The following is a 230686-nucleotide window of genomic DNA, read 5'->3' as shown; positions in this document are numbered from 1 at the left end:
CTGGAATCTCATATTGGAATATCTGATGGGTGCAACTACGGTTGCAGTTAGCTGGTCTAAATATTTTATTAAATTACTGCATTTATTTAATATTGATAATATACCTGTCTGGCTGTTAAATGATCCCGTAAGTGCCAGAGAAGAGGCAATTTTAAAGGATATAATTGCCCCGGCATTCTCTATCAATCTTCCGGCTATGCTTATATTGTGGGTAGTTACCTACATATTAATCAAAGGAATTAAAGAGTCTGCTAAAACCAATAATCTTATCGTTACCATCAAAGTACTTGCTGTTTTATTTGTCATCATTGTTGGAGCTTTTTATATAAAAGAATCAAATTGGCAACCTTACATACCTGAAAAAATAATTGATAAGAGCGGAGAATCTCACTACGGCATTTCGGGTGTCTTAACTGCTGCGGGTATTGTTTTTTTTGCCTTTATAGGTTTTGATGCAGTTTCAACCCAATCTCAGGAAGCCATCAATCCAACTAAAGACATTCCCTTTGCCATTATTGTCTCACTCATCTGTTGCACACTCTTATATGTACTTGTTTCGCTGGTTCTAACGGGTATGGTCAACTACAAAAATCTTGATTTGGGTGCCCCTGTTGCTTCAGCCTTTAACGAGGTTGGCCTTAGGTGGGCATCGGGGCTTATTATTATTGCAGCAGTAGTCGGATTAATATCGGTGATGCTGGTGATGCTCCTTTCACAAACCAGAATTTTTCTGAACATGGCTAAAGATGGGCTATTACCCCAAAAATACTTTGCTGCCATTCATCCTACCTATAAAACTCCCTGGAAAAGTACCCTACTTGTAGGGTCAGCCGCTTCTGTTGTAGCAGCACTTACCCCTATCGAGAAAGCCTCAAAAATGACAAGTATAGGCACATTATTTGCTTTTGCCATGATATGCGCTGCGGTATTGGTTCTGAGAAAAAAACAACCCGATTTACACAGGCCATTCAAGCTTAAGAATTTAACATTGATAGCCTCATCAGGCATTATATTTAATATAATATTGATGTTTAGTCTGGATAAGGCAACCTGGTTGAGGTTGCTGGTTTGGAGTATAATTGGTATAATTATTTATTTTGCCTACAGTGCCAAGCATAGTCATTTGAATAAGAAAAACTCTTAAAACTTGATGCTATAAAATAAAAGTCGATGTCAAACACATGCAAAATATGGACAAGTAGAGAAAGGGCAATGCCCATTCTCTACGAAGTTAGATCTTCATTTTTCTCATTGAAACTCTCCATGGTGCTTTTTCAGATATTTTTCAATTAGAATTGGCTTTGGTAAATCATCTACCTCTTGCCATGAATAAAAATCATAATCTAACGGTATTTGCAAGCCATGCCCTTCATTAATCATAATATGCCAGAACCGTACTTCTATGTTTTGGTGAGTCAATATATGTTTGTAGATTTCTGATGTGTTTTTAATGGTAGAGACAGGCAAAATATCCAGCAGAAAATCATTATCTGTTGCTTCTATTTTTAGCAAACTGTCTTGGCTTTCTACCAGGTAAAAGTCATAGAGTCCCTCCCAAATATCTTTAGATCCTCGTTGGCTCATCATCAGTTTTCCCGATTGTTCAATTACAAAATAATCAAAATACCGGCTTTTTACTTTTACCTTTTTCGATTTTACAGGCAAAACAGCCTGCTTACCTTTGGCATTAGCTTCACAATCATAATGAAAAATGCAAAACATACAGCCGGGACTGGCAGGCGTGCAATAAGTTGCTCCAAACTCCATCATTGCCTGATTATGTGTGCCGGGTGTTGTATCTGAAATCAATTCATTAGCTAAATCGCCGAATATTTTTTTGGCTTCATGGCTGGCAATATCTGTTTCTAAACCAAATATTCTTGCCAATACCCTATATACGTTACCATCAACAACAGCCACTTTTTCATCAAAAGCAAAAGAGGCAATGGCAGCAGCAGTATAAGGCCCAATTCCCTTAAGTTTTACTAATCCGGCATAAGTTTCAGGAAATTTCCCATTTAACTCACTGGTAATAATTTTGGCAGTCTTGTGCATGTTTCTTGCCCTCGAGTAATAGCCTAAGCCCTGCCACAGACGCAAAACCTCTTTCTCATCAGCGCTCGCTAAATCCATAACAGCAGGATATTTTTCAACAAATTTAAGGTAATAGGGCAAACCCTGAACTACACGGGTTTGTTGAAGAATTACTTCCGACAACCAGATTTTATAAGGATCTTTGGTATTTCTCCAGGGTAAATCTCTTTTATTCCGATGATACCAGTTTTGAAGTACTTCGGAAAACGTTTGTCTTTCCAATTTTTATCCAGGTTTTCTTGATATTCGGTTATTTTTTCTTTCCCAAAAATAGTATATTACCATCATAAAAAGCATAACTCATTAATTATTAAGCGATTACGAAAAAAAATATTAAAATCTTTTTGGCAAAATGTTTTTAAAACCCATATCTTTGCAAACCCAAAATAAAACCAAAGAGTTTGGGTATGTTGAATTAATAAAACTTGAGAACTTCTGAATTAGTTTTTTACGCCCTTTTCAATTCAATATTTATCTTGGTAAAAATCAATATTATCACTCTTAAAAAAACGTTACGATCGTGACTAAAGCAGAAGTAATTTCAGCTATTGCCGACAAGACTGGCGTGGACAAAGCAAGTGTATCATCTACACTTGAGGCATTTTTTGACACAGTAAAAGACACATTATCGCAAGGCGATGCTGTCTATGTTAGAGGTTTCGGAAGTTTTGTAAACAAAAGAAGAGCTGCTAAAAAAGCTCGTAACATTTCTGCTAAAACTACGGTAACCGTTCCTGCTCACTCTGTTCCGGGCTTTAAACCGGCCAAAGAATTTACGGAACAAGTAAAAGCAAACGTGAAATAATCTCATTGCCTCTCGGGGCAAATTTCCTGATCATGGATAGTTTTGTACTATCCATGATCAAAAATCTTACTATGAAACGACATTCTTTAATTCTTATCATAATAGCGGTGGCCCTAACGGGCTTTCTTTATTATCGCCCCAAAGTAGTTGTAAAAAACGAAGCTAAAGCCAACCGGGATAAAGTAGCTGATACTAAAGCTTCTGCCACCAATAACGGAAAACCTGATATAACTACGCAAGCCCCGAAGCTTTCGCCGGAAGAAGAAAAACAAATAGCTGATTTAAAACAAAAATTAGCGGCTACTTCCGACAAAATAGCAGTATTTAATGAAATAGCAGAGGCCTTTGCCAAAGCAAACCGCTTTGATAGTGCCTCAGTATATGTAGAAAAAATTGCATTGGCACAACCTACAACCGATCATTGGTTAAGAGCCGGAGACGCCTACTATCAGGCATTTACATTAGCCTTAAAACCTGAAAATGTAGAGTATCTGGCAGGAAAAACCCGTATGGCATATCAGAAAGTACTGGAAAAAAGCCCCAGACAATTACAAGCTAAGACCAACTTAGCCATGACCTACGTACAGACCGACTCTCCGATGCAGGCTATTATGATGCTGAGGCAGGTATTGGAAGAAGAACCAAACTTTGAGCCTGCTCTCATGAACATGGGTGTATTATCTATGCAATCAAATCAATATGCCAAGGCTGCCGACCGTTTCAGACAAGTACTGAGAATCAACCCCGGTAATGTAAATGCACAATTTGGTTTGGGTTACAGCTTGCTTGAATTAGGAGAAAAAGAACAGGCAAAAAAAATATTGCAGGATCTGAAACAAAAAGTAAAAGAACCGACTTTATTAGAAGAACTCAACAAGACTTTGGAGAGTATAAAATAATTCATTATCTTTGCGGTTCGATAAAAACACCGTGCAACGGTTACCCTTATTATTATAAGGGAAATATATAGAAAATTTTTTATTAAATACTCCTTCAGGAGTTTATAATCATTTACAAATATGCCTTGCGGAAAGAAAAGAAAAAGACACAAGATGTCAACGCACAAAAGAAAGAAACGTCTTAGAAAAAATCGTCATAAGAAAAAATAATCTTTCTTAACATATAATAGCCATAAGTTCCGACCTATTGTACTTATGGCTATTAATATACCATCAATTTAGCCAAAACAATATCTAACACTTTTGATTCTACCTCAAGTTTGAGCAACGAATTATATATCAGTACCACACAGAAAGGTGATAGAATAGCCCTCGTACAAGACAAAAGGCTGATTGAGTATCACTTTGATGAGACGGAGCATCAGTTTTCCGTCGGAGATATCTATTTGGGTGTAGTCAAAAAAGTCGTACAGGGCAATAATGCTGCCTTTGTAGACGTAGGCTACGACAAAGACGGATTTCTTCACTACAACGAAATCATTTCTTACAATTCTCTCAGTAAGTTCGTTAAAGACGTTATCGCCAAACGTCCGGTCAACCTTCGTTTAAAAGGTTTTCAATTAGAAAAAGATATTGACAAATTAGGTAAAATAAACGACGTTGTCACCAAGAATACCCCAATTCTGGTACAGGTAGTTAAAGAACCTATTTCTACCAAAGGCCCTCGTCTCTCTTGCGATATCTCTATTGCAGGGCGTAATATCGTGTTGGTTCCATTTGGTACCTCCGTCAATATTTCTAAGAAAATCACCAATAAACAAGAGAGGCAGCGTTTACACAAGTTAGTGTCCTCCATTAAACCTGAGAATTTTGGAGTGATTGTTCGAACTGTGGCAGAAGGTAAAGACTTGGATGAATTAAGAAGAGATATTGAATTTTGCGTTGAAAAGTGGGAATCGGGCATGAAAACACTGCGTGATGCTAAACCTCGTGACCGTATCATCAGCGAAATGGACAGAGCTTCTTCGATTCTGCGAGATATGTTGAATGATGATTTCGACAATATCTATGTAGATTCGAAAGAAAATTTTGATGGAATCAAGAGCTTTCTTCATACTATTGCCCCCGAAAAAGAAAAGATTCTGAAACTTCATACTGGCAAAAACAAGCTTTTTGAACAGTATGGTATAGAAAAACAAATCAAATCGCTTTTTGGCCGTTCGGTTAGCTTATCAGGTGGTGGTTATCTGATTATTGAGCATACCGAGGCACTCCATGTGATTGATGTCAACAGTGGCAATAAATCTACGCAGGAGGGTGACCAGGAGTCAACTGCTCTGACAGTTAACCTGGAAGCGGCCAAAGAAATTGCCCGCCAGTTGAGAATGCGCGATATGGGTGGTATCATAGTAATTGATTTCATTGATATGAAGAAAAACGAGAACCGTCGTTTGATTCAGGAAGCAATGAAAGAAGAAATGAAAGGCGACAGGTCTAAATATACGATTCTGCCTATTTCTAAATTCGGATTACTACAGATAACCCGCCAGCGTGTACGCCCTGAAATGAATATCGTAACCCGAGAAACCTGCCCTACTTGTGGCGGTACCGGAACGATTCAGGCAAGTATCGTCATTACCGATTTGATTGAAAACAACCTTGACTATATCCTCTCGAAACAAAACGAGAGCGGTATCAGTATCATTCTTCACCCATTTGTGTATGCTTATTACCGTGAAGGAATCATCTCTAAACAAGTGCAATGGTTCTTTAAATATCGTACATGGGTAAAACTCATTAAAGACTCTTCTATAGGTATTACCGAATTCCATTTCCTGAATAAACATGGAGATGAAATTGAGATAACATAGTAACCTCTTTCGTATAATTTTCCGGCTTTTATCAAGCATTGCAATTGCTTGCAAGTAGTTTTAAAACTAACTTGCCGGGAAATTATGCCTTAACTATGAACCGAAGAGATTTTATTCAGAAAAACACATTCGCAGGGTTGGCTGTGGTTACAGCTCCAGCGACTGTTAGTGCCACACCAGCTACCCCACAAGAAAATACCCGGCTTTACTGGGCAAAACTCCTCTATAAAATTGCAGAACCGGTCTTAAAAAATCTAAGCGAAAGTACCTTACAAAAAAACTGGCCGGTAGAATACAGCCCTGCCTGGGATAACCGGAATGCAAAAGTAGCATATCTTGAAGGGTTTGCCCGTACAATGGTAGGTATTGCTCCCTGGTTAGCTTTACCTGATGATAATTCGGAAGAAGGTAAACTACGCAAACAACTTCATAACTATGCGCTGAAAAGCATTCAGAATAGTGTTGACCCTGCTAACCCTGATTATATGCTTTGGAGAAAAGAAGGGCAAACCCTCGTTGATGCCGCATTTTTAGCCCAGAGTTTACTGAAAGCCCCGGATGCGCTGTGGAAGCCTTTGGACGAAACGACTAAAAAACGTGTCATAGAAGAGTTCAGATTATTGAGAAGAGTAGTACCCCCTAACAATAACTGGCTATTATTTGCAGCTACTGTAGAAGTCTTTTTATTAGCTGTCGGAGAAGAAGCCGACCGTTTCAGAATTGAATTCGGGTTGAGAAAAATTGAAGATTGGTATGTGGGTGACGGATGGTTTAAAGACGGAGAGGTTTTTCACATGGATTATTATAATTCATTTGTCATTCACCCGATGATTGTTGATGTATTGGATACGCTATTGAAAGTCCATCAAAAACAATCGCCGGAGAAGAAAAACCAGAATCTGGAAGACCAGTACACCAAAGCAGTAAAAAGAATGCAGCGTCAGGCTGATTTTCTGGAGCGGTTAATTTCTCCCGAAGGTAGCTTCCCTCCTTTTGGGCGTAGCATTACCTATCGTTTAGGAGCTTTTCAGGCTTTGACTCATACAACCCTTTTGCGTCAATTACCAGAAGGTGTTAGCCCTGCCCAGGTAAGATGTGCCTTAACCGCGGTTATGAAACGAATGTTTGCGCAGGAAGGCGTATTTGATAAAGCAGGCTGGCTAAGTTTAGGATTTGCAGGGCATCAACCCGGCATTGCTGATTCTTATTCTAATGCAGGTAGTATGTATCTGACAACATTAGGCTTCCTTCCTTTAGGTTTACCGGCAACAGACCCATTCTGGGTAGATGCCGATGCAGAATGGACACAACAGAAAGCCTGGTCTGGTAAGCCATTTAAAAGGGATAAGGCAGTGGGGTATTAATAAGGGTTAGGTTTTTCTGACTCTGATAGCAAAAGCCTCTGCCGGATTCTTAACTAATATTTGCTCAAAATCACCATCTGTAAAGCCTTTTTGTCTGAGCAAAGGCATTAATTCTTTGAAGATATTGGTATAGCCTTTAAAATCATTACTATCGGGTTCATCAGGCTTATACCATCCGGAATCATGAGAAATCAATAAGCGGCCTAAAACCCCGTTCGACTTCATTAAATCAATAGAATCGGCATAGGCAGGGAAACCTCCCCAGCCTATGCCATCCAGACTTACCCATGTACCCAGCCGTGCGGCTCTGGTATACTCAGCTTTATTATTTTCTGATTGGGCATGTACCCATACAAAGGCAGATGAACTTACGCCCATATTTTTGAGTATCTCTATTTCCTCAAATGCAATATGGGCAGGGCCTGTATGAGAGCAGATAGTAAGCCCAGTAGCTAAATGAGTCAATCCGGCAGCTTTTACTAATTTCCGGTGAATATCGGTCAGGGTCTTGCCACTATCAACCCCTATTTTAATGAATCCGGGTTTTACCTTTGTATCATCAATGCCATTTTTAAATTCTATAATCCATCTATCGGCTAATTGTTCGGCTGTTTCTGTATGAGCCCATTGCGGAAGGTATTTATTGTACATGGCACCGTAGTAGCCTGTATTGGTCATTATATGTAAACCACTTCTTTTAGCCAATAATTTCAGCAGTTCCACATCTCTACCCAGAAAAGCAGGCGTACAATCGAAAACAGTTTTTATCCCGAAGGCTTTTACCTCCAACAGATAAGGCAATACTTTGGCAATTACTTTCTCCTTATCCCAGCGGCTTGTATTAGTTTTATCTGCTCCGATAAAATCAACTAAAAAATGCTCATGTATCAGGGTCTTTCCCATTTCTGAAACATTTATCCAGCCATTAATAGTCATCACCTGCGGCTTTTTCATCGTAAAAGCCCATGAGCCAAGACTGATTAGTAAGAATGATCGTCGGGAGATTTGCATGGGAAATGAGTGATTAAATTGTCTGAACTTTGATTTACCTGATTGAAATGATTTAACTGAATTTTGATTTTTCCCTAAAAAACAATGATTGGATTTTATTTAAATGCTGATATAGTATAAAAATCAATTCAAATACTAATCATTATAATCACAAAAATCAGGTAAATCAAAGTTCAGACAATTTAATCACTCAATTAAACAATATCTCATCCACAAAAAACCAACCAGGCTTGCCTTTGTCATTATGCCATTTAGGGAGCTTAGGCAAAGGTTTTACTACTATCTTTAACACCTTATATAACCCCGCCTGAATCGGCACGTTAATACCTAAATTAGCCTTATCTTCCATTTTTGCAGGCTGCGCCGGAATCACCCTCTGTAATTTCTTCAGATCAGCTTCATTATCACCCCCCCATACCTCTACCGAAGCAGGCGGCATGATATGCGAACCTATCCTTTGCAGATAAGCAACTGTAACAGATGTAAGTGGTACTGGTTTTTTAAATTCAATTAAACTCACAAAATCCTTATTCTGATACCCCAACCATGCCGCATCGCCATGATTATCGTTAGGGCCTTTCTTTAAGTCTATCAGGTTTTTTGCTCCTTTGCCTTTGTATCGTTCATTAGGTTCAGAGAGCAGTATCGCAGTATCAGCGCTGAAACTTGATTTAAAGAAAGTATAATCTACCTTGCCACTGGCCCGCCAGCCATCTTTGGTAGCCATTGCCTTAATTCTTGTATAATTATCTATAGCCAGTGGTTTATTATAAATAGTTTGTGTGGTAGAATCAGGGTCGGTACCATCTAAAGTATAATGAATCTGTACATTTTTGAGTGTATGTTTCAATTCAACAGGCATATTCTTTTTCAGAATAAAATCTTCATTCACTAAAATAGGAGGATTAAGTTTCAGGATTTCATTGGGGTTTGCTTTGTACCCTGCATCAATTGCTACTTTAGGGTATTTTTTAGTAAGTTCTTGTATAGCTACTGAATCAAGTGAAGTGTTCCACACAAAAACTTCTGTTAAAGCGGGTAGAGCCATCAGTTTCTGCAATTGCGCTTTATTTATTTTTGTACCCGACAAAGCAACTGAACTCAAGTGCCTGCATTGAGTCAGTTGGTCTAAAGTAGCCCCTGTAATATCGGTCTGATTCAGATTCAGTTTTTCAAGGTTCGGGAATTTGGCAATCAGGTTAATATCGGCGTCTGTTACAGGCATTTTTGCCAGACTTAACTCAACCAATTGTTCCTGTACTTTTAAAAGATTCTCTAAAGATTTACGGTCAAATTTCCTGCTCACAAAAAACTCTGCTTCCAATGCTGGTGAACCTGTTGCCAAAGGAGTCACAACACAAAAAGGCGTATTAACTTCTGCCAGAGTATTTTCAGAGATTTCTGAAAAACTGTAAACCTTTTCAGATCGGCTACCGCCAGATATTTTAAAAGCTAAAGATCTGGCTTTTGACAAAGGCACATAATTTTTTACAGCCTTCTTCATATCAGCCCCTTCTTTAATCCAGGCAGTTAAGAGTGCTATCTCATCAAAAGTCAATTGTTCCTTGCCTTTGGGAGGCATATGTTCTTTTTGTTCTATTGGCAGATACACCCTTTTTAACAAAATACTATTTAATGTATCACCTGCTTTCCACAGAACCCCGTGTTTACCACCTTTCAGTATCTTAGCAATACTACTCATATTGAGCTCTCCCTTCACTTTCTGGTCATTATGGCAACTCATACACTTTTTTTCTAAAATCGGCAGAATTGCTGCCCGATACATACTACTATCCTGCGAAAATATTGGTACTTTTTCTTTCGTTTCAAAGGCTTCAAATACATAGTTTTCTCCGTGTGTGATAGCCGCTCCAAAATGTCCGGCGAGAATGAAAAGTATTAAACCTCCCGCAGAGAGTAATTGCATCGCTCTTGTTTTCTGCGATAGTTCTTCATAAAACCACGTTAGTGCATAGGTAAATAAGCTTACGCCTACGCCCGTCCATTTATGCCATTGTAAAAGTTTTGCATCGTATCCACCTTCTTTAGATAAGAAGAAGCCCATCAGCGCAGTAATACATGAAGTGACGGCTGTAATAATTAAAATCAGTTTTACAAAGAATGTATAACTTTTAGGCTCAAATTCCTTTTTGAAGAATAAGAATATGACCAGAATAACCGAGAAACCTATCGGAAGGTGTAAAAGCGCAGGGTGTAACCTGCCAAACGGACTAATCCAGACAGGAATCCTTACCTTCTCTTCAAACAAGAATAAGAATAATAACAAAATATTACCTACCAGTAGAAGATACGAGCAAACTTTAAAAAAACGATTCATTGATGTGTTTAGGGTGCAATAGGTGGTTAGAGACTAAGAAGCAAGGTCAGGCTATGATGCCTGGTACTAATTTACCTGCTACGTCAGTCAGTCTGTATCTTCTGCCTAAGTGTTTATAAGTCAGTTGTTCATGATTCAAGCCCATCAGATGCATAACCGTCGCATGGAAATCATTGATATGTACAGGGTCTTTAATCACATTATAGCCGAATTCATCCGTTTCGCCATACACAATACCCGGTTTTACTCCGCCACCTGCCATCCAGATAGTATAAGCTCTTGGGTGATGGTCTCTACCATAATTATCTTTTGTAAAAGTCCCCTGGCAATAGTTGGTTCTACCAAATTCGCCACCCCATATTACCAAGGTTTCATCTAATAAACCTCTTTGTTTCAAATCCATAATCAATGCCGCAGATGAGCGGTCTACATCTTCGGCCTGCAATGGCATTTCATTAGGTAAATTACCGTGTTGATCCCACCCCTGATGGTATAACTGCACAAAACGCACACCCGATTCAGAGAGTTTCCTTGCTAATAATACATTGGCCGCATAAGTACCCGGTACCAGACACTCTGGGCCATACATCTTCACAATATGGTCAGGTTCTTTTGAAAGGTCTGTCAATTCAGGTACAGCCGTTTGCATCCGGTAGGCCATTTCATACTGCTGTACTTTGGCTTGTACTTCCGGGTCACCACTTGCTTCAAAACCTAAATGATTGAGTTCTGACAATTTATCCAACATTCTGCGGCGGGAATCTTTGTCGATACCATCAATATCTTTCAGATACAAAATCGGGTCTTCGCCACTGCTGAAAACTACACCCTGATGGGTTGAATCTAAAAAACCGTTTGTCCACAATTTAGAATAAACACCTTGCCCATTCCCCCGACCACGAGAAAGCAGTACGCAAAAAGCAGGCAGATTTTTATTCTCACTACCTAAACCATAGCTCATCCAGGCTCCCATGCTTGGTCGGTTACCTACCTGTGCTCCGGTTTGTATAAAAGTCAGTGCAGGGTCATGGTTGATAGCCTCTGTATTCATGGTTTTAATGATACAGAGCTCATCAACAATCTTGGCCATATTGGGCAGCATATCACTCACCCATGCCCCCGATTGCCCGTATTGCTTAAAACCAAAATAAGAGCCTATCAAAGGAAACTTGGTTTGATTGGCAGTCATACCCGTCAGTCTTTGTCCTCCTCTGATAGATTCCGGCAAGTCTTCTCCTGCCATTTTATTCAATAATGGTTTATAGTCGAAAGTCTCTAATTGCGAGGGCGCACCATTCTGAAACAGATAAATAATACGCTTGGCTTTAGGTGCAAAATGTGGCAGCCCCAAAGGCAACTGGGCAAGATTTTCTTCTTCGCCCGAAAATAAATTCGGCATCAATAACGAACCTAATGCCATACTGCCCAAACCTACCGCCGACTTGCTCAGGAAATGTCTGCGAGTGATATTTAGCCTGTTTTTGAAAAACTCGTTTTCCATCGGAAAAATTTATGATAAAGGAAAAGCGACAGAGAGCTAAACTCTCATAATAGCCTCTTCCATGTTGTATAACATCTGTATTGTCTGCATTAAGGCTGCCGCCGACGCTTTGTCTTTAACCGTCTCATGCTGGTATTCGCCTATATTCAAAAGCCTTTCAGCTCTTTTAGGGTCTTTTTTCAGCAAGCCTGCTTCGTTATCAAAATACTGCTTAATCACAGCCATTTCTTTTTCTTTAGGCATCCGGCAAAGCACCATTCTGAATGCCTTCTCTAACTTTTCATCTATTGAGCCTTTTTCAAGGGTCAGATTTTCTGCCAGAACTCTGGAGCCCTCAATCATTTGTGGATCATTCATCATCACTAATGCCTGCAAAGGTGTGTTCGTCCGTACTCTTTGAACTTCGCATTGGTCACGGTTACTGGCATCAAAAATAAGCATAGTTGGTGGCGGAACGGTACGTTTGATAAATACATACATCCCACGGCGATAAAGTTCAGACTCATGGTCTTGTACATATCTTGATAAACTCCCTCTGCCCGAAGTTGCCACCTCCCACAATCCCTTAGGCTGATAGGGTTTAATACTTGGCCCACCTATTTCATCGTTCAGAATACCACTGCTCGCTAATACATAATCTCGCACGTTTTCTGCGGGTAGGCGAATCCGTGAAGCACGTGCCAGCAAAATATTTTCAGGATCGGTCTTGAGATGCTTTTCAGTGATAACCGATGATTGCCTATAAGTGGCCGACATCACCATCTGTTTAACCAGCCGCTTCACATTCCATCCTTTTTCTCTGAAATCAACAGCCAGCCAGTCAAGCAATCGAGGGTGCGAGGGTAGCTCTCCCTGCATACCAAAATCCCCAAGAGTTTTCACAATGCCTCTGCCAAAAAACTGTGCCCACAGTCTGTTTACATATACTCTGGCTGTCAGCGGATTTTTATCATCTAAAAGCCATTTAACCAGCCCCAAACGGCCTTTACCATACCTGGTGGTATCATATGATAAAATGCTTTTAGGTACACCAAAAGTTACCGAGTCTCCGTGCGCATCATAATTACCTCTGTTCAGTACATAAGTGGTGCGTAATTTTGTGGTATCCTTCATCACCATTACCATTACTTTAGCCGTGTCTTTCTTATTGATAAACTTCAGTAATGATTTCACATCAGCATCTGTAATCGCCATATTCGGCGGGTCGGCATAAGAGGCATCAATAGTTCCGAACAAACCCTTTTCAGGCACCTGATTAAAGAAGGCAAAAGTGCTGTAATAATCTTTCTGAGAAATCGGGTCATACTTATGGTCATGACACTTGGCACACTCAAACGTTAATGACAAGAAAGATTTACCAAAAGTATTGGTGCGGTCGGTAACATATTCAACCCGATACTCTTCGTCAATTACCCCACCTTCCTGTGTAATCTTATGGTTACGGTTAAATCCTGTCGCCAACAGCATTTCTTTCGTGGGTTTATTACTTCCATCAGGATTAGGCAATAAGTCTCCGGCCAGTTGCCAGCTTAAAAATTTACTGTAAGGATAATTATCATTATAGGCATGAATCACCCAATCTCTCCAGGGCCACATGGTTCGCAAACCATCGTCCTGATACCCATGAGAATCGGCATAGCGGGCTACATCTAACCAATAGGTAGCCATTTTTTCTCCGTAATGCTTATTTCTTAAGAGTTCATCTACAACTTTTTCATAAGCATCAGGTGAGGTATCTTTCAGAAATTTCTCCTGCATTTCTAATGTTGGAGGCAATCCGGTTAAATCAAGGCTTACCCGTTTCAATAATTGTTCCTTATCCGCTTCTTCGTTAGGTTTAAGTCCTTTTTCACGCATTTTGTCATACACAAAATTGTCAATTTCGTTCACTACCCAGTCTTCGTCGGCCTTCGGAACATTCGTCTTTTTCGGCTCAATAAATGCCCAGTGAGGCTTATATTTTGCTCCCTGCTTAATCCATTTCTCAATCAAATCTATTTCGTGTTGGCTCAGTTTCAGGTTCGAGTCTACCGGAGGCATAATCTGCGTAGAATCTTTTGAGGTAATTCTCAGAAACACGGCTGACATTGCGGGGTTACCTGCCACAAGAGCATGGGCTTTCGGATTATCTTTCAATGCAGCGAAGGCTCCTTCCGGGGTATCTAATCGTAGATCAGCCTCTCTTTTATTGGCATCTGGCCCGTGACATTTAAAACAACGGTCAGATAAAATCGGGCGGATATGAAAGTTAAAGTCTACTTCATCAGGTATAGCCGATGTTTCGGCTGAAGCATTCGTGCAGTTCCAGACAACAGAAGCGATGCCTACCGTAATAAGGCAAACGAGAAAAAAGTATTTGAGTTTTACGGTTAAGGTTTTCATTCAGGGTGTTAAATAGAGGTTACCAGAAAACAAAATTAGTACTTTTTTTAGAAAAAATAAAACATTTTCAAACATTATTAAAAAATTTTAATAATTCATAGTCAAGTACTTGTATAGACGAGTTCATGACAAATGTATAGAAAAAATTGTAGATTATGCATAAGGCCAAAGGGTTAATATTAAACGATAGGTTTACCCGTCAAATTACTTCAAACATCAGATTTCCATTAAATACGCTAACACATTAATTATGACTATCTGATTTTCAGAATAATTACCTTAAGCTGCTTCCAATACTTAAAATTTCTCATTAATTTTAGTCATTCTCTCATTAACAGACACAAACCCATGAACCACTTCCAACGCAGGAAATTTCTGAAGATGTCTTCTGCGCTTTCATTTGCTCCCTCTTTATCTGCTCAGGCTTTTGGAGCCACAGATGCTGTCAGGGGTTCATCAGAAAACATAGTTAATTTTGTCTCAGATGGATTAAACCTTTCTCCAGCGGCATATAGTCAGTTATTAAGCGAAATCTCTAAAAAAGGTAATTTTGCAGAAGATAATTATTCACTAAAAGGTTGTGTAGAAGAATTAGAGAACAAGATGGCTCAAATTCTCGGAAAAGAAGCAGCAGTGTTTATGCCCACAGGAACTTTAGCCAATCATTTAGCAATCAGAACTCTGGCAGGGAATAACAATAGAGTGATTCTGCAACATGAAAGCCATGTGTATAATGATACTGGGGATTGTGTGCAGACATTAAGCAATCTTAATCTGATTCCTCTGGGGTTTGATAAGGCTACCTTTACGGTTGATGAAGTGAATGAAGTACTGAAACGCACTGCCGGAGGTAGAGTAGCTTCTAAAGTGGGGGTTATTTCTATCGAGTCTCCAGTGCGTAGGAAAACCGGAGAGCTATTTGATTATGAACAAATGAAACAGATTTCTGCCTTAGCCAAAACCAATGATATTAAAATGCATTTAGATGGCGCAAGGCTTTTCCTTGCCTCAGCCTATACAGGTATCAGCCCTGCTACTTATGCTTCCTTATTCGATACGGTTTATATTTCTCTTTACAAATATTTCAATGCAGCTTCCGGTGCCGTATTAGCAGGGCCAAAAGCACTGATTGAACCCATGTACCATGTCCGCCGGATGTTCGGTGGAGGCCTGCATCAGGTATGGGCGTTTGCGGCTGTAGCTATGCATTATTTAGATGGTTTTTCGGATAGATATAGCAAAGCTGTCAATATAGGTGAAGAATTGATAAAAAAATTAGATGGTCATGATCGCTTTGAAATACAACGCGTCTCAAACGGAACTAATATTTTCAAAATGACAGTAAAGGGGATTGTACCAAAAACATTTGCCGAAAACCTAAAGAAAAATGGAATCATTGCCCGCCCCAACGAAACTAATGCTTTTAATTTATTAGTCAATGAATCATTATTGAACACTAACGTTCAGGCGTTGGAAAATGGGTTCATGAATAGTCTTAAATAGATTTCCACAAGGGTATATGTAAGCATAAAAAGGTTACCATTATGGTGGGAACCTTTTTAATAACAATTGGCTAATCTGGCAAAAAACGGAATAAATACCCTAATAATTGTAAAATTAATAAAGCCATAAATTATTAATTACGTTTCCCTTTTAATTAAAGTAAACTATATGAATAAAATTATCATCTTCTTACTCATTACAATTCTCTCGTTTGCCTCTATGGCACAACAAAGAAACCCGGCCAACCAAGCCATTTATTTAGAAGACATTAGCTGGACAGAAGCACAAAAGATACTCAATAATGAAACTGTAGTAGTAATACCTTTGGGAGCCGCCTCTAAAGAGCATGGGCCTCATCTGCCACTTGCAACCGATTTTATACAAGCAGAAGGGTTGGCTAAAAGAGTAGCCTTAGAAAGAAAAGTAGTGATTACACCAGTGGTGAGCTATGGGTTTTACCCTGCCTTTTTAAAATATCCCGGCTCTACCAGTACTACCTTTGCCACAGCTACCAATATGGTAGTTGAGATTGTAAGAAGCCTGGCAGGCTATGGTCCACGAAGATTCTATATCATTAATGTAGGGGTCAGTACTACTCCTACGCTTGAAACGGCTGCCAAAACCCTGGCTGAAGAAGGTATCTTGCTCTATTATAGCCAATACAGCCGCCCCGCATTCGAAATAGCCGAAGCAAATTTCAGAACTAAAGCCTATAGCGGCCATGCCGATGAAATAGAAACTTCGAATGTGTTGAGTTTGAGACCCGATTTAGTAGATATGACTAAGGCTGTGAATGATTCCAGCATGAAAGGTAAAAGTGGCAATATGACCCCCATAATGATTGAGACCGGAAACCTCAATACAAGTGGTATTAATGGCTATGCAGCATTAGGTACCAAAGAAAAAGGGCAGAAAAACATGGCATCATTTGCCAATGAACTGATAAAGGAAATAGATAGTATAACCACTTGTGCGCTGCCAAAAGTCAAAAATAGAACAGAAGAATATGCCGCTTATGAAGGGACTTACAAAGATGCTACAGGCAGAAAATTAGAGATAAGCCAAAAAGAAAATATGCTGTATTTTATCTGGAATGGAAGAGATACCCGGAATTTTTTCCATCTCTACAAAGATGCCCCCGACTATTTTTCATCAATGAATATGAATATTCTCTTTGTAAAAAATGAGGCAGGGGTCGCCAGTAAAGCTTGGTGCCAATTCAGAGGAGAACGGTTCTGGGTTACAAGAGTGGAAAAATAGTCTCGTTTTTTAGTCTTTCAGGTTTCATCAATTTTAAAACTATACTCTTTACAAATGCATCCGAATATCAGCAAAGAATTTTTTGCTTAACCATATATCTGTTTCATCAGCTTTAATATGCAAAAACAGGCCGTCGGCTGAAATGACCCTGATAGCACTCCAGGGAATAAGCATAGGTGGGTGTCCAATTCTGAAAAACGGATTATTGGCAAAAAAAAGACCTCTCTTTGAGAATCCGACAGTCAAAGTAAACTTATATCTTGACAAACCAAATTTGCCATTTTCATTAGCAAACTGCTGGTCTACCTGTATATCTTTGGTCGTTTCATATTTTCTCGCTAAGGTCTGCCAACCCCCTACCATACCTATCAGGTAGCAGACCCCACTCTATAAACAGCCAAAAAAGATTGGAAAAACAACTACTATAGCAAATATCATCAAAGCTTGTGAGCGATTCATAAAAATAAATAATAGTAAAATTGGTCATCGGGAGATTATCTCTGATTTTTATCCAGGCCAGGGTTTCCGCTAAAAATCTTTTCCTTTAACTTAGGCATCTGCTCAATTCCTTTTAATGTTCTCAGTTTATTATTCTGAACAAAAAGCCACTCAACATTGGGTATGCCTGAAAAACTTGTCAAATCGGAAAACTCATTATTCTGTAATTCTAAACGATATAACTTCGGTAATTGCAAATCGCTTAAATCTTTCAGATGAGCTCCTTTCAGATACAATCTGTTCAATTCTGACAAAGAAGATAGAATTGATATATCAGTTATGGGTTTATCTGTCAGACCTACCCCGATCACATGGCCTTTCTGAATGCAGACTGCCAGCGGAAAGTTCTGTAGTTTCCAGTATTCGGTCAAGCGAATTTCACTTTCCGGTGTTCTTGTCTGTTTGGCAAACGAAAGGATAGCTGCTTGTTCCTGTGCAGGAATTTCAGATAAATCATACTCAAACTGCCTTGGCGATGGCTTTCCTCTATCTATTTCCATAGAAATAAAAAGAGCATAGCACGCAATACCAAAACCACTAAGTCCTAATGAAATCAGGCTTAAAAATTTATGTTCCAGAAACCCCCTTATTCCCCACCAGAAAGCCAAAATATAGAGTATCCCAGTTGTTATCAGGAGTATGTACCCTCCCCAGTCCGGAATCTTATATAGAAAAGAGCCTTTTGTGGTCAATCCTACTGTTAGCGAGTAGCCCAAGAAAAGAGTCAGCACCAGACTTAAGAAGAAGCTCTTGATTGCCATGATGGTTGATAGGTTGCCGTATGTTGATTACTTTTCGGAGCTATTTCAATATTAGCCTTTATCCAGGCTAAGTTTTTAGCGTACACTTTTGCATCTACAAAAGTGTCATAAGCTATTACAAATCCACCATCGGTCGTAGTAGTTACTAAATAAGGCTTATCAGTATCAAGCGTAAAGAAATACTTCCATTTTTCTTTCCAAGTATAGTGCGATTTATCCATAAGAGCTTCGGCTTTTTTCTTGAAATGTTCGCTTACTGTATTCGGTTCAAAAATAAAAGCCAGATAATACCTATGGTTGCTAACATAGTTTTTCCCGTTAAAATAGCCAAAAGAACTGCTCCCCTGCCAAAACAAATACCTAACCCATTCGTTAGAACGGGTATATAGCCTACCTTCAGCTAATAACCATTTTCTATTCCCCAATAGATCTATAACGGCTTTGGGTTTTTCCTCGGATTTATAGATTTTGTTTTCACTGAAGAATAGCTGTATGCTATTATCAGGTGGGGGTTTAAGAACAAATAATAAGATTATAACGGTAAGCAACGCTAATAAACTCATAGTTGCACCCCCTGCATAATGCATAGTAATAGTAAAAAACAGCCATAACCCTGTACACAAAACAGGAGCTAATACCGGAAAACCTTTTCTACCATAGAAATACATACCAGCAAAGCAAATGGCATAAAATATTGAAAAGAAACACATTCTATATATGATATTTTCGTTCATGATTATCCTGATTTAATTGTCCAACAAATATCCGATACCTGCATTTCTGAGAGAAGCAACAATTTGTAGGTGGATAGAGAAAGTTTGTTTCCGGTAGATTTTTGTATTTTATTGGATATAAACCGATTGTGTATCCTTACAATACTAATTTGTTAGATTTTACGTGTTTTTATTGTAATATTTATATATTTGTTTTAAAATTCATTGCTTTCCTATAAAATTGTAAGATGTCCAGTAATACATTTCGCAAAAAACAGCCACCGAAGAATACCCCGCGTACACCTTCAAAAGGCTCAAGTAGCAGCGGAACTCAGAAACCTATTGAGTTCAATGTGAGTACTGACAGCTACCTGTTAGCGTTTGGTATCTTTTTGCTGATTCTGTCAGTTATTCTTCTTGTTTCATTTGTCTCGCATCTATTAGTAGGAGATGCCGACCAGGATATTGTACAACGTACGTTCAGTGCTTCTCTCGAACAAATAGACCGCAAGCCAAAGAATATGATGGGCTTAATGGGAGCATATTTATCTCATTATTTTATCTTTCAATGGTTTGGAATAGCAGCCTTTGGCTGGTTACCAGTTATTTTCTGGGCGGGTTATCGGCTGGTCTTTAAAAGAGACTTATTGCCTCAAAGCCTGAATCGCTTCACACTGGCAACTATTTTCTATATCTTCTGGACAAGCATCTGTATTGGCTATTTTGTATTGATGTTCGACCTCCCTGCAGGTACTTTCTGTGGCGGTATAGGTTACTCCTTCAACAAGTTTTTAAATCACACATTAGGCTCAGGAGGTATCTTAGTTATCTTATTAGCCTTGGCTGCTTGGGTTATTTTCTTTCATGGTTATACTGATATTGATGATTGGTTTCTTGCGAAATACTTCAATCGTCCCCCGAAGGAAGATATATCTACCGAACGCATCCGAAAGGCTGTTCAGTATGATATTGAAGATAACGAGACCTCTTTTCGTGAGCCTGTAAAAAGACCTGAACCAATTCCGGTTCCGGTAACTGTAAATGATCTTTATAAAGCACCACGATATGAAGAAGAGATTGAAATACCTAAGCCTTTTGAGGAAAAACCATTCCCATTTATTGAAAAGCCTGTTCCGGCTCCGATTTCGAATAACGGAATAAAATTAGAAGTAGATAAACCTACTCCTGTAAAGAATGAGCCAATCAAAGCTGATCCGACATTTATTATAGAAGACACCAGAAGTAACGATACTTCGGACGATGATTTTAATAGTGATCTGGACGATGATGATATAAACGAAAAAGTACTGAAAGATTTTGGTTTATATGACCCGACGCTTGAATTAGACAATTATCAGTATCCACCAATTACTTTGTTAAATGAGTATAATCATGCCGGAGGGAAGGTAACTGAAGAGGAATTAGAAGCCAATAAAAATAAAATCGTAGAAACGATGCGGAACTTCCAGATTGGAATTTCAAGCATCAAAGCTACTATTGGCCCTACTGTAACGCTCTATGAAATTGTGCCGGATGCAGGTATCAGAATCTCTAAAATTAAGAACCTGGAAGACGATATTGCGTTGAATCTGGCAGCTCTTGGTATTCGTATTATTGCACCAATGCCGGGAAAAGGTACAGTCGGAATTGAGGTACCCAACAAAAATCGTGAGATGGTAACCATGAAGTCGGTGATTTCAAACGAGAAGTTTCAGAAAAGCAACTTTGAATTGCCTATAATTTTAGGTAAGACCATCTCTAATGAAGCATTTATTACAGACCTCGCCAAAATGCCGCACTTATTGATGGCAGGTGCAACCGGACAAGGGAAGTCCGTCGGTTTGAATGTAATCCTGACCTCTTTATTATACAAGAAACATCCGTCTCAGATAAAGTTTGTCTTGGTTGACCCTAAAAAAGTGGAGCTTACGCTATATAACAAAATTGAGCGACACTTTCTTGCTATGCTACCTAATTCTGAAGAAGCCATCATTACTGATACTAAAAAGGTAATTTATACGCTGAATTCACTGTGTATCGAAATGGATAGCCGATATAATTTATTGAAAGATGCAGGGGTAAGAAATATTAAGGAGTATAATGCCAAGTTTATTCAGCGCCGACTAAATCCTGAAAAGGGGCATAAATATTTACCGTACATTGTATTGGTAATAGACGAGTTAGCTGACCTGATGATGACAGCCGGGAAAGAGGTCGAACAACCAATTGCTCGCCTGGCACAGTTAGCTCGTGCCATTGGTATTCATCTGATTGTTGCAACACAGCGTCCTTCGGTGAATGTAATCACTGGTTTAATCAAAGCTAACTTCCCAGCTCGTTTGTCGTTCAAGGTTACTTCTAAGATCGATTCAAGAACAATTTTAGATACAGGAGGTTCTGAACAATTAGTTGGTAATGGAGATATGCTGCTTTCGATGGGGTCTGATATGGTGCGTCTTCAGTGTCCGTTTGTAGATACTCCGGAAGTAGAAGAAATCTGTGAGTTCATAGGTAGCCAGAGAGCATATGATTCTGCTTATATGTTGCCTGAATTCTTTGGCGATGATGAAGGCGAAACATTGGATTTTGACCCCTCAGAATTAGACCAAATGTTTGAAGAAGCTGCACGATTGTTGGTTACCCATCAGCAAGGAAGTACATCATTGATACAGAGAAAAATGAAACTGGGTTATAACCGGGCAGGCAGAATTATTGACCAGTTAGAAGGTGCAGGTATAGTAGGGCCATTTGAAGGGAGTAAGGCACGAGAGGTTTTAGTGAAAGATATTACCCATTTAGAAGAAATTTTACGAAATTTGCGATAGTATTAATCCTTGGAATAGTTTTTTAGTCTAAGGTATCAGAAAGTATCCCAAATTAACCCCATTATACATAGATGAAGAAAATACTTTTAATAATTACTAATGTGCTTTTGGTTAGCACTTTAGTATATGCTCAGAAAGACCAGAAAGCTACCGCAATTCTGGATCAAATGAGTAAAAAATATCAGAATATGAAATCGTTTAGTGCTTCATTTACTTATGGCACAGAGAGCAATAATGCTAAGATGACAGAAAGCTACAAAGGCGATGTAACAGTAAAAGGTGCTAAGTTCCGTTTAAAAATGGCAGGACAGGAAGTTTTTGCTAATGGTAAAGACCTATATACTTATGTAAAAGAAACCAACGAGGTAAATATTACAGAGTTTGACCCAACTATGCAGGAGGAACTGTCACCTACCAAAATTTATACGATCTACAAAAAAGGATATAAATATGTATTTCTCGAAGAAGTAAAGGAAGGTAGCCAGTTTTATGAAGTAGTTGAACTTTCACCGGAAGATAAATCAAGTAAAATTGCTAAGGTTCAAATCAAAGTGAATAAAAATGATAAATCGGTAAAGTCCTGGAAAGTATGGGATAAAAGTGGTAAACGTACGGTTTTCCGTGTTGACAAATTTATGCCAAATGCCCCTGCAGACGATAAAATCTTTACATTTGATAAAAAACTCTATCCTGGAGTAGAAATAGTTGATTTACGATAGTACCATTACACAATATATTGAAAATCCCTGACGCTGAAAGTACCAGGGATTTTTGTTTTATATACTCTCATAATTCTATTTCCCAACTTTTAAAAGTGACAGTGTCGCTGTTTACTGTTTCTCTAACTTGATAGTCTTTTTTAATTCAGCCTTTTGCAATACCAATAAGTAAGTTCCGGTTGGGTATTCAGATAAATTTATCTGTTCTTCATATTTGCCTCTACCCTTGGTATTCTTCAGCCAGATACGCTTTCCGCTTATATCAAATATACTCAATTCTATCGGCTTATTATCGGTCAATGTAAATTCGAAACCGAAATTCCCATCACTTGGATTAGGGAAAACCTTCAGATTAAGATCATTGGTTTCATTAGGTTCATTGGCAGTAATAGCACTCACCGTTACCACATCTGATTGTGCCTCACATCCTTTTTCGTATGCCTGCACATGATACTTGCCCGCCTGTTTGGCAGTAAAGGTATTGTTTGTAGCTCCCTGAATCGGCTGACTATCTTTATACCATTGATAGGTATAGGTTGCAACTAAAGGCACAGAAAACATAACTGTAGTATTATCAATTAAATCAGTAGAACCGCTTATCGAAAGTTTAAAATTGTCGAATGTCGTTTTGGTTATCACATGATTAGTGGTGTTGCTTATACAACCTTTGCTATCTTTCACCTGAACACTAAAGACGGTGGGTTCTTCGATTCCAAACATAACACTATCCGGACCACTACTTGAAAAATTACCTCGTATCCAATTATAAATGTAGGGAGCTTTACCATTTTTAGCTGCTGCAAAAATACTGGTACCCTCACCAGAACAAATATTATTTTTGCCAACAATACTTACAGCAGGTAGCGATAAGATGGCTATTTCAATGGAATCTTTTGAAATAATTTCAGGAGAACTTGCAGCCATTCTTAACCAGTATTTTCCAGGTGGCAGGTTAATATCGGTTTCAAATCTGAAACCTTCTCTTACCTTTTCCAGGTCTATTTTGAAGTGCTTTTGCGAAGAGGTCAATATTGCTGAAAACTGATTCTTTGTATCAAAAGTACCTTCAATAGCTGGACTGATTACAACAAAATCTCCTTGACATATCTCATTCTTTGTAACTTTGCCTGCGATAATGTTATACGAACTAATGGTAAAAGAATCTTCCTCACCCGAACAACCATTATCATAACAACGGGCACGATAAGTAGTTGCAGTTTTAGGCATAACTTCTATCTTACTTGTGCCAGACACCAGCTTTTCATGTACCTCTTCCTCTTTGCTCTTCCAGTTCCAGATAACGCTACTGCACCCTTTGGCTTCTAAAATTATCGGTTTTTCTGATGTTACTGTAGCTGAGCTGACAATAGTTGGTTTGATGATTTGCCTGCATGGGTCAAAACGAATCAAACCATTGGAAGTCAGAATAGACCAGATTTTACCTGACTTATCAACTATAATATTATTTATATTAATCTTTGAATAGCCTTCCAATTCTTTCCAGTTTTCGTTATTAAACTGAAATAATCTTTTTGGTGATTGCGAAGCTATATATACATTATTAAAATTATCTGCACTTATACTAAAACCATATCCATCTAATGGCGAATTACTTAAGTTATATGTTATCCAGTTGACCCCATCATATCTCGCTATACCCTGACCAGTATTAAATGTAACCCATAAACTCCCTGACTTATCAACTACCATTGATTGCACATCATACTTACTATCTGGTGTTTTATCTTCTGCCTCTTTTGTGAGTATATTGTATCTTTTTAGTTCGACTCTGGATCTCTGATAATTATAGCCTGCAATCCACAAATAGGATTTGCTGTTTGCAAAACTTGTAATATTAAACTGGTCTCCAAAATTTATCTGGGACTTCAGAACTCCATTTTCTATTTTGGTTATTTGTGCATCGGTAATTACTAACTGGTTATCGGGATCAATATAGTTATAATACCTCATTCCATCACCTAATAAAAATTCTTGTGAGGATAATAATGCCATAGTGCTTCGATCAAATTTTCTGAGTGCATATACTGGTTTGGGAAAAGCACCATCATATCCTCCTGTTCTTTTACTAAGTCTGGTGATAACCCATAAATTGCCTAAAGAATCTGTGTTCATTATTCCTGCAGAATTACCAATTGCTCCATTTGTATTATCTCTCGTAAAAGCCTCAGCAGTAAGTTTATTCCCATCTACTCTCGAAATACCCTCTGATGAAAGTACAAATACACCTTTATCGGTTGATACAAGTTTAGTTAAAACCCTGCCAAGATTAGGGGTAATATCATGCTTCAGGATTTTGTATTGGCTACCAATATCTGAACTTTCGGTTCTGAATTTTTTAATAATAGTACGAAATACAGAACCCGTAGGGAAAATGGTTTCTACTTTCAAAAAATATTCAGTATCCGGAGCAAGCTTACCTGACATAATGGAATAATCAAGCGTAGGTTCTCTTGAATATTTAGTGGGTTTTACCAATTTCACTGTAATAGGGTTAGAAAAATCACTATTGGCGGAGATAGTGAACTTCACATCGTACGACTCCCCATTACCCCAATAAAAGAGCGGGAAATTAATTGGCATATCGCTATCGTTATTCAAGTTATAAACAGGGAATACAATCGTATTGTCTTTCTCAATAAAATTTACTGTCTGCAATTCAGACCATGCGCCTGTAGTATTCGCATTTATAGCTCGCACTCGCCAGAAAAAAGTAGCCGCTCCCACTACCCCTGATGGTCTGAAAGAGAAATTCTGGTCTCTGCTATTTATGGTAGAATAAGCCAGTTCGGTTAATTTATAATCATCATATTCAAAATACAATTTCAACTCATATTGAGCGGCATCGGTATCTAAATCAAAAGATAAGTTATGTGTCTGATTAGGATAATCGATAAATATATTATTATTCTCAATTATACCATTTTCGGGAGTCTTTAGTACCGGGGGCAATAAGATAGTATTAGGAATAATAACAACGGCCGTGTTTGACCAACTGGAAGTACCTAATCGGTTTTGTGCTTTTATGCGTAGATAATAAGTAGTATTTTTCTTAAACTGCTGCAAAAGAACGGCGTTGATATAGGAAGAATCTGCCAAAACAATCTGAGAAAAATCTGCTGTTTCAGCCATTTCATAATAATAATTTTCGGCTGACAGGCTTGGGTTAAAAAGAATAAACGGGTTACCATCGTGTCTGATTGTATCAGCCAATACTGGAGCTTTCTCTATCTTTCCTATTTTTTTCAATTCAGTTTCTGCATGATTTTGCATTAATGCCTGACATAAAGGATGAAAAGTCAATTCTTTTTGGCAATAACTCATAATCGTGCCCCTGATATAATCTATGGAGTTTTCGTAGCAAGGCCCTTCTACAGGATAACAAAAATCAATAGCACCACCAGGCCAGTTACAGCTTTGTGTATGTGGCGAACCAAAATTATGCCCCAACTCATGTGCAATTACAGAAACATTACCCCAGGGTGAGACATTAACATTCCCTCCGGCCACGCCACCTGCGCCATAGAAAAATTTAGTGGGCAGATACATCACTTTATCAATGGGAAGGTTTTTAAAAGGGGCTTGTACCCATATATTAATTGCTTTATCTATTAATGCAAAAATATCATTGATACCATAATAAGGGTCTGTTTTCTGGTCTTTCCGGATATTGATATGCGTTACTACTAATTGGGTATTGATTTCTGCTTCGTAGATTTTTGAAACCCGCTCAATAGTTTTAGTAACCTCGTATTTAATTCTGGCAGAATCTTTATCAAAATAATTATAGGTATCAGAGTCAATATCAATACCAATACGACATAAATATAAATCATTGGTTGCCTTCCGGGTTTTCTTTTCTGCTAACCAGACAGGAGCCATGCGCATGGCCTGTAAAGTTTTTTCAGATAAATTGTTATCATTAACTCCACATGAAAAATCTTGTTTTTGAGCAAAGAGAGGAAAGTTTGTGAATAAAGTTAGGAGCAGAATCAGTGGGTAAATTCTTTTCATTGCAGCTTTTTTAGTCGGTTAAAAAGGTGATCAGGTTATTCAGCAAAAATAAACAAAAACGGGACAAATTCTCTATACTTGTCCCGTTTCTCAATCTTAATTAAATTCTCTCAAAAATAGTAGCGATTCCCATGCCTCCACCAATACAAAGGCTTACCAAACCAACGGTTTTATCTGAACGTTCCATTTCATCAAGCAGAGTTGTAGAAAGAATAGCCCCCGTTGCACCAAGTGGGTGCCCTAAAGCAATAGCACCACCATTCACATTCACTTTGCTATGGTCTGCGCCCAATTTATCCATGAATAGCATGGGTACTGCGGCAAAGGCTTCGTTAATCTCAAAAATATCTATATCATTTATGCTCATTCCGGCTCTCTTTAATACTTTTTGTGTCGCAGGTATAGGCCCTGTCAACATAATCGTAGGGTCTGATCCTACTATGGCAAAAGACTTGATTCTGGCTCGTGGCTTCAAACCTAACTTTGCTCCAGTCTCTTTATTACCTATCAGCAATGCCCCGGCCCCATCGCTGATTTGAGATGAGTTTCCGGCATGATGCACGTGATTGATATTCACTAAATGATTGTATTTCATTAAGGCCAAGGCATCAAGCCCCATGCTGCCTATCATTTCAAATGCTGGTTTGAGTTTGCTTAATGATTCTACAGTTGTCTCCGGTCTGATACCTTCGTCTCTCTCCAAAACCGTCAGTCCGATTTCATCCTTCACAGCCACCATTGATTTATAATAGCCATTCTTTTGTGCTTCTACTGCTCTGCGAACTGACTCAGCCGCAAAAGTATCTACATCATTTCTTGAATAACCATATTTTGTAGCAATCAAGTCGGCAGAGATACCTTGTGGTACAATCTTATGATGAGATATCAGTTGTGGGTTCATCATCAAAGCGCCTCCATCAGACCCCATTGGCACGCGTGACATAGATTCTACCCCACCAGCTACCAATAAATCTACCTGACCAGACATCACATAAGCGGCCGCCATATTAATAGCCTCCAGGCCAGATGAACAGAAACGATTCACTTGTACACCGGCCACTGTCTGGGAGTAACCAGCATCTAATACTGCCGCACGAGCAATATCGCCTCCTTGCTCGCCAATTGGGGATACACAACCTACAATAACATCATCGACAAGACTGGTATCTAAATCATTACGTTCTTTTAAAGATTTTAAGACCGTTGAAAGTAATTGTATAGGCTGAACATCATGCAGAGAACCATCAGATTTGCCGCGACCGCGGGGAGTGCGGATGGCGTCATATATATATGCTTCCATTAGTTGAATAGTATGTTTTTAAATAAGAATTAGTATGCTTGCATACCTCGTATGACAAAACTAAGAAATACTTTAGTTTGAAGCAAGCACATAAAATATTACCTTTGTTAGAGTCTGTTTAAACAGGCTCGTAAAGCTATTATCTCCTTTTCCCTCACATGATTTCCTTATTTCGTAATGCTTTCGGTGGACTCTCCCGGCAAGTGTGGTTATTGGCAATTGTGATGTTCATCAATCGTAGCGGTACGATGGTCATTGCTTTCCTGACAGTTTATCTGACTCAAAAACTGAATTTCAGTGTGCGGGAGGCCGGGATTGTCATGACTATGTTTGGCATTGGTTCTATTTTTGGTACATGGATGGGTGGAAAACTGACTGATAAAATAGGCTACTATCCTGTACAATTCTGGAGCTTGCTTTTAGGTGGAATCATGTTTATCGTGATGGTGCATACTCAACATTTCTACCTTCTCTGTATTTATGCTTTTTTGTTGAGCACCTTTGGCGAAGCCTACCGTCCGGCTAACTCTGCTTCTATTGCCGATTTCAGCACACCAGAAACTTTTACACGCTCGGTTTCAATGATACGTTTAGCCATTAATTTAGGCTGGTCTATCGGCCCTGCCATTGGTGGTTTTTTAGCGGCAAGAAACTATGATTTACTTTTCTGGGCAGATGGGCTGACCAATATCGGGGCAGGACTATTTGTATGGACTTTTCTGAGAGGGACAAGAAGGCACAAAGAAACGATAGCCACAGAAGTCGTCATCAATAAAAGAGATTCGGCGTTAAGAGACCGCACGTATATGATATTTATTGTACTTGCATCATTATATGCTATTGCCTTTTCGCAACTATTTACCATCGGGCCGCTTTTTTATAAACAGGCTTGTAATCTGACAGAAGTACAGATTGGATATTTATTAGGGCTAAATGGCCTGGTAGTAGCCATATTTGAGATGGTTTTTATTTATAAAATTGAAGGAAAATTCAAACGTTTATCGCTTATCAGTTTCGGGGCTTTTCTTGTAATACCGAACTACATTATTTTCTTGCTTACACACAATTATACGTGGCTGCTTGTAGGGATTATCTTTGCAACCTTCTCCGAAATGTTTGCCATGCCATTTATGAACGCCTTTAGTATTGAGCGAGCAAAACCTCATAACAGAGGTCAGTATTCGGCGCTGTATGCCATGAGCTGGTCGGTAGCCCAGATTTCTGCACCTTTGATAGGTACACAAACCATCGCCTTATTTGGTTTCGATGCACTTTGGTATATCTTAGGGTCGTTGGGTTTAGTAGCGACTATAGGATTTGGAGTTTTACGCAAAAAATTAACATAAGACCCCTCTTCTTTAAGAGAAGTATAGTATAGGGTTCAATTTACCGTCTGCAATACTACCTACAGGCTTGCTGTCAAGCCACGTCTGCCAGTCTGCCATTCGATACTCATTGGTAGGTTCAATCACTTTAATATCCTTGTCCATATAAATCATGGTCATTACCTTACGAGCTCTGCCAGATTTATTTGCTCCTGCTCTATGATACGTCCACCCCGCATGATAACTCACTTCACCTAAGTCAAAAGGTGTATCGTTCATGCTGAATTGTTTCAGGGTTTCTGTCAATAATGCTTCCGATTCGTCTGATATTTCTTTATCCCGACCAATCTCTACATTCTGACTTTTTTCGGCAAATGCCAGTGGTCCCATTTCCATAGGTGTAGCCTGCAAAGGTATCCATACGGTGATCGTATTCGGGTTTGATAAAGGCCAGTAAAACTGGTCAGCATGCCAGGGTGTTATACCTCCTGTTGCTTCTTTGTAAAGGGCTTGGTCATGATAGAGTCTCACACCGGAGACTCCCATCAATTCCGTAGCAATTCGAGCCAGACGTTTAGAAAAAACAAACTCTTTTACCTCCTCGTTTTCCCTCCACATATTCATAATTTGTAAAAAGGCCTTTTCATAAGTCGTGCGCTCTTCCATCGGTTTCGTGAGCTTATTCAGTTTGAAAACCCATTCAGTAATAATTTCGCCATAGTAAGCTAATACATCAGCAGAAAGTACATTTTTGAGTTTTACATAACCGTTTTCTCTATAAAAAGCGATGGCTTCGTCTGACAAATAAAAAGGTTCGTTGAGTTGGTGCAAAAGCGACGCTTTCTCTGAATGAGCAGTCATTGCTTAATCATGTTAAGGTTGAATAGAGTGCTGCAAAGTACGATAGAATTTTTCTAAGAAAAATCTTTATTATTTTCATTTTTATATAGTATTTTAACATAAATTTGTTCATCGAAACACGTATAATGTTAATTAATGTGTTTTACCAAACTGAAATACGTCTATATTTTCTTTGTCCTGATCACTTTGCATGAAAGCCTTTTTTGAGAAAATATCAGCAGATGAAGGTTCGTCATTTCTGACCCGATATGTTGCGTTACCACAATTCGACTCACCTTTGCATTATCATCCAGAGTTTGAATTAACATTGATAGTACAAGGACAAGGCAAAAGATTTGTGGGAGACCACGTGGCCGATTTTGAAGCAGGTGATTTAGTACTATTAGGCTCTAACCTCCCCCATTTCTGGCGGAGTGATGTAAATTCAAAAAATGATGGAGAGCTCCATGAAGCAATAGTGATTCAGTTTTCCACAGATTTTGCAAATAATATCTTGGCAAACCTGCCTGAATGTACGTCTATTATAACCATTTTAAATATAGCCAAGACTGGTGTCAGATTTCCGCAAACACTTGCCCATTTTATATGGAAAGTACTTGAAACAGAAGGTGTGAATCGTTTAGTGGCTTTAATTAATGCATTAGAACAACTGGCTAAAACCGAAGAGTATGAGCTTCTGGCAAGTAATGGTTTTAATATTAAACCTGATGAAACAGAAAATGAGCGAATGAGAAAGATAATAGAGTTTACTTTAGAAAATTTTAAAGAAGATATTCCGTTGGAAACTATTGCCGAAGTAGCCAATCTTACTGTTCCATCGTTTTGCAGATATTTTAAATCTCGTACAAGAAAAACCTATGTGTATTTTCTTAATGAGATACGCCTGAGCAATGCCCGCAAAATGCTAATGGATAATCAATTGGATATAAGCCAAATTTGTATAGAGTGTGGTTTTCAGAATCTTTCACACTTTCACAGGATTTTTAAGACTCAGACAGGTGTTACACCAATGGTTTATCGCAGGAGTTTTGGATGATTTATTCAGGGGCAATCCGAACAATCCTTTATCAGTTAATTTAAAATCAGCGAGAATTTATTGACCTCTCTTGAAAACCCCTTTAGGATCTTCTTTCTTTTCTAATAATGCCTGCAAAATTTCATTGTTGGCATTTTGCGGATCGATTTCGTATCCTTTATGAAAATTTTCCCAAGCCTCATCAATCTGGTTATTAGTTAATCTTGCCAATGATAATTGCATATATGCATTGGCACATTCAGGAGATTTTCTAATTGCACTGGCTAAAAGATCAAATGTTTTTTCAAGATGTTCAGTATTTTTATCAACCATAAACCATTTCAGATATACTGTAGATAAATCAACCATCAGAGTTACATTGTCTTCATCTTCTAATTCCAGACCATGCTCCATCAAACTCACAGCATCTTCATACTTTTCATTCTGATAGTTAATTACACCTAACCCCCAATAAACATCTATATTTTCATCATCAAGCAAATAAGCCAGATTAAAACGATAAGTAGCAGTATCTTTCTGACCCTCACTTAAATATTCCCAGGCTCTAACAGAGAAAAAATCACTTGCCTCTTTGCGATTTTTAAAGTTTACATCGCAAACTTTCAAAAACTCAGCATCAATAGCTTTCTGGCTATCGGTTTTATCATATCCGCCAAACAGAGGCATTAGATGGATATTTATTCCGGCAGGAGCAAAGTGTTTTTTTGTGTTCTTTTTTTCAGTTTCCTGAATAAAAGAATTGGGCTTGGTAGTGTGCGTAGTGCTTGATGAAAAAACACTCACGTTTGTACTCTGTGAACGAAAAACAGGTTGTTGCGCCAGTAGCTCGACTGATATAAGTACAGATACACACGAAAACAAATACAATCTCATCACTTTTCTTGACATGAACATCGAATAAATAACGAGTGATTTGCTAAATTATTAGAATTTTAAAAAATTTAATAAATCAACGGGGAACTGTTATTTCAATGGATCAGTAAATTGTTTATAATTGGCTCATGTAAGGGAAAGCTATTTATAAAATAGAGAGAAGTACTATGCTATTACTTCTCCATATAGGTCAAATTCAGTAGCATCGGTGATTCTGACATTAGCAAAATCTCCTCTGCGAACATATTGGGAAGCAGGTACCAATACTTCATTATCCACTTCCGGAGAATCAAACTCCGTCCTTCCAATAAAGTGTCCACCTTCTTTTCTATCAAATAATACTTTAAATGTTTTACCTATTTTCTCCTGATTCAATTCCTGCGAAATACCCTGTTGCAATTCCATAATTAAATCATTACGTTCTTGCTTAACTTCGGTTGGCACATCATCAGACATTGAATAAGCATGGGTGTTTTCTTCGTGTGAATACTGAAAAACGCCTAAACGCTCAAATCTGGTCATTTCTACAAAACGATACATTTCCTCAAAATGCTCCTCTGTCTCACCCGGATGCCCTGTAATCAGAGTAGTGCGCAAGGCAATATCTGGTACGGTATCCCGAATAGTTTTAATAAGGTCTTCTGTTTTTTCTCTTGTAATACCTCTTCTCATGATTTTCAACATTTCTGTTGAGCCATGTTGCAAAGGCATATCAAGGTATTTACAGACATTTGAACGATTCTTGATAACATCTAAAATATCTAAAGGAAACCCTGAAGGATAGGCATATTGTAAACGAATCCACTCAATTCCTTCTACATCAGATAATTGGTCGAGTAAATTAGCTAATTCCCGTTTCTTATACAAGTCTATACCATAATAAGTTAAATCCTGTGCCAATAGAATTAATTCTTTAGTACCCTTTTTTACAAGATTTTTAGCTTCCAGCACTAATTGCTCAATCGGTTTTGATAAGTGTTTACCACGCATTAATGGAATTGCACAAAAACTGCAAGGGCGGTCGCAACCCTCCGAAATCTTCATATATGCATAGTGGGCAGGAGTAGTCAATAAACGCTCTCCCACTAATTCCTGCTTATAGTCTGCTTTTAAAGTCTTTAATAAACGAGGTAATTCGTTGGTACCAAACCAGGCATCAATCGTTGGGATTTCTATCTCTAACTCATCTTTATAACGGTGCGATAAACAACCTGTTACATATACTTTATCCACTACACCAGCATCTTTGGCATCAGCATAGCGAAGAATAGTATCGATTGACTCCTGTTTGGCATTATCAATAAAACCACAGGTATTGATAATGACTATATTTGCATCATCCTTTTTTGACTCATGCGTTACGTTGTAGCCATTTCCCTTCAATTGCGTATAAATGTCTTCGGAATCGACCAGATTTTTTGAGCAACCAAGCGTAACTATATTTACTTTATTTTTGACAGAACCTTTAGTTTTCAACTTTGTATTGATTGGAATTTGATAATATAGAATAGCTTAACGGCTATTCAGCCTACAAAGTTCGGAAAAGAATAGGAGATTAAAAAATTGAGGAGAATTAACAGTCTTAATTACAAGTATTTATCAATATAGCTACATTTATGTATTGGTAATTCTGTGGCAATTGAATTGCCACAATCTGTGTAAAGGAACTTAAATATTTCAAGGTTGTATCACATCATGCCGTTAGTTACAATTTGGTAAAATTTATTATCATCAATCAAACAACTTATAGTAGTTTTATTCCTACCTCACGATAACTCGCCAATTCCATTGCCCTATTATCTAATTCAGTAATCAGGTAATCTATTTCATTGGGTTTACAGATGCCGCCTCTACAAACCGTATCCAGTTTTTCGGAGATAGATAGAACTACTAATTTTTTAGAGGCCCTAATCATAGCTTTTTTCACTTGTACTACTTCCAAATCAGAGTCTGTCACTCCAAACTTTGCATCAATACCGTTGGTTCCTACCATGCACATATCGAAAGACATCTCACTTAATTTCAGAATAGAATCGCCGCCAACACATATCTTTGCATCTTTCGATAGTTTGCCACCTATAAAAATTACTTCTATATTAGGATGTTTCAATAGTTCTTCTGCTGTCATTAAGCTTACAGTGCAAAATGTTGCATTCAAATCTTTAGGCAATAATTTGATCACTTCTCGTAAGGTAGTTCCTCCACTGGTTAGAATCAGCATACCATCATGAATAAGGCTCATGGCTTTTTGAGCTATAATAAGTTTTTGTTCGCGGGCATAAATCGCATCTTCACTACTATTACCAGAATAGGAGACAGACAAAGCTCCTCCATGCACTTTCACCAATTTTCCAATTTCTGCTAATTCATTCAGGTCTCGTCTGATTGTGTCTTCTGAAACGTTGAGCTGACTACACAGGTCTGATGACAGAACTTTGTTGTGTAAATTAAGTTCTTTAATAATAAAATCCTGTCTTTCTTTTTTTAATAGTAAAGGCGTTGCGACTTTGTGCATTATTATTTTGCGGTTTTATGCAATTTTACATCAACTAAATTATATATTTTTCCTTAAAAGCAAAATAGAATAAATAAATATTTTCAATAACTGTTTTACAATCAATTTTTTAGTAGTAAATATGCAAATCAATCTGCTTATTAAAAATGCGGTTTTATGCGTTTTTCAACAGCTATTTACTTAATCATATTAAACTCTTATTCTTATGATGAAAAATTACCGGGTAAAATTACGATCTCTTACTTTCGTAGCTGTGATGCTATGCGCTTTAAGCACATGGGCACAACGAACAGCCTACGTGATTAAGGGTAAAGTTTCAGATGCTTCAGGAGGTGTACCTGGAGCAACTGTTAAAATTGACGGAACATCCTTCGGTACAATGACCGACATAGAAGGATCGTACACATTAAATGCCAACCTTAACTCGGGAAGATACAAAATTTCAGTGAGTTCGGTAGGGTATGCCACTAAAGTAGAAGATGTAAACTTAGAAAATCAGACAGTTATTACTTTAGATGTAACCCTGAAAGACGATGTGATGAATCTTGACGAGGTGGTGGTAACAGGTTCTACTATCCGTACATCTCGTCGTGAATTAGGAAATGCCATCAGTGCTGTTAATGCAGACCAGTTGAAAGAAACCGGTTCATCAAACTTAGTAAGTGCTTTACAAGGTAAAGTTCCAGGTGCTCAAATCACACAGAACTCTGGAGACCCTGCCGGTGGAATTACAGTTCGCTTACGTGGGGTAAAATCCATTCAGGGTAGTTCCGACCCACTTTATGTAATTGATGGAGTAATTGTGAGCAATTCTTCTGCCAACGTATCCCAAACAGCTTTAGGCAATCAGGTTGGTGCGGCTACTATTGGTACTAATCGTTTAGCTGACATTAATCCTTCTGATATTGAAAGCATCAACGTGATTAATGGTGCGGCAGCGGCGGCACAATATGGTTCGCGTGCAGCAAATGGTGTAGTACTGATTACCACTAAACGCGGTAAATCAGGTACACCCCGCATTACATTTACAACCAGTGTAAATGCCAACGAATTACGCAAAAAAGTATTTATCTCTACCTATGGCAAGCAGTTCGGATTTGCAGGTCTTCGTTTGCATACAATTGGTGTTATTTCACCTGCTCAGATTGCAGCTAACCCTGGAACAACAGTTGTGGGTATTCAACGTGACGGAACTACGTCTAATTTGGCAAATAACCTCGTTGATGTAAGGCGGTATGATTATCAGGATCAGATTTTCAGAACAGGATATGGAACAGATAATAATGTTTCAATAAGTGGTGGTACTGACAAAACCCAATATTTTGCTTCATTGTCTTATATGAAAAATGAAGGTATTATTAAAGGTACGGACTTTAATCGCTATGGCGTAAGAGCCAGAGTTGACCAGCGTTTAGCAAACTGGGCAAAAATGTCAGTTGGATTAAGTTATACCAATAGCTTCTCCAATGAAAAAGCCAATGGTAACGTTTTCTACAGCCCAATCAACTCAGTTAATATTACGAATAATATTTACGATATCACTGTTCGTGATGCTGCCGGAAACTTACAGGCTGTAGAGCCAACTCGTGTAAACCCATTAACTACCATTGAGGCTATGAAGTTTACCCAAGCCGTTAATCGTACCGTTAATGACTTCCAGTTAAATCTAACCCCATTCAAAGGTTTTTCTATTGACTGGATTGTAGGGGTTGATGCGTATGCAGCTTTAGGCAAAAACTATATTCCTGCTTATCCATATCAGGCAGTCGCAGGTCTTCCGGCTGAGCGTTATCCGAATGGTTACGCTTCCAATGCTAACAATAACTCTTTACTTTTCAATACTGACTTGAACTTCTCATATCAACGAGAATTAAGCAAAGATTTCACTATGAGCCTGATTGCAGGTGGTAACTATCAATCAAGCAAAGTAGAATTTGCAAGAGCAAGTGGTGAAAACCTCGCTCCTTTTATTGAAACAGTAAGTGGTGCGGCAAGTACAACCGTAACGGCAGGCTTTGGTTTAGACCAATATAATCTGAGTGGTGTTTTCGGACAAGCTACTTTTGGGTACAAAAACCTGGCTTTTATTACAGGTGCTATCCGTCAGGATCGTTCATCTAAATTTTCTCCAAGCGAAACCAAGCAGTTATATCCTAAATTAAGCGGTAGTTTCGTACCCTCTGATTTAGACTTCTGGAAAAACAGTAAAATTAATGATGTTTTAAGTGGATTAAAATTACGTGCTTCTTGGGGTGAGGCAGGAAACTTGACGGGTATTGGTTCTTACGACCGTTTCTGGCAATTCTTGCCTGTACCACTACTCGGGAAAAACACAATTATTCCAAGCTCAACTCTGGCTAATCCAAGCGTGCGTCCTGAGCGTATGACAGAAACCGAAGGTGGTGCAGACTTATCATTCTGGAAAAACAAAATCAATGTTGGGGTGACTGTTTACAAGCAGAAAATCTCAGATCTGGTTGTAAACCGTGTATTAGCTGCAACTACTGGCGGTACAAGTATTGTGAATAACGTAGGTACAATGGAAAACAAAGGACTTGAAATTGCTTTGAATGTAACACCTATTAAAACAAAAGATTTCAACTGGGACTTCACCCTTATTTATAACCGCAACCGTAATAAAGTGATTAGTTTAGGTAGCCCAACTGTAGCTATTTCTAATTCGGCTGGAGCACCCGTCTATTTGATTCAGGGTCAACCAGCTTCTGTATTCTATGAATTCCCCTATGCAAGAAACTCTGATGGAAGTTTATTGTTAACATCACAAGGATTGCCCCAACGTGAAAGAGGAGTTCAGGCTGCTAATTCTATTACCTATACACCGTCACGCGATGCACAAGGCCAACCATCTTATGAAGCCGGAACAACTTTTGTAAGAACAATTATAGGAAATCCTAATCCTGATTGGACAGGTTCATTTGTTAACTCTCTCGGCTGGAAAAACTTTAACTTCAGATTCTTGTTAGATGCTGTGCAGGGAGTTAGTGTTTTCAATGCCGATAAACGTACCAGAAATAACGTGGGGATAGGCGATATAGCTGAAAAAGAAATGACAGGAGAATTACCACGCGGATATGTGTTCTCTTTAGCTAATATCAGCGAATACCGTGTTGATAACGGCTCCTTTGTAAAACTTCGTGAATTATCGTTCGGCTACCAATTGCCAAATATCATTAAAGGTATCAGCAATATCAATATTTCACTGGTCGGTCGGAACCTTGCTTCATGGGATAAATACAATGGTTATGATCCTGAAACCAATGCAGGCGGAAACAACGATTTGCTACGTAATGTAGACTTCGGTAACGTACCGATTCCGAAAACTTATCAGATTCAGCTAACAGCTACTTTCTGATATACAACAAATCTGGTTCTTTAAAAAACAGATTTCATGCCTTAATTTACCCCCAAGCATGAGAATCTTTAACAGGGGTCTTAAAAAAGATGAAAAAAACATTCATATATTCAGTGCTCACAGCTTCTACTCTGTTGGCTACTTCTTGCAATAAAGAGTACCTTAATCCGAGTGCTGCAAGTGAACAACAGGTAGTCGGCGATGTAAACGGTCTGATTGCCTTAGCCAATGGCTTGCAATATCGCCTAACAATTGGCCGGGCAAGTCCGGCCTATGCTCTTCCGACCGCAATAGGCTTAACAACCAAGGAATTGAAAGTACTAAATGCAGGGAATGGAGATGAAGCATTTTTAGAAACCGGAGGTAGTAGCGTTCAAAATCCAAATTCAATTACTACAAACCTCTGGAATCAGAGTCATTTAGTAAAAGCCAATGCCGACAATATTTTAAATAATGCCAATAATGTACAAGATGCTGGTACTAAAAGCGGCTTAATAGCTTATGCTTCCATTTTCAAGGCTTTGGCTTTGGGGAATTTAGCCAATGGTTGGGAGCAAGCCCCATTGGTTGTAGGTGCTAATGCTACTTTTGTGCCCCGGACAGATGTGCTAAAAACTGCCATAACAACTCTTGAAAGCGCAGCTACTGCTTTAACTACCCCTGTTTCAGCTAATTTCACCAGTCGTATTGTACCAGGTATCGACTTGGCTAATACTATTCAGGCATTGATTGCCCGCTATAGTATTATGCTCGGCGATTATGATAAAGCATTGGCAGCAGCAGCAAAAGTTGATTTAACTAAAAAATCATCCTTTAACTTTGATGATACTTCTCGTAACCCGATGTTCGATGTTGTATTCAGTAACCGTAATGTTACCGAACCAATCAATACTGATTTCGGCCTTCCCGCTATCTTGAAGCCTGATCCGGCTGATAAAAGAATTGCCTTCTTTTTCCAGACTTCAAGTGCCACCAACAATTTGGGCAGAGCAAGTTTTTACACTGCCAACAATTCTGCGATACCTTTGTATTTACCAGGCGAGATTATGCTCATTAAAGCAGAAGCCAATGCGCGTAAAGGTAACCTTGACGCAGCAATAACCGAACTGAATAACGTTTTAACCAAAACTACTGATATTTGGGGTATTGGTGCGGGTCTGCCAGCCTATGCTGGAGAAAAAACTTCGACAGCAATTCTGACTGAGATTTACAAACAACGTAGTATTGAGTTATTCCTGCAAGGTTTTCGTTTAGAAGATAGTCGTCGCTTTGGCCGTCCTGGACCGGGAGCAGCAGGTGCAGAGCGTACCCGTAACTGGTATCCTTACCCTACAACCGAGAAGGATAATAATACCAGCACGCCAAATGATCCGGCAATCTGATAATGCAGATACAAAAATAGCCTATATTTTTTATAGCCTATTTTTGTATCGCTAAATAAGTTACAAACACTTCATCTTCAAACAAAAAAGGGTCTCATTCGAGACCCTTTTGCTTTTCTTGTATGTTCTGCCATTAAGCAAGTAAACCTTTACTCAAGAGGTATTCTGCAATTTGTACGGCATTAGTAGCGGCACCTTTACGAAGGTTATCTGCCACAATCCAAAGATTCAAAGTTTTCGGTTGAGATTCATCACGACGGATTCGTCCAACAAAAACTTCATCTTTACCGTGTGCATTGATTGGCATCGGATATATAAAGTTCTTCGGGTCGTCCTGCACAATTACGCCCTCGGTTTCGCTCAACAATTGTGTTACTTCTGCTAAATCGAAATCATTTTCAAACTCTATATTAACTGCCTCTGAGTGACCGCCGATAGTCGGGATACGAACGGTAGTAGCGGTTACAGCAATACTATCGTCACCCATAATTTTCTTGGTTTCATTGGTCATTTTCATTTCCTCTTTGGTGTAACCATTATCCAAGAAAACATCGATATGAGGCAATACATTCAAATCTATTTTGTGTGGGTAAACTTTCTTCACTTCCTCATCACCACTTCTTTCAGCAAAAAGCTGATCAACCGCCGCCTTTCCAGTACCTGTAACCGATTGATAAGTTGATACAACTACACGTTTAATCTTGTATTTATCATGTAAAGGTTTCATGACAACTACCATCTGTATAGTTGAGCAATTCGGATTAGCAATGATTTTGTCTTCTACCGTGAGTGTATCAGCATTTACTTCAGGCACAACCAGTTTTTTGGTTGGGTCCATTCTCCAGGCTGATGAATTGTCAATAACCGGGATACCTGCTTCTGCAAATTTCGGAGCCAACGCCAACGAAGTACATCCACCAGCCGAAAATATTGCCACCGCAGGCTTCATCTTGATTGCGTCTTCGTAGCCTACTACCGTAAACTGCTTACCCTTAAATTCAACCTGCTTACCAATTGATTTTTCAGAAGCAACAGGAATGATTTCGGTAACGGGGAAATTGCGTTCCGCCAAGACTTTCAAGATTTCAGTACCAACCAGTCCGGTAGCACCTACAACTGCGATTTTCATGATAAAAACCCCACGCTTACATGGGAAAATTTTAGTTAGACATATATTTACAAGAAAGCCCCAATTTGCAAAGGGGCTTGGGAGTGCAAAAATAATAGAATTTTTTGTTTGTTTTTCTTGGAATAGTACAAAATATTTTAGAAGCTCCAGATTCCCTTCGGTGTGACGCAATAATTAAGCTTTACATCTTCATTATTTATATCTTCGATAACATCAACAGGTTCAAAAAAAGAAACACCAATCTTCACTACATCCGGTCGGCATTCGGCTAAAAAGCGGTCATAATACCCTTTACCATAGCCTACCCGATACCCTTGTTTATCGAAAGCCAATAAGGGAAGTATTACTAAATCGACCTCCTTAGGGTTTACTGTGAGCGGTGAACCATTGAGAGGTTCAGGTACTCCGAATTTATTTTCCAATAAAATAGTATCATCTTTTAACGGATAATGAGTCATACTCCCATCGTTATGGCTTTTAGGTATTACAATATCTGCCTTGAAATCTTTTTTTAACGTATCAATTACCAGATGTGTATCTACTTCATTCTTGCGTCTGATGGGTAAGAATGTATGAATTACAGCATAATTATGCATAGGAAAACTCTTGAAAATCCAATCATGAATTTTCTTTGAATACCCGCGGATATCCGAATTGGGCAGGTTATTCCTTTTTTGAAGATACTCTTTCCTTAATGCTGCTTTCATCATATTTTAGGCTTCCTGTAACGATTGATTTGCTTTTTCCTGAGCTTTATTTTCTTTCCATTCTTTCCACTGAGGACCCCACATTTTAGCCATCCCCTTATCTACAAAGGTATGACGCACAAGGTTCCATCCACCTCTTACAGTAGTGAAAATAGAATCATTGGCTCTTAAAGCTAAACTGAAACCACCATCAACATACTTAATGTAGTGCCACCATAACGACGGAATGAAAGCCGTTTCGCCATGACCGAATGTTGCTTCATACCCCACCGATTTTTCAAAAGCAGGGAATTTGTTGAAATCTGGTTTTAAAGGGTGTACGTGACTTTGTACTGTAAATGGATGATGATACAGGTTAACACTCTCTTCCTGCGGAAAAAGAATAATTTGTTTACGGGTCTGGAACTGTGTCAGGAATACGTGCGAACAATCCATATCATAATGAAGGTTTACCTCGGCATCCTGGCCACCAAAAAACATAAACTTATAACTTTTCAGAAATCCATCCATAATCGTCGGAAAACGAATATCATCTGCCAGTTCAGGCACTTTCTTAAAAATATCAAATAAGAAAATACGTAAATCGGTTGGTCCTTTTTCTATTAAACTCAGGTATTCGCCAAAAGGCATCGTTTTAGCTGCCTTATAATAATTTTTTGCGTCGTGTACATTATTATCAAACAGCGGAACCTCAATCTTTCCGTGTTTCTCACGAAGCCAATCAAAAGTCCACTTCTCTAATGCTGGCCAATCTTTTACTAAATCAGTAAAAATAACTGGCTTTTTAGGTTTCAAATAATTTTCTATGAACTCTTCTCGACTTAAGTTGCTGCGTCTTTCAATGGGTATCAGTTTCATATAAACAAATAGTGATTTTAATTTTTATCGAATAATATTAAATCAATAAAAATAATCTAATGGTAGAGTGTTATATCTGAGTGTCACCAATAAAAACCAATGCCACAAAAAAATGGTTTCATAAAAACCCTCACCAATACAAAATTTTTATTGCCTTATTTATCCTTAATTTGTTGCGAATAAATTTTATATTAGTATGCTTGCATAATATTTTGTTTCCTGTATCTTTGTCGGATAATTATGCTTGCATACTATTATTTAGTTCTGAGATGGTCGTAAAAAAATCATCTAAAGATACTAATATCTTTCTCTCAATCCTAATGGAATATAACAACAACCTTAACCGAAACCTTGCAAAGGTTCAGAAAATGCCAGCTTTTCTGCAAAATTGGTTACTTAATTATTCCATCGGTAAATTTGTTAAATTCGTTGGCACAGCAGGTATCCATTTCGAAAAAATGACGTGTCGTGAGGTTGTAGTTACACTTCCCAACAAAACTAAAGTTCAGAATCATATCGGGCAGATTCATGCTGCGGCTACTACCCTTCTGGCTGAAACTGCTACTGGGATGGTGGTGGGTATGAATATCCCCGACAACAAATTGCCTTTGATGAAAAATCTCTCAGTAAAATTTATCAGACGTAGTCAAGGCCAACAAAAAGCCATAGCAACGCTGACAGAGCAGCAAATTAGCCAGATTCGTGAAACAGATAAAGGCGATATTAATGTAGCTGTAAAAATTATTGATGAAACGGAAGAAGAAGTTGTTGTAGCAGAGATGAACTGGGCGTGGGTTCTGAAGAAATAATTTTCGGTTATACAAAAATCATTTCTTTAAAACGGAAGGAAACAATAAATTCGAACAGATTGAAGATAAAATCTAAAAGTTAAGAAATTATAACCAGAGGCTATAAAGATTCAAAGAATACTTTATACCACTTTAAGAAGTCAGGAATTGTTGGTAAAACTCAAATAATAAAGTTGGACATCATTTTAAAGATAACCGAAAGATGATAACAATAGATAACTATTTAGATAACCATTATATACATAAAAGTAACTGGCTGAGAGCTGCTGTATTAGGTGCAAATGACGGAATTATTTCTATATCAAGTCTTGCAATAGGTGTAGCTGCCGCAAGTTCAACAAGAGAGCCTATTATTTTAGCTACAGTGGCAGGTCTGGTTGCCGGTGCTCTATCAATGGCAGCCGGTGAATATGTTTCTGTTAGTTCGCAGACCGATATTGAAAAGGCAGATATAAGAAGAGAAGCTCAGGAATTAAAAGAAATGCCTGAAATAGAACTACAAATTCTGGCTCAAATCTATGAGAAAAGAGGCTTAAAGAAAGAAACCGCCTGGCAGGTTGCTAAAGAGTTAACAGATGCTGATGCGTTAGGGGCTCACATCAGAGACGAATTAGGTATCAATGAGATTAGTCAGGCAAATCCACTTCAGGCAGCGCTGGCGTCGGGTACATCATTTACTGTAGGCGGAATACTACCCCTGTTAGTAACATTACTTACACCCGTGACCGGAATGGAATATTGGCTTTACGGGTTTACAATCTTATTTTTAATTATCTTAGGAATAATATCAGCAAAAACCGGTGGTTCAAGTGTCAGGAAAGCCATTATGAGAATTACGATCTGGGGTACAGTTGCTATGGGGCTTTCGGCGTTAGTAGGCTACTTTTTTGGTGTTAATGTTTAGTTCTTTTAACTGTTCTATTTTTATTTGTTGTTAAATTATTTTTCTGTTACCATATAATAATCCATCTGTTTTTAAAAAATCATATTCAACTAAAGCATGAATCGTAGTATAAAAAAAGTAACTGTTTTAGGTGCGGGTATTATGGGTAGTCGTATTGCCTTGCACTTTGCTAATATTGGAGTAGAAGTACTGCTACTCGACATGGTACCACGCGAGCCTAATGATGCGGAGAAAGCCAAAGGCCTTGATACTACTCATCCGGCAGTACGTAATAGAATCGTTAATGAATTGTTTATGGCGGCTGTTAAAGCCAGTCCATCCCCTGTTTTTAGTCAGCAGTCGGTTACTCGTGTAAAACTGGGTAATTTCGACGATGATATGCCTAAAATCAAGGATTATGACTGGATTATTGAGGTAGTAGTTGAGCGATTAGACATCAAAAAATCGATTTATGAGAAAGTAGAGCAGTTCCGTAAACCCGGTACTCTGATTACCTCTAATACTTCCGGTATTCCTATTCATCTGATGGCAGAAGGCCGTTCAGAAGATTTTCAGAAACATTTCTGCGGCACACACTTCTTTAATCCTCCTCGCTACCTGCGCTTGCTGGAGATTATTCCAACGCCTCAGACAGACCCGGCCATTGTTGATTTTCTGATGCATTATGGCGATTTGTATTTAGGCAAAACAACCGTACTATGTAAAGATACACCGGCTTTTATTGCCAACCGCCTGGGTATCTATGCAATGGTACAAACCATTAGAGTAGCAGAAGAAATGGGCTTGACGGTTGAAGAAGTAGATAAATTGACCGGCCCTGTTGTTGGCCGTCCGAAATCAGGCACTTTCCGTTTGTCTGATGTGGTGGGTCTGGATACAACTGTGAATGTATGTAATAATTTATCAAAGGTTTTAGAGAATGATGAGTCGAAAGATGCTTTCCAATTGCCGCCGGTTATGGTGAAACTGATGGAAAACAAGTGGCTGGGTGATAAGACCGGACAAGGCTTCTATAAAAAAACCAAAGACGAAAAAGGTCAGACGGTTATTCTGGCTTTAGACCTGAAAACTTTTGAATATAAACCATCGCAAAAAGTAAAATTTGCTACGCTCGAAACCACCAAAAGCATTGACGATTTGAAGAAACGATTCTCGGTGCTTTTAGCCGGAAAAGACAATGCAGGTGAATTCTACAGAAAAACCTTTGCCGATTTCTTCCGCTATTCAACCAATCGTATTCCTGAAATATCTGACGAATTATATAGAATAGATTCAGCCATTTGTGCGGGCTTTGGTTGGGAATTGGGTCTTTTTGAAACATGGGATGCCATTGGTGTAAAACCGATGCTCAAAATCATGGAAGACCTGAATATGAAACCTGCTGCATGGGTATATGAAATGTTAGAAGCAGGTAACGAAACTTTCTATAAAGTCGAGGGAGGTAAAAAGAAATACTATGATATTCCAAGTAAATCATACAAAGTAATTCCGGGCACAGAGTCGTTTATTATTCTGGATAATCTTCGCCAGACAAACGTTATCTGGAAAAATGCGGGTTCTACCATTTTCGATTTAGGTGATGGCATTGCTGGAGTAGAGTTCCACTCAAAAATGAATACTTTCGGCGCAGAAGTGGTGGAAGGGCTAAACAAAGCCTATGCCGTTGCAGAAAAAGATTTCAGAGGTTTGGTAGTAGGAAATGATTCAAATGAAGCATTCTCAGCAGGAGCAAATTTAGCTATGCTGTTCATGTTTGCCATTGAGCAGGAGTATGACGAAATCAATATGATGATTGCGCAATTCCAGCAAACGATGATGCGTGCCAGATACTCTTCTATACCTGTTGTAACAGCCGTTCATAGTCTGGCCTTAGGCGGTGGTTGTGAGTTGAATCTACATGCTGACAGAGTGCTGGCTCATGCCGAAACTTATATGGGATTAGTTGAATTAGGTGTTGGTCTGATTCCTGCCGGTGGTGGAACAAAAGAAATGGCTGTTCGTTGCTCGGATATGTATCATACCGGTGATACTGAATTAAATATTCTACAGTCTGCCTTTATGAACATTGCTCAGGCTAAAGTTTCTACCTCAGCACAAGAGGCGTTTGACATGAATTATCTGAAACCGGATAAAGACAGAATCGTGCTGAACCGTAGTCGTCTGATTGCTGAAGCAAAAGAAGAAGCTATCAAACTGGCCGAAGATGGATACACTCAGCCTAAGCAACGCACAGATATTAAGGTTCAAGGTAAAACCGGGATTGCGCTTTTCAAAGCGGGTATTACGGGTATGCTCATGGGTAGATATATTACTGAACATGATGCTAAAATTGCTGATAAATTAGCTTATGTGATTTGTGGTGGTGATTTAAGTTATCCGCAGAATGTTTCAGAGCAGTATCTTTTAGACCTTGAAAGAGAGGCTTTCCTTTCTTTGACAGGTGAAAAGAAAACATTGGAGCGTATGCAAGGACTATTAAGCGGTGGGAAACCCCCAAGAAATTAATATTGTTATATTATTAAAACACATTCGCTCTTCTTAAGTTAAAACTTTCTAAGGGTTAAGATAAAAATAGCAGAACATGAATGCATATATAGTCGCTGGCTACCGTAGTGCAGTCGGCAAAGCACCTAAAGGAGTATTCCGTTTTACCCGCCCTGATGATTTAGCGGCAGAGGTTATCAAACATCTGATGGCAAGCGTTCCAAATTTAGACCCTGCCCGTGTAGAGGACGTAATCGTAGGAAACGCCGTACCGGAAGCAGAGCAGGGCATGCAAATGGCACGTTACATCTCGTTATTAGCATTGGGCAAAACCGTACCGGGTGTAACCGTAAACCGCTATTGTGGTTCAGGTGTAGAAACAATTGCAATGGCAGCCGCTAAAATCCATGCCGGAATGGCCGATTGTATTGTGGCTGGTGGTACAGAATCGATGTCATTAGTGCCAACAATGGGTTGGAAAACAGCCTTAAACTATAATCTGGCATCTACACATCCTGATTATTATATTGGTATGGGTTTAACTGCCGAACAGGTAGCCCAGCAATTCGGTATCAGTCGTGAAGAACAAGACTTGTTTTCCTACAATTCTCACAAAAAAGCTTTAGCTGCACAGGCAGAAGGCAAATTTGATGAAGAAATTGTGCCGATTAAAGTGCAGGAAACATTCTTTGACCAGAATTCGGGCAAAAAGAAAACCAAAGAATACACTGTTACAAAAGACGAAGGCCCACGCGCTGATACAAGCTTAGAAGCATTGGCCAAACTAAAACCTGTATTCACGATGGACGGGAGTGTAACAGCAGGTAACTCTTCACAAACTTCAGATGGTGCCGCTTTCGTGATTGTGATGTCAGAGAAAATGGTGAATGAATTAGGCTTGAAACCCATTGCTCGCATGATGGCCTACGCCTCGGCAGGGGTTGAACCTCGTATTATGGGTATCGGCCCTGTAGCAGCTATTCCGGTAGCATTAAAACAGGCAGGCTTGAAACAGGATGATATTGATGTAATCGAATTGAATGAAGCCTTTGCTGCACAATCATTAGCTGTTATCAAAGAATTAGGTTTAGATATGAACAAAATTAACCCGAACGGTGGCGCAATTGCTTTAGGGCATGCCTTGGGTTCAACCGGAGGCAGATTATCAGTTCAGGTGCTGAACGAGCTTCGCCGTCAGAATAAGAAATACGGTATGGTAACTGCCTGCGTAGGTGGCGGACAAGGTGTGGCAGGTATATATGAATTCCTGAATTAAGAGGCCTTACTTCAGATATAGCAGATATAATTTATTGAGGGGAGATTAAAATTGTCGGGAGATGATTTTTAATCTCCCCTCTTTTATTGGTTGATTTAAGACAAAACAATACATTTGTTAAATTAATAAGTGTTTATTTGACACGAAATATTCAATCTACCTAAATTATTAAACAATGAAACTACTACTCACTCCTAAAGCATTACTAATGCTTGTATTCGTACTTTGCTTTTCTTCCTCTTCTTTTGCCCAAAGAAAACAATTCAGAGTACTTTTATTCAGTAAGACTGACGGCTTCCACCACGAATCTATCAACGAAGGAGTAACGGCTATCAAGGCTATGGCTGAAAGACAATTCTTTTCGGTTAGCTGGCAGGAGAACGCTTCGGTTTTCAATGAAAAAGATCTGGCTAATTACGAAGCCGTAATTTTTCTAAACACAACCGGAAATATCCTGACCCCAGAGCAACAAACAGCCTTTGAAAAATTTATTCAATCGGGTAAAGGTTATGTAGGTATTCATAGTGCCAGCGATACTGAATATGACTGGGAATGGTATACCAAAATGGTGGGTATGATGTTCAAGATTCACCCGACTATCCAGACTGCCTATCTCAAAGTAGAAGACAAAAATTTTCCGGGTATGGAACGTTTTCCTGCTAAACTTTTATGGACTGATGAATGGTATGAGTTCAGTGCTGCCAAGTCAAAAGATCTACATTTCTTAATTTCTATTGATGAGAAAACCTACAATCCGGTTGTAAAATGGGGAGATAATGAAGGGAAAGGCATGGGCTTCCACCCTATTTCATGGTATCATAACTACGACGGCGGTAGAGCATTCTATACTGCCATGGGACACGTACCACAAAATTTCAGCGATTCGCTCTTCCTTGACCATTTGTTTGGTGCTATTTATTGGGCTGCTACCGGGAAAGGGTTGTAAAGTTTTGTGGCGCGAACCGGGCGACGGTCGCGTCTCGTTCGCAATGGGCATTGAAAAACGGAAGACTAATTTATTAGGAGGTATTAGTAGAAAATTATTTCCATTATAAATAGCTTTCTTCCAAATGCCTGTATTCACTGCGAACGAGACGTTCGCGCCACAATTTTTTTTATTACTTTTGGTTTTCAATATTCTATTCAACCATGCGATTAAAAAATAAAATTGCCCTTATTACAGGTGCCGGACGTGGGATTGGCGAGGCCATTGCATTAGGATTCGCCCGGGAGGGTGCCGATGTCATTATTAACGAAGTAGCAGGAGCAAATTATGCAGAAGAAGTAGTGGCTAAAATCAGAGCCCTGGGAAGGCAATCGGAAGTGATATATGCTGATATTTCAAAGGTTTCAGAAATCAGAGAGATGTTTGCAAAGATTACTGAGAAATACCATAAACTTGATGTATTAGTCAATAATGCAGGTATTACAGGCTGGAGCGATTTCTTTGAAACCGATGAAGTCGTTTTTGATACAGTAATGGGCGTTAACCTGAAAGGTACATTATTCTGTTCTATCGAGGCCGCCAAAATTATGCGTACGAATGGCGGTGGAAGCATTATTAATATTTCAACTATCTGTGCTGCTTTGAGTGTAAAAAACCTGATTACCTATTCTACCAGCAAAGGTGGTATTCATGCAATGGCAGAGCAAATGGCTGTTGAATTAGCTCCTTATAATATCCGTGTGAATACTTTTGGCCCCGGCCCTATTAATGTAGAGCGCAATCTGAAAGAAGACCCTAATTATAGAACCAACTGGGGTGGCGTAGTACCAATGGGACGTACTGGAGAGCCAGAAGAAATGGTTGGCCCCGCATTATTCCTGGCTTCTGATGATTCAAGCTATGTTTCAGGGCAATTATTCTTTGTAGATGGAGGCTGGAGTGTTCAAGGAAAGATTCCGGTGAATAGCATGGATAGCCAGCTCGCAAATAGTAATAAATAGTGAACTACGACACATATATTTTCGTTGGAAACATATACTCCGAAGATTTTATGTGATGAGTTCAAAAGAAAAATTATTACTCTTTATACTTGCCTGCATCAACTTTACACATATAGTTGATTTCATGATTATGATGCCTCTGGGGCCTCAACTCATGCAAATTTTCAATATTACGCCCCGACATTTTGGGTTCATTGTCTCTGCCTATGGCATGAGTGCCGGAATTTCAGGATTTTTAGCTGCTTTTTTTGTAGATAATTACGACCGCAAAAAAGTTGTACTCTTTGCCTATATAGGCTTTGTAATAGGTACTTTTGCCTGTGCTTTCGCCCCTACTCATCAATTTTTGATTTTAGCACGTGTGATAGCCGGAATTTTCGGTGGTTTGATTGGTGCACAGGTCATGTCAATCGTTGCCGATACTTTCGATTACCAACGTAGAGCCACAGCTATGGGTTTTATCACCACTGCTTTTTCCATAGCTTCAGTTGTGGGTATTCCGGCAGGTTTATTTTTAGCTAATCAATCAGGTTGGCATACACCTTTTTTAGTGATAGGCGGCTTGGGGCTTATTGTTATTTTTCTGATAATCAAATATGTGCCTCCTATTGACAAACATCTGAAGAATAATCTGGAAAAACCAAACCCTTTGACGGTTATTACTAATATCCTGCAAAATCCTAATCAATTAAGGGCTTTATGGCTTTCAACTACTATTATGTTGGGGCATTTCAGTATTATTCCTTATATAGCTCCTACCTTAGTTGCAAATGTCGGTTTTAGTCAGAATAATATATTTCTGATTTATTTAGTAGGTGGTTTATTTACTATCTTCTCAGCACCTATGGTCGGTAAATTAGCCGATAAAAAAGGCAAATACCCTATTTTTGTGATATTTGCATTTTTGTCGTTAATTCCGATTTATCTTATTACCAATATGTTTTCCGGGGCAGTGTGGGCAGTGTTATTTGTTGCAGGTATCTTTTTTATTTTCTCAAATGGCCGTATGATTCCCACACAGGCCATGATTTCTAATGTAGTAGCTCCACAGCAAAGAGGAAGCTTTATGGCCATCAACTCGTCTCTACAACTTTTTGCCCAAGCAATGGCTGCTAATATTGGTGGTTTTATAATCCATAAAACTACCTCGGGTTATATTGAGAACTATGCGTGGGTAGGTTATTTTGCCATTACCATGATTTTTCTCAGCATTTTTATTGCCCGTACGGTGAAACCAATTCCACAGCCAATTGTTATCAATGAAAATCCTGTAAATGTTTCATAGTTAAACCTTTTAAGACCATGCTACGGATAAACAATCTATTTGCCTGTGCATTTACATTATTACTATTATCTTTAAATGCCTTTGCTCAGGATTTCAAAACAGAAATAAAGATATTCAGAGAAGAATACAAAGCTGAATTTCTGAAATCGAAGTTTTCACCTTTAAAGGAAGAAGATTTGCAGTATCTTCGTTTTTATGAACCCAATGAAAAATTTAAGATAGAATGCCAGTTTACAGCTACCACTGGAGGAAGGCCTTTTCAAATTCCAACCACTTCAGGCGAGACTAAAACATATGCCAAATTCGGAGAGTTAAGTTTCCAGTTAGATGGCAAAACCTACAAGTTAGCTGTTTACCGATCACCTGATTTGCAAAGAATACCACAGTACCGCGATTACCTTTTTATTCCGTTTAAGGATTTAACGAACGGAAAAGAAACTTATGGTGGTGGGCGTTACATTGACTTGCGTATGAAACAACTCGAGAACGATAAAATCATTTTAGATTTCAATAAGGCTTATAACCCTTACTGCGCATTTGGCGCAGGCTATAGTTGCCCGATACCACCACGAGAAAATCATCTACAAATAGCTATTGAAGCCGGAGAAATGAATTATGCCAAAAAATATTAATAGCCTTTACTAAATCTTTTTGGCAGGATTCCCAAAAACCGTAACGTTATCGGGTATGTCTTCAATTACCACAGAGCCTGCACCTATGCGGGCATTTTTACCTACTTTCATACCTGCCACAATCACAGCACCTGAGCCTATAAAAGCTCCTTCAGCAATTTCTGCTCCTGCGTTTATCTGAGCACCGGAAGCAATAGTTACAAAGTCTGATACTTTAGTTTCTGTATCTACTAATGCTCCTGACTGAACAATGCAGTGATTGCCCATTTTTGCGAATGGATTAATTGTGGCATTAGCCATCAATAAATTCCCATGCCCGATTATGGCGGTTTCTGAAACTACCGAACGGTCATGAATGGCGTTTACAGGCATTACATGACGGCGCTGGTTCAGAATCTCCACAATTTTCTTTTTTACTTTGGTATTACTTATTGCTATAAAAGCCTCTGTTTTTTGTCCGATAATTTTCAGCAAACCATCATCATCAGTTTCACCTAATACTACTATTTCTCCTATCTCAGTATTGTGCAGTTTTTTATCATCATCTAAAAAACCATATACCAATACATTGTTACGATTAAAAATATCCAGGGCAACTTTGCCAAGCGTACCTGCTCCAAAAATCAATACGGGGTTCTGCATTTCTAAATTTTCTTTTACTGAATGAGTGTTTTGATGAGTTATCAATCACGCTGTTTTTAACTTATGAATTAATCGCTAATTCTGCCCGGCGTTTCCGATATAATTCAACAGCCTTATCTAATAAAACGTTCATAGCAATAGGCATATGCGTAGAAAGAATACCCCCATAAATAGCAGTATCTACATCATGCAATGATTCTTCTAACGATTCGCTCGGTAGTCGATTAATGATTTCCTTACTTGTATAAGATGTATAAGGACGATTTTCTAACCATTCTAAATGTTCTTTCCACATGACCAAAGCCTTTCCTATATTACTACTATCAAGTGTACCACGAATAATTTTCCTGTAATTACTTACAAAATCTTTATGTTTCCGACCAAACAGAAAAAGGCGATACTGTTTTTCGATTCTTCTACCAAAAAAGGCATAAATCAGCCCTAATACGCCTATTACTCCTAATAAATATCCAATAATTTTCGGATAGTTTACCTGCTGCTCTAAAGGCATCAGTTTCGTATCAATTTTGAGTTTCAGTGAGTCTGCACTTGTTTTTATCATCTCCTTGAGAAAAACAGAGTCTAAATCAGCAAATACAGTAGTACAATCCCGTTTACCCAATACATAAACAGGCAGATTAAATTTTTGTGTTTTAGTAATATCAAAAGTAACCAGGGTATAAACTACGCTATCGAGGCTTCGGTTTTTATTAGTGATGGTTGTGAAGTAGTTCCGGCGGACCATTTCAAAAGGATAAAAATTATAAGAGGTATCCGGAAAGAACAGTTCATCAGCAGGAGAATGATAATAACTCAGGGCATAATCGAAAGGTCGGCCTAATTCAACGCTATCGGTTAAAAATCTCCCGACTGGTTTTTGAGCATAGGTATGCGAGAGTATCAGGCAAAAAACTATCACTCCACTATACCATATACGAATAGCAGCAAAAGAATTGATTCTGAAGTATCGGCTGTATGGCATTGGGTTACTTTCTGACTCTGAACAATTGTATAAGTTTTGAGACATAATCTTCTCTTGAATCAATGGCCAGATAGTTAGCATTGTGCTGTTTACAGAGTTTTTCTAATCTTTCCTGATTATTTTCAAATATATCTTTCATTTCTTTCTTGAAAGTAGGAGATGAGGTATTGAGCCAGACTGTACGCTTACTTTCTTTATCCAAGACCGGAATAATGCCTAAACTTGGCAGGCTTATCTCTCTTTGGTCATAGATATGAATCACTACTAAATCATGCTTTCTTGCCAGGGCTTTCAGGTTATGCTCGTAGTCTTTATCCAAAAAGTCAGAAATCAAAAACACAACACTACGGCGTTTCAGGATATTGAGTGCAAAACCTATAGCATCAGGAATATTGGTTTGTTGTGACAATGGCTTCATTTTAAACAAACTCAATATAATTTCATACCCATGTTTTAACCCATTGGCTGGTTTAAAATACAACTCCTTCTGGTCTGAAAAACAATATAAACCCACGTGCCCGGCTTCCTTAATGGCTGATAATGACAAAACTCCGCATATCTCCTTAGCAGTATCTAACTTTAATTGTCCATTGTTCCCAACTTCCTGAGAAGCACTCACATCTAACATAAAAAAGACTGTTTGTTCTTTTTCTTCTTTGAAAATCTTCACATATGCGCCATGGCCTTTGGCAGTTGTAATCCAGTCAATGGTTCGCACATCATCACCGTATTGATAGGTACGTAAGTCGCTAAACTCCAGACCAGAGCCTTTAAAAACTGAACGAAAGTTTCCGTGCATCTGTGAGTCCACAGCCTTACGGATTTTTATTTCGTACTTATTGAGTTTAGAGATTATATCTTCTACCACTATCTTTTACTAATTATTGTCCTGAATTTTTTAACGAGATTAACAAACTTTAACTTATTCAATCTCTTATTTTTTTCCGTAATTTGTTCTTTAATCTGAAAACGAAGATAAAGTGAAAATACTGACAAAAAAAATATTCTTGCATTTAGCCATTATTTCAACACTTATTTCTTGTATAGCAGATCCTACCCCACCGGATAATGTAATTGACATAAATACAATGGCGAAGATTCTGGCAGATATTCATTTAACAGAGGCAAAAGTAAACAGATTGAGTTTTCAGGTTTATGATTCCACCCGAGTGCTATATTTAGAATATGAACGCAGAATTATGGCTAAATATAAAGTTGATACTGCCCATTATAAGGCGAGTTACCGGTTTTATGTACAAAACCCCGAATTGATGGTAAAAGTTTATGACGAGACCCTCAATATTTTAGATGAAAAGAAAAAGAACAAACAAATTAAAACAGACTGAAATCCATAAAGAATCCTGAACAGATGTCTAAAGAGAACCTTGTTATTATACCGACATACAACGAAATTGAGAACATTGAAGCTATTATCAGAAAAGTGATGCATCTGGATGAAAATTTTGATGTTCTGATTTTAGATGATGGCTCTCCTGATGGAACAGCACTCAAAGTAAAAGAACTACAAGCTGAGTATCCAAACGAACTGCATCTGATAGAACGTAGTGGTAAGTTAGGTTTAGGTACAGCGTATATTTATGGTTTCAAATGGGCAATAGAACAAGGGTATGAGTTTATTTATGAAATGGATGCCGATTTCTCACACAATCCTGAAGATTTGGTAAGGCTGTATAAAGCCTGTAAAATAAATGGTTTTGATGTAGCTGTAGGTTCACGGTATATAAAGGGGGTGAATGTTGTCAATTGGCCTATGGGGCGGGTATTGATGTCTTATTTTGCCGGAGTGTATGTAAGATTTATCACAGGCATGAAAATCATGGATCCTACTGCCGGGTTCATCTGCTACCGCAAGGAGGTATTAAAAACTATTCCACTTGACAAAATTGTATTCGTTGGCTATGCCTTTCAGATAGAAATGAAGTTCAATGCTTTTCTTTATAAATTTAATATTACCGAAGTACCTATCATCTTTACAGACCGTACCAAAGGCGTGTCAAAGATGTCGACCAAGATTTTCAGAGAAGCCGTTTTAGGGGTTGTAATGATGAAAATCTGGAGTTGGTTCAAGAGTTTTAAAAGATAAAACTATACAATTCCCATTTGCTTCATCAGAAACAGTGCATTCATATTTTGGGTAACACCTTCACGTAGTTTATAATCGAAAGTCATTTTGTCATCGGCAATGACAATTTCAAAGCATATATTCTTAATCTTTTGAGGGTGTTTTGTTGCCATGTCAGTCAGGTCTAAATCATGGGTAGCAATCATACCAAAGACCGTTTTATATTGAGTCAGTTTTGCTAAAAACAATTCAGAGCCTTGCAGCTTATCTTTAGAATTTGTACCCTTTAGCAACTCATCTAATATTACAAATATCTCTTTGCCTGTTTCAAGCATTTTTACTACCTGTTGCAAACGCAGCAGTTCAGCATGGAAATAAGACTCTCCTTCATCTATCGAATCGGTAATACGCATACAGGTATAGACCTGAATCGGCTTAAATACAAACCTCTCCGCGCGTACTCTTGCACCAATCATCGCTAATATAAAGTTTGAGCCAACTGCCCGAAGGAAAGTGCTTTTGCCTGCCATATTAGCTCCTGTTACTATAAATAACTGTTCACCTTCATTTATTTTAAAATTATTGTTTACACTCTTTCCTTTCTTGAGCAAAGGGTGTCCTAATTGCGATGCATCAAGAACCACAGTATCTGAAACCTCAGGAACTGTATAAGTATCATTGGCAAAATCATAACAGGCAATACCAACTAATACCTCCCATTCATGCAATACTGTAAAGGCCTGCAATAAGGCTTCGTTATGTTGTCTTTTCCAGGCTTCAAACCGATGAGCACATTGATAATCCCATAAGAAAAAGGCATTCAGGACAGGCGCAAAAAAGCTATTTCTAATAGCAAAATAAGCTGATATGGTAGCTAATTTTTTTATGGCATTAGAAATATAAGATGGTGTAGCCAAAGCATCTTTCCAGCTTTTCAATATGGGTGCTTTGAAATCCTCTTTTTCTATGAGCTGAAACAATTGAATATATCTTTGCAGATTTGTTGTATTCTTACTGATATTCAGGTATAAAGAATTTAACTGCTTACGATTAACAAACGAGAAGACCGATTGCAGAATCAAAGTCAATAACCATACTTTAAAAGAAATCACATCCAATATCCATGTGCCTAAGATGATCGCATTTATAGCAGGTACCAGCCATAATAAAAATCTAAATTTACCCATTAGATCAATATCAGTACTTTTGAGCCATTTGAGTAATTGCTGATATTTGGCTTCGTCTTTTTCTAACAAATTTCCTGTGGCTAAAAAATCTACTCTCCAATCAATTTTATTACTCAATTCCTCGATTGCTGCTTGCCTTGACTCAATTGCTTCTTTACTCAGAAAAGGTGATTTTAAGCGATTTGCTAAAGCATCACTTCCCGATTTAGTAATGCTTCTGTTTAGTAACTGAAAAATAGAATGATTACCGAAGACATCTAAATCGTAAGAGAAAAAATGCGTTTTATCTTCGTACAATTTCCCATTATCGAATTGGTTGTGGATACCCTGTGTAGCGAGTATCTCTTTTTCACAAACCTTTAATATTGACTCATGATATTGAATTTTTTCGAGAATCTTCTGATGATAATTAACAAAAAAGAAGAAAGCAGACAGCACTATCACAGCCCCGATAGCTAACCAATTAGAAGAGCCATCTCTGATAATAATAAACAGGATGTAAGCCTCAAGCATAGCTAAGAAAAGCCGTAAATAGGAAATCTGATTAGCGGTGGATTTATTCTTTTTTATAAATACAGTAGCATTGCTCGCAATATGCTGATAGCTCATAATTTTGTTTTGCAGGTTTTCTCTGTTTAGTTAATAATTGCTGTCAGCCAAAAAGTTCTATTCATCAAGAATATTTTCTTCTACACTCGATTGTTTGCCGCCATGCATAATATCTACTATTTCTTTGATATTATATACTGAGCGGTTGTAACGATTGCTCAGGAGAATAATTACAAAGTCTTCACGGAGGTCAAAAAACATGATAGTGTTGTAGCCTTTCCACCAGCCTGTATGATAAATGTAGTCGGTTTGTTGTTTGGCATTTACCCATAATCTGAATCCATAACCATAATTACGCAAACCCGGATGTTCAAAGCTACGTGGTAATACCATTTCTTTAAATGACTCCTTGGTAATGAGTTTATTATTCTTTAGTGCTATATAATATTTGAGCAAATCTTTTACTGTTGAATAAACCCCCTTATCTCCTGTTATATCATCATAATAATCTTTTGGCAACCGTTGCCCGAACTGATAGCCATACGTGCGATTAATATTAATAGAGTCATTTTTTGTAGTGGCAATGTATGAGTCTTTCATTCCTGCAGGCAAAAAGATATTTTCACGCATATAAACATCAAATGACTTCCCCGAGACTTTCTCAACCAAGGCAGCTAAAATAGCAAAGTTGGTATTATTATAACTGAAGAAGTGGTCGGGCAGGTTAAATATTGGTGGCGTAGGCTGGGCTTTGCCAAACCATTGCATCATTTGCTGATTAGTCGGATAGAGTTGCTCTCCCCTGACCAGCTTATCAAAAGTGTATTGATAAAACGGTAAGCCTGAGCGGTGGCAAAGCAGACTGCGGACTGTAACACCATCATATGGGAAATCAGGAAAATAGTCTTTTACAGTATTATCTAAACCAAGTTTGCCTTGTTCGGTCAGTTTCATTACAGCTACAGCCGTAAAGGTCTTAGACAATGAAGCTAACTGAAATTTAGATTGCAATACATTGCGGATAGTATCCTTAAAATTGGCAAATCCAAAGGCTTTTTGATAGACAATTACATCTTTCTGAGCAATCAGCACATTGCCGTTAAAACCTTGCGCCAGTTTCTTCTGCATTACTTCCTCAATTAAAGCTGCTTTTATGTCAGCTTTAATATCTTTTCTGATTTTGGCTTCTTTTCTTTTTAAGGCAGCACTATCTATAACAGCACCCGAAGCGTTAGTATTTTCAGCAGTTTTGTTTTGGCATGAAAAATTGGAAATACAATAGAAGAAAACAAAAATATATAAATAGAAACGCATTTTTAAAACCCGATAAATAAGATAAATATACGATTTAAAAAATCGTTCTATACCAACATTAATTTCCTCTTACGTACTGCAATATAATAATCATAAAAGAAGTGAAAACAACACTACAAATGATTTTCAGAATCGTAATAAGAAAGAAAGCAAAACCGCCTGCTTCCACAAAAAACAAGGTTGAATGATGTATCAATGTCAGAATTGCAACATACCTGACAAAGCGTTCGGCACCCATGTCCTTTAGAGATATAACGATTTCATTTTCAATACCTTTTGTCGGGAAAAGGAATTTTATGATGTATCCTCTTAAATAACCAATCAATACACTTGCTGAGGCATGTACCCCCGCGGTATTATAGAAAATATCAACAAGTAGCCCCGTAAGAAAACTTATCAGGATAACCCATACAGGCGGAATCTCGTCAGGTAATAATAAGATACAGGCAATGTAAACGAAGCAAAAAGCCACATCAAAAAACACAAAATTGCGAAGCACCACAATTTGTAATAATAAATATATAAAAAAAGTAACTACTAACCGTATGACTGTTTGCGAATTCATTTATAGCCCGGGGTATGATTAAAATAGCATATGTAGTTGATACACATTCTATCTATGGTTTGATCTGAAATATTATTTTTTTACTTCAACTTTAGTACTTTCTTCGAGCTTTTCCTGTTCGTTTTTCAATTTATTGTTTACTACGTAGACATAGGAAATATTCTGAAAATCGGTTGCTAACTCAACCTCAATCTCATAAAAAGCCTGGTCTTGTTTTGCACTTAGTTTACGTATTTTACCAACCATTGTTCCTGATGGAAAAATCACGTTTTGCTCAGAAGTCATCACAGAATCGCCTTGTTTAATTGGCTTAAATCTGTCTATAGTCGTTAAATCTATTACTCTTGGGTTTAGCCCTCCCCATTTTGCAATTCCCAGAGCCTTTTCATTTTTTAAACGTAAAGCCTGATTCCTTACTTCGCTCGAAACATTGAACTCGGCATGAAGAATAGAATATACTCGGGAGAAGTGATCAGAACATTGCATTACCTGCCCAACTACCCCTTGTGGACAAATGACTCCCATTCCAGGTTCAATACCATCTAATTTACCCTTATCTATAGTCAGGTAGTTTTTTGATAAATTAACTGTATTATTTACAACCTTGGCCACTTTGAATTCAAATCTTTGTGCAAAGGCCGAGTCTACTTTATAGTAATCTCCCTCCCGGCCTTTCACTTGTTGCATAGCAGTTACTGCCCTTTTCAATTCAGCATTTTCTTTTACCAACTGGTCGTTTACATTTCCTAAGTTCATGTAGCCCTTCACATAATTGGAAGCTTCGAGGGTTTTTGCGGCGTAATAGTTTGAGGTATTAAAAAACGACACTTCCCAGTAATAGTCATTCTTGACTATTAACCAGAAACTAATCAATTCTAAAATCACAAACAACAGGAAATTTCGTATCCGAAATATTAAACGGAAGAGTTGCGACATAAGTCTTTATGGATTGAAACTATGGATTACCAGTTGTCTGAGACAACTGGTAACCCATAGTTTGAAGCTTATTAAATCTACTGAACAATAACAGCTCTGTATTTCTCTATGTTTTTCAAAACTTCGCCAGTACCACGTACTACTGCACGAAGCGGATCATCGGCTACATGAATAGGAAGTTTCGTTTTGATAGCCAAACGTTTGTCTAAGCCATGCAACAAGGCTCCACCACCTGTCAGATAAATACCGTTTTCGTATATATCAGCTGAAAGCTCCGGTGGAGACATTTCCAATGCACGCATGATAGCCTCTTCAATTTTAGAGATAGATTTATCTAAAGCGTAAGCAATTTCGCTATATGTTACTTTAATTTCTTTAGGGATACCAGTCATCAGGTCACGGCCACGGATTTCAATATCAGCCGGAGGGTTATCTAAATCAGGTAAAGCTGCTCCTACCTGAATTTTAATAAACTCTGCTGAACGCTCACCGATTAACAAATTATGCTCGCGACGCATGTAGTCTACGATGTCTCTTGTAAACAAATCGCCTGCAATACGGATAGATGCCTCACACACAATGCCTGAAAGGGCAATAACCGCAATCTCAGTAGTACCACCGCCAATATCAGCAATCATTGATCCGTTTGGCTGCTCAATATCAATACCAATTCCGATAGCTGCTGCAATGGGCTCATGCACCATATACACTTCTTTCGCACCTGCGTGTTCGCAGGAATCCTTAACCGCACGTTTTTCTACCTCTGTAATACCAGAAGGAATACAAACTACCATGCGGTGTGATGGTGAGAAAAACCAGTTACGACCAGTTTCAATCATTTTTATCATTCCGCGAATCATTAATTCGGCAGCGGTAAAGTCGGCAATTACTCCATCTTTAAGAGGGCGGATAGTTTTTATATTTTCATTTGTTTTTTCATGCATTTGCATTGCTTTGTGTCCTATCGCCAACACTTTTCCGGTAATTTTGTCCAAAGCAATAATAGAAGGTTCATCTACCACAATCTGGTCTTTGTAGATAATAAGGGTATTTGCTGTACCCAGGTCAATCGCGATGTCACTCGTGAGAAAGTTAAACAATCCAGCCATATCGAGCTTTATGAGTTAATGAGTTTTTTAAATTTGCCCGCAAATTTACAATTATTATTTGCAAAGTTTTGTGAAAAATAAATTTTTTACTTTTTAATTGGTCGAATAGTATAAATAAATTCGGTGGAATCTTCTTCTATTCTACTTTGAAAGGTTTTTTTTGAATTTTTAAAAGAATTTAAAATTTGTGAATCATCAGGACTGCCACGTAATGCTTTAGTTTTGATTGTAAATTTGCATAATTGTATTAACAAATTCTGTTTTTATTTGTTTGAGCAGCATTGCAAAATGCTGCGAACTTGTTTTAATATTTTTGATTTAACTATTACAAAATCACCTCTTAAGATTCAAGGAATCTCAATTGCTGCGGTTATGGTAGGTTGTGCATCCCAGGATAGCTTAAATAAGGTAATAAATCCAATTACTCTTTTAAACAGGCTTCCGGTGCTGCCCTCTTCTAAAAAGGTTCCCACCATATTGGTAACCTTTTCTGGTTTCGTTTTTATTGGCTGATACCCTGACGCACTCCGAAAAAACTGTTAATATTTATATCCAATCACTCTTTTAAACAGGCTTCCGGTGCTGCCTTCTTCCAAAAAGGTTCCCACCATATTGGTAACCTTTTCCGGTTTCGTTTTTATTGGCTGATACCCTGATGTAATCCGAAAAAATTGTTAACCAAGTATAGCCAATCGCTCTTTTAACGGGCTTTGGAATACCTTTTTATAGATCACTTCATGGCAATAGTTTTAATATAAATTTGTATCTTATAAATTTCTGATATAGGATTTTGTTTTCAAAGAATTTCGGTAGTTTTTTGGTAAAATTGAACTGGTGGAAAAGATTTAGCAGCCGCTTTAGTGTGGTTTTAGTTGTCTTTAAATAAAATAGGTTCACATAGATTTATGTTTGATAAACAGCTTTCAAAAATTCCTCTAAAAACATCGTCAGAACTCCAGTATCGACTTGATACATCATTTTTAGCTTAAAAGTTTATTTTATTCTTTGTTCCTTCAGTTACCTGATCTATACGTGCTTTTATTTTATATTGATGAATGCTTCGTTAATTACCTTAACAGATTTTGACAGAGCAACTATTGGAAATGAAGGATTACATACGTTTATTGTTTTTTATTGATTGGTTTAAATTTATCATATCAATAACTCGTTGGGTGAAATAGATTTAGAGGCTTTAATATATCGTCCTTACAGGACTTTACTCCTAAAATCGCCTACTTTTCCTACCAATATAACATCCCTACGGGATATCTTTAGTCCCGTAGGGACGATATATCAGTAGGAGAAATACGGTATTTGAACATTGGTATCCCGTAGGGATAATATATTTTTAATTTCACCCAACAAGTCATATCAATAATCTAATAACAGGATTTTAAACAAATTTTATTCTAAAATCCTATATTTGCCTCATTATGGGAATTCGTTCAATAATCAGTAAACCTCTGGCGGCTTATATAGTTGCCCAACAAGAAAAATGGATTGCCCGCTCAACGCAGGTACAAGCTGAATGGAGACAGAAACTCGTTGAGCAAGCAGGTAATACTACCTTTGGCAAAGACCACCATTTTAAGGATATACAGTCTTATGAAGATTACAAACAGGCTGTTCCTGTTCGTGATTATGAAGACCTCAGGCACTATGTAAATCAGATTTTAGAAGGGGAAGAAAACATACTCTGGCCAGGTAAACCCCTGTACTTTGCCAAAACCTCCGGCACTACTTCTGGCACAAAATATATTCCTATCTCTAAAGATTCTATCCATAATCATATTGACTCGGCCAAAAATGCATTGCTCAGTTATATCCATGAGACAGGTAAATCTAAATTCTTAGATAATAAACTGATTTTTCTGTCAGGCAGCCCTGAAATGAAAGAAAAACATGGTATAAAAATCGGCCGTCTGTCTGGTATTTCTACTCACCATGTTCCGGCTTATCTGCAAAGTAACAGGATGCCCTCTTATGCCACCAATTGTATAGAAGACTGGGAAGAAAAACTGGAGAAAATCATTGACGAAACTATTAATCAGCCCATGAGCCTTATTTCGGGTATTCCACCCTGGGTTCAGATGTATTTCGACAGAATTCAGGCTCGTACAGGTAAAAAGATAAAAGATGTATTTCCGACTTTCGATTTGTTTGTATATGGTGGAGTAAACTTTGAGCCTTATCGGGCTAAATTGTTTGAATCTATCGGTAAACCAGTTGATTCTATAGAGTTATATCCTGCTTCTGAAGGTTTTTTTGCCTATCAGAACAAACAGCATGATTCGGGTATGTTGCTGCTATTAAATACCGGAATCTTCTACGAATTTATCCCGGCCGAAGAATATTTCAGTGAAAACCCCACCCGCTTGAGTATTGAGCAAGTAGAAATGGATAAGAATTATGCTTTGGTAATTAATAATAATGCTGGGCTATGGGGGTATTCGATTGGAGATACTGTAAAGTTTGTTTCTCTAAACCCTTATAAAGTAATTGTTTCGGGTAGAATCAAACATTTCATTTCAGCTTTTGGTGAACACGTGATTGGTGAAGAGGTAGAAAAAGCAATGAAATTTGCATGTGAACGCCATTCAGAGGTTGAGATTATAGAATTTACCGTAGCACCAATGGTATCTCCGGATGAAGGGCTGCCCTACCATGAATGGCTGATTGAATTTGCTACGCCTCCGAAAAACATGACAGAATTTGCTGAAGATCTGGATAAAAAAATGATTGAACTGAATGTCTACTACGATGATCTCATTACGGGTAGTATCCTCAGACCGTTAGTCATTACTTCATTGAAAAGAGATGCTTTTATCAACTATATGCGCTCACAAGGAAAATTAGGTGGGCAAAACAAAGTTCCTCGTTTATCTAATGACCGGAAAATTGCTGATGAATTGGGAAAGATGGTATAGCATTTAAAATTTAACCACATAGTGACTCGAAGTACAGCACAGAGTTTCACTGAGTAAAAATATGACCGGAATCATGTTTATTTATCGTCTATATCAAACGCATAGATGAACATTTTTTTCTAATTTCACGTTGGAAAACCAACGAACGTTACATCAGCAAACATGAAAGTCGAACAAATCTACACAGGCTGTCTGGCACAAGGAGCCTATTATATTGAATCAGACGGAGAGGCTGCCATCATTGATCCTTTAAGAGAAACAAACACTTACATTAATAAGGCACAAAGAAACGGCGCAACCATTAAATACATTTTTGAGACCCATTTCCATGCTGATTTTGTGTCTGGTCATGTAGAACTATCACAAAAAACCAACGCTCCTATTGTTTATGGCCCAAATGCGAACCCAGCTTTTGAGAGCATTATTGCTACCGATGGACAGGTATTTGAAGTAGGTAAAATCAGGATCAAAGTTTTGCATACGCCCGGCCATACGATGGAGTCGTCATGCTATTTGTTATTCGATGAACATGGTAAAGAATACTGTATTTTCACAGGAGACACGCTGTTTATTGGTGACGTTGGCCGCCCGGACCTCGCCCAGAAATCAGATCTGACCGTAGAGGATTTAGCAGGGTATTTATATGATTCTTTAAGAAATCAAATACTTCCCTTGCCTGACCATATCATTGTTTATCCAGCCCATGGAGCAGGCTCGGCTTGTGGGAAGAATATGAGCAAAGAAACTTTTGATTCTTTGGGGCATCAGAAACAGGTAAACTATGCCTTGCAGGAACAAAGTAAGGAAGACTTTATCAATGCCGTAACTGACGGGTTAACACCTCCACCTTACTACTTCCCAAAAAACGTTCAGTTAAATAAAACAGGCTCTGCCAATTTAGAAACGGTGATGGAGTCCGGCTTGCAGGCACTTTCACCAGAAGCCTTTGAGGCAGCAGCCAATGAAACCGGAGCTATTATTTTAGACACCCGCCAGGCAGCAGACTTTAAAGATGCTTTCATACCGAATAGTATTAATATTGGCCTGAAAGGAGACTTTGCTCCGTGGGTAGGTACCTTGATAACCGATATTCAGCAACCCATTCTTTTTGTGGCTGAAGCAGGCCTGGAAACAGAAGTAATCACCCGTTTATCAAGAGTAGGTTATGACAATATTTTAGGTTATCTGGCCGGAGGTATTAAGGGGTGGAAAGAAGCAGGGAAAGAAACTGATAGTATTGAATCTATTACTCCACAAGAATTTCGTAATATATATATAGAAGGAGGAGATGTTACAGTAAAGGACGTTCGTAAAAGTAGTGAGTACGAAACAGAACATTTAGTTAATGCTGATAATATACCTCTGGCTTATATCAGCGAAAATATGGAAGAATTTTCAAAGCATGATACGAATTATATACATTGCGCCGGTGGCTATCGCTCCATGATTGCAGCTTCTATTCTTAAATCAAGAGGTTTTGATAATGTAGTGAATGTAGAAGGTGGTATTGGTGCTATCAAACAAGAATTACCGACTTCTGAATTAGTCTCTGCAAACTAAAAATCAGGCACTTAGATCGGGCTTCGATATAAGTGCCTTTTTACCTTATCCTCTCAAATTTCCTCTTAGCTAAAACTTCTGCCATTTATCATAATATTGACGTATTTTACTGTATGTACATATACTTTTGTATGTTAAACCGTTCTGGATTCTTGTGCGTAAGTCTAATTGTCAAACTATTGTACGTCTTTTGTTCCTAAACTGGTTTTACAAACGTTGTATCACGTGAAAACTCTAATTAACTATACCGTTTTATAAATTATGTTACAATTTTTGAAATATGTCTTTGCGACAATTGTCGGGCTCTTTGTATTCATGGTAGTTTGTTTTTTTATTTTAGTGGGTATTGGCTCAATGATGTCAAGTGCTGATGAAAAAACCTTTGTATCAAAAAACTCTGTTCTTAAAATAGACCTTAATCAAGTAATTACAGAAAATATTCCGCAGGAAGACCCGTTTACTGAACTTTTTTCGGGTGGCCGGGGTCCAGGTCGTCTGGGACTACCGCAGATCAAAGAAGCAATTGCTAATGCCAAGCTTGATCCCAACATCAAGGGTATTTATTTACACGCTGAATATCCGACTGCAGGTTTTGCCACTTTAGAAGAAATAAGAAGTTACTTAGAAGACTTCAAGAAATCTAAAAAGTTTGTGTATTCTTATGCGGAAGTCATGTCAGAAGGAGCGGTTTATCTGAGTTCAGTAGCAGATAAAAGTTATTTAACGCCAAGTGGTGGTTTAGACTTCAATGGCTTAAATGCGAAATACATATTCATGAAAGGCTTGTTTGAAAAGATCGGGGTAAAACCGGAAATTTTCAGAGTAGGTGAATACAAAAGTGCGGTTGAGCCGTTTTTCAGAACAAATATGAGTGAGGCCAACCGTGAGCAAACACAATCATTTATCAATGATATTGCCGCACGCTTCTATGGCGATATTTCACAGGCAAGAAATATACCGATGACCAACCTGAACACTATTCTGAATAGTGCCTTGATTCAGGAACCTGCTGACGCCGTAAAATATAAATTGATTACCAATACTGGATATTGGGACGAATTTGAACAGGCACTTCGCCATGAATTAGGTGTAAAAAAAGATAAAAAAATTGAATATGTTACGCTTCATAAGTACCTGAAAGCCGACAAATATGTAAAAGAAGGTAGTCTTTCTAAAAAAATTGCCGTGATTGTAGGCGAAGGTGATATTGTAACAGGTGAAGGCAATGAAGGGACTATTGGTTCAGATAAAATCGTAAAAGAATTACAAAAAGCCAGAAACGACCCTAAAGTAAAAGCTGTAGTATTAAGAATAAACTCAGGTGGTGGTAGTTCATTGGCATCTGATGTAATGTGGAGAGAAGTTGAACTGACAAAAAAAGTAAAACCTGTTATTGCTTCAATGGGAGATTATGCGGCTTCAGGTGGATATTATATGGCAATGGCTTGCGATACAATTGTAGCTCGCCCGACTACTATTACAGGGTCTATTGGTATTTTCGGAATGATTTTTAACATTGAAAACCTGATGACCCAGAAACTGGGTGTTACTTTCGATGCTGTGGGCTCGCATCAATTCTCTGACTTCCCATCAACAACCAGAACCATGAGCAATGCTGAAAAAATGATGATACAGAACAGTGTTAATAATGGGTATGAATCTTTCACATCGAAAGCTGCGAAAGGCCGTCGAATGAATATAGAACAATTAAAAGCCATTGCAGGAGGAAGAGTCTGGACAGGCACACAAGCCAAAGCAAATGGTTTGGTTGATGTATTAGGTGGCCTGGATGATGCCATCAGTATTGCTGCCCAAAAAGCGAAATTAAAAGATGGTGACTACAGAGTTAAGTATTACCCTATCGAAAAATCCGGCCTTGATGCTATTCTGGATAAATTTAGTAAAGATAAAGAAGAGGAAAAAATGAGGGCATATTTAGGTAGTCTTGCTCCTTTTGCCAAGCAGATAAAAACGCTTCAGAGTATGGACAAATTACAAGCCAGAATACCGTTTGAACTGGAAATAAAATAATAACCTAATGATTGGGCGAAACATGAGCCCATAGAATAAAACCTTAAGAAGAGAGAAAAAAGTACTACCTTTGTGCTTTATTCTCTCTTCTTAAGTTTATAGCAACTGGTTATAAAAGAAGAAAAATGCAATCTTTAAGGATTGTCTGAAATTTGAAAATAGCATGAAACTCACCGAAGCAAAATTTGTTCAAAGTGCCTCCGATCACCGTAAAAGCCCAAAGCCTTTGCTGCCCGAATATGCCTTTATAGGCAGGTCAAATGTGGGTAAATCTTCTTTGATTAATATGCTTACTGCTAATAAGAACCTGGCCAAAACCTCACAAACACCCGGTAAAACGCAATTGATTAACCACTTTATTATTAATAACAATTGGTTTCTGGTCGATTTACCTGGTTATGGTTTTGCTAAAGCTCCTAAAGCCGAGCGTGCAAAATGGGATAAAATGATTTGGGATTATCTGACGAACAGAGAAAATCTGATGTGTGTATTTGTGCTGATTGACATCAGAATAGAGCCCCAGACTGTTGACTTGAACTTTATAGATGCTTTAGGTGAAAAAGGTATCCCTTTTTATCTGATTTTTACAAAAGCCGATAAAGTTGGCAAAGTAACTGCCGATCAAAATATTGATTTGTTTAAAAAAACGATGCTGATGACCTGGAGCAAGATTCCACCTTATTTTGTAACTTCTTCTGAAAAACGGATAGGCCGTGAAGAATTATTGAAAGCAATAGAAGACTTAAACCAGTCTTTTAAAAAATAATTTATAATTTTGCACCTGAATGAATCGTTGATTAGCAAAGCTATCAGCTGAATTTATCCGATAATTTAGAAAACTGACAAACACATTGCCAGTTATAAAGCTTACCTTATTTATCAAATGGAATTATTAAGAGACATTGCCCATATATCGGGAAAAAGTGGATTGTATAAAATTTTAAAGCCGGGTCGTGGTGGCGTAATTGTAGAAACACTTGACGATAAGAAACAACGTGAAATGGTTAGTGCCAATGCACGGGTATCTGTATTGAAAGATATTTCGATTTATACCGAAGATCAGAATAAATCTATACCTCTTTCGGATATTTTTCTGAAAATCCGTGAATTACACGGAGAAACAGTAGCAGATGATTATAAGAACTTTTCGAATAATCAATTTTTTGATTTCTTTGCACAGGTAATGCCTGATTTTGACCGTCAGAAAGTGTATCCATCAGACATCAAGAAAATCATTAGCTGGTACAATGGACTTTCAAAATACTTACCTGAGATATTCTCTGCTCCAGCCGAAGAAGAAGCCCCTGAGCCTGAAGTAGAAGAAACAAAAGCAGAGGCTTAAGTATTAGTTTTATAGATAGATAAACCCTGACTTCATAAAAATCCAGTCAGGGTTTTTTGTATCCTTCTATCTGGTTTTGATTATTAATTGAATTTATCCTGACTCTTTTTTTTAGTTGTTTTGCTATTAACTTTGCGTAAAAGTATGCGAACGGGACGTTCTCACCACAATTATATATGAACCGTATTCTTATTACCGGAGCAAATGGACTGTTGGGCAGTGCTACCGTTAAAAAATTTGTAGAGTCAGGCTTTGACGTACTGGCCTTATGCCGCGCAAAAAGCGATTTAACTGCACTTAAAGATGTTATTTCTAAAGTAACAATAGTAGAGGGAGATATTTTAGACATTGCTTCTTTAGAAAAAGCCTTATATAATGTTGATTTTGTGGTTCATTCAGCTGCTGTGGTGTCTTATGCACCTAAAGACAAAGACCGGATGTATAAGACAAATATAGAGGGCACGGCTAATTTAGTGAATGTATGTTTAATGAAGGGAATTAAAAAACTTTGCCATATCAGTTCTATAGCTGCTTTGGGCAAGCCTAATGTTTCTTTAAATCTGTCGGCCTCTGATACATATATTGACGAAGACCAGAAGTGGGAAGACTCTCCTATTAATTCTCACTATGCCAAAACCAAATATTTGTCTGAATTAGAAGTATGGCGCGGCAAAGCCGAAGGGCTCCCTGTCGTTATTGTAAATCCTTCATTAATTTTAGGAGAAAGCGACTGGACCAAAAGCAGCACTCAACTATTCAAATATGCCTATGACGAACATCGATTCTATAGCGAGGGAAATATGAATTATGTGGATGTAAAAGATGTAATTGAAGCCATCTATCAATTAACTATTTCTGATATTGAGGGTGAAAGATATATCTTAAATGGAGGAACAGTAAGTTATAAGGAGTTTTTTGAAAAAGTAGCCAGATTATTTAATAAAAAGCCCCCTACCCAAAAAGTCTCGCCTATCCTCACCGAACTCATCTGGCGTATTGAAGCCCTCAGGTCATTTTTTACCGGTAAGGCTCCTTTAATTACAAAGGAAACAGCCAAAAATTCGTTGATGAAGTTTATTTATAAAAACAATAAAATCTGTGAGAATCTGCATTTCAAGTTTACTGATTTCGACGAAACCATTCGGCGTGTAAGTATGTTTTTATTAAAGAGTCATTGATATTTTCATGAAAAATTACGTATAATAATGGCTTTTATCCGGCCAATCTATACAGTAAATTTATTGAGAGAAATTCTTGACATCTGATAAAAAATACTTATATTGAATCATAATTGTTATCGGGATTGAGTATTTTTAATTGAAAACACTTTAAATCCTTTATTTAAAGCTGTTTATAAAAAATTAAGACCAACCCAAGCAATATATATAATTACCGTCCTACGGTGGGATCGTAAAAACTTTGGGTAATCTTACATGCAACACGAATTCAGCGACAGATTCGAAAACTTCGATGACGCAGATGTGAAAGCGAGTGTCGAACGTTTTGAAAGAATGCTCAAAAGCCAGGAAACGGTCTTCTTTGATGAAGAAACCTATGAACAACTATCTGAGTACTATCTTCTGATGGGGAATTGGGAGATGGCTATGCAGGCCTGTCAAATGGGATTACAGCAGTATCCCTACTCTCTTGACCTTCTTCTGGACCAGGCACAGATTCATGCCAATAACGAACAGTTTGATGAAGCCATGGAAGTGCTTGATAAAGCGTCTACTTTTAATCCATCTGACAACGAAATTACCTATATGCGAGGTGTAGTCTGTAACCTTATGGGTAGTTATGAGGAAGCCATAGAGCATTTAAGAGAGGCTTTACTGATGTCGGAAGAAAAAGAGTCGGTCTATTTTCAACTGGCCCAAACCTATCAGAACTGGCAGAAATTTGAAGAAGCAGCTCATTTCTATAAAAAGGCTATCAAATATCAGTTCAATGAAGAAATAGCTTTTTATGAATTGGTTTTTTGCTTAGAGCAGATTAGTAAATTAGACGAAAACATATCCTATTTTCAGGATTTAGTTGATAACAACCCTTATTCATACCTTGCATGGTTTGCTTTAGGTATGGTATATGGCAGGCTGAACAACCATAAAGATGCGGCCTATGCTTATGATTATGCAGTGACCATCAACGAAAAATTTGCTTCGGGCTGGTTTAATTTAGCATATACTTATATCAATTTAGATAACCATCTTGATGCTAAGGAATGTTATCTGAATGTTTTAAAACATGAAAAGCCAACTGCCGAAGTGTACACACATCTTGGAGTAGCTTGTGAGAAATTAGAGCAATTTGATGAAGCGTATAAATATTATAACGAGGCTGTCAACTTAGACGAGACCTGGGACGAGGCCTGGTTTGGTATGGGTTCGGCCTTATATGAACTGAATCGCTGGTACGAAAGTATTCACTTTACGCAAAAGGCAATTAAGCTCAATGAAAGTAATGCAGAATTCTGGCTCTTATTGGCCGATACAGAAGCTAAATTAGGGAATTTCCTGTCGAGCAATGAGGCTTATCGCCACGCAATGGAACTTGATCCGAAAAATCCTGATATCTGGTTGAGTTGGTCTTTGCTTTTCTTTGAAAACGGCGAATATACCAAGGCATTCGAGATTATGTATGATGCTATCACTGAACTACCGGAAGAGGCTGACTTATATTACCGGGCTGCCGTGTATCTGATTTTAGATGGGAGTTTCAACGAAGCCTATCAGTATCTGGAATCCGGCTTAACACTCAATTATGATGCCCATACTCAGGTTTATGATTTTTTCCCGAACCTGAATACACAGAAAGCATTGTTCAGGATAATAGAGCAATATAAATAAGCGAACAGGGCTTTGAGAAATCTCAAAGCCCTGTTCGCTTATGAAGCTATTCTTACCATAAATGTATAGTAATTGCTATAACATTCTCCCTTTCTCTATTGAATTTACACCCTTCTTCGATAAGGCTTTTACACCATAAATCAGATCTGCAAAGCGTTCATCTTTTGTTAACCCTTTTCTGTAGCGGCTGTAAATCTGTTGGATTACCACAGAGTTTTTGAAAAGTCCGAATACATAGAAGTAAAGAATATTTGAAACACTTCTCCCACTTTTTTCAGCATATCGATCAGCAAATTCCTGACGGGTAAGATTTCCGGGCAGCCATGATAGATTAAATCCTTTTTCAAACATTCCATCATTAGCTTCTGCCCAATAAGATAACGTAGTTCCCAAATCCATCAATGGGTCTCCAACGGTTGTCATTTCCCAATCTAAAACGGCTAATATATCAGACCAATTCTCTGCATTGAGCACCAGGTTATCATACTTATAATCGTTATGAATCAGCGTTGGTTTACCTTCAGCAGGCAAATTGGTTTTAAGCCAGTCTGCCAGATTATCCATAGCCGGAATCTCATCAGTCTGTGAGACCCGGTAGCGATTATGCCAGCCCTCTACCTGTCTTTGGATATAACCTTCTGGTTTGCCGATATTGATTAAGGCCGGCTGACCTGGACTTGTAGCTTCAATATTTATGGCATGGAGTTCCACTAAATTATCGCACAAAGCTTCTGACATTCTGCGCATCATTTCCGGGCTTATATTGCCCATCAGCTTTGGTGCATCTTTTGCCCGTAAAATAATTCCTTCGACCCGCTCCATAATATAGAATGGGCAACCCATTACCGATTCGTCTTCGGTGTAGATAACAGGTTCAGGTATCTTCTGATAACCGCTGTTTTGCAGCGCACTTAATATCTTATACTCCCGGCCCATATCATGCCCGCCTTTGATTTCTTTGGCACCAAAGGGGGGGCGTCGTAACACATAGCCTTTATTGACTGTTTTGAGTAAATAAGTAAGATTGGAATAACCGCCCGGAAACTGGGCAATTTCAACAACGGGTTCAAAATCAGGTAAAACTGATTGAATAAATTCATTCAGTTTTACCAAGTCTATCTCTTCGCCCTGCCTGATATTGGCAGGAGAATCTATTTTAATAGCAATCATTGCTTATGCCGGTTGATGCTCGTTCCTCAATAAATCATTAACCGTTTTCACAGGATTAAATGTAATGAGTGGCACTTCCACAAAAAGTGTATTCCAGTCAGACATGGCACCGTTCCACAGGCCAGGCAATTCCTGTGCTTTCAGGTCTTTCCCGCTTTGTGATTTCTGGGTTATAAACCCGGTCATTGGATCTCGGTAATTCAATAAATTGAATTTATTACCTTTATAGTCTTTTACCGAGCAAATCAAATCTACCGGATTAAAATGTGTAGCCTTATCGAAGATCTCTTTCTGATTTGGATTACCTAAATCAATCTGTGCAGACTCTACTACCTGCAAGGATACTGAGCTATCAGGGTCTTTGGCCCAGAATGGCCCGCCGCCTGGTTCACCCACATTCTTTACCATACCACACAAGCGAATCGGACGGTTCAACTTGCGTTTACAATAGTCCATTTTAGCATCTACCGAAAAACTACCGAATCCTTCCGGTGGTAATGTACAAAGCTTTGTTTCAAGAAAATTCAATATTTCTTTCAATAACTTTTCATCTGCTTCTTCAGCATAGAGTTTTTGAAGATACGAGAATATCTTCTCCTGATAGTCTAATAACAAGCCGGCCAATGCCTTTTTGTATAAAATAGTTTTCTTCTTTAATCTGTCAGGTACTACATTATCTACGTTTTTGATAAAGATAATATCTGCTTCCTGTTCATTGAGGTTTTCAAGTAAAGCCCCGTGTCCGGCAGGACGGAACAACAGATCATCGTTCCCTGTGCGGAAAGGTGTATTATCTATATTTACAGCAATAGTATCAGTTGAAGGCTTCTGCTCTGAAAAACTGATGCTATACTTTACCTTATGTCTGGCTTCATATTTAGGTAGAACCGAATCAATTAAAGCCTTAAATCTTTTTCTGTGCTCTGGAGAAACCGTAAAATGCAGTTTTACTTTACCATTGCTATTGGCATATTTAGCTCCTTCTACGAGATGCTCTTCTACCGGAGTACGAGCCGTTTTACCATATTGATGAAAATGCAACAAACCTTTAGGCAAATTACCATAGTCTAATCCTTTATCAGTTAGCAGATGTTCTAAAACAGTCTGGTAATCAGCTGATTCTGAGCCGATAGATTTTATCAGTTTATCATAAAACGCAAAGTCTTTCAGGCGTTCCAGAAATTCATTGACCGATTTATCTAATTTTCCCTCATCTTTTGCAGAGAACAAAGATTTAAACATGCGGGTGGCAGCTCCTGAAGCTGGCACAAACTTCAATAACTTCAGTTTTCTGGCTCTTTCATCAAAGTATCTGGCATACTTACCTGCCTGTGAGTCTGAAAGTGCGATAATGCCATCGCCGATGGTCGCAGCTTTAATTACATTCAGATAAGGGAATCCTTTTTTAAAGTTTTCTATCTGCTGCTGAATCGTTTCGAGGTTTGCGCCGCGAACTTTGATTTTGTCAAGGTCTTTTTCGATGAACATAGCACTTGTTGTATTTATACTTTTGATTGTGATTATTGCGATGTAATTTTACAAAAAATTAGAATCAAGGCAATACTTTGGGGTGATTTATTAAAAATATATGAATAGCATTCTTCCTCTTCTTCAGGCTACGCAACAGGCTTCGGCAGGTATCAGAAATTTATCAGGCGAACAAAAAGGCAGGTTATTGAATCAGTTAGCTGTTTTAATTGAGCAATCGAAAGAGTTAATTATGATTGAAAATAAGAAAGACTTGGATCTGATGGATAAAGCCGACCCCAAATATGACCGTTTGTTACTGAATGAGAGCCGTATTCAGGGTCTTGCTGATTCATTAAGAGAAGTGGCGGTGTTACCAGACCCGACAGGCCAGGTATTACTTGAAAACCATCTGAATAACGGACTAACGATTAAAAAAATAGCGGTTCCAATGGGGGTTGTGGGAGTAATTTATGAATCACGCCCAAATGTAACCATTGATGTGGCATCATTATGCCTGCGTTCTGGCAATGCCTGTGTGTTGAAAGGTGGGAAAGAAGCTAATTTCTCAAACCAATGTCTCGTAGCATTAATACATCAGGCTTTAGAAGAAGCAGGAGTAGTTAAAGAAGCCGTGTTGCTTTTACCAACTGACCGGAAATTCACGGAAGAACTACTAAAAGCCACCCGCTTTGTTGATATTATTATTCCGAGAGGTTCTGATTCTTTGATACAGTATGTCCGTCAGAACTCCCTGATTCCTACCATTGAAACAGGCGCAGGCGTAGTACACACCTATATAGAAAAAACTGCCGACCAGGGCATGGCTAAAGACATTATTGTAAATGCCCGTGTGTCTCGCCCTTCTGTTTGTAATTCTCTTGACTGCGCCATTATTGATGAAGACATTATTGGAGATTTTCTGCCCTTATTAATAGATGAGTTTAACAAATGGAATGTGGAAGTATTTGCAGATGAACCTGCTTATATTGTTTTAAAACAGGCAGGTTATCAGAAATTACATAAAGCACAGCCAGAAGACTTTGGCAAAGAATGGCTTGATTATAAATTATCAGTTAAAACCGTACAAGGTTTTAATGAAGCCCTGACACATATCCAACAATACTCTTCGAGACACTCCGAAGCTATTCTGACGCAGAATCAGACATTAGCCGATCAGTTTTTAAGAGAAGTAGATGCTGCGGCTGTTTATCATAATGCCTCTACTCGTTTTACAGATGGCGGACAGTTTGGCCTGGGTGCCGAAATTGGTATTTCTACTCAGAAACTACATGCAAGAGGGCCTTTTGCCTTAGAAAAATTAGTGACTGAAAAATGGGTAGTAACAGGTAGCGGACAAGTAAGATGGTGATTTTCTAATAAAATTCGGATAGAAATAAAGACAAAACCCGTCTTTGGCTCGTTATAAATGAATAAGTCCGTAGAATGTTTTACTTTTGTTCCACACAAACCTATGATTACTTATGAAGAACTTGCCTGAGCAATATGCTCATCCTTATGCTTTCGCTTCCAAATTCAAAAAATCTGTTGTTTATTTCTCTATGGAATTTGCCATAGACCAATCATTGAAAACTTATTCAGGTGGGCTTGGTTTTCTGGCTGGCTCACACATGAGAAGTGCTTATGAATTAAAACAAAACCTGATTGGTATAGGTATATTATGGAAATACGGTTATTACGACCAGGTGCGTAATACAGATAATAGTATGGCTGTGCAGTTCAGAGAAAAAATGTACAGTTTTGTTAGAGACACAGGTATCCGATTTCAGGTAACCATACAAAACCGTCCGGTTTGGGTTGCTGCCTACTTTTTACCTCCACAAACATTTGGTTCTGTACCTATGTTTTTCCTGACAACTGATACTGAAGGGAATGATAACTGGGCTCGTTCTATTTCTTACCACTTGTATGATGTAGACGCCTCTACGAAAGTTGCACAATGTATGATATTGGGTCTTGGTGGTATGAAACTATTAGACGAACTCAATTACCAGCCTGACGTCTACCATTTCAACGAGGCACATGCTGTTTCGGGGGTATTTCATTTATATAAGAAGTCAGGTAAAGTGTCTGAAATCAAAAAACATCTGGTATTTACTACACATACGCCGGAAGAAGCCGGTAACGATAAACATGATATTAATCTGCTGGCAAGTATGAGTTTCTTTAATGATATTCCGCTTACGGAGGTTCGTAAAATTACAGGCATTAAAGACAATATTTTCAACCATTCGTTAATAGCACTTCGTTTCAGCAAAAAAGCGAATGCTGTTTCAAAATTACATGGGGAGGTTTCCCGCACTATATGGAGCGGGCATGAAGGAGTGGCACCGATTACTCATGTAACCAATGCACAGAATAGCCTTTACTGGGTAGATGATGAATTAGAAAAAGCCCGTAAGAAATCAGATATAAAGAAAATATCAGCACGCAAAAAGGAACTCAAAAAGGTCTTATTCAAAACTGTAGCCGACCAATCAGGTAAATTATTTGACCCGAATGTGCTGACTATTGTCTGGGCCAGACGCTTTGCTGCCTATAAACGTCCGGATTTATTAACCAGAGACCGAGAAAGGTTTGAGAGAATCATGCGGAATACCCGTTACCCTATTCAATTTATCTGGGCTGGTAAACCTTATCCTTTTGACGGTGGTGCCATTAATAATTTTAATCAGTTATATTACCTGAGTCATCTATTCCCGAATATGGCAGTGCTGACTGGCTATGAACTGGCTTTGTCTAAAACACTAAAAGACGGCTCTGATTTATGGTTGAATACGCCCGTTGTAACCCGTGAGGCCTCAGGCACAAGTGGTATGACAGCGGCGATGAATGCTTCATTGAACTTTTCAACATTTGACGGTTGGATATGTGAATTTGCCAATGAACAAAACTCATTTGTAGTACCTGTAGCTCCGGGTTATCCTGAGTGGGAAAGAGACAATACAGATATTAGCAATATGCTGGATACACTGGAGCACAAAATTCTGCCAATGTATTATGACAATCAGGCTGAATGGCAAAAGATGGTATTGCAAAGTATGAATGATGTAAACGCCTTCTTTGATTCGGATAGAATGGCGACGGAATACTACGAAAAGGTTTATTGATTTTTGTAATATTTTAATTTATCCGGGAGATTTTACGAAAAACCATATCGTAAAATCTCTTACTTTTTTACAAGACTTCATTTAGGGCTGAGGATTCAGGTTATAAATAATTTGGTCGAGTAAATCTACTGATTGATAGAGAAAATTCGCTGTTTAGTTGAACCAATGTCTGAATTTTAGTTGTTAATACTTATATTTGTCTTAATATCCTTTTTCTAAAGAAAACACAATGTCGGTTTGCAAGAAAAAAGCATCTTTAAAAGTGTATTTTTTATTGATACTGATGTTCTCTTTTATTTGTAGGCAATTTATGAACGAGGGTTTCCGAATTTATGAGTTGGCCATCAATAAAACAGAACAGTGCGTAGATATTAGTCTTGAGGATAACTGTTCTTTGGAAACACAAATGTTTGGAATTGAAGAAGCAGACGCATATATAGCCTCTGATTTTTTCAAGCCCGTCATGATGGATTTTACTCTCAGTAAAGAAGCTATTTTTTCCGCCTCTAATGTACACGAAGTATATTTAGGCCTCAACACCCCTCCTCCCGAGCAAATGCGTTTGCTCGCTTAAACGTATTTTAAGATGTATTATTCTACCTGCAAGGAGTTCTTTGCAGTAAGGCTAATCGTTTTTTAAATACACCCATAGCTTCTCGCACAAAATGTTATTTTTTTTATAGGCAAAGCTTTTGTCGTGCTATTGCTTTATGTATCATTGTACGATTCCAATAAAAGAATTTGACTTTCTAAGAATTACTTGGATTAAGAATTTATTAAGAATAAATTTAATCTAAGACCTTGACTGTCTGTATTTTGCGAATCATACCAAAGGAATTTTATGAAAAATCTTACACTCTCACTTTCGATGCTGCTATTGGCATCGTCCTGCTCCTCTGATAAGAGTGAGCAACAAGTACAGGATATGGGGAAATTTCCTGTAACATCACCTATTTCAATTGACACTACATTGCCGATTGACTATGTAGCAGAAATTAATGCTGTTCAGAATGTTGAAATCAGATCAAGGATTAAAGGCTATTTAGATAATATATATATTGATGAAGGTAAATATGTGAAACAGGGGCAATTACTGTTTACGATTAATAATCCTGAATTGAATGAGAATATAGTAAAAGCTACAGCTGTTTTAAAGAGTGCCATAACAGAGCTGAAAGTTGCAGAATTAGAGTTAAAAAATGTAAAACAACTGGTAGATAAAAACATTGTTTCAAGTACTCAACTCGAAATGGCTAAAAATAAAGTTGACCTGGCCAAAGCAAGAGTAGAAGAAGCCCAAGCCAATGAGGCTTTTGCTAAAATTCAGTTAGCTTACACCCAGGTAAAAGCTCCATTCAGTGGCATTGTCAATCGTATTCCGAACAAAACCGGAAGTTTGATGGAAGATGGTACATTACTGACCAGTATTTCCAAAAACGATGAAGTATTCGCTTATTTTGATGTTTCAGAAAAAGAATATCTGAACTATGCTGCTAATCTGAAAACAGACGCCGAGCAATCGAAAAATGTAACTTTAATATTAGCCAATGGAGAGGAACATCCTTTTAAAGGAAGAATTGAAACCACCGAGGGCGAAATAGAGCAAAGCACCGGAAATATTGCTTTCCGTGCCAGATTCAGCAATCCTGACAAGATTCTGAAACATGGTGCCAGTGGGAAAATCCGTCTTTTAAGAAAATATAAAAATGCTTTGATAATTCCGCAGAAAGCTACTTTTGAAATTCAGGACAAAATGTATGTCTATGTAATTGATAAACGTAACAAGGTAAAATCCAAACCTATTACTACTAATAGCCGAATGCCTCATTACTATATTATTGATTCGGGATTATCCCCCGATGATAAGATTATTTATGAAGGGATTCAGAATATAAAAGACGGAATGACCGTTGACCCGCAATTTGTGGAAATGAACGAAATATCTAAAGAATTTGCGGCTAACGACGCATCAAGATAATCCTGACAAGTATGTTTACAAACTTTATCAACCGACCGATTCTATCGTTGGTTATATCAATCTTTATAGTACTCTTAGGGGTTTTAGCTATGATTGGCCTGCCAATTACCCAATACCCGGATATTGCGCCACCTGCTGTTTCGGTTACTACCAAATATACAGGAGCTAATGCAGAAGTGTGTGCCAAAGCAGTAGTTACACCTTTGGAAAGAGCTATCAATGGTGTTCCTGGAATGACCTATATGACGTCGGTTTCCGGTAACGACGGAACCAGTATCATACAAGTATATTTTGAAGTTGGTACTGACCCGGATGTAGCTGCCGTTAACGTGCAGAACAGGGTAACCACTGTACTGGACGAACTTCCGGAAGAGGTAATTAAAGCCGGGGTATCGACTGAAAAAGAGGTCAATAGTATGTTGATGTATATCAACCTGATTAGTGATGATACATCTTTAGACGAAAAATTTATTTACAACTTTGCCGACATCAACGTCTTGGCTGAGCTAAAACGGATTGATGGGGTTGGCTTTGTAGATATTATGGGCTCACGTGAGTATGCCATGCGTGTATGGCTAAAACCTGCCCGAATGGATGCTTATGAAGTATCAGCCGAAGATATTGTTCAGGCACTGAAAGCACAGAATGTAGAGGCCGCGCCAGGCAAGATTGGTGAAAGTTCAGGCCGTACGCCTCAATCTCTCCAATATGTATTGCGCTATACAGGTAAAATGACCTCAAAAGAGCAATATGAGAATATCGTCATAAAAGTTTCAGACAATGGTGAAATGCTACGCCTGAAAGATGTGGCCGATCTGGAATTTGGCTCTTTAGATTATGACGTATTGTCGAAAGAAAATGGCAAGCCTTCGGCCGCTATTGTATTGAAGCAAAGACCAGGATCTAATGCCAGCGAAGTAATTGATAATATTAAGGCGCGTCTGAACTTCCTGAAAGAAACGACTTTTCCACCTGGCATGACTTATACAATCAGTTATGACGTTTCACGCTTCTTAGATGCTTCTATCCATGAAGTTATCAAAACCCTGATTGAGGCCTTTATATTAGTTGCTATTGTAGTTTTTCTGTTCCTGCAGGACTTCCGTTCTACACTGATTCCGGTGTTGGCAGTGCCTGTTTCATTAATAGGTACATTTGCTTTTATGCAGCTATTTGGTTTTTCTATTAATCTTCTTACGCTCTTTGCTTTAGTTTTAGCCATCGGTATAGTAGTTGATAATGCCATTGTGGTAGTTGAGGGTGTACACGCCAAAATGGAAGAAAAGCATTTAGGGCCAAAAGAAGCTACCATTGAGTCAATAGGGGAAATCAGCAGTGCCATTATTGCCATTACTTTGGTGATGTCGGCCGTATTTGTGCCAGTAGCATTTTTATCAGGCCCTGTAGGAGTATTTTATCGGCAATTCTCGGTAACGATGGCGATTTCTATAGTTATTTCAGGTGTAAACGCTTTAACTCTTACGCCAGCCCTTTGTGCTTTAATGTTGAAGAATCCACATACTGAGGTTAAGAAAACTAATCTGCTGACCCGATTCTTTGACAAATTTAACCAAGGCTATGATAAGTTATCTGATAAATATAAAAGTCTTTTAAGGCTCATTGCTAATCGGCGTTTAGTAACAGTACTTGTATTAGTAGTTTTTAGTATTGCTACATGGGGTGTGGGGAGAATTCTGCCAACCAGTTTCATACCTACTGAAGACCAGGGAACTATCTATGTAAACGTTACGACTCCTGTAGGAGCCACATTAGAGCGTACGGAAGAAGTAATGAACGAAATAGACAGGATTGCGCAGAAATTACCAGAAGTAGAATCCATTTCCAGCCTCTCAGGATTTAGTATGATGACCGATGGCTCTGGTGCTTCTTTTGGTATGAGTACGATAAACCTGAAAGCCTGGAATGATCGTAAAGCTTCTGCCAATGATATTATTGAACAGATGATTCAAAAGACAAGTCATATCAAAGATGCCGAAATTCAGTTTTTCCCTCCTCCGGCTGTACCGGGCTTTGGTAATGCCAGTGGGTTTGAGGTTCGATTATTAGATAAAACAGGCACAGGTAATTTGCAGAGAACAGCAGAGGTAGCAGATGAATTTATGGAGGAACTCAAAAAACGTCCTGAAATAAAAGATGTATTTTCAAGCTTTAACCCTAATTTTCCTCAGTACCTTATCCATGTAGATCAGGATATGGCGGCCAAGAAAGGAATTTCGGTAGATGCGGCGATGAGCAACCTGCAATCACTTATTGGTAGTTATTATGCCACCAACTTCATTTTGTTCGGGCAAATGTATAAAGTAATGATTCAGGCTGACCCTAAATACCGTGCCCAACCCGAAGACATCATGAAACTGCGTATCAAAAACAAACATGGTGAAATGGTGCCTTATGCTATTTTTAGCCGCATAGAACGTGTCTATGGTCCCGAACAGTTGACCCGTTATAATATGTATGTTTCTGCTATGCTAAACGGAGAAGCCGCGGCTGGTTATAGTAGTGGTGATGCCATCAGAGCTATTGAAGAAGTAGCCAAAGCTAAACTACCGCGTGGATATACGTATGAGTGGTCTGGAATGACCCGTGAAGAGGTACTATCGGGCAATCAGGTTGTGTATATTTTCATTATCTGTCTGCTGTTTGTGTATCTGCTGCTTGCAGCTCAGTACGAAAGTTTCATGCTTCCGCTGCCGGTTATTCTTTCTTTGCCTGTCGGAATATTTGGTTCATTGTTTTTCTTGTATCTGTTCGGGCTTGAAAACAATATCTATGCACAAGTAGCAATGGTAATGCTCATTGGGCTTCTGGGTAAAAACGCCATTCTGATTGTTGAATTTGCCGTACTTCAACAAAAAGAGGGAAAAACCTTGTTAAAAGCTGCTATTGGTGGAGCAGTTGCCCGTTTCAGGCCTATCCTCATGACCTCATTTGCCTTCATAGCAGGTTTGATTCCGCTCATGTCTGCTTCTGGGGCGGGTGCTATTGGTAATCGGACTATCGGTACTGCTGCTGCCGGGGGTATGTTGTTCGGAACTATCTTTGGAGTTATTATCATTCCGGGGCTATATGTAATCTTTGCAGGCAAACCTAAACGTAAGAAAAAAACGAAAAAAATTACAGAAGAAGCTTATGTCGAAGCATAAATATATTTATATCCTTGTTTGTTTAATTTTTTTAGGTGGTTGCAAAATTAAACAGAATTTACCTTATAATAAACCCGTAGCCATCCCCCAGAAGTTTAGTGCTAAAACTGACTCAACTACAACTCAATTAGCAGGATTGCAGGATTTTTTTGCCGATCCTGCTTTGCTGGCACTGATAGATACTGCATTAAAAAACAACTTCGATTTGCAGGTAGCCTTGCAAAATATCGAATTGGCCCGTGCAGGAGTGCGTTTTACTCAAGGCATCGATATGCCTGATCTATCAGCTAATCTGACAGTTGGTAGCCGTAAATTTGGTAATTATACCGTTGATGGGGTTGGTAATTATGATACACAGTTTTCTACTAATTTAGACAACAAACAACAACTCCCCTTACCACACATTCCTGATTTTTTTGTGGGTTTGCAATCATCATGGGAAGTTGATCTCTGGGGTAAACTCAAAAGCAAGAAGAAAGCAGCAGCAGCCAGATTTATAGCCAGCGAGCACGGTCGTAATCTGATAATTACATCGTTAGTGTCAGAAATAGCTGATGCCTATTTTCAACTTCTTGTTTTAGATAATGAACAAAAAATATTAGATGATAATATTCAACTGCAACAAAGAGCTTTAGAAATTGTAAAAGCCCTGAAGCAAGCGGGAGAAGGAAACCAACTGGGAGTTGAGTTGATGAGTGCTCAACTACTTAGCTCTCAATCTTTGAAAGTTGAAGTGAAGCAGAAAATCATTGAGAACGAAAATAAGATTAATTTTCTTTCAGGACGATTCCCCCAGCCTATTGAACGTAGAACGGTTGCATGGGAAAACATCGTGCTTCCTAAATTATCGGCTGGCGTGCCTTCAGCTCTCTTAGAAAACCGACCTGATATAAAACAGGCAGAGTTTGAATTAATAGCAGCAGATGCTGATATTTATGCTGCAAAAGCAGCTTTTTATCCTTCGCTTAATCTCAATGGTTCAATAGGCCTACAGGCATTCAGAGCTGCGGTGCTCTTTAACCCGGGTTCATTTGCTTATAATGTTGCCGGAGGGTTATTTGCTCCCCTGCTAAACCGACGCCAGCTTATAGCAGACCTGATGGCAGAAGAAGCAGAACAAAGAATTGCTTATATAAATTATCGAAGAACGATTGTCAATAGTTTTACTGAAGTATATAACTACCTGAATCTGATCGAGAATACCAACGAAATACAAGAGTTAAAATCAAAAGAGGTAGATGTACTGAAAGGCTCAATCACTACATCAATTGAATTATTTAAATTTGGTAGTGCTACTTATCTTGAAGTAGTAACCGCCCAGAAAAATGCTTTACAGGCGCAAATGGAGTTAATAAATCTGCGAAAGAGTCAATATAATGCTGTCATAGGGCTTTACAGAGCTTTAGGTGGTGGTTGGCGTTCTGCGATATAATATCAAAAGAGGCTGTTTTTCAATTGTGAATTGCAGCCTCTTTTTTGCATTTTTGATTTACTTAAAATATTAAGAAACTGTTTGAGTTAATCTTATTGAACTAAAAAAGTTGCTTTTTTACCAATACTGCGGTGAAAAAATCCTCATTTAGCTCTGCTGAACTCCGGGTTTTACACCTTGTCCTGGCACAAAAGTCATCCTTTTTTATTTTCAAAACTTAACTCAAACAGTGTCTAATTCTCTGTCATTGTTTCATTTTATAAGAAAATGCTAAAAATTAATAGTATCTAAAAGTTTCTTATCTTTGCTTTGTGCAAAATCTCTTTCTCTATACCGAACTTCAGTTAATCCACCCCAAAGTCAGCATTGAGGAGATGTATGCGGCACTTAATCAGGTTCAACACCATAATTTAGCTGCTTTGTTTGTACCTCCTTTCTGGGTAAAGAAATTACATAGAGATTGGGGCGTTGGTAATACAGCTACACTTGGTACAATTATTGGTTATCCATATGGCTATCAGCGCACCGAAGTAAAACAACTCGAGACAGAACTTGCCTTGAAAGATGGAGCTACCGATATTGAATTAATGCTTAATACATCGGCCTGGTTTTCAAACCAGAATAACTGGGTAAAGATAGAGATCGCCAAATTAGGTAAAATTGTTCATCAGCAGGAAGCTTTTTTTACAGTCGCAATTAATACCTGCCATTTCGATACGACTAATTTGCAACAAGCTATTAAAGATGCTATAGATGCCGGTGCAGATTATATTAAGATTTACCAGCCTTTCAATCTTGCTCAATCTTTAGCAATCAAACAATGGATTCCTGATAAAGTCGGCTTAAAGCTGTGTGCTGATATTGCCACTAAAAATCAGATGCAAAAATTAGTTGACGCAGGAATCGAAAGATTATGTATGACTGATTTCTTGTTGGAATAATATTTTATCAATACTATTGCAAATATTATGCAAGCATACTATTTTTGCTTTGTATCACGATTTCTTAAATTGTGCGTAAACCAAGAAACTATGACAGAAACTATTGCATATAAAGTGCCCACTATGGCTGAAATGGCAATGAACGGCCAAATGCCTGAAATCCTTTTCTGGGTAGGTTGCGCGGGTTCTTTCGATGACCGTTATAAAAAAGTAACCATTGCTTTTGTCAAAATTCTGAATAAAATCGGTGTTAATTTTGCTGTGTTAGGCACAGAAGAAAGTTGCACCGGAGATCCAGCGCGCAGAGCCGGAAATGAATTTACCTTTCAGATGCTGGCACAACAGAATATTCAGGTTCTGAATGGATATGGTGTAAAAAAAATAGTAACTGCCTGTCCGCATTGTTTTAATACGTTGAAGAACGAATATCCTGAATTAGGGGGTACTTATGAGGTAATCCATCACTCACAATATCTGCAGCAATTAATCAATGATGGCAAAGTAAAAATAGAAGGTGGCGGTACTTTTAAAGGTCAGAAAATTACGTATCATGACTCCTGCTACTTAGGTAGAGCCAATGAGGTATATGAAGCACCACGCCAGGTATTAGAAATATTAGATGCCGAACTGGTAGAAATGAAACGTTGCCGTACCAATGGGCTTTGCTGCGGGGCCGGTGGTGCACAAATGTTTAAAGAACCAGAAAAAGGTTTTAAAGATATTAATGTAGAGCGGATAGAAGATGCGCTGGCAACAGGTGCCAAAACCATTGCTGTGGCCTGCCCTTTCTGCATGACCATGATTTCTGACGGCGTGAAGAATAAAGAAAAAGAACATGAAGTAAAGGTATATGATTTAGCGGAATTGCTGATTCAGACGATTTAGTTCGACTCCTTGCAGAACTTTTACAGGCGTTTCAGATGTTTAGCTAACAGAATAAAACCTGTATTATGTATATTCCTTTTGAACAAATTCCTCAAAGTGCCCGTGTCTGGATTTATCAGGCCAACCGCACTATTAGTGATACCGAAATTAATGAAATCGAAAATATATTAAAACCTGCGGTGAGCCAATGGGCGGCACATGGAGCGGCTTTACTGGCTTCTGTGAAAGTGCTGTATAATCGTTTTGTGGTGATTGCTCTGGATGAAAACCAGAATGAAGCCAGTGGCTGTTCGATAGATGCTTCTACCCGCTGGTTTAAAGAATTAGGCAATCGCTACAGTATTGACTTCTTCGACCGCTCGCAGGCTTATATTGATGGAGATGAAATAAAGGCATTTTCGATTTTCCAACCTAAAAAAGCGATTGAAAGCGGTTTAATATCTGCCGAAACTATCATTTTTGTTAATAATAACAATATCCACACCTTAGCTGATTTATCCTCTCAATGGAAAGTGCGCGCTTCTGAAAGCTATCTGAAAAGGTTTTTCAACAACGTAGGGTCTTTAGCTTAAATCAAACTTCTCTTTATCGATAATGGAATTAGGTATCAGCACATTCGGTGAAGTACATGCAGACGGGGTATCGGGCAAAGCAGTTAATGCCCATGTGCGTATGCAGGAATTAATAGCCGAAGGCAAACTGGCCGATGAAGTAGGCCTGGACGTTTTTGCCGTCGGAGAGCATCATCGCCCCGATTTTATTATTTCTGCACCCGAAGTAGCCTTAGCTGCCATTGCAGCAGTTACTAAAAATATACGTTTGTCGAGTTCGGTAACAGTCTTAAGTTCTGCTGACCCTGTTCGTACCTTTCAGAACTTCGCTACCTTAGACCTTATCTCTAATGGTCGGGCCGAAATTATGGCCGGTAGGGGGTCATTTATAGAATCCTTTCCGCTGTTTGGGTATAGTCTGGATGATTATAATGAGTTGTTTGTTGAGAAACTTGACTTATTGACCAAGATTAATCAATCTGAGATTATTTCGTGGAGAGGTAAATTCAGAGCGTCTATTCATCAGTTAGGAGTTTATCCCCGACCTATTCAGGAGGCGCTTCCTATATGGCTGGCGGTAGGTGGAACACCTGCTTCGGCAGTACGTGCCGGAAAGATGAATCTGCCCATGACACTGGCTATTCTGGGTGGAAGGCCAAGCCAATATGTGTCTTTTGTGAATCTCTACAAACAATCATATAAAGAAGCCGGACACGACCCAGCCAAATTTCAGTTAGGTATTAACTCACAATTTTATATTGCAGACACTTCTCAGCAGGCCGAAGATGAATTCTGGCCATCCTATGAAAAACTGATGAATCGTGTCGGGAAAGAACGTGGCTGGTCTCCAATTACCCGCGAGCATTTCGAATATTTGTGTATGCCTGATGGGCCATTGTTTGTGGGCAGTCCACAACAAGTGATTGAAAAGATTCTTTATCAGGCTGACCTTTTCGGTCATACACGTTTTCTGGCACAAATGGTAAAAGGAGATATTCCTCATGCTAAAATCATGAAAGCTATTGAGTTGTTCGGTACGCAAGTAGCACCTGCTGTCAGAAAAGCATTGAAGGTAGCTCAATAAATTATTATCCTTACTTTATAGAAGTATTATGGCTGAAACTTTATATATACCCCAAACTACGGCACATAAAGAAATTTATGAGAGCCTGTTGTCACAGGTAGAAGGGCTGATTAGCAGCGAGACTGATACCATTGCTAATCTGGCAAATATCGCTGCCGTTCTGAAAGAAGCCTTTGGCTTTTTCTGGGTAGGTTTTTATATCAAAAAAGAAAATCAATTAGTATTAGGGCCATTTCAGGGGCCAATTGCCTGTACACGAATCAATTTTGACAAAGGTGTTTGTGGTTATTGCTATCGTACTAAAGAAACGGTGATTGTACCCAACGTTGATGAGTTTCCCGGACATATTGCTTGTAGTTCGGCCTCAAAATCAGAAATTGTAGTGCCTGTTTTTGACCATACAGGCGAGGTTATAATGGTGCTGGATGTAGATAGTGATGAATTGGACGATTTCTCGGAAGATGATAAAGAGGGTCTGGAGAAAATGATGAAATTATTAGAAAAGACTTTTACGGTGTGATATGAATAATCTGTTTCCCATATTTTTGAAACTGGAAGAACTCCATACCTTAATTGTAGGGGGCGGGAATGTGGGTTTAGAAAAACTGGAAGCTGTTTTAAGAAACTCTCCAAAGGCAAAAATCACGCTGATTGCACCTGAAATAAAAAACGAAATAAAAGAACTTGCACAAAGCTATAACCTCACTTTAGTTTTTGAGAAATATGACTGCAAACATCTTGATGCTATTGATATAGTTATTGCCGGTACAGATGATAAAGCCGTTAATCAGCAAATACAGCAGGATTGTAAGACCAGAAAAATTTTGGTTAATATTGCTGATACACCTGATTTATGCGATTTTTATCTGAGTTCGGTAGTCGTAAAAGATGATTTAAAAATAGCTATTTCAACCAATGGTAAGTCGCCCACCTTTGCCAAGCGTTTCCGTGAGGTTTTAGAAGAAATATTGCCTGATACACTGCAAGAAACCTTAGATAATCTACAAACTATCAGAAACAAACTGAAAGGCGATTTTCAGGAGAAAGTGCAGAAATTGAATGAGATTACTAAAGTGATGCGCGGTGAGTAGAACTATTTGTGGTGCGAACTGTAAGTTCGCGCCACATTATATTTAATCCTTATGCTACTGCCAATGTATTCTTTCTCTCACCAATCTGTTGTCTCCACATGGCGTAGTACAATCCTTTTTCAGCTAATAGTTCTTCGTGTTTGCCTACTTCTATAATCTGTCCTTGTTCTAATACAAAAATTCTGTCTGCGTGCATGACTGTACTTAAACGGTGAGCAATCATAACTGTAATATAATCGCCCTGTGCTGTTACGCTTTTTACTGTATTCGTGATTTCTTCTTCTGTCAATGAATCTAAGGCCGAAGTAGCCTCATCAAATACAAAGATTTTCGGATTTCTCAATAAGGCTCTGGCAATAGAAAGACGTTGTTTTTCACCCCCTGAAATCTTGATACCCCCTTCGCCGATAATAGTATCAACGCCATTATCGGCACGTGCTAAGAGGTTCAGACAAGCCGCCTTCTCCAATACATTCATTATCTCTTTATCTGTGGCATTAGGTTGCGCAAAAAGCAGATTTTCTTTAATTGTTCCTGAGAATAGTTGTGTATCCTGTGTAACAAAACCAATCTGTGAGCGGAGTTCTTCGATATTTATTTCATCCGAAGGAAGATTATTGTAATAGATTGTTCCATGCGACGGGTTATACAAACCTACCAATAGTTTTACCAATGTTGTTTTCCCTGAGCCTGATGGCCCTACAAAGGCTACCGTTTCTCCTTCCTTCACTTCAAAATTTACATGGTCTAAGGCATTGGTATGAGCCGAGAGGTGTTTGAAAGTTACATTCTCAAATTGAAGGTGGCTTACTGTACCCAGGTGAGTCGGGAATTCAGGCGTTACTTCAATCGGTTTCTTTAAGAGTTTATCGAAGTTATTCAATGAGGCTTCTGCTTCACGATACGCAATGATTACATTCCCGATTTCCTGCATCGGGCCAAACACAAAGAAAGAATAGAATTGTAAGCTCAATAGCTGTCCTACGGTCATTTGCTCTCTGAAAATCAGAAATAACAATACAAACAGAATACACTGGCGCAGGAAATTAACAAAAGTACCTTGTACAAAGCTGATACTGCGCACGCCTCGAACTTTCTTTAATTCTAATTGCAGAATCTTGAAAGTATTCTGGTTTAGTCTTTTTATTTCTTGTCCGGTTAGTCCTAAACTCTTAATCAATTCAATATTGCGAAGGGATTCAGTAGTAGTTCCGGCTAAGGCAGTTGTTTCTTTAACAATTACTTTTTGAATCTCCTTGATTTTTCTACTCAGTACTCTGGTCAAAGATGCCAATGCAAAAGCCCCAACGAAATAGATACCAATCAACCATGAGTTAACACTTAATGAATAAATAGTCAGGAAGACAATACCAACCAAAGAAGTAAAGGCCACATTAATAAATGAAGTAATAAACTTTTCTGAATCGGTGCGTACTTTTTGTAAGACGGAGAGTGTTTCGCCACTTCTCTGGTCTTCAAACTGTTGATAAGGCAGATTTAAGGTGTGTTTTAGCCCGTCAGTAAATACATTGGCACCTAATTTCTGAATAATCAAATTTACCATGTAGTCTTGCAAGGTCTTGGCAATTCTACTCACCATTGCCACGCCAATAACCGCACCTAACATTAATGAAACACCTTTCAGAAATTCAGGTTCTGTAAAATCTTTGGCTCGATTGGCGTATTTGTCAATGAGTTTTCCAAAAATATAAGGGTCAAGCAGCGAGAAAGTTTGATTGATAGCTGCTAAAGTCAACGCAAGCACAACCTGCCAGCGATAGCGGCTAAGATAATGTAAAAGAAGTTTCATCTAATATTTCCTTGGGAATAAGTATAGGTTACTGATAAGAGAACAAATGGTGATTATAAATAATTCCACGCATTTGAGCGCCTTAACTATAATTTCACATCAATTTTCACCCAAAATCGTCTTGTAAATTGCCATTCTTCCAAAGATTCTTTTTTTATCCTTATTTTTAGAAAATCTTTGCTTAATAAACTGAACCGATATGACACCCGTTAGTACTAATGCTTTCATCAGGAAAGTGAAAGATATTACCATCAGCAGCACACTTGCCTTAGCTATTTTAGGAAGTAGTTTTACTTTACAAAGTTGTAATAACGACTCTGACAGCGATTATGAATACGAAGAAGTAGATGTATATACCAAAGGCGTAAAAACCTATATTTCTGAAACCTCGACAGGTGTCTTCAAAATCACGGACGAAGTAGAAGTACCTGCCGATAGCTCTATTGCTATTGTTACCTATTTAGATGGTAAAAAGGATACACTTTCACCCAAAGCCGTGAAGGCTCTGATTGATAATGAGGTACATACTAACCCTACTACTATTGGTAGAAGCGATAATTTATCTAATGCGCTTTTATATGGCGGTATGGGCTATTTACTGGCAAAAACTTTAAGCCCAAACTATGCGCAATACCGCCCTGATGTAACCCCAAACAACGGAATTGCTCAAAACTCAGCCTCAAAGAACGATACAACTTACCGCCGTCGGCATGGTTATTATGGGGGTGGTATGTTAAGGTATTATGCTACAGCAGCGGCCTTTCGTAAATCAAGTGAGATTCATCAGAATATCAGTCACTCACGCACGACTATGTCGAGGCCATCAGGTGGGAAAAGTGGCTTTTTCCATCGTTCGAGCCATAGTAGCCACCACTCATAATCTTTATTTGCATAACGATTAACTGTCTGTCGATACAGAAATCGTTTAGCCTTAGTCTTAATTGAAATCCATTCTATGAAACTGAAAAAATTAGTAACACCACCACAGCAATCTTTAAGAAACGCTGGCTGGGACTGGATGTTAGGAGAAGATACTTTGCCTTATATTACTGACGATGTGGTGGTAGTATCAGAACAGGAGGCAGAACAATATTATGAAGCCGCCAATGAACTTTATGAAATGTTTATTGAAGCCGGCCAACATATAATTGATAATAACCGTCTGGAAGAATTGGGTATTCCTGAAAATCTGCACAGATTGGTGAGATATTCATGGGATAATGACAAACAATGGCATTTATACGGACGCTTTGATTTAAGTGGGGGGCTTGATGGTAAACCTATCAAACTGATTGAGTTTAATGCTGATACAGCTACTTGTATCCCTGAAACGGCTGTTGTTCAATGGGCTTCGCTGAAAGCCAATAATTTAGATGAAAGTCAGCAGTTTAATACGCTTTATGAGCAATTGGTTGAAAATTTCAGGGAGATACAAAGGCAAAACCCAAACTTTGAGCCAACCTTATTAATCTCTACAATGCGCGATTATCCCGAAGATGATACCAATATGCAGGTATTGGGAGAAGCCGCTAAAGAAGCAGGTTTTGAAGTAGCTTTTGAATATATTGATGAGGTGGAGTTCTCACCTATCGAAGGTATTTATAAGCAGAACTCAAAAGATGGAAGTTTTACTAAATATGATTATTGGTTCAAGCTGATTCCATGGGAATATATCGGTTGGGATGAACCAGAACTGGCAGATATTCTGACAAATATGGTTATCAACCAGAAAGCTGTTATTCTGAACCCTGCCTATACGCTCTTGTTTCAATCAAAAGGCATTTTAAAGGTATTGTGGGAATTGTATCCTAATCATCCCCTACTTTTGCAGACCGAAAGCAAGGCTCTTCAAGGTAAATCAAGTGTAGAAAAGGTGTTATTCGGGCGTGAGGGAGCCAATGTCAGAATCCTTTCGGCTGATGGTTATGCGGTAGAAAAAAATGATGGTGAGTATTTCGAACAAAACACCGTCTTTCAGGAATACACTGAATTTTTGCAAGATAAATCAGGTAATTATTACCAAGCAGGCGTATTCTTCGCGGGAGAAGCCTGTGGCTTAGGTTTCCGCAAGGGCGGCAAAATTATTGACAATAAGGCTCAGTTTTGCGGGCATATTATAGAATAGTTGTGAAGTGGTAATTACCACTTCACAATAGTTTTGGTATGCAATAGTTTTTGATTAGCATCATATAACCGAAGTATATACTCCCCTTTTTGATAAGGAGAGATATTAAAATTCTCTCCCGAAATTTCACCCTTATAAATTACTTGTCCCTTCATATCTATTAATTCAATAAATCTGACCACCTCTCCGGACGACTTAATCTCAATCTTTTCTTCTGCTGGGTTAGGAGAAATATTTAAACCTCCTTTAGTGTATTCAGTACTTAATATGAGGTCTGTACACATTTCATTAGAATATTTAATTGCGTAATTACAGGTGTCTTTCCCGACCAGTCGGAAACAATATTGTACAATTGGTTCAAATCCTGTGAGAGTAACCTCAGCAAGCGTATTCGCTCCACTTTTTTTTATTTTGGTTGTGGATTCAATCCACTCAATAGCAGATTTGGTTTTGTATTGGATATAATATTCTTTGCCAGGCTCACCGTCTTTCATTTGTATTTTTACATCCTTCCCATAATTCAAGCTTTCAATTTTTTGAATTGAAGCAATATTTACAGCTAAATCTGCCGCCTGACTAACGCAAGCCTTGTATCCATTCCATTCATAAAATCCTTGTACTCTGGGAAGTGATGATGGTATTTCTGTATAAATATGAGATAGCGTAAGAGGCAGTCCCGTTGGTTTAAATGTTAAAATATCTTTTTCGTCCCAAGCTATTATGTATCCGCTTTGTTTACGATTATCCGGCGTATCTTTTATGAGAATATTAACAGTCTTTGGGCCGCATGTTGAGTACTCCAAGACTGGAATTTCAGCCTTTATAATCTGTGTCGATTTACAGATTAATACATTTCTCGAAATACTACCTTCTGTGATAGTTCCTTTTTGAACGCCCCAATAAATACCTTCTGTATTTACGATATAAGTTTTCTGCTTAGTAAAAGTAAGTGAATCTCCATCCTTGTAGTTAAAGATATACTCTTCTGAACCTTTATCAATCCCAGCCGGATTATTAAATAAAATTACAGATGTATTAGTACTATAATCTAAGCACGCCGCCTGAGGGATTGTTGTAAAATCACCGCCCAGTTCGTATCCTTTGGGTGGATTCTTGCAAATTTCAGGTTTAGCTGTTTGTTGCCCGTTTGTTTTTATTGCTACTGAAAGCAAAAAGATACCAATCCAAATACTGTTTTTTAAAGTAGATTTAATAACCATTTTTAAGGTTTAATAGTCAAAGCAGTTTATGCTATTTTAAATTTTTGAGGTATCTTAAGCTAAAAGGTAAATGCTGTTTTACTTCAGCATTTTCGTCTTCAATGTAATAATACTTTACGCCTGACTGAATAGCTGCCCGAAGGATTTCAGGGAAATTCAATTGACCAGTTCCAACAGCTACATCCGAAGTCAATGGGGTACCTCCTGAAAATTCTCCGGTTTCCTGTCCGGGTTTCATGTCTTTGATATGAATAGCGATGAATCTGCCTTTATGTTTTTTCAGCAACAAGGCAGGGTCTTGTCCGCCATGAAAAGCCCAGTAAACATCACACTCAAAACTTACATTCTGCGCATCGGTTTTCTGAACAATATAATCAAATAATGTACCCTCTTCGCTTGGTTTAAACTCGTATCCATGACAATGATAAAAGAAATGAAGACCTGCTTTGGCTAATTCTGCTCCCGCTTTATTGAAGATAGCAATGGCTTTATCGGCATCAGTCTTGCTAAACTGATTGGGTTTATGCGGAATCCAGGCTGTACCTACGTAGGTTACTCCCAAGCCTTTGGCTATAGCAATTACTTTGCTGAGGCTGTCTCTGAACAATCCGAAATCCAAAAGCGTGCTATAAGGCGTTATGCCTCTATTGTCTAATTCCTTTCTGAAATCTTCGGGCTTCATACTATAAGTACCGGCAACTTCTACTTCTTTTATCCCTAAACTTTTTACATAGTCTAATGTTCCGACAACATCTGTCTTAAAATAGTCTCTAAGGCTGTATAATTCTAAACCTATTTTGCCATCAAGGGCTCTGCTGATATTAGGTAGTTTTTTACCTGTCCCATTCTGCAACCACATATCTAATCTTGGTGCATTCCAGTTATATGGTTTCGAGACAATATCGATATCTCCATCGCCATCTGCATCATATACCCGTCCTTCATGGAAGTCAACCCCTTTCTGGAAGGTGGTTTTTCTGAAACCTCCTTTGCCATCACCGTAGAGAATAAAAGCTTCTGCATTCGGGTTATCAGGTTCTGTTTTCTTTTCCGACCATTTAGCCATTTCAGCACAAAAAATATCCAGGTTTCCGTCATCGTCAATATCGGCGGCTTCTAAGGTATGCCCATGTATCAATTCTCTACCTATTAAATCTTTGGCCTTCCAGTTAGCTGTTACTTCTGCACTGCCAGTACATTCGTAGTATAATAATCTACCCGTACCATCGCCTGGTGAAACTACAATCTGCCTCTTTTTCCCCGGACGGAATTTGGCTGCTACAACTCTTCCGCCTTCTTCTCCGAATTGAATGGCTTTGAATTTTCCATCCACATACTTAAACCAATGATTCCCTGCTATTAAATCCGTAAATCCATCGCCATCTACATCAGCGGCCGTGCAGCCCTCAGCATACCAAGCTTTCTTTTCTTTTTCTCCTGCTACAAATACAGGGGTATAATCCCATTTTCCCCCTCTAAAGGCTTCTTCCGGTACGTCGGCTATATATAAAGTTTTTGCTCCCTGATTCCAGAAAGCTAACTGAGCTCTACCCGTTTGCTTAAAATCCCCAAAGGCCTGGTCATGGTGTTGCGTGGCTCCATCAGCTTTAATCTCATGACGTTTCCATTGAACATTCGGGTTATAAAAGGGATAAGGGTTCTCCCACCACCAAAGTTTATTACTTTGCCAGTCGCCTCCAAAGACTATGTCTTTATCACCATCACCGTCAATGTCATAAAAAGCTCCACCTGCTTCTATTGTCAGAAATTCTTTTTCAATAGTAAATACCCGCCAACCTATTGAAGACTCATATTTGAAATAAATCAAGGCCGGGCCTTTTTCACGGCATCCCAGTATTATTTCCTCAATACCATCATTATCAATATCCACCACTAAAGAAGCAGTTTGTTGTGTTGTTTTCCAGGTCAATGGAAGTTTGCCCGTAGCAGAAGAAATAGGCTCCCACTTTTGTGCTTGCGTAGCAAAAATAAATGTCAGGCAAAACGCAATAGAAAGGCTCAGTTTTTTCATAAGAGTAGTGTAATAAATACAATCTCTGCAAAGATAGAATATAAAAATAGCAACACATAGACTGCGTTGCTACTTATTTACAATAATAAATACGGATTTATCAGGCAATTATCTCATTAATTACTTTTCCGCCTACATCTGTTAGCCTGAATGGTCTTCCCTGAAAATCATAAGTAAGTTTCTCGTGGTTCAGCCCTAATTGATTCAGAATAGTCGCTTGTAAATCGTGTACGTGGGTCTTACCTTTTACGCCATAATAGCCAATTTCGTCAGTTTCTCCATGTGTAAATCCTTTTTTGATTCCACCTCCGGCGAGCCACATGGTGTAGGCTTCTACATGGTGGTCTCTACCCAAGAATGGTGCAGGTTTATTATCCCGGTTTTCCTGCATAGGTGTTCTACCAAATTCACCTCCCCAAACCACAAGGGTTTCTTCTAATAAACCTCTTTGTTTAAGGTCTAATAATAAAGCCGACATAGCCTGGTCAATCTGGCGGCATTTTTCCCACAAAGCAATTTCGATAGATTCGCCTCTGCTTGAGCCGTGCATATCCCAACCCCAGTCGTAGAGTTGTACGAAACGTACTCCATTTTCTACCAGTTTTCTGGCTAAGAGGCAATTGTTGGCAAAAGAGGTCTGGCCCGGAGTAGTACCATACAATTCATGGATTTTCTGTGGTTCTTTAGAAATATCCATCGTTTCAGGCACGGTCATCTGCATATTAAATGCCAGCTCGTACTGAGAAATACGGGTCAATATTTCGGGGTCTTTAAATTCTTCATATTGACGTTGATTGATTTCATTAATCGTATTAATTGCTTCCCTGCGGATGTCTCTGCTAACACCTGCCGGATTATTGACATATAATACCGGCTCACCATTAGAACGGCATTGTACACCCTGATAGACTGATGGTAAAAACCCACTTCCCCAGATGCTCTTGCCACCCTCAGGGTATTTACCACCTGATGTGAGTACGATATAACCGGGTAGATTCTGGTTTTCAGAACCCAAACCATAAGTTGCCCAGGCACCCATTCCAGGTCGGCCTAACCTTGGGCTACCAGTCTGCATAAATAATTGTGCAGGTGCATGATTGAACTGATCGGTGTGCATGGCTTTCAGAAAAGAAACTTCATCAGCCATATTATGAAAGAAGGGCACATAATCAGACATCCACGCACCCGACTGCCCATATTGTGCAAATTTACCTTGTGGACCTAACATCTTGGGTACACCCCTGATAAAAGCGAAAGTTTTACCTTTCAGGAATTCTTCCGGACAATCTTTACCGTGCCATTTTTCCAGTTCAGGTTTATAATCAAACATTTCTAATTGCGACGGAGACCCTGCCATGTGCATATAAATCACATTCTTTGCCTTTGGTGCAAAGTGTGGCATTTTGGGGGCTAAGGGGTTATCTGTTAACGTCTCTTTCTTTCCGTTAAAACAACCTGTGAGCGAACCTAACGCCATCATACCTATTCCGGTCGTGCATTGTTTCAGAAAATGCCTACGTTTAATAGCCTGTAAATTTGCTTCGCTTACTTCGTGAAAGAGATTCATTGGTTTAATATATTACTGCTTCGTTACAAATTCATCTAAATTCAAAATAGTATTGGCCACAATTGTCAAAGCCGCTGTTTCTGCCTGTTGTTTTTCTTCTTTTAAAAAAGCCTTGGCATCTTGTGGTTTAACTTTAAACTCTTGTAATGATACTTCATACAAGCGTTTAAGTGCCGCTAAATCCTTATTTGTAGCATTATGTATGAAAATCCGTTGATAAGCCCAGTTGATTTGCTCGTCTACTGTTTTAGCGTTCTTCTGCATTTGTATTGCCAGATTTTTTGACGCTTCTACAAACACGGGATCATTCAGTAATTGCAAAGCTTGCAGAGGAGTGTTAGTACGGATGCGTCTTTGCGTACAAATTTCCCGACTTGAGGCATCAAAAGTTATCTGTTGTGGATATGGCCCTGTGCGGCGCGCAAAGGTATAGATAGCTCGGCGGTACTGGTCTTCACCCTCACTTTGTTTATAATTCAGGTTACTATTAACAGCCTGCCAGACACCATCAGGCTGATAGGGCATTACTGGTTTGCCATACATTTTTGCACTTAATAAACCACTTATGGCCAAAGTCTGGTCTCTTACCATTTCAGAAGTCATACGAATGCGAGGGCCATGCGCTAATAACCGGTTCTGCGGGTCTTTCAGTGTTAAATCCTCATCCGCTTCCGATGATTGCTGATAAGTAGCCGACATGACTATGTATTTAAGCAATGGCTTCATATGCCATTTATAATCATCTCTGAATTTAACAGCGAGGTAATCTAATAATGCTATGTGTGAAGGTTTTGCTCCTTGTGTACCAAAATCTTCTAAAGTCTCTACTAAACCAATCCCAAATAGCTGTTCCCAGAAACGATTTACCATTGTACGGGCAGTTAAAGGGTTACCTTTATCCAATAACCACTCTGCTAAGCCTAACCGATTTCTTGGCGCATTTTTCGGGAAAGGATTCATTGAATGGGGTACATCAGGTTGTACTTCAGGCCCATGAACCAACCAGTTTCCTCTTACAAACACATGAGTTTTACGCTCGTAATCTGCATCGCTTCTGAGCATAATTGGTGTATTCTGAGTCCTGGCTGTTATCAGGTATTTAAAATCATCAAATTTCTTAGAATCGCCTTTCGGAAAATCGTCTAAGAATGTAAACCAGTTGATTGAAAATACATCTTGCTCAGGTTTTAGTCGGCCATTTGTTCCTACCAGATATAAGTCATGCCGCCCACTTGTTGCTTTGACAGGAATGAAGAGCAACTTGTTTCTGGCAGTAGTATCCAATTTAAGTTTTGTCAATATTTCTCCTGTTGGGCTATCTTTTCTTAACTCCAGCCAGCCACCTATATTTTTGCTTACATAACTAATGAGAAATGTAGTTTTATTATCTAATTTTATATCAGGCAACCGACAAGTACCTTGATGACGCAAACCAATATTTCTATCGCCCAATAATGCACCATTTACATAATTATCGGCATCGTGTGCATGATGGCGTGGTTCTAAACTTCTAAGGAACTGATTATAGTCTTTGCCCTTATCATCTCCTAATTTTGTCTTTATCCAATGAGTCAGACTATCTAATTTCTTTTCATCTTCATCAGAAAATTTCCGGTAATTAGGGGCTTCATCCTGCGTGTCTTCATCACGGGTATTATTGAAGAACGCCATCATTTTATAATACTCTTCATTACGGAAAGGATCATACGGGTGGCTATGGCATTGCACACAGGCAAAGGTAGTACCCTGCCATACATCAAAAGTCGTATTTACACGGTCAATCACGGCGGCTACCCTGAATTCTTCGTCTACTGTGCCGGTTTCATCATTATTCATCGTATTCCGATGAAAGGCAGTAGCTATTAACTGATTTTCTGTAGGTGATGGCAATAAATCTCCGGCCAATTGCTCTTTAGTGAACTGGTCGAAAGGCATATTATTGTTAAAGGCATCAATCACCCAATCCCTGTAACGCCAGATAGTCCGGCCATTGTCTTTCTGATATCCTCTGCTATCTGAATAGCGGGCTAAATCGAGCCACATAGATGCCCAACGCTCGCCATATTGTTTAGAGGCCAGCAATTCATCTACCAAGGCTTCATAAGAGCCTTCTTCGGTTACATATTTCTTTATCTGCTCCGGTGTGGGTGGTAAGCCAATTATATCCAGACATACTCTTCTGACAAGTGTGGCCCTATCAGATTCTTTTGCGGGAGATAATCCTTCTTCTTTTAACCTCGCTTTAACAAAATAGTCAATATCATTCTTCTCCCAACTGCCGAAACTGAATAAACCTGCAAAGAGTCCTTTGTCTGGCACTTTCACTTCTTTAGGGGCTACATAAGCCCAGTGGTCTCCCCATTTTGCTCCTTCTTTCACCCATTGTGTCAGAATCTCAATATCCTGCTGGCTCAATTGCGGTGCTTTATAGGGCATTCGCTCGTCGGGGTCTGAATGGGTAAGTCTTTTGATAAACTCACTTTGCTCAGGGTGGAAAGGGACGATAGCTGGTTTGCCTGATTTGGTTTTGGCCAGAGCCTCGGTACGGAATAAAAGACTAAAATCGCCTTGTCGTTTTACCCCACCATGACATGAGATACAGTGTTTATTCAGAATAGGTTTAACTTCTGTACTATAGTCTACACCATCAGAAGACACATCTTTGAAGTAGTTCCATCCAATTGAAAGTGTGGCGATAATTAGGGCTGATATGATAAAAAAGCGAATCCGCATGTAGTTAGGGCAAAGTATCCAACAAAGTTAATTGATACCTTAACGATTTACCACCATATTTTTATTATTTTCTTGTACTTTTTTGATATTAATTGTAAAATATAAAAGTAGGCAATAACAGTTTGCAAAATCAAATTTCTTTAATAATGCCTGATTAACTAAATGAAATAAGGTTTTGAAAATATTTTTAAACTATATTTAATTCCAAAATCTATCGCTTATGCATATGAAGCTTTTTTCATTTAATAAAAAAAATCTTTCTCTTCTGGTTTTAATTTTTGCAGCTAATTTAAGCTTTGGTCAGGCTACTAACAGAGTAATCTCTTTTTTCCCGCCCGATACCAGATTATATGGTAATATTCCTTATGCCAATGATACACTCAAAAAGCACTTATTAGATATTTATATTCCGGCCAATACAAAGGCGGAAATGCCTTTAGTAGTTTGGATTCATGGCGGTGCATGGATGCTGAATGATAAATATGCTGATATGAGTTATATGAAAAAAACCATTAATGCTATCCTCAATAATGGATTTGCGTTGGCCTCGATTGATTATCGGTATAGCACAACAGCCATTTTTCCTGCCCAGATTCAAGACTGTAATCAAGCTCTGGAGTTTCTTTACAAGCATGCTTCGAAATATGGTTATAATAAAGACAAAGTAGCGTTGATTGGTTTTTCGGCAGGTGGTCATCTGGCTTCTCTGTTAGCCTTGTCACACAATAATCATATACCCTCATTTTATGCACCAAATACCCATAAATCATTTAAAATCAATGCAGTAGTAGACTTTTATGGTCCGGCAGACTTTTTGGCTACTCTGAAACCACAAGAAAATGAACCCAATGATGCCATTAGTACTTTACTGGGGGCATCTCCAATTGAAAGGCCAGACTTAGCTAAAACAGCCAGCCCTGCCTCATATATTGATAAAAATGACCCTCCGTTTCTGATTATTCATGGTGAAAAAGATGCCTCTGTTCCCCCTAACCAATCTAAATTATTGAGTTCTTGGCTTACCTTGAATAAGGTACAAAATGAAGTAATAATTGTAAAGGATGCTCCACATTATGGCGAAATGTTTGATGAATCTTACATCAAAGACAAAATTATTGTGTTTCTAAAAGGGCATTTGCAATAAGATATAAACGTAAATTAAAAAGACCTTTAACAACCACTCAGTAAATTCTGAGCTATTTTTTTATTCTGAAAATTGTACTAAAAATATAGTAGGCCTAAGTTTGTGTTGTACAATTTTATAGCTCTGATTTAATAGCTCATGAAAACAATCAAACTTTTACTTATCTGCTCGATAAGTACACACACACTTATTGCCCAAAGGATTGATGCGGTCAATCCGGGTACCGCTTCAAATGATTATGCCATTCGTGGTATAATGTCTTCAACCAGTCCAGGTGGTTTTTCATCAGGAATCCGAGGGATCAGTAATGGAACCGGAGGCTTAGGAATAGGCATCTGGGGCAGCCACAATGGATCTGGCTGGGGTGTTTATGGTGTTACGCCCAATGGCCTTGGCGTCTATGGTAATGCCACTGCCGGCGGATATGGAGTCTATGCCAATAGTAATTCCGGCACGGGTCTGGCCGCTACTTCAAATACCGGAATAGCTGCTAATATGAGTATTTTCAATACCAATAATTCCAATAATGTAATAAATGCTAATACTGCTGGTGGAGGTACGGTTATTAATGTATCAACCTCTGGTACCGGAGCCGGAGTACGTAGCTCTACAGGAGCAGGTTTTGCTTTACATGGTATTACCAGCGCTCAAACTTCAGCCGGTCTTGTTGCAGATAATAATGGAAATGGAGAAGGGGTAGTTGGTAGAATTACCAGTGATATTGCAGGAGCAGTAGTTGGCCGCAACGATGGTGGCGGCTACGGTGTCAGAGGATTCATTGCTACCAGTACAGCTAATACAGCTATAGGTGTCTACGGACAGGTTGGCCTTAACAGTAGTACTGGCAGAGCCGGAAGATTTGAGAATTATAACGCAACTAATATAAATGCTAACACATTAGAGGTCGTAACAAATGGAAACGGAAATATACCTAATCTTGCTTTAGGGCATGCCGCTTCGTTTATCGTAAACAATACTAATAGTGTAGCTGCTGCTGTAAAAGGTGAAGTAAATACTATTTTCGGCAACTTTGGTGCTGCCGCCATATTTGGCAGGTCGTCAGGTACCGGAGGTTTTGCCGGGCTTTTTCATGCAGCTAATGTTTCAGGTAATGGGCCCGCACTTGTAGCAATAACCGATGGGAATGGCAATGCCATTACAGCCAATGCCAGTAAAAACGGTAATGGTGTTGAAACAAATATAGATGGCGCGGGTAATGCACTCTATGCCTGGGTACCGACCTTTGCTACAGGCAGGGCAGGTAAGTTTAACAACTATAATGAAGATAATGATACTGATGTTGTTACAGTAACAAATGTGGGAAATGGAACAGGCGTTAGTGCCAAAATAGACAATACCTATGGTACTGCGACAGCATTAAAGGGAGAAGTAAATTCAATATTTGCTAATTTTGGTACCGCCGGTGTTTATGGTATATCATCAGGAACAGGTGGCTACGCCGGCTTATTCTATGCTTCGAATGCAAATGGTAATGGGCCGGCCCTATTAGCCTTAACAGAAGGTAGTGGTGATGCCATAAGGGCTAATGCCGGAAAAAATGGAAATGGTGTTGAAGGAAGCTCCGATGGCAACGGAAACGGAATATATGGGTTTACACCCAATTTTGGAACCGGAAGAGCAGGACGCTTTGATAATTTTAATACTTCTAATGTAAACCCTACTGTTCATATTAGTAATGCTGGTACAGCAAGTGCTCTTTTTGTTAATCATACGGGTTCAAGCGGTAATCTTGCTGTTTTCCAGAATAACAGCGGTAATGTGGCCCGCATTGATAAAACGGGCAGAGGTTTCTTCAATGGCGGCACTCAAACCGGAGGTGCAGACATTGCCGAAGCTTTTGATGTAAATAGTAATATAAACGATTTTGAACCCGGAGATGTCCTGGTTATTTCTGTTGATAAAGACCGTACAGTAGAGAAATCAAATGAACCTTACTCAACACTTGTAGCCGGAGTTTATGCTACCAAACCTGGAGTTTTATTATCTGAAGAAAATATTGATACCGAATTAACCAATAAAGTTCCAATGGGTGTTGTAGGGGTTATTCCGACTAAAGTCTGTTTAGAAGGTGGCCCAATTGAAAGAGGTGATTTATTGGTAACATCATCTACACCAGGTGTGGCTATGAAAGCCGATCGGGAAAAAGTAGAAGTAGGTCAGGTATTAGGGAAAGCACTACAAGAATTTGATGATGACTCAATAGGTAAAATAAATGTATTGGTAAACGCAAAATAAAAATCATGAAAACTAAATTATATATTAGCTTGTCAGTCTTATTTCTGCTTTGTTCAGAACTGAAAGCACAGGACTATAATGCTGAAGAAAGTATAAGCAGCCAGATAACAAACAACAGGATTCCAGGGGCATTATATGCTCCTGTAAGGGTATCAAATAAGGTTACTAATAAGGACTTTGAAGGTTCGAGCCTGGCTAAGGCTTTCCTTGAAGGTAAAGCAGAAGGTTTAAAGTTTATTTTTACACCCATCTCTGCTACTACTGATTCTACTATAAATGCTATAAAACCATTAGGTTTAGCCAGCGAAGTGAGTGCAAGTGAAGCCAAAGCTACTTTTGATAAAACAGTAAAAGAAACGCAGTTGAAGCCAATACTTCCTGACCTCCTTCAAGAAGAGAAAAAGGAATAATCGTTTGTTTATATACTTAAAAGCTACTCTGTTCGGGTAGCTTTTATTTTTCCGTATTTGAATACAAAACCACCATTTACAAAGCCCATTTTACCACCTGATGTTTCTGACTTTCAGTGTATCAACAGCTTGCGCAAATTTGTATCGTTAAAACATACTGGTTTATGAAAAATACGATGAATGCAAGAATACTGTCAGGGAGAATCATCCTGAAAACAACATTAGGCAGTATGGCTGTACCGGGTTTAGCTGCATCAGGATTTATTCGTGATGTAATATTTTTCAGGCATTAGCCTCGTGACATTTTCGACGATGCTTCTAACCAATATTCTGTTTTAATGTTTATTTTTTTACCACTTCAACTCGTTTTTACGCGATTGATCAACTTAGCAATTGGTAGAGTTAAACGTGTTTTTAGATGTTTTATTCTTAAAATCTTCCATAAGCAATCTCAAACGGCCTAAACATATGCTAAAAAAAATGATTTCGTTCAGCTTAATAGGCCTCCTGTTTGGCAGTTGCAATGTAGATGGTCTTAAAAACGGTTATTATATCGAATCTGATACCGTTTTCTATTATAGTGGTTTCCCGGCTCACAAATACATCGTACATGGAGCCGATGTATCTTCATTCAAGACAATCAATAAAGAATATGCCACAGACAAAAAACAGGTATTCTACAAAGAACACCCTGTCAAAAAAGCTGACCCGACGTCATTTAAGGTAATGGAGGGGTTTTATTCTAAAGATAAAAACTATGGTTTTGCAGTAGGCGCCAATGGGCCGGATGCTGTATTTATTATCAGTTATGAGCCCGATTATTTCGAGATAGTCTCAAATCCGGAAGAAACGCCTGTGAATCATACGGCAGAGGGTATTATGTATGCCCGTGATCGCCAGCATGTGTATTATGGTCGTTACATTTTCGAATTGGCAGACCCTATTACTTTTGAATATGTGCCCATGCGTAGTGGAAGTGGATATGATCTGGCTCGTGATAAAAAATATGTGTATTGGCATCAAAAACCAATTGAAGGAGCTGACGGAGGCACTTTTCAGAAAATTTCTACTGACTATTTTAAAGATGCCAAAGCCATATGGTCTACCAGAATTGATAATAGGGGAAATACCAGTTGGGTAGTATTAACTGAGGCTGATATATCTACATTTAAAGTAATTGACCCCAACAGAGGAATAGCTCAGGATAAAAATCATTCCTATAAAAACGGAGACATTTATATAGAACCTGATAACCAATAGTTTATAAGGGAAAATGTATCAGTACCCTTGTTCCGTCAGGCTCACGGGTAAGAGATTCTAAGTCAAAAATTTCTACTTCTATCTCTAACTTGTGTAATTCGTGCAGAACCTTTAACCGCTCACTATTAATCTGTAACCCCATAGATTTATGCGGACGTGTGGTCTGGCTATGTATCTCTGCTGATTTTTTCCGGCCAATACCATTGTCTTCAATCATACATAGCACCTCGTCTTTACCCAACTTTACTTCTATTTTTAGATGCCCTTTGGTATTTTTGTGCATCAACCCATGCCAGATAGCATTTTCGACATAAGGTTGTAATAGCAGTGCAGGAATCTTGATATAAGTAGTGTCTACCTGCTCATCGATATTATAACTAAAATCAAATCTATTCTCAAAGCGCATCTGTTCTAACCGGATATATAGCTCAAGGATTTCCAGTTCATCTTTTAATGAAATAAAAGATTGCTGGCTTTGTTGTAGAACTGAGCGAATCAGATTAGCGAAATCGGTCAGGTATTTTGCTGCATCATTGGGTTTATTAGTAAGAATATAGTTTTTGATAGAGTTTAATGAATTAAATATAAAATGTGGATTTATCTGCGACTGTAAAGCTTTCAGCTCTGCTTTTGATAGCTTCTGATTAAACTCTGCCAGCAATCTTTGTTGTGTTTCTGTTTCGAGTGCTCTGGTTTTTTCATACACTAACTGCTCTAATTCGTTATTGAGTTGAACCTGCAAGTGCTGATTTGCCTGTAGTTGTGCAATAAGTTGTTTCTGAGCCTGGTTTCTTTCAATATACACCTGTTTTATTTTGGCAATAAAGGCTATCACAAACAACAGGTTCTCGGCAAATATTCCGGTCTCTACATATGGAAAATCCATTATATAATACACATAGGCTTCACCTGACATTCTTCGCACAATAGCTGTAATAAACGAAATTACCAAGAAGATGAACAAAATGCTGGTACCCAAAGCTATATAAGTGGCTACTACATTTCTTAATCTGAAAATCAGTATAATAGAATATGTAGTAATTGGCATCATACTCAATTTTACCCATCGATAGATAGTCAGGCTTAACGCATATTCATTCATAATATATTGCAAGAAGCAATCAAAAATGAAATAGGCAGTAAGGAATTTTATCTGCCATCTGAAAATTTTATAAACGGTTGGGTGATGCGTAGAAGTCAGATTAAGCAGATACTGACAAAAGAGCAGGTACCAGATATTGGGTAATATATTTAAGGGTACTTCAGAAGTAAGAAATGATTTAGGGAAATAAGAAAAAATAATAGCGGTGTCGGTTAGTGCTTCTATCCGCCTGATAAAATAGAGATATAAGCCAAGCAGGTATAGCGCATAATACACAAAGGCTTTCTCACGGGTCTGGCTAAACTGTATGATACAGAATAGAATCAGGAACAAACCAATCGCTAAAAATGAAGCACTGTAAAAAAGATCTTTCCGACTTTTGAAAAATGATTGTGAACGGAGTGTTTCTTCAAAATCATAAGTCAATAAGCTAATTTTCGAGTCTTTATATATCCCGTTTCTGTCATTTATGCGTACGTAAATCTCTTTGCTTTTATGTGCAGGAATCGTAACCGGCACTACATACTTATTCTCACTGAATATTTTTTCGTCTGGTTTAACCAACATTCCAGCTTTTTTTACTCTATAGTTTTGTCCATTAAAATCATATAAGTAGATATAGTGATACAGCCCATAATCAAACAACAATTGCTCGTTTTTAGATGTGCTATTATGTACTTTAAATCTTAACCAATGGTTATACGTTTTTTGCAGAGAAGAGTGTTCTAACTTAAAATCTTTGAATGGAATAAATGGCTGATTTCTTATATTATTAATTGTTATGGTTTCAGTAGGCTCATATAATATTTCAGCGTAGTTGTTCAACAGAATTGAATCTTTTACAGCCTGTTTGATCAGATAGGTTTTCTGAGCATATGAATTTATAACAAACAATAATAGCAGGCATATAAAAGGCCGAGACTTGCGTGTTACGAGTCTTTCCTGAACGATTAAAACAGATTTCATATCATTATCATTTCCATTAATCTGGGTCGACCAGAACGAGAAACAGGAACCTCTTTTCCATCATTCATTATTAAAGTTCCTCCCTGGCCTTTAATGTATCTGCGAATGTGGGCTAAATTCACTAAAAAAGTATAGTGTACCCTCAGAAAATTATGATTTTCTAACATACCTTCTAAATCCTTTAGTGGTTTCGACAGCAAAATTTTTTCCTTGTTTAAAAGATATACGATTGTATAATTATCATCGGCCTGTGCATAAGAAATATCGTCTATGGAAACAAACTCTAATCCATCTAATGTAGGTAAAGCTAAGATTGGACGTATATACTGCAACCCCTTAATATTAGACAGAAGTGCCTGCAATTGTTGCTTATCTATCACTTTCGATTGTTTTCTCAGTTTCTCAACTGTCTGAATCAGTCTTTGAGGGTTAACAGGTTTTATTAAATAATCAATCGCAGAGAATTCAAAGGCTTTCAGGGCAAATTCATCATAGGCAGTAGCAAATACCACATTAAAGGCGATTTTATCAAAGCTATTCAACAAGTCAAATCCATTCATAAAAGGCATTTCTATATCTAAGAAAACCACATCAGGCTTAAATAACTGAATTGCTTCTATACCTTTTTGCGCAGAGTTACATTCTGCCAGTACAATCACATCGGGGCAATACTCATTTAACTCAATCCTTAGGTTCTGAGTGCTTCTTATTTCATCATCAATCAAAATGGCGGTCATGCAAAAGGTCGATTTATTAATAAATGTAAGGTATAAATTAATTATAGGCTATTGGTTCGTTCAAATCAAACTTCTCACTACCCCGTATCATTAGTTTTATTGACTAAAAATTTCTTTATTTGTTGTTAGAGTAAAACCCATGAAGATGGCTAACAGATATAAATGGTTGTTAATTGTTTCTGGTTTGTTATTGTTTGCCTTTGGTATCTGGTATTATTCGGGGCATAGTGAAAAACTAAAAAAAGTTAGTGGTATTGCCGAATACGATACCCTTATTCAACTGCAAAACTTCAAAGAAATTCCATCAAAACCATTCAAATATGTATTGGTAAATTGTGACCTCGGACCAGTAAAAGTTACTATTGAGGCAAATAAGAAATCATCTCTTGAATTTCATCAGACTTTTATGAAATATATTGAGATAAGCTATAAGAGCGATACCTTGCTAATTCATACACTTAAAACACCCAAATCAACTAAAGAAAACCCTATTACTAAACAGATTTATATTTATACGCCAGAAATCAGCTATTATATGGGTGAGGCTACCCAAACTTTTTTCTCAAATTTTGGTACTGAATACCTTAAAGTAGACAATCGAAGCAGCTATATAAGATTTCATGGCTGTGAAATTGAAAAATTAGACCTCACTACCAACAAATCTTGTAATTATGTAATGGATGATGACTGTGCTTTTGATAAAGTTGATGCCAAAATAAACCCAAATAGTGCTTTAAACTGCAGAGGGTATGTACGCTCACAGCTTTTGTTAACAGCCAATAATCTTCAGAACATCAGGTTTGGTTTGAATGTCAAGAAATTGATTATGAAAAAATATACTAAATAGTTCAAATACCTAAGTGTTCATATACTTCTTCTTTTTTTCTTCTTGAAATTTCCACTTCAGAAGCATCTTTCAGGATTAATGATTCACGATTGGCTGAAAGACTAACAATGTGTTTCTGATTAACAAGATGAGACTTGTGCACTCTTAAAAACTGATGATTGGTTAATGTGATTTCATACTCTTTCAGGGTTTTTGATGAAACAAATTTTCGTTTGTCTGTCAGATACAGAATAGTATAGTTGCGGTCAGCTTCCAGACGGATAATTTCTTCTACCGGAAAAAACTGTGTACCTCCTGTACTTGACAGAGGTAATCTGAAACTCTGTTTCTGGTTTTTCAATGCCTCAATCTTCTCCTGAAATAAAGCCAACTTCTGTTCTTTCTCCTGTAGTTTTTCTTTTATTCTTACGCCATAAATCTTATTGGCGCACAGATTAGCTATAGCTGTTAATATTTGTAAATGCCAATCTCTGTAAAAAGCTCTTTGAGCATGTTCTGAATCTATCACTCCTAATATCTCACTATTATAAATAATAGGTACAGTTATTTCAGACAGCCTACACTCATCATCAACTATATAGCGTATATCATCTGAGGTATTCTCTATAACCTCTGCTACACCAGTTTTAGCTACTGTTCCGACAATACCTTTCCCTTTTGGAATTACGATTGGTTTATATATCTCAAAATTAACAGGATTCTTAGGCCCATAGGCAGCTTTTTGCAAGAGATTCTCCTGCTTGTTATCAAATAGATAAATTACACAATCTTCCAGGCCTAATTTCCCAATACAGTTTTTGGCAATGTCCCATATTATATCCTCTTCTGTATTTTTCCCAAATAAAGAAGTAGCAAAATAGCTGATAATTTCTATTGTGTTAAGTTCTGAAGTATAATCCGGTGGTTTCGGGAATGTATTATGGAAAAAGGTAGTCATGGTCTTAGCTTAATAATGGAGTAAAAATAAATCAATTTTAACACCAACGTTAGTCAGATTGAGTATTTGGTAAGAATTGGGGGGTATCCTGCAATAAACAGATGGTATTTGGTAAATGTACTTTTTTAAGCAAAATCAGGGCTTTTTTTGCAAAAACCGTTCGATAAACAAAACTTGCCGTTGGATAAGTGATTTTGGAACTGAGCAATTACGGCTTTTAACTTTGCCATTGTAAAACAAAAAAGCCATGAAACATAGAATGAAGAAAAATTGTATCACTATTTATCCGACAGAAAACCCAAGCCCGGTTCTGTGGATGCTCTATAAGAACAGAAGAGTAAGGGTTTTTCTGGATGATATTATTTATTTGGAGAGCCAGGCCAACTATACCGTTTTTTATCTGAAAAACGGTAGGGCAATCATCAACTCACGTACGATGGGCATTTTTGAAAATTTATTCGAACACAAATCCTTTTTCCGGGTACACCGGTCTTTTATTGTAAATCTACACTATATCGACCAGATAAATATAATCAAACATACCAGTGGTGTTATTGGGTTAAGAAACGGCAAACAACTCCTATTGTCAAGGCGTAAAATCAAACCTTTTTTACAAGAATTTGTCAATTGCGAAAACGCTAATCCTCAGGTAACAATACATATTATTAATCAACCGATTGCTGCTTAAAATGAAAACCTTATTTCTATTGTTTATATGTTGTTGTTTTAGTTCTGTTATATCGGCACAAGAGGCAAGCATAATAATTCTGCCTGAAACAGGAATCGACAGTTATAAAAAGAATTATCAGCCCAGTCATAAAATAAGTGTAAAAACCCAAGCTGAATGCTATGGGTTTTTACAAAAAACTGACCCTATTGAGGTTGGAACTTTTATAAGTGAGACAAATGGTGGTGTTGCTTCTTTTAGTACGCCGGGGCTTCATAATCTGTCTTTTACTACCAACGCCCAAAGCCCGCAACTAACCCTTAATATCCTGAATTTTGCAGGTATCGGCGGAACACCCTTCAGAGCTTTACATGTGTACGGGGGTTTAAAAATCTCAGGTGCCAAAAATGTTAGTAATTATACAGAAAAGTCTTTTCTGAAAGTCGATAACGATGGCAAACTCAACTCAGTATCTCAGACTTATTATTACAGTTTACCTCGTAGTGCATTTATGCCAACGACATCATCAGATAATAACCCTATTGCTGAATCAAATGAAGGAGGAATTTATTTCACTAATGCTGATATAAGTCGTGGGTATTTTGAGGTCCCGATTAATCTTCCGCAAGGGGCTATTATTTCTGGTGCTGAGTTTTATTTTGTGGATAATTCAAATTCAGATATACTTTTCACGTTGATTTCGACTGACCTCGGTAGTAAATATGATGTTACTTTCTTAAGTGTATGGTCAACCGGAGCGGTTTCAGGTATAAGAAGTATTTCAAGTAATAATCTGAATAACGGCTTTGGCGTTTCAATACAAAACGGAGACACTTATCAACTCAAAATCTATGCACAAGAAATTGGCGGAATTAAAGCATGGGATGGTGCCAATACACAAATAATAGCCGCCAAGTTAATATATACCTATTAAACAAATGACTTAAAATAATGAAAAAAATCTCTTTTCTAAGTTGTATAATATTGATTTATTATGTTCAATCTAAAGCTCAATCAACTACTATTACGCCTGATGAAGGTATAATCGGACAATATACTAATCAAAAGTTGTCTGTTCATACTCAATCCAATACTCATGGAATGGTACACACTAATGGCGATGTTTCTATCGCTACTTATATAGGAGATAACGCAGCCTGGCTTATGACCAAAAGCAATCATCCCCTGTATTTCTCTACCAATAATAATGTAAATCCGCTGAATCCCTCAATGGTTATCTTAACTAATGGTAATGTAGGGATAGGCACTAATAATCCAACTGAAAAGTTACATGTTATTGGCAATGCCCGTATTTCTGGCTTAAGTGGTAATGGAGCAAAATTTGTACGGACGGATAATTCAGGGGTATTATCCAGCACACCTCAGGTCTCGTATATGAATATTCCTCGAGCTTCCTTTCTGGCTGTTAATGGTAATATGATAGGTGTCAACAATAATAATAATGGCATTTACTGTACTGGCAATACAGTAGGTTCATTAGAAGCTCCTATTAATCTGCCTGATGGTTCGATTATTTCAAATATTGAAGCCTACTTTGCAGATAATGGTTCTAAAAATGTAAGAGTACAATTATATCGTCGTGCTTATACAGATAATGCAGGTTCTGTTCTGGGAACTGTAAGTTCGACGGGTGCCGCAGGTAATATGGAGATACAAAGTGAGGATGTAGATATTGTTGCAGATAATGTAGTAGATAATAATGCCTATGTTTATTATCTGCGTGTTACGGCTATTGCATTAGTTAATAATATTCCTGTTACTACCACCTGGGGTGATGGAACAACGCTGACTATTAATCAGATAAAAGTTACATATAGTTACTGAAAACTATTTTCTGTATGATTACGGTGAATACGGGGTAGTGTATAAAACCTACCCTCATTTTAAACCCTAATAAAAAGGTTAATTTTATTTTTAGACACCAATACTGATAGTTTATCAAAATAGGGATTTATTTACTCGATAGAAATTAACAGATAATCCGCTATTTCTGGCAAGAAGTCAGATTATAGCAGAATATGTGTTTTCGCTTTAATGAGTTTTTTGGGGACACGCATCCTTTTGATTATTGACTTTGAGAATTGATAAGACCTATATTCAACAAATCAAATTAACTAAAAAACAACTTGGAAAACCATCAAATATTCTTGAAATTCAAAAAAATAATTCCTGATATGTCCAATTTATCTCCGTTCATTTGATATGCTATTGTAAAACATTTAATCACATTAAATCTTTAAGACAATGGACGAATACATGCTGATTTTCAGACACGAAGATGGTGGCAAAATTGCCTCACCTGAACAAATGCAAAGTTGGATGAAACAAACAATGGACTGGATCGGGGGTATAGCTGCCCAGAACAAATATGTGGGTGGTAATGGGCTACCGCTTGACAAAGAGTATGCCAGGGTAGTTGGCTATAATAATGTAGTAACCAATGGCCCGTTTGGTGATATTAAAGAAACCATTGGCGGTTATATAATGGTAAAAGCTGAATCAATTGACGAAGCCGTTGAATTTGCCAAGGGCTCCCCTATTTTACAGGGAGATGGTAATACGATTGAAGTAAGAAAAATTGCTAAAGGAGATGGTGTTCATTAAACTATGAATAATAAAGCCCCTGTCTTTTTCAGGGGCTTCATCATAAACCATGAATCAACAGGAACTCATACCACACTTATTCAGAACCGAGTTCAGAAAAATAATGGCTGTTCTCTCCAAATTAATGGGCATAGAACACATTGAAATAGCAGAAGATATAGCCAGTGATACGTTTCTATCAGCTCTTGAAACATGGACTTATCAGGGTATCCCACCTAACCCGACTGCATGGCTATATTCGGTAGCTAAAAACAAGGCCCGAAACTATATAGTAAGAAATCATCTATTTTATGATAAAATTGCTTTTCAAATCACTCAATCTATAGAAGACAATCAGTCTATTGAAATTGATTTATCAGATAAGAATATTAATGATAGTCAGTTACAAATGCTATTTGCTATCTGCTCCCCAAGTATCTCTGTTGAAGCGCAGATTGGCCTGGCATTGCGTATTCTTTGTGGTTTCGGGATTGATGAAATTGCGAACGCTTTCCTGAGCAACAAAGAAACCATAAACAAGCGTCTATTCAGAGCAAAAGAAAAGCTAAGAAATGAAAAAGTAGCCATTGAGTTTCCAGGCGAAGCAGAAATAACCCAAAGATTAGCTGTAGTTTTAAGAACATTGTATTTACTTTTTAACGAGGGCTACTATTCAGAAAGTCAGGATACTATTCTTCGGAACGACCTTTGTCTGGAAGCAATGCGGCTAACCTATTTACTAACTGAAAACGAATCGACTAATCTTCCTGAAGTAAAAGCACTATTATCGCTCATGTGTTTTCATACTTCCAGATTTGAAGCAAGAAAAAATGCCAATGGAGAGTTAATACTATATGAAGACCAGGACGAAAAACTCTGGAATAAAGAATTAATCGAAAAAGGTGTTTATTACCTGCATGAGGCATCGCAGGGAATACAATTATCTAAATATCATTTAGAGGCCAGTATTGCTTACTGGCATACCATTAAGGCTGATACTCCTGAGAAATGGGGAAGCATTCTGCAATTATATAATAAGCTTTTGGTTGTAGAATACTCGCCCATTGCTGCATTAAACAGAACTTTTGCTTTATCGAAAGTACATGGCAAGGCTAAAGCCATTGCAGAGGCTGAAAAACTCAAACTGCTTGATAATCCTTATTATTTTACTTTATTAGGCGAATTGTATAAAGTGATTGATAGAGGAAAAGCGAAACAACATTTTGAGAATGCCTATCAATTGGCTAAAACACTTGCTGATAAGCAGGTTATACAAAGACAGATTGATGGATTATAAAAATAAACCAATCGGGAAGTTATAACTACCCGATTATGAGTCTACTACAAGCCAGATTCTGCTGTACGAAAACGGAATAAATTGTCCGATTCTGGACAGAAAAACCTTCGGATAATTATTTAATCTATTGATAACGAGACAAATAGAATCTTGGCATATTTTATGACATTTACTTTTGACGAAAAAATAAGCAGATATAATGATATACAATTATTTGAAAATCGCCCTGAGAAATCTGATCAGAAACAAGGTTTATTCTTTCATCAAAATATTCAGCCTGATGGTAGGGCTGACGGCTGCCATTTTTACATTTCTGTGGGTAATGGATGAAATGTCTTTTGATAAATTTCATGCAAATACAACAAATATTTACAAGGTAATGACGAATAACATATATCCTGATGGCAGAATTGAAACCTATCCGGCTACTACTGCACTTTTGAGAGACGCCATAAGAACTGAAATTCCTGAAGTTGATAAGGTGGCATTGCTTAGCATGGAAACTAATGCCCTCATCAGACATGAAAAAAACTCGTTTAATGAACAGGGCGTTTATGCTGACTCCTCACTATTTTCGATATTCAGCTTTCCTTTGCTAAAAGGTGATAAAAAGAATCCTATACCAGACAATGCTGCAATGATTATATCTGAAAAGCTGGCTACGAAACTTTTTGGTGATAAAGAACCTCTTGGTGAATCTATAACTGTTGATAATGTGAATTCATTTATGATAACAGGAGTATTTGCCAATATTCCTTCAAATTCTTCTTTACAATTTGATTTTGTATTACCTATTGGCCTTTTTGTAAAAGAAAACCCCTGGACACAAAACTGGCGAAGTGGTGGCACACAAACAATGGTAGCTTTAAAGCCAAGTGCCTCCTTAGAAAACGCCAATGCCAAAATTGGTGGATTAATTAAGAAAAATTGCAGGGATTGCAGCACAAATGCATTCTTATTTCCATATACACAACAAAGACTTTACGGTGAATTCGAGAATGGAAAGTCTGTAGGTGGACGTATTGAGCAGGTTAAACTGTTCAGTATCATAGCAGCCATTGTTTTGCTCATGGCGTGCATCAATTTTATGAACCTTGCTACTGCTCAATCGGCAGCACGCAGCCGGGAAATAGGTGTGCGAAAGCTCATCGGAGCCAGACAATCAGGGCTTATTATTCACTTCCTTTCTGAATCTCTGCTGTTGTCTTTCATCAGCTTATTGTTTGCGTTGATTGCCGTTCACGTTTTGCTGCCATTTTTCAACGAAATAACAGAAAAGTCTGTACAACTGGATTTCACCAACCCCATCTTTATACTGGGCTTATTATTGATTACATTAGTTTGCGGTTTGCTTGCAGGCTGCTATCCTGCTTTTTTACTTTCCTCATTCCAACCGGCTGATGTGCTGAAAGGTAATCTATCTTTATCACTTTCGGGCAGATTCCGCAAAATATTGGTAGTTGTTCAGTTTGTCACATCCATTATATTAATCACCGGAAGCATTACTATTTATAAGCAAATCAATTTTATCAGCAATAAAAATCTCGGTTTTCAAAAAGAAAATATCATTGAAATAAAGCAAAATGATATGCTCGATAAAAATTATGCTCCATTTAAAAATGATTTGCTTCAGATTCCTTCTGTTAAAAGTATAGGATTTGGAGGAAGCAATATTTTTACTATTCCGATAACTACGACAGACCCAGTCTGGAGAAACAAGCCAGTAAATTCGTCGATGACGTTTAAGGTTTTTCGATGTGATGCAGGATTTATACCAACTATGAATATAGGGTTGCTGGCGGGTAGAAATTTTTCAGATATAAATAATATCGACTCTGCTAACTATATTATTAACAGAAAAGCGATGGAGGTCATGGGGCTTACTCCTGATAATGTTATTGGTGCTGACCTGCAAATGTGGAACGGAAAAGGAAAAATTGTCGGATTGACTAATGACTTTAATAATGATAATCTGCGTCGTGGCATAGAGCCTCTTATTTTTCTTTACTCAAAAAATATTGGTTCAAATTACTTTATCAAAATTGATGGAAGTACTCCTGTAAAAACAACACTTGCGGCAATTGAAAAAACATTCAGGAAACATAGTCCTTCTTACTTGTTTGAATATTCTTTTCTTGATGAGATTTTTGCAAGAGAGTATCGGACAGAACTTATCATTGGCAAATTGTCTTTAATTGTAACTGTATTTGCCGTACTTATCTGTTGTCTCGGATTATTCGGGCTGGTGGCATATACTGCTGTAAAAAGAACCAAGGAGATAGGTGTCAGAAAAGTGTTGGGGGCATCGGTTTCCAGTATCTTAGCATTGTTATCAAAAGATTTTATTGGGTTAGTAATTTTAGCCTTTATCATTGCTGCCCCGGTTGCTTATTTCATCATGCAGAAATGGTTGCGTAGTTTTGCCTACCATACTAATATAAGCTGGTGGGTGTTTGCAGCAGCAGGAGCCGGAGCATTGGTGTTTACCTTATTAACGATGAGTTTCCAGGCTATTAGAGCGGCATTGGCAAATCCTGTGAAGTCTTTGAAGAATGAGTGATTGTGTGATTTAGTGAATGAGTGATTATCAAAAAGCAAAAACTAATCATTAAATCACTAAATAAATTATCGTTTTCCCTAAAAACAAAAATTCCCTGTTGCTTGCACAACAGGGAATTGATCGAATAATATCTTGTATTACATTTTCTCTACTTGTACGTATCCAAGTTCTACAGGTGTGCTGCGGCCAAAGATTTTTACGCTCACACTTAGTTTTTTCTTGTCTTCGTTGATTTCTTCTACTGTACCATCGAAACCACTGAAAGGCCCGTCGATTACTTTTACGTTTTCTCCTTTTGTGAAAGTCAATGATGGAGAAATAACTTCGCCAATTACCTCTTCCTGTACACCTAAAATACGATTAATTTCTGACTGACGGAGAGGCTCCGGAGTCATGGATGTACCATTGTTACGGCCTAAGAAACCGATAACACCTGGCATACTTTTAATCATGTGCAATACTTCTCCGTTGTTCAGGTCAGCATTTACCAGAATATATCCCGGGAAAAAGCTTTTCTCACGTACTCGCTTTTTACCGTTACGAACTTCTGTAATCTTTTCAGATGGAATTAAAATTGTAGGAACCAACTCACTTAATTTGCGACGAATGGCCTCATTTTCGATGTAGGATTTAATTTTTTTCTCCTGCCCCGAAACTGCTCTTACAACATACCAATTGATTTCGCTCATATCGTTAGCAAAAATTAAAGGTTTTAGACTGATTGGTAAAACAAACGAAGACCGTTTTCAATCAAAAAATCAATAACACCTACCACCAAAGCAAAAATAATAGAGGCTACCAAAACAAGTGTAGCACTTGATTGTAGTTCACTCCACTTTGGCCATGTTACCTCTTTGGTTACTTCTTCCCAAGAGCTTTTGAAAAACTGCTGCATAAAATTTTATGTTCAAAAAAATACTTGCACGGGCACCAGGATTCGAACCCAGACCAAAGGTTTTGGAGACCCTCGTACTACCCTTATACTATGCCCGTGTATGTTACCAAAATTCCTTTGGGGTTGCAAATATAGATAGTTTTTCTGTTCTTCACAAATCCCAATACAAAATAAAGTAAATATTCTTTGGTAATATATGAATATTGTTGTGCTAAATTATTTTAACTAACTTTTACAATATGATTCTTTTTACCTTTACCCACCAACAGGTATTTACCCTGTAAAAGTTTCAATTCGGCCAATGCTGACTTTTCGTCTGAAACCTTTACTTTATTGATACTTACGCCATTACCTTGTATTGCTCTGCGAGCCTCTCCTTTAGATGGATATACTTCATTACGGGTAACTATCGAAATCAAATCCAATATGTTAGGGCAATTGTCCCACTCGTCTTTAGTGATTTCTGTTTGTGGCACCCCATCAAATACACTTGTAAAAGTATTTTCATCAAGACTCTGTAAGGTCTCTAAAGTACCTTTTCCGAACAAAATATCGGCCGCTTTTATAGCCAGTTCATATTGATCTTCTCCATGTACACGAATCGTAACGTCTTTACCCAATGCCTTTTGCGCAATACGTAAATGTGGTGCTTCGGCATGTTGTTTTTCAATCTCTTCTATTTCGTTTTTTGAGTATAGGGTAAATACTCTTAGTAATCGAGGCACATCATTATCATGCTGACCGAGCCAGAACTGATAGAAAGCATAAGGCGAGGTCATGGTAGGGTCAAGCCATACATTGCCTCCTTCTGATTTGCCGAATTTCGTTCCGTCAGCTTTGGTTACCAGAGGAGTAGTTAAGGCAAATGCCTGATAAGTTGCATCATCATTACTTTCTTCGCTGGTAATGGCCGATTCTTTTCTGCGGATTAATTCTGTACCGGTAGTGATATTGCCCCACTGGTCAGAGCCTCCCATCTGAATACGAACACCTTTGTTTTTATATAACCAATAGAAATCGTACCCCTGTAATAACTGGTAAGAAAACTCCGTAAACGAAATACCGGTTTGTAAACGGTTTTTTACTGAGTCTTTCGACATCATATAGTTTACTGTCAGGTATTTGCCTACTTCGCGCAAAAACTGTAAGAACCCAATTTCTTTAAACCAGTCGTAGTTGTTCACAATTTCTGCTGAATTGTTGCCACAATCAAAATCCAGGAATTTAGACAATTGTTTACGAATAGCATCCTGATTTTCTTTCAATGTTTCTTCTGACAAGAACTGACGTTCGGCTGATTTGCCTGAAGGATCTCCTACCATACCAGTTGCCCCCCCTACCAAAGCAAAGGGTTTGTGACCTGATAACTGAAAGTGTTTCAACAACATTACAGTTGCCAGGTTTCCGATATGCAGAGATTTAGCCGTTGGGTCGAACCCGATGTAAGCGGCTGTCATTTCTTTATTCAGTTGTTCTTCGGTGCCGGGCATGGCATCATGAAGCATACCACGCCACCGTAATTCTTCAATAAAATTCATACTCAACCGAATCGTCGGCACGCCCGTGTCTGACGGGAAATATGGGAATAGATATTTAATAAGCGTGCCACGCTTTGATGGGCGTGGCACTAATATTTTTGCAAACTTACAAACAAATCTTTATTCAGTAGTTAGTATATTTATTTCTTTTTTTTGCGCACGCCATGTTTTTTATACCAGTTGTAATAATCGCTGAAATTATAAGTAGCCGAAATCTGCAGTGTTCTGTTCTGGAAAGTCAGCGGAATCGCTGCTCCTCCTGTGGGTGTATAAGTTTTGGTGGTAGTATTTGATAACCCATGTACGTAGCGGATATTGATACTGAATAAATGAGCCATATCTAACATATCAATTCTTACACCTCCTACCAAATTAAAATCGTTGGCAACGTCAGGCCCTTTATTTGTATTTGGGTTCAAAGCATAGCCATACTCAGGGCCTACAATAACCGATATATTTCTGGCTATTTCATAGCCAAATAAAAGCGGTACGCTTATATATCTGTAATGGTTTCTTAAAATTGTATTGCCCGTTTCAGCAAAGTTGGTCGAAGCCTTAAAGCTCCCTCCTCTTACCTGATAATATAATTCGGGTTGAATACTGAATTTATTGAGATTACGACGGTAGAATAAGCCTACGTTAAAATCATTTCTATACTTGGGTATGATATTAGATGGATTATCTATAATGGCAGTTTTTGAAATACCCGTTCCTACTTTGAAACCATACTGGCTGAGGGGTCTCATCTGAGCAGAAGACAGTAAACTAACAAAAAGAAGCAAGGAGGTAAAACCCCAGAAAAAAGTATTTTTTGTATGCTTTTGACTAAATGATTGTTTCATCAGCGAGTGTTAAAATAATATTATAGAATAGTGGTTTTTAACCATAACGAATTTCGAGCAGCAAAATTACGGAATCAAAAGCGAAGAATCACCATAACTCAGGAAACGAAAGTTATTTTCTAAAGCAAAATTGTAAATTTTTCGCCAATCTTCACCTACTAACGCCGCCACAAGCAAAATTAAGGTAGAATCGGGCTGGTGAAAATTTGTAATAATTCCTTTGCAAATTCTGAATTGATAGCCCGGAAAGATAAAAATCTCTGTTTCGCCAATCAGTTGTTCTATATTTCTGGTTTCCATATATTCAAGAATCGCCTGCATAGATGCCTTGGCACTAATGGCTTCTGCCTGTTGATACGGGAATAGTTTTTCTATAAAAAAAGCCTCCTGACCTTGCAGCAGTTTTACCCCAAACCAGTACAGGCTCTCTAACGAACGCATAGAAGTTGTACCAACAGGAATAACAAAATTTATTTTTTTTGCTAATTGTTCAATAAAGGTTTTATCAAAAACAATCTGCTCGGAGTGCATGTGATGTTCTACCACATTCTGCACTTTAATCGGCTGAAAAGTACCTGCTCCTACATGAAGGGTTATGAAATTGTAGTCTATGTCCTGATCTAACAAATCAAACAATACTTTCTCTGTAAAATGTAAGCCTGCTGTAGGAGCAGCCACAGCACCATCGTTTTTAGAATAAACTGTCTGATAAGTCTGATAATCTTTCTCTTCAGTTTCTCTTTTCAGATATGGCGGTAATGGTATTTTGCCGAAATATCTGACTATTTCAGCAAATGTCAACTCGGGATTATTCCATGTAAACCTTACAAAGTTTTTTTCAATATCAATCAGTTCGGCTATCAATTCAAGATCATCTTTTGTATGAATAGTGTGCGTCCCAACTAATTTCCCTTTCAACCTTTTCTTATTGCCTATCATGCAAACCCATGTACAACTATGAGTTGTTTCCATGACTTGTGAAATAATGGTTGATGGCTCAACAGGATTCAAGAGAAAGATTTCAATGACTGCTCCACTTGCCTTCTGAAAAAAAAGCCTTGCTGGTATTACTTTGGTATTATTAAATACTAAGAAAGATTCTTGTGGTAAATGCTTAATCAGGTTATAAAACCTGTCTTCACTGATTAAAGGCTGCTTATATACCAATAATTTAGATGTATCCCGTGGTTCTACAGGAAACCGGGCTATGCGCTCATCGGGGAGATGATACGTATATTTTTCTAAATCTAAGCTTATCATATATCAAAACGCGTGGCAGACATCATTACGCTCTTGTAGTCGGATTGGTATAAAGCAATCTGATGGGTAAATAAAAAAGAACAATAAGTAACGCTATTGCTCCTCCGATTATCACCCAATCATAATTCAAATCTAACCTTTGGTCTTCTGTTCGGTTAATACGGTTTAAGGCAATCAAAAAAATAATCATAAAACTATTCATTACTGCAATAAAAGCATTAAACCAGGCTTCAAGCAAATGTTTTAAAGTATCAGATTCTTTTGCCCATACACTGTTTGTATTAAGTTTTTCAAAATTTATTTTCTGAATCTGTGTTCTTAGCAGGTTCAATAAAAAGTTTAAGCCTATAATGAATCCGAAAGCCACATAAAAAAGATTCTGCTTACTTATAAAGTCATCAGGGCGCCCCGATGAAGTATGGTGAATGGCGACATTATCTGGAAAAATAAAATAACAAACAATTAAAGTAATAGCTAATACAGGCATTGAAACCTTGCGCCAAAAACTAAAAAATATATGAGATATTGACATTGAGGGTAGTTTTCAGTTTATATGCTACATTATAAACACTGACAAAACAAGATAAATCGTGTAGCACGAGGGTACAAAGTTACGTCAGAGAATTAGATTTTTCTCATAAAATCTAATTTGATTCGGCAGATTTGTATATTTGATAAATTTTTCCGGTCATTAGCCTTCATGCGATTTTACCTGCTTATTCTTGTTTTATTGCTACACGCCTGTGGGTCGGATACTCCTCCTAAAGATATTACAAGAGCATTTTATTATTGGAAATCTACCTTTCAGTTAAGCCCTCAGGAGCGACAAACACTTGATACTTGCCATGTAAATAAGTTGTACATCAAAGCCTTTGATATAGACTGGAATTTTGCTGACAACACTCCCACACTAAAAGCTCCTATAATGTTTCGGGATACTGTGCCTGTAAACTTAGCTCTTGTTCCGGTAGTTTTTATAACAAATCAGACACTCAAACAAATATCTTATACTTACCTTGACGATTTTGCAGATTTTATACATGGCCAGTTAGAAAATATCTGGCAGAATAGACCTTATACGGAGATTCAGTTTGATTGTGATTGGACTATTAGTACCAGGACAAAATATTTTAAGTTTTTGGATTTGTACAGAAAGTATTGCAAAGGTAAAACGCTTTCGGCTACTATCAGGCTTCATCAGATTAAGTTTGCTCATAAAACCGGCATTCCACCTGTGGATAGAGGGATGCTGATGTTCTATAATATGTCTGACTGGAAAAAACCACGGATTAAGAACTCTATCTATGACCTTGATGCGGCTTCGCAATATACTGCCACACTCAGCAAATATCCCTTGGCATTAGATATAGTGTTTCCATTATTCAGATGGGCCATTTTTTATAGGGATAATCGGTTTATGACGGTTATCAATAAGTTAGACAGTGAGACTTTGAATCAACAAAAGTTCCTGAAAAAAGAAGGTAACAAGTACTATGTGCTGGAGGATGCTCAAGCTTTTGGTATCTCGTTGCGTAAAGGTGATATGATTCGGGCAGAAGCCGTTGAATATGAAGAACTTTTAAAAGGTTCAAGGGCTTTAAGTAGGCAAATATCGACACAAAAACTTACCTTTGCATTCTATGATTTAGACCCAAAAACTATATCAAAATACAGCCATGAGCAACTCCACCAGATCTTTCTTTCGTTTGAGTTACCGCACTAAATCTATCATCATTTTATTGCTGATGGCCTGTGGTCCTGAGCCTTTTGACTATGATGAATTTAAAAGCTTTTTTGCGCCCGAAAGTGCCAATAACGAAGCACAATTTCACAATTATAATTTTACCTCACAGTTTTTATACGACTATAACCTATGGGATTCAGGAGATAAAGCAGACCCTTCTGAGGTAGAAAATACCAAAGCATGGGCAAGCTATGCAGGAGTTGAGGAGCAAGTAGTTACTGGTGAACTATATACTCAAGAAGATAGTAAAAGTACAACAGGTTTGACAGAAGCCTTACAGCAAAAAGGGAAAACTGAAGTTGTTGAATATTTAGAGTTGGCAAGAAAAATAGAAGGAGCAGATACTTATAATGCTTCTGATGGCAGTATTCCGGGCAGTTCATACACGGCTAATTACGAAAAATGGTTAAGTGATATTCCGACACTATATACCCAGGCTAAAGATAACTTTATAAAAGAACGTCTGGCTTATCAGGCTGTAAAAGTAGCTGATATGGCGGGTAATCCTCAAAAGAGTATAGAATTATACAAAAAACTGGTGGAACCGCTCTCGCAGAAAACTTTCATCAGCGATTGGGCTCGCTCCCGTGTAGCTGGGGCATATACGCATGCCGGAGATTCTACACAGGCTTATTACCATTTTTCTCAAGTATTTGTTACATCTCCTACCCGTAGAAAAGCAGCTCATTTAAGTTTAAGAGCTTATTTGCCAAAACTACAGGAAGAAGCACTTAAACTTTGCAAGAGCGATGCCGAAAAAGCCAATGTATATGCCGCTACGGCAGTTCTACCCTTTCAGGATGCTTTACCAATGATGGAACAAATGCGAGAATTAGACATCAATAACCCGATGTTGGAGTTTGTAATGGCTCGTGAAATCAATAAAAATGAAGAGTTTTTCTTTACCAACTGGCAAGATTTGAAATATTCTTACTGGAATCTTGATTCTACAAAAAAAGAGACCTTAAAGAAAGAATCAGGTAATTATTTCAGTAAACTTTTAGATTTTTCGCTTGAATCTGCCGAAAATCCTACTTTGAAAAAATCTCCTTTCTGGTACACAGCAGCCGCTTATCTGACATTTATTGCACAGGATTATCCGAAGGCTAACAAACTACTACAAAAAGCCAAGGAAATGCCGACAGATAATAAATACATACAAGACCAGATAGCCATGCAGGAAATGATATTAGCCGTAAGTGAGTCGCCGGTGGTTACGCCTGAAATGGAGAAAAGGGTGATTCCACTATTAGAAAGATTTGCTCGTTCAGATAAATTCCGAACGGCTAATAACTTCAATGCTGCCTGCAAGATTCTGGCAGCTAAGTATGAAGGAATTAACACAACAAATGAATTTGCTGAAGGCGGAGAAACAAGGCCATTTAAGAACGGGGGGCAAGTCAAAGAAAATAAGTCTTTAGGTTGGTTTGCGAGCTGCTTTGGTAAAAAGGATGATGAGAGAACCGTGAAGGCATCGCCGGAGGGTAAAGCCAAAGCTTTTCTGGTTTCTTTGTTAACCTCGTATCAGTTAGGGTATCATAAACAGGAAGAGGGTTGGGTAGCAACAGCCAATTTTATGAGCAGTGCAGACCAATATGCGATTGAAGACTCTACTTCATCGGCTACTATTACGCATACACTTGATTATTTTGCGAAGAACAATCATACTGATTTTGACAATCGTTTGATCAGACTAACAGGATTAGATAATAATTATCTCTATCTGGTTTTAGGAAGAAGGGCTTTAGCAGAACACCAATATGCCAAAGCGGCAGATGCGTGGAAGCATATTTCACCGGAAGTATGGGAGGCAGAGCCGTATAAAACCTATTTGGATGTAAATCCTTTCCACCTGAATGGTCAGGGTGAAGCAAACCCTAAAGAAACTGTTACCTCATTATCTTTTGCCATTCGTATGGCGGAATTGCAGGAGAAGGTCAATAAAAATCCGAAAGATTATGAGAGTTGGTTGCTTTTAGGTTGTGGTAGCTATAACATGGGCTACTTTGGCAATAGCTGGATTCTACAACGCAGAGCCTGGAGTGGCGGTGAGCAGAAGAACGAAACGGATGATTATTATACTTCTGAAAAAGCACTTTATTATTTCGACAAAGCCATGAATGTAGCTCCTAATGCTGAAACTGCTGCAAAGGCTTGTTACTTAGCTGCGGCTTGTCAGAAAATCAGATACGAATTGGCCTATGGCGCGATGTATGATAGACTTTATTCACTTCCTGACGGAGAACGTGAAACGAAAGAAGCAGAAATAACCAAGACTCTGGAGACGCTCAGAAAAGAGAAATATGCTACTTATTTCAATTTGTTGAAAACCAAATATCAACAAACCAACTACGAAGAGCAATTGATTAAAGAGTGTAGCACTTATAAAGATTTTTTAGCGGGGAAGTAAACTAAATATAATCTCTTACGGCTATAAAAATATATTATCCCTACGGGATACTGAGCTTTGAAGCTTTCAAGCTAACTACTGATATATCGTCCCTACAGGACTAAGAAATCACTATCCCGAATGCGTATGCTGAAGGGATAATATATTAGGTAGAAATGAATCATAGCATTTCAAAGTCCCATAGGGACAATATATTTATGTTACATTTCATAAATGTATTTCGTCTATTACTATGAAAATATATACAAAAACAGGTGATAAAGGCACAACTGCCCTTGTGGGTGGTCGAAGAGTCAGTAAAGGAGATTTAAAGATTGAATCTTACGGTACAGTAGATGAACTCAATTCATGGATAGGGTTAGTAAGAGACCAGCCCATCAATGAATCCCGTCGGGATTTATTGAAAGAAATTCAGGATAGGCTCTTTACTATCGGGGCTGATTTAGCTTCTGAACCGGAGCAAGTCAGGAAGAAACCTATCCCCAGTTTGTTGGAAGAAGATATTACCCTCTTGGAAAACGAAATGGATAAGATGGATACTGAACTTCCACCACTCAGGGCCTTTGTCTTGCCTGGGGGAAATCAATCTGTTTCGTTCGCTCATCTTGCCCGCACAGTTTGCCGTAGGGTCGAAAGACTGGTGATTCGTTTGTCGGAAGAAGAAGAGGTGAATCCGCTGGTGATTAAATACATCAATCGTTTGTCTGATTATTTGTTTGTACTCTCCAGAAAAATGACTCAGGAACTGAGTAGTGAAGAAATTACATGGAAGCCGAGAATGTAGAAAATAGCTTTTACTGCTACCATATAAAAAGAAATGCAAGCCTCCTCGCGAAAACTTGCACTCAGTATAGAAACGCTCAGTAGCGAGGATATTCGTTCCTCCACTACTTTGCTTATTATGATAGTCTTACTAAAATTTGTATTTTTCTGAGAAAGTATTTCTCAGAAACACTGCATCTTCATATTTAAATATCCCCAAAAAAGCCTGTTTTGATGCCCATTATGTACTAATTTTGAATGTTTCCAGAAAAATGCTGTCGTATTCCAAAAAAGCAGTAATTTTGCACTCTCATTTTTTTGCCAGGCAAAAATCAGTTTGGCACGAGACTTTCAGATTTACGTATAATACATCGCAAAAATCATTCCAAAATGGCTAAGAAGATTCAATCGGCTCTTATTTCGGTTTATTACAAAGACGGCTTAGATAAAATAGTAAAACTCCTTCATGAGCATAACGTACAGATTTTCTCGACAGGTGGTACACAAAGTTTCATTGAAGATCTGGGTATTCCTGTAACAGCAGTAGAAGACCTGACCAGCTACCCGTCTATCTTTGGCGGACGTGTAAAAACGCTTCACCCAAAAGTTTTCGGTGGTATTTTGTATCGTAGAGATAATGAGGGGGATATTGAGACTGCCGCCCAATTTGAAATTCCGTCAATTGATTTAGTGATTGTCGATTTATATCCTTTTCAGGAAACTGTTGCCTCTGGTGCAAGTAAAGAAGATATTATTGAGAAAATAGATATTGGTGGTATCTCGTTGATTCGCGGAGCTGCAAAAAACTTCAATGATGTACTGATTGTATCCTCACGTAATCAATACGATGACGTATTCGAAATCCTACAAAGCAAAGGCTGTGCAACTGATTTAGAAGACCGCCGCCGCTATGCCATGGAAGGTTTTGGCATGAGTTCGCAATATGATACGGCTATCCATGCGTATTTCAGTGGTGATGTATATACACAAGTACAAAACTTTGCTGCACTTCCACAGAAAGCACTTCGCTATGGTGAAAACCCACATCAGGCCGCTACTTTCTATGGCGATTTAGATCAAATGTTCGAGCAGATTCATGGTAAAGAGCTATCATACAATAACCTGATGGATGTTGAAGCCTGTGTACGTTTGATTGATGAGTTTGAAGAAACATCTTTTGTAATTATCAAACATAATAATGCCTGCGGTGTAGCTTCTGCCCCGACAGCAAAAGAAGCGTATGTAAATGCGTTGGCTTGTGACCCTGTATCGGCTTTCGGAGGTGTGATTATTACCAATACAAATGTTGATTTGGCTACTGCCGAAGAATTACATAAATTGTTTTTTGAGATATTGATTGCGCCGTCTTTTGACGAAGATGCATTGACTATCCTGAAGAAGAAAAAAGACCGCCGTTTATTAATAAGAAAGCCTGTTGAATTGAGCAAAAAACAATTCCGTACGCTTTTGAATGGTGTTTTAGAACAAGATAAAGACAATGCAATTGAAACAGCCGCAGACTTTAAAGTAGCTACCGAAAAAGTGCCTACCATAGATGAAGTAAAAGCATTAGAATTTGCCTTGAAAATTTGTAAACACCTGAAATCAAATAATGTAGTTTTAGCAAAAGACGGACAATTATTAGCCTGTGGTGTGGGTCAAACCTCACGTGTAGATGCCTTGAAACAAGCTATTGAAAAGGCTAATACATTTGGATTTGATCTGAAAGGTGCAGCAATGGCCTCAGAAGCCTTCTTCCCTTTCCCTGATTGTGTGGAAATTGCTCACGACGCAGGCATCACAGCGGTAGTTCAGCCTGGGGGGTCTATCCGTGACCAGGATTCAATTGATTTCTGTAATAAAAACGGTGTAGCGATGGTAATGACTGGTGTGAGACACTTCTTGCATTAATAGTATCTAAAATATAAATAGAAATGCGCCATAGTTTGTCTCTATGGCGCATTTCTATTTATATTTTACACTTGATTATATTTCTAAAGGCTTCTTTTCAATCTTCAATTCATCTCTCACAAAACTTTCATAGAGTTCTTCTGCCTTTTGCCACGAAGTCTCAATATCATCGTTCAGCAAAATCACATCAAATCTGTTCTGAAATTCCATTTCAAATTTCATTTTGTATAAGCGTCTGGAAATGCTGTCTTCACTATCTGTTCCTCTGCCTCTTAATCGCTTTTCCAGTTCTTCCATCGAAGGCACTTTTACATAAATAGCCAGTGCGGCATCGCCAAAATATTTTTTCAGGTTTACGCCACCTTTTACGTCTACATCAAAAATTACATTTTTCCCCTCTGCCCACATTCTTTCAATTTCTGACTTCAAAGTGCCATAATAAGCACCCGGATACACTTCCTCCCATTCAATAAACTCTTCGTTGTCTATTCTCTCTTTAAAATCGTGGATACTTAAAAAGTGATAGTCTTTTCCGTTTTCTTCATTACGTCCTCGTTTGTCACGCGTACATGCCGAAATTGAAAAACCCAGATTTGAATTATATTTATCAAGCAAGTGCTTAACAATGGTTGTTTTTCCCGAACCTGAGGGAGCACAAAATATGATGGCTTTACCTTTCATTAAAAATGATTTATACTTGCCGGAGCAAGGTGGGTAGCAACAATAAAATTATTAAAAAAGCCACCAAGTTTACGAAACCTGATGGCTGAATATTTTGCAAAGATAGTGAAATCAACAACTAAACAACAAATGATACAGTTTTACTTCTGCTACTATGAATCCTAATAATACTATTCCTAAACCAATTTTTGCCCTTATATCTACAACTGTTGCCTGTGGGCAACACTTTTTCTCCATTTTCACCTGAAGTGCATCTTTGATACTTTTCTCCAGTTTATAACCCTCTATACAGGGCAGGCAATCGTGCATATGTAACTTAAAATGTTCTACCTCAGCGGCAGATGCCGATCCATCAAGTACAGCCTGTATCATCTGCATACACTTTTGATGATTTTCACACCTTTCTTTCATTGGTATAATGTTTAGGGGACATTGTTCTACTTCCCTCTCTATTAATGTTTTGTAAATGACGCCCTGGTTTATCAACCAAAAGCATATATCGTTAGTAAAATATTCCTTAATTTAAAGTCTCATTAAGACCACCCGGCTTAATCCTGCTCTGCCATTTCATCGGTTTTATAACCCATTGATGAGGCATAGTTTTTCAGCTTCTCTTTCAACAAATTTCTTGCTCTATGTAACCTTGACCTTACCGTGCCGATAGGTATATCCAATATCTTTGCCATTTCTTCATAAGTAAATCCTTCAATATCACAAAGAATAATTACTGTACGAAAATCAACCGGCAAGCTGTTCAACGCATTGGCAACTTCATCGCCAATCATATCCTGAACAGTTTCTGTACGCAAGTCGGTTGTTGCATCCATTTCGGCATCTTCTACCGAATTGTATGTAGTTTCAACGTCCTGATAATCAACTTTTGAAGGTTCTTTACTCTTCTTGCGATAGTCGTTAATGAAACTGTTTTTCAAGATTCTAAACAACCATGCTTTGGCATTAGTTCCACGTTCAAATGAATTGATAAATCGAAACGCTTTCAGATATGTATCCTGCACAAGGTCATTGGCATCGTCTTCATCATTGGTCAACCGAAAAGCAAAGTTATACATAGAGTCTATGTGAGGCATAAACTCCTTATCAAAGACTGCATATTTTTCTTTTTCAGAATATCTCTCTATTTCAATTATTTCTTCTTCCATAAGCGTATTTGCTTTTTAAAAACCTATAAAGAGCATTTTATAGGAGGTGTAGTAGCTCAATTGTATAGTTCTCCATAATTTCGTAAAGTTACGAATTTTAGCAAGAAAAAGATAATATTATTGCCAGAAAACGAAAAATACTTAGGAGGGAGAAATATACGTATGAATGGAAAAATGTACCCAAAATTTATAATTTTCTAACACTAAAAAGCCCTGTTTTAAGAAATTAATATGGTATTTTCTCCTTATTATTAAGTAATCACCTCTAATTTATACCCTTTACCATGAATACTGGTAATTCTGATTGTGTCGTCGCCCTGTAATTTTTTTCTGAGTTTAGATACAAAAACATCTAAACTTCTGCCCACTACAAATACGCCTTCATCTTCCCATACTTCTTTCAGGAGCCTGTCGCGCTCTATTACCTGATTCTGATTTGCTGCAAATATGCTCAGCAATTTTGCTTCCTTATCAGATAATTCAATCTGTTCTTCCCCTTGTTTCAGCAAGGCTTTATCGGAGTAAAAAGCGTATCTGCCAATACCAATAAATGCTTCTTCTTCAACAATTGTATCAATAGGTCTGGCCTCACTTTTTCTCTGAAATATTTTTTTATTAAATACTGAAAAAAGTGTTCCACCTGCTAGAATAAACCCGACTGCCCACCAGATATTCATGGACCTAGCAACCTGATAATTTCCTGTAAATTGAATCTGAATGCGGTAACAATCTTTAGCTTGTGGTCTACCCATGCAGGCCATAACGTTTTCTCCTTTGCTTCTAACCTCGAAGCCCAACACAATTTCCGGGCTAACGCAGTTATATACGTTCACCATGTAATCGAGGGGTAATTGTGCGGAACTCAGACGCTGATGCACCACTTTTGCTAAGGTATCTGGCATGAACGCAAACTTACTCTGAAACTCTAACTGAAAAGTATTTTCATCTATCTTTTTCACAGGTAATACCCGAGAGGTAAAATCTCCTGAACGCTGCAATAACTGATGCCCGATTTCGCGCATGACTAATATGGCTCGCTTCTCCAGAAAATCATGCGAGTCGTTGACGGTAAGTGTTCCTGCTGAAAGAGCAATCACTGAAAAAACCGCCAGGCAAATGATATAAATTTTAGGTTTCATAATTCTGACAAAATTATGGTAAAGCTATCTGAAAAACAGCAGAGTTACATGCAATTTACACTTTTTTACATTCATTTTACTTCTGTCGGTTTTCTCTCTTTTACATTTGGCTCATCTTTCAATTTAAAAAATCGGAACAATTATGAAAAAACTTATCGTAACCGCATTTTTCTGTTGCGCTTTTGCACAGGCAGGATTTGGCCAGCAGGTTTGTGCAGCGGCCTTTTTAGGCAATAAAATGATTGTAGACCAATATAATAAAACCGGCTACAAAAATGAAATTTCTTTAAAGACTTTGGGAGACTTGACAGTAAATACGGTAGACTTATCACGTACAGAAAGTAACGCAGTAGACAAGATTCCTTTCAAGGTGGCGATAAAAGAAAAAGATACCCAAACTATCACGCTGTTTTCTAAAGAAGATTTTATGAAAGTTGATGTGCAAAAGATATTGTCTCATTGCAAAAAAGGTGACCAGATTGTATTGCTTACCCTTGACAAGCAATATGCGTTGCCGCATAATGAAATTTTAGTTAAATAAAACCCTGTACGTGAACGTGCCGCTCGCGGTTTTCTAAACCCTGCTACAAACTTGAGGAGTCTGTCTGTTTCTAATTCACCATTGCTTTCTAAATCCAACTGCGAACGGGACACGAATGTGGCCGGTTTGCGCCACAAAAATTAATGCTAAAACTTACATTATCAATGAAAAAGCTATTTATCGTATTATTTTTAACTTCCTACTCAACATTCTCACAGGTCAAGCCTGCTTCTGATATTACGTATGAAGTAGTCAATAAAGAAAGCCAGCTCATCTGGCAGGACGTTCCATTTGTTGGTAAACCTCATGAAGGAACTATACAATTAACTTCGGGTACTTTAGTAACTTCTGCGACTGGAAAAGCAAAAGGAGGCAAGTTTGTAATAAACATGAAAAGTATCAATAGTGTTAATCCCAAAACCGGAGAAAGTAATAAAGGTGTAGTAGAACATTTACATTCTGATGATTTTTTCTCAACTATGCGTTTCCCTCTATCTACTTTTATTATTACTAAAATCATCCCCACTACCAAGCCTAATGAATATACCATCACGGGCAATCTGACATTGAAAGGTATCAGCAATGTGATTACTTTCCCAAGCATTATTATAACAGAGGGTGCTCAATTAAAGGCACAAGCAGCGGTTACGATTGACCGCACTTTGTGGGGTATTACTTATAAATCTTATAGTTTTTTATCCCAGATGAAAGATGATTTGATTCCGAATAACATTAAACTTACGATGAATCTGGTATTTAATAAAAGTCTGTAAATATAGCGTATATGAAACCGATACTTATCATTTTCTGCTTTTTACCTCTTATTGGGCTTGGGCAAATAAAGGAATCCTGGATATTAAAGCCTAAAGACCAATGGCCACAAATTGCCCTGGTAAACGATGTTACTTACAAAAACGGAGATAAATACTTAGACCCTACTATTACTTATGCCGCCAGCGGCTTTTTATTAGACACAGGAAAAGATACTTTAGCTATAACGGCTAAACATATTATCTGGGCTGCCAGGAACAAGGCTTCAGACAAAGTATATATCAATGACCATCTGAAAACATGGAAAATGTATCCTAAAGGTAATCCGAAGGATTCGGTTATTATCCACTACCTGATTAATGAAGACCCGAACGAAAAGCTTTTTAATGGGCCAGAAAATGGTGTGCTTCAACGTGATTGGCTGGTATTTACTACCAAATATATATCTCCCAATATCCAGCCAATCAGATTGAGAAAAGAGCCGGTCAAAGTGGGTGATAAAGTGTATATGACAGGAAATCCTTACCGGTTTGATAAAACATTAATAGCAGAGGGTTATATCAGTAAGAAATCAGGTAATACACTTTTTGTAAGATTTTATGACCCTGAAATACGAACCGCTTTTCTGGGTGGAGCAAGCGGTTCTCCTATTCTGGATGAAAATGGACAATTGATTGGCATTTTTTCTAATGGGCAATTAGATTTTAAAACAGGTGAAAGAATTGCCTATATCAACTCAATAGCCTATTTAAATAAGGTATTGGCTGGAGTAAAGCCACTTAATGCAGACAAAAAGCAAATCTCAGTTTATGTTGATTCTCTGATTCAGGCTGTAGGTACAAAAAAGGCAATGAGCCAGTTTGAAAAATATGTAAAGACTGAAAAAGCCGAGGATGACTATGAGTTGACTTATATCAATTACAATAAATTAATAAGCATTGGGGAAAAACTCCAAAGTGAGGGCAATGGGAATGATGCAATTTTATATTTTGAAAAATTACAAAAAATTTATTCTGGTAATCATTTATATCTTATTGCCTTAGCCAAGGCTTATTCTTCAAACCAACAAAAACAAAAAGCTATTGATTTACTTGAATTAAATAAAAATAAAGTTGATCCGGAGGTGAAAGAGGAAGTTGAGAAAGTGTTGAATGAAATAAAAAATAAGCCATAAGCTAAATTAAAAACTCCAAAATATGTAATGTTTTACAAATATAGTCGTCTTTGCTTTGAACCCCTCAATTATCAATTACGACTATGCTACAAAATTACTTTCTCATTGCCTGGCGTAACCTCACCAAAAACAAAAGCTACTCTTTTATTAATATAGTAGGATTAGCCGTAGGTATGGCTGTAGCCATACTAATTGGTTTGTGGATTCATGATGAAATGACATTCAATCAATCGCATGATAATTATGAACACATTGCTCAGGTAATGCGACATGAATGGTATAATGGCAGAAAAGAAACAGGTGGACAGTCGAGTCCTATGCCATTAGGCAGAAAACTCCTGGATACTTTTAAGGAGGACTTTATCCATGTAGTTACTTCAACTGAAACAGTAAACTATATCATAGCCGGTGCAGATAAAAAATTCACACAAGCAGGTCGTTTTATGCAAGCCGGATCACCTGAATTGCTAAGCTTAAAAATGATTCGGGGCAGTCGTGCTGGGTTACAGGAATTACACAATATTTTACTTTCTGAAACACTTGCCCAAAAACTTTTTGGGGATATAAACCCTATCAATCAGATTGTTTTAATTGATACGCAAATCAATGCGACAGTAACTGGCGTATATCAGGATTTCCCTAATAACTCCGAATTCATGGGTGTTTCGTACATTGCGCCGTTTGAACTTTATCTTACTTTTAATGAGTGGGCAAAGGCTGCTCAAGATAATTGGGGGGATAATTCCTTCCCAACTTATGTACAAATAGCCCCTGACCGCTCATTTGAGCAGGTATCTGCCAGAATAAAAAATATCATGCTACCTCATCTGAATGCAGAAAAAGCCAGATACAAACCTGAAGTTTTTCTACATCCAATGAATAAATGGCATTTATATTCCAGTTTTAAAAATGGTGTAAATGTTACGAGCGAAGCATTCGAATATATTATTTTTTATGCTACAATTGGCTTGTTTGTACTATTATTGGCTTGCATCAACTTTGCCAATCTTTCTACTGCAAGATCTGAAAAACGAGCCAAAGAGGTCGGAATACGTAAAGCAATGGGTTCGTTGCGTTCACAATTAACTATCCAGTTTTTAAATGAGGCCGTAATGATTACAGCCTTTGCACTCATCCTGGGTATTGGCTTAATTGTCCTGATTTTACCCTGGTTTAATCAAGTAGCTGATAAAGAAATAGCTATTTTGTGGGCGGATCCTTCATTCTGGTTGCTTAGTCTTGGTTTTGCTTTATTTACAGCTTTGCTTGCGGGCTTATACCCTGCATTTTATCTGGCTTCCTTACAACCTATAAGAATTCTGAAAGGGGTATTTTGTGGAGGGCGTTCTGCTTTATTATCAAGAAAAGTATTGGTGGTTGTACAATTTACCATTTCAATTATGCTTATTATTGGTACCTGGGTGGTTTACAGGCAAATTCAAATAGCTAAAAATCGTCCGCTTGGTTATACTTCTGATGGCCTGTTGACATTTCCGAAAAATGGTCTTCAAGGTAAAGAAGAAGTGCTGCGAAATGAATTGATAAGAAGTGGTGCAGTAGTAGAAGTAGCCGAATCCGGTAGTGAATTAACGAGCCAGGGATCTAATAATACAGGTTTTGAGTGGGTTGGAAAAACTCCAGACATAAAAGATGATTTTGGGACACTTAGAGTATCCTATGAGTATGGTAAAGCAGTAGGTTGGCAATTTGTGGCCGGACGAGATTTCTCCCGAAAATTCTCAAGTGATTCTTCCGGTCTTATTGTGAATGAGTCAGCCGTAAAATTGATGGGTTTGAAAAATCCTGTTGGCCAGATAATCCGTTCAGAACATTGGCAAAAAGGCACTTATACTATTTTGGGTGTAGTAAAAGATATGGTTATGTCTTCGCCGTTTGAGAAAGTCCGGCCCGCTATTTTTTCCTTAAGAGGTAACAAAAGATATATATTGCTAAAAATTAATCCTCAGATAAGCATTCATCAGGCATTACAACAAATACAGGAAATATTTAATAAGATAGCGCCCGCAGTACCTTTTGAGTACAAATTTGTCGACCAGGAATATGCCCATAAATTTGCCAATGAAGAAAGAATCGGAAAATTAGCATATCTCTTTTCAGTTTTAGCAATCCTTATCTCTTGTTTTGGTTTATTTGGCTTAGCTTCATTCATGGCCGAGCAGCGCACCAAAGAGATAGGTATCCGCAAAGTGCTTGGCGCCTCGGTAATAAACTTAACTGGTTTGCTGTCGAAAGACTTCGTTCAATTGGTCATCGTTTCTTTTTTTATTGCTACGCCTATTGCTTATTTCTTTTTAGATAACTGGCTACAGAAATATACTTACCGAACTGCGCTTTCGTGGTGGATATTTGCTTTTTCAGGCGTGGGTGCGCTTGTTGTTACTTTACTAACTGTAAGCTATCAGAGTATCAAAGCAGCGTTGCGAAATCCGGTAAAAAGTTTAGCCCCCGGCCCCTAAAGGGGTGTTGCTTCCGCACGAGCAGAGTAATGTATGATTTTTTAATGTTCTCCTTTAGGGGCCAAGGGCGTATTTCACTACCTTTGCCAAAAACATACGCATGAATTTAGACTTAACTGGCAAGACAGCTCTGGTTTGTGGGAGTACGCAAGGGATTGGTAAAGCAGCGGCCGTAGAATTGGCTTTATTAGGTGCTAATATTACTTTAATAGCCCGCAATGAAGAGAAATTGAAAGAGGTAGTAAAAGAATTACACCGTAAGAAAAATCAAAAGCACCGCTATCTGGTGATTGATTTTTCTAAAACTGCGCAGGTAAAACCTAAGATTGATCGATATTTAGCTAAGTATCCCGAAGTACATATTCTGATTAATAATACCGGTGGCCCAGCAGGTGGGGCTATCATTGAGGCTGATGTGGCACAGTTTACGCAAACTTTTAATGAGCATCTGGTATCCGCGCAATTGCTTGCACAGGCAGTAGTTCCAAGCATGAAAGAGGCCGGTTTTGGCCGGATTGTAAATATCACTTCTGTGGGTATGAAACAACCGATTGTTGGCTTAGGTGTGTCTAATACTATTCGTGGTGCAATGGGTAACTGGGCAAAATCGATGGCAAATGAACTGGGGAAATATGGTATTACCACCAATAATGTATTACCTGGTTATACTACTACAGCCCGATTAGAGAAAGTCAACGAAACCAGAGCCAAATCAACTAATAAAAGTATTGAAGCTGTTGAAAAAGATTTAATTAAAGATATTCCAATCGGACGGTTTACTGCACCTGAGGAAACAGGCGCAGTAATTGCCTTTTTATGTTCGCCTGCAGCAGGCTCTGTGAATGGCGTAAGTATTCCGGTTGATGGTGGACGAACAAGTGGAGTTTAAATCGCCTCTAAAGCTGCATCGCGACCGGATACTATTGCTCCTTCCATAAAGCCTTGCCATTCAGCGAGGTGCTCTCCGGCAAAATGGACATTAAGGTGGTTTTTTTTCAATTCCGGTTGTAGCGTAAACCATTGTCCTGTCCCATAAATAGCATAGGCACCTTTCGAATAATTGTCTTGTCCCCAGTTATAATTGGCTACTTTTTGCAAATAATTACGGGCATCTCCCACAGGTCTGATGGAATCAATTAGGGTTTGTCGGCGATAGTCATCCCCATGCCAGCCAAACATATCTGCTTTTTCGCCGATACTATAAGAAGTGAGTGCCCCTCTGGCATGATTCTGATTTTTGGTAGCATGATAGAAATAATGTGCAGGCGTATCGGTTATCATATCAAAATCTTCCCGTTTCCAGAAACGCTGGCTGAATAAACCTACACACTTGTTGATACGCGCATATTGCAGGGCGTCTATCGCATGCAATTTTGATTTCGGCAATACAGGGGAGAAATTGATTTTTGACAAAGCAAAGGTTGGGACGGTACAAATGACTCTATCTGCATCGAAAGTTTTTCCGTTGGCACATTTTACTGTAATACCTTTACCATTTTGAATAATAACTTCTACGTGATGGTCGGTCAAAATCTTTTCTCTGCCTATTAAATCAGCGATTTTATTAGCTAAGGTACTATTACCCCCTTCCATTTTTAAATCCATTTCATTCTTCTTGCTCGAATAAGCGTATTCGCTGATGGCAGCATAAGCAGAGACGTGTCTGATGCTTTCGCCAAAATCGGTACTATCTAATAATTCTCTGAAATACAGGTCGTTTTCTGGAATACCATTATTAACTAAATACCTCCACCAATCCAGACGGTCGAATGCTTTCTGTTGGTCAGTATTGAAATTCTTAAATTTTCCCAGCAAGCCTTCGAGTTTTTTCTTCCATTCGACGTCAAAATCCCACTTGTTTACTTTGCTATACTTGCCTCTGAAAAATAAATCAGTATCGAACCGATTATCATTGAGTTGAATTTTGAAACGCTCACATAGTTTCTTTACTTCTTCATGCGACTCTCCTACCCACTCGGCGCCTAACTCTACCCTCAAATCTGCCTGCTCGTCAATTTTGTGGGTAAATACGCGCCCACCAATCCGGTTACGGGATTCTAAAACTACAAAGTCTATTTTCTTATCAAAAAGTGTTAAAGCAGCAGAAAGTCCTGAGAACCCTGCACCGAGGATGACAACTCTGGAGGGTTTAACTGTATGTGCAAAGGTCTTTTGGTTGAGCAGGATAGTGCCAGAAGCAGCCAGACCAAGGAATGAGCGTCGTTTCATGATTAAATAATAGATGTATTAGCAATAAAAAAATGATGTTTCTCCGAACAGAGAAACATCATCATAAAACTCAACCTTTACAAATATACCTTATCTATACGTATCGGAAATAATAATTGTTGAAATTTTTATTGTGCGGTGAGAACTATCGAATACCCTTGGTGTACTCCCTCTGATATAGAAGCGGCGTTTTTCCGGTAATTTCTTTAAACTGACGATTAAAATTAGAGATTGTATTGTAGCCGCTTTCATAGGCTACCTGTGTTATGCTCAGATTACCTTCATGCAGCAATTTACAGGCATGCCCGATACGTATCTCTGCTATGAAATCAAAAAATGGTTTGTTAGTGCGGCTTTTAAAGTATCTACAAAACGCAGAATCACTCATACTGACCAAAGATGCTAATTCGCTTAAACGAACTTCTTCTTTGAAATGCTTCATCACATACTCATGCACTTTCTGCATCCGCTCAGTTTCAGAAACCTTGTGGGTATTTACGTATCCAAAACTGGCGATGTACTCGTAGTCGGTTGATTGTGCCAAATGATGAAGCATGGATAGAAATTTCAGTACACGTTCAAATCCTTCAAAAAGATGTAAGTTTTGTAATTCATACCTGATATATTCTTTAGTTTCACCTACTATATCCAGCCCTCGCTCACCTCTTTCCAACAATTGTTTCAAGTTGTGCATTTCACTTTTTTCAAAAAACCCATTCCCCAGAAAATCCTCAGTAAAGTAGATTACAATCCCGTGTGTAATTAAATCAGGATTATGTGTAAAATAAGCCCGGTCGCTTTGCCAGAGATGTGGAATGTTTGGTCCCAAAAACACGGTATCACCTGGTTCAAAGTGCCGGATACTATCACCAATAAACCTTGTACCTCTTCCTTCCAATACTGTAAACAACTGATAATGCGGGTGAAAATGCCAGTTAGGATCGAAATGTGGTTCTATTAATTCCTTTAGGGTAAAGGAATAAACGGCACTTTCGACTGATTTTTTGAGCAGGGGCTTCATAATACACTATTCTCAATTTTAACTATAAATTTAGATATAAAAACAAATAAAGTCAAAATACAGTCATTATTAGTAAAATTAAGCCTATTTTTTTGTACTATTTTAAGATAGTTTTGTAATGTGAAAATTTAAGAAAATCAGTATGAAGTTTGGAATGAATCTCCTTTTGTGGGGAACAGAAATTAATGAGAGTCTTTTTCCGGTATTAGAACAAATAAAGGAGCTTGGTTTCGATGGGGTTGAAGTACCTATTTTTGATACAGACCCTACACATTGGTATGGATGGCGCGAGAAATTAGATGAATTGGAATTAGATAGAATTGCGGTAACCATTTGCGGCCCTGATTTTAATCAGATTAGTCCTGACCCTGCCGTCAGAAAAGCCACCTTAGAGCGCAATAAATTAGCAGTTGATTGTGCAATGGTTTTAGGTGCCAATTTATTAAATGGCCCTTATCATTCAGCCTTAGGCCAGTTTACAGGGCAACCTGCTACAGAGCAGGAATGGAGATGGGCGGTAGATAATCTAAGAGAATTGGCAGATTATGCCGATAGTTTTGGTATCACTTTGGGGCTTGAATATCTGAACCGCTTTGAAAGCTATCTGGTATCATCAAGTGATGAATTGATTAAACTGGTTGAAGATATTGACCACCCGGCTTGTAAAATCATGTTTGATACTTTCCATGCCAATATCGAAGAAAAGAATTTAGGAGATGCCATCAGAAAGTTATCTAAACATCTGGTACACGTACAGGTTTCTGAAAACGACCGAAGTACCGTTGGTACAGGAAATGTCAACTGGGAAGATGTTTTTAAAGCATTATATGAAATCAAATATGATGGATGGTTGTCGGTAGAAGCTTTCAGTCAAAAACTGGCAGTGGCTAACATCTGGCGAAAAATGTTTGATTCAGAAACACAATTAATGAAAGATAGTCTTAGTTTTTTAAAAAATAGTCTTGCAGAAAATCCCGGCACGCCGAGTATTCCTTATTAACGAAACGGATTTGACGCTAACCTAAAACAATTAAACCATGTCGAAAAAAATCAATATTGCAATTGTCGGGCTTGGCTTTGGTGCTGAGTTTATTCCTATTTACCAACGCCACCCCAATGCCAATATGTATGCTATTTGTCAGCGTAATGTAGAGAAACTTAATCAGATAGGCGATGCTTTCGGCATTGAAAAACGTTATTCTGATTATGATGAATTGCTCAAAGACCCGGATGTAGATGCTGTGCATATCAACTCCCCTATCCCGAACCACGCCGAGCAAAGTCTGAAAGCATTGTATGCAGGCAAACACGTGGCTTGTACAGTACCTATGGCTACCTCGGTGGAAGACTGTATGGCTATTGTGAAGGCAGTAAAAGAAACAGGTAAAAAATATATGATGATGGAGACGGTGGTATATGCCCGTGAGTTCCTGTTTGTGAAAGAATTATATGAAAAAGGCGAATTAGGGAAAGTACAGTTCCTGAAAGCGAGCCACCAACAAGATATGGACGGCTGGCCTGATTACTGGCCGGGCTTACCTCCGATGCACTATGCTACGCACTGTGTTGGCCCTGTGGCAGGTTTATTGAAACTGGAAGCTGAGTATGTTTCATGCTTTGGCTCAGGAACTATCCGCGAAGAATTAGCTCAAATTCATAATTCGCCTTTTGCGGTTGAATCGGCCCATATCAAGTTTAAAGACAGCGATTTGAGTGCTTATGTATATCGTTCTTTGTTTGATGTGGCCCGTCAATACAGAGAAAGTTTTGAGGTATATGGTTCGAAAAAATCTTTCGAATGGGCATTGGTTGAGCATGAAGAGCATATCATTCATACTGCGAAAAAACCTGAACATGAAATTCCTGAAAAAGTAACAGTAAAAGATTATGCACATTTATTACCTGAAGGTATTCAGGATTTCACAACAAAAGGTGTGTATGATTTAGGAGAGAACAACCACTTATCGTTTACGCAGGGTTCAGGTCACGGTGGTTCGCACCCACATTTAGCACATGAGTTCTTAATGGCGCTTGTTGAAGACCGAGAGCCATTCCCGAATGCGGCACAATCGGCTAACTGGACAAGTGTGGGCATTCTGGCACACGAATCAGCTATGCAAGGTGGTAAAATCATGTATCTTCCTGACTTTCACAACGTTTAATTTTATATAGGGGGCGAAGCATTGCTTCGCCCTTCTGCTTACGCCTATCACTAAGAGTAATAAAACTCTGCTATTTTAAAATCTCATGAAAAAAACGTTAATATTATTGATTGTCTTGCTTTGGCAAGGCGTTCAAGCCCAAAAAGGCCGTCGCTTAGAGATTCTGTTTCTGGGTGATAACGGGCACCATCGCCCGATCGAAAGACTCCCAACCCTGATGGCAGCCCTTGGTGCTAAAGGAGTCAATTTTACTTATACGGATCACCTGGAAGATATTAATCCTAAGAATCTGGCCAAGTATGATGCTTTGATGATTTACGCCAACTGGGATGAAATTACGCCATCGGCAGAAAAAGCCTTGTTAGACTATGTAGCATCAGGTAAAGGAATTTTACCTATTCACTGTGCGTCATACTGTTTCCGTAACTCACCTGAGTATGTAAAAATGGTAGGCGGGCAGTTTTGGCGCCATAAAATGGATACTATTCAGGCAAAGGTAGTTTTACCAACTCACCTGATTGTAAAAGATTTGCCACAAATTAAATCATATGACGAAACCTATCTGCATAGCCAGTTGCAGCCGGATAATAATGTGCTGATGGTACGTGAAATTAAAGCAGACCAGAAAGCAGACCGCCCGGAAACAACTATCGAGCCTTATACCTGGACTCGTACTTATGGTAAAGGACGTGTTTTTTATACTGCTTACGGACACGACGATAATACCTGGAGCAATGCGGCTTTCCAGCAATTGTTGTATAATGGTATAATATGGGCAGTAGATGAAGGTGCGAGGTCGGCACATGCGGCTTTGAATCCTAAACCTTTTGAGTACAGAGAGGCTAAATTGCCAAACTATGAAAGACGTCCGGGTGTACAGCTGCAACAATTTCCGCTTTCACCGGAAGAATCAATGAAGCATATTCAGGTGCCTGTTGACTTTACGCTTGACTTATTTGCGGCAGAGCCGAACGTACAGCACCCGATTGCGATGTCGTGGGATGAGAAAGGTAGATTGTATGTATTGATAACCAAAGATTATCCGAATGAAAGAAAAGATACAGGTGGGAGCGACTATATTCTGATTTGTGAAGATACCAATAAGGATGGTAAAGCCGATAAGTTTACCCGTTTTGCAGAGGGATTGAGTATCCCGACAGGGATGGTATTTGCCAATGGTGGCCTGATAGTATCACAAGCCCCTCATATGATTTTTCTGAAAGATACAGACGGTGACGATAAAGCAGATGAAAAGAAGATTTTATTCTCAGGATTCGGCACAGGAGATACTCATGCAGGTCCATCAAACCTACATTATGGCTTTGATAACTGGATATGGGGCTGTGTAGGTTACTCAGGCTTCAAAGGAAAAGTAGGCACAGCAGATACCTTAAGATTCGGACAAGCCTTGTTCCGTTTCAAACCGGATGGTTCTAAAGTAGAATGGGTAACCAGTACTTCTAATAATACCTGGGGAATGGGCTTCAATGAAGCAGGTGATGTATTTGGTTCTACGGCCAATAACTCACATGGTTGGTATATGGCTATTCCGCATAGAAACTTCCTGAATCCGGGTTTCAATACGGATAATGGTAGCCGCTCTACAGATACACATAAAGACATGAAGCCGATTACGGAAAAAGTAAGGCAGGTGGACGTTTTTGGAGGTTTTACAGCCGCTGCCGGGCATAATTTCTATACGGCAAGGTCGTTCCCGAAAAACTACTGGAATCAGATTGCTTTTGTGTCTGAACCAACAGGGCATATTCTTCATCAGAACCTGATGGAGAAAAAAGGTACGAACTACGAAGATAAAGAAGCATTTAACCTGATGGCAGGTGCTGATGAATGGTTTTCTCCGGTATTTGCCGAAGTAGGACCAGATGGTGCCGTTTGGGTTGCTGACTGGTATAGTTTCATTATTCAGCATAATCCTGTGCCGAAAGGTTTTGAAAACGGTCTGGGTAATGCTTACCAAACAGATTTACGTGACTTTACGCATGGACGTATCTATCGCGTAGGCTGGAAAGAAGCACCTGCTTATACACCGTTATCTTTAAGCAAAGAACGCCCTGATGAACTGGTAGCTGCTTTAAAAAACAATAATCTATTCTGGAGAAGTCATGCACAAAGATTATTGGTAGAACGTGGCAAAACAGATGTAATACCAGCTTTGATAGCCTTGGTAAAAGACCAATCTGTTGATGAAATCGGGTTGAATACTGGGGCTATTCATGCTATCTGGGCATTGAAAGGCTTAGGGGCGATTGAAAGCAATAATGAAGCATTACAGGCTGTCGTTGGTGCATTAAAACATCCATCATGGGCTGTTCAGAAAAATGCTATTCAGGTTTTACCTGATACTCAAAATTCAGTAGAGGTTATTTTACAAAATGACTTATTGAATAGCAAAGAGCCGATTATCGTATTGAATGCAATTCTGGCTTTGAGCGAATTACCGTTGACTCCTGCTTCTGAACAAGCATTGTTAACCCGTATGGAACAAGCGACCGAAAGCAACGACCGTTGGTTACCTGACGCTTTTGCTGTTGCCTTGACAAGCCATAAATCAGTTTTATTGAAAAAATACCTGAACAAACTGACAAGTAGTGCCAATGCTATGCCGATGAATCATGACCACTCGACAATGAATCATGGTGCTAATACAGCATCGACTGCTAAAGATGCGCCTAAAGCGCTTCCTGCTCCGGCTAATGGAGTTGATTTAGTGATTACTAATTTACGTGCAGAACCAGGCTCTCCTTATGTACGTGAGGGAATGCGCTACTTTGTAGAAGTGAAAAACAATGGCAAAGATTCAGTGAAAAAAGGCAATGTTGTTTCGTTGAAAATTGATATTACCGGACAAGGACAAAAATATACTATCTGGAGTATGGTTCATAATACTGGTGTAGGACCGGGTGAAACCGTTACTATCTCGAAGAATACGAATGGGCCGTGGTCGGGAGACTTTTATTTTGGAACAGATATAGCAGGTGAATATACTTTCAATATCATGGTTGATTATGAAAACAAAATAGAAGAGAACAACGAGAAAAATAATTATTACAGCAAGAAGATTACCTTCCAACAGGCACAAAAACTGTCAACCTTTGCGTTGGAAAGAGCCGCAAGAAGCTATGCCTCAGTAATGCCTGCTGATACTCTGGCGGCTATGCTAAAAGCATGGGATAAATTCCCTGCCTCTGAAAACGTAGCCTTGCTGAAAGGTATGTCAAATGGATGGAACCCACGTAAGAAAGATAAAGTGAATGCTGATAATCAGAAATTCCTGACTTCCTTAAGCACTAAGTTGACAGAAACCAACGCTGATAGATTGAACAAATTGTTGGTTGCATGGGGCTTAAAAAGCAGTAATGCCGACGACGATAAAGATGCCATTGTTATCAATATCAAATCTATTAAAGAAGAGATGAAGTTTGATAAGAAGGAGTTTACTGTGAAAGCAGGTAAACCTGTGGTAATTGTATTTGAAAATCCTGATGCGATGCAACACAACATTGTAATTGGTAAACAAAAGAGTATGGAGATCATTGGTAAAGCGGCCGATAAGATGATTACACAGAAAGATGCTGCGGAGAAGAGTTATGTACCAAGCATTCCGCAGGTTATAGCGGCTACACCGTTAGTGAATCCAAATGAAACTTATCGATTGAAATTCACTGCTCCGACCGACCCAGGTAGTTACCCATTCGTCTGCACCTTCCCGGGTCACTGGCGATTAATGTTCGGAACAATGAGAGTAGTGAAATAAGATTTTGACAAAAGGATAACGTTACAATAGATTGTAATTATTTGACAAACAGCCCCTTGGTTTAGGGGCTGTTTTTGTTTTTTATGACAGCACCATTAATTTCAACCAATACTCATCTCCAATATCTCCCCTACTACTTCTGGTGTAATATCTCCTCTCTCACCTAAAACCACTTTACCTTCTTCAAAGCGTTTCACAATCTTATCAATAGTATCCTGTCCGATACCATAAGTACTGGCTTTGGTTGGAATGCCTAAGGATTCGTAGAAATCTATGGTTTTCTGGATAGCACCTTCTATTAATTCATCATCTGTGCCATTCAAATTCCAGACTCTTTGGGCGTATTGAATCAGTTTACCACGTTTGTCTTCTTTTTTTAGTCTCAATAAGTGAGGCAATACTACTGCCAATGTACGAGCGTGATCTATGCCATGAGAGGCAGTCAGTTCATGCCCGATTTCATGCGTAGCCCAGTCTTGTGGTACACCTACGCCAATAAAACCGTTCAAAGCTACGGTAGCGGCCCACATAAAGTTGGCACGTGCCTCGTAATCCGTCGGGTTTTCTAACGTTTTAGGAGCCACGGCAATCAGGGTTTGAAGCGTAGCTTCAGCAAATCGGTCTTGAATCTCGGCACCAACAGGATAAGTCATGTATTGCTCCATTACGTGGGTAAAAGCATCCGCAATACCATTGGCAATCTGTTTCTGAGGTAATGAGTAGGTAGTTTCAGGGTCAAGAATCGAAAAGGCAGGATATAATAATGGGTGTCCCATTCCTTTCTTTTCATGCGTTTCTTTACGGCTGATAACTGCAAAAAAGTTCATCTCTGAACCCGTGGCAGGCAATGTAAGCACCGAACCAACGGTAATAGCTTTTTTGATTTTAGCTTTACCTGTTACTAATTGCCAGGCATCATCACCCTCATAAGGGATAGCCGCTGCTATGAATTTGGTTCCATCTAATACCGACCCGCCGCCAACTGCTAATAGAAAATCAATGTTTTCCTTTCTGCCCAATTCTACGGCTTGCATCAAGGTTTCGTAAGTCGGGTTGGCTTCAATGCCGCCAAATTCAATTACATTTCTATCATGCAAGGCTTGCTTTACCTGCTCATATACGCCATTTTTGAAAATACTACCTCCGCCATAAGTCAGTAAGATTTTAGCTTCTTTAGGTATTTGTTTGCCTAATTGGGAAATCTGCCCTTTTCCAAAAAGAACTTTTACAGGGTTCTGATAAACAAAATTGTTAAACATAGCTTTTGAGGTTTAAAATACCAATGCCATGCTTATAATAAACATGGCATTGCTACTAAATATAATAAGATATATTATGCTAAGAGTGATTTTACAGTAGCTGAAATAGCTTTACCGTCGGCTAAGCCTGCCAGTTCTTTAGAAGCTACTCCCATTACTTTACCCATATCAGAAGGGTCTGATGCGCCTACACGAGCAATAATCTCTTGTAATTTTGCTTTCAGTTCATCCTCCGATAATTGTTTTGGTAAAAATTCTTCGATGATAGCTAATTCTGCTAATTCTTTATCTAATAAATCAGGACGATTTTGTGTACGATAAATATCGGCTGATTCTCTTCTTTGTTTGGCAGCTTTAGTCAGTAATTTTAGTTCTTCATCCGGTGTTAAATCACCAGTCTTTCCTTCTTTAGTTTCTTCTAATAAAATTACTTTTTTAATATCGCGTAAAGCTGTTAGCCTTACCGAGTCACGAGCGAGCATCGCTGCCTTAATCTGTGCGTCAATTTCTGTTTTTAGTGCCATTTTGTTGGTAGTTTATTGTACATTAGATATTTCTATCCAATTTATTCTGAACAATACAATTCGTATATTCGTTTCGGGCTGTTCAGAGAAAATAGAAAATTGTTAATTTCACTTTAAAATCAGGGAACTCATATGAAACAGGAATCCGTTATTGATTAAAGATTTTCCTCTTTTTCGTTCTCCATATTCCTTTCTCCAGATTACTATGACAAAATTATCAGTAAATATCAATAAAATAGCAACTTTAAGAAATTCTCGTGGTGGAAATATGCCAAATGTGGTAAAAACTGCCATTGATTGCGAGAGATTCGGTGCACAAGGTATTACTGTTCATCCCCGCCCGGACGAACGCCATATCCGTTATCAGGATGTGTATGATTTAAAAGAAATCGTTACTACTGAATTTAATATTGAAGGAAATCCTACTGAAGCCAAGTTTATTGATTTAGTATTAGCCAATAGGCCAACGCAGGTTACTTTAGTACCTGATGCATTGAATGCTATTACCTCTAATGCCGGTTGGGATACCATCACCCATCGTGAACGTCTGAAAGAATTGGTGGCTACTTTCAAAAATGCAGGTATCAGAGTATCTATCTTTGTTGATCCTATCGAAAGTATGATAGAAGGGGCGGCTGAAACAGGTACTGACCGTATTGAATTATATACCGAGCGTTATGCTCATCTATATCCTGAAAATAAAGAAGAGGCCATCAAAGACTATGCAAAAGCCGCAAAAGTAGCCGAGCAGGTTGGTTTAGGTGTAAATGCAGGTCATGATTTAAGCCTCGAAAACCTGGCGTATTTCAAACAGAATATTCCGAATCTCTTAGAGGTTTCTATTGGACATGCGCTTATCTGTGATGCTCTTTATTATGGTTTAGAGAATACTATTCAACTGTATTTAAGGCAGTTAGACTAACTCTGTTAACAATTTTTAAGAAACTTTAACAGCCAGAAAAGGATACTGTTTACTAAGTTTGTGCAACAATATACCAACAGTCATAGTCTTTTGTTTTAAAGTTTTTAAAAATAGATACAATTATGAAAGCTACATTAAGTAAATCTCTGAAAGCAAGCCTGATGGCTTCATTAGCAATTATTTCTATCGCTTCATTTGCGCAGGATAAGAAAAAAGAAAAAAGTACCACACGTATCAGAATTGAGCAGGATATTGATGGTAAAACCAAAGTGCATGAAAAGAGTTTTGATGTTACAGGATTAACAGAAAAGCAAAGAGAAAATCTGATTCAGAACTATCAGGATTCTGTCATGGCTAAAAACAAAGACAAGGTTCGTGGCACAAAAGTAGAAGTAGAGAGTTTTACAGGTGACGAAAATGAAAGAGAGTTCAACCGCAATGATGACAGCGACCATTTCAGTTATAATTATAATACCGAAAGACCTCGGGTAAGAGCGTATAGCCGCGGAAGAAACGGAAACAATAATGAACGTTTTGAATTTCGACATGATAATGAGGACATTGTTATTGATGGTAAACCTCGTGTAAGAGTTTTTCGTCGGGATGGTAAAAACGATGATTTCAATGAAGATTTAAATTTTGACCTTGATATGAAAGATTTCGATTTAGATATGAAAGGTCTGAATGAGAGTCTTAATAAAATGGGTAAAGATTTACAGTTCAATTTACGTGATATGCCTGATGTTTTTGCTTTTGATAATTCCTCTTCAAGCAAAACTGTCCGTGGTTTAAGTGTCTATCCTAATAATCCTAAAACTGATGTATTGAATATCCGTTTCAGCAGTCAGGAAAAAGGAGATGTATCGATTAAAGTAATGGACTTGAAAGGCAATGTAGTAGCCAAAGATGAAATCAAAGATTTCAGTGGTGAATACGTAGGTCAAATTAATATCGGCAAACAAAAAGGTGTTGTATTTGTAATGGTTACACAAGGTGAAGACGGAACGGTGAAAAGAGTAACCCTTCCATCGGACAAAGAATAATTTATCAGATTTATAAAGGTTAGAACGACAAAGGAGTCGCATAGTTTATGTGACTCCTTTTTTATACCTTCTTTATAAAATTCCATCAGCTATATCTATCATTTCTCCAGGGATATGCCGTATTAGAATAACCTCTTTCCTCCCAGAAGCCCAATTTATTCTTTGGCAAAAACTGAATTCTTTTTATCCATTTTGAGCCTTTCCATGCATATAATTGTGGGGTAATCATTCTTACTGGCCCGCCATGTTCTTTAGCTAATGGCTCGCCATAAACGGTATGTGCTAATAATACATCGGGTTTCAATGCCTCTTCCATCGATACATTGGTGGTGTAGGTATCATATCCATAACACATGATGTGTGAGGCTGTTTCTTTGGGCTGCACTAAAGCCGCTATATCCATCAGTCGCACACCTTTCCAAACCATATCCATTTTCGACCAGGTAGTTACGCAATGAAAGTCGCTGGTGTCTTCTACTTGCGGTAACTCCATGAAGTCTTCCCATTTCAATACAACAGGATTTTCTACGTCTCCATCTACTGTCAGACGCCAACGGTCGAGCGAAATATCAGGATGATAACCCAGATCTAATACAGGCCATTTCTGGGTGATAGTCTGCCCAACGGGTAGTTGTGGCATACCATGACGGTTAATAGCACCTTTACCCATCGGACGATCATCTGCTACCGACGGGGTGTTTTTCATTTTCTCCTCAAAGCGAGATTTCAATTTCATTCTCGCTTCTATTATTTTATCTAATTTGCTAACCTCTTCCATTTCAGGGTTTATCAATATATCACCATTATAACACGATTATGGTTCATTTAGTTACAAAGGTTTCAGGCATATAAATAACTTAATTAAAGGTGAGATAACAGATAAATCAGGCAGACCATAACAATACTTGCTATGCCTTGCAAACCCGAAAGAATTGTATGAGTGCGATAAGCATCGCTCTGGGTTAGCCCTGTAAATTGTGATACTACCCAGAACCAGGCATCGTTGGCATGAGAAACAGTCATGGCTCCACTACCAATGGCCATTACTAATAATGTCAGATCAAATGGTTCTGAAAAACCCATTGACACAAGCAACGGAGCTAAAATACCCGAAGTCAGTACCATTGAAGTTGTAGTTGAGCCTTGAGCTGTTTTGAAAAACGCCGCTACCAGAAAAGCAATCAACAAGAATATTATACCAGAAGTTTGATTAGCTACGAGCCATTCGCTTACCATATCTTTCAAAGCAGTTTCTTTTAGTATAGCCCCGAAAGCTCCTCCTGCACCTACTAATACCAGGGTTGTGCCACAATGCTCTATACCGCTTTTAAAACAGGCAAATATCTTCTCAAATGGTTTTTCAGGAAATAAACTGTAAGAAAAAAAGATAGCTATCAGAAAAGACACTAAAGGACTACCTAAGAAACCGAGCCATTTAGTAAGTGTCTCGTTTACCTCCAATATTTTTGCAAATGAGGCGATGGTAATTAATAAAATAGGCAAAAGAATTGGCATAAAAGCCTTCCAGCCTTTGGGAAGCACTTTATGATGTGTATCACTCCAGTTTTCTTCGGGGTCTTCAATAATGGCTAAATTTTTAGCGTATTTCTGAGCAAACCAGGTTGATAAAAATAAGCTTGGAACAGAAACAACCAAACCTATCAGAATAACTAACCCTATACCATGAGACAGATTCAGATTACCTGCTGCTGATAACGGGCCGGGAGTTGGGGGTACCAATGTATGCGTAGCAAACAATCCACCAGATAGCGCTATGGCAATTGTACCCAGAGGCTTATTTGTTTTCTTTGCAACAATTTTGTTGAGCTTTGCCAGAATGATAAACCCTGAATCACAAAAAACGGGAATCCCGACAAGAGCTCCGATTACCGACATGGCAAATGACGGATATTTTTCACCAAAAAGTTTCAGGATAATATCTGCTACTTTAATGGCCGCACCCGATTTATCTAATATCGCTCCTATTACACAGCCTAATATCACCATTAAACCAATCTTTGACATCAGTTCACCAAAACCTTTGCCAATGGTCTCAGCCAGTTTATCAATAGGAAGCCCAGCAAAGATGCCTACTCCTAAAGCAGCTAATAGTAACCCTATTAAGGGATGTAATTTAAATACGGTCGAAGACAGAATAATGAAAACTATAGCCAGAAAAACAACAAGTATAATCATGTAGGGCTTGGTTAAACAATCTCAAAATACCTTTTTAACTCCCAGTCAGTTACTACTTTGGCGTATTGGCGCCATTCCCAGTCACGGGTTTGCGTAAAATGGGCTACGAATTTTTCGCCAAACAATTCTTTTGCTACTTCTGAATTTTTCATTGTATTAGTCGCCTCATCCAGATTTCTTGGTAATATACCATTGCTTATATCTCTATATCCATTGCCAACCGTAGCAGGTTGATTGAGTTTTAAGTTTTTACGGATGCCATAGAGACCTGCCGCTAAACAGGCAGCAATCGCCAGATAAGGGTTTGTATCAGAGCCTACTACGCGGGTTTCAATCCGGCATGATTTCTTGCTGATAGGTAAGGCTCGTAAAGCTACAGTGCGGTTATCTACTGCCCAGGTCAGGGTTGTTGGTGCCCATGCTCCTTCAACCAGACGCTTATAGCTATTGATAGTGGGGGCAACCATCGGCAAGATATGTGGCAAGCAAAATAATTGCCCGGCCATATAGCTTTGCATGAGTTCACTTATATGATCAGGTGCCTTTTCGTCATAAAAGAGATTAGTTCTGGAATCAGCATCCCAAAGGCTCTGGTGAACGTGTCCACTACAACCGGGTAAGTTTTCATTGATTTTTGCCATAAAGGTGGCCATAATGCCTTGCTGATAGGCAATTTCCTTTACTGAAGTTTTAAAGAGTAAAGCTCTATCGGCGGCAGTCAATACATCAGAGTAAGTAATGGCAGCTTCATAGACACCCGGGCCGGTTTCGGTGTGTAGTCCTTCGAGCGGCACATCAAATTTGGCCAGGTGCTCAAATAGAGCCGTCATATAATCATTTTTTAGTGTACTTCTCAGAATTGAGTAGCCAAACATACCCGGAGTCATTGGGGTAAGATTCTGGAAGTCTTTGGCATTTGCTGAAACAGGTGTTTCTTCAAAATTAAACCATTCAAACTCCTGTGAGAAGAATGGTTTAAAACCTGCCTGCTCTGTTTGCTCTGTTACCCGCTTCAATAAATTTCTTGGACATATTTCGGCAGCCTCTTCAATAAACTCGCCTAAGAAAAAAGGAACATCATTCTCCCAGGGAACTTTGCGGAAAGTTGATAAATCTAATTTGACTTTGGCATCAGGATAACCTGAATGCCAGCCTGTAAAATCAGTATTGTCATAGCAGACATCGGCCATATCCCAGCCCATTACTACATCGCAAAAGCCTAAATCTCCCTCAATTACAGAAAGGAACTTTTGTTTACTGATATACTTACCTCTTAAAATACCATCAATATCGGCAACTGCCAGTTTCACTTTTCCTGATGGGTGTGAATTTACATAGTCAATTATTTCTTGTGTAGTCATATTCAGGTGTTGAATTATAGATGGTTCTGCACTCTTTATATACGAGCAATCAGGTAATCGTACTATTAGTGTACTGGTTTGTCGGGTGCGGGGGCAGAGGCATGATAACCCAAATCCCGAATCATGATAGCATATTTTTCCATGAGTTCCATAACCCTTTCGCGGCTTTTTGAGCGAACAATTAAGCCTATGTGATATTCATCATTCATTTTCCATACTATCTCAGGATCATTAAATGGTGCATAATCAGGCCATTGGTGAGAAGATAAAGAGATAATAATGCCTGAATAATAATCATCAACCGGAGGTAGTTCGTAAGCCCCCCCAGTAGCAACTGCTGTTTCTATTCTGGCCCATTCGCGCCATAAGTTAATCCCTGATGAGTATTCAACCATTTCGGCCAGATTAGCCCCTCCTACTCTTGAAGCTGTTTCTAAAAAATAAAACTTACCATCTTCATAACACTTGATAGCTTCAGTATGCGAGGCACTGAATTTCATGCCAAAGGCTTTCATCACTTGCTCGTTCAGTTTTTTCAGTGCCTTCTCATCTTTTGAATTATGTTCTACCGTAACAGAACGGAAGATTCCTCCTCCGTGTGCTACTTCAAAAGGAGTGTTCAGGTATTGGCTACATCTTGAAAAAATCACTTTTCCACCAACCGTGAGTGCATCTATATGATACACATCTCCGGGCTTGAACTGCTCAATCAGATAATTGTGTCTTTCTTCTCCTAAACTATGAATCGTATCCCAGGCTTCCTGAAAACTATGTACTTTTTTGATACCCGCTGCCGATGCTTCCGAGCGTGGCTTAATTACCCAGGGAGCAGAAGTAGCCTGAAGATATTCGGTGATATCAACGTCATGAAAAAGCGGACTGAATGGCGGAACATTAATCCCAGCAGACAATGCCTGAACACGCATGGCCAGTTTATCCCGGAAATAACGGGCGGTTGTCTGCCCCATACCAGGTATTCTGAAATGCTCGCGGGTCAAAGCGGCTTTTTCTACATCAAAATCATCTAATGCTACAACACGGTCTATCTTCTTGCTGCGCATCAGATGTGCCAATCCTTTAATAATATTGGCATAAGTATCAAAATTATTATCAATGTTTTCTAAATAGAACGTTTCGTCTATCGACTCCCACGGCCAGGCCTTACTTTCTAACTTTTTATTGGTCAAGAGATAAACGGTATTTCCTTCTGCTTTACAGGATTTCAGGAACTCCATTCCTTTATAGTAAGTACAGATACAAAGAAAATTCATAAGGATCGGGCTTTTAGTTTATGTTTTATTGAATCGGGAAAGAATAACAGTAACCACGAGGCAGACCGTTTCATTTTCGTCTGGCTGTCAAAAATCAAAAAAACGGAAATTGGTTTATTCATACAATTCCCGTGCAGACAGGCTACAAGGTTTTGTTGATGTTCAAACGTTTTGTCCATGCTAACGCCACAATTAAACAAAAGTTGTACAATGTTTCTCAATAGCAAGAATCCAGATCTGCTACTACTAATTCTAAAAAAATGTACGACAAAGTGTAATTTCAGCATAAATTTTAAAGCTAAAGTAAGATTGAAATGACCTATCAGTTACTTTGTTGATGACAAAACGTTTTGTTGACGACTAAATGTTTTGTCCATTTTTAACACAAAATTTATCAAATGCTTATCCGTGAACCTTTTTTATATAATTTTTCTCACCTAAAAGAATGAAATGGCTTACCTCCGAGAGGTATTTTTTGTATTCATCGGCGGGCTCAAACGGTGGGTGTATCATCCGGTGTACTACGTATAAATATTCTCATCTGTGGCTTCTTTGTCTGAATAATAGAAACCGAACCGTTTTATCTGGTAAAATATAAGCGTCAGGTTCTTATTTCATGAAACAGTTCCCAATTCGATATTCGATATTTTTTTTCATTTTGGCAAGTCCAGCAGGTACGAAATTAAAAATTTATCGTTCCTTAACGCCGGAACGCAAAGAAGCCATCTGCTTATAAGCAGATGGCTTCCTGAGAAAAGAATATATTTTCTGGAATTATACTTTTTTCTTTCCGTTTGGTGATGAAGCAGGAGCGTTGGCAGGTGCTGCTGATGGAGCAGTAACTTCGCCTTTAATAGTTAAGATTACTGTGGCGTTTTCAGCGTTGCTTGTAACAGTAATTGTTTTTGTAAATGCACCCGGGCGACCCGATGTGTTATAGCCTACTTTGATAGTACTTTTAGCACCTGGCATGATTGGGTCTTTTGACCACTCTGGTGTAGTACAGCCACAAGAAGCAGCAGCGTTTGAGATGACAACCGGAGCAGTACCAGTATTTGTAACTTCAAAGCTGTAAGTTGCTAATGGACCTTCAGATACTTTACCGAAATCATGTACTTCTTTATTGAATTTTAATACTCCTTGAGCTTGTACGGCAGCTACAAACGCAAAAACTACCGCAATCGTTGAAATTAATTTTTTCATTAGATTTGAATAATTTAAAGTTAAAAATAAATTCTGTTTTATTAGTAAAGCTTATTTCCAACGCAAATAAATAATAAATACTATATATATACCAAATATTTAACAACTCATTAACAAAGTTCTTTCGTGCTTGGTTTTTTTTGAAAAAGAAATATTTTCTTTAACTTTACATCATAATTAGTTAGTATGACAACTAATTTCAGTTTTATTAGTTGAGTAAGGTATATTTACAATTTTTTGTATGGATTCGCCTTCCCATTTTAACCATTCAAAATTGAAAGCATGACTGGAGCATCAGACCTAATTACCTCAACAGATGTTTTATTAACTAAAGAAGAAGTTTTAAATGACTACCGCATTGCCTGCGAAAGCCGTGAGGTTAGTATTATCGGCCGGAAAGATGTATTTATGGGCCGGGCTAATTTCGGGGTATTCGGTGATGGCAAAGAACTGGCTCAGATAGCCATGTCTAAAGTATTCAGAAAAGGCGATTTTCGCTCAGGATACTATCGTGATCAAACATTTTTAGCTGCTGTTGGTGGTCTTAGCTGGCAACAATTCTTCGCTCAATTATATGCCCATCCCGATATTGCTCATGATCCGTTTTCTGCCGGGCGTTCTATGAACGCACACTACGGAAACAGGTGGATTGATGAGAACGGAGAATGGCTCAATCAGACTGAATTATACAATACTGTCAGTGATGTTTCGTCTACAGCAGGACAAATGCCTCGTTCTATAGGACTGGCTTATGCTTCCAAGCTATTCAGACAAAACCCTGAATTACAATACCTTACTCAATTTTCAAGGAAAGGAAACGAAGTATGTTTTGCCACTATAGGTGATGCCTCGACCTCGCAAGGTATGTTTTTTGAGTCAATCAATGCGGCAGGAGTATTACAGATACCTGTTATTTTTTCTGTGTGGGACGATGGTTATGGAATCTCTGTTCCGATTGAATATCAGACAACCAAAAGCAGTATTTCAGAGGCATTGGCCGGATTCCAGAGAAAAGATGGCTCTAATGGCATCGAAATCATGGTAGCCCGTGCCTGGAATTATACCGAGTTAATAGATACCTATCAGCAGGCGGCACGTTATGCACGGGACGAGCACGTTCCGGTTTTAGTGCATGTAATAGAAGTAACCCAACAGTTAGGGCACTCCACTTCCGGCTCACATGAGCGTTATAAATCAAAAGAACGTTTAAATTTTGAGCATGAATATGACTGTAATCTTCACTTAAGAGAATGGATTGTATCGAATGGCTATGCTACTGAAGAGGAGATAAAAGGAATTGAAATTAAAGCAAAAGAAACTGCACAAAAATCTCGTAATGCAGCCTGGGCAGCATACAGGAACTCAATAAAGCCTGATATTGATAATGCTTTGCAACTATTGAAAAAGGCGGGAGCAGAAAGTAAACAATCTGCGGATATAGCTAAGTTAAGAGAAGAGTTAGAACACACCCCGAATCCTGTCCGCAGAGAGCTTATAAGCCTTGTTAAGAAGGCTCTTGTAATTATACGTCAGGAACAAATTCCAGCTAAAAAAGCTATTCTCAGCTGGCTTGAGCAGACCGCTGCAGAAAATAAAGAAAGATATAACACTCATTTGGTGAGTGAATACCCAACCTCACCTATGTTTGTCAAAAGAGTTGCTCCTGAATACGATGAGCAAGGTTTGGGTGTAGATGGCCGTGAAATTATTAATACTTATTTTGACCTTTTGCTTAACCGTGACCCAAGAGTATTTGCACTTGGCGAAGACGTTGGAAAAATAGGTGATGTAAACCAGGGGTTTGCCGGATTGCAGGAAAAATATGGAGACCTGCGTGTAACAGATACGGGGATTCGTGAAACGACTATTATCGGACAAGGTATCGGAGCTGCCATGAGAGGCTTACGCCCCATTGTGGAGATTCAGTATTTTGACTATATCTATTATGCTTTAGCCACATTGACTGATGATCTGGCCTCGCTTCGCTACCGCACAGTGGGTGGTCAGTTAGCACCATTGATTATCCGTACACGCGGACATCGCTTAGAGGGTATCTGGCACTCGGGTTCGCCAATGTCTGCCATGTTAGGCTCTTTACGGGGAATCCATGTATTGGTGCCCCGCAACTTTGTACAAGCTGCCGGGTTTTATAATACTATTCTGAAAGGCGATGACCCAGCACTGATTATTGAGTGCCTGAATGGGTATCGTATCAAGGAAAAAATGCCGAAAAACCTTTCGGAGGTTTGTGTACCTCTGGGAATACCTGAAATTCTGAGAAAAGGGGAAGACATAACCATAGTTACCTATGGTTCCATGTGCCGGATTGTGATGGAGGCTGCTAATCAGCTTGCGCAAGTAGGGATTCATGCAGAAGTAATAGATGTGCAGTCATTACTGCCTTTTGATATTAACCATAGCATTGTTGAATCAATCAAGAAAACTAATCGAGTGATATTTGCTGATGAAGATGTTCCGGGTGGTGCTTCGGCCTTTATGATGCAGGAGGTGCTTGACGGGCAACAAGCCTACCGTTGGTTAGATTCTGCTCCGAAAGCGATTGCCGCACAAGCGCATAGACCTGCCTATGCAGCCGATGGAGATTATTTCTCGAAACCGAATGCAGAAACTATTTTTGATGCGGTTTATGAAGTCATGCACGAGGCAAAACCAAAAGAATTTCCTGATTTGTATAAATAAATTGAGATAGAAGAATTGATTTTATCGAAGAGAAACGCAAGCATTTTGTTTGCGTTTTTTTGTTGACCCCTTAAAAAAGGCAAAGGGGGCAGAATCTGTCCCCCGATGAACCCAAAACAACTTTTGCTGTGACTAAAAAAGTGAGTTTTTTAGTTAAGTGTGCGATTTCTTAATAATTTGCGGATATAACAATAGTCATACTGACTATTGAGCCTCAATAAACTTTACAAATCGCTTATTACCAAGCACTTACTAAATATAAAAATATCTTATGAATTGAAATAATCTTAAACAATGCCTGTCATCTTGCATAAATGAATCAAAGCTGTAGTATCACGGGTACCGGTTCTGGCAAGCATATTCCTCCGATGATTATCTACTGTGTTTGGACTGATACCTAACACATCTGCAATTTGCTTTGTATTCAGGCCCTGATTAATATATTTCAGAACTTCTTTTTCTCTTTCAGATAAAATTTCCTGCTCTGCGGTCTTGTCTTCATTTGAATGATAGACAGAAATCTTCTTTTCCTCTCTTCCGAAAACCCCTCTTATCCAATAATCATCCCCTTTCATCAAATGAGTAATGTCCTGAATGGAAATAAAAACTAATAGTGGTTTTCCTTCTGCATCTAACTCCAAAGGCAAGGCGCTCAGATGCCATTTCATCGTTTCACCCGCTTTATTGTAGAATTTTATTCCCCAACAGTTCAGAAAATGTTCATATCTATAATGTTTATTAAGGTCTTCCAGTACCTTCTGTATCCAGGTAGAAAATACATTAATAAATGAAATATGATCAGGAGCTAATAGCGAAATAAAACCTAAAGTAATGTTTTCACCAAACTCTTTCCTGTTATAGCCCGTAAAGTTAGTAATATTTTTACTAATATTTACTATTTTACAATGTTTTATATCAAAAATTATTGTTAAATCTCCTTTATTTTGTTCAAATAAGCTAAAATAGCGTGTTTGAACAATGTGTTTTTCATAATCTATCTCAATCGGATCCGGATAATACTTATTTATTGTTTCTTGCAGCCTGACTAAATTGGTTTCTATTTCCTTCGACAATAGCATACGCTCTATAACATTTTGCGATTAAAGTATTTTTCTTTCATATAGCATTGTTTATGGTTGAGATGAATAAGCAATATCATCTTTTTGCTTTTTATGTTTACCTTTGGCAAAAAAATATCCTTCATTGAATGCGTATTCAAATTCAGCAAAAATATTACCCACTTATTGTCTTAGCTTCAGGAGTTGTTTTCTTTTTCCCATTTTTAGGGAATGTTCATTTATTCGACTGGGACGAAATCAATTTCGCTGAATCAGCCAGAGAAATGATACTTTCCGGAAATTACAGCAAGGTTCAGATTGATTATAAGCCTTTCTGGGAAAAGCCGCCGCTTTTCTTCTGGATGCAGGCAGGAGCAATGCAGTTATTGGGCATAAATGAGTTCGCAGCACGCTTCTCAAATGCCGTAATTGGTTGTATTACTCTTTGGGTTCTTTTTTTAATTGGCACTCGCATCAGGAATACCAGCTTTGGATTAATCTGGGCGCTTATCTATTTAGGTTCTTTTACTCCCCATTTATATTTTAAATCCGGCATTATAGATCCTACATTTAATCTGTTTATTTTTCTGGGGATTTACTTCTCCTATAGGGCTCAAACCATGCCAAAATATATCTGGTTATCCGGTATATTCATTGGCTTATCAATACTTACAAAAGGGCCGGTTGGCGGACTGATATGGGGATTGACAGCCATTTCGTACTGGATACTTTATAACAAATTTACTAAACTTTTTACATTTAAACAAATCCTGTTTTTTTCGGTAGCCTGTGTTGCTATTGCTTCTTTATGGTTTGCTAACGAATTGATGCACAATGGTTTCTGGTTTTTTCAGGAGTTTATCCAGTACCAGATACGCCTGTTCAGCACGCCTGATGCCGGACACGGTCAACCTTTTTATTACCATTTTGTTGTGGTATTACTGGGTTGTTTTCCGATGTCGATTTTTGGTATTCCGGCGCTGGCTTCGAGGCAGGAAAACTTTGGTAAATGGATGAAAATTACCTTTTGGGTAGTCATGATTCTGTTCAGTATTGTTACTACAAAAATCGTCCATTACTCCTCAATGGCCTATTTTCCGCTTTCGTTTATGGCGGCCAGCTTTTTATATGATTGGCTGAGTGGCAAAAAAAGGTGGAATAAATGGCTGACTTTTGGTCTGATTTTCATCGGTACAGTTTTTTCGCTTTTATTGATTGCCATACCTCTTGTCGGCATGAATACGGCAGAGATTATCCCTTATATAAAAGACTCGTTTGCTGCAAAGAACCTCAATGCAGTGGTGCATTGGAGTGGCTTTGAGATCTTAATAGGAATTACGTATTTCATAATACTACTGGTTTTAATTTTAAGAAAAAAAGATTCAAGTGAAAAAAAGTGGACGTTCATTGGTGGCATCACATTGGCAACGGCCATCTGTCTTTTTACCTTTGGTGCAGTGGTTGTTCCTAAGATAGAGCGGTACACGCAAGGAGCCGCCATTGATTTTTATGAATCCAAACGAGGGCAGAATGTCTATGTAAGTGTGATTGGTTTTAAAAGCTATGCACACTTGTTTTATTTTCAGAAACAACCTGATAGCGCGCCAGTCTCAACCAAGCAAATGACTCAGGAACAATTCAGTGAATGGCTACTGAATGGGCCGGTAGATAAACCTGTATTTTTTGTTACACGGACTGATAGATACGAAGCGTATAAGAACCACCCGAATCTGGAATTTATTGAAGAAAAGAATGGCTTTGTGTTTTTGAAACGGAAAAATTGACAAATATTCAGATGAACTTAAATCAGCTAACAATACCTGTAAGCAATATAGAGCAATCGATTGAGTTCTACGAAAAATTAGGGCTTAGATTGATTGTGAAAGATGTGCATTATGCCCGATTTGAATGTTTACAGGGAGATAGTACTTTCTCTATCCATCAGGCTGAGAATATACCTGCAGATACTGGAGTCTGGATTTATTTTGAGGTTGCCGATGTAGATGATAAAATCAGTGAATTGTTGAGAAAGGGTTTTGTGATAGAAGAATTGCCAATGGATAAACCCTGGCTTTGGCGTGAAGCCAGAATAAAAGATTTAGATAATCATCTGCTGATTATATTTCATGCCGGAGATAACCGGAAGAATCCGCCTTGGAGGATTAAAGAATAGTAATCCTATTAATTCTTACCAAAAGTCTTGAGAGATTGATAAGATTTTGCAAACTTTGGAATCCAAAATAAAATTTACCTCTTGAATAAATTATTAGTGATAGATGTTGGTAATACTGATGCGACTTTCGGAATTTTTGAAGATAAAACGCTGCTTCATCAATTCAGGATTAAGTCACTGAAAGACGAGAATTATGTCTTTTTTGAGTATCGTTTCCGACAATATTTCTTAGAAAACCGCCTGCGTTTTTCTGATATTACCAAGGTTGTTTTAAGTAGTGTTGTACCTCCCCTCACTCCTATCTTCAAGCTATTGGTCAACAATATGTTTGGTATTGAGCCTATTATTGTCAATGCCTACATTTTCCCATCTATTGAGATTTCGATTGATAATCCGAACGAAATCGGGAGTGATTTGGTGGCTAATGCGGTTGCTGCCTTTACCAAGTATAAGCGCAATTGTGTTATAGTTGACTTTGGCACCGCCTTGACCTTTACGACAATATCGGGCAAAGGCAAAGTATTAGGTGTTTCTATAGCCCCCGGCTTAAGAACGGCCGTTAAAGCCCTGTTTGCCAATACAGCCCAATTGCCTGATGTGCCGTTGGAGTTACCCAGTTCTATATTGGGCAAAAATACCGTACATGCTATTCAAGCTGGTATTTTATGGGGCTATGAGGGTTTGGTGAAGAATATGATTCAAAAAATACGAGCAGAGTTAAATGGCGATTGTATAGCTATTGCTACGGGTGGGCTTTCGTCAATTATTTCTACCCTGCATGGAGAGTTTGTAGAAGTAAACCGTGAACTGACTTTAGAAGGACTCAGAATTATAGGAGAGTCGCAAGCACAATAAAAATGCCCCTGAGGCTTATGAATATGGAGATAGATAAAAGAGCGATTAACAAGTTTATTAAAAATGCCCTGGCTGAAGATATTGGCGATGGAGACCATACTTCTTTATCAACTATTCCGGCTGATGCCATGGGCAAAGCAAGGCTTCTTGTAAAAGACAATGGTATATTGGCAGGTGTGGAGTTGGCTAAAATGATTTTTAAAGCCGTTGATAAGGATTTAAAAGTGAAGGCTTTGATTAAGGATGGGGCTCCCATTAAATTCGGAGATGTGGCCTTTTTTGTTGAGGGAAGAGACCAATCTATTCTAACAGCTGAACGTCTGGTACTTAATTGTATGCAACGGATGAGTGGTATAGCTACTACGACCAATCAGGTGGTAAAACTACTGGAGGGTACAAAAACCAAAGTATTAGATACCCGAAAAACCACGCCAGGCTTCAGGATGTTAGAAAAGTGGGGCGTGCAGATTGGTGGGGGCGTAAATCATCGTTTTGGTTTGTTTGATATGATTTTGATTAAAGATAATCATGTAGATTATGCCGGAGGCATCAAAAACGCTTTAGATGCGGCACATAATTATCTGAAAAATACGAATAGAAATCTGGATATTGAAATAGAAGTAAGAAACCTGTCAGAGTTGCAAGAGGTTTTGACAATAGGTGGTGTAGTTAGAATCATGGTTGATAATTTCAGTTATGCAGATATAAGGCAGGCTGTTAAAATGGTAGATGGCAGGTATCCTATTGAGGCATCGGGAGGCATCTCTCCTTCAAATGTGAGACAATATGCCGAATGCGGTGTTGATTATGTATCGTTGGGTTATCTTACACACTCAGCCAAAAGTTTAGATTTGAGTTTGAAGGCGGTGAAGTAAGAAAGGCAATTATATTTCAATATCTATAGATTGATTTTTTACAATTAAATCTTCTTCAAAATGCCTGATTGGGTAAAGACAGTGCAATGCCCAGTCTCTACGAATAGGTTCATTAGGACTCTATTATATTTAATCCAATAATTTCTGGACATTTATTTATAAAACCTTAAAAAAGCAGTTGTACTTTATGATAAAGTATAACTGCTTTTTTTAATAGACAAAGTATATGAATAATACCGGTTTTTCTGAAATTTCACAATTTATTTAATAAATTACCGACTTATTCACTATCCATCCATTTACAATTCAACCTCTATGAAAAAAATCTCACTCTTTATCTGGCTATTTGTAGTCATGATTATTTTTCCGGGCTATACTCCCTCTAAGACAAAAACTGCTAAAACTTATAAAGCTGATGTGATTATTTATGGAGGAACATCTTCTGCAGTAATTGCGGCTGTGCAGGTTAAAAAAATGGGAAAATCTGTTATTGTGGTATCTCCTGATACTCATTTGGGTGGACTTTCATCAGGTGGTTTGGGTTTTACTGATACGGGTAATAAAGAGGTAATTGGTGGTTTATCGCGTGAGTTTTATCAACGTTTATATACTCACTATCAAAAACCGGAATCATGGAACTGGCAGAGGAAAGAAGAATATGGCAATAAAGGTCAGGGAACTCCTGCCATTGATGGTAACAACCGCACTATGTGGATTTTTGAACCTCATGCAGCTGAACAAGTTTTTGAAGATTTTGCGAAAGAATATCAGCTTACTATTTATAGAAACGAATGGCTCGACCGCTCGAAAAAAGGAGTAACCAAACAAGGGACTGACATCCGCTCGTTCCGCACCCTGAGTGGGAACACCTATGAGGGGCAAATGTTTATTGATGCTACCTATGAAGGCGACCTAATGGCTGCGGCTGGAGTATCGTACCATGTTGGCCGGGAAGCGAATAGTGTGTATGGTGAAAAATGGAATGGGGTACAGACAGAAGTTTTTCAGCATGGGCATCATTTTAAGAGTAAGATAAGCCCTTATAAAATACCGAATGACCCGAAGAGCGGCTTGCTACCGGAAGTTTCAGCTGCCCCTCCTGGAGAATATGGTACGGGTGATAATAAAATACAGGCGTATTGTTTCAGGATGTGTTTGAGTAATAGTCCTGACAATCGGATTCCGTTTGAAAAACCGAAAGGCTACGACCCTGGCCGCTATGAATTACTGGCAAGAGTATTTGCTTCGGGTTGGCGTGAGACTTTTGATAAATATGACCCTATTCCGAATCGAAAGACTGATACTAATAATCATGGCCCTTTCAGCACTGATTATATCGGCAAAAATTATGATTATCCTGAAGCCAGCTATGAGCGTAGGAAACAGATTATTAAAGACCATGAATTATATCAGAAGGGCTTGATGTATTTTCTGCAAAATGACCCAAGCGTACCTGCCGATGTGCACGAAAAAATGCAACAATGGGGCTTACCTAAAGACGAGTTTAAAGACAATGGTGGCTGGCCACATCAGTTATACATTCGAGAAGCCAGACGCATGGTTGGCGAATTTATCATGAAAGAAGCTGATGCTTTGGGCAAAACAAAAGTACCTAATCCGGTAGGAATGGGTTCATACTCTTTAGATTCTCACAATATTCAGCGATATGTAAAGCAAGACGGTTATGTACAGAACGAAGGTGATATTGGAGTGCACCCCGACAAACCTTATTCTATTGCATACGGTTCAATTCTGCCTAAAGCCAATGAATGTACCAATCTTTTAGTTTCGGTTTGTGTATCGAGTTCACATATTGCCTATGGTTCTATTCGTATGGAGCCTGTGTTTATGATTTTGGGACAGTCGGCAGCAACAGCAGCAGTATTAGCGATTAATAAAAAAGTTACGCCTCAGTTGTTACCTTACGAAACTTTGCAAGTTGAATTATTGAAAGACAAACAACGGCTGGAATTTTAGTACTGGTACCACCTGAATACATACAAAACCCTGTTGTATCAAGATGATTGTAAGAAAAAACATTACGCTTAAAGGGCTATTTGAATTTGCCGGGCACCACCTCTGGTGGCTTAGCTCTTATATGCTTATCGTTTCGGTATTGTATAGAGTCTTAGAATGGCATTGGATTTCTATTCCCTGGCTGCCTGTATCACTAATCGGTACGGCTGTAGCATTTTATGTAGGATTTAAGAACAACCAATCGTATGACAGGGTGTGGGAAGCCCGTAAAATATGGGGAGCCATTGTAAACAGCAGCAGAAGCTGGGGTGCAATGGTAGATGCATTTGTCAGAAATAAAGAGTTACCAGAAGAAGAAATTAAACAAATTAAAACCCGGTTGATCTACCGGCATATTGCCTGGCTTTATCTTTTAAGAGAGCAGTTGCTGGTACCTACCCCCTGGGAACATGTAAGTTTGAATCATCTTTTCAGAAGAATAGCCGTCCGGCGGAGAGAAAATGGTGGTATAGGTCTGTTTAAAGACTATCTGACCGAAGAGCAGAAAGAAAAATACTTTGCTGAGGCCACGGAGTGGGAATATGCTACCAATAAAACCACACAAATTATACGTTTACAATCGCTTACATTGGCCGAACTGGAAGAAAAAGAATGCCTGCATATGCGTAAACAATTGGATATGCAGAAAGTACTGGGTGATTTTTACGACCATCAGGGCAGAGCAGAACGAATTAAAAGATTTCCATTACCACGACAATACGCCAATCTGAGTTTTATTTTTAACTGTATATTCATTTTTTTGTTACCCCTGGGCATTGTGGCCGAATTTGCCAAACATGGCTCGGCTGGTGTCTGGTTAATGATTCCCTTTGGCACATTAGTCGGCTGGATTTATATAGTAATGGAGCTGATAGGCGATTATTCCGAAAATCCCTTTGAGGGTTTCGGAACAGATGTGCCAATGCTCTCTATTTGCCGTACAATAGAGATTGATTTATTACAGATGTTAGGAGAAACTAAACTCCCTAAACCTATACAGGCGGTAAATGATGTGCTGATGTAAATCTGATATATAACCTTTTTTTTAATGCATAGTATTTTACCCTTTTTACTGGCTATGGTAGCCGCAGTGGTTCTGCTCGAAATGTGGGCCACTAAATTAAAAATTGCGTACCCTATATTACTGGTAGTAGCCGGACTACTGGTTAGTTTTATTCCTGGTCTGCCTGTGGTAAAAATCAATCCTGACCTCATTTTTTTTATTTTTCTACCGCCATTACTTTTTGAAGCTGCATGGACAATCTCTTTCAAGGAGATGAAAAAATGGTGGCGTATCATTGGCAGTTTTGCTTTTCTGGTCGTATTTTTTACCGCACTTTCGGTGGCGTTGATTACCAGTCATTATATTCCGACTTTTACACTTGCTTTGGGTTTTCTACTGGGTGGTATTGTGTCACCACCTGATGCCGTAAGCACAGGCGCCATTACGAAATTTGTAAAGATACCAAAGTCTATAGCGGCCATTTTAGAAGGGGAAAGCCTATTGAATGATGCTTCTTCGCTGATTATATTCCGCTTTGCCATGATAGCTGTGGGTACTGGCCATTTTGTGTGGCAAGAGGCCACGCTGAGCTTTTTATGGATGGTAATTGGCGGGGCAGGTATTGGTTTATTGGTGGGTTGGGTATTTGTGCAGGCACATAAATTACTGCCTACCGATGCCTCGTCAGATGTTGCACTTACATTGATTGAGCCTTATTTTATGTACTGGATAGCAGAGCAGTTGCATGCCTCGGGTGTGCTGGCAGTAGTTAGTGGTGGTTTATTTATGTCTGCAAGAAGATTAGTCTTTTTAAACAGTGCCAGCCGGATTCAGGGATATAGTGTCTGGGAAAGTTTCATATTCATTCTCAATGGTATTGTCTTTCTGATTATTGGTCTTGGGCTTCCGGAAATTGTAAGTGGTCTGCACGCGGAAGGCATACCTTTAAGTACTGCTATCGGGTATAGTTTATTAGTAACTGTAACTTTGATTGCAGCCCGTATCATTAGTTCTTATGCTGCTATGATAGCTACGCTTATTTTCCGACCGAGCGTGGCCCCTCGGGCCTCTTCGCCAAAAATGCGTTTTATCATGCCACTTTTACTCGGTTGGACCGGGATGCGTGGTGTGGTATCTCTGGCTGCGGCATTGGCCATACCTGTTACCTTAGTTAATGGTATGGCCTTCCCACACAGAAACCTGATATTGTTCATCACCTTTGTGGTGATATTGCTCACACTTGTGGTGCAAGGGCTTACCCTTCCTTATTTTATTAAACGTACCTGGGGTTTAAACGAAGTATTTAAAACAGAATCAGAGGAAGAAACCAGAAGAAAAATGAAGCAAGGATTGAAACAACATGTGTATGAATTTCTTAAAAATAAATATGACAATGAGCTGAACGGCCATGCTGGCATGGAGAAATTTCTGAAACATTGGGAAGAAAGAACCAAGGCCTCGGACGATAGCTGGATGAATGAAAAAACAAAAGTTATTTTTGTGGAATTGCTTGAAATACAGCGTCAGTATCTTACTGAATTGAACAAAGACCCAAAGATAGATGAGGAAATAATCCGTCAGCAATTGTATCAACTGGATCTGGAAGAAGAGCGACTGAGAATTATTTAAGGTATAATTTTGCTATTTGATTGTTGGAGAGCAACCAGTTTTAACTTATTTTTGCAAGGTTCTTGATTGTATAAGGACCGTTTCGGGATGTAGCACAGCTTGGTAGTGTGCACGTCTGGGGGGCGTGAGGTCGCAGGTTCAAATCCTGTCATCCCGACTATTTTTAATCCTCCTGGATTTATTCCAGGAGGATTTTTTCATTAAAAGTTTGGAGGGGTTAGTTGGAATCTGGCCACCCCCAATTATTTTATTTATTGGAGTTTATTCTGGTAAGGGTTTATCTAAAAAGAACCTATCCTTACGTATTTCTTATTTAAACAACAGCTCTTCAAATCTTTTTGAAAGTATATCTAAATTAACCCAGCCGAAGTTTGTCAGGATAATAATGGTATATTTTTGTTTGGGGTAATAATCATTGGTGGCATGCCAGCCAGAACTATCTCCGGCATGACCAATGCTTTCGTAGCCTTTTTTATTATTTATAATCCACATATAACCAAAATATGAGTTTTCCCATTGAGATGTATATCGGGTTGTCATTTGCTTCAGATAATACTCACTAAGCAGGTGTTTTGAAAATATCGCCTTATCAAATTTATATATATCCATCACTGTACTCCACACACCACCTGCTGAGAGTGGCACAAACCCATAATCATAGTTATATGCTCTCTTTTCTACTTCGTCGTTATCAGTTTTTTTATAGCCAACTGCATATTGTCTTTGGCTATCATCTAATTGCCAGTAAGCTGTAAAAGTGGTATTCGTCAAACCTAAAGGCTCAATAAAAGTTTCTCTGATATATTGCGGAAAACTCTTTCCGGTAATTTTCTCAACCACTGCGCCTAATACAATGCAATTGCCTGTTGAATAAATACAGCTATCGCCCGGATTATAAACCAAAGGCATCTGGCGTATAAACGGTAACATATCTGTGCAATTCTTTATGTTTTTATAGCTAAAGTCTTTGGCATTAAAAAAATCATCTACGCCGGCTGAATGAGTAAGTAACTGATGGATTGTCATTTTATTGCCTTTCGGAATGCCTGCAATATATTGGTTTATCTTATCGGTGAATTTTAATTTTCCTTGTTGCGCAAGATAAGTAATAGCAGTTCCGGTAAAAACTTTTGAAGCTGAAGATAAAGTGAAGCGGGTATCAGGCGTGTTGTTAATCTTATTTTCTCTATCTGCATACCCGTAGCCTTTGACAAGCAGAATTTTCGAATTATCAGCAATTAAAATAGTGCCCGAGAAAATATCCTGTTTTGTCATTTCGGTAAGGATGCTGTCTATTTGTGCAATACCTTTTGATTGTGCATAAGATAGTAATGTTTTAAAGATTAGAATTAATGATATGATTATTGTCTTTTTCATTATGCCATTTTCTGAACGATTTCACAAATGTATTCTAAATAGATCAGAAGCATTTTCGCTAAACTCCTAAAAAATGTTAAATTAAGAATCATGGTCTACATAAAAGGCTTATTATACAATTCTTACTCTTTATAGTTTCATTTACCAAAAAATAGCTATTTTTATAATGAGATCTTTCAACCTCATTAAAGAAAGCAAGCTTACAAAACTTGCTAACACCATTCATGAAATACCTACTTTGTCTTTTTCTGCTTTTGTCAGCAGAGTTAGTATTTGCACAGCTTGACGTGCAAAACCTTACCTGCGAATACATGGAAAATCCATCTGTTGTTGACGCACTCAACCCGCGACTCTCCTGGCTTAATATGGCAAAGCCCAACGAGAGAGGGCAAATTCAAACGGCATATCAGATAAGAGTGGCTTCTGATATTGCATTATTACAAAAACCTGACTTATGGGATACGGGCAAGATAATGAATGAGACTGCACACTCCATCAGGTATGGTGGCAAAAATTTATTATCCCGTATGACCTGCTACTGGCAGGTACGTGTATGGGATAAAAACGGCAAGCCATCAGCCTGGAGCAAGATAGCTAAATGGCATATGGGACTACTAAACCCTGCTGACTGGAAAGCTGAATGGATTGGCGCGCCATGGCAAAACGAAGAAGCTATCCCTAAACCTAAAGGCGGGCCAGACCAGCGAACACAAATATTGCCGCCACCTGCCCCACTTTTGCGCAAAGTTTTTAAGACTTCCAAGAAAATCAAAAGCGCTGTTGTTTATACTACAGGCTTGGGTTATTTTGAATTTTATGTAAACGGGCAAAAAGCCTCTGACGATTATTTGGTACCGAATCAGACAAACTACGGCAAACGCCCACAACTGCCCGATGCGTATATTTCATTACCTGATGAATTTAAAGATTATCGGGTTATGTATCTGGCATATGATATTACCAGTAAATTGCAAACAGGCCATAATGTAATCGGGGCTATTTTAGGTAATGGTTTCTATAATGCCCCTAAGTTCTGGACGGCCTCTTATGGCTCACCCCGGTTCATTGCTCAATTGCATATTGTTTATGATGATAATACCGAAGAGGTTGTGGTATCAGACAAAAGCTGGAAAGTCGCTAAATCGGCTATTATTTCAGATTTAGTCTATGATGGCGAAATCTACGATGCCCGACAGGAACAACCAGACTGGTGCAAAGTCGGGTTTAACGATAGCCAATGGGAAAATGTCATTAATCGTGCCACTCCTTTTGGAAAGATGTCTGCCCACACGGCTCCTACCGATAAAATCACAAAAGTGTATAAACCCACTAAAATTGAGAAATTGTCCAATGGCAATTATAAAGTCTCTTTCCCCGAAGAGATTTCTGGTTGGGTACGCTTAAAAAATGTATCTGCTCCGGCAGGGCATACTATCAAAATCACCTTTAATGCCAATCTATATTCAGGCGAAAATACTTATACTTTCAATGGCAAGCCTAATGCTACCTATGCGCCACGTTTCAACTGGTTTGTATTCAGTGGTGTAGAAATAAGCAACTGGAAAGGTGAGTTAAGGCCCGAAAATATACAGGCAGAAGCCGTAAACACAGCCGTAAAGGAATCAGCCATATTCGAGACCTCTAATAAACTTTTCAATCAGATTAACCATATCTGGAAACGCTCACAATTAGATAATATGCACGGGGGCATTGCGTCTGACTGCCCTCATCGGGAGCGTTCGGGTTATACAGGAGATGCTCAAGTGGCTTGCCATACGGTGATGCATAATTTTGAAGTAAAGGCCTTTTACAAAAAATGGATTCGGGATATGATGGATGCTCAGATTCCGGCAACGGGTTATATTCCTAACGGTGCACCCTGGCAACCCGGTTGCGGGGGTGGTGTAGCTTGGGGTGCTGCTATCAGTATTATACCCTATGAATTTTACAGACAATATAATGATATTGATATATTAGCAGAAAACTATGCAGGTATGACAGGTTATATTAAATATATGCAAACCTGGGTGAACGAAAAGGGGATCATGCACTCCAAACGTACCGGGCATGATGGGAAGCCTCTACAATGGTGGAATCTGGGCGAATGGGCAGGTGTAGAAGGCAAACTCCCGCCTGATGAACTGGTGCATACTTTTTATTTATGGTATTGCGCTGATATTACAGCGAAAGTAGCCGCTATATTGAATATACCCCAGGAGGTCATATTCTATCAGTCAATAGCTGATAAGACCCGTGAGGCCTTTTTATCTACCTTCTATGATCCACAGCAGGGTACTTTTGGCAGGTATGGAGCAAATATATTTGCATTGAAAATGGGGGTAAATAAAGACCAGTACCCTAAAGTGATGGAAGCCTTGAAAAAGGATATTGCAGCAGCAGACGGGCATCTGGATACGGGTATATTCGGTACGCGCTTTTTCTTTGAAGTGCTGGCAGATAATGGTCTGAATGACCTCGCCTATAATGCCATGAACAAAACTACTGCCCCTGGTTTTGGTAGCTGGATAAGCCTCGGAAGCACTACCACGCGTGAACAATGGAATAATTCGGGTTCGCATAATCACCCGATGTTCGGGGGTGCTTTGAGCTGGTTCTATACTCGTTTGGCAGGTATGCAGACATCTGACAGCAAAACAGGTTATCAGGAAATTATCTTTAAACCTATGCCCGTTCCAGATATTACCTCAGCAAAATATTTTAATGAAACCATGCAAGGCGTAGCAGGAATCGGTTGGAAAAAGCTATCAAATACCTTTGAGATGAACGTAAAAGTACCTGTGGGTAGTACTGCTATTGTGTATATCCCGGCCGCTACCGACCAGAAAATTACAGAAAGTAATCGGGGGCTCACTAACAGGAAAGATTTTGAGACCTTGAAATATGAAACAGGGCACTGGATAGTAAAAGTGGGAAGCGGGGATTACAACTTTAAGGTATTCAAGTAAATAAATATTATTTTCGTAAAAGCTGACTCTGACTTCAGAATCAGCTTTTGCAGTTTATATTTTGTCTCATTTATTGATTAAACACCTATATTTTGTATCTTTAACCTTTGTATTATTTTTCTAATCCTCATTAAATTTTGTCTGTCAGGAAAAACCTAATCCATGCCATATAAGGCATCAATGCTTACTTTTGTTTATGCGTTATTCTTACTATTTCCTTCCTTTTTTCTTGTTCATTTCCGGGCTCGAAACTTCTTTTGCACAAGCTGGGTCACAGGATTCTATCAAATATTTTCAGGAGCGGTTGGCCGTTCAGACTACCCCTGAAGAGCGGGCTCCGATTCTGGCAAAATTAGCCTGGTTTTATAGTGAAACAGGTGAATTTGAAAAGTCTATGAAAGCTGCCACAGAGGCTATTCCGATTCTCGAAAAAACTAAAAACTACGAGCGGTTGGCCAGAGTTTATGTTTCGCTTGCACAGGTTTTTCAGTATCAGAATGATTTTGCCAAAACGCTCTACTATACCGAAAAAGCACTCCAGACAATCCGGTTAACCAATGATAAGCCACATATAGTTACTGCTACTATGAATTATGCAGTAAGTTTAAGTGATTATAAGAGGTTTGACGAATCGCTCAAGGTATTCGATGATGCCTTGAAAATGGCTATCGAAATAAAAGATACTACTAATATTACCAATATCTACCTGAACTTAGCCAGTGCCTATTATGATCACGGAGATTATAATAAAATACGTCAACCTGTCAATGCAGGTCTTATATTAGCCTATAAAACCAAATCTGACGATGCCATTTTAAGAGGTGAGGCTATTTTAGGAGCAGCGTTACTTGGGGAAAAGAAATTTGCAGAAGCCGACGAGCACTTCAAAAAGGCGGAATCGCTATTACCTGAAATAAATTCACCTTATTATGACAGGCAAATGGCTTTTATCCGTACAGAATGGGCAGCCTTGCAGGGGAATTATAAAGAGGCCTTCAATTATCAGAAAAAATTCTATGAGACAGATACTTTAATGGCTAACAAAGAAAACAGGCAAAAAGTGGCACAGTTGGAAACACAACTGCGCATGAACGAAAAAGAACTTGAAAATGTGAATCTGCAAAACAAACTGGCTCAGCAAAAGTGGCTTTTCATAAGTGGTGCAGTGGTTTTAGGTCTTTTAGTAGCCTTATTCTATTTACAAAGAAAAAGCCTTGCGCAGAAACATGACTTATTGCAGGCACAACATAAACTTTCGGCTGCTGAACTTTCTTTGGTACAAAGCCAGTTAGAATCCTTTGCAGATACAGTCAGTGAGAAGAACCAATTGATTAATAAGTTTGAAAATGAGCTCAAGGACCTGAAACTTAAAGATACCGCTTCGACCCACACCCTACTCGACCAGATCAATCAGGCACGGATTCTTACTGATGAGCAATGGCAGGATTTCAGATTAAAGTTTGAAAAACTTCATCCACAATTTATCACCCGTCTGCATCAGCAAAATCCTAACCTGACAGATACAGAAACGCAGATGGCTTGCATGATTCGCCTGAATTTCACCAATACTCAGGTGGCAGGAATGTTGGGAATCTCAAATGAGAGTGTAACAAAAAACAGGTATCGTCTAAGAAAAAAAATCGAGCAGAGCGATTTAAACTCCTATCTATCAACTATTTAGTTGATTGTCCATATTTTGTCCATATACGTTTTTTCTCATTTTGTTTATTCGGGTGTAAGTTTGAACCAGAATTTCGATTGAGCCCTCATTCAATCCTATTCTGACAACCTATTGAGCGAAGCCTTTTTTCTTCTCTATCAAATCCGGATTGATAGGCTGATATTTATCGGCTTTCTGATAAGGTTCTATGTATCTATAAAATCATTATAAACGCCAAAAATGAAACCCATGAAAAAAATTGTGTTTACTACCCTGCTCTCTTTAGGTTTATTTGCAAGTAAAGCCCAAAGCGCTATTGATATTGAAGAAGGCAAAACAGTTGCCAGCAACGGTATTGAATATAGCTACGCCATTACCAACGAACGCACTGAAGACACTTACTCTCGTTATGAAGTAACCATCAAAGCTCAAAACAAAAGTGGTTGCCAGTTGATTTATCTGAAAAATGACAATATCACAAGCATATTTGATGGTGATCCTTCTGTTATTGCCCGATTTGAATGTCTGAACGCAACAGGGAAACGCCTTACTTCCAAAGGAGCGAATCTGAAAGCACGTCCGTTTACGATTCCTTATAACCAACCTGAAAAAACTGCCGATGGGAAAACTACCTATAGAGCTGTAAGAGTACAAGGTGGTTTCTTATTAAAGAATGGCAGCAGTGTATCAAACGATTTGATTGTAATTGTACCTAAGGGTGAAAGACCACGTTTCAAAATCAATATCCAGAATTTTTCAGAATTGACAACTGAATAATTGTCTGATATTTTGTTCCATAATCATCACCCCCACTAAAAAGTATCTTATGAAATCTAAACACTTTTTATACTTATTCTTATTATTTTCTGCGCTTCAGCTAACTGCCCAGACGGGCCCGCAGCCTTCTTCAATGAAGTGGAAGTATATTGAAAACGATAAAGTAAAAGTAATTTTCCCTGAAAATAATCAGACAGAAGCCATTCGTATTGCCGATTTAGTAACTTATGTCAATAAAAACGCTACTGTTTCTGTCGGAAACAAAAGCAAGAAGCTGGATATTTTATTAAATACCAACAATGCACAAGGAAATGGCTATGTAGCTTTGGCTCCTTACCGAAGCGAGTTCTATGCTACGGGTTTTCAGGATTTTAATGATCTGGGGTCAATGGACTGGCTTGATGCTTTGGCTATCCATGAATATCGCCATGCTTTGCAATTTAACAATGCAAACAGAGGTTTTACCAAATTTTTGTACTTGTTGCAAGGACAATCAGGCTGGAGTCTGGGGTCTAATTTCTCAATTCCTGACTGGTATTTTGAAGGTGATGCTGTATTGGCCGAAACTGTATTAAGTGGAGCCGGAAGAGGCAGAACTCCAAGTTTTTTTGACGAGCAAAGGGCTTTGCTATTGAGTGACAAAAATTACACCTATTTACAGGCACGAAATGGTTCTTTCAAAAAATTATTGCCCAACCATTATCCCTTAGGTTATGCGATTCTTAACTATGGTCGTAATCATTTCGGGCCTGAAATGTGGCCTAAAGTATTAGCAGATGCAGGCAGATACCGAACGATACTCTACCCCTTTGCCGGAGCTTTAAGACGCCATACTAAAACAGGCGTGAATAAAATGTATAAACTGGCCTATAAAGAAATGAAAGAGAACTGGGAGAATGAGCTGGAATCAATTAAACTAACTCCTACTACCCCAATTACCCCATTACCTAAAAATACTGTTACCAATTATACATTCCCACATTGGTTAGAAGACGGAAGCATTCTTTGTATCAAGAGTAGTTTCAAGCAAATTTCTGCGTTATATAAAATCAAAGATGGCAAACAACAATTCCTTACTCCTATCGGTGCGGCAACTGAAGGGTATTTAGGTGTAAATAACAATAAAGTTGCCTGGACAGAAATGCGTAAAGATGCCAGAAGAGACGCAGTTATTTATAGCGTAATTATGAGTTATGACCTGAAAACAGGTCAACGAACACAAGTAACCCATAAAAGTAAATTTTTTAGTCCACAGTTTTCGTCCACAGGAGATAGAATCATAGCCGTTAAAGCCGATGAAAACATCAATAACGAACTTTGTATCATCTCTCCAGCCAATGGTAGTATTGTAAGCACCATTCCTAATCCTGAAAATGATTTTATCTCTTATCCGAAATGGACGAATGATGATGCTGCGATTGTTTATCTGGCTAAAAGAAAATCAAAAATTGCCATGCTGAAATATGATCTGGCACGCAAACAAACGACCGAATTGACCCCCTGGACTACTCATGTAATCAGTGGGCTTTCTATCAGCGATACACGTGTTGTTATTGGAGCTTCGTTCAGCGGGATTAATAATATCTATGCCGTGAACCTGAATGGAGACAAACAAATTACGCAACTAAGTTCTGTCAGAATCGGGGCTACTTTACCTGCTATTTCGAAAGATGAGCAAAAATTAGTAATGGTAGAAATGACTGCTATGGGTAGGCAATTAACGCATTCAGACGTAAAAAGTATCAAGAATATCCAACTTACCGAACCTGTAAATCAGGAACGTTTTCATATAAAAACTACTGAAATTGAACATGATATACAGTATCAGTCGATGGATAATAGTTATCAGGTGAAAAATTATAAGGGCTTACTAAGAGGTGTGAAGTTACATAGCTGGAACTTCGGTAGTAGTGATGGCCGCAATGTAAGTGTTGGGATTAAGCTGGGGAATATTTTAAATGACTTTACAGGATTAATCGGAGCTCAATATAATTATAACGAGAAAACAGTGCGTGTTAACGGAGGTTTTGATTATGGTAAATTCTTCTTACCTCTTTCGTTCAGAGTAAGTGCAGGAGACAGGTCGAATGCCGTATTCCTGAATCCTAATTTCATAGGCACTTTATCTTATAAACAAGCTGATATTAATGTTGGTTTATCATTGCCATTGAATTGGATAAGAGGTAACTACACAACCAGTTTCCGTTTAAACTCTACCTTCTCAGGTATCAGTACGTCAGAATATAAAATACAGGATACCCCGATTTACCACGGATTAGAATTTAATGCCTTACAATTTGGTTTAAGTTTCTCAAATATCCGTAGAAAAGCCAAACAGAATCTGGTTAACAAGTGGTCTCAGAATCTTGCGCTTTCTTACCAGAAGTCTATTACAACCGGAACAACAGCCGAACGCCTGATGGGGACAGTTGGATTGACAACACCCGGCCTGGGCAAGAATCATGGTTTAGAGATAGTATTCAGAGGGAAAAAAGAATTACTGAATAACAACTATCTTTTTGAAGATCAGTTTTTACACGCCAGAGGTTATGCTGCCGCTCCGGGTGATGTTGAAACGGTGGTAAGTGCCACTTATAGCCTTCCGCTGTTTAATATTGACCGAGGTTTTGCCGGGATATTCTTTATCAATCGAGCAAGAGCCAATGTGTTTTATGATTACGGCAATATTGAGAGAAAGTTCATCAACTTTAAAACTTCCCAACGCTCGTATGGCGGAGAGATAATATTTGACATCAAATTATTGAATACGTTAGGGCCATTGGGTTTTGGTTTGAGAAACTCTTTCTTACTCGACACCGACCCGCTAAATCCTACAACAAAACAAAGGTTTGAGTTTTTCGTAGCATCTAATTTATAATGAGGGTTAGATACATAAGGGTAACAGATTCTGATAGAGCAATGCTTTATCAGAATTTTCATTAAAAAGCAAAGGCACAAATAATTGAATATTTGCGTCTTTGCTTTTAGAATTGCTATGTGATTAGTGAGGTCTACTCCTTCAAGACCCCTACAGGGCGCACATTTCTGCCCTGTTTTTGCTGAAGGGCATCTCCTAAATCTTCACGGGCCATTTCGGCTACTTTATGGAGTTCTTCTACAATTGCCGGATTTTGTTCTTTTACATCATATTCTTCGCCTGCATCACGTCTTAAATCATAGAGTGCAAGTGGTACTTCTAAGTTTCCATATTTACCTCCGTATCCATCGTTGCCCGGTAAAACTGTTTCATAAGTCCTTTCAACCTTATGTGGCAACATCAGTTTCCAGTTATCACGACGAACAGCCCTTAGTTCGTTGTTAGCATAATAGTAATAGAAATATTTTCTTGGGCTTTCGTTGACATTTCCCTTCATCAAAGGTAGAATATCAACGCCATCAATTTTCTTATCTGGTAGTTTTGTACCACAGATATGCGCCAAAGTCGGGAAAATATCGATGGTAGAAGTTAATTGATTACAGATTACTCCTTCTGGAATAGTACCCTTCCACCGCATCAGACAAGGTACTCGCTGCCCTCCTTCAAACACCGTTCCTTTCCCTTCTCTGAATCCTCCCGATGAACCTGCATGGTTTCCGAAATTGAGCCAGGGGCCGTTATCGCTTGTAAAGATTACCAAGGTATTTTTATCCAGACCGTTCTCCTTCAGTGTTTTCATGATTTCTCCTACCGACCAGTCTATCTCCATCATTACATCTCCAAACATCCCCTGTTTGCTTTTCCCCTTGAATTTGGCTGATACTCCAAGCGGCACATGCACCATTGAATGAGGTAAATATAAGAAAAAAGGTTTATTACGGTTTTTCTTGATAAAACCTACGGCTCTTTCTGTATATTTAGTAGTTAGTCCATCTTGCCCTGATAAATCGGTAATGGTTTCTTTTTGTTCGTTGCCTTCTATTAATGGCAAAGTAGGGTACGCTTTCTTACGGTAATCATTCTCATCTGTAATAGGTTTACCGTCAAAACCCACCGGCCACATATCATTTGAATAAGGGATGCCCAGATATTCGTCGAAACCTTGTTGGAGAGGTAAGAATTGTTTATAATGCCCCAAATGCCATTTACCAAAAATACCTGTAGCATAACCTTTTTGCTTCAGCATTTCGGCAATTGTAACTTCATCTGTATTCAATCCGATTTTCTGTGTAGGGTTTAAAGCACCTGCAATACCTACTCTATTCGGGTAGCAGCCTGTCATCAGAGCAGCTCTGGAAGCGCTACAAACAGCTTGCGCAGCCAGGAAATTGGTAAAGCGGATACCCTCAAAACCCAGTTTATCGATATTGGGGGTCTGATAATCTAAAGCTCCTGTACTGTTTAAATCGCCGTAACCCATATCATCCATAAAAATCAGAATGATATTGGGGGTAGCTGTTGCAGTTGGTTTTTTCCAGGAACTGGCCCCTAAGAGGAAGGTAAGAGCTAATAATAGAATAGTGTTGGTTCTCATATTTTGGTTGAATAATTTTGGTAATGCAAGTAAAAAAATAACAGCCACTTTTTCAAATGGCTGCTATAGGTATATGTTTTATAGATGGTTTATTGCTGCTTTAAATCAAAAATTTTATTCATAAATAGCCATTTTTCGCCGGGTTTTGCCATTGGTAAGGCTTGCTGGTATTTCCACATCAGATTTTCCCACTCCTGTACTTTCGGGTTATTAGTATCCATTTCTGCTTTTCGCTCAAAAGAAAAGTCGTCGTCAGTTTCCATAATCATAAACAAGCGATTGCCAATACGATAAATCTCCATACCTGAAATACCTGCCGATGTAATGCTCTCGGCTATCTCCGGCCGTATTTTCTCATGGTATTTTTCGTATTCAGCTATCATGGCTGCATCATCTACTAAATCTAATGCCAGACAATACTTTTTCATAGAGTTCGATTAACTAAATTATATTAACGCTCGGTCTAAATGCACGTATCCACCATCAACATGAATCAATTGCCCTGTTGTATGGCTCGATCGCTCCGAAAGTAAAAAAACAACCATATTTGCAATTTCTTCAGCAGTTGTCATGCGTTTGCCCAAAGGTATTTTTTCAGTAATTTTCTCTAAGGTTTCTTCCGGATCTGGCAAGGTTTTAATCCATTTCTCATATAATGGAGTATAGCACTCTGCCACAATTACTGCATTAACACGGATACCATATTTCAGTAATTCAATAGCCCATTCGCGGGTCAGGGCATTGCGTCCGCCATTGGCAGCGGCATAAGCCGATGTACCTCCCTGCCCTGTTTCTCCGGTTTTTGAACCAATATTTACAATACTCCCTTTGCTTTTTTTCAATTCGGGCAGGGCATAATGTGCTATCAGGTAATAATGCACAAGATTCTTGTGTAATGACCCCATAAACGCCTCATAGCTGCCATTTTCAAGGTTCACTCCATCGTTTACTCCAGCATTATTTACCAGACCATCTATTCTGCCGTATTTCTCCACTACTTGCTCTACCGCTTTACGACATTCTTCCGGCTCACTCAGCTCTGCCACCACCTGAAAGCCATTGCCGCCAATAGATTCTATGGTTTTCAGGTTATCATTTTCATTTCTGCCTATAATTACCGGAATAGCACCCTCGTTTGCCAGCGTTTTCACAATACCCTCACCAATCCCTTTAGCACCACCTGTTACAATGATTATTTTATCGCTTAAATTCAAGTTCATATTATTCAGTTTTTTTATAGTCAACTGCTTCTTGTCTTTGTACTCCCAACCCATCAATTCCTAATTCTACTATATCACCTGCTTTGAGATAACGAGGTGGCTTAAAGCCTAAACCTACACCGAATGGTGTTCCGGTAGAAATCACATCACCTGGCAAAAGAGTCATAAACTGGCTCAGGTAGTGAATCAGAAAAGGAACTTTAAAAATCATGTCGTCAGTATTAGAGTTTTGTAATTTTTCTCCGTTTACTGTCAACCATAAGGGCAAATCATTTGGATTTTCGATTTCATCTTTAGTTGCCATGAAAGGCCCCAGTGGTGCAAATGTATCGCAACTTTTACCCTTTACCCATTGTCCACCCCGCTCTATCTGGAATTCTCTTTCTGAATAATCGTTGTGTAGGGCATATCCCGCTACATAATCCAATGCTTCTTCTTCAGATATATACGATGCCTTTTTGCCAATCACAATAGCCAGTTCTACTTCCCAGTCTGTTTTTACAGAGTTTTTAGGGATAATCACCTGATCATAAGGGCCGCAAAGTGCTGAAGTGGATTTGAAGAAAATAATCGGCTCTTTCGGGATTGGTGCATTGGTTTCTTCGGCATGTCTGGCATAGTTTAAACCAATACAAACTATCTTCGATGGTCGGGCAATACACGAACCTATTCTTGCCTCAGCAGGGACTTCCGGGCAGCTATCTGCATTGGTTTCTACCCAGGCAGCCAGACGTGCCAAACCATCAGTACCAAAGAATTTTTCAGTATAATCTTCGCCAAAACCCGAAACATCTATGCGAGAGCCATCTAATAATTCAACAGCCGGTTTTTCCTGTTCAAACTCACCAAAACGTAATAATCTCATATTTATATTTTTTATCTTGATACCGAATAATTAATTACTATAAATTTACACCTCTTTTCCAGGGCATAAAGTCGTCTTGTCCTAATTCCTGCGCTTTAGTCAGGAACTTACCACTGGCTAAACTGATGCAATACTCTAATAAGTCTTCTGCGGTCTGTTCAATGGTTTTCTCTCCTGTAATAATTTCTCCGCAATTAAAGTCGATAATATCTGACATTTTGTTAGCCAATTGTGTATTGGTAGATACTTTTACTACCGGACAAATCGGATTACCCGTCGGAGTACCAAGACCTGTCGTAAATAGAATGATAGTAGCCCCTGAGGCTGCCTTGCCTGTGGTAGCCAATACATCATTACCGGGTGTGCATACCAGATGCAAACCTGCTTCTTTGGCCAGTTCTGTATAGTTCAATACATCAACAATGGGTGCAGTACCACCTTTTTTGGCAGCCCCTGCCGATTTGATAGCGTCGGTAATTAAGCCATCTTTGATATTTCCCGCTGAGGGATTCATATCAAAACCCGCACCCACTGCTTCGGCTTTGGCGGCATAATCCCGCATCAGGTATTCAAATTTTTCTGCTTTTTCTGTGGTTACACAGCGGTTGATTAACTCCTGCTCAACGCCACATAGCTCGGGAAACTCAGCTAAATATGTTTTACCTCCTAACGCCACTACCAAATCAGATAAATGACCTAATACGGGATTTGCTGAAATTCCAGAGAAACCATCTGATCCACCGCATTTCAAACCAATTTGTAATGCTGATAAAGGTGCAGGCTGACGCGTAAGTTTATTGGCTTCAATTAATCCTTTGAACGTCTCTTTAATAGCTGCCGACATCATGTCGAACTCCGTTCCGTAGGCTTGTTGCTCAAACAATAGCACAGTTTTATCAAAATCAGGATTACGCTTTTTGATTTCATCCATGAGGTCAGTAAACTGTGTTTTCTGACAACCGAGGCTTAATACCGTTATCCCTGTTACGTTAGCATTGTTGGCATAAGCTGCAAACAAGGCTGCCAGTAGTTCAGAATCCTGATTGTTTTCTCCACAACCTGACTCATGAGTCAAAAATTTGATGCCATCCAGATTTGGAAACAAACGTCTACCAACAGACCCTTCGTGGTTTTCCTGATTATAGGTATCTATACCATTTACTCCGCCTTTCTGGTGTATGTGTACCAAATCTTCTACCTGACGGAGATAAACATCAGGGAAGGCGTAGCCTAATGCTTTGTCAAAGGCCTCTTTTAGTTTCAGAATATTACGATTTTCGCAAAATACCAAAGGAAGTACTAACCAGTAGTTAGCAGTGCCTACCTGACCGTCAGAACGGTGATAGCCCATAAAAGCAGTATTCTTCCATTTCGTTATATCGGGAGCGATCCAGTTAGTTTGCGGCACTCTTTTCCTGACAGAATACTCCTCCGATTCATGTTTCAGATTGAAAGTAGTTATCTGCTCACCACGTTTGATGGGTTGGGTAGCTTTTCCAACCAAAACCCCATACATGGTTACATGGTCGCCTTTTTCTAAATCTTCTGTAACAAATTTATGTTTAGCTGCAATTGACCTCGGCAATACGTAAGTCTCCCCTTCAAATTCTATATTCTCTCCCGCTTCTAAATTTCTTAGTGCTACTATCACATTATCTGAAGGATTTACTTTTAAAACTTTATGTTGCATATAATATAAGGGGAGTTAAAAAACATCTTACAAAAGTACAATTCATTCTCATAGCTTTTTTATGAAATATTATACAGTTTTGATGAAATATTATCAACTTTACAAAATGAAGCCTTTTATGATAACATTATATCAATAATTCGTGCAGGCCATATTACGTAAAGTCAATATCTCAACCGATTATTCGTTTTTATCCCGCAAAGACGAGTTACACTACTTGTATGACAAATGGCACTTTCATCCTGAATTAGAACTGACCCATATTGTTCATAGTAAAGGAACAAGGTTTGTAGGCGATAGCATTGAAGAGTTTGAGGAGGGAGATATGGTGCTATTAGGTGCCTACCTGCCCCATGTGTGGAAAAATGATGCCAGCTATTTTAATGATAACCCATCACTTAAAGCCACTGCACAGGTAATTCAGTTTTTACCTGATTGTTTCGGAAAAGACTTTCTGAACCTGAAAGAATTAGAGAATATCAAATGGTTACTTGAAAAAGCCAAAAGGGGTTTAAAAATTTCAGGGCATTCTAAAACAGAAGTACTCGCGCTTTTTAATAAGTTATTCGAGAGTACAAATGGAGTACAGCGGATTGTACTTTTATTACAGATTTTAGAGATTATTGCGATGTCAGATGAGGTAAATTTTTTAAGTAGTGAAGGGTTTGTAGAATCTTACCATAGATTTGGTGCTGATACAATTAACCATATCTACGAATTTACACTTTCGCATTTCAACCGCAAGATTCTGATTGAGGAAGCAGCTACTATTGCTAATATGTCAGTACCTAATTTTTGCAGATACTTTAAAAACCGAACCCAGAAAACCTATATCCAGTTTCTGACCGAAGTACGCATAGGCTATGCCTGCCGGATGTTGATTGAAAACCGCAAGAGTATTCAGCAGATTGCCTTTGATTGTGGCTTTTATAATCTCTCCAATTTTAACCGCTCTTTCCGCCTCCTGAAAAAACAAAAACCTACCGAGTACCGGCAGGTTTTTGGAGGGTTAAAATCTTAAAGATTTCTTATTTCAATGAATTTATCCAGGCTGCAATCTTCAAGCCATCAGCTTTCGGTACTTGTGGCATTGGGGGCATTTCTGTAGCATAGCCCGGCCAGTTTTTAGGATCAGGCTTGTGGATGAGATTCACTATTTTTTCGTTTGAATATTTGCGTTTAGCAATATCCTTAAACGCAGGCCCTACCTGACGTTTGTCTTGTTGGTGGCATGCCACACAGGTATGTTTTTGCAATAATGGCTTAATTTCATCATATGTAGGAGCTGCTTTGGCAGCAGTTTTAGCCGCTGTTCTATCGTCAGGTGTTACTAATTTCTCTGCTTTGGTGCTTGTACCTGCTACAGGTAAATTTGCCGGGCGAGGCACAAAACCTGTCAGCTTCTCTCCAGCAGGAATATTATTTAAGGTATAAAAAGCAGTACTATGTAATAAACCTTTAGCCTCAGTATCTTTCACACCATCAGCCTTAATTTCATGAATAAAATGGTCTCGTAAGCCTTCGACCAACAGACGCACTTTCATGCCATCTTCTGATACTTTCAAGCCTTTTACATTCAGGAATTTTTCACCTACCGGAGGGCTGCCATAAACAGGGTGGTATTTGTAAATAAAACTACGTACCTGATAATTTTTGAAATCAGCAGCGGTTGCTTTATTCACAGGTTTCGTAAACTCAATTTCAAATCCATCTGGTGTAGCTCTTACGGCTTTCATTTCAAACGGCATTTTACCTGTCCATACCAGACGTTCTACCCCCGCAGTAGTATTACCTGCCGAGCCCCAACCCCGGTTGGTTTCGCCTACAAACAAAGAGCCGTCCTGACCCCATGTCATACGCAAAATACCCGATTGGAATCCCTCACGGAACATGAAAGACGCTCCCTGATACTCACCATTTACTTTCTCAACAAATACACGTGATATATTACTTTTTCCCTGGTCTCCCACAAAAATCTGTCCGGCGAATGGGCCGAAACCACCATTTGTTTCGTCTTTCAGAATTTCTGAGGTAGAAATACCCAAAATGCCATGCGGAAGCCATACGGCCGGAGTTTTTAACTCAGGAATATCTTTTTTCAATTCAAAAAGATAAGTTCCTCTTTCATTTTCAATGTTCTCAGGCTTGATAGCATACCCGTTAGCATCTCTTTCTTTTCTTGGGTTTACCTTTGCATACAATTGCTCCGTTGTTAGTTTTACAGGCGAATTCGGGTCGTTTGTCCAGCGCAGACCGGCAGGGTGACCCATAAAATCACCTTTGTTTACCTGGGCAATAAAACCTGAACCCATCCAGTCTCCCTGATTATCACCATACCAGAACTCACCGTCTATCATACCAATACCACAAGGAGAGCGCATACCAGTTGCATACGGCTCAATTTTACCATCTTCTGTAATTCTTACAGCCCAGCCTCTCCAGGGTACTCTACTTTCACCTCTCCACCATTCTTCGTCACCAAAAGCAACATTCCCTGTTACAATCATCGAGCCATCAGGCAAAAACTTAGGGCCATAGCTATATTCATGGTAATGCCCCGAAATAGGTAAAGTAGCAATTGTTTCATACACATCTGCTTTACCATCGCCGTTTTTATCAATCAGTTTGGTCAGTTCGCCACGCTGTGCACAATAAAAAGCACCGTTTCTATAAGCCAGACCTAAAATCTCATGCAAACCGCTGGCGAACTTCTTGAAATACGGTTGTGCTGTACCTGCCATGTAAGGGTTATTTACTACCCAGATGTCACCTCTGCGGGTAGCCAAGGCTATATCACCATTTGGCAAAGTAGTAATGCCACCTACCTCCAACAACATATTTTCGGGGACAGGTAGCGTAATAATGCGATAATAATCATTTTCGGCAGTATTCTGCGCCACTGCCGCAGAGACCATTGCCACCGAAAAAAGGATTGTTTTAAATATTTTTTTCATTCTGTTAGAATTTTTAAAGCCTCTGTTTTACCAAATAATCGAATAGCTGATTTTCTCGTTCAATGGTGCTATTACTTCCTGCTTACCACCTATAGTTCTGATAGTGGCATTACCACTATTTACCTTGATCAGATAACTGCCGTCACCTATGTTAAATGTACCGTCAGCATTTTTACTGATATTATCAGCAGTAGCTAATCTGGCATATAAATTATTTACCGTTCCGTTTACAGCAACATCTCGTTTCAGGATTTTCCCATCTTCAACCGGAATGATTTTATCTGAAACTCTGGTTCCATAAATATCATATTTGAAAGTGGGCTGGCCATTCTCATCTAATTCATAGCCACGTGTACGGAAAGTTGCATCTACTCCTCCCCAAGGTTTATCTTGTGCCTCTAAAACTGCTACTAATGGAGCATCGCCCAATACTGTTAAACTTCCCATTGGTCTTGAGCTACCATCTCCTCTATCCTGCCACATTGGTGTTGTATTCAAGAAATTCCCTTTCCAGACCTGGAATAATGAGCCGTTATCCAGGTTATAAGTGAAGTGTACATTTTCTTTGTTTCCTACCGAAATGGCATGTACTATTCGTTTGTTCTTATCACCTTCTTTAATATCCATAAACGAGCGCAATAAAACTGGTTCTGCGGCAGTACCTAATAAAATCGGAGAAGAAGGGTTATTTACCATTGTAGAATTGGCCGTATGCAATGGGTGTTTACGAACAGTTGACGATTCGGCATACAAGCCCAAGGATGGTTGTAACCAGCCATCGGCTTTCCAGTAGTATAACTCAAACGGTACTTCTCCGGCAGGTAAATTTAGTGTTACTTTTCTACCTTCAGGGTCTGACATCATCCAGCCATTTTTAAAGGCTTGCTGACCGTTGATTTTTACTTCAGTATTACCGCCATGAGTAGTTGTGAAAGTATATGTGCCGGCTTCCGGTACTACAATTTTACCTGCATATTTTACCGCAAATTCGTTTTCGGCGTTTGTTACAGCCCAGTTCAAGGCATTCAGATTTCCGCTGTATTCCGGTTTTATTTTTTCAATATCTCCTATCGTCCTGAAATTGCCTTTATAAACGCCGTATTTCAGGTCTTTGAATGACAGTGTTTGCTGATTATAGCTTTTATATCTGATATTACGAAAAGCTACATTACCATGATCTCCCTGAAAACGGAGTGGCCCCATAGCTACTTCATTATCTATCCAGGCCCCTCTGGTTTGTCCGGTCAGCTCCACATTTTCATGAATCAATACCCCATTCAGATAAATAGAAAGAATGCGTGCATTGGTTGTTTTCTTGCCGCTGGCATCAAATCTTGGTGCCTGGAAAGAGATTTTAATATTTTGCCATAGGCCCGGTGCTTTAGCTACATTCAGACGAGGGGCAATTCCCTGATAGCCTTTTGAACCTTCCGGTTTTGAATCATCCCAACGTTCATATATCCCCCCGACATCACTGTATTTCGGCAATTTTGTACCCCAGCTATCGAACAACTGAATTTCATAACGGCCTTGCAGATAGATACCTGAGTTTGAGCCTTTAGCCATCATGAAATCAAGGTCAAGGTCTAAATCTCCATGTTCCATTTTGGTGAGCAAGTCCATTTCTATGCCGTATTTTCCAGGAGGGTGTTCACACAATAAAATTCCTGTGCTCACGGAAGCGTCTTTTTTGTGAAGGTCGTTGGGTTTTGTAAAATCTGCTTCCACCGCACCGACAATGCTCCATTGGCCTTGTGTGGTTCTGAAAGCATCCATGTTATTCAGTGGAATCACTTGCTGTGCAGACACCGTATTAGCGAGTAATCCACAGAAAATGAGATTTTTTAGGATTTTTCTTTTCATTGTACATTTTGTTTGAATGCGCAAATGTAATAGCTATTGACAGGAATTGAAAGGGCTTTTAAAGAAAACCACTTAGAGTATTTTGTAGAATTTAAGTGTATTTTTTACACTTTCTTTTTAAAATCTTAAACTTGTCTTTATAAATCTTTTCAAGAAAAGCTACGCAGAAATGGCATACTTCTTCGTTTTGTTGTAAAATTGCAGTCGTATTTAACACCTAACTTTTAGATGAAATCCAATCGTATTATTTTAATTCTGATCTTTTTTGCTGTTGGCTATTTTCTTTACTACAAAGACAGGCCTGGTCCTATCAGCAAACTATGGGAAAGTGTGTCGAATGTTTTTAAGACCAAAGACAATCCTAATCCTTATAAAGCACCAGAACCTGATAATGAAGCCACAGCTACAAAAGATGGCAACGATACAGAGGCTAATGCTACCAATAAGAAAAAAACTGAAAACAATACTAAGGAAGAAGAGGGTTCTCTTTTTGATAAACTTAAAGAAACAGTATTAGGAAAAGATGAGCAAGATGAAAATGTGTCAGGCGATTATGAAATTCCGGGGTTTGCATTACCTGCCATCAATAAAAGCGATGAGATTGTCAAACACAAAAACTATACGCTTCGCTATGAAGAAAAGTATGAAGTACCTGCCTGGGTGGTTCATAAACTAAGAGGTGGATTTACCAAAGGGAAAGCCAGCAGAGGAGATAATCAGTTTATACCTGATAAAAAAGTAGAAGGTAATTCTGCCTTATCGACTGATTATAGTAATTCTGGCTATGACCGTGGGCATATGGTACCTGCCGGAGATTTTAAATGCTGCCAGGACTTAATGAACGAGACCTTTTTTATGAGTAATATATGCCCGCAAGTGCCTGATTTTAACAGGGGTATCTGGGAAAACATTGAAAGTCGTATCAGAGGTTGGGCTGTTCGGGATGAAGAACTCTATGTAGTAACGGGTCCGGTTTTAACCAAAGGGATGAAAACTATCGGGCGATATAATAAGGTAGCCGTACCTAAGTCTTTCTTTAAAATTGTGTTGTACTACAACCCCAAGAATCCTAAAAATGCTCGGGCGATTGCATTTTTATTGCCGAATGAAGCATTATTTGGTAAAAGAATGAATAGTTATGTGGTTTCGGTAGATGAAGTAGAACGGGTAACTGGTTTGGATTTTTTTGCAAAACTGCCTGACGACGTTGAACATAATTTAGAAGCTGATAGCGACTGGGAAGCCTGGACAAGGGTTCAATAAAACGGGAGTGTCTAAAAAGGTTTTTACGCCAAATAATATTTGGAAAAGACCCCATCCCAACCCTTCCCCAACAATGGGGAAGGGCTAAAAAGTCCCTCTCCCCACAGTTGGGGAGAGGGATTTAGGGTGTGGGCGGACGCCGCGCGGGTTGAGATTAGCCAAATAATATTTTGCGACTCTGGACTTTTTAGACACCCCCGTTTCGTTTTACAATACTCGCTGAATGATATTTCCAGTTGCTTTCTCTTTCAGAATCACTTTTTTGCGACCATCCGGTAAAAACTCATCTTTGATATGCCAGTGGTCTGCATCATAATCTACAAATGGCGAAGGCTCGGTTACATCGGTTCTGCCCCTCCAGTCTTTAATAATTACGGGTTCCCATTTCTTGGTTTTAGCCGATTTGTAACAGGCGTCTATTACTGCGTTTACAATATAGCCGTCATAAAAGTTTTCCATCGGTTCAGTACCTTTATCCAGGCTATCAAACATATCTGTAAACATATGGGTATAGCCTAAAGAGTTTACTTCATCACCTACCGGAAACAACCATCCCGAAGCACTTTCTGCTTTTTCGGCCACATAGCTCGCTTCCTGTGCTGCTGTGAACATCTCAAAACCTGTACGCATAAAATGGTCGGTTCTGATCACCCCTTCGGTTCCGGCCACTTCATCTCTCAAATCCATCCCTCCTCTGAACGACCAGCTTACTTCAAATTGAGCTACGGCTCCGTTAGCATACTTCACTAAAGCAATGGCATTATCTTCTGCTTCAATCGGTTTTACCTGCGTAGCTGCCCAACACATTACTTCTAACGGTTGAATATCTTTACCAATATAGTTACGTGCAATTTCTATACAGTGGCAACCCAAGTCAACGATTGCACCACCTCCGGCTTTTTTTAAATCCCAGAACCAGCTTGAGTGTGGGCCTGGGTGCGCTTCTCTCGACCTTGCCCAGGTTACGCGGCCAATTACTCCGTTTTTAACCGACTGTAAAGCATGTAGCGTTTTAGGGGTATAAGCTAAGTCTTCAAGGTAGCCGTGAAATATCCCTGCTTTCTCTACCATTTCCAATATCTTCTTGGCTTCTGCTCCTGTACGTGCCAGTGGTTTGGTACACAATACACTTTTCTTGTATTTACAACATAGTTTAATGGCCTCGAGGTGCAGATCATTTGGCAAACCAACTATCACAACATTCACGCTTTTGTCTTTAATGGCTTCTTCCATACTTGTAGTGTATTTTGGAATGCTCCATTCTTCTGCAAATGCTTTTCCACGCTCTTCGCTTCTTGAATAAACGACTTGTACGCGATCAGGGCGACGATGTTCGTGTAGCGACTTTGTATAAAACCAGCCAATAAGCCCGGTGCCTAACATGGCGATTCTATGAGGTTTATTACTCATGGTTAAATGTATTATTAAGGTTGATAGATTGTAAAAGCTTGTATAGACAAGACAATGCAAGATACTAAAGAAAAAGAAAACCCATGATATTGAAACAAAAAAAGAATCTACCGATATACCCGGCAGATTCTTTTCTTTAATAAAATAAGAATTTTAATAGATTATAAAAACTCTTATCTATTCAATTTCAGTTTTAAATTCAATTCCTTTTTTGCACTCCGATACCAGATAAACAGCAATGTAGGAATTGAAAGGTAGGTAATTACCAATAAATACAAAATACCATCGTTAATCCCTGTACCAATTACGCCACGCCCTTCGCTAAGGTTGCTGCCTACAGAGGCTCTACACATGGCACATTGCGCCATCGAGAAAGTACAACTAATTAATAAAAAAACAGTTGTTGTTAATACTATTCTGAACGTCTTCATTGTCTTAAACATAATAGGGTCTTATCATTAAATAAGCAATTACGCCTGTAATTGACACATATAACCAGATTGGAAAGGCAATCTTTGCTATTTTTCTATGTCGAGAGATTTGGTTAGTCCAAGAAAAATAATATGTTCTTAATACTAATGGTAAAACGACAAACGATAGCCCTATATGACTAATTAATACGAAAAAATAAAGATAGCGCATAAAACCCTCTCCACCAAATTTGGTACTCGCATTTGAAATATGGTAGGCCACATAACAAACGAGAAACAAACCTCCGAGGATAAAGGCCCCCGTCATGGCGTTTTTGTGTTGCTCTATCTTCCTTTGTTTAATGAGATAGAAACCATATAATAATAAAACAGCGGTCAAAGAATTAATGATTCCGATAGCATGCGGTAAAATTTTTGTCCAGGCTCCCAAATCAAACTTCTGACGGATACCTAACATTAATGCAACTACTACAGGTATCACTACCGATAGTACATTTATCCATAACATGGATTTTCTTTCTTCTAATCGTGCTTCCATATATTTGCCCTCTAACGAGGATTATTTTGGTCTTTATAAATCTCCTGCAATACTTTTATTTCCGCAATCAGTCTTTCTACATCGGCATTAAAAGTGCCGTCATAAATACCTCTTATATACCCTTCTTTATCAATCAGCATCAGTTTCTCGGAATGAATAAACATCTCATCTATATTCTTAATACTTTTATCATATTCTGAGGCATCAGCAACGGGTAGCTTATAACCTTTAATGGCTAAATCATAGACCGATTTCTTGGTACCTGTCAGAAAATACCACTTTCCTTCTTTGGCATCATATTTCTTAGCATAAGCTTTCAGCACTTCGGGTGTATCATGATTAGGGTCAACCGAATGAGAAACCATCAATACGTCAGGGCTATCTGCAAATAAATCCTGCACACGTATCATAGAAGAACTCAATTTGGGGCAGATAGTTCCGCAGCGGGTAAAGAAGAAATCGGCTACGTAGATTTTACCTTTGGTTTGTTGAGAAGAAAACTGGTTTCCGTTCTGGTCAGTTAACACAAAATCCGGAATTTTATGAAATACGGTGTCTGTTCCTTTCATTAATACCTGTCCGTGTTCGTCTATCTCAGGCATGAAATACGGGAGCTTGTAATAATTATTTCCGAAGAGCTTCAGAAATATAAATATAAAAGCCGGAATTACTAATATTGCTATTAGTATTCCGGCCTTTTTAAAATTTTTACTCATTTTCCAAAAAAGAAACGTTCAAATCCAATATATCCACCCTCAATAATCAAAGCTACTACTAACCATACAACAAATACACAAGGCAATATGATGGTCCATATTAATGATTTCACTTCATGTTTCAAGTGCATAAATATACCCACAATATAATATGCCTTAACGATAGTCAGAATCACGAAGATTCCGATTTTTGTCCATTTATAATGATCTGCATCTATAGTAAACGCAATTACAAACTCAAATGAAGTGATGATTAAAAGTATCCAGAACGTTCTCCAGATTTCTTTGGTTTGTGCCGGAAGTTTCTCTTCGTGACCGTGGTGTTCTGTATGTTGAGCCATTTTTAATTCAATATTTTTAAGGTTAATCCAATCTGATGATCGGGAAATCTTATCTGATCTTAAGACTACACAAGGTAGAAGAAGGTAAATACGAACACCCAAACTAAATCTACAAAGTGCCAGTATAAGCCTACTTTTTCTACCATTTCATAATGTCCTCTTTTCTCATAGACCCCATTAGCGGCATTATAGAAAATCAAGACGTTTAATACTACTCCTGACAATACGTGGGTTCCGTGGAAACCAGTAATGAAGAAGAAGAAATCGGCAAAGGCAGGTGGGCCGTATTCATTATGTACGAGGTTAGCTCCAAAAAGCTTAGTACCATTTGCCAAAGTAAGACCATCTGCCGAACCATGAATGAAGTGTCCCCACTCCCAAGCTTGTGAGCTTAAGAAAGCAATACCTCCAAGAATAGTCCAGAGCATATATTTTTCTACATCGGCTTTGTCCCTACGGTGTCCGGCTTCTACAGCCAAAACCATGGTTACAGAGCTCATGATGAGAATAAAGGTCATTATACCTACGAATACCAGCGGAGCTTTTATGCCGTGCAAAAACGGAACAGCTTCAAATACACGCTCTGGAATAGGCCACCAAGCGTTGGAAAATTCAAAGTTTTTTCTTAATCCGTCGAAGGTTGGGAAACTAAAACGCACCAAACCATAAGAAACCAGTAAAGCTGAAAAAGTAAAGGTATCAGATAGAAGGAAAATCCACATCATTAATTTTCCGTATCCAACTTTCATCGGTTGGATTCCACCCTTCCACATCAAATGTTCAGCGGTCGTTGAGTTATTTGCACTTGCCATAGCTGATAGTTTCTGAATTCCAAACAGGCTCTAAATCCACCTGTTTAAATCTTGAAATTGTAAAAAGTTTATCTAAAATACAATAAAAATACAAACAAATATACCCAAAGTAAATCGAGGAAATGCCATGCTGTTGCGCATACCTCAACCAGCAAAGTATTCTTTGAATCGATTTTCATTCTGAAAGCCATAATGAAAGTAGCTACCAGAATACCCAACCCGAGTAAGAGGTGTGCCATGTGCAGACCCGTAAATATATAAAAGAACGAACCTGACGGATTACCTTTTAAAAATACCCCCTGTTGTTGCAGGTTCTGCCAACCCAAATATTGCATGAATAAGAATGCTATTCCGAAAATAAATGTAATGGCAACTGCCCCTTTTAACATTGACTGGTTATTCTTCCTGGCAGCCTGTAACGAAAAGTGCATCGAAACACTGCTTATCAGCAATACTAAAGTACTAAACCAGAATATCTGCGGAATATCAAATTCTACCCAGTTTCCTTCTGCTCTTCTTACCAGATATGCGCTTGTTTGTGAAGCAAAGAGCATAATGATGGTAATGATGAAGAGCCACACCATAAACTTCCATTTGTTAACCGATAGCACTTGTTTAGGTTCTTCGGTAAACTTATTTATTGGCATTTTTAACTCTTTTTCTCTCATTTTTTTAACCTGAATCTAATGGGCTGGTATTTTATCTAACAGATAGGCAATCTGCACTACCGGAAGATAAATAAACGACCCGAACATTAATTGCAATGCAGCTTTTCTATCTACTTTTCTCATCAGATGGAAAGTCTGTGCTAAGAAAAGTACACCAAAAATCATCGCTACTATAGCCGAATTGATACCTGTCATACCCATATAATAGGGTACCCAACACAGGGGTAATAAGAACAAGGTATAAATCATTATCTGAATAGCAGAGTTCAGGTTTTGTCCACCACTTGAGGGTAGCAATTTGAAACCCGCCTTACTATAATCTTCATCTAAAACCCAGGCAATAGCCCAGAAATGCGGGAACTGCCAGAAAAACTGAATAGCAAACAAGATACCGGGCTCTAAACCGAAATGATTAGTGGCTGCAATCCAGCCAATCATCGGAGGAAAAGCCCCGGGCAATGCTCCTACTGCTACTGCAATCGGTCCTACTCTTTTTAATGGGGTATAAACAAAGCCATATAGAACCATTGATAGCAAAGCTACTAAACCTGCTCTGAAATTGAACTCATAAAACAGAATATACATAGCAACTACCGCTAATCCCCAACCAAAAACCGCTGCTTCTATTACCGTCAGTCTGCCACTTGGCAGTGGACGATCCCGGGTGCGTTTCATCAATATATCCAGGTCTTTTTCAATAATCTGATTGATAATATTGGCAGCCGCTGTTGTTGAAAATGCCGCAATACAGAAAAGAACTAATTTTGACCAATCTAATTTATCAGCCCCTAAAATAAACCCAAACGCCCCTGAAAAAACTACGGTTGCTGACAACCTGAATTTTGTAATGTCGTATAAAGCTTTAAGCTTTACACTAATTATATTTTGACTGACTGATTGATTCATTACTTTAATGTAAATTCCGGAACGCCTCTGAAAACTCTTTCTTTATTCAGTAACAGATACAAGATAAACTGAACACCTAACATCAGAATAGCTATTGTCAAATGAATGGGTTGCGCATAAGCCGGAAGTCCTAAATACCCTAAAATCAAGCCTGTTACCATTTCAATAGCTATCAAAATAATCAAACCTATTGAAAACTGATAGATAAGACCTTTCTGGCTGTTACTCTTCAGTATTCTGTATAGAAACAAAATGTGTAAACCTAAAACTATAAAAGAAAACCAGCGGTGCATTTCAAATTTACCACCTAAGTTAATAGCCCATTCTGCCCTTGCCTGCTCTCCTAACATATTAGCTACGTGGTCGACCATTTCTCTTACCTGGGTACCTAATAATACTTGTCCGAGCGTAACTAATATCAAGGCTGTAAGCAGAAAACTGATAGAACTTGATTCTTTTATATCTTCCACTTCAATCACTCTGGTATATGACCTTGCTACGGCATATAGTAAAATGAATACAATAATGACCGACAACAGCATATGAAGTGTAATCATTACCGGGTGTAACTCACTGGATACTACCTTTGATCCCAACCAGCCTTCAAAACCAACCAGTATAAATGCAAGGAAACTTAGCCAGACAATAGTTCTGTCTTTATTCCAGAAAGAACGTATTGAAGTTATAAATGTTGCAAAAACAAAGAAGCCTATTAAAACACCTACTAAACGATTAATATATTCTGTCCAGGTTTTGATGGCATTAAACTCTACTTCTCCTTTGAGTTTTGCTCCGAAAATTTCTTTATAATTGATTGGTAACTGAGAAATATCAGTAGGTGGAACCCAACTGCCAAAACATTTTGGCCAATCTGGGCATCCCATACCAGAACCTGTTGCCCGAACAATTCCCCCTACCAGTATCAACACATATACCGCTCCTATTGTCCAGACACCCAGTTTTCTAAAAACTACCATTATTTTGTTGATTTATATGCTAAGTAGCTTTAGTTGTAAAGCTACTTAGCTAAAATCCTGGTTTATCAATCAGGAATACTGTGATTGAACTGTATTCCTTCAATTTCTCTTTCTTCTTTGATTTGGTCATTCTCATCTTCCAGATTAGATTCTGGTGTAGCAGAGAATGGAATGTTCTGAGGAATGAAATCTTCGGCAGCACCTGGCTTGCTATAATCGTAAGGCCAACGATATACTGCTGGAATTTCACCTTCCCAGTTTCCATGACCAGGATTGATAGGCGTTGTCCACTCCAATGTATTCGAACGCCAAGGGTTTGCTGTTGCTTTTTTACCCCAGAACATTGAATAGAAGAAGTTGAACAAGAAAATGATATTTGCTGCAAATACAACAATAGCTGCAATAGTACTTAATTCGGCTAAATCCTGATATTTATTTGTGAAGTCAAATCCTGTATAAGAATAGTATCTTCTTGGGAAACCAGCAATACCTAAGTAATGTTGAGGGAAGAATACTACATATACTCCTGCAATAGTAACCCAGAAGTGAATATATCCTAAGGTGGCATTCATCATTCTACCAAACATTTTAGGGAACCAGTGGTACACACCTGCCACCATACCGAAGAAGGCAGCAGAACCCATTACCAGGTGGAAGTGAGCAACCACAAAATAGGTATCATGCAATTGAATATCCAGCGCACTATTACCCAGGATGATACCTGTTACACCCCCTGATACGAAAAACGATACCAGACCAATTGAGAACAACATAGCAGGAGTAAACACAATATTACCTCTCCACATAGTTGTGATATAGTTAAAGGCTTTTACTGCTGAAGGTACTGCGATAATCAATGTCAAGAGCATGAAAACTGAACCTAAGAATGGGTTCATACCTGTCATGAACATGTGGTGAGCCCATACGATGAAGGCCAAGAACATGATACCTAACATTGAGAAGATCATGGCTCTATAACCAAAGATTGGTTTTCTTGAATTAGTAGCAATGATCTCAGATGTCATACCTAAAGCAGGAAGGATTACGATATACACCTCAGGGTGACCTAAGAACCAGAATAAGTGCTGGAACAGAATCGGGCTACCTCCCTGATTTGGTAAGGCTTGTCCGTTTATATAAATATCTGAAAGATAGAAACTTGTTCCGAAACTACGGTCGAAAATCAATAACAGAGCCGCAGAGAATAATACAGGGAATGATAAAATACCTAAAATAGCCGTGAAAGTAAACGCCCAGATTGTCAAAGGCATTTTATCAAAAGTCATACCTCTTGTACGCAGGTTGATTACGGTAGTTACGTAATTGACACTACCTAATAAACTGGATACAATAAAGATAGCCATACTCACTAACCACATGGTCATACCTGTTCCTGAACCTGGTGCAGCGTCTGGCAAAGCACTTAATGGCGGATATACTACCCAACCACCACCAGCAGGGCCATCATGTACAAACAAAGAAGCAAACATGATAACACTTGACAAGAAGAAGAACCAATAAGATAACATATTGATAAATCCTGATGCCATGTCTCTTGCACCTACCTGAAGTGGAATAAGGAAATTTGAGAAAGTACCACTTAAACCTGCTGTCAATACAAAGAATACCATGATGGTTCCGTGCATTGTTACTAAGGCAATGTAATAGTTAGGGTCAAGCTTACCTGCCTCATCAAACCATCTTTCTCCAAGAATTGGTTTTAACCAACCTAAATCAATTCCTGGAAAACCTAATTGTAGACGAAACACTAACGACAGGAACCCTCCGATCAAAGCCCATACGATACCAGAAATCAGGTATTGTTTAGCAATTACTTTATGGTCTTCAGAAAAAATGTACTTTCTGATAAAACTTAGCTCATGGTGCTCGTGAGCGTGGTCATGTTCGTTGGCATGTACGTCTGCGTGTGCTACTGCTGCCATAATATTACTATTTTTAAGAATTTTCTGTTGTTAATAATTATCTTAAAGAGGCTGAAGTTGCCGCTCCACCAGTAGTTGCTGTTGTACTTTCTGTAGTTGCAGGCGCATCAGGCATAATATATTTCATCGCCTTCCCTTTCAGATTAGCCGGAATTTTTTCCATAAATTCAGGTTTAGTGGCAAGCAATGATTTTTGTTCTTTCTTCCACTTTTCATACTCAGCAGGTTCATCGACAATTAATTTCAGTTTCATTGCAAAGTGGCTGCGTCCGCAAACCTCTGTACAGGCAATTTCATAGTTGAAATCAGGGTTACCATATTCAGCGCGCATATCAGCTGTACTCTTATCAGCAACAAACCAGAATTTAGTTGGCATACCCGGCACTGCATCCATCTTTACACGCATATGAGGAATAAACACACTATGCAATACATCTCTTGCTCTGATTTTCAATAATACAGGTTTGCCTTTTGGAATGTGCATTTCAGTATTGCTTGTAAAATCGTCGAATGAGTTTTCATCTGTAAAATCAATACCAAACTCATTACCTTCAGCATCATTGATTAACTTATAACTGTAATTACCTAATTTTTCGTTATCAACACCACCATAGCGTACTTGCCAACCGAATTGTTTTCCCATTACTTCTATCACTTCCGCATCTTGAGGTGCATCTGACATGATTCTGTTCCAGGCCTGTAAACCTGTAAAAACTAAACCTGCCATTACAATTGCCGGAATCAGCGTCCAAACGATTTCAAGAGTATTGTTGTGCGGGTAGAAATAAGCTTTTCTACCTTTTTTATAGCGATATTTTATTGGGAAATAGAATAAAACAGAATTAACTATAAAGAAAGCTACTGTAATTACAGCTATTCCGAACCAGAACCAGAAATCAGTTTCTTTTCCATGAACTGATGAAGCTGAAGGAATATCGCCATAAGCTATTAAGAAATCTTTCTTAGCATAGTTAAATGACCAAACTATTCCGATTACACTTACAATCCAGAATACAAATAAGCCAATAGCATTTGCATTATTCGCTCCATCAGTAATCGTCTCCTCTATTTCAGATTCCGATTTTTCTCTTTCCTTTACACCTTTCAATAGAGTTTGGGTTTTAGATATAACCACAATGGTTAAAATCAAAAACACAACAGCTAAAATAACAATTAATAAGGTCATGTTACTAAAATTTTACAAGTTATAAGTGCTTAATCCTTGTATGCTTTAAAATTAAAACTTTTTAAAATTATCTAATAGCCTATTAGATATCGTGGTGCAAACTTTCTTCTAAGAACGGATGTTTTTTCGGATAAAGATTTGCTTTCGACAATTGAGTTGCTACAAAGTAGATAAACAATGAAGCAAATGTCAGGGTTGTTCCCCATTCAATGATACCAATACCTCCCTGGTCTTTAGCAATACCCGGCATGTGCATTTGGTAGAAATCAAACCAGTGACCCACCAATATAGAGGCACAACCTAATTTTAATAATGTTGGTCTTCTTTTTGAATCTCTTGCCATTAGAATCAGAATCGGGAAGAAGAAATTCAACACGAAATTGATATGAAACGGCCACCAGTAACGTCCATCATGACCCGTGAAACGTTCGCGGAAATAGATCGTTTCTTCAGGTAAATTAGCATAGAAAATCAATAGATATTGAGAAAACCAAACGTATGTCCAGAAAATTGAGAATCCGAAAATTAATTTGCCTAAATCATGCAAATGGCTCGAATTAACGGCTTTCAAATACCCTTTATCTTTTAATATTAAAACTGCAAACATAATAGCTGCTAAACCTGCTACGTGCCAGCTCGCTAAGTGATACCAGCCAAACATAGTTGAGAACCAGTGCGTATCAATTGACATTGACAAGTCCCAAGCCGAAGTTGAAGAGGTAACTGCGAAGAATAATAAGAATATTTTAGAGACATTACGACTTTTGTAATAATAGTCTAATCCGCCTTCCTGCTCTTCTGCAATCGAATATTTGCGTACTAATGTCCACAAATAATACCACACGCCTACATAAGCTAATAGACGAATAGTAAAGAATGGCATATTCAAGTACCATGATTTGGTAGCTATGATTTTATCGTAGTTCTCACTTCCTTTTTCCATAATACCCTCATGTGTCCAGTGAAAAATCATGTGGCGAGTGGCAGGAACAAGATATAAAATAATCAGGATAGCACCGGGTACCCAGATAAACGACGGGAAAGCCTCAGCAACACGTTTCATCGTAACAGGCCAACCAGCCTTTGCTACATAGTTATAGGCAATGAAGAACATGCCGACAACCGAAATTCCAAGAAAATATACGCTGTTCATCCAAAGATTGGCAATGATGCGATTAATCAAAGTTGCTCCATGATGCTCGCCACCACCATGAGCAGCTGCTGCTGCATGACCGCCTTCGTGTCCGGCTGCAGCACCGTGTCCTGCACCGTGCGATTCCCAAACACCAATTGACCAGCCTTTATTTAAAAGAAATGCTCCGATTGCAACCAAAACAACACCTAAGGCTGCAGCAATTAATAATTTGCTTTTCGATTCGGATGAAAACTCAAATCTTTCTTCTGTTGAAGGAATTTCGTGAGTATTATGAGCCATTATTCTTGAAATTTGAACCCCGCCCCTAAAGCGAAGTAATCATTATAATATTTCCTAACACGCCCCTTTAGGGATGGGGGTGCGTTATTAATTTCCTAATTGTAATCTGTGTACATAATGTACTATTTTCCAGCGTTCCTCAGGGTTCACCTGAGAAGCATGTGGCCACATACGGCCTTTACCATAAGTAATTACATGGAAGATGTGGCCATCATTCATGTTTTTATAAGCTTCGCTGGCATAGTTAGGTACACCTTTATAAACTTTTCCAACCGGGCCATCCCCAGCACCTTTCTCACCATGGCAGTGTGCACAGTTTCTTTCGTATAAGGCCTGACCTTCTGTTTCAGCAGCATCGGACCAAGGTATAGGATTTTTTAAAGTTGCTTCTGCTACCGCAATGCTATCTGCCGGCAGATTATACACCATCAGGTCGTTGATTACCGTGCTATCATCCTGTAAAAATGAAGTATGGTAATTTGTACGGGCAATAGTGCCAGGTACAGGCTGACGCATATTCTTTCCGTCAGGATTAATGGTATTTTCACGCCATTGAGTCAATGGTTCGTAAGCACGAGAGTTGTACATATTAGGAGCAAACTCCCAACCTGTACTATTGTTATCATGGCATGATGACAAAACAACTGCTGAGAAAGTTGCTACTGCTACCGCAAGCGTGATATTTCGGACTGAAAATTTCATTTGAAAACAAATTAATGTATTATTGTATGAGCCAGTTGGTCTGATACTCATCAATGTTCTATATGTAAATTGGTATGAATAGCCTTTTCTGGTCTATTCCTTGTTTTCTTTAACTAAACTTCTTTCACATTTACTTCTGAAGCTCCTGAATCTTTCAAAATATCAGTAATTTCTCCTTCTGATAATTTGTTTTTTGATAAATCAATCGCCATAATAAATTTATCGTCTGTGCTTCTTACATCAAAAATGATTGGTTTAGCGGTTGGTCCCATTCCTTCCATCACGAAGAAAGTGAACGACATACCAAACGAGGCCAAAAGAACCGTTAATTCAAATAAGATAGGCACGTTAGTTGGCCAGGGAAAGAAGTTTTTTCCACCAACGTTGATAGGCCAATCGATACCCATTGTCCAGAATGTTAACAATAAGGCACAGCAAGTTCCGGTTATACCAAACAAGAAGGCTGCAATACCCATTCTTGGGCGATCGTACCCTAAAGCACGGTCAAGACCGTGAATCGCAAAAGGAGTATATACTTCATGGATTTTAACACCACTGTGTCTTACTTCTCCGACTGCGTGTAATACTTCATCCTCGTCGTCAAAAACACCAACTAAATATTTGTTATCTGCCATTGTCTGAAATGGTTTCTTAATTCTAATGATTATGCTTTTTTCTTTACTTTTTCAGGATATTTCTCTGATGATGATTTCAATACAGATTTCACCTCTGCCATGTTGATAACCGGTAAGAACTTGGCAAATAAGAAAAATGCTGTAAAGAAGAAACCAAATGAGAAAATATAGTCTGAAATATCTCCCAAACGAGGAGTAAAATAAGTCCAGCTTGATGGAAGATAGTCTCTGTGAAGCGAAGTTACGATGATTACAAAACGCTCAAACCACATACCGATGTTTACCACAACTGCCATTACAAATGATACAACGATGTTCCGGCGTATTTTCTCAAACCAGAACAACTGCGGAGAAAGCACGTTACAGGTCATCATGGCTGCATAAGACCACCAAAGTGGCCCTGTAGCGCGGTTGATGAAAGCATATTTTTCATACTCCACACCAGAATAAGCTGCAATAAAGAACTCTGTAATATATGCAATACCTACAACTGACCCTGTCAGGGTTATGATTTTATTCATTAAGGAGATGTGATCTAAAGTCACATAATCTTCTAATTTATATACTACACGCGTTACAAGCATCAGGTTTTGTACCATTGCGAAACCTGAGAAAATTGCACCTGCCACGAAATATGGAGGGAAGATTGTGGTATGCCAGCCCGGAATAACCGAAGTGGCGAAGTCGAATGATACGATAGTATGTACAGAAAGTACAAGAGGTGTAGAAAGCCCGGCTAAAATCAAGGAAACATCTTCATATCTTGCCCATGATTTTGCGCCGCCTGTCCAACCTATAGCTAATGCACCATATACTTTTTTACGGATACCTGTTGCACGGTCACGGATAGTAGCAAGATCAGGAATCATACCAATATACCAGAACAAACACGATACCGAGAAATATGTCGAGATAGCGAACACGTCCCAAACCAGTGGTGAGTTAAAGTTTACCCACAAAGAACCAAAAGTATTTGGTAGTGGTAAGGCAAAATATGCTAACCAAGGGCGCCCCATGTGCATAACAATGAATGAGGCTGCACAAATTACGGCGAAGATCGTCATCGCTTCAGCCGCACGGTTGATTGATGTTCTCCATTTCTGACGGAAAAGTAGCAATACAGCAGAGATAAGTGTACCGGCGTGACCAATACCTACCCACCACACAAAGTTGGTGATGTCCCATGCCCAACCTACCGTCTTGTTCAATCCCCATACGCCAAGACCTTCCCACCAAGTCCAGCATACCCATGCAGTACCATATAATAATACCAGCACCGAGATAGCAAATACTATTTTCCATTCTTTGGTAGGCTTGCCCTCAACCTGTTTGCAAATATCTTCTGTTATATCATGGTAAGACTTACCATTCAATACCAGCTTCTCTCTTATAGGTGAAACTACGTGCATAGTTTTTTTTGTTTATTGAATATGCTATTATCTTAATTAAATGCGACTTCTTCAGTCAAATTATGAATGCTCTCCATGTGCAGGTTCTGCATGAGCCTCTGTTTTAGCTACACCTTCTTTGTTACGTATCTTGGTTAAGTAACTTAATTGTGGTTTAACGTTGATTTCTTCCAATACATGGAATGCCCTTCCTTCACTTTCTACCTCAAGAATCTTAGAGATTTGTGATTCAGGGTCTAACATATCACCGAATACGATGGCGTTGGTAGGACAAGACTGAGAACAAGCTGTCTGGATTTCTCCGTCAACCGGACGGCGTTTTTCTTTCTTGGCAACTAATTTACCAGACTGAATACGTTGCACGCACATTGAACACTTTTCAATTACCCCTCTTGAACGAACTGTTACGTCTGGATTCAAGACCATACGACCTAAGTCGTTGTTCATGTGGTAATCGAAATTATCGTTTTCAAAGTATTTGAACCAGTTGAAACGGCGTACTTTATATGGACAGTTGTTGGCACAATAACGAGTACCAATACAACGGTTATAAGTCATCTGGTTAAGACCTTCTGAACTGTGTGTAGTTGCCAATACCGGACAAACTGTTTCGCAAGGCGCATTTGAACAGTGCTGGCACATCATTGGCTGGAATACTACATCAGGATTCTCAGAAGCAATCTCCATCGCTCTGAAACCTGCCGGGCTATAGCCTTCTTCGTGCTCAGCATCAGAACTATAATAGCGATCAAGGCGAATCCAGTGCATTTCTCTTGCACGTGCTACCTCAGCTTTACCTACAACAGGAACGTTATTTTCTGCCTGACAACTTACCAAACATGAACCACAACCATGACAAAGGTTTAGGTCAATTACCATTCCCCAGCTATGGTTTTTCTTTTCATGGCCGTTCCAGAGGGTAATCTGTCCAGGTTTTTTCATACCTTCAGAAGTTTGTAATTGCGGTTCAAAACGACCTGCTTTTACATTCTTCACGTATTCGCTCAACACCGACTCCTGAATGACTGCCTCACGACCCATTACAGTATTATGCGTTTGTGTTTGAGCTAATGTATAACCACTCTTTGTTTTTTCTAATTTGACATCACTTGCCCATTGACCATTTGCTACTAATGGGAGTACATTTGCCCCCACGTTTCCGGCTTTACCTGCGGCGGTGCGTCCGTATCCGATAGCTACTGAAACAGTATTGTGAGCCTGTCCTGGTTGAATCAATACAGGTAATTCAATAGTTTTACCGCCTACTGTCAGATTCGCCCAGTCACCTTGGTCGATACCTGCTTCTTTTGCTGTTTTTTGCGAAATAGCAATTGTATTTTCCCAGGTTACTTTAGAGATTGGATCGGGCATTTCCTGTAACCAAGGATTATTAGCCTGATTACCTGTTCCGATAGAGATATTTTCAAATGCTGAAAGTTCAATACCTGACCCTTTGATACCTGCAATAGCAGTAGCCGCTCCGACAAGATTACCGCCAAAAGAAGCACCTGAAGCTGCAACACTTGCACCTGGCTCATACACGCCATCATGCAAGGCTTGTACCCATGATTTGCCGCCGGCTAAAATACTTTTTGTCCAGTTAGACTTCAAATACGAATGATAATCTCCAGAACCACCTGCCCAGGTTAACAGACTTGATTCTGCCTGACGAGTATTGTAGATAAGGGAAATTGTAGGTTGCATTAATGAGTAGAACCCTTTCTTAGGCTCTGCATCACCCCACGACTCTAAATAATGAGGCGCAGGAGCAATATATTTACATTTAGAGGCTGTTTCATCAGCCTTAGCAGCAAAAGATACTGAAGTACTCACTTTGCCTAAAGCTTCACCTAATTCAGCACCTCTGAGATGATCATAAACCGGATTTGAAAGGAAGATTACTGAACTTACCTGTCCGCCTTTTACTTCATTAATGAAAGCGTTCATTTCAGTATCATTTCCCTGACGGAAGTTTACCGGATTTCCTAAATCAATAGTTGTTCCGTAGCTTCCCAATAAGCTATTCAAGGCATTTACCACTGTCTGAATAGCCGGATTATTTGAACCTGATACCACTAAAGCCGCACCTTTGGCTGCTGCCAGTTCTTTTGCACATTTATCAAGGTTCGGTATTTCAATAGCTGAGCCTGAAATTGGTGTACCACCTAAAACGGCTGCTACCTTATTATACAGGGCTACTACTACTGCTCCTTCCTGAGAAGGCTTAATCATTGAGCGATAGTCAGAAGAAGCACCTGTGATAGTCATACCTGTTTCGAACTGGTAATGACGAGACATTTCATTTTTACCACCTGTTTTGGCACTGCTTAAACGACGGGTATCAGCCCATTGAGCTGCATATATATCCGGCGAAATCCATGTACCTAAGAAATCAGCATTAATGCCTACCATTACTTTAGCTTTGCTGAAATCGTAGCTTGGCACAACTGCCTGTCCGAATGATTCGGCATTAGCCTGAATCAATCCTGAAACAGAATTAGCATCATAAGTAACGTGTTTAGCAGAAGGGTATTTTGTAGTAAAATCAGCAATAACTTTCTTGAATGTAGGAGAAAGAATAGTATTTGAAACGATACGGATATTACCCCCTTTTGCTAAGCCTGCTCCAACTTCTTTGTCAAGATCTGCCCATGAAATATCGCTACCACCTTTTTTAGGACCTTTTAGTTTTTCGTTGTCATAAAGACTTAAAACTGAGGCATGTACTCTTGCGCCTACTCCACCTTTAGTAAGGCTCGACATCTTGTTTCCTTCGATTTTGACAGGACGCCCCTCGCGGGTTTTTACCAAGATGCTTGAGTAATCGCCACCTTCGGCGTAAGTTGAGGCATACCAGTTAGGAATACCGGGTTCTACGTCTTCAGGTTTGTTAAGATAAGGAATAGCCTTGCGAACAGGTGCGTCGCAAGCGGCCAAAGAAACGGCTGCAATTCCAAAACCTAACACTTTTAAGAAATCACGGCGGTGCGTAGGTTCGACTGTGTCAATATCGTCTAAATTAAATTCACGATTGGCGTTTTTAACGAACTCAATATCGTTTTTTAATTCTTCAACCCCTTTCCAATACCTTTTATTAGTATTCTCCATGAGCATAACTGCTGATTTAAGTATTTATATGATAAATCCTTGTTAAAGGGACTTAAAATCTATTTTGATTAATTTATTCTGAAACTAAAATCTGTATCAAGATTAATAGTGGCATCTCGCACACTCTAATCCGCCTATATCTTCAACCTTCATTGTTCCTTTGCTTACAGCACTGTGTGCTTCCATTAATTTGTCGTAGTAAGCATTATCTTTGCCGTTCACCTCAGTTTTGCGGTGGCAATCGATACACCAGCCCATTGTTAGGGTAGAACGTTGCTCTACTACTTCCATTTTGTCAATATCACCGTGGCAATTTTTACAATCTAACCCACCTACGTTTGTATGTTGCGCATGGTTGAAGTAAGCTAAATCAGGAAGGTTATGAACACGAACCCACTCAATAGGCTTATTATCATTGATTGCTGTATAAATTTTCTGAATTTCCGGGGATTCACGCTTGATAGTGTTGTGGCAGTTCATACAGATATTGGCAGAAGGAATACCTGATTGTTTTCCTTTATATACACCTGTGTGACAATAAGCACAGTTGATTTTCATTTCACCTGCGTGCAGCTTATGAGAGAAAGAAATTGGTTGTTTCGGAGCGTATCCCTGATGAACACCTATGCCGTAAAGACCATCGAAAGTAGCTTTGGTTGCTAAAAGTATAAATACCCAGGTAATAGCAATACGGACTGTTCTGTTGGCTACAATATCTTTAATACCCGACTGGAACTTCTCGCCAAATGAAGCACCTGGTGCTTCTCCCTCTGCTTTACCTGTCAGTTTGTTTAATAATTGCAACACACCAAGTAAGGCTACTAAAACCAGACCCATAATTACCAATAGTGCAATTAAAATAACATTGACAAATTTGCCGCTTCCGGTATCACCTGCTGTAGCAGTAGTTGCTCCAGCAACGGCAGGACCAGCAGTTGGAGCAGGAGCCGAAGCAGTTTTTACATAAGCCAGAATCGCTTTCACATCATCGTCTGTGAAATTCGGGAAAGCAGTCATCTGGGTTTTGTTGAATTTGTTGAAAAGCTCGTTAGCATATTTGTCGCCACTTGCTATCACACCCATCGGATTGTTGATCCATTTTTTAAGCCAGGCAAAATCTCTGCGATCTTCGATGCCAGCTAAGCCCGGTCCTACTATTTGTTCGTTAGTAGCAGCATGACATTGAGCACAGTTTCCTTTAAATAATTGCTCTCCTTTGGCTGCGTCGCCCCCCCCAGCAGGTGCTGCGGTGGCTGTAGAATCTTGTGCAAATGCGTTGCTGAAAGAAATTGTAACAACAACAGCAAGAGCTAAAAGTGATTTATAAAAATTACGAATCATATTATATGTAAGTAGTATAACCTAATTTTCTGACTGCAAAACTACGCCACTATTGTTTTCAATCAAATAGGTTTTTTAACTTTTTTTATTTTTAATAGTAATTTAGAATAATTTTAAATAAAACTATAAATATCTGACTATAAGACATTTAACAAAAAATACCATTCCTCAATTCACACCAGGTGATAAGACAGGAATGGTATTTTAGCAAGATTATACACGCATCTGAAACGTATATTCATCAGTTGTTGTTAATTTTTTTTAGTTCAGGTAAGGGCTTATTGCGGCTGCAAATATACAGCCAAGCCCTCGCTATTACAATAGTTTCAAAATAATTTTCTGCGATTTTAATCTCCGGGTAGTCAGATAATCTCTTGTTTTCTCTGTTCCACCTGTTCAATATGAATATTTTGTATTTTTGCCAAACACTATACGTTAATCAACTTTAAAGTATTTTCAAGAAAAAATTCATATGGAGCTTGTCTATAAAACTGATGTAGTACCTACCCCCGAACAAATTGTTGAACTCTATGAAAACGCCGGTTTACCCCGACCTACACAGGATATTGAAAGAATCGGCAAAATGTATGCCAATGCCAATTTAATTATTTCAGCATGGAATGGCAATCAGTTAGTGGGTGTTTCACGTGCCATCACTGATTGGGTATGGTGCTGCTATTTAGCTGACCTGGCCGTAAGGCAAGATTATAAAGCAACAGGTATTGGAAAACAACTGGTAAAACTCACCAAAGAAAAAGCAGGCGAACAATCAATGGTTTTGTTGCTTTCAGTACCGACAGCAATGGAATATTACCCAAAAATAGGAATGGAAAAAGTTGACAATGGTTTTATTATTTTCAGGGAGAAATAATATATCGGGCTGGCATAGTTTTTTAACCCGAAGCAATAATGCCACAAGCTGCCTTAAAAAACATCAGCCCATCTATAATAATAAGGTAAAAAAATATATTTCTTCTTTCTTTCAGCGCATAGCATACACTTATCATAGCTATAAATGGAAGTAAATTTATACTCAGTCTTTTTTGAGAGAAATGATTGAAGGTACCAAATATCAAAAAGCTCACTAATCCCGCAATAGTGAGCGGCAGGATAATACTGAAAATCGTGAATCTCAATCCTTTCTTCACCACAAAAGTTTTGATATTGTGATTAGAATCAGTAGCATAATCTTTAATGTCAAACATGATGCAAAGAACAGAGATAAACATAAAGTTTTTTAGTAACAACCACCATCCTATCGGACTGATGCCCTGATCGCTTTGATGAGTAAGGTTATAAAAAACAATGGGAGCAATAGTAATAAGCCCAGCCCAAGTAAAACCTATCACAAAAGGCTTAAGCCAACCTATATTTCTCAGGTTATAACTGGGCAAAAAACTAAGCCCATAGTAAAACAAAGCCGCTAATGGCGTAAGTAATAATGGTATTAACTGATTGATATGGATATGCCATAATTCCTGCCAGTATATATATAGTATATAAAGGCCAATAATAACACTCATTATTAAATGAAATAGCTGGCTGTATCTGATAAATTTCCTGTTCTGAATATACCAGTTTGTTCTCGGGTTTTTTGAAGTGCTTAATGAGGGGTCAGTAATATATGCTATGGTGTAAAACCAGACTGTCAGTGTAAATACCAATACATAATAATAAAGCTTATTTAAAGGGTACTGTTGCTGTAAAGCAGCTTCTATTGAAAGTGCTACAGCGCATATTCCATAAAAATAGTTTCCGAAGAAAAATGTCTTTACTAATGACTGAAACATCTACCCTATCTTAATAATTAGTCTGCCTCTCTGCTAACGTATTTTAAACCTTTTTTATTTCTGTTTTTAATGCAGGGATATAGCCACTATCGGAGCAGGCTCTACTTCGAAGTATATTTAAGTAATGCATTCTCTATCTCTGTATGGCCTTTTTTCTTTGCCCAGGCCAAAGGTGTTGCCCAGTCTGCTCCTGCTTTATGAGGATCGGCCCCCTGTTCTAAAAGATATTCTACCATAGGTAGATGTCCCCACCTGGCTGCCAGCCCTAAGGGCGTTGACTGGTATTCTTCTTCTACCGGATTCAGGTCTGCTCCATGTTTAATCAGTAGATCGGCTTTATCGATAAAGCCCTTTTGCGCCATATCATGTAGTAGTGTTACATGATGCCAGCTCATTACGCCAGGGTTCATCCCCTTGTTCATCAGATAAGTTGCCATATCCAGATGCTTGAAATAGTAGGCCTGTGCCCACTTTAATAAGACGGGCACTTTGGCACTATAACTTAATAGTAATTCTACCATTGCTTTGTTATTATCTTTTGCAGGCATCATCAGAATACCCTCTGCCCAGAAAAAAGTCTCATCATGTACTAATTCAGGGTTCACCTTAAGCAGTTTTTCAGCATCATCAAGGTAACCATTGTCGACTGTCTCTTCAAAATGTTTGTCTAATGGCCTACGCTTATAAAGGATTTCCCCATTATCTCCCTTATACTTATGACGTGTTGGGCTATCTGTATATTGTTGTAGCATAAAAGCAATGTCATCATATCCTCTATCCAAAGCTACAGTAAATAAACTATCAAGAAAAGGATAGGTCTTATAATCAGGGCTATAGGCCCCTTGTTGCAGCAAGTATTCTACCAAATGATAATGCCCCTCCCGAACGGCAAAATGAATAGGCGGAGTATAATTGTATTGGGCATAGATAAGCTCGGGGGTTTTCTTGTATAGTGCTTGCACAGTATCTATATCACCTTCATAGCTTGCATAAAGCATTTTCCATACTTGTATAGTTGTGCTGGTTGCCTTATTGGCAATGTACATAGGTAGCTCTGTTTTCATTTCAATCGGCTGAATCATAATTTTACAGTTAGGAGTGAATATAATTTAAGCTATTTTTATGCTACCTATTTAAAATTTCTGTTTAAATAAGACGTCTTTCAGCGAATTCCCGTAGATCTTTCCAACCATACCCTCCATGAAACTGTCGGTTAGCAGCATATAATCTTTTTCCACCCATAGCTTCATGAAAACCACAGGAAGGGTTTTGCGGAATGCCAAACAATACCATTGTATGAATCCCGTTGTCAAGGAAACGTCTTACTACATGCTCTACTAATTTAGCACCAAGGCCTAACCGCTGATAGTTTCTTAATACATAAATTTTATTGAGTTCTCCTGCATAATCAGGAAGGTCGCCTGATGAGTATGGCTTGGCTTTGGCGTATCCAATCAACTGATGTGTACGGATATTTTCAATAACAAAACAAAACCAGCCCTCATTTGTTCGACTGAAGAATTCTTTCCAATGGCGGTGGATATAATCGCGCGATAATTTATGTTTTGAACTCCCATAGGTTTCATACCACGTCTGGATATATAGTGTCACTAAATCTTCTAAATCTTTAGCAACGGCTTCCCGGATAATGAAAGAAGATAGTGTCTCTCCGTTTTTATGGAGTAAGCTTTTATTGGCACTACTGGATGGTCTTTTAAGCCCCAGTAGAAACCGAAGGACAGAATTCGTAAAGTTTTTCATAATTTGTATTTTTGCTATACGTAAAAATACAAATTTTTAGGAAAAAGATGAAAGGAAGGTGTAGAAAGAATATTTAAAATATGATTTCTATTCAAGAATCTCACTTTTCAGTTGATACCTGAAATCACATTTACTCGCTCCATTAGCAATGGTATCGGTGCGAATCATGGATAAGCCAGCTAAACTGGTGGTATATTTATCAACCTCACACAAGATTGAGACGTATTTCTGATAATTATGCTTTTTGAAAAGTTTGCAGATACCACATTCTATAATATCAACCCCATAGCCTAATCCATGTGTTTCTTTTTTATCGGTAATGATATGGGCTACAAAACCTTCGGGGTTGCCTCTTTGTCCGACCTTTTTTGCAAAGATTTTAACTAAGTATCTACCAACATCGGTCTTTATCAGTCTAACAGGTAATCTTTTCAGAAACGCCTGCCATTGAGTTTTAGGCCGTAAGTATTCTGTAATGGTAAAAAGTGCCACTTCTCTGATTTTCGCAAAATTCTCACCTGCTTTATCTAATACCATGATTAATGCTAAAAAGTAGGCTGATAAATCAAGTCGTTTGTCCATAGGATTAGCTGAGGTTTTAGCAAAACTGACGTCTGTTTTCAGTGCTTCGTATTGAGCATCAATATCGTCTAATAGTTCTTTGGCATATTTTGGATAATAATTTTCAAGTGCTTTTCTGAAATAGCGTTTATAAGCTGGTTCTTTTTTGAAGTATCGAAATGCTCCTATTGAAACTGCTATAACAGGTAGTATGAACAGGTATCCATTTTTCCATAAGCCTTGTTTGGATAGATAAGTACCGACACTTAAAATAATCAGCCATTTGATTGCTACATAGCCAACGGCGAAAAGCACCCCTTTTTTTGATATAGATTTTATTGCATGTGTCATTGTTTTATAATTTTCTACAAAAAAATAGAAATAAAATTTAGATTAATCTAAATTTTATTTTAGATAAACAATATTTTTAATGAAATAAAAAAGGGAACGTACCGTTTGGCACATTCCCTTTGATTGTTATGAAGACTTGGAAAGTCGTGATACAATTATGACGTTGGGTATTTCTTCATGATTTTGCTGACACCCTTCTCAATCTGCTTATCAATCTTGCGATTATTCAAGGTAGCTGAAATACTTCCCTGCCAAACCAGTTTATTAGTTTTAGCATCGATGGCATCAATCACTAAAGTACCTTTCGTATATGAATATGGCGCAGAATACCCCCCACCATAATAACCCCTTGTATAAGGTACTATATATCTACCTACACGGGCATAACCAATCATCGGATACATAGGGTTAGCGAACCCGCGAGTGGTTTCCTTCTCAGTGTCCGTATGGAATCTCAATAACAAATCCGGTTTCTTTGTGTTGATGTTCATACCTTTCTTCAACAAAATTTCATCAACATTTGCCTGAATGTTTTTAGTAACCAGGTGATTGTTATATTGTGGATTCTGTGTCTGGATATCCGGTTGAATCCATGCAAATGAACGATAATCGCCGAAATCAGCAGTTGGGTCTTTATGTGTACTTACCTGTGCTTTTGCGCTTGAAATGCCGAGCCCAATCATCCCGATGAGCAAGGCTTTTTTAAATAGTTCTTTCATCTTCCCTCTACTCTTAAAACAACTGTAATATTTAGATTTTTACTATACTACTATTAACGAAATTCAGCCCGAATCCGTTTGTTGTTTAGCTCATTACTCTGTTAAAGATTGTTAAAAATCTAGCAGAAGACATTCTCCTTTTTTTACAGCAATTTGTGCTTAAACCGAACAGGGTTTGAACTCGTAGAAATATAGTTGTTAGACAAAAATTAAGGCATTAGGTTTAATGCTGAATATAATATTTATTAGGGTTTCATTCCCTAATTCTTGTCTAATCCCAATTGCTTCCGAATATCCATATTAAGATGAAATTGCTCCTCAACAGGAATTACCCTACGTGAACTTTTATTAATATTCTTGCCCTCTTTTGTCCATAAAGCAGGGTAAAAATTATAAACTTTATTGCCATCAAGTTTCGCTACTTCTTCTCTCCAGTTTTTCCAACGTAGTGAATCATAAAACGCATCAAGGTCACTATTAAAACAAAAATTCAGAAAATCCGTATAACTTAAATCAAGAGGTTCCCAATTTAAACTCTCCGGTGCGAGATAATAGATTTTGCCAAGGTCATTCCCTAATCCTTTACCATTAAGAGCAAAAAATCCTCCGACAGCATCATCAGCAATCAATAAAAAAGGCGCAGCTTCTCCGAAATGGCTAAAAGTCTTTCCTAAATTCCAATCAGGAAGAGAACGATTAAGTTTAGTATGACCAGAACCTAAAATGCGAATCCAACCATTATCGATTAATAAGCCTCCGGTAGCATATATTATTGCACCCATAGGAGAGCGTGTAGTTACCTGCGTTTTATAGAGCGCCTCTTTAGCATTAACCAGGTCACTTGCAAGGACCTCTACTTTATTCTTAGCTTTGCTTATCCAGTTGCTGACTAATTCCCAGCCGGGTTCACTGGTATTTATTAATTCGTCAATACTTCGCATTTTCACTTGAGCAACCGTTATTTTACTTATGATTATCAGAGTAACAAGGGTAAAGGTCTTTCTCATTTTATATATAGATTCGTAGTAGTTCTTATTCTTACAAAATCTTGCTGAATGTTTAGGTTCACTTTGACACATTTCTTAAAAACTTATTAGAAACAACCCACTATTTGCGTATTAAAGATGGCACCAGAATGTACTTCAAAACCCGGGGTTAATAAAATATATCTTCCAGTATGATAAGAAGCACGCGCATTTAATTGAATCTTATTGCTCGCTTTTATTATTTCACTTGCTTCTCTATTGACTATACTATTAATGTTATCATCTGGGTTTTGCAAATCAATTTTTCTGGCTTTGATTTTAAAAGATTCAAAACTTGTATTACTTATTTGAGCGGGTTTAGTAGAATAGACCCGTACACGATAAGCATCTCCCGGTGAAACATTCAAAGGAATGCTACATTGAACAAGACTACCACTCATACTTTCTCCAATTTTAATGGGGTTTTCAAACGACCCACCTTCATCTGATAACTGTACCTCAAATAAATTGTCTGCTGGGAAATTACCTGTGCCAGTGAAACTTATAGTTAAAGGTGCCCCAGGGCAAATTTCAGTTATATTCAGGCTATCCAGATTGATTGTTACTAAAGAGTCTACAATAGTAAAATGTACCATTTGTGGCCCGAACAATACATCTCCCTGACCAGATATTTGTGAATAAGCTGTGAAAGTCAGTGTGTATTCTCCTATCGGAAAAACTGAACCAAAAATCTGAAATCCATTATTACTCAAAATAGAATAAGGGTACACGTTCTCAATAATATCCCGGTTATAAAAAGATTCAGGCCCTGACATTTGCATTCTAATACTGCCTACAATGCTTGTATCTAACTGGCAGACAGGAGTAGCCAGAATCCCTGTCTTAAAGGGAAATTTTTTGAGTATCATTCCATCTTTTAAAGAAAACAAATAACGAAGGTCAGGTTCTGTACTTACGTAGCTGAATCTGAGTTTTTCAGAGCATGGCTTAACAATTACATGAGTGGTATCAGACTTTGAGCATCCATCATTATCAGTTACTGTCAAAGTGTAAACTCCACTTTCGGCAATTTTTGCATTTAGTATTTTGATTGAATCTCCAATCTCCATAAATTCATTAGGTCCTGTCCATACTAACCTTCTCCCTGTTCCCCACCCATTAAGATGAATACTTTCTCCAGTTTGATAAGGGCCTGTATTTTCAGCCATTACAAAAGGAAAAGGGAAAAGAAACCTTACAACTACAAGGTTTGAAGAAGCGCTTGTACCACAAATAGATACACAAGCTGCAACATAAGTACCAGAAACACTTACCGTTATACTTGATTGAGTTGCTCCACTATTCCAAATCACACCTTCGTTGCATCCAGATGCAATAAGCGTTTTAGTTCTGTCCTCACAGGTAATAGGTGAGGACATTCTAACCGTTGGCGGTTCAGGTAAGAAAAATTGTCTAATAACTATCGGATGTGATGGCTCGCTTGCACCAGACTGGTTAGTGCAAATTGCGGAAAAAGTCCCACCGGCACTTACAATCATTATCGTTCCTGTAAACCCTGTGTTCCAGATAATTGTTCCATTACAACCAGTAGCAACCAAAGTTGCGTATGAACCATCACAAATAATATCTCTATCTGATGTTAATATTGGCTTAGGGGGAATTTCTGCATAAATAGGGATAGAATCTGTCCCTATATTCTCAACATATTCAAGTTCATTAGGAGTTATTCCGTTTTCTGTGGTAAGCGAATACTCTTGTCCGAATAAAGTAAAATGGAGAAATACTGATATAATAATCAGAGATAATTTTTTAGTCATAGTTTTATAGTATAAAGTTGTTTTTCACTCAATGACAAAAATACAAATTCTTTGGCAATCAACATACGTATTATAGGTTTTCTAAAATCATGCCTGAATTAAATCAAATAAGAGGGAATGATTTTATATAATTTAACATACCAATTACATAAAATAAATACCTTTTCACTATATTTGATTACCTGTCCTAAACTAACCTATCAAAATCCTAATAGCCATGGTTTTTGAAATCTATACACCGGCTTTCCCACTCAGTCAGTTTATTGACAATTTTATTTACTACAGCGGTTATAATCCGGTTCACTCTATTGATCGGTTTCTTCCTGATGGACACATCAACATTGTCATGGAGCTCTCTGATTTACCCCAGTATATTTATGATAATGAAACACTGAAAGAAATTCAGGCTTGCAGGCATGTGTGGTTTTCTGGTATCAGAAATAATTATATCACCATTCCGTCAGGTAAAGAAAGTCAGATGTTTATTATCAATTTTCACAGAGGCAAGGCCTATCCCTTTGTACAAATGCCGTTGAATGAACTGACAGATTATGTAGTAGATGGCGATCTGGTTTTAAGCCATGAGATTATGGATTTAAGAGCAATGATACAGGACGCACCGCTTATTTTGCAGAAGTTTCAGAAGGCTGAGAAGTTTCTGTTAAAGAAATTTGCCAGTCGGCTCATTGTCAATCCATTTATCGATTATGCAGTTAATAAAATTATACAGTCTCCGAATCAGCTATCTATCGAGCAGATTGCCACTAAAGTAGGTTATTCCCAAAAACACCTGATACAATTGTTTAAAGAAAATGTTGGCGTGCCTCCCAAAGGTTTTCTGAAAATCATGCGTTTCCAGAAAGTTATTCATGATATAGGTACTTCTATAAAGACTTTAGACTGGAAGGATATTGCTTTTGAAAGCGGATACTATGACCAGGCTCACTTTATTAATGATTTTAAAGCGTTTTCTGGTTTTACACCGAATCAATTTCTAACTAAACAATCAGAACACCTCAATTATATAGCCATTGGCTGAGGTAAATTTTTTCCAATACAATCTCATTTTTCTACTATTCATTTGTAATCAAAAACACTATCTATGGAAAACTTTCACATTAATCACTGGGCCGTTCTGGTCTGCGCCATTGCTAATCTGGCTTTAGGAGCCCTATGGTACTCCCCTGCACTATTTTACAATGCCTGGAAGAAAGAGAATAATCTGACTGACGAGCAATTGAAAGCCATGAATCCTGGCAAGGTCTATACCTTAACATTTATATTGGCGCTTATTGCCAGCTATAATCTTGCGTTTTTTCTTGGAGATGATAAGACCGATATGGCCTGGGGGGCTACGGCTGGTTTTCTGACGGGCTTTGGTTTTTGTGCCATCATCTTTACCATTGTTGCACTCTTTGAGCAACGCTCATGGAAGTATATTCTGATTAATGGGGGTTATATTACGGTTTATTTTACATTAATAGGTTTTATTTTAGGTCTCTGGCGATAAACACTTGAAAATATGATAAAAACATCAGCCGAACTCGAGAAAGAGTTTATGGATACCATTCAGGAAAGAACAGGTAAATCAATGGAGCAATGGTTTGAAATTATTAAACCTTCGGGCTTTACTAAACAAATGGAAATACTTAACTGGTTAAAAGAAGATTACCAACTAAATCATCTGCAAGCCTCATTACTGGCAGGACTTTATCTGAATAACGGGCAACCTGTGTACCAGAATGAATCGGCTCTTTTGGAAAATCAGTTTGTCAAATGTGAGACCATGAGACCCGTGTTTGAGGCAGTGTCAGACAAAATTCTGACGTTGTTTCCTGATTCAATCCTTATTCCGAAGAAAACATATCTTTCGTTTACTGCTAACCGTGAATTTGCAGCCGTTAATATCAAACCTAAAGAAATACGCTTAGGGGTAGATTTAGGAACAGAGCCTTTTACTGAAACTTTGCAGAAATCGAAATTAGTAGGTGCAATGCCGAGAATCTCGCATATGCTTACCATTACTGATAGCAATCAGTTAGACGAAACTGTAATGGCTTATTTGCAGCAGTCTTATGACAGGTCTCATAAGAAGTGAGGGTTGAGTTAATTTTTTTATTGCTTAAGATTATAAGAATAATGTAGGTCTTGTAATCTTAAGCAATTTTTATTGGCAGGAAATAAAACTAATCACTTCGTTTTAAAACTAATAAATTAGTTATATATTTGCTGATATTCAAATCTCTATTAGCATGTTAAAAATCTACCTTACTATCACCTGGCGAACTTTATTGAAACATAAGGCTATCTCTCTGATTATGATTATCGGGTTGTCTTTAAGTATGGCAGCTTTTATGCTTATTACCCGGTATGTATTTGATGAACTAAGCTTTGACGAATTTCACCAACATGCCGACAGGATTTATCGGATTAATTTGCATGACTACAAAAATAAAGTATTGACTAATAGTAGTGCTATAAGTTATCATGCAGAAGGCCCTGCTATTAAAGAATCAATTCCGGAGGTGGAAGATTTTGTGCGTTTGCATCGGGCTGAGGGCATGATTAATTATCGAAAAGCTGACGGAGAGGTAGTGAGTTTTCAGGAGAAAAACGGGTTTTATGCCGATGCTTCATTTTTCAAGGTATTCTCATTTCCTTTAATTAAAGGCTATGTTAATCAGGTATTACAAAGTCCTCAGTCCGTGGTTGTTTCGGCATCAATGGCAAAGAAATATTTCGGTCAGGAAGACCCGATTGGAAAGGTATTACAATTGACCTCTGAATGGCAGGGAGGAAACTACATTGTGAGTGGTGTATTTGCCGATGTGCCTGACAATAGCCACTTCCACTTCGATTTCATTTTTGCTATACAAAACCTGCTTAAAAACGACCAGTTTGTTAATGGCGGGTGGTACTGGACAAATTTCTATACCTACCTCCTACTCAAACCCGATGCTAAAGTTGGTACTATAGAAAATAGTATTGCGACTGTGATTGAAAAACATCTTGGTCGTCTATGGAAAAGGTATAATATCCATCAGACCATGACATTACAGCCTATCCGGGAAATTCACTTGCATTCACTCAGTAATTCAGAAATAGAGCCTGGCGGTAAGATGGAAATACTCTATGTATTAATAGTGGTTGCCTTATTGATTCTTGCCATTGGTTGGCTTAACTATATTAATCTTTCTACTGTGATGGGTATGGAAAGAGGCAAAGAAGTGGGTATCAGAAAGACTTTAGGCTCAGAGAAAAAGCAATTGATAGGTCAGTTTTTATTAGAATCATTCATTTTCAACTTGCTTGCCTTACTCATAGGCATCGGTCTTTTTCTGATGGCTACTCAGGTCATTACCCAATCAGATTTTGCTATTCTTTCTCAACCTGTCTTTTATTTAGCTATTATAGCTGTCTTCTGCCTGGGGTTTGTTCTATCGGGTATTTATCCGGCGCTTGCTTTGTCTTCATTCAAACCTATGATGGTTTTAAAAGGTAGTTTATCAACCAGCTCTTCCGGAAAAGTATTCCGCAAAGGCTTAGTGATTTTTCAGTTTTCAGCCTCTATCATGCTCATTATCTCTACCATTGTTATTAACCAGCAGATGAAGTTTATGCAGAAGCAGGACTTGGGTATGAGCATCGACCAGAAACTGATTATCAATACACCCAAGATTCTCCGAACTGGTAGTTTTACCAATGACGTAACTTTTTTTAAGGATAGAATCTTATCTAATACGGGTGTAAAAAACGTAACAGCTTCGTCTTCTGTTCCGGGCAGGGAGATATTCTGGACATCTGAATATCAACGTTTCCACGAAGCTGCCAATACCTTCAAACTTTGCCATATGGTGGCCATTGATGAAGATTTTATTCCGGCTTATGAAATGAAAATACTGGCAGGAAGAAACTTTGTAAAAGAAATGATTTTAGATGATAATGCCGTAATTATCAATGAAACAGCCATGAAAGCGTTCGGTTTCTCAACACCAGAAAGTGCTTTAAATCAGGAAATCGGAGATGCTTTACCCAAAAATATTGTCGGGGTAATAAAGGACTTTCATCAGGAATCATTGAAAAGCAATACCAAGCCGATTGTCTTTCAGCATATCCCCTGGAATAGCACTTATCTAACACTTACACTACAAAGTAAGGATATAAAGAACACGCTGTTTATGGTTGAAGAAATTTATAAAAATGCTTTCCCGAACAATGCCTTTGAATATTTCTTTCTTGACACCTATTTTCAGCAACAGTATGAGGCGGATGAACGATTAGCCAAACTCTTTAACTGGTTTGCGGGTTTAGCCATTTACATTGCCTGTTTGGGCTTGTTAGGCTTAGCCATGTTTACTGCTCGTAGTCGCACCAAAGAAATCGGTATCCGAAAGGTATTAGGGGCAACTGTTGGCAGTATTGCCATACTACTTTCAAAAGATTTTCTGAAACCCGTACTATGGGCAGTACTTATCGCTTCTCCACTGGCATGGTATGCCATTCATTGGTGGTTACAAGGTTTTGCTTACAGAGTACCGATACGCTGGTGGGTATTTGTTGCAGGAGGAATGACCGCTATTCTCATTGCGCTCTTAACCATCAGTTTTCACAGCATTAAATCAGCTTTGATGAATCCGGTGAAGACATTAAAGATTGAGTAGCATAGAGCTTAGGGCAGAGGGCATGGGGAAATATGAATAAGATTGGGGCGTTTTCCCTCTGCCCCAAGCTCCGTGCCCTTTCAAAAAAAACTACTCCTTTATAAACTCATCTGTAAAGTGTTGCTTCTCTTTGGGTTTGGCGAACTTCTCTTCGTTATAAACCTTTGAATTGCCTTTGGGTATTGACAGAGAAGTCCAGTTGGTATCACAAACCATTTTGCCGATAAATACGATTTGCCCGATATGATATGGGTAATGGGCTAATTGTCGATTGATGGCTTCAACGACCGAATGCCCCTGATTACGGATATAAATTACTTTGTCTAAATCCTCAGTTGTTAAACTGTCCAGCGCCTTAAACAGACAATCCCATCCCTCGTCCCATTTAGACAATAGTTCTTCCTTAGTGGCTATATCATTTTCAAATTCTGCATCTCTTTGTCTCCATTCTTTCTCACCATCGGTTGTCAGGAAATCTGTCCAGCGAGAGAGCATATTACCCCATAAATGCTTTACTATTATGGCGATGCTATTACTCTCTTCATTATACTGCCAGAACAACTGCTCGTCTGATACCTGAGCAAATGTTTTTTCGCCAAGCATTTTATAATACTCAAATTGCTTGCGGGTGCTTGTGAGGTAGTCGGTCATAGAATCTAAAAATGATAAGCTGATTAAACCAGTCTAATTTCTTGCTTGAAATTTTAAACACTGCTTCAGAATTTAATCTTCAATCCAAACTCTTTCTTCATTGTTAGCAATGCTTCCGCATTTCCTTTGGCATCATCTACAGGGTTATGCGTATGCGTCGTTTGTCTCAGATGCTTAAAAGTCTTAAACGTATCTCTTTCAATGCCTTTGTAGAAACTTCCTAAATTCTGAGAACTGAATCCGAAAGGATTAGTACCTACAAAATGATGAAAATACCAGCAGATAAACATCCAGTCGAAACCATTATTATCGCTGATAAAGATAGGTCTGTCTTTACAGGTATCTTTTATCCATTCTGCAAAGTTGGTCATTACTTTTACTGGTTCATCGAAAGTAAGGGTTTCTTCACGAGAATGCCCGGACACAGCCAGTGCTTCAGGAATAAACTTGTCCGAAATGGGTTTTAGTTTTCCATAAAAAGTTTTGTCAAGCTGTTCATTCACTAAAACAGCCCCAAACGAAATCATAGAGTAATCACCCGGAATCGGGCCATCACTTTCTATATCAACCATTATATATGCCATAGTTATCTCTTGTTGAAGGAACAGATTAATTAATCAGGCGATAATTCCCAATCATTAAAATATCCTTTAATTGTTATTATCTCTGCTCCTTTCAAAGCCACTGCATGGTAATAACCACTAATTTTCTCCTTAGAAAATTTGGTAATTCTTACTGCACTATCAGTAATTCTGTATTGATAGGCAGTTTTGTGAATATGTCCATCAATATCTTCCGTTTTAGTAATGTGAACATAACTTATTCTATCCTGATAAGAATTAGTTTCTTTATTAACATTGTAGGCGCTATTATCAAGTTTGTAATCACCTGTTTTAGTTAAATTTGCTATTGTTCCTACAAATGAAATATTTTCCCAGTTCCTATGTCTCTGAGAATTGAGATTAAAAAAATACGTCCAGAATTTGAGTAAATCATCTCTCTGCTCATTGTCATATTTTGAATTCAGCGAGGGTGAATATTCTCCATATTTGGTGCAAAACTCTTCTCCATCAACAGTTATTGAGAAAAAACCACTCCGACAACTTCCTGTTACTACCTCATTGATTTTCTCTTTATCAATAGTTGGGTCATTCCCATTTATAACTTCTTCTTCCTTCTCCTTATCAATAGTTTCTTTTTTAGATGAGCAACTTTCCAATATCAAAAAAACTGCTAAAAATGTTAGATTGATGTATTTCATTCCTGTTAATCAATTATGTTAAACGTTATATAAAATTATAAATGCTCAAATCCGAAATTTACCATGAAAATGAGCCACGCCGCCCATTATTGTTTCTGTCCCATTAATCACTAACATATGTACCAAATGACGTTTTACCTTATCCTGTCCGATGGTTTTCCAATAGTCATTAAAATTCCCAATGGTGGTATAGTATCGATCTTCCCAAATATCGATATCAGAAACCGTCATTTTTATGTTTGCATCTTTCTCATAGATTTTCGATACCCGATCGAATATCTCATATACCTGGTTTCTGATTGCATTTCTATCTCGTTTATAATAATCGTACATCTCTTTATCAACCGAGACAGCCACTAAACACTCAAGCCGGGGAAGTTCACTAACCCTGATGTTTGATGACTTTCTTAAATGAAGCCTTTGCATAATCTGCTGAATTTCGTCAGTTATTTGCGTATCATTGACATTACAAGACCTATCAGGAAGAGATTTCTGAGCAGTTAAAGTTGAAAATACAAATAATAGAGAAAGTACCAGGAAAATTTTCTTCATAATCAGATTATAGTAGTTGAGATTAATGCTTGATTTTAAGTAAATATGAAGGTCTGCAAGGCTTAGACTTCCCTAACGGCTACGTTCAAATAAAATCAGACAGAATCCTTTTAGCACAACAAATACACCAGCTTGTAAAAATACATATTTTCAATACGGATTTCATAGTCTACCCTATAAAAAATATGGGCAGTACTGTTATCCGAACTGCCCATGAATGATTTGAAGTTTCATTCTGATCAAATGTCTCTCTGGTACTCAAAAACAATAAAAACGCCTTCTAACGATACGCCCGTCTCTTTCCTGACAAAGCCGTTTCTCTCATAAAACGCCATCCCTGCCTTATTTTTTTTCAGGCATTTAAGCCTGACTGGAGCTTGTAAGTTTTCAAGCATAGTGTTCAAAAGCATTGTCCCGATACCCTGACCCTGAAACTCATTGTTCACATATAGGTGATGGATAAAATTATCCGGCTGATAGGCAGAAATAAACCCTATTACCACCTCATCAACACGTGCAACCAATGTCAATTCTCCTGCTGTATCAGTATCGAAAGCATATAATTGATACTGGCTGGTATCAAGCCATGTAAATGTTGCCTGTCGGACGGTCAGATATAACTCTCGTAAAGCAGGCAAATCATTGGGTTGCAGCGTTGTAATGTCTATTGATAAAGTGCTGTTCATTTAAAATAATCACGTGTGACGCCAAATCTATTACGGTTTTTTGAATTTGTCAAATACGTGATTTAACTAATGCTAAAAATTAACATCTGATGGGCACTTTCTAACTATTTTCCTTATCTTAGCTTCATTAAACCCACAACAGATATGCACGAAGACGCATTGAAAGAAATTGCCCGTCAGCTAAGACAGCCACATGGAGAGCACGCCACAGAGGTTGGCGAAAGAATGAATAAGGGCAATGAGGAGATAAATGTTTTAGCCATAAATACGCTTAATGTACAAGCCCATGAGGTGATTCTTGAAATAGGCATGGGCAATGGCTTCTTTGTAAAAGACATTCTTTCATTAGCCCCGGCTATACACTATATCGGTTGTGATTTTTCAGAAGCAATGGTAGAAGCCGCTATTCTTTATAACAAAGATTTCATCAACAATAGTCAGGCAAAATTCTTCCTTGCCTCCGCCGATAATCTTCCTTTTGAATCACCTACTTTCAATAAAATTTTTACGGTTAATACCCTTTATTTCTGGGAGAATCCAGCATTAGTACTTCAAGAAGTCAAAAGAGTTTTAAAGCCGGAAGGGCAATTGCTGATAGCTATCAGACCCAAAGAAATTATGGAGCGGTATGCCTTTACCCAATATGGTTTTATGATGTATAGGAAAGAAGAATTATACGACTTACTAAATGATAATGGTTTTAAAATAACTAATATCATAGAACAACAGGAGCCTGATCAGGAAATTAATGGTGAAACCATCAAAGTTGCTTCATTGATTGTTTGTGCTGAAAAAGCCTAAATTCTGTTTGCATTTTCTTAACTATTATTAAACCTAAATCTGCCATGATAGTCTAACAAAGGCTATTTGCTTAAATGCTATTCCTCTTTATGTAAAGAGCAGATTTAAACCAAAGAAAATTTATGAAACAGTTAGCCACTGCTATACTATTATTATTGATTACTTTATGTCTATCCTGTCAGACTACTAATCCCGATCCTGTTATGTATGACTTCTCTTCAATTGACGATTTTATAGAAGAAAATGCCTCTGTTTATGCAAACCATTTGGCAGTATTAGTATCTCAAAACGGAAAATTGATTTACAAAAAAGAGCACAATCTTACTACCATAGATGCCAGAGCTATCGCATCAGCTTCTAAATGGCTATCTGGAGGTGTAATTATGTCTTTGGTTGATGAAGGGAAATTATCTCTAAATGATACAGTCGGTAAATATTTGCCGATATTTACAAAATACCGCAAAGGGAATATTAGTATCCGGCAATTATTCTCCCATACTTCCGGTTTTCCGGGTGATTCTCCTGAAGGTTATGAATATAGTACTTCTCTAACCTTAGCCCAAGCTGTTGATTCTTTAGCCGTTCATACAGCTAAGATACACCCACCCGGTACTGTTTTTAATTATGGTAGTATAGGTATGCACATTGCCGGAAGAATCGCCGAGATTGTATCAGGCAAATCATGGCAGACACTTTTTAATGAGAAAATTGCTACTCCATGCAACCTGACAGTTACTTATCTTTCGCTTCGAAACCCAATCATTGCCGGAGGGGGTTATACAACTGCTGAAGACTATCTTCATTTTTTAGAAATGATAGCCAACAAAGGCATCTATCAGACAAAAAGAGTATTAAGTGAAAATGCTGTTGCTGAAATGATGAAAGACCAGACTAACAATGCTATAATTGAAGGTACACCCTATCCTGCCAATCCTTATTCAACTTATAAAAATACAGGTATCAGATATGGTATTGGTAACTGGCTTGATGTTGTAGATACAAATAATATTGTTTTGGAAACAAGCAGCCCGGGGCTTTTTGGCACACACCCCTGGCAGGATAGTAAAAACAAAATAGCAGGTATCATTTTCACTAAAACCGATCCGAAATTAAGTAATGCGATTAGTCTGCAAATAAGAGAAAAAATAAGGGATATTGTGGAAAAGAAAACCAACTGATAATCTATGCAATCAATATTAATCACAGGCGGGACAGGAACATTGGGGCAAGAACTCAGTAAACAACTATTAGCAAAAGGCTACAGTGTAAATATCCTGAGTTCAAAAGAAAAACCAGAAATAGCTTTTTTTACAAACATCATTCAGGGAGACTTAACTGACCAATCAAGTTTAGAGAAAGCCGTTGAAAGTTCAGAAATCATTATTCATTGTGCAAGTAATCCAAGAAATGCACAGGTAGTAGATATAGAAGGTACCAGAAACCTATTAGCACTTATTGACAAAAATCATTGCAAACACTTTCTCTATGTATCCATAGCCGGGGTAGATAAAAGCGATTATCCTTACTATCAAACCAAATATGCAGTCGAAAAATTGATTGAAGCATCAGAACTCCCCTACTCTATTCTGCGAGCTACACAATTCCATGATTTAGTATTATACAGACTCATTCAGGTTTTTGACCAGGGGCCAGGCAAACCTATACAAATACCCGCCGGTATGAAATTTCAATCTATTGATAAATCAGATACTGCAACTTCTGTGATTGAGTTAGTGGCCAATAAACCAACTTATACCATTACTACTATTGGTGGGCCAGAGGTGCTAACTTTAGAAAATATGACAGAAGACTATTTTGCTCAATCAGGCAGAAATGAAGAAATAGTGTATATTGAGCCTTCCACAGCCTTTTATCAGGTATTTACAACAGGAATTAATTTATGCCCTGAAAATGCTATAAAAGGCATTACATGGCAACAGTACTTAAGTAATTTGCAACTTCAGGAGGTGACTACACCTTCTGAAAACAAAAGCGGATTGTGACAAGCACAACCCGCTTCTGGCATAAAAAATGATAAATCAATCTTAGTTCGGATATCCCGGGTTCTGAGGTTTAAGATTCGGGTTATTCAGCATTTCCTGTTTACCAAGTGGCATTAACAAATGTTTATCCGTCAGAGCTTGCTTAGAACTTGGATTGATGTGCCCAACAAAGTTATCGAAACCGTTGGTTGCTTCGTTATATACTTTTCTCAAACGCACCATGTCAAACCAGGTGATACCTTCATAACATAGTTCATGCCAGCGCTCTCTCCAGACTGCCTCTCTGAAACTATCTTTAGAATAAGTACCCAAAGCTGGCGTAACTAATTGTGCTCTGTCTCTGATTCTCTTGAAAGCATCATAAGCAGCCTGAGTTGGTCCACCTACTTCATTTTGTGCTTCAGCATAAATTAATAATACTTCTGCATACCGAATTAAAGGCACGTTAAGGTTATTGTTACGAGTACCTGCTACACCTGCCGTTCCGTTAGCAGTCATATTGAAATGCTTAAAGATATAAGGTGCTCCTAATTCAAATGGTGCACCATTTCCGTTTGTGTAATAAGAAGTATAAAAATATCCCTGTTGGTCTTTAGCACGAAGATCTCCTTTTTCATAAGAGTTATAAAACTGTATAGTAGGAACAGTGCTACCCGTACCTGATGGGCCATTGTAAGTAACAGGCTTAAAGTTAGGATACATATTATCCATCGGATTGCCCGCTACTACTGTATTATACTGAACCATAAAGATATGTTCCACTGTATTTTTCAAACTTTCCTTGTGTACGTCGTAATAAGTAGGAAAAAGATTGATACTTGATGGATTGGCATTGGCATAAGTAATTACTTCATTTGCTTTATCGGCTGCTAATTTGTAATGTGATGCCCCCTTATTAAGCGGAAAACCTGCCATTGTTAAATACACCTTCGCTAATAAAGATTTTACAGCGGCAGTAGAAACACGTCCGTTTGAGTTCATCCATGCCAGGCCTGCTCCTTCGGCGGCAGTCAGGTCATCAACAATCAGTTTATAAACTTCTTCCTGTGGTGCGCGCGAAGGTCTGAAGTCTTCGGAGGCGGCTGTTTGAGGTTTAGTAATCAATGGTGCGTCACCCCACAATCTTACAATATAAAAATACGCCCATGCACGTAGGAATTTGGCTTCTCCTAATATTCTGTTTTTCTGAGCGGCATCCATAGGTGTAATCGGTGGTACTTTTTCTAATACCTGATTTGCCTGTGCCACAACCTTATATAAACCATTCCAATAGTTAACAACATGCTGGGTATTGCCATCGTAAACTAAACCGTAAAGATTATTAAGGTCTGAGTTCTGCGCTGTTTCAGTAGTAGAAGTACCCGTGATAGCCTCCAATAATTGCCAGGTAGATGAGAAAATCCCGGCTCCATCATAAATTGATCGCATATCTGCATAAGTGGCCGCAATAGCCGCCTCTGCATGGTCTGGTATAGTATAAAAACTGGTTGGCGTTAAATTTGACGGGGCATTTTCTTTCAGGAAATCAGAACAGCCAACGACGCCGAATAGCATTGCTCCGCAGGCAACTATTTTGCTAAAGTTTTTCAATATATTCAATTTCATATTCAAAATTCTTTAAATTAATTAAAATGTAAGCTGTAAACCTGCCATGTAAACGGTTGGTTTCGGATAATTATGCCACATCATTCCCTGAGAGAATGCGCTGCTACCGTCACCTTGGTTAGTTGGTGTTACTTCTGGGTCTCCGATAATCTTATCAGTTAATAACAAGAAGAAGTTCTGTGCCGAAGCATACACTCTTAAGCGACTCAATTTCAGCTTATTCGTTACACTACTTGGAAAATTATATCCTAATAAAAGGTTTTTACCACGTAAGAAAGACCCATCTTTAATCCAGTGGCTATCAACGTTTGTTACATACCCAGCTCTTGTATCACGTATCTGGGCAATCATTGTATTCTGGTTAGTTGGTGTCCAGGCATTCAATACAGAAGTATAGCTATTGGCCAGTGCCTGACGGTCTTCGCTGGCATGCAGGTTCATCATCATTACATCATTTCCATAAGAATATTGCAATTCTAATGTCAGATCGAAATTATTATAACGCAAAGTATTGGTAAATGCACCCCAGGCTAACGGGCTACCATTTCCGATAATCGAACGGTCAGCGTCGGTAATTGCATTGTCTCCGTTTACATCAAGGTATTTAATATCTCCTGGAAGAATAGTCAAACCATTTCTGTAGCTGGTAAACTTAGCCGCTTGCTCTCTTTCTGCTTCACTCCATACACCGAGACGTGTTAAGCCCCAGAATGACCCTACAGGCTCACCTATACGAATGATGTTTGTCTGGTTAGTAAAGTTTGGACCACCTACCCCGAATATATCAGATGGTGTTGCCAGCGAAAGCACTTTGTTACGGTTCATTGAGATATTGAAATTACTTGTCCATTGGAAACCACCTCTTTCAATATTTACAGTATTGATTGCAAACTCAATACCTTTATTTTGCATTGAACCTACGTTTCTTCTGATTGTAGCATAGCCGCTTGTACGAGGTACAGGAGCATCTAACAACATATCAGTAGTTTTTCTGTAATAATAATCCGCTTCAATCGAGATTCTACCTTTGAATAAACCTAACTCAATACCCACATCGCTCTGGGCAGTTTTTTCCCATTTCAAATCAGGGTTAGCCAAACGGGTAATACCTGTACCTGATACTTTCACATCGTTAATTACAGTGGCATAATTAGAGCTCAAAAGTGATAATGATGAATATGGAGGAATTTCAGAGTTACCTGTCAAACCAAAACTCGCACGCACTTTCAGATTAGAGATAACAGAATTAGTTTTTAAGAAATCCTCGTCAGAAACTTTCCATGCTACTGCCGCCGATGGGAAGAAAGAGAATTTATGGTTTTCCCCGAACTTGGAAGACCCATCCGCACGGCCTGTAACAGTAAACAAATACTTATTCATTAAAGTATAGTTGATACGACCGAAATACGAGTTAAAGGCACTTCTATTAGCATCAGACTCAACTGTTGGCAGTGTACTACCTGCCCCTAAGTTATTGAACCCGAAATAATCAGTCGAAAAGCCACGGATACCCGCCATGATTCTGAAGAAATTTGTTTCTTGCCATGAAATACCAGCCAAGGCAGTTAATGAGTGATTTTCATTAATCTGCTTATTATAGGTCAGGTAATTTTCTAAAGACCAGAAGGCTTCTTTTCTGTTACGTGCAGAGGCTGTTCCTTGTGCACCAATCTCCAGTGTTCTGGTACTTGACTCATTTTGCTCCTGAGTCATTACATTAATACCCAATACAGTACGCATTTCTAAACCTTTAGCAAAAGTGATGTTTGAGTACAGGCTTCCGGTGGTAGTTTGTGTATTAAGGATATACTTACGACCCATCAGACGGTGTACAGAACTCATAGTACCTTCAGCAAACGGATAATCTCTATTGTTGGCATAAGTACCATCTTCGTATTTCACAGGTAAAAATGGGAAGTCCTCAACAATCTGTCTTGCCACGGCATCATTAATATCTGCCAATCTTTCGCTTTGATTGTTATAAGCTAAAGTACCCCCGATTTTTAACCACGATTTAACCTGATCATCAATACTGAAACGTGCTGAGTAACGTCTTAAATATGAAGTCTTTATTAACCCCTGGTCATCACGGTAACCTAACGAAAGTGCATATTGTGTGCGCTCGTTACCACCGTTAAATCCTAACTGATGATTTTGTGAAAGTTTGTTCTGGGTACTTTCTTTCAACCAGTCAGTATCATAGAGTGGATTTCCGTTAGCATCAAAAATTCTTGGATCAGTACGGCGCAATTTAGGGTTCAGATAAGCCCATTTACCTGCAGCCCAGCCAACCGGATCAAATTTTTCCATATTGGCCCATGCAAGATCTTCAGTGGCTAAATATTCCTTGGCATTTAATACTTCAGGTCTGTTTGGCCCGATAGTATTTACACTTAAATCTGTACTATAAGTTACCTGACTCTGCCCGGCTTTTCCTTTTTTTGTTGAAATCAGAATAACCCCGTTTGCTCCTCTGGCACCGTAGATAGCCGTAGATGAAGCGTCTTTCAAAACTTCAACTGATACAATATCATCAGGACTGATATAATCGATAGCCGAACTGAACTGTGCCTGGTTTCCTTGTGGCAACATTACACCGTCAACCACATATAATGGGTTATTTGAGGAATTAATTGAGCTAAACCCACGGATACGGATATTGGTTCTACCACCCGGACGACCCGAGTTGGTATTTACCTGAACACCCGCCATTCTGCCTGATAAAGCCTGGTTCAAAGAAGTAGAAGGACGTTCTTTCAATTGTGCTTCCCTTACTGAACCAACTGCTCCTGTCAAGTCAGATTTTTTCAATGTTCCATAACCAATTACAACGGTTTCATTCAATGTCATTGCCGAAGCAGTTAACCCCACGTTGACTTCTGACTGATTTCCAACTGCAACTTCTATTGTTTCATAGCCAATGTAAGAAAATACAAGTACTGCACCATTTGTTACACCAATTGTGTACATACCCTCGCCGTCTGTGATTACACCTTTGGTTGTTCCTTTTACTCCGATAGTTACTCCGGGCATTCCTGAGCCGTCACTGGCATCTGTCACCTTGCCTTTGACTTGTCGTTCTTGTGCGTAGATTACATGCAGGCTCATAAAAAGCATAAGCATGCTCAATAGGTACTTTTTTACCATAGTAGAATTGTTTTGTTGTTAATAAATACGAATTTGATTTAGGGAGACAAAGACATAGATCAGGGGTAGAAGTATCTATGCAATTGTAGATTTTGAAGTTGGAATGGATATGCACAGGCATTGGTTTAAGGCTTCTAAGTTGTGGGTTATAAAATCAGGCTGTAATAAAATATTCGTAAAGCAACACAAATCATGAGCAAAATGCAATATCATTTATTAAAAAAATTTTTAATAGTACGTTTTTTATTAAAAATTCTTAAAAAACAATGATTAAACGGTAGTATCTACTAAGAACTTGTTTCATCTTATACTTTAAAACTGAACTAAGGAAAAATGCTTGCCGCATAGCAACAAGCCTTTTTATTAACCTAATTTTATTCAAAGAATAAAAGTCCTATGAAAGAGGCTTGTTAAAAGTCACAAGCTTTTTCAGTTGAAAATTCTTGTTTCATGACTACACTAAACTTAATTAAATCTGTTTCTTGCCCTGAAGTTTAATTACTGGTTTCAAAAGTATATATGAAAAACAGACTGGTTGAGAAATATTATACCATTAGGGTCATATTGTCGATAATT

Annotated in this window: 187 protein-coding genes and 2 tRNA genes (1 of these 189 cut by a window edge); 93 read left to right on the top strand and 96 right to left on the bottom strand. The window is 38.5% G+C overall.

Annotation, left to right across the window (positions count from 1 at the left end; genetic code table 11):
- Positions 1-1144, top strand: partial view of an APC family permease gene (locus H1R81_RS10485; RefSeq protein WP_181840660.1) — the 3' portion only. It extends 329 nt beyond the left edge of the window; the window shows 1144 of its 1473 coding nt (coding positions 330-1473); the start codon falls outside the window, past its left edge; its stop codon occupies positions 1142-1144.
- Between the two features lie 104 nt (positions 1145-1248).
- On the opposite strand, the gene mutY is transcribed toward H1R81_RS10485, so the two are convergent.
- Entirely contained in the window at positions 1249-2316 is a 1068-nt protein-coding gene (gene mutY / locus H1R81_RS10480) for an A/G-specific adenine glycosylase (RefSeq protein ID WP_181840659.1), read from the bottom strand.
- Between the two features lie 298 nt (positions 2317-2614).
- Here mutY and H1R81_RS10475 point away from each other — a divergent pair, with 298 nt between their 5' ends.
- The 4 genes from H1R81_RS10475 to H1R81_RS10460 all read left to right on the top strand — a co-directional run bounded on the left by H1R81_RS10475 (position 2615) and on the right by H1R81_RS10460 (position 7033).
- Positions 2615-2899 carry an HU family DNA-binding protein gene (locus tag H1R81_RS10475; RefSeq protein ID WP_181840658.1) on the top strand — a complete coding sequence of 95 codons (285 nt, stop codon included), beginning with the start codon at positions 2615-2617 and terminating at the stop codon, positions 2897-2899.
- 71 nt (positions 2900-2970) lie between these two features.
- Entirely contained in the window at positions 2971-3798 is an 828-nt protein-coding gene (locus H1R81_RS10470) for a lipopolysaccharide assembly protein LapB (RefSeq protein WP_181840657.1), read from the top strand.
- Positions 3799-4118: 320 nt separating this feature from the next.
- On the top strand, positions 4119-5669 hold the full coding sequence (locus tag H1R81_RS10465) for an Rne/Rng family ribonuclease (RefSeq protein ID WP_181840656.1): 1551 nt from the start codon (positions 4119-4121) through the stop codon (positions 5667-5669).
- A gap of 95 nt (positions 5670-5764) precedes the next feature.
- The gene (locus H1R81_RS10460) at positions 5765-7033 is read left to right on the top strand and encodes a DUF2264 domain-containing protein (RefSeq protein WP_181840655.1); all 1269 of its coding nucleotides are present in this window, start codon (positions 5765-5767) and stop codon (positions 7031-7033) included.
- Positions 7034-7039: 6 nt separating this feature from the next.
- On the opposite strand, the gene H1R81_RS10455 is transcribed toward H1R81_RS10460, so the two are convergent.
- The 4 genes from H1R81_RS10455 to H1R81_RS10440 all read right to left on the bottom strand — a co-directional run bounded on the left by H1R81_RS10455 (position 7040) and on the right by H1R81_RS10440 (position 14265).
- Positions 7040-8044 carry a phosphotriesterase gene (locus H1R81_RS10455; RefSeq protein ID WP_181840654.1) on the bottom strand — a complete coding sequence of 335 codons (1005 nt, stop codon included), beginning with the start codon at positions 8042-8044 and terminating at the stop codon, positions 7040-7042.
- A 190-nt stretch (positions 8045-8234) separates the two neighbouring features.
- Positions 8235-10382 carry an FN3 associated domain-containing protein gene (locus H1R81_RS10450; RefSeq protein ID WP_181840653.1) on the bottom strand — a complete coding sequence of 716 codons (2148 nt, stop codon included), beginning with the start codon at positions 10380-10382 and terminating at the stop codon, positions 8235-8237.
- A gap of 46 nt (positions 10383-10428) precedes the next feature.
- A complete protein-coding gene (locus H1R81_RS10445) occupies positions 10429-11883 on the bottom strand; it encodes a DUF1501 domain-containing protein (protein WP_181840652.1) in 1455 nt (484 codons plus the stop codon).
- 36 nt (positions 11884-11919) lie between these two features.
- On the bottom strand, positions 11920-14265 hold the full coding sequence (locus H1R81_RS10440) for a PSD1 and planctomycete cytochrome C domain-containing protein (protein ID WP_181840651.1): 2346 nt from the start codon (positions 14263-14265) through the stop codon (positions 11920-11922).
- Between the two features lie 348 nt (positions 14266-14613).
- Between H1R81_RS10440 and H1R81_RS10435 the strand changes: the two genes are divergently transcribed.
- Entirely contained in the window at positions 14614-15768 is a 1155-nt protein-coding gene (locus tag H1R81_RS10435) for a low specificity L-threonine aldolase (protein ID WP_181840650.1), read from the top strand.
- Positions 15769-15936: 168 nt separating this feature from the next.
- On the top strand, positions 15937-17028 hold the full coding sequence (locus H1R81_RS10430) for a creatininase family protein (RefSeq protein ID WP_181840649.1): 1092 nt from the start codon (positions 15937-15939) through the stop codon (positions 17026-17028).
- A 48-nt stretch (positions 17029-17076) separates the two neighbouring features.
- On the opposite strand, the gene H1R81_RS10425 is transcribed toward H1R81_RS10430, so the two are convergent.
- From H1R81_RS10425 to H1R81_RS10415, 3 genes are all read right to left on the bottom strand, one after another.
- Positions 17077-17391: a hypothetical protein gene (locus H1R81_RS10425; protein ID WP_181840648.1), complete on the bottom strand. Its 315-nt coding sequence runs from the start codon at positions 17389-17391 to the stop codon at positions 17077-17079.
- Between the two features lie 131 nt (positions 17392-17522).
- Positions 17523-18287 (bottom strand): hypothetical protein, encoded by a 765-nt coding sequence (locus H1R81_RS10420; RefSeq protein ID WP_181840647.1) that lies wholly within the window; start codon positions 18285-18287, stop codon positions 17523-17525.
- Positions 18263-19021, bottom strand: coding sequence for a hypothetical protein (locus H1R81_RS10415; RefSeq protein WP_181840646.1), 759 nt, complete (start codon positions 19019-19021; stop codon positions 18263-18265). Before H1R81_RS10415 ends, H1R81_RS10420 begins: the two co-directional genes overlap by 25 nt.
- 227 nt (positions 19022-19248) lie before the next feature.
- Between H1R81_RS10415 and H1R81_RS10410 the strand changes: the two genes are divergently transcribed.
- Positions 19249-21825 (top strand): DNA translocase FtsK, encoded by a 2577-nt coding sequence (locus H1R81_RS10410; protein WP_181840645.1) that lies wholly within the window; start codon positions 19249-19251, stop codon positions 21823-21825.
- Between the two features lie 71 nt (positions 21826-21896).
- On the top strand, positions 21897-22544 hold the full coding sequence (locus H1R81_RS10405) for an outer membrane lipoprotein carrier protein LolA (protein WP_181840644.1): 648 nt from the start codon (positions 21897-21899) through the stop codon (positions 22542-22544).
- Between the two features lie 111 nt (positions 22545-22655).
- Here the strand turns inward: H1R81_RS10405 and H1R81_RS10400 are convergent, their stop codons facing one another.
- Both H1R81_RS10400 and H1R81_RS10395 read right to left on the bottom strand, forming a co-directional pair.
- A complete protein-coding gene (locus tag H1R81_RS10400; RefSeq protein ID WP_181840643.1) occupies positions 22656-26576 on the bottom strand; it encodes a T9SS type A sorting domain-containing protein in 3921 nt (1306 codons plus the stop codon).
- 100 nt (positions 26577-26676) lie between these two features.
- A complete protein-coding gene (locus tag H1R81_RS10395; RefSeq protein ID WP_181840642.1) occupies positions 26677-27876 on the bottom strand; it encodes an acetyl-CoA C-acetyltransferase in 1200 nt (399 codons plus the stop codon).
- A 158-nt stretch (positions 27877-28034) separates the two neighbouring features.
- On the opposite strand from H1R81_RS10395, the gene H1R81_RS10390 reads away from it, so the two are divergent.
- The gene (locus tag H1R81_RS10390) at positions 28035-29222 is read left to right on the top strand and encodes an MFS transporter (protein WP_181840641.1); all 1188 of its coding nucleotides are present in this window, start codon (positions 28035-28037) and stop codon (positions 29220-29222) included.
- Positions 29223-29234: 12 nt separating this feature from the next.
- Here H1R81_RS10390 and H1R81_RS10385 read toward each other — a convergent pair whose 3' ends face one another.
- A complete protein-coding gene (locus H1R81_RS10385; protein ID WP_181840640.1) occupies positions 29235-30062 on the bottom strand; it encodes a phytanoyl-CoA dioxygenase family protein in 828 nt (275 codons plus the stop codon).
- Positions 30063-30252: 190 nt separating this feature from the next.
- Here H1R81_RS10385 and H1R81_RS10380 point away from each other — a divergent pair, with 190 nt between their 5' ends.
- A complete protein-coding gene (locus H1R81_RS10380) occupies positions 30253-31098 on the top strand; it encodes an AraC family transcriptional regulator (protein ID WP_181840639.1) in 846 nt (281 codons plus the stop codon).
- A gap of 57 nt (positions 31099-31155) precedes the next feature.
- On the opposite strand, the gene H1R81_RS10375 is transcribed toward H1R81_RS10380, so the two are convergent.
- The 3 genes from H1R81_RS10375 to H1R81_RS10365 all read right to left on the bottom strand — a co-directional run bounded on the left by H1R81_RS10375 (position 31156) and on the right by H1R81_RS10365 (position 34486).
- Complete coding sequence (locus H1R81_RS10375) at positions 31156-31971, bottom strand: hypothetical protein (protein WP_181840638.1); 816 nt, start codon at positions 31969-31971, stop codon at positions 31156-31158.
- Between the two features lie 165 nt (positions 31972-32136).
- Positions 32137-33447 (bottom strand): 30S ribosomal protein S12 methylthiotransferase RimO, encoded by a 1311-nt coding sequence (gene rimO, locus H1R81_RS10370; RefSeq protein ID WP_181840637.1) that lies wholly within the window; start codon positions 33445-33447, stop codon positions 32137-32139.
- A gap of 268 nt (positions 33448-33715) precedes the next feature.
- On the bottom strand, positions 33716-34486 hold the full coding sequence (locus H1R81_RS10365) for a DeoR/GlpR family DNA-binding transcription regulator (RefSeq protein WP_181840636.1): 771 nt from the start codon (positions 34484-34486) through the stop codon (positions 33716-33718).
- A gap of 205 nt (positions 34487-34691) precedes the next feature.
- Here H1R81_RS10365 and H1R81_RS10360 point away from each other — a divergent pair, with 205 nt between their 5' ends.
- On the top strand, positions 34692-37859 hold the full coding sequence (locus H1R81_RS10360; protein WP_181840635.1) for a SusC/RagA family TonB-linked outer membrane protein: 3168 nt from the start codon (positions 34692-34694) through the stop codon (positions 37857-37859).
- 89 nt (positions 37860-37948) lie between these two features.
- Positions 37949-39241: a RagB/SusD family nutrient uptake outer membrane protein gene (locus H1R81_RS10355; RefSeq protein ID WP_181840634.1), complete on the top strand. Its 1293-nt coding sequence runs from the start codon at positions 37949-37951 to the stop codon at positions 39239-39241.
- Between the two features lie 133 nt (positions 39242-39374).
- Here the strand turns inward: H1R81_RS10355 and H1R81_RS10350 are convergent, their stop codons facing one another.
- From H1R81_RS10350 to H1R81_RS10340, 3 genes are all read right to left on the bottom strand, one after another.
- A complete protein-coding gene (locus H1R81_RS10350) occupies positions 39375-40370 on the bottom strand; it encodes an aspartate-semialdehyde dehydrogenase (protein WP_181840633.1) in 996 nt (331 codons plus the stop codon).
- Positions 40371-40507: 137 nt separating this feature from the next.
- On the bottom strand, positions 40508-41080 hold the full coding sequence (locus H1R81_RS10345) for a 5-formyltetrahydrofolate cyclo-ligase (RefSeq protein ID WP_181840632.1): 573 nt from the start codon (positions 41078-41080) through the stop codon (positions 40508-40510).
- A 3-nt stretch (positions 41081-41083) separates the two neighbouring features.
- A complete protein-coding gene (locus H1R81_RS10340) occupies positions 41084-41935 on the bottom strand; it encodes a cupin-like domain-containing protein (protein ID WP_181840631.1) in 852 nt (283 codons plus the stop codon).
- A gap of 320 nt (positions 41936-42255) precedes the next feature.
- Here H1R81_RS10340 and H1R81_RS10335 point away from each other — a divergent pair, with 320 nt between their 5' ends.
- The 8 genes from H1R81_RS10335 (at position 42256) to H1R81_RS10300 (ending at position 51272) form a co-directional block, all read left to right on the top strand.
- Positions 42256-42744, top strand: coding sequence for a DUF4442 domain-containing protein (locus H1R81_RS10335; RefSeq protein WP_181840630.1), 489 nt, complete (start codon positions 42256-42258; stop codon positions 42742-42744).
- A gap of 202 nt (positions 42745-42946) precedes the next feature.
- Positions 42947-43648 carry a VIT family protein gene (locus H1R81_RS10330; RefSeq protein ID WP_181840629.1) on the top strand — a complete coding sequence of 234 codons (702 nt, stop codon included), beginning with the start codon at positions 42947-42949 and terminating at the stop codon, positions 43646-43648.
- A 96-nt stretch (positions 43649-43744) separates the two neighbouring features.
- Positions 43745-46153, top strand: a complete 2409-nt coding sequence (locus tag H1R81_RS10325; RefSeq protein WP_181840628.1) for a 3-hydroxyacyl-CoA dehydrogenase/enoyl-CoA hydratase family protein — start codon at positions 43745-43747, stop codon at positions 46151-46153.
- A 76-nt stretch (positions 46154-46229) separates the two neighbouring features.
- Positions 46230-47408, top strand: a complete 1179-nt coding sequence (locus H1R81_RS10320) for an acetyl-CoA C-acyltransferase (protein WP_181840627.1) — start codon at positions 46230-46232, stop codon at positions 47406-47408.
- 175 nt (positions 47409-47583) lie between these two features.
- Positions 47584-48354: a ThuA domain-containing protein gene (locus H1R81_RS10315; protein WP_181840626.1), complete on the top strand. Its 771-nt coding sequence runs from the start codon at positions 47584-47586 to the stop codon at positions 48352-48354.
- A 203-nt stretch (positions 48355-48557) separates the two neighbouring features.
- Positions 48558-49355 carry an SDR family NAD(P)-dependent oxidoreductase gene (locus H1R81_RS10310; protein ID WP_181840625.1) on the top strand — a complete coding sequence of 266 codons (798 nt, stop codon included), beginning with the start codon at positions 48558-48560 and terminating at the stop codon, positions 49353-49355.
- A gap of 55 nt (positions 49356-49410) precedes the next feature.
- Positions 49411-50640: an MFS transporter gene (locus H1R81_RS10305; protein ID WP_181840624.1), complete on the top strand. Its 1230-nt coding sequence runs from the start codon at positions 49411-49413 to the stop codon at positions 50638-50640.
- Between the two features lie 17 nt (positions 50641-50657).
- Positions 50658-51272, top strand: coding sequence for a DUF1684 domain-containing protein (locus H1R81_RS10300; RefSeq protein WP_181840623.1), 615 nt, complete (start codon positions 50658-50660; stop codon positions 51270-51272).
- A 9-nt stretch (positions 51273-51281) separates the two neighbouring features.
- On the opposite strand, the gene H1R81_RS10295 is transcribed toward H1R81_RS10300, so the two are convergent.
- The 3 genes from H1R81_RS10295 to H1R81_RS10285 form a co-directional block, all read right to left on the bottom strand.
- Positions 51282-51914 carry an acetyltransferase gene (locus H1R81_RS10295; RefSeq protein WP_181840622.1) on the bottom strand — a complete coding sequence of 211 codons (633 nt, stop codon included), beginning with the start codon at positions 51912-51914 and terminating at the stop codon, positions 51282-51284.
- Positions 51915-51975: 61 nt separating this feature from the next.
- Positions 51976-52896, bottom strand: coding sequence for a hypothetical protein (locus H1R81_RS10290; RefSeq protein ID WP_181840621.1), 921 nt, complete (start codon positions 52894-52896; stop codon positions 51976-51978).
- A 4-nt stretch (positions 52897-52900) separates the two neighbouring features.
- Positions 52901-53764 carry a DUF58 domain-containing protein gene (locus H1R81_RS10285; RefSeq protein ID WP_181840620.1) on the bottom strand — a complete coding sequence of 288 codons (864 nt, stop codon included), beginning with the start codon at positions 53762-53764 and terminating at the stop codon, positions 52901-52903.
- Between the two features lie 112 nt (positions 53765-53876).
- Here H1R81_RS10285 and H1R81_RS10280 point away from each other — a divergent pair, with 112 nt between their 5' ends.
- On the top strand, positions 53877-54242 hold the full coding sequence (locus tag H1R81_RS10280; protein ID WP_181840619.1) for a DUF4296 domain-containing protein: 366 nt from the start codon (positions 53877-53879) through the stop codon (positions 54240-54242).
- Positions 54243-54265: 23 nt separating this feature from the next.
- Positions 54266-55000, top strand: a complete 735-nt coding sequence (locus tag H1R81_RS10275; protein ID WP_181840618.1) for a polyprenol monophosphomannose synthase — start codon at positions 54266-54268, stop codon at positions 54998-55000.
- 2 nt (positions 55001-55002) lie between these two features.
- On the opposite strand, the gene H1R81_RS10270 is transcribed toward H1R81_RS10275, so the two are convergent.
- From H1R81_RS10270 to H1R81_RS27615, 6 genes are all read right to left on the bottom strand, one after another.
- Positions 55003-56775 carry a MutS-related protein gene (locus H1R81_RS10270; RefSeq protein WP_181840617.1) on the bottom strand — a complete coding sequence of 591 codons (1773 nt, stop codon included), beginning with the start codon at positions 56773-56775 and terminating at the stop codon, positions 55003-55005.
- A gap of 57 nt (positions 56776-56832) precedes the next feature.
- Entirely contained in the window at positions 56833-58029 is a 1197-nt protein-coding gene (locus H1R81_RS10265) for a serine hydrolase (RefSeq protein ID WP_181840616.1), read from the bottom strand.
- A gap of 58 nt (positions 58030-58087) precedes the next feature.
- Positions 58088-58594, bottom strand: coding sequence for a hypothetical protein (locus tag H1R81_RS10260; protein ID WP_181840615.1), 507 nt, complete (start codon positions 58592-58594; stop codon positions 58088-58090).
- Between the two features lie 72 nt (positions 58595-58666).
- Positions 58667-59530, bottom strand: coding sequence for a rod shape-determining protein MreC (gene mreC / locus H1R81_RS10255; RefSeq protein ID WP_181840614.1), 864 nt, complete (start codon positions 59528-59530; stop codon positions 58667-58669).
- Between the two features lie 77 nt (positions 59531-59607).
- Complete coding sequence (locus tag H1R81_RS10250) at positions 59608-60639, bottom strand: rod shape-determining protein (protein WP_101728069.1); 1032 nt, start codon at positions 60637-60639, stop codon at positions 59608-59610.
- A gap of 347 nt (positions 60640-60986) precedes the next feature.
- Entirely contained in the window at positions 60987-61115 is a 129-nt protein-coding gene (locus H1R81_RS27615; RefSeq protein WP_255463072.1) for a hypothetical protein, read from the bottom strand.
- 957 nt (positions 61116-62072) lie between these two features.
- On the opposite strand from H1R81_RS27615, the gene H1R81_RS10245 reads away from it, so the two are divergent.
- The 7 genes from H1R81_RS10245 (at position 62073) to H1R81_RS10215 (ending at position 71345) form a co-directional block, all read left to right on the top strand.
- Positions 62073-63566 (top strand): GH3 auxin-responsive promoter family protein, encoded by a 1494-nt coding sequence (locus tag H1R81_RS10245; protein ID WP_181840613.1) that lies wholly within the window; start codon positions 62073-62075, stop codon positions 63564-63566.
- A 162-nt stretch (positions 63567-63728) separates the two neighbouring features.
- Positions 63729-65126: a rhodanese-like domain-containing protein gene (locus H1R81_RS10240; protein WP_181840612.1), complete on the top strand. Its 1398-nt coding sequence runs from the start codon at positions 63729-63731 to the stop codon at positions 65124-65126.
- 261 nt (positions 65127-65387) lie between these two features.
- Positions 65388-67157 carry a signal peptide peptidase SppA gene (gene sppA, locus H1R81_RS10235; protein ID WP_181840611.1) on the top strand — a complete coding sequence of 590 codons (1770 nt, stop codon included), beginning with the start codon at positions 65388-65390 and terminating at the stop codon, positions 67155-67157.
- 163 nt (positions 67158-67320) lie between these two features.
- Entirely contained in the window at positions 67321-67923 is a 603-nt protein-coding gene (yihA, locus tag H1R81_RS10230) for a ribosome biogenesis GTP-binding protein YihA/YsxC (RefSeq protein WP_181840610.1), read from the top strand.
- 117 nt (positions 67924-68040) lie between these two features.
- Positions 68041-68499, top strand: a complete 459-nt coding sequence (locus H1R81_RS10225) for a DUF5606 domain-containing protein (RefSeq protein ID WP_181840609.1) — start codon at positions 68041-68043, stop codon at positions 68497-68499.
- 176 nt (positions 68500-68675) lie between these two features.
- Positions 68676-69677, top strand: coding sequence for an SDR family NAD(P)-dependent oxidoreductase (locus H1R81_RS10220; protein WP_181840608.1), 1002 nt, complete (start codon positions 68676-68678; stop codon positions 69675-69677).
- 255 nt (positions 69678-69932) lie between these two features.
- Positions 69933-71345 carry a tetratricopeptide repeat protein gene (locus H1R81_RS10215; protein WP_181840607.1) on the top strand — a complete coding sequence of 471 codons (1413 nt, stop codon included), beginning with the start codon at positions 69933-69935 and terminating at the stop codon, positions 71343-71345.
- A 75-nt stretch (positions 71346-71420) separates the two neighbouring features.
- Here the strand turns inward: H1R81_RS10215 and H1R81_RS10210 are convergent, their stop codons facing one another.
- Both H1R81_RS10210 and H1R81_RS10205 read right to left on the bottom strand, forming a co-directional pair.
- A complete protein-coding gene (locus tag H1R81_RS10210; RefSeq protein ID WP_181840606.1) occupies positions 71421-72515 on the bottom strand; it encodes a phosphotransferase family protein in 1095 nt (364 codons plus the stop codon).
- Between the two features lie 3 nt (positions 72516-72518).
- Complete coding sequence (locus H1R81_RS10205; protein WP_181840605.1) at positions 72519-74003, bottom strand: DUF4301 family protein; 1485 nt, start codon at positions 74001-74003, stop codon at positions 72519-72521.
- A 100-nt stretch (positions 74004-74103) separates the two neighbouring features.
- Here H1R81_RS10205 and H1R81_RS10200 point away from each other — a divergent pair, with 100 nt between their 5' ends.
- From H1R81_RS10200 to H1R81_RS10145, 12 genes are all read left to right on the top strand, one after another.
- Positions 74104-75354, top strand: coding sequence for a glutamate-5-semialdehyde dehydrogenase (locus H1R81_RS10200; RefSeq protein WP_181840604.1), 1251 nt, complete (start codon positions 74104-74106; stop codon positions 75352-75354).
- 112 nt (positions 75355-75466) lie between these two features.
- Positions 75467-77113, top strand: coding sequence for an alpha-glucan family phosphorylase (gene glgP / locus H1R81_RS10195; RefSeq protein WP_181840603.1), 1647 nt, complete (start codon positions 75467-75469; stop codon positions 77111-77113).
- A 310-nt stretch (positions 77114-77423) separates the two neighbouring features.
- The gene (locus H1R81_RS10190) at positions 77424-77687 is read left to right on the top strand and encodes a hypothetical protein (protein ID WP_181840602.1); all 264 of its coding nucleotides are present in this window, start codon (positions 77424-77426) and stop codon (positions 77685-77687) included.
- A 267-nt stretch (positions 77688-77954) separates the two neighbouring features.
- On the top strand, positions 77955-79091 hold the full coding sequence (locus tag H1R81_RS10185; protein ID WP_181840601.1) for an efflux RND transporter periplasmic adaptor subunit: 1137 nt from the start codon (positions 77955-77957) through the stop codon (positions 79089-79091).
- Positions 79092-79102: 11 nt separating this feature from the next.
- Positions 79103-82255 (top strand): efflux RND transporter permease subunit, encoded by a 3153-nt coding sequence (locus tag H1R81_RS10180; protein ID WP_181840600.1) that lies wholly within the window; start codon positions 79103-79105, stop codon positions 82253-82255.
- On the top strand, positions 82242-83687 hold the full coding sequence (locus tag H1R81_RS10175) for an efflux transporter outer membrane subunit (RefSeq protein ID WP_181840599.1): 1446 nt from the start codon (positions 82242-82244) through the stop codon (positions 83685-83687). The genes H1R81_RS10180 and H1R81_RS10175 overlap by 14 nt, the downstream gene beginning before the upstream one ends.
- A gap of 311 nt (positions 83688-83998) precedes the next feature.
- Positions 83999-84628 (top strand): deoxyribose-phosphate aldolase, encoded by a 630-nt coding sequence (locus H1R81_RS10170; RefSeq protein ID WP_181840598.1) that lies wholly within the window; start codon positions 83999-84001, stop codon positions 84626-84628.
- A 90-nt stretch (positions 84629-84718) separates the two neighbouring features.
- Positions 84719-85513 (top strand): (Fe-S)-binding protein, encoded by a 795-nt coding sequence (locus H1R81_RS10165; protein WP_181840597.1) that lies wholly within the window; start codon positions 84719-84721, stop codon positions 85511-85513.
- A 65-nt stretch (positions 85514-85578) separates the two neighbouring features.
- Positions 85579-86085: a hypothetical protein gene (locus H1R81_RS10160; protein ID WP_181840596.1), complete on the top strand. Its 507-nt coding sequence runs from the start codon at positions 85579-85581 to the stop codon at positions 86083-86085.
- Between the two features lie 22 nt (positions 86086-86107).
- On the top strand, positions 86108-87148 hold the full coding sequence (locus H1R81_RS10155; protein WP_181840595.1) for an Atu2307/SP_0267 family LLM class monooxygenase: 1041 nt from the start codon (positions 86108-86110) through the stop codon (positions 87146-87148).
- A 28-nt stretch (positions 87149-87176) separates the two neighbouring features.
- Positions 87177-87668 carry a GAF domain-containing protein gene (locus H1R81_RS10150; RefSeq protein ID WP_181840594.1) on the top strand — a complete coding sequence of 164 codons (492 nt, stop codon included), beginning with the start codon at positions 87177-87179 and terminating at the stop codon, positions 87666-87668.
- Position 87669: 1 nt separating this feature from the next.
- Complete coding sequence (locus tag H1R81_RS10145; RefSeq protein ID WP_181840593.1) at positions 87670-88239, top strand: bifunctional precorrin-2 dehydrogenase/sirohydrochlorin ferrochelatase; 570 nt, start codon at positions 87670-87672, stop codon at positions 88237-88239.
- Positions 88240-88288: 49 nt separating this feature from the next.
- On the opposite strand, the gene H1R81_RS10140 is transcribed toward H1R81_RS10145, so the two are convergent.
- On the bottom strand, positions 88289-90049 hold the full coding sequence (locus tag H1R81_RS10140) for an ABC transporter ATP-binding protein (protein ID WP_181840592.1): 1761 nt from the start codon (positions 90047-90049) through the stop codon (positions 88289-88291).
- 199 nt (positions 90050-90248) lie between these two features.
- Here H1R81_RS10140 and H1R81_RS10135 point away from each other — a divergent pair, with 199 nt between their 5' ends.
- Positions 90249-90929 carry a hypothetical protein gene (locus tag H1R81_RS10135; RefSeq protein ID WP_181840591.1) on the top strand — a complete coding sequence of 227 codons (681 nt, stop codon included), beginning with the start codon at positions 90249-90251 and terminating at the stop codon, positions 90927-90929.
- Positions 90930-91004: 75 nt separating this feature from the next.
- A complete protein-coding gene (locus H1R81_RS10130; RefSeq protein WP_181840590.1) occupies positions 91005-92174 on the top strand; it encodes a glutathionylspermidine synthase family protein in 1170 nt (389 codons plus the stop codon).
- A gap of 14 nt (positions 92175-92188) precedes the next feature.
- On the opposite strand, the gene H1R81_RS10125 is transcribed toward H1R81_RS10130, so the two are convergent.
- From H1R81_RS10125 to H1R81_RS10110, 4 genes are all read right to left on the bottom strand, one after another.
- The gene (locus H1R81_RS10125) at positions 92189-93394 is read right to left on the bottom strand and encodes a T9SS type A sorting domain-containing protein (protein WP_181840589.1); all 1206 of its coding nucleotides are present in this window, start codon (positions 93392-93394) and stop codon (positions 92189-92191) included.
- A 31-nt stretch (positions 93395-93425) separates the two neighbouring features.
- Positions 93426-95426, bottom strand: a complete 2001-nt coding sequence (locus H1R81_RS10120) for a sugar phosphate isomerase/epimerase (RefSeq protein WP_181840588.1) — start codon at positions 95424-95426, stop codon at positions 93426-93428.
- 100 nt (positions 95427-95526) lie between these two features.
- Positions 95527-96993 carry a DUF1501 domain-containing protein gene (locus H1R81_RS10115; RefSeq protein WP_181840587.1) on the bottom strand — a complete coding sequence of 489 codons (1467 nt, stop codon included), beginning with the start codon at positions 96991-96993 and terminating at the stop codon, positions 95527-95529.
- A gap of 12 nt (positions 96994-97005) precedes the next feature.
- Positions 97006-99726 (bottom strand): DUF1553 domain-containing protein, encoded by a 2721-nt coding sequence (locus H1R81_RS10110; RefSeq protein WP_181840586.1) that lies wholly within the window; start codon positions 99724-99726, stop codon positions 97006-97008.
- A gap of 226 nt (positions 99727-99952) precedes the next feature.
- On the opposite strand from H1R81_RS10110, the gene H1R81_RS10105 reads away from it, so the two are divergent.
- From H1R81_RS10105 to H1R81_RS10090, 5 genes are all read left to right on the top strand, one after another.
- Positions 99953-100870 (top strand): alpha/beta hydrolase, encoded by a 918-nt coding sequence (locus tag H1R81_RS10105; RefSeq protein WP_181840585.1) that lies wholly within the window; start codon positions 99953-99955, stop codon positions 100868-100870.
- Positions 100871-101008: 138 nt separating this feature from the next.
- On the top strand, positions 101009-103126 hold the full coding sequence (locus tag H1R81_RS10100) for a collagen-like protein (RefSeq protein ID WP_181840584.1): 2118 nt from the start codon (positions 101009-101011) through the stop codon (positions 103124-103126).
- A gap of 5 nt (positions 103127-103131) precedes the next feature.
- Positions 103132-103536 carry a hypothetical protein gene (locus tag H1R81_RS10095; RefSeq protein ID WP_181840583.1) on the top strand — a complete coding sequence of 135 codons (405 nt, stop codon included), beginning with the start codon at positions 103132-103134 and terminating at the stop codon, positions 103534-103536.
- A 164-nt stretch (positions 103537-103700) separates the two neighbouring features.
- Entirely contained in the window at positions 103701-103829 is a 129-nt protein-coding gene (locus tag H1R81_RS27610) for a hypothetical protein (protein ID WP_255463070.1), read from the top strand.
- 175 nt (positions 103830-104004) lie between these two features.
- Positions 104005-104796 carry a DKNYY domain-containing protein gene (locus tag H1R81_RS10090; protein WP_181840582.1) on the top strand — a complete coding sequence of 264 codons (792 nt, stop codon included), beginning with the start codon at positions 104005-104007 and terminating at the stop codon, positions 104794-104796.
- Position 104797: 1 nt separating this feature from the next.
- Here the strand turns inward: H1R81_RS10090 and H1R81_RS10085 are convergent, their stop codons facing one another.
- Both H1R81_RS10085 and H1R81_RS10080 read right to left on the bottom strand, forming a co-directional pair.
- Positions 104798-106864, bottom strand: a complete 2067-nt coding sequence (locus H1R81_RS10085; RefSeq protein ID WP_181840581.1) for a histidine kinase — start codon at positions 106862-106864, stop codon at positions 104798-104800.
- Positions 106861-107601: a LytTR family DNA-binding domain-containing protein gene (locus H1R81_RS10080; protein ID WP_181840580.1), complete on the bottom strand. Its 741-nt coding sequence runs from the start codon at positions 107599-107601 to the stop codon at positions 106861-106863. Before H1R81_RS10080 ends, H1R81_RS10085 begins: the two co-directional genes overlap by 4 nt.
- A gap of 139 nt (positions 107602-107740) precedes the next feature.
- Here H1R81_RS10080 and H1R81_RS10075 point away from each other — a divergent pair, with 139 nt between their 5' ends.
- Positions 107741-108448 carry a hypothetical protein gene (locus tag H1R81_RS10075; protein WP_220275199.1) on the top strand — a complete coding sequence of 236 codons (708 nt, stop codon included), beginning with the start codon at positions 107741-107743 and terminating at the stop codon, positions 108446-108448.
- Between the two features lies 1 nt (position 108449).
- Here the strand turns inward: H1R81_RS10075 and H1R81_RS10070 are convergent, their stop codons facing one another.
- Positions 108450-109385: a GAF domain-containing DNA-binding protein gene (locus tag H1R81_RS10070; protein ID WP_181840578.1), complete on the bottom strand. Its 936-nt coding sequence runs from the start codon at positions 109383-109385 to the stop codon at positions 108450-108452.
- A gap of 247 nt (positions 109386-109632) precedes the next feature.
- Here H1R81_RS10070 and H1R81_RS10065 point away from each other — a divergent pair, with 247 nt between their 5' ends.
- The 6 genes from H1R81_RS10065 (at position 109633) to H1R81_RS10040 (ending at position 116513) form a co-directional block, all read left to right on the top strand.
- A complete protein-coding gene (locus tag H1R81_RS10065) occupies positions 109633-110073 on the top strand; it encodes a LytTR family DNA-binding domain-containing protein (RefSeq protein ID WP_181840577.1) in 441 nt (146 codons plus the stop codon).
- A gap of 1 nt (position 110074) precedes the next feature.
- Positions 110075-110986, top strand: a complete 912-nt coding sequence (locus H1R81_RS10060; protein WP_181840576.1) for a hypothetical protein — start codon at positions 110075-110077, stop codon at positions 110984-110986.
- Positions 110987-111003: 17 nt separating this feature from the next.
- Positions 111004-111897 (top strand): hypothetical protein, encoded by an 894-nt coding sequence (locus H1R81_RS10055; RefSeq protein WP_181840575.1) that lies wholly within the window; start codon positions 111004-111006, stop codon positions 111895-111897.
- 420 nt (positions 111898-112317) lie between these two features.
- Positions 112318-112677 (top strand): YciI family protein, encoded by a 360-nt coding sequence (locus H1R81_RS10050; RefSeq protein ID WP_181840574.1) that lies wholly within the window; start codon positions 112318-112320, stop codon positions 112675-112677.
- A 49-nt stretch (positions 112678-112726) separates the two neighbouring features.
- Positions 112727-113953 carry an RNA polymerase sigma factor gene (locus H1R81_RS10045; protein WP_181840573.1) on the top strand — a complete coding sequence of 409 codons (1227 nt, stop codon included), beginning with the start codon at positions 112727-112729 and terminating at the stop codon, positions 113951-113953.
- A 199-nt stretch (positions 113954-114152) separates the two neighbouring features.
- A complete protein-coding gene (locus H1R81_RS10040; RefSeq protein ID WP_181840572.1) occupies positions 114153-116513 on the top strand; it encodes an ABC transporter permease in 2361 nt (786 codons plus the stop codon).
- A 137-nt stretch (positions 116514-116650) separates the two neighbouring features.
- Here the strand turns inward: H1R81_RS10040 and nusG are convergent, their stop codons facing one another.
- The 7 genes from nusG to H1R81_RS10005 all read right to left on the bottom strand — a co-directional run bounded on the left by nusG (position 116651) and on the right by H1R81_RS10005 (position 121580).
- Positions 116651-117202: a transcription termination/antitermination protein NusG gene (gene nusG / locus H1R81_RS10035; RefSeq protein WP_181840571.1), complete on the bottom strand. Its 552-nt coding sequence runs from the start codon at positions 117200-117202 to the stop codon at positions 116651-116653.
- 23 nt (positions 117203-117225) lie between these two features.
- A complete protein-coding gene (secE, locus tag H1R81_RS10030) occupies positions 117226-117408 on the bottom strand; it encodes a preprotein translocase subunit SecE (protein WP_181840570.1) in 183 nt (60 codons plus the stop codon).
- Between the two features lie 27 nt (positions 117409-117435).
- Positions 117436-117506 (bottom strand) — tRNA-Trp (locus tag H1R81_RS10025).
- 123 nt (positions 117507-117629) lie between these two features.
- Positions 117630-118946 (bottom strand): tyrosine--tRNA ligase, encoded by a 1317-nt coding sequence (gene tyrS / locus H1R81_RS10020; protein ID WP_181840864.1) that lies wholly within the window; start codon positions 118944-118946, stop codon positions 117630-117632.
- 140 nt (positions 118947-119086) lie between these two features.
- Positions 119087-119788, bottom strand: coding sequence for a porin family protein (locus tag H1R81_RS10015; RefSeq protein ID WP_181840569.1), 702 nt, complete (start codon positions 119786-119788; stop codon positions 119087-119089).
- Positions 119789-119854: 66 nt separating this feature from the next.
- Complete coding sequence (locus tag H1R81_RS10010) at positions 119855-121048, bottom strand: S-adenosylmethionine:tRNA ribosyltransferase-isomerase (protein WP_181840568.1); 1194 nt, start codon at positions 121046-121048, stop codon at positions 119855-119857.
- Between the two features lie 25 nt (positions 121049-121073).
- Positions 121074-121580, bottom strand: a complete 507-nt coding sequence (locus tag H1R81_RS10005; protein WP_181840567.1) for a hypothetical protein — start codon at positions 121578-121580, stop codon at positions 121074-121076.
- 168 nt (positions 121581-121748) lie between these two features.
- Between H1R81_RS10005 and H1R81_RS10000 the strand changes: the two genes are divergently transcribed.
- The 4 genes from H1R81_RS10000 (at position 121749) to purH (ending at position 127875) form a co-directional block, all read left to right on the top strand.
- Entirely contained in the window at positions 121749-122771 is a 1023-nt protein-coding gene (locus tag H1R81_RS10000; protein WP_181840566.1) for a hypothetical protein, read from the top strand.
- Entirely contained in the window at positions 122725-125202 is a 2478-nt protein-coding gene (locus H1R81_RS09995) for a hypothetical protein (RefSeq protein WP_181840565.1), read from the top strand. The genes H1R81_RS10000 and H1R81_RS09995 overlap by 47 nt, the downstream gene beginning before the upstream one ends.
- A 232-nt stretch (positions 125203-125434) precedes the next feature.
- Positions 125435-125986 carry a cob(I)yrinic acid a,c-diamide adenosyltransferase gene (locus H1R81_RS09990; protein WP_181840564.1) on the top strand — a complete coding sequence of 184 codons (552 nt, stop codon included), beginning with the start codon at positions 125435-125437 and terminating at the stop codon, positions 125984-125986.
- A gap of 368 nt (positions 125987-126354) precedes the next feature.
- The gene (purH, locus tag H1R81_RS09985) at positions 126355-127875 is read left to right on the top strand and encodes a bifunctional phosphoribosylaminoimidazolecarboxamide formyltransferase/IMP cyclohydrolase (protein WP_181840563.1); all 1521 of its coding nucleotides are present in this window, start codon (positions 126355-126357) and stop codon (positions 127873-127875) included.
- A gap of 75 nt (positions 127876-127950) precedes the next feature.
- Here purH and gmk read toward each other — a convergent pair whose 3' ends face one another.
- The 4 genes from gmk to H1R81_RS09965 form a co-directional block, all read right to left on the bottom strand.
- Positions 127951-128556: a guanylate kinase gene (gmk, locus tag H1R81_RS09980; protein WP_181840562.1), complete on the bottom strand. Its 606-nt coding sequence runs from the start codon at positions 128554-128556 to the stop codon at positions 127951-127953.
- A gap of 111 nt (positions 128557-128667) precedes the next feature.
- Positions 128668-128967, bottom strand: coding sequence for a hypothetical protein (locus H1R81_RS09975; RefSeq protein WP_181840561.1), 300 nt, complete (start codon positions 128965-128967; stop codon positions 128668-128670).
- A 137-nt stretch (positions 128968-129104) separates the two neighbouring features.
- Positions 129105-129716 (bottom strand): sigma-70 family RNA polymerase sigma factor, encoded by a 612-nt coding sequence (locus H1R81_RS09970; protein ID WP_181840560.1) that lies wholly within the window; start codon positions 129714-129716, stop codon positions 129105-129107.
- A gap of 251 nt (positions 129717-129967) precedes the next feature.
- Positions 129968-130855: a helix-turn-helix domain-containing protein gene (locus H1R81_RS09965; protein ID WP_181840559.1), complete on the bottom strand. Its 888-nt coding sequence runs from the start codon at positions 130853-130855 to the stop codon at positions 129968-129970.
- Positions 130856-130997: 142 nt separating this feature from the next.
- Between H1R81_RS09965 and H1R81_RS09960 the strand changes: the two genes are divergently transcribed.
- From H1R81_RS09960 to H1R81_RS09940, 5 genes are all read left to right on the top strand, one after another.
- Positions 130998-131396, top strand: coding sequence for a hypothetical protein (locus H1R81_RS09960; RefSeq protein WP_181840558.1), 399 nt, complete (start codon positions 130998-131000; stop codon positions 131394-131396).
- Positions 131397-131560: 164 nt separating this feature from the next.
- On the top strand, positions 131561-132169 hold the full coding sequence (locus H1R81_RS09955; RefSeq protein ID WP_181840557.1) for a YceI family protein: 609 nt from the start codon (positions 131561-131563) through the stop codon (positions 132167-132169).
- Positions 132170-132180: 11 nt separating this feature from the next.
- On the top strand, positions 132181-133341 hold the full coding sequence (locus tag H1R81_RS09950) for a serine protease (protein WP_181840556.1): 1161 nt from the start codon (positions 132181-132183) through the stop codon (positions 133339-133341).
- An 83-nt stretch (positions 133342-133424) separates the two neighbouring features.
- Positions 133425-135818 (top strand): ABC transporter permease, encoded by a 2394-nt coding sequence (locus H1R81_RS09945; RefSeq protein WP_181840555.1) that lies wholly within the window; start codon positions 133425-133427, stop codon positions 135816-135818.
- Between the two features lie 100 nt (positions 135819-135918).
- Positions 135919-136707, top strand: coding sequence for an SDR family oxidoreductase (locus tag H1R81_RS09940; protein ID WP_181840554.1), 789 nt, complete (start codon positions 135919-135921; stop codon positions 136705-136707).
- Here the strand turns inward: H1R81_RS09940 and H1R81_RS09935 are convergent.
- Together H1R81_RS09935 and H1R81_RS09930 are read right to left on the bottom strand one after the other, a co-directional pair.
- Positions 136704-138047, bottom strand: coding sequence for an NAD(P)/FAD-dependent oxidoreductase (locus H1R81_RS09935; protein WP_181840553.1), 1344 nt, complete (start codon positions 138045-138047; stop codon positions 136704-136706). The two genes, H1R81_RS09940 and H1R81_RS09935, sit on opposite strands and share 4 nt — an antisense overlap.
- 145 nt (positions 138048-138192) lie before the next feature.
- Positions 138193-139068, bottom strand: coding sequence for an AraC family transcriptional regulator (locus H1R81_RS09930; RefSeq protein ID WP_181840552.1), 876 nt, complete (start codon positions 139066-139068; stop codon positions 138193-138195).
- 142 nt (positions 139069-139210) lie between these two features.
- Between H1R81_RS09930 and H1R81_RS09925 the strand changes: the two genes are divergently transcribed.
- From H1R81_RS09925 to H1R81_RS09915, 3 genes are all read left to right on the top strand, one after another.
- Positions 139211-140068 (top strand): sugar phosphate isomerase/epimerase, encoded by an 858-nt coding sequence (locus tag H1R81_RS09925; RefSeq protein WP_181840551.1) that lies wholly within the window; start codon positions 139211-139213, stop codon positions 140066-140068.
- A 37-nt stretch (positions 140069-140105) separates the two neighbouring features.
- A complete protein-coding gene (locus H1R81_RS09920) occupies positions 140106-141230 on the top strand; it encodes a Gfo/Idh/MocA family protein (protein ID WP_181840550.1) in 1125 nt (374 codons plus the stop codon).
- Between the two features lie 85 nt (positions 141231-141315).
- Positions 141316-145005: a PVC-type heme-binding CxxCH protein gene (locus tag H1R81_RS09915; protein ID WP_181840549.1), complete on the top strand. Its 3690-nt coding sequence runs from the start codon at positions 141316-141318 to the stop codon at positions 145003-145005.
- 101 nt (positions 145006-145106) lie between these two features.
- Here the strand turns inward: H1R81_RS09915 and H1R81_RS09910 are convergent, their stop codons facing one another.
- Complete coding sequence (locus H1R81_RS09910) at positions 145107-146264, bottom strand: iron-containing alcohol dehydrogenase (RefSeq protein ID WP_181840548.1); 1158 nt, start codon at positions 146262-146264, stop codon at positions 145107-145109.
- Positions 146265-146338: 74 nt separating this feature from the next.
- Positions 146339-146788 carry a GatB/YqeY domain-containing protein gene (locus H1R81_RS09905; protein WP_181840547.1) on the bottom strand — a complete coding sequence of 150 codons (450 nt, stop codon included), beginning with the start codon at positions 146786-146788 and terminating at the stop codon, positions 146339-146341.
- A 205-nt stretch (positions 146789-146993) separates the two neighbouring features.
- On the opposite strand from H1R81_RS09905, the gene H1R81_RS09900 reads away from it, so the two are divergent.
- Positions 146994-147710: a pyridoxine 5'-phosphate synthase gene (locus tag H1R81_RS09900; protein ID WP_181840546.1), complete on the top strand. Its 717-nt coding sequence runs from the start codon at positions 146994-146996 to the stop codon at positions 147708-147710.
- Positions 147711-147832: 122 nt separating this feature from the next.
- Positions 147833-148753 (top strand): T9SS type A sorting domain-containing protein, encoded by a 921-nt coding sequence (locus tag H1R81_RS09895; RefSeq protein WP_229251090.1) that lies wholly within the window; start codon positions 147833-147835, stop codon positions 148751-148753.
- Positions 148754-148838: 85 nt separating this feature from the next.
- On the opposite strand, the gene H1R81_RS09890 is transcribed toward H1R81_RS09895, so the two are convergent.
- From H1R81_RS09890 to H1R81_RS09870, 5 genes are all read right to left on the bottom strand, one after another.
- Positions 148839-149531 (bottom strand): molybdopterin-dependent oxidoreductase, encoded by a 693-nt coding sequence (locus H1R81_RS09890; RefSeq protein WP_181840545.1) that lies wholly within the window; start codon positions 149529-149531, stop codon positions 148839-148841.
- An 83-nt stretch (positions 149532-149614) separates the two neighbouring features.
- Positions 149615-150949 carry a GntP family permease gene (locus H1R81_RS09885; protein WP_181840544.1) on the bottom strand — a complete coding sequence of 445 codons (1335 nt, stop codon included), beginning with the start codon at positions 150947-150949 and terminating at the stop codon, positions 149615-149617.
- 11 nt (positions 150950-150960) lie between these two features.
- On the bottom strand, positions 150961-152310 hold the full coding sequence (locus H1R81_RS09880; RefSeq protein WP_181840543.1) for a glutamine synthetase family protein: 1350 nt from the start codon (positions 152308-152310) through the stop codon (positions 150961-150963).
- Between the two features lie 65 nt (positions 152311-152375).
- Complete coding sequence (locus H1R81_RS09875) at positions 152376-153581, bottom strand: acetyl-CoA carboxylase biotin carboxylase subunit family protein (RefSeq protein ID WP_181840542.1); 1206 nt, start codon at positions 153579-153581, stop codon at positions 152376-152378.
- Between the two features lie 774 nt (positions 153582-154355).
- Positions 154356-154784 (bottom strand): DUF1573 domain-containing protein, encoded by a 429-nt coding sequence (locus H1R81_RS09870; protein WP_181840541.1) that lies wholly within the window; start codon positions 154782-154784, stop codon positions 154356-154358.
- Between the two features lie 282 nt (positions 154785-155066).
- Between H1R81_RS09870 and H1R81_RS09865 the strand changes: the two genes are divergently transcribed.
- Complete coding sequence (locus H1R81_RS09865; protein ID WP_181840540.1) at positions 155067-157484, top strand: thiamine pyrophosphate-dependent enzyme; 2418 nt, start codon at positions 155067-155069, stop codon at positions 157482-157484.
- A 287-nt stretch (positions 157485-157771) separates the two neighbouring features.
- Here H1R81_RS09865 and H1R81_RS09860 read toward each other — a convergent pair whose 3' ends face one another.
- Entirely contained in the window at positions 157772-158563 is a 792-nt protein-coding gene (locus H1R81_RS09860; RefSeq protein ID WP_181840539.1) for a response regulator transcription factor, read from the bottom strand.
- Positions 158564-158691: 128 nt separating this feature from the next.
- Here H1R81_RS09860 and H1R81_RS09855 point away from each other — a divergent pair, with 128 nt between their 5' ends.
- The 8 genes from H1R81_RS09855 (at position 158692) to H1R81_RS09820 (ending at position 167250) form a co-directional block, all read left to right on the top strand.
- A complete protein-coding gene (locus H1R81_RS09855) occupies positions 158692-160326 on the top strand; it encodes a glycosyltransferase family 39 protein (protein WP_181840538.1) in 1635 nt (544 codons plus the stop codon).
- An 11-nt stretch (positions 160327-160337) separates the two neighbouring features.
- Positions 160338-160715, top strand: a complete 378-nt coding sequence (locus H1R81_RS09850) for a VOC family protein (RefSeq protein WP_181840537.1) — start codon at positions 160338-160340, stop codon at positions 160713-160715.
- 81 nt (positions 160716-160796) lie between these two features.
- Entirely contained in the window at positions 160797-161570 is a 774-nt protein-coding gene (locus H1R81_RS09845; protein ID WP_181840536.1) for a type III pantothenate kinase, read from the top strand.
- A gap of 2 nt (positions 161571-161572) precedes the next feature.
- Positions 161573-162445, top strand: coding sequence for a carboxylating nicotinate-nucleotide diphosphorylase (nadC, locus tag H1R81_RS09840; protein ID WP_229251089.1), 873 nt, complete (start codon positions 161573-161575; stop codon positions 162443-162445).
- Positions 162446-162799: 354 nt separating this feature from the next.
- Positions 162800-164422 carry an FAD-dependent oxidoreductase gene (locus tag H1R81_RS09835; protein WP_229251112.1) on the top strand — a complete coding sequence of 541 codons (1623 nt, stop codon included), beginning with the start codon at positions 162800-162802 and terminating at the stop codon, positions 164420-164422.
- 43 nt (positions 164423-164465) lie between these two features.
- On the top strand, positions 164466-165485 hold the full coding sequence (locus tag H1R81_RS09830; protein ID WP_181840534.1) for a bestrophin family protein: 1020 nt from the start codon (positions 164466-164468) through the stop codon (positions 165483-165485).
- Positions 165486-165509: 24 nt separating this feature from the next.
- A complete protein-coding gene (locus tag H1R81_RS09825; RefSeq protein ID WP_181840533.1) occupies positions 165510-167093 on the top strand; it encodes a Na+/H+ antiporter in 1584 nt (527 codons plus the stop codon).
- Between the two features lie 83 nt (positions 167094-167176).
- Positions 167177-167250, top strand: a tRNA-Pro gene (locus H1R81_RS09820).
- A gap of 152 nt (positions 167251-167402) precedes the next feature.
- On the opposite strand, the gene H1R81_RS09815 is transcribed toward H1R81_RS09820, so the two are convergent.
- Complete coding sequence (locus tag H1R81_RS09815; protein WP_181840532.1) at positions 167403-168470, bottom strand: serine hydrolase; 1068 nt, start codon at positions 168468-168470, stop codon at positions 167403-167405.
- 224 nt (positions 168471-168694) lie between these two features.
- Between H1R81_RS09815 and H1R81_RS09810 the strand changes: the two genes are divergently transcribed.
- The 4 genes from H1R81_RS09810 to H1R81_RS09795 all read left to right on the top strand — a co-directional run bounded on the left by H1R81_RS09810 (position 168695) and on the right by H1R81_RS09795 (position 176751).
- A complete protein-coding gene (locus tag H1R81_RS09810; protein WP_181840531.1) occupies positions 168695-171436 on the top strand; it encodes a family 78 glycoside hydrolase catalytic domain in 2742 nt (913 codons plus the stop codon).
- 196 nt (positions 171437-171632) lie between these two features.
- Positions 171633-173117 carry a tetratricopeptide repeat protein gene (locus tag H1R81_RS09805; protein WP_181840530.1) on the top strand — a complete coding sequence of 495 codons (1485 nt, stop codon included), beginning with the start codon at positions 171633-171635 and terminating at the stop codon, positions 173115-173117.
- A 228-nt stretch (positions 173118-173345) separates the two neighbouring features.
- Entirely contained in the window at positions 173346-173873 is a 528-nt protein-coding gene (locus H1R81_RS09800; RefSeq protein ID WP_181840529.1) for an ABC transporter permease, read from the top strand.
- A gap of 49 nt (positions 173874-173922) precedes the next feature.
- Positions 173923-176751 carry a hypothetical protein gene (locus tag H1R81_RS09795; RefSeq protein WP_181840528.1) on the top strand — a complete coding sequence of 943 codons (2829 nt, stop codon included), beginning with the start codon at positions 173923-173925 and terminating at the stop codon, positions 176749-176751.
- Between the two features lie 133 nt (positions 176752-176884).
- Here H1R81_RS09795 and H1R81_RS09790 read toward each other — a convergent pair whose 3' ends face one another.
- From H1R81_RS09790 to H1R81_RS09770, 5 genes are all read right to left on the bottom strand, one after another.
- Entirely contained in the window at positions 176885-178345 is a 1461-nt protein-coding gene (locus tag H1R81_RS09790) for a sulfatase (protein WP_181840527.1), read from the bottom strand.
- Between the two features lie 89 nt (positions 178346-178434).
- Positions 178435-178773 (bottom strand): L-rhamnose mutarotase, encoded by a 339-nt coding sequence (locus H1R81_RS09785; RefSeq protein ID WP_181840526.1) that lies wholly within the window; start codon positions 178771-178773, stop codon positions 178435-178437.
- An 18-nt stretch (positions 178774-178791) separates the two neighbouring features.
- A complete protein-coding gene (locus H1R81_RS09780) occupies positions 178792-179565 on the bottom strand; it encodes an SDR family oxidoreductase (RefSeq protein WP_181840525.1) in 774 nt (257 codons plus the stop codon).
- Position 179566: 1 nt separating this feature from the next.
- Complete coding sequence (locus H1R81_RS09775) at positions 179567-180430, bottom strand: fumarylacetoacetate hydrolase family protein (protein ID WP_181840524.1); 864 nt, start codon at positions 180428-180430, stop codon at positions 179567-179569.
- 37 nt (positions 180431-180467) lie between these two features.
- Positions 180468-182120 (bottom strand): UxaA family hydrolase, encoded by a 1653-nt coding sequence (locus H1R81_RS09770; RefSeq protein ID WP_181840523.1) that lies wholly within the window; start codon positions 182118-182120, stop codon positions 180468-180470.
- Between the two features lie 142 nt (positions 182121-182262).
- On the opposite strand from H1R81_RS09770, the gene H1R81_RS27705 reads away from it, so the two are divergent.
- Positions 182263-183141 (top strand): AraC family transcriptional regulator, encoded by an 879-nt coding sequence (locus tag H1R81_RS27705; RefSeq protein WP_181840522.1) that lies wholly within the window; start codon positions 182263-182265, stop codon positions 183139-183141.
- Between the two features lie 7 nt (positions 183142-183148).
- On the opposite strand, the gene H1R81_RS09760 is transcribed toward H1R81_RS27705, so the two are convergent.
- Positions 183149-185074, bottom strand: a complete 1926-nt coding sequence (locus H1R81_RS09760; protein ID WP_181840521.1) for a c-type cytochrome — start codon at positions 185072-185074, stop codon at positions 183149-183151.
- A gap of 27 nt (positions 185075-185101) precedes the next feature.
- Complete coding sequence (locus H1R81_RS09755) at positions 185102-186937, bottom strand: family 16 glycoside hydrolase (RefSeq protein ID WP_181840520.1); 1836 nt, start codon at positions 186935-186937, stop codon at positions 185102-185104.
- A gap of 228 nt (positions 186938-187165) precedes the next feature.
- Between H1R81_RS09755 and H1R81_RS09750 the strand changes: the two genes are divergently transcribed.
- Positions 187166-188200 carry a DNA/RNA non-specific endonuclease gene (locus H1R81_RS09750; protein WP_181840519.1) on the top strand — a complete coding sequence of 345 codons (1035 nt, stop codon included), beginning with the start codon at positions 187166-187168 and terminating at the stop codon, positions 188198-188200.
- Between the two features lie 207 nt (positions 188201-188407).
- On the opposite strand, the gene H1R81_RS09745 is transcribed toward H1R81_RS09750, so the two are convergent.
- From H1R81_RS09745 to H1R81_RS09665, 17 genes are all read right to left on the bottom strand, one after another.
- Positions 188408-189610 carry a Gfo/Idh/MocA family protein gene (locus H1R81_RS09745; RefSeq protein ID WP_181840518.1) on the bottom strand — a complete coding sequence of 401 codons (1203 nt, stop codon included), beginning with the start codon at positions 189608-189610 and terminating at the stop codon, positions 188408-188410.
- 173 nt (positions 189611-189783) lie between these two features.
- Positions 189784-190041 (bottom strand): hypothetical protein, encoded by a 258-nt coding sequence (locus H1R81_RS09740; protein ID WP_181840517.1) that lies wholly within the window; start codon positions 190039-190041, stop codon positions 189784-189786.
- A 4-nt stretch (positions 190042-190045) separates the two neighbouring features.
- Positions 190046-190579: a DUF420 domain-containing protein gene (locus tag H1R81_RS09735; RefSeq protein ID WP_181840516.1), complete on the bottom strand. Its 534-nt coding sequence runs from the start codon at positions 190577-190579 to the stop codon at positions 190046-190048.
- A gap of 11 nt (positions 190580-190590) precedes the next feature.
- Positions 190591-191295 (bottom strand): SCO family protein, encoded by a 705-nt coding sequence (locus tag H1R81_RS09730; RefSeq protein ID WP_181840515.1) that lies wholly within the window; start codon positions 191293-191295, stop codon positions 190591-190593.
- Entirely contained in the window at positions 191292-191636 is a 345-nt protein-coding gene (locus H1R81_RS09725) for a cytochrome C oxidase subunit IV family protein (RefSeq protein ID WP_181840514.1), read from the bottom strand. The genes H1R81_RS09730 and H1R81_RS09725 overlap by 4 nt, the downstream gene beginning before the upstream one ends.
- A 65-nt stretch (positions 191637-191701) precedes the next feature.
- On the bottom strand, positions 191702-192448 hold the full coding sequence (locus tag H1R81_RS09720; protein ID WP_181840513.1) for a cytochrome c oxidase subunit 3: 747 nt from the start codon (positions 192446-192448) through the stop codon (positions 191702-191704).
- Positions 192449-192516: 68 nt separating this feature from the next.
- Positions 192517-193116 (bottom strand): cytochrome c oxidase subunit 3, encoded by a 600-nt coding sequence (locus tag H1R81_RS09715; RefSeq protein ID WP_181840512.1) that lies wholly within the window; start codon positions 193114-193116, stop codon positions 192517-192519.
- Between the two features lie 15 nt (positions 193117-193131).
- Entirely contained in the window at positions 193132-194022 is an 891-nt protein-coding gene (cyoE, locus tag H1R81_RS09710; RefSeq protein WP_181840511.1) for a heme o synthase, read from the bottom strand.
- Positions 194022-194999 (bottom strand): heme A synthase, encoded by a 978-nt coding sequence (locus tag H1R81_RS09705; RefSeq protein ID WP_181840510.1) that lies wholly within the window; start codon positions 194997-194999, stop codon positions 194022-194024. Before H1R81_RS09705 ends, cyoE begins: the two co-directional genes overlap by 1 nt.
- Positions 195000-195064: 65 nt before the next feature.
- Entirely contained in the window at positions 195065-196942 is a 1878-nt protein-coding gene (locus tag H1R81_RS09700; protein WP_181840509.1) for a cbb3-type cytochrome c oxidase subunit I, read from the bottom strand.
- Positions 196943-196979: 37 nt separating this feature from the next.
- A complete protein-coding gene (locus tag H1R81_RS09695) occupies positions 196980-198128 on the bottom strand; it encodes a cytochrome c oxidase subunit II (RefSeq protein ID WP_181840508.1) in 1149 nt (382 codons plus the stop codon).
- Positions 198129-198210: 82 nt separating this feature from the next.
- A complete protein-coding gene (locus tag H1R81_RS09690; protein WP_181840507.1) occupies positions 198211-199563 on the bottom strand; it encodes a quinol:cytochrome C oxidoreductase in 1353 nt (450 codons plus the stop codon).
- 87 nt (positions 199564-199650) lie between these two features.
- Positions 199651-200265: a cytochrome c gene (locus H1R81_RS09685; RefSeq protein ID WP_181840506.1), complete on the bottom strand. Its 615-nt coding sequence runs from the start codon at positions 200263-200265 to the stop codon at positions 199651-199653.
- Positions 200266-200378: 113 nt separating this feature from the next.
- The gene (locus H1R81_RS09680) at positions 200379-200900 is read right to left on the bottom strand and encodes a DUF3341 domain-containing protein (RefSeq protein ID WP_181840505.1); all 522 of its coding nucleotides are present in this window, start codon (positions 200898-200900) and stop codon (positions 200379-200381) included.
- Positions 200901-200929: 29 nt separating this feature from the next.
- Complete coding sequence (gene nrfD, locus H1R81_RS09675) at positions 200930-202309, bottom strand: NrfD/PsrC family molybdoenzyme membrane anchor subunit (protein ID WP_181840504.1); 1380 nt, start codon at positions 202307-202309, stop codon at positions 200930-200932.
- Between the two features lie 60 nt (positions 202310-202369).
- A complete protein-coding gene (locus tag H1R81_RS09670) occupies positions 202370-205417 on the bottom strand; it encodes a TAT-variant-translocated molybdopterin oxidoreductase (RefSeq protein WP_181840503.1) in 3048 nt (1015 codons plus the stop codon).
- A gap of 102 nt (positions 205418-205519) precedes the next feature.
- Positions 205520-206758: a c-type cytochrome gene (locus tag H1R81_RS09665; protein ID WP_181840502.1), complete on the bottom strand. Its 1239-nt coding sequence runs from the start codon at positions 206756-206758 to the stop codon at positions 205520-205522.
- Positions 206759-207230: 472 nt separating this feature from the next.
- On the opposite strand from H1R81_RS09665, the gene H1R81_RS09660 reads away from it, so the two are divergent.
- On the top strand, positions 207231-207629 hold the full coding sequence (locus H1R81_RS09660; protein WP_181840501.1) for a GNAT family N-acetyltransferase: 399 nt from the start codon (positions 207231-207233) through the stop codon (positions 207627-207629).
- 22 nt (positions 207630-207651) lie between these two features.
- Here the strand turns inward: H1R81_RS09660 and H1R81_RS09655 are convergent, their stop codons facing one another.
- The 7 genes from H1R81_RS09655 to H1R81_RS09625 all read right to left on the bottom strand — a co-directional run bounded on the left by H1R81_RS09655 (position 207652) and on the right by H1R81_RS09625 (position 214743).
- The gene (locus H1R81_RS09655; protein ID WP_181840500.1) at positions 207652-208548 is read right to left on the bottom strand and encodes a hypothetical protein; all 897 of its coding nucleotides are present in this window, start codon (positions 208546-208548) and stop codon (positions 207652-207654) included.
- A gap of 101 nt (positions 208549-208649) precedes the next feature.
- Entirely contained in the window at positions 208650-209630 is a 981-nt protein-coding gene (locus H1R81_RS09650) for an ankyrin repeat domain-containing protein (protein ID WP_181840499.1), read from the bottom strand.
- Positions 209631-209694: 64 nt separating this feature from the next.
- Complete coding sequence (locus H1R81_RS09645; RefSeq protein ID WP_181840498.1) at positions 209695-210309, bottom strand: GNAT family N-acetyltransferase; 615 nt, start codon at positions 210307-210309, stop codon at positions 209695-209697.
- A gap of 87 nt (positions 210310-210396) precedes the next feature.
- Complete coding sequence (locus H1R81_RS09640) at positions 210397-211221, bottom strand: L-2-amino-thiazoline-4-carboxylic acid hydrolase (protein ID WP_181840497.1); 825 nt, start codon at positions 211219-211221, stop codon at positions 210397-210399.
- A gap of 155 nt (positions 211222-211376) precedes the next feature.
- Entirely contained in the window at positions 211377-211940 is a 564-nt protein-coding gene (locus H1R81_RS09635) for a DUF4136 domain-containing protein (RefSeq protein ID WP_181840496.1), read from the bottom strand.
- Between the two features lie 260 nt (positions 211941-212200).
- Entirely contained in the window at positions 212201-212947 is a 747-nt protein-coding gene (locus H1R81_RS09630; RefSeq protein ID WP_220275198.1) for a DUF2625 domain-containing protein, read from the bottom strand.
- An 86-nt stretch (positions 212948-213033) separates the two neighbouring features.
- Positions 213034-214743, bottom strand: coding sequence for a 3-coathanger stack domain-containing protein (locus H1R81_RS09625; protein ID WP_181840495.1), 1710 nt, complete (start codon positions 214741-214743; stop codon positions 213034-213036).
- 217 nt (positions 214744-214960) lie between these two features.
- Between H1R81_RS09625 and H1R81_RS09620 the strand changes: the two genes are divergently transcribed.
- The 4 genes from H1R81_RS09620 (at position 214961) to H1R81_RS09605 (ending at position 219404) form a co-directional block, all read left to right on the top strand.
- Positions 214961-215782 carry an AraC family transcriptional regulator gene (locus H1R81_RS09620; RefSeq protein WP_181840494.1) on the top strand — a complete coding sequence of 274 codons (822 nt, stop codon included), beginning with the start codon at positions 214961-214963 and terminating at the stop codon, positions 215780-215782.
- Between the two features lie 63 nt (positions 215783-215845).
- Entirely contained in the window at positions 215846-216253 is a 408-nt protein-coding gene (locus tag H1R81_RS09615) for a DUF1761 domain-containing protein (RefSeq protein ID WP_181840493.1), read from the top strand.
- A 12-nt stretch (positions 216254-216265) separates the two neighbouring features.
- The gene (locus tag H1R81_RS09610) at positions 216266-216841 is read left to right on the top strand and encodes a DUF5655 domain-containing protein (protein ID WP_181840492.1); all 576 of its coding nucleotides are present in this window, start codon (positions 216266-216268) and stop codon (positions 216839-216841) included.
- Between the two features lie 154 nt (positions 216842-216995).
- Positions 216996-219404, top strand: a complete 2409-nt coding sequence (locus H1R81_RS09605) for an ABC transporter permease (RefSeq protein ID WP_181840491.1) — start codon at positions 216996-216998, stop codon at positions 219402-219404.
- Between the two features lie 90 nt (positions 219405-219494).
- Here H1R81_RS09605 and H1R81_RS09600 read toward each other — a convergent pair whose 3' ends face one another.
- The 5 genes from H1R81_RS09600 to H1R81_RS09580 all read right to left on the bottom strand — a co-directional run bounded on the left by H1R81_RS09600 (position 219495) and on the right by H1R81_RS09580 (position 222554).
- Positions 219495-220055 carry a DUF1572 domain-containing protein gene (locus tag H1R81_RS09600; protein ID WP_181840490.1) on the bottom strand — a complete coding sequence of 187 codons (561 nt, stop codon included), beginning with the start codon at positions 220053-220055 and terminating at the stop codon, positions 219495-219497.
- Between the two features lie 65 nt (positions 220056-220120).
- Positions 220121-220639, bottom strand: a complete 519-nt coding sequence (locus tag H1R81_RS09595) for a 3'-5' exoribonuclease domain-containing protein (protein ID WP_181840489.1) — start codon at positions 220637-220639, stop codon at positions 220121-220123.
- A gap of 29 nt (positions 220640-220668) precedes the next feature.
- A complete protein-coding gene (locus tag H1R81_RS09590; protein ID WP_181840488.1) occupies positions 220669-221316 on the bottom strand; it encodes a hypothetical protein in 648 nt (215 codons plus the stop codon).
- 45 nt (positions 221317-221361) lie between these two features.
- Positions 221362-221868 (bottom strand): M12 family metallo-peptidase, encoded by a 507-nt coding sequence (locus tag H1R81_RS09585; RefSeq protein WP_181840487.1) that lies wholly within the window; start codon positions 221866-221868, stop codon positions 221362-221364.
- 239 nt (positions 221869-222107) lie between these two features.
- Entirely contained in the window at positions 222108-222554 is a 447-nt protein-coding gene (locus H1R81_RS09580; RefSeq protein ID WP_181840486.1) for a GNAT family N-acetyltransferase, read from the bottom strand.
- 144 nt (positions 222555-222698) lie between these two features.
- On the opposite strand from H1R81_RS09580, the gene H1R81_RS09575 reads away from it, so the two are divergent.
- The 3 genes from H1R81_RS09575 (at position 222699) to H1R81_RS09565 (ending at position 225358) form a co-directional block, all read left to right on the top strand.
- The gene (locus H1R81_RS09575) at positions 222699-223355 is read left to right on the top strand and encodes a class I SAM-dependent methyltransferase (RefSeq protein ID WP_181840485.1); all 657 of its coding nucleotides are present in this window, start codon (positions 222699-222701) and stop codon (positions 223353-223355) included.
- 122 nt (positions 223356-223477) lie between these two features.
- Positions 223478-224533, top strand: a complete 1056-nt coding sequence (locus H1R81_RS09570; protein WP_181840484.1) for a serine hydrolase — start codon at positions 223478-223480, stop codon at positions 224531-224533.
- 6 nt (positions 224534-224539) lie between these two features.
- Complete coding sequence (locus H1R81_RS09565) at positions 224540-225358, top strand: SDR family oxidoreductase (protein WP_181840483.1); 819 nt, start codon at positions 224540-224542, stop codon at positions 225356-225358.
- A 42-nt stretch (positions 225359-225400) separates the two neighbouring features.
- Here the strand turns inward: H1R81_RS09565 and H1R81_RS09560 are convergent, their stop codons facing one another.
- Entirely contained in the window at positions 225401-226963 is a 1563-nt protein-coding gene (locus tag H1R81_RS09560) for a RagB/SusD family nutrient uptake outer membrane protein (RefSeq protein ID WP_181840482.1), read from the bottom strand.
- A gap of 21 nt (positions 226964-226984) precedes the next feature.
- The gene (locus H1R81_RS09555; protein ID WP_229251110.1) at positions 226985-230086 is read right to left on the bottom strand and encodes a TonB-dependent receptor; all 3102 of its coding nucleotides are present in this window, start codon (positions 230084-230086) and stop codon (positions 226985-226987) included.
- Positions 230087-230686 lie beyond the last annotated feature (600 nt).

The organism is Emticicia sp. BO119, assembly GCF_013912375.1.
Taxonomy (GTDB): domain Bacteria; phylum Bacteroidota; class Bacteroidia; order Cytophagales; family Spirosomataceae; genus Emticicia.
The sequence above is the reverse complement of the archived record's forward strand: the minus strand, read 5'-3'. Positions and strand labels throughout refer to the sequence as shown.

Bases quoted from the DNA above. Each gene is read 5' to 3' on its own strand.
- H1R81_RS09955 (WP_181840557.1), top strand. From the start codon at position 131,561: ATGAAAAAGCTATTTATCGTATTATTTTTAACTTCCTACTCAACATTC.
- H1R81_RS09930 (WP_181840552.1), bottom strand. From the start codon at position 139,068: ATGAAGCCCCTGCTCAAAAAATCAGTCGAAAGTGCCGTTTATTCCTTT.
- H1R81_RS09625 (WP_181840495.1), bottom strand. From the start codon at position 214,743: ATGACTAAAAAATTATCTCTGATTATTATATCAGTATTTCTCCATTTT.
- H1R81_RS10410 (WP_181840645.1), top strand. From the start codon at position 19,249: ATGTCCAGTAATACATTTCGCAAAAAACAGCCACCGAAGAATACCCCG.
- H1R81_RS10205 (WP_181840605.1), bottom strand. From the start codon at position 74,003: ATGTTCATCGAAAAAGACCTTGACAAAATCAAAGTTCGCGGCGCAAAC.
- H1R81_RS10005 (WP_181840567.1), bottom strand. From the start codon at position 121,580: ATGTCAATATCTCATATATTTTTTAGTTTTTGGCGCAAGGTTTCAATG.
- H1R81_RS10350 (WP_181840633.1), bottom strand. From the start codon at position 40,370: ATGAAAATCGCAGTTGTAGGTGCTACCGGACTGGTTGGTACTGAAATC.
- H1R81_RS10450 (WP_181840653.1), bottom strand. From the start codon at position 10,382: ATGAATCGTTTTTTTAAAGTTTGCTCGTATCTTCTACTGGTAGGTAAT.
- H1R81_RS09895 (WP_229251090.1), top strand. From the start codon at position 147,833: ATGAAAGCTACATTAAGTAAATCTCTGAAAGCAAGCCTGATGGCTTCA.
- H1R81_RS09640 (WP_181840497.1), bottom strand. From the start codon at position 211,221: ATGACACATGCAATAAAATCTATATCAAAAAAAGGGGTGCTTTTCGCC.
- purH (WP_181840563.1), top strand. From the start codon at position 126,355: ATGGCTAAGAAGATTCAATCGGCTCTTATTTCGGTTTATTACAAAGAC.
- H1R81_RS09615 (WP_181840493.1), top strand. From the start codon at position 215,846: ATGGAAAACTTTCACATTAATCACTGGGCCGTTCTGGTCTGCGCCATT.
- H1R81_RS10130 (WP_181840590.1), top strand. From the start codon at position 91,005: ATGAAACTGAAAAAATTAGTAACACCACCACAGCAATCTTTAAGAAAC.
- H1R81_RS10175 (WP_181840599.1), top strand. From the start codon at position 82,242: ATGTCGAAGCATAAATATATTTATATCCTTGTTTGTTTAATTTTTTTA.
- H1R81_RS09580 (WP_181840486.1), bottom strand. From the start codon at position 222,554: ATGAACAGCACTTTATCAATAGACATTACAACGCTGCAACCCAATGAT.
- H1R81_RS09865 (WP_181840540.1), top strand. From the start codon at position 155,067: ATGACTGGAGCATCAGACCTAATTACCTCAACAGATGTTTTATTAACT.
- H1R81_RS09680 (WP_181840505.1), bottom strand. From the start codon at position 200,900: ATGGCAGATAACAAATATTTAGTTGGTGTTTTTGACGACGAGGATGAA.
- H1R81_RS09855 (WP_181840538.1), top strand. From the start codon at position 158,692: ATGCGTATTCAAATTCAGCAAAAATATTACCCACTTATTGTCTTAGCT.
- H1R81_RS10415 (WP_181840646.1), bottom strand. From the start codon at position 19,021: ATGAACGAAAATATCATATATAGAATGTGTTTCTTTTCAATATTTTAT.
- H1R81_RS09725 (WP_181840514.1), bottom strand. From the start codon at position 191,636: ATGGCTCAACATACAGAACACCACGGTCACGAAGAGAAACTTCCGGCA.
- H1R81_RS09915 (WP_181840549.1), top strand. From the start codon at position 141,316: ATGAAAAAAACGTTAATATTATTGATTGTCTTGCTTTGGCAAGGCGTT.
- H1R81_RS09555 (WP_229251110.1), bottom strand. From the start codon at position 230,086: ATGCTTATGCTTTTTATGAGCCTGCATGTAATCTACGCACAAGAACGA.
- H1R81_RS09575 (WP_181840485.1), top strand. From the start codon at position 222,699: ATGCACGAAGACGCATTGAAAGAAATTGCCCGTCAGCTAAGACAGCCA.
- H1R81_RS09805 (WP_181840530.1), top strand. From the start codon at position 171,633: ATGCGTTATTCTTACTATTTCCTTCCTTTTTTCTTGTTCATTTCCGGG.
- H1R81_RS09960 (WP_181840558.1), top strand. From the start codon at position 130,998: ATGAAAAAACTTATCGTAACCGCATTTTTCTGTTGCGCTTTTGCACAG.
- H1R81_RS10190 (WP_181840602.1), top strand. From the start codon at position 77,424: ATGAACGAGGGTTTCCGAATTTATGAGTTGGCCATCAATAAAACAGAA.
- H1R81_RS09590 (WP_181840488.1), bottom strand. From the start codon at position 221,316: ATGAAATACATCAATCTAACATTTTTAGCAGTTTTTTTGATATTGGAA.
- H1R81_RS10050 (WP_181840574.1), top strand. From the start codon at position 112,318: ATGGACGAATACATGCTGATTTTCAGACACGAAGATGGTGGCAAAATT.
- H1R81_RS10155 (WP_181840595.1), top strand. From the start codon at position 86,108: ATGGAATTAGGTATCAGCACATTCGGTGAAGTACATGCAGACGGGGTA.
- H1R81_RS10290 (WP_181840621.1), bottom strand. From the start codon at position 52,896: ATGCCATACAGCCGATACTTCAGAATCAATTCTTTTGCTGCTATTCGT.
- H1R81_RS10425 (WP_181840648.1), bottom strand. From the start codon at position 17,391: ATGGTAGGGGGTTGGCAGACCTTAGCGAGAAAATATGAAACGACCAAA.
- H1R81_RS10095 (WP_181840583.1), top strand. From the start codon at position 103,132: ATGAAAACTAAATTATATATTAGCTTGTCAGTCTTATTTCTGCTTTGT.
- H1R81_RS09815 (WP_181840532.1), bottom strand. From the start codon at position 168,470: ATGAAAAAGACAATAATCATATCATTAATTCTAATCTTTAAAACATTA.
- H1R81_RS10040 (WP_181840572.1), top strand. From the start codon at position 114,153: ATGATATACAATTATTTGAAAATCGCCCTGAGAAATCTGATCAGAAAC.
- H1R81_RS10145 (WP_181840593.1), top strand. From the start codon at position 87,670: ATGAATAATCTGTTTCCCATATTTTTGAAACTGGAAGAACTCCATACC.
- H1R81_RS10090 (WP_181840582.1), top strand. From the start codon at position 104,005: ATGCTAAAAAAAATGATTTCGTTCAGCTTAATAGGCCTCCTGTTTGGC.
- H1R81_RS09990 (WP_181840564.1), top strand. From the start codon at position 125,435: ATGAAAATATATACAAAAACAGGTGATAAAGGCACAACTGCCCTTGTG.
- H1R81_RS09870 (WP_181840541.1), bottom strand. From the start codon at position 154,784: ATGAAAAAATTAATTTCAACGATTGCGGTAGTTTTTGCGTTTGTAGCT.
- H1R81_RS09935 (WP_181840553.1), bottom strand. From the start codon at position 138,047: ATGAAACGACGCTCATTCCTTGGTCTGGCTGCTTCTGGCACTATCCTG.
- H1R81_RS09945 (WP_181840555.1), top strand. From the start codon at position 133,425: ATGCTACAAAATTACTTTCTCATTGCCTGGCGTAACCTCACCAAAAAC.
- H1R81_RS10320 (WP_181840627.1), top strand. From the start codon at position 46,230: ATGAATGCATATATAGTCGCTGGCTACCGTAGTGCAGTCGGCAAAGCA.
- H1R81_RS10325 (WP_181840628.1), top strand. From the start codon at position 43,745: ATGAATCGTAGTATAAAAAAAGTAACTGTTTTAGGTGCGGGTATTATG.
- H1R81_RS09740 (WP_181840517.1), bottom strand. From the start codon at position 190,041: ATGAAGACGTTCAGAATAGTATTAACAACAACTGTTTTTTTATTAATT.
- H1R81_RS09775 (WP_181840524.1), bottom strand. From the start codon at position 180,430: ATGAGATTATTACGTTTTGGTGAGTTTGAACAGGAAAAACCGGCTGTT.
- H1R81_RS10010 (WP_181840568.1), bottom strand. From the start codon at position 121,048: ATGATAAGCTTAGATTTAGAAAAATATACGTATCATCTCCCCGATGAG.
- H1R81_RS09780 (WP_181840525.1), bottom strand. From the start codon at position 179,565: ATGAACTTGAATTTAAGCGATAAAATAATCATTGTAACAGGTGGTGCT.
- H1R81_RS10390 (WP_181840641.1), top strand. From the start codon at position 28,035: ATGATTTCCTTATTTCGTAATGCTTTCGGTGGACTCTCCCGGCAAGTG.
- nrfD (WP_181840504.1), bottom strand. From the start codon at position 202,309: ATGCACGTAGTTTCACCTATAAGAGAGAAGCTGGTATTGAATGGTAAG.
- H1R81_RS09810 (WP_181840531.1), top strand. From the start codon at position 168,695: ATGAAATACCTACTTTGTCTTTTTCTGCTTTTGTCAGCAGAGTTAGTA.
- H1R81_RS09600 (WP_181840490.1), bottom strand. From the start codon at position 220,055: ATGACCGACTACCTCACAAGCACCCGCAAGCAATTTGAGTATTATAAA.
- H1R81_RS10275 (WP_181840618.1), top strand. From the start codon at position 54,266: ATGTCTAAAGAGAACCTTGTTATTATACCGACATACAACGAAATTGAG.
- tyrS (WP_181840864.1), bottom strand. From the start codon at position 118,946: ATGAATTTTATTGAAGAATTACGGTGGCGTGGTATGCTTCATGATGCC.
- H1R81_RS09750 (WP_181840519.1), top strand. From the start codon at position 187,166: ATGAAATCCAATCGTATTATTTTAATTCTGATCTTTTTTGCTGTTGGC.
- H1R81_RS10180 (WP_181840600.1), top strand. From the start codon at position 79,103: ATGTTTACAAACTTTATCAACCGACCGATTCTATCGTTGGTTATATCA.
- H1R81_RS09745 (WP_181840518.1), bottom strand. From the start codon at position 189,610: ATGAGTAATAAACCTCATAGAATCGCCATGTTAGGCACCGGGCTTATT.
- H1R81_RS09655 (WP_181840500.1), bottom strand. From the start codon at position 208,548: ATGTTTCAGTCATTAGTAAAGACATTTTTCTTCGGAAACTATTTTTAT.
- H1R81_RS09570 (WP_181840484.1), top strand. From the start codon at position 223,478: ATGAAACAGTTAGCCACTGCTATACTATTATTATTGATTACTTTATGT.
- H1R81_RS10440 (WP_181840651.1), bottom strand. From the start codon at position 14,265: ATGAAAACCTTAACCGTAAAACTCAAATACTTTTTTCTCGTTTGCCTT.
- H1R81_RS10445 (WP_181840652.1), bottom strand. From the start codon at position 11,883: ATGGAAAACGAGTTTTTCAAAAACAGGCTAAATATCACTCGCAGACAT.
- H1R81_RS10295 (WP_181840622.1), bottom strand. From the start codon at position 51,914: ATGCAGAACCCCGTATTGATTTTTGGAGCAGGTACGCTTGGCAAAGTT.
- H1R81_RS10220 (WP_181840608.1), top strand. From the start codon at position 68,676: ATGAACCGTATTCTTATTACCGGAGCAAATGGACTGTTGGGCAGTGCT.
- H1R81_RS09735 (WP_181840516.1), bottom strand. From the start codon at position 190,579: ATGGAAGCACGATTAGAAGAAAGAAAATCCATGTTATGGATAAATGTA.
- H1R81_RS10165 (WP_181840597.1), top strand. From the start codon at position 84,719: ATGACAGAAACTATTGCATATAAAGTGCCCACTATGGCTGAAATGGCA.
- H1R81_RS09755 (WP_181840520.1), bottom strand. From the start codon at position 186,937: ATGAAAAGAAAAATCCTAAAAAATCTCATTTTCTGTGGATTACTCGCT.
- H1R81_RS09665 (WP_181840502.1), bottom strand. From the start codon at position 206,758: ATGATTCGTAATTTTTATAAATCACTTTTAGCTCTTGCTGTTGTTGTT.
- H1R81_RS09910 (WP_181840548.1), bottom strand. From the start codon at position 146,264: ATGTTTAACAATTTTGTTTATCAGAACCCTGTAAAAGTTCTTTTTGGA.
- H1R81_RS10315 (WP_181840626.1), top strand. From the start codon at position 47,584: ATGAAACTACTACTCACTCCTAAAGCATTACTAATGCTTGTATTCGTA.
- H1R81_RS09630 (WP_220275198.1), bottom strand. From the start codon at position 212,947: ATGAGAAAGACCTTTACCCTTGTTACTCTGATAATCATAAGTAAAATA.
- H1R81_RS10345 (WP_181840632.1), bottom strand. From the start codon at position 41,080: ATGATGAAAGCAGCATTAAGGAAAGAGTATCTTCAAAAAAGGAATAAC.
- H1R81_RS09790 (WP_181840527.1), bottom strand. From the start codon at position 178,345: ATGAGAACCAACACTATTCTATTATTAGCTCTTACCTTCCTCTTAGGG.
- H1R81_RS09950 (WP_181840556.1), top strand. From the start codon at position 132,181: ATGAAACCGATACTTATCATTTTCTGCTTTTTACCTCTTATTGGGCTT.
- H1R81_RS09905 (WP_181840547.1), bottom strand. From the start codon at position 146,788: ATGGCACTAAAAACAGAAATTGACGCACAGATTAAGGCAGCGATGCTC.
- H1R81_RS10160 (WP_181840596.1), top strand. From the start codon at position 85,579: ATGTATATTCCTTTTGAACAAATTCCTCAAAGTGCCCGTGTCTGGATT.
- mreC (WP_181840614.1), bottom strand. From the start codon at position 59,530: ATGTCGCAACTCTTCCGTTTAATATTTCGGATACGAAATTTCCTGTTG.
- H1R81_RS09695 (WP_181840508.1), bottom strand. From the start codon at position 198,128: ATGACCTTATTAATTGTTATTTTAGCTGTTGTGTTTTTGATTTTAACC.
- H1R81_RS10105 (WP_181840585.1), top strand. From the start codon at position 99,953: ATGAAGCTTTTTTCATTTAATAAAAAAAATCTTTCTCTTCTGGTTTTA.
- H1R81_RS10395 (WP_181840642.1), bottom strand. From the start codon at position 27,876: ATGGAAGCATATATATATGACGCCATCCGCACTCCCCGCGGTCGCGGC.
- H1R81_RS10405 (WP_181840644.1), top strand. From the start codon at position 21,897: ATGAAGAAAATACTTTTAATAATTACTAATGTGCTTTTGGTTAGCACT.
- H1R81_RS10120 (WP_181840588.1), bottom strand. From the start codon at position 95,426: ATGAAAAAACTGAGCCTTTCTATTGCGTTTTGCCTGACATTTATTTTT.
- H1R81_RS10200 (WP_181840604.1), top strand. From the start codon at position 74,104: ATGAATAGCATTCTTCCTCTTCTTCAGGCTACGCAACAGGCTTCGGCA.
- H1R81_RS10385 (WP_181840640.1), bottom strand. From the start codon at position 30,062: ATGACTGCTCATTCAGAGAAAGCGTCGCTTTTGCACCAACTCAACGAA.
- H1R81_RS10340 (WP_181840631.1), bottom strand. From the start codon at position 41,935: ATGAAACTGATACCCATTGAAAGACGCAGCAACTTAAGTCGAGAAGAG.
- H1R81_RS10100 (WP_181840584.1), top strand. From the start codon at position 101,009: ATGAAAACAATCAAACTTTTACTTATCTGCTCGATAAGTACACACACA.
- H1R81_RS10360 (WP_181840635.1), top strand. From the start codon at position 34,692: ATGATGAAAAATTACCGGGTAAAATTACGATCTCTTACTTTCGTAGCT.
- H1R81_RS10225 (WP_181840609.1), top strand. From the start codon at position 68,041: ATGGAATTATTAAGAGACATTGCCCATATATCGGGAAAAAGTGGATTG.
- H1R81_RS10060 (WP_181840576.1), top strand. From the start codon at position 110,075: ATGAAAACCTTATTTCTATTGTTTATATGTTGTTGTTTTAGTTCTGTT.
- H1R81_RS10375 (WP_181840638.1), bottom strand. From the start codon at position 31,971: ATGAGATTGTATTTGTTTTCGTGTGTATCTGTACTTATATCAGTCGAG.
- H1R81_RS09690 (WP_181840507.1), bottom strand. From the start codon at position 199,563: ATGGCTCATAATACTCACGAAATTCCTTCAACAGAAGAAAGATTTGAG.
- H1R81_RS10260 (WP_181840615.1), bottom strand. From the start codon at position 58,594: ATGAATTCGCAAACAGTCATACGGTTAGTAGTTACTTTTTTTATATAT.
- H1R81_RS10240 (WP_181840612.1), top strand. From the start codon at position 63,729: ATGAAAGTCGAACAAATCTACACAGGCTGTCTGGCACAAGGAGCCTAT.
- H1R81_RS09830 (WP_181840534.1), top strand. From the start codon at position 164,466: ATGATTGTAAGAAAAAACATTACGCTTAAAGGGCTATTTGAATTTGCC.
- H1R81_RS09610 (WP_181840492.1), top strand. From the start codon at position 216,266: ATGATAAAAACATCAGCCGAACTCGAGAAAGAGTTTATGGATACCATT.
- H1R81_RS10245 (WP_181840613.1), top strand. From the start codon at position 62,073: ATGGGAATTCGTTCAATAATCAGTAAACCTCTGGCGGCTTATATAGTT.
- H1R81_RS10140 (WP_181840592.1), bottom strand. From the start codon at position 90,049: ATGAAACTTCTTTTACATTATCTTAGCCGCTATCGCTGGCAGGTTGTG.
- H1R81_RS10330 (WP_181840629.1), top strand. From the start codon at position 42,947: ATGATAACAATAGATAACTATTTAGATAACCATTATATACATAAAAGT.
- glgP (WP_181840603.1), top strand. From the start codon at position 75,467: ATGAAGAACTTGCCTGAGCAATATGCTCATCCTTATGCTTTCGCTTCC.
- H1R81_RS10115 (WP_181840587.1), bottom strand. From the start codon at position 96,993: ATGAATCTCTTTCACGAAGTAAGCGAAGCAAATTTACAGGCTATTAAA.
- sppA (WP_181840611.1), top strand. From the start codon at position 65,388: ATGTTACAATTTTTGAAATATGTCTTTGCGACAATTGTCGGGCTCTTT.
- H1R81_RS10125 (WP_181840589.1), bottom strand. From the start codon at position 93,394: ATGGTTATTAAATCTACTTTAAAAAACAGTATTTGGATTGGTATCTTT.
- H1R81_RS09880 (WP_181840543.1), bottom strand. From the start codon at position 152,310: ATGACTACACAAGAAATAATTGACTATGTAAATTCACACCCATCAGGA.
- H1R81_RS09940 (WP_181840554.1), top strand. From the start codon at position 135,919: ATGAATTTAGACTTAACTGGCAAGACAGCTCTGGTTTGTGGGAGTACG.
- H1R81_RS09645 (WP_181840498.1), bottom strand. From the start codon at position 210,309: ATGAAAAACTTTACGAATTCTGTCCTTCGGTTTCTACTGGGGCTTAAA.
- H1R81_RS09650 (WP_181840499.1), bottom strand. From the start codon at position 209,630: ATGATTCAGCCGATTGAAATGAAAACAGAGCTACCTATGTACATTGCC.
- cyoE (WP_181840511.1), bottom strand. From the start codon at position 194,022: ATGAATCAATCAGTCAGTCAAAATATAATTAGTGTAAAGCTTAAAGCT.
- H1R81_RS10430 (WP_181840649.1), top strand. From the start codon at position 15,937: ATGAATAAAATTATCATCTTCTTACTCATTACAATTCTCTCGTTTGCC.
- H1R81_RS10070 (WP_181840578.1), bottom strand. From the start codon at position 109,385: ATGACTACCTTTTTCCATAATACATTCCCGAAACCACCGGATTATACT.
- H1R81_RS09705 (WP_181840510.1), bottom strand. From the start codon at position 194,999: ATGGTAGTTTTTAGAAAACTGGGTGTCTGGACAATAGGAGCGGTATAT.
- H1R81_RS10270 (WP_181840617.1), bottom strand. From the start codon at position 56,775: ATGAGCTATCAGCATATTGCGAGCAATGCTACTGTATTTATAAAAAAG.
- H1R81_RS10135 (WP_181840591.1), top strand. From the start codon at position 90,249: ATGACACCCGTTAGTACTAATGCTTTCATCAGGAAAGTGAAAGATATT.
- H1R81_RS10065 (WP_181840577.1), top strand. From the start codon at position 109,633: ATGAAACATAGAATGAAGAAAAATTGTATCACTATTTATCCGACAGAA.
- H1R81_RS09585 (WP_181840487.1), bottom strand. From the start codon at position 221,868: ATGAAGAAAATTTTCCTGGTACTTTCTCTATTATTTGTATTTTCAACT.
- H1R81_RS09635 (WP_181840496.1), bottom strand. From the start codon at position 211,940: ATGAAAGAACTATTTAAAAAAGCCTTGCTCATCGGGATGATTGGGCTC.
- gmk (WP_181840562.1), bottom strand. From the start codon at position 128,556: ATGAAAGGTAAAGCCATCATATTTTGTGCTCCCTCAGGTTCGGGAAAA.
- H1R81_RS10045 (WP_181840573.1), top strand. From the start codon at position 112,727: ATGAATCAACAGGAACTCATACCACACTTATTCAGAACCGAGTTCAGA.
- H1R81_RS10300 (WP_181840623.1), top strand. From the start codon at position 50,658: ATGCTACGGATAAACAATCTATTTGCCTGTGCATTTACATTATTACTA.
- H1R81_RS09760 (WP_181840521.1), bottom strand. From the start codon at position 185,074: ATGAAAAAAATATTTAAAACAATCCTTTTTTCGGTGGCAATGGTCTCT.
- H1R81_RS09925 (WP_181840551.1), top strand. From the start codon at position 139,211: ATGAAGTTTGGAATGAATCTCCTTTTGTGGGGAACAGAAATTAATGAG.
- H1R81_RS09795 (WP_181840528.1), top strand. From the start codon at position 173,923: ATGAAATCTAAACACTTTTTATACTTATTCTTATTATTTTCTGCGCTT.
- H1R81_RS10305 (WP_181840624.1), top strand. From the start codon at position 49,411: ATGAGTTCAAAAGAAAAATTATTACTCTTTATACTTGCCTGCATCAAC.
- H1R81_RS10435 (WP_181840650.1), top strand. From the start codon at position 14,614: ATGAACCACTTCCAACGCAGGAAATTTCTGAAGATGTCTTCTGCGCTT.
- H1R81_RS09720 (WP_181840513.1), bottom strand. From the start codon at position 192,448: ATGGCAAGTGCAAATAACTCAACGACCGCTGAACATTTGATGTGGAAG.
- H1R81_RS10150 (WP_181840594.1), top strand. From the start codon at position 87,177: ATGGCTGAAACTTTATATATACCCCAAACTACGGCACATAAAGAAATT.
- H1R81_RS10380 (WP_181840639.1), top strand. From the start codon at position 30,253: ATGAAAGCCTTTTTTGAGAAAATATCAGCAGATGAAGGTTCGTCATTT.
- H1R81_RS10080 (WP_181840580.1), bottom strand. From the start codon at position 107,601: ATGACCGCCATTTTGATTGATGATGAAATAAGAAGCACTCAGAACCTA.
- H1R81_RS09620 (WP_181840494.1), top strand. From the start codon at position 214,961: ATGGTTTTTGAAATCTATACACCGGCTTTCCCACTCAGTCAGTTTATT.
- H1R81_RS10460 (WP_181840655.1), top strand. From the start codon at position 5,765: ATGAACCGAAGAGATTTTATTCAGAAAAACACATTCGCAGGGTTGGCT.
- H1R81_RS10185 (WP_181840601.1), top strand. From the start codon at position 77,955: ATGAAAAATCTTACACTCTCACTTTCGATGCTGCTATTGGCATCGTCC.
- H1R81_RS27615 (WP_255463072.1), bottom strand. From the start codon at position 61,115: ATGGTGGGAACCTTTTTAGAAGAGGGCAGCACCGGAAGCCTGTTTAAA.
- H1R81_RS09670 (WP_181840503.1), bottom strand. From the start codon at position 205,417: ATGGAGAATACTAATAAAAGGTATTGGAAAGGGGTTGAAGAATTAAAA.
- H1R81_RS09560 (WP_181840482.1), bottom strand. From the start codon at position 226,963: ATGAAATTGAATATATTGAAAAACTTTAGCAAAATAGTTGCCTGCGGA.
- H1R81_RS09685 (WP_181840506.1), bottom strand. From the start codon at position 200,265: ATGAAATTTTCAGTCCGAAATATCACGCTTGCGGTAGCAGTAGCAACT.
- H1R81_RS10055 (WP_181840575.1), top strand. From the start codon at position 111,004: ATGAAAAAAATCTCTTTTCTAAGTTGTATAATATTGATTTATTATGTT.
- H1R81_RS10015 (WP_181840569.1), bottom strand. From the start codon at position 119,788: ATGAAACAATCATTTAGTCAAAAGCATACAAAAAATACTTTTTTCTGG.
- H1R81_RS10310 (WP_181840625.1), top strand. From the start codon at position 48,558: ATGCGATTAAAAAATAAAATTGCCCTTATTACAGGTGCCGGACGTGGG.
- H1R81_RS09965 (WP_181840559.1), bottom strand. From the start codon at position 130,855: ATGAAACCTAAAATTTATATCATTTGCCTGGCGGTTTTTTCAGTGATT.
- H1R81_RS27610 (WP_255463070.1), top strand. From the start codon at position 103,701: ATGAAAAATACGATGAATGCAAGAATACTGTCAGGGAGAATCATCCTG.
- H1R81_RS10075 (WP_220275199.1), top strand. From the start codon at position 107,741: ATGAAGATGGCTAACAGATATAAATGGTTGTTAATTGTTTCTGGTTTG.
- H1R81_RS10355 (WP_181840634.1), top strand. From the start codon at position 37,949: ATGAAAAAAACATTCATATATTCAGTGCTCACAGCTTCTACTCTGTTG.
- H1R81_RS09920 (WP_181840550.1), top strand. From the start codon at position 140,106: ATGTCGAAAAAAATCAATATTGCAATTGTCGGGCTTGGCTTTGGTGCT.
- H1R81_RS09605 (WP_181840491.1), top strand. From the start codon at position 216,996: ATGTTAAAAATCTACCTTACTATCACCTGGCGAACTTTATTGAAACAT.
- H1R81_RS10420 (WP_181840647.1), bottom strand. From the start codon at position 18,287: ATGGCAATCAAGAGCTTCTTCTTAAGTCTGGTGCTGACTCTTTTCTTG.
- yihA (WP_181840610.1), top strand. From the start codon at position 67,321: ATGAAACTCACCGAAGCAAAATTTGTTCAAAGTGCCTCCGATCACCGT.
- H1R81_RS09970 (WP_181840560.1), bottom strand. From the start codon at position 129,716: ATGGAAGAAGAAATAATTGAAATAGAGAGATATTCTGAAAAAGAAAAA.
- nusG (WP_181840571.1), bottom strand. From the start codon at position 117,202: ATGAGCGAAATCAATTGGTATGTTGTAAGAGCAGTTTCGGGGCAGGAG.
- secE (WP_181840570.1), bottom strand. From the start codon at position 117,408: ATGCAGCAGTTTTTCAAAAGCTCTTGGGAAGAAGTAACCAAAGAGGTA.
- H1R81_RS09800 (WP_181840529.1), top strand. From the start codon at position 173,346: ATGAAAAAAATTGTGTTTACTACCCTGCTCTCTTTAGGTTTATTTGCA.
- H1R81_RS10335 (WP_181840630.1), top strand. From the start codon at position 42,256: ATGGAATATAACAACAACCTTAACCGAAACCTTGCAAAGGTTCAGAAA.
- H1R81_RS10265 (WP_181840616.1), bottom strand. From the start codon at position 58,029: ATGCGTTTCTATTTATATATTTTTGTTTTCTTCTATTGTATTTCCAAT.
- H1R81_RS09975 (WP_181840561.1), bottom strand. From the start codon at position 128,967: ATGAAAGAAAGGTGTGAAAATCATCAAAAGTGTATGCAGATGATACAG.
- H1R81_RS10110 (WP_181840586.1), bottom strand. From the start codon at position 99,726: ATGCGGATTCGCTTTTTTATCATATCAGCCCTAATTATCGCCACACTT.
- H1R81_RS09860 (WP_181840539.1), bottom strand. From the start codon at position 158,563: ATGCTATTGTCGAAGGAAATAGAAACCAATTTAGTCAGGCTGCAAGAA.
- H1R81_RS09700 (WP_181840509.1), bottom strand. From the start codon at position 196,942: ATGGCAGCAGTAGCACACGCAGACGTACATGCCAACGAACATGACCAC.
- H1R81_RS09850 (WP_181840537.1), top strand. From the start codon at position 160,338: ATGAACTTAAATCAGCTAACAATACCTGTAAGCAATATAGAGCAATCG.
- H1R81_RS09825 (WP_181840533.1), top strand. From the start codon at position 165,510: ATGCATAGTATTTTACCCTTTTTACTGGCTATGGTAGCCGCAGTGGTT.
- H1R81_RS09715 (WP_181840512.1), bottom strand. From the start codon at position 193,116: ATGAGAGAAAAAGAGTTAAAAATGCCAATAAATAAGTTTACCGAAGAA.
- H1R81_RS09835 (WP_229251112.1), top strand. From the start codon at position 162,800: ATGATTATTTTTCCGGGCTATACTCCCTCTAAGACAAAAACTGCTAAA.
- H1R81_RS10250 (WP_101728069.1), bottom strand. From the start codon at position 60,639: ATGGCTGGATTGTTTAACTTTCTCACGAGTGACATCGCGATTGACCTG.
- H1R81_RS09595 (WP_181840489.1), bottom strand. From the start codon at position 220,639: ATGGCATATATAATGGTTGATATAGAAAGTGATGGCCCGATTCCGGGT.
- H1R81_RS10470 (WP_181840657.1), top strand. From the start codon at position 2,971: ATGAAACGACATTCTTTAATTCTTATCATAATAGCGGTGGCCCTAACG.
- H1R81_RS10215 (WP_181840607.1), top strand. From the start codon at position 69,933: ATGCAACACGAATTCAGCGACAGATTCGAAAACTTCGATGACGCAGAT.
- H1R81_RS09875 (WP_181840542.1), bottom strand. From the start codon at position 153,581: ATGAATTTTCTTTGTATCTGTACTTACTATAAAGGAATGGAGTTCCTG.
- H1R81_RS10400 (WP_181840643.1), bottom strand. From the start codon at position 26,576: ATGAAAAGAATTTACCCACTGATTCTGCTCCTAACTTTATTCACAAAC.
- H1R81_RS09770 (WP_181840523.1), bottom strand. From the start codon at position 182,120: ATGCAACATAAAGTTTTAAAAGTAAATCCTTCAGATAATGTGATAGTA.
- nadC (WP_229251089.1), top strand. From the start codon at position 161,573: ATGCCCCTGAGGCTTATGAATATGGAGATAGATAAAAGAGCGATTAAC.
- H1R81_RS10210 (WP_181840606.1), bottom strand. From the start codon at position 72,515: ATGATTGCTATTAAAATAGATTCTCCTGCCAATATCAGGCAGGGCGAA.
- H1R81_RS09565 (WP_181840483.1), top strand. From the start codon at position 224,540: ATGCAATCAATATTAATCACAGGCGGGACAGGAACATTGGGGCAAGAA.
- H1R81_RS10085 (WP_181840581.1), bottom strand. From the start codon at position 106,864: ATGAAATCTGTTTTAATCGTTCAGGAAAGACTCGTAACACGCAAGTCT.
- H1R81_RS09900 (WP_181840546.1), top strand. From the start codon at position 146,994: ATGACAAAATTATCAGTAAATATCAATAAAATAGCAACTTTAAGAAAT.
- H1R81_RS10000 (WP_181840566.1), top strand. From the start codon at position 121,749: ATGCGATTTTACCTGCTTATTCTTGTTTTATTGCTACACGCCTGTGGG.
- H1R81_RS10455 (WP_181840654.1), bottom strand. From the start codon at position 8,044: ATGCAAATCTCCCGACGATCATTCTTACTAATCAGTCTTGGCTCATGG.
- H1R81_RS10365 (WP_181840636.1), bottom strand. From the start codon at position 34,486: ATGCACAAAGTCGCAACGCCTTTACTATTAAAAAAAGAAAGACAGGAT.
- H1R81_RS09785 (WP_181840526.1), bottom strand. From the start codon at position 178,773: ATGAAAAAGTATTGTCTGGCATTAGATTTAGTAGATGATGCAGCCATG.
- H1R81_RS09730 (WP_181840515.1), bottom strand. From the start codon at position 191,295: ATGAGTAAAAATTTTAAAAAGGCCGGAATACTAATAGCAATATTAGTA.
- H1R81_RS09890 (WP_181840545.1), bottom strand. From the start codon at position 149,531: ATGGAAGAGGTTAGCAAATTAGATAAAATAATAGAAGCGAGAATGAAA.
- H1R81_RS09995 (WP_181840565.1), top strand. From the start codon at position 122,725: ATGAGCAACTCCACCAGATCTTTCTTTCGTTTGAGTTACCGCACTAAA.
- H1R81_RS09885 (WP_181840544.1), bottom strand. From the start codon at position 150,949: ATGATTATACTTGTTGTTTTTCTGGCTATAGTTTTCATTATTCTGTCT.
- H1R81_RS09660 (WP_181840501.1), top strand. From the start codon at position 207,231: ATGGAGCTTGTCTATAAAACTGATGTAGTACCTACCCCCGAACAAATT.